This window comes from Blastococcus sp. SYSU D00820 (assembly GCF_054050695.1).
This window is the reverse complement of record NZ_JBJGZW010000009.1, coordinates 1-169,405: the sequence shown is the minus strand read 5'-3', so window position 1 is coordinate 169,405 and position 169,405 is coordinate 1. Positions and strand designations below refer to the sequence as shown.

At 75.7% G+C, this 169,405-nt stretch carries 156 protein-coding genes, 2 tRNA genes and 1 pseudogene; 56 read left to right on the top strand and 103 right to left on the bottom strand.

What is annotated here, in order from left to right; translation table 11 throughout:
* Positions 1-15: 15 nt before the first annotated feature.
* Positions 16-372, bottom strand: a complete 357-nt coding sequence (gene rsrA / locus ACI79R_RS12235) for a mycothiol system anti-sigma-R factor (RefSeq protein ID WP_456573896.1) — start codon at positions 370-372, stop codon at positions 16-18.
* A complete protein-coding gene (locus ACI79R_RS12230; protein ID WP_456573895.1) occupies positions 369-1,076 on the bottom strand; it encodes a sigma-70 family RNA polymerase sigma factor in 708 nt (235 codons plus the stop codon). The genes rsrA and ACI79R_RS12230 overlap by 4 nt, the downstream gene beginning before the upstream one ends.
* 230 nt (positions 1,077-1,306) lie before the next feature.
* Here ACI79R_RS12230 and ybaK point away from each other — a divergent pair, with 230 nt between their 5' ends.
* On the top strand, positions 1,307-1,780 hold the full coding sequence (ybaK, locus tag ACI79R_RS12225) for a Cys-tRNA(Pro) deacylase (protein ID WP_456573894.1): 474 nt from the start codon (positions 1,307-1,309) through the stop codon (positions 1,778-1,780).
* A gap of 30 nt (positions 1,781-1,810) precedes the next feature.
* Here the strand turns inward: ybaK and ACI79R_RS12220 are convergent, their stop codons facing one another.
* Together ACI79R_RS12220 and ACI79R_RS12215 are read right to left on the bottom strand one after the other, a co-directional pair.
* Entirely contained in the window at positions 1,811-3,358 is a 1,548-nt protein-coding gene (locus ACI79R_RS12220) for a fused MFS/spermidine synthase (RefSeq protein WP_456573893.1), read from the bottom strand.
* Position 3,359: 1 nt separating this feature from the next.
* The gene (locus ACI79R_RS12215; RefSeq protein WP_456573892.1) at positions 3,360-4,106 is read right to left on the bottom strand and encodes an SOS response-associated peptidase; all 747 of its coding nucleotides are present in this window, start codon (positions 4,104-4,106) and stop codon (positions 3,360-3,362) included.
* A gap of 137 nt (positions 4,107-4,243) precedes the next feature.
* Between ACI79R_RS12215 and ACI79R_RS12210 the strand changes: the two genes are divergently transcribed.
* The 3 genes from ACI79R_RS12210 (at position 4,244) to rsgA (ending at position 8,036) form a co-directional block, all read left to right on the top strand.
* Complete coding sequence (locus tag ACI79R_RS12210) at positions 4,244-5,707, top strand: NAD-dependent succinate-semialdehyde dehydrogenase (protein WP_456573891.1); 1,464 nt, start codon at positions 4,244-4,246, stop codon at positions 5,705-5,707.
* Between the two features lie 35 nt (positions 5,708-5,742).
* A complete protein-coding gene (aroA, locus tag ACI79R_RS12205; protein WP_456573890.1) occupies positions 5,743-7,023 on the top strand; it encodes a 3-phosphoshikimate 1-carboxyvinyltransferase in 1,281 nt (426 codons plus the stop codon).
* Positions 7,024-7,139: 116 nt separating this feature from the next.
* Positions 7,140-8,036, top strand: a complete 897-nt coding sequence (gene rsgA, locus ACI79R_RS12200; protein WP_456573889.1) for a ribosome small subunit-dependent GTPase A — start codon at positions 7,140-7,142, stop codon at positions 8,034-8,036.
* 6 nt (positions 8,037-8,042) lie between these two features.
* Here the strand turns inward: rsgA and ACI79R_RS12195 are convergent, their stop codons facing one another.
* Together ACI79R_RS12195 and ACI79R_RS12190 are read right to left on the bottom strand one after the other, a co-directional pair.
* Entirely contained in the window at positions 8,043-8,813 is a 771-nt protein-coding gene (locus ACI79R_RS12195) for a hypothetical protein (RefSeq protein WP_456573888.1), read from the bottom strand.
* Between the two features lie 56 nt (positions 8,814-8,869).
* Positions 8,870-9,406, bottom strand: coding sequence for a DUF2087 domain-containing protein (locus ACI79R_RS12190; protein ID WP_456573887.1), 537 nt, complete (start codon positions 9,404-9,406; stop codon positions 8,870-8,872).
* 54 nt (positions 9,407-9,460) lie between these two features.
* Between ACI79R_RS12190 and ACI79R_RS12185 the strand changes: the two genes are divergently transcribed.
* Positions 9,461-9,643 (top strand): DUF2795 domain-containing protein, encoded by a 183-nt coding sequence (locus ACI79R_RS12185; protein WP_456573886.1) that lies wholly within the window; start codon positions 9,461-9,463, stop codon positions 9,641-9,643.
* A 22-nt stretch (positions 9,644-9,665) separates the two neighbouring features.
* Positions 9,666-10,466: a histidinol-phosphatase gene (gene hisN, locus ACI79R_RS12180; protein ID WP_456573885.1), complete on the top strand. Its 801-nt coding sequence runs from the start codon at positions 9,666-9,668 to the stop codon at positions 10,464-10,466.
* A gap of 60 nt (positions 10,467-10,526) precedes the next feature.
* Here hisN and ACI79R_RS12175 read toward each other — a convergent pair whose 3' ends face one another.
* From ACI79R_RS12175 to ACI79R_RS12160, 4 genes are read right to left on the bottom strand one after another with little or no spacing between them, the layout of a single operon-like run.
* Positions 10,527-10,709, bottom strand: a complete 183-nt coding sequence (locus tag ACI79R_RS12175; RefSeq protein WP_456573884.1) for a hypothetical protein — start codon at positions 10,707-10,709, stop codon at positions 10,527-10,529.
* 53 nt (positions 10,710-10,762) lie between these two features.
* Positions 10,763-12,133 (bottom strand): FGGY family carbohydrate kinase, encoded by a 1,371-nt coding sequence (locus ACI79R_RS12170; RefSeq protein WP_456573883.1) that lies wholly within the window; start codon positions 12,131-12,133, stop codon positions 10,763-10,765.
* A gap of 4 nt (positions 12,134-12,137) precedes the next feature.
* Positions 12,138-12,620: an XdhC family protein gene (locus tag ACI79R_RS12165; protein ID WP_456573882.1), complete on the bottom strand. Its 483-nt coding sequence runs from the start codon at positions 12,618-12,620 to the stop codon at positions 12,138-12,140.
* Positions 12,617-13,624 (bottom strand): aldo/keto reductase, encoded by a 1,008-nt coding sequence (locus ACI79R_RS12160; RefSeq protein ID WP_456573881.1) that lies wholly within the window; start codon positions 13,622-13,624, stop codon positions 12,617-12,619. The genes ACI79R_RS12165 and ACI79R_RS12160 overlap by 4 nt, the downstream gene beginning before the upstream one ends.
* A gap of 96 nt (positions 13,625-13,720) precedes the next feature.
* Here ACI79R_RS12160 and ACI79R_RS12155 point away from each other — a divergent pair, with 96 nt between their 5' ends.
* Both ACI79R_RS12155 and ACI79R_RS12150 read left to right on the top strand, forming a co-directional pair.
* A complete protein-coding gene (locus ACI79R_RS12155) occupies positions 13,721-15,139 on the top strand; it encodes a cystathionine beta-synthase (protein WP_456573880.1) in 1,419 nt (472 codons plus the stop codon).
* Positions 15,136-16,281: a cystathionine gamma-synthase gene (locus ACI79R_RS12150; protein WP_456573879.1), complete on the top strand. Its 1,146-nt coding sequence runs from the start codon at positions 15,136-15,138 to the stop codon at positions 16,279-16,281. Before ACI79R_RS12155 ends, ACI79R_RS12150 begins: the two co-directional genes overlap by 4 nt.
* A 6-nt stretch (positions 16,282-16,287) precedes the next feature.
* Here ACI79R_RS12150 and ACI79R_RS12145 read toward each other — a convergent pair whose 3' ends face one another.
* On the bottom strand, positions 16,288-17,613 hold the full coding sequence (locus tag ACI79R_RS12145) for a cytochrome P450 (RefSeq protein WP_456573878.1): 1,326 nt from the start codon (positions 17,611-17,613) through the stop codon (positions 16,288-16,290).
* Positions 17,614-17,710: 97 nt separating this feature from the next.
* On the bottom strand, positions 17,711-18,481 hold the full coding sequence (map, locus tag ACI79R_RS12140) for a type I methionyl aminopeptidase (protein WP_456573877.1): 771 nt from the start codon (positions 18,479-18,481) through the stop codon (positions 17,711-17,713).
* Between the two features lie 44 nt (positions 18,482-18,525).
* On the opposite strand from map, the gene ACI79R_RS12135 reads away from it, so the two are divergent.
* On the top strand, positions 18,526-18,795 hold the full coding sequence (locus tag ACI79R_RS12135; protein ID WP_456573876.1) for a helix-turn-helix domain-containing protein: 270 nt from the start codon (positions 18,526-18,528) through the stop codon (positions 18,793-18,795).
* Positions 18,796-18,808: 13 nt separating this feature from the next.
* Here the strand turns inward: ACI79R_RS12135 and ACI79R_RS12130 are convergent, their stop codons facing one another.
* On the bottom strand, positions 18,809-19,696 hold the full coding sequence (locus ACI79R_RS12130) for a polysaccharide pyruvyl transferase family protein (RefSeq protein ID WP_456573875.1): 888 nt from the start codon (positions 19,694-19,696) through the stop codon (positions 18,809-18,811).
* Between the two features lie 89 nt (positions 19,697-19,785).
* On the opposite strand from ACI79R_RS12130, the gene ACI79R_RS12125 reads away from it, so the two are divergent.
* Together ACI79R_RS12125 and nhaA are read left to right on the top strand one after the other, a co-directional pair.
* The gene (locus ACI79R_RS12125) at positions 19,786-20,295 is read left to right on the top strand and encodes a VOC family protein (protein WP_456573874.1); all 510 of its coding nucleotides are present in this window, start codon (positions 19,786-19,788) and stop codon (positions 20,293-20,295) included.
* Positions 20,296-20,299: 4 nt separating this feature from the next.
* Positions 20,300-21,682: a Na+/H+ antiporter NhaA gene (gene nhaA / locus ACI79R_RS12120; RefSeq protein WP_456573873.1), complete on the top strand. Its 1,383-nt coding sequence runs from the start codon at positions 20,300-20,302 to the stop codon at positions 21,680-21,682.
* Positions 21,683-21,718: 36 nt separating this feature from the next.
* Here nhaA and ACI79R_RS12115 read toward each other — a convergent pair.
* The 3 genes and pseudogenes from ACI79R_RS12115 to ACI79R_RS12105 form a co-directional block, all read right to left on the bottom strand.
* A pseudogene (locus ACI79R_RS12115) lies at positions 21,719-22,192 on the bottom strand (DsbA family protein); the annotation flags it as partial.
* Between the two features lie 32 nt (positions 22,193-22,224).
* Positions 22,225-22,515: a GNAT family N-acetyltransferase gene (locus ACI79R_RS12110; protein ID WP_456573872.1), complete on the bottom strand. Its 291-nt coding sequence runs from the start codon at positions 22,513-22,515 to the stop codon at positions 22,225-22,227.
* Between the two features lie 98 nt (positions 22,516-22,613).
* Positions 22,614-22,687, bottom strand: a tRNA-Met gene (locus ACI79R_RS12105).
* Between the two features lie 96 nt (positions 22,688-22,783).
* Between ACI79R_RS12105 and ACI79R_RS12100 the strand changes: the two genes are divergently transcribed.
* Complete coding sequence (locus ACI79R_RS12100) at positions 22,784-23,185, top strand: hypothetical protein (RefSeq protein WP_456573871.1); 402 nt, start codon at positions 22,784-22,786, stop codon at positions 23,183-23,185.
* Here the strand turns inward: ACI79R_RS12100 and ACI79R_RS12095 are convergent.
* The 6 genes from ACI79R_RS12095 to ACI79R_RS12070 all read right to left on the bottom strand — a co-directional run bounded on the left by ACI79R_RS12095 (position 23,172) and on the right by ACI79R_RS12070 (position 30,127).
* Positions 23,172-23,948 carry an SDR family oxidoreductase gene (locus ACI79R_RS12095; RefSeq protein ID WP_456573870.1) on the bottom strand — a complete coding sequence of 259 codons (777 nt, stop codon included), beginning with the start codon at positions 23,946-23,948 and terminating at the stop codon, positions 23,172-23,174. The two genes, ACI79R_RS12100 and ACI79R_RS12095, sit on opposite strands and share 14 nt — an antisense overlap.
* A gap of 15 nt (positions 23,949-23,963) precedes the next feature.
* The gene (locus tag ACI79R_RS12090) at positions 23,964-24,884 is read right to left on the bottom strand and encodes an RNA polymerase sigma-70 factor (protein WP_456573869.1); all 921 of its coding nucleotides are present in this window, start codon (positions 24,882-24,884) and stop codon (positions 23,964-23,966) included.
* Between the two features lie 55 nt (positions 24,885-24,939).
* Entirely contained in the window at positions 24,940-25,686 is a 747-nt protein-coding gene (locus ACI79R_RS12085) for an aspartate/glutamate racemase family protein (RefSeq protein WP_456573868.1), read from the bottom strand.
* A 69-nt stretch (positions 25,687-25,755) separates the two neighbouring features.
* Positions 25,756-25,829: transfer RNA gene (locus tag ACI79R_RS12080), tRNA-Met, on the bottom strand.
* Positions 25,830-25,909: 80 nt separating this feature from the next.
* Positions 25,910-28,876, bottom strand: coding sequence for a UPF0182 family membrane protein (locus ACI79R_RS12075; RefSeq protein WP_456573867.1), 2,967 nt, complete (start codon positions 28,874-28,876; stop codon positions 25,910-25,912).
* Positions 28,877-29,101: 225 nt separating this feature from the next.
* Positions 29,102-30,127, bottom strand: a complete 1,026-nt coding sequence (locus tag ACI79R_RS12070) for a YlbL family protein (RefSeq protein ID WP_456573866.1) — start codon at positions 30,125-30,127, stop codon at positions 29,102-29,104.
* 132 nt (positions 30,128-30,259) lie between these two features.
* On the opposite strand from ACI79R_RS12070, the gene ACI79R_RS12065 reads away from it, so the two are divergent.
* Positions 30,260-31,606, top strand: a complete 1,347-nt coding sequence (locus ACI79R_RS12065; protein WP_456573865.1) for a zinc-dependent metalloprotease — start codon at positions 30,260-30,262, stop codon at positions 31,604-31,606.
* 93 nt (positions 31,607-31,699) lie between these two features.
* Here the strand turns inward: ACI79R_RS12065 and ACI79R_RS12060 are convergent, their stop codons facing one another.
* Positions 31,700-32,359, bottom strand: a complete 660-nt coding sequence (locus tag ACI79R_RS12060) for a M48 metallopeptidase family protein (RefSeq protein WP_456573864.1) — start codon at positions 32,357-32,359, stop codon at positions 31,700-31,702.
* A gap of 386 nt (positions 32,360-32,745) precedes the next feature.
* Between ACI79R_RS12060 and ACI79R_RS12055 the strand changes: the two genes are divergently transcribed.
* The 3 genes from ACI79R_RS12055 (at position 32,746) to ACI79R_RS12045 (ending at position 35,550) form a co-directional block, all read left to right on the top strand.
* Positions 32,746-32,898 (top strand): DUF5679 domain-containing protein, encoded by a 153-nt coding sequence (locus tag ACI79R_RS12055; protein WP_012950213.1) that lies wholly within the window; start codon positions 32,746-32,748, stop codon positions 32,896-32,898.
* A gap of 124 nt (positions 32,899-33,022) precedes the next feature.
* Positions 33,023-34,147, top strand: a complete 1,125-nt coding sequence (locus tag ACI79R_RS12050; RefSeq protein ID WP_456573863.1) for a ThiF family adenylyltransferase — start codon at positions 33,023-33,025, stop codon at positions 34,145-34,147.
* An 83-nt stretch (positions 34,148-34,230) separates the two neighbouring features.
* Positions 34,231-35,550 (top strand): ABC1 kinase family protein, encoded by a 1,320-nt coding sequence (locus ACI79R_RS12045; protein WP_456573862.1) that lies wholly within the window; start codon positions 34,231-34,233, stop codon positions 35,548-35,550.
* 44 nt (positions 35,551-35,594) lie between these two features.
* On the opposite strand, the gene ACI79R_RS12040 is transcribed toward ACI79R_RS12045, so the two are convergent.
* The 4 genes from ACI79R_RS12040 to ACI79R_RS12025 form a co-directional block, all read right to left on the bottom strand.
* Complete coding sequence (locus ACI79R_RS12040; protein ID WP_456573861.1) at positions 35,595-35,759, bottom strand: hypothetical protein; 165 nt, start codon at positions 35,757-35,759, stop codon at positions 35,595-35,597.
* A gap of 65 nt (positions 35,760-35,824) precedes the next feature.
* Positions 35,825-36,094, bottom strand: a complete 270-nt coding sequence (locus ACI79R_RS12035) for a WhiB family transcriptional regulator (RefSeq protein ID WP_456573860.1) — start codon at positions 36,092-36,094, stop codon at positions 35,825-35,827.
* A gap of 222 nt (positions 36,095-36,316) precedes the next feature.
* Positions 36,317-36,694: a hypothetical protein gene (locus ACI79R_RS12030; RefSeq protein ID WP_456573859.1), complete on the bottom strand. Its 378-nt coding sequence runs from the start codon at positions 36,692-36,694 to the stop codon at positions 36,317-36,319.
* 177 nt (positions 36,695-36,871) lie between these two features.
* On the bottom strand, positions 36,872-38,905 hold the full coding sequence (locus ACI79R_RS12025) for an ATP-dependent helicase (RefSeq protein ID WP_456573858.1): 2,034 nt from the start codon (positions 38,903-38,905) through the stop codon (positions 36,872-36,874).
* A gap of 118 nt (positions 38,906-39,023) precedes the next feature.
* Between ACI79R_RS12025 and ACI79R_RS12020 the strand changes: the two genes are divergently transcribed.
* The 3 genes from ACI79R_RS12020 to ACI79R_RS12010 all read left to right on the top strand — a co-directional run bounded on the left by ACI79R_RS12020 (position 39,024) and on the right by ACI79R_RS12010 (position 40,689).
* Positions 39,024-39,281: a mycoredoxin gene (locus ACI79R_RS12020; protein WP_456573857.1), complete on the top strand. Its 258-nt coding sequence runs from the start codon at positions 39,024-39,026 to the stop codon at positions 39,279-39,281.
* A 137-nt stretch (positions 39,282-39,418) separates the two neighbouring features.
* A complete protein-coding gene (locus ACI79R_RS12015; protein WP_456573856.1) occupies positions 39,419-40,039 on the top strand; it encodes an ANTAR domain-containing protein in 621 nt (206 codons plus the stop codon).
* Between the two features lie 95 nt (positions 40,040-40,134).
* Positions 40,135-40,689: a uridine kinase gene (locus ACI79R_RS12010; RefSeq protein ID WP_456573855.1), complete on the top strand. Its 555-nt coding sequence runs from the start codon at positions 40,135-40,137 to the stop codon at positions 40,687-40,689.
* On the opposite strand, the gene nudC is transcribed toward ACI79R_RS12010, so the two are convergent.
* The 6 genes from nudC to ACI79R_RS11980 all read right to left on the bottom strand — a co-directional run bounded on the left by nudC (position 40,686) and on the right by ACI79R_RS11980 (position 48,360).
* Positions 40,686-41,639, bottom strand: coding sequence for an NAD(+) diphosphatase (gene nudC, locus ACI79R_RS12005; protein WP_456573854.1), 954 nt, complete (start codon positions 41,637-41,639; stop codon positions 40,686-40,688). The two genes, ACI79R_RS12010 and nudC, sit on opposite strands and share 4 nt — an antisense overlap.
* Positions 41,636-43,012 (bottom strand): M16 family metallopeptidase, encoded by a 1,377-nt coding sequence (locus tag ACI79R_RS12000; RefSeq protein ID WP_456573853.1) that lies wholly within the window; start codon positions 43,010-43,012, stop codon positions 41,636-41,638. The genes nudC and ACI79R_RS12000 overlap by 4 nt, the downstream gene beginning before the upstream one ends.
* Positions 43,009-44,319, bottom strand: coding sequence for a M16 family metallopeptidase (locus ACI79R_RS11995; RefSeq protein ID WP_456573852.1), 1,311 nt, complete (start codon positions 44,317-44,319; stop codon positions 43,009-43,011). Before ACI79R_RS11995 ends, ACI79R_RS12000 begins: the two co-directional genes overlap by 4 nt.
* Positions 44,320-44,407: 88 nt before the next feature.
* A complete protein-coding gene (locus ACI79R_RS11990; RefSeq protein ID WP_456573851.1) occupies positions 44,408-45,289 on the bottom strand; it encodes a DUF2510 domain-containing protein in 882 nt (293 codons plus the stop codon).
* A gap of 54 nt (positions 45,290-45,343) precedes the next feature.
* Positions 45,344-46,945, bottom strand: coding sequence for a serine/threonine-protein kinase (locus tag ACI79R_RS11985; RefSeq protein WP_456573850.1), 1,602 nt, complete (start codon positions 46,943-46,945; stop codon positions 45,344-45,346).
* Positions 46,942-48,360, bottom strand: a complete 1,419-nt coding sequence (locus ACI79R_RS11980) for a M20/M25/M40 family metallo-hydrolase (RefSeq protein ID WP_456573849.1) — start codon at positions 48,358-48,360, stop codon at positions 46,942-46,944. The genes ACI79R_RS11985 and ACI79R_RS11980 overlap by 4 nt, the downstream gene beginning before the upstream one ends.
* A 58-nt stretch (positions 48,361-48,418) precedes the next feature.
* Between ACI79R_RS11980 and ACI79R_RS11975 the strand changes: the two genes are divergently transcribed.
* A complete protein-coding gene (locus tag ACI79R_RS11975) occupies positions 48,419-49,267 on the top strand; it encodes an alpha/beta fold hydrolase (RefSeq protein ID WP_456573848.1) in 849 nt (282 codons plus the stop codon).
* 3 nt (positions 49,268-49,270) lie between these two features.
* Here the strand turns inward: ACI79R_RS11975 and ACI79R_RS11970 are convergent, their stop codons facing one another.
* From ACI79R_RS11970 to ACI79R_RS11915, 12 genes are all read right to left on the bottom strand, one after another.
* Entirely contained in the window at positions 49,271-52,621 is a 3,351-nt protein-coding gene (locus ACI79R_RS11970; RefSeq protein WP_456573847.1) for an ATP-dependent helicase, read from the bottom strand.
* Positions 52,618-55,800, bottom strand: a complete 3,183-nt coding sequence (locus ACI79R_RS11965) for an ATP-dependent helicase (protein ID WP_456573846.1) — start codon at positions 55,798-55,800, stop codon at positions 52,618-52,620. The genes ACI79R_RS11970 and ACI79R_RS11965 overlap by 4 nt, the downstream gene beginning before the upstream one ends.
* 47 nt (positions 55,801-55,847) lie before the next feature.
* A complete protein-coding gene (locus ACI79R_RS11960) occupies positions 55,848-56,324 on the bottom strand; it encodes an anthrone oxygenase family protein (RefSeq protein WP_456573845.1) in 477 nt (158 codons plus the stop codon).
* Between the two features lie 103 nt (positions 56,325-56,427).
* Positions 56,428-57,192, bottom strand: a complete 765-nt coding sequence (locus tag ACI79R_RS11955) for a biosynthetic peptidoglycan transglycosylase (RefSeq protein WP_456573844.1) — start codon at positions 57,190-57,192, stop codon at positions 56,428-56,430.
* Positions 57,193-57,283: 91 nt separating this feature from the next.
* A complete protein-coding gene (locus tag ACI79R_RS11950; RefSeq protein ID WP_456573843.1) occupies positions 57,284-57,634 on the bottom strand; it encodes an MGMT family protein in 351 nt (116 codons plus the stop codon).
* Positions 57,634-58,317: a TIGR03086 family metal-binding protein gene (locus ACI79R_RS11945; protein ID WP_456573842.1), complete on the bottom strand. Its 684-nt coding sequence runs from the start codon at positions 58,315-58,317 to the stop codon at positions 57,634-57,636. Before ACI79R_RS11945 ends, ACI79R_RS11950 begins: the two co-directional genes overlap by 1 nt.
* Before the next feature lie 31 nt (positions 58,318-58,348).
* Positions 58,349-59,509, bottom strand: coding sequence for an adenylyltransferase/sulfurtransferase MoeZ (moeZ, locus tag ACI79R_RS11940; RefSeq protein WP_456573841.1), 1,161 nt, complete (start codon positions 59,507-59,509; stop codon positions 58,349-58,351).
* A 108-nt stretch (positions 59,510-59,617) separates the two neighbouring features.
* Positions 59,618-61,252, bottom strand: a complete 1,635-nt coding sequence (locus ACI79R_RS11935) for an ABC transporter permease (protein ID WP_456573840.1) — start codon at positions 61,250-61,252, stop codon at positions 59,618-59,620.
* A complete protein-coding gene (locus ACI79R_RS11930) occupies positions 61,249-62,148 on the bottom strand; it encodes an ATP-binding cassette domain-containing protein (RefSeq protein ID WP_456573839.1) in 900 nt (299 codons plus the stop codon). Before ACI79R_RS11930 ends, ACI79R_RS11935 begins: the two co-directional genes overlap by 4 nt.
* Before the next feature lie 113 nt (positions 62,149-62,261).
* On the bottom strand, positions 62,262-63,779 hold the full coding sequence (locus tag ACI79R_RS11925) for a hypothetical protein (RefSeq protein WP_456573838.1): 1,518 nt from the start codon (positions 63,777-63,779) through the stop codon (positions 62,262-62,264).
* A gap of 53 nt (positions 63,780-63,832) precedes the next feature.
* Entirely contained in the window at positions 63,833-64,717 is an 885-nt protein-coding gene (locus tag ACI79R_RS11920; RefSeq protein WP_456573837.1) for a DUF3152 domain-containing protein, read from the bottom strand.
* A gap of 358 nt (positions 64,718-65,075) precedes the next feature.
* Positions 65,076-66,143 (bottom strand): alpha/beta fold hydrolase, encoded by a 1,068-nt coding sequence (locus ACI79R_RS11915; protein ID WP_456573836.1) that lies wholly within the window; start codon positions 66,141-66,143, stop codon positions 65,076-65,078.
* Positions 66,144-66,214: 71 nt separating this feature from the next.
* Here ACI79R_RS11915 and ACI79R_RS11910 point away from each other — a divergent pair, with 71 nt between their 5' ends.
* Both ACI79R_RS11910 and ACI79R_RS11905 read left to right on the top strand, forming a co-directional pair.
* Entirely contained in the window at positions 66,215-66,865 is a 651-nt protein-coding gene (locus ACI79R_RS11910) for a TetR/AcrR family transcriptional regulator (RefSeq protein ID WP_456573835.1), read from the top strand.
* 102 nt (positions 66,866-66,967) lie between these two features.
* Positions 66,968-67,204, top strand: a complete 237-nt coding sequence (locus ACI79R_RS11905) for a DUF3107 domain-containing protein (RefSeq protein WP_456573834.1) — start codon at positions 66,968-66,970, stop codon at positions 67,202-67,204.
* 94 nt (positions 67,205-67,298) lie between these two features.
* Here ACI79R_RS11905 and ACI79R_RS11900 read toward each other — a convergent pair whose 3' ends face one another.
* On the bottom strand, positions 67,299-67,949 hold the full coding sequence (locus ACI79R_RS11900; RefSeq protein WP_456573833.1) for a ferritin-like fold-containing protein: 651 nt from the start codon (positions 67,947-67,949) through the stop codon (positions 67,299-67,301).
* 231 nt (positions 67,950-68,180) lie between these two features.
* On the opposite strand from ACI79R_RS11900, the gene ACI79R_RS11895 reads away from it, so the two are divergent.
* The 4 genes from ACI79R_RS11895 to ACI79R_RS11880 all read left to right on the top strand — a co-directional run bounded on the left by ACI79R_RS11895 (position 68,181) and on the right by ACI79R_RS11880 (position 72,936).
* Positions 68,181-69,926, top strand: coding sequence for a DEAD/DEAH box helicase (locus ACI79R_RS11895; RefSeq protein ID WP_456573832.1), 1,746 nt, complete (start codon positions 68,181-68,183; stop codon positions 69,924-69,926).
* 11 nt (positions 69,927-69,937) lie between these two features.
* A complete protein-coding gene (locus ACI79R_RS11890; RefSeq protein ID WP_456573831.1) occupies positions 69,938-71,083 on the top strand; it encodes a PQQ-binding-like beta-propeller repeat protein in 1,146 nt (381 codons plus the stop codon).
* A 72-nt stretch (positions 71,084-71,155) separates the two neighbouring features.
* Complete coding sequence (locus tag ACI79R_RS11885) at positions 71,156-72,070, top strand: alpha/beta fold hydrolase (RefSeq protein ID WP_456573830.1); 915 nt, start codon at positions 71,156-71,158, stop codon at positions 72,068-72,070.
* Complete coding sequence (locus ACI79R_RS11880; RefSeq protein WP_456573829.1) at positions 72,067-72,936, top strand: oxygenase MpaB family protein; 870 nt, start codon at positions 72,067-72,069, stop codon at positions 72,934-72,936. The genes ACI79R_RS11885 and ACI79R_RS11880 overlap by 4 nt, the downstream gene beginning before the upstream one ends.
* Positions 72,937-72,948: 12 nt before the next feature.
* Here ACI79R_RS11880 and ACI79R_RS11875 read toward each other — a convergent pair whose 3' ends face one another.
* From ACI79R_RS11875 to ACI79R_RS11860, 4 genes are all read right to left on the bottom strand, one after another.
* Positions 72,949-73,806 carry a PHP domain-containing protein gene (locus ACI79R_RS11875; protein WP_456573828.1) on the bottom strand — a complete coding sequence of 286 codons (858 nt, stop codon included), beginning with the start codon at positions 73,804-73,806 and terminating at the stop codon, positions 72,949-72,951.
* A 52-nt stretch (positions 73,807-73,858) separates the two neighbouring features.
* Positions 73,859-74,476: a PH domain-containing protein gene (locus ACI79R_RS11870; protein ID WP_456573827.1), complete on the bottom strand. Its 618-nt coding sequence runs from the start codon at positions 74,474-74,476 to the stop codon at positions 73,859-73,861.
* 20 nt (positions 74,477-74,496) lie between these two features.
* Entirely contained in the window at positions 74,497-74,655 is a 159-nt protein-coding gene (locus ACI79R_RS11865; protein WP_456573826.1) for a hypothetical protein, read from the bottom strand.
* A gap of 133 nt (positions 74,656-74,788) precedes the next feature.
* A complete protein-coding gene (locus tag ACI79R_RS11860; RefSeq protein ID WP_456573825.1) occupies positions 74,789-75,412 on the bottom strand; it encodes a DUF6758 family protein in 624 nt (207 codons plus the stop codon).
* Between the two features lie 78 nt (positions 75,413-75,490).
* Between ACI79R_RS11860 and ACI79R_RS11855 the strand changes: the two genes are divergently transcribed.
* Positions 75,491-75,907: an NUDIX hydrolase gene (locus ACI79R_RS11855; RefSeq protein WP_456573824.1), complete on the top strand. Its 417-nt coding sequence runs from the start codon at positions 75,491-75,493 to the stop codon at positions 75,905-75,907.
* 34 nt (positions 75,908-75,941) lie between these two features.
* Here the strand turns inward: ACI79R_RS11855 and ACI79R_RS11850 are convergent, their stop codons facing one another.
* Entirely contained in the window at positions 75,942-76,451 is a 510-nt protein-coding gene (locus ACI79R_RS11850; protein WP_456573823.1) for a MaoC family dehydratase, read from the bottom strand.
* 136 nt (positions 76,452-76,587) lie between these two features.
* On the opposite strand from ACI79R_RS11850, the gene ACI79R_RS11845 reads away from it, so the two are divergent.
* Together ACI79R_RS11845 and ACI79R_RS11840 are read left to right on the top strand one after the other, a co-directional pair.
* On the top strand, positions 76,588-77,076 hold the full coding sequence (locus ACI79R_RS11845) for a hypothetical protein (RefSeq protein WP_456573822.1): 489 nt from the start codon (positions 76,588-76,590) through the stop codon (positions 77,074-77,076).
* Positions 77,073-78,026, top strand: a complete 954-nt coding sequence (locus ACI79R_RS11840) for an MFS transporter permease (RefSeq protein WP_456573821.1) — start codon at positions 77,073-77,075, stop codon at positions 78,024-78,026. Before ACI79R_RS11845 ends, ACI79R_RS11840 begins: the two co-directional genes overlap by 4 nt.
* A 15-nt stretch (positions 78,027-78,041) precedes the next feature.
* Here ACI79R_RS11840 and ACI79R_RS11835 read toward each other — a convergent pair whose 3' ends face one another.
* Positions 78,042-78,335, bottom strand: coding sequence for a WXG100 family type VII secretion target (locus ACI79R_RS11835; RefSeq protein WP_456573820.1), 294 nt, complete (start codon positions 78,333-78,335; stop codon positions 78,042-78,044).
* A gap of 153 nt (positions 78,336-78,488) precedes the next feature.
* On the opposite strand from ACI79R_RS11835, the gene ACI79R_RS11830 reads away from it, so the two are divergent.
* Complete coding sequence (locus ACI79R_RS11830; protein WP_456573819.1) at positions 78,489-82,592, top strand: FtsK/SpoIIIE domain-containing protein; 4,104 nt, start codon at positions 78,489-78,491, stop codon at positions 82,590-82,592.
* Between the two features lie 2 nt (positions 82,593-82,594).
* On the opposite strand, the gene ACI79R_RS11825 is transcribed toward ACI79R_RS11830, so the two are convergent.
* From ACI79R_RS11825 to ACI79R_RS11810, 4 genes are all read right to left on the bottom strand, one after another.
* Positions 82,595-83,125, bottom strand: a complete 531-nt coding sequence (locus ACI79R_RS11825) for a DUF6912 family protein (protein ID WP_456573818.1) — start codon at positions 83,123-83,125, stop codon at positions 82,595-82,597.
* 51 nt (positions 83,126-83,176) lie between these two features.
* Positions 83,177-84,562: a WS/DGAT/MGAT family O-acyltransferase gene (locus tag ACI79R_RS11820; protein WP_456573817.1), complete on the bottom strand. Its 1,386-nt coding sequence runs from the start codon at positions 84,560-84,562 to the stop codon at positions 83,177-83,179.
* Positions 84,563-84,645: 83 nt separating this feature from the next.
* Positions 84,646-85,938 (bottom strand): AAA family ATPase, encoded by a 1,293-nt coding sequence (locus ACI79R_RS11815; protein ID WP_456573816.1) that lies wholly within the window; start codon positions 85,936-85,938, stop codon positions 84,646-84,648.
* Positions 85,938-86,747, bottom strand: coding sequence for an SAF domain-containing protein (locus tag ACI79R_RS11810; RefSeq protein ID WP_456573815.1), 810 nt, complete (start codon positions 86,745-86,747; stop codon positions 85,938-85,940). Before ACI79R_RS11810 ends, ACI79R_RS11815 begins: the two co-directional genes overlap by 1 nt.
* A 192-nt stretch (positions 86,748-86,939) precedes the next feature.
* Between ACI79R_RS11810 and ACI79R_RS11805 the strand changes: the two genes are divergently transcribed.
* Positions 86,940-87,182, top strand: coding sequence for a helix-turn-helix domain-containing protein (locus ACI79R_RS11805; protein WP_456573814.1), 243 nt, complete (start codon positions 86,940-86,942; stop codon positions 87,180-87,182).
* Between the two features lie 19 nt (positions 87,183-87,201).
* Here ACI79R_RS11805 and ACI79R_RS11800 read toward each other — a convergent pair whose 3' ends face one another.
* Entirely contained in the window at positions 87,202-87,768 is a 567-nt protein-coding gene (locus ACI79R_RS11800; protein WP_456573813.1) for a hypothetical protein, read from the bottom strand.
* Positions 87,769-87,853: 85 nt separating this feature from the next.
* Between ACI79R_RS11800 and ACI79R_RS11795 the strand changes: the two genes are divergently transcribed.
* Both ACI79R_RS11795 and ACI79R_RS11790 read left to right on the top strand, forming a co-directional pair.
* On the top strand, positions 87,854-88,519 hold the full coding sequence (locus ACI79R_RS11795; protein ID WP_456573812.1) for a LysM peptidoglycan-binding domain-containing protein: 666 nt from the start codon (positions 87,854-87,856) through the stop codon (positions 88,517-88,519).
* A gap of 48 nt (positions 88,520-88,567) precedes the next feature.
* Positions 88,568-89,125 carry an Rv3235 family protein gene (locus ACI79R_RS11790; RefSeq protein ID WP_456573811.1) on the top strand — a complete coding sequence of 186 codons (558 nt, stop codon included), beginning with the start codon at positions 88,568-88,570 and terminating at the stop codon, positions 89,123-89,125.
* Between the two features lie 67 nt (positions 89,126-89,192).
* Here ACI79R_RS11790 and secA read toward each other — a convergent pair whose 3' ends face one another.
* Positions 89,193-92,210 (bottom strand): preprotein translocase subunit SecA, encoded by a 3,018-nt coding sequence (gene secA / locus ACI79R_RS11785; RefSeq protein ID WP_456573810.1) that lies wholly within the window; start codon positions 92,208-92,210, stop codon positions 89,193-89,195.
* Between the two features lie 70 nt (positions 92,211-92,280).
* Between secA and ACI79R_RS11780 the strand changes: the two genes are divergently transcribed.
* Entirely contained in the window at positions 92,281-92,673 is a 393-nt protein-coding gene (locus ACI79R_RS11780; RefSeq protein ID WP_456573809.1) for a TIGR03618 family F420-dependent PPOX class oxidoreductase, read from the top strand.
* Between the two features lie 187 nt (positions 92,674-92,860).
* Here ACI79R_RS11780 and hpf read toward each other — a convergent pair whose 3' ends face one another.
* The 14 genes from hpf to ACI79R_RS11710 all read right to left on the bottom strand — a co-directional run bounded on the left by hpf (position 92,861) and on the right by ACI79R_RS11710 (position 108,562).
* Positions 92,861-93,547, bottom strand: coding sequence for a ribosome hibernation-promoting factor, HPF/YfiA family (gene hpf, locus ACI79R_RS11775; RefSeq protein ID WP_456573808.1), 687 nt, complete (start codon positions 93,545-93,547; stop codon positions 92,861-92,863).
* A gap of 36 nt (positions 93,548-93,583) precedes the next feature.
* Positions 93,584-94,387: a ComF family protein gene (locus ACI79R_RS11770; protein WP_456573807.1), complete on the bottom strand. Its 804-nt coding sequence runs from the start codon at positions 94,385-94,387 to the stop codon at positions 93,584-93,586.
* A gap of 60 nt (positions 94,388-94,447) precedes the next feature.
* Entirely contained in the window at positions 94,448-96,169 is a 1,722-nt protein-coding gene (locus ACI79R_RS11765) for an LpqB family beta-propeller domain-containing protein (RefSeq protein ID WP_456573806.1), read from the bottom strand.
* Complete coding sequence (gene mtrB / locus ACI79R_RS11760; RefSeq protein ID WP_456573805.1) at positions 96,166-97,890, bottom strand: MtrAB system histidine kinase MtrB; 1,725 nt, start codon at positions 97,888-97,890, stop codon at positions 96,166-96,168. Before mtrB ends, ACI79R_RS11765 begins: the two co-directional genes overlap by 4 nt.
* 19 nt (positions 97,891-97,909) lie before the next feature.
* On the bottom strand, positions 97,910-98,626 hold the full coding sequence (gene mtrA / locus ACI79R_RS11755; protein WP_456573804.1) for an MtrAB system response regulator MtrA: 717 nt from the start codon (positions 98,624-98,626) through the stop codon (positions 97,910-97,912).
* 140 nt (positions 98,627-98,766) lie between these two features.
* Entirely contained in the window at positions 98,767-100,251 is a 1,485-nt protein-coding gene (gene ahcY / locus ACI79R_RS11750; protein ID WP_456573803.1) for an adenosylhomocysteinase, read from the bottom strand.
* Between the two features lie 155 nt (positions 100,252-100,406).
* On the bottom strand, positions 100,407-101,246 hold the full coding sequence (locus tag ACI79R_RS11745; protein ID WP_456573802.1) for a GmrSD restriction endonuclease domain-containing protein: 840 nt from the start codon (positions 101,244-101,246) through the stop codon (positions 100,407-100,409).
* Between the two features lie 121 nt (positions 101,247-101,367).
* Positions 101,368-102,582, bottom strand: coding sequence for a mannose-6-phosphate isomerase, class I (manA, locus tag ACI79R_RS11740; RefSeq protein ID WP_456573801.1), 1,215 nt, complete (start codon positions 102,580-102,582; stop codon positions 101,368-101,370).
* Between the two features lie 28 nt (positions 102,583-102,610).
* Positions 102,611-104,353 (bottom strand): glycerol-3-phosphate dehydrogenase/oxidase, encoded by a 1,743-nt coding sequence (locus ACI79R_RS11735; protein ID WP_456573800.1) that lies wholly within the window; start codon positions 104,351-104,353, stop codon positions 102,611-102,613.
* Positions 104,354-104,378: 25 nt separating this feature from the next.
* Complete coding sequence (locus ACI79R_RS11730; RefSeq protein WP_456573799.1) at positions 104,379-105,323, bottom strand: DUF808 domain-containing protein; 945 nt, start codon at positions 105,321-105,323, stop codon at positions 104,379-104,381.
* Between the two features lie 82 nt (positions 105,324-105,405).
* Positions 105,406-106,551 (bottom strand): SIS domain-containing protein, encoded by a 1,146-nt coding sequence (locus ACI79R_RS11725; protein ID WP_456573798.1) that lies wholly within the window; start codon positions 106,549-106,551, stop codon positions 105,406-105,408.
* Entirely contained in the window at positions 106,548-106,760 is a 213-nt protein-coding gene (locus ACI79R_RS11720; protein WP_456573797.1) for a Trm112 family protein, read from the bottom strand. The genes ACI79R_RS11725 and ACI79R_RS11720 overlap by 4 nt, the downstream gene beginning before the upstream one ends.
* On the bottom strand, positions 106,757-108,121 hold the full coding sequence (locus tag ACI79R_RS11715; protein WP_456573796.1) for a phosphomannomutase/phosphoglucomutase: 1,365 nt from the start codon (positions 108,119-108,121) through the stop codon (positions 106,757-106,759). Before ACI79R_RS11715 ends, ACI79R_RS11720 begins: the two co-directional genes overlap by 4 nt.
* Positions 108,122-108,211: 90 nt before the next feature.
* On the bottom strand, positions 108,212-108,562 hold the full coding sequence (locus ACI79R_RS11710) for a DUF3499 domain-containing protein (protein ID WP_456573795.1): 351 nt from the start codon (positions 108,560-108,562) through the stop codon (positions 108,212-108,214).
* 178 nt (positions 108,563-108,740) lie between these two features.
* On the opposite strand from ACI79R_RS11710, the gene ACI79R_RS11705 reads away from it, so the two are divergent.
* Entirely contained in the window at positions 108,741-109,205 is a 465-nt protein-coding gene (locus ACI79R_RS11705) for a metallopeptidase family protein (protein WP_456573794.1), read from the top strand.
* Between the two features lie 6 nt (positions 109,206-109,211).
* Here the strand turns inward: ACI79R_RS11705 and ACI79R_RS11700 are convergent, their stop codons facing one another.
* Positions 109,212-110,111, bottom strand: coding sequence for a phosphotransferase (locus tag ACI79R_RS11700; RefSeq protein ID WP_456573793.1), 900 nt, complete (start codon positions 110,109-110,111; stop codon positions 109,212-109,214).
* Between the two features lie 70 nt (positions 110,112-110,181).
* Here ACI79R_RS11700 and ACI79R_RS11695 point away from each other — a divergent pair, with 70 nt between their 5' ends.
* Positions 110,182-111,213 carry a hypothetical protein gene (locus ACI79R_RS11695; protein WP_456573792.1) on the top strand — a complete coding sequence of 344 codons (1,032 nt, stop codon included), beginning with the start codon at positions 110,182-110,184 and terminating at the stop codon, positions 111,211-111,213.
* Here the strand turns inward: ACI79R_RS11695 and ACI79R_RS11690 are convergent.
* Both ACI79R_RS11690 and ACI79R_RS11685 read right to left on the bottom strand, forming a co-directional pair.
* On the bottom strand, positions 111,188-111,997 hold the full coding sequence (locus ACI79R_RS11690; RefSeq protein ID WP_456573791.1) for a hypothetical protein: 810 nt from the start codon (positions 111,995-111,997) through the stop codon (positions 111,188-111,190). The genes ACI79R_RS11695 and ACI79R_RS11690 overlap by 26 nt on opposite strands.
* 77 nt (positions 111,998-112,074) lie before the next feature.
* A complete protein-coding gene (locus ACI79R_RS11685; protein ID WP_456573898.1) occupies positions 112,075-112,314 on the bottom strand; it encodes a WhiB family transcriptional regulator in 240 nt (79 codons plus the stop codon).
* Between the two features lie 343 nt (positions 112,315-112,657).
* On the opposite strand from ACI79R_RS11685, the gene cofD reads away from it, so the two are divergent.
* The 3 genes from cofD to rfbA are packed head-to-tail and all read left to right on the top strand — an operon-like array spanning position 112,658 to position 115,566.
* On the top strand, positions 112,658-113,608 hold the full coding sequence (gene cofD / locus ACI79R_RS11680; RefSeq protein WP_456573790.1) for a 2-phospho-L-lactate transferase: 951 nt from the start codon (positions 112,658-112,660) through the stop codon (positions 113,606-113,608).
* Positions 113,601-114,665: a coenzyme F420-0:L-glutamate ligase gene (locus tag ACI79R_RS11675; protein ID WP_456573789.1), complete on the top strand. Its 1,065-nt coding sequence runs from the start codon at positions 113,601-113,603 to the stop codon at positions 114,663-114,665. The genes cofD and ACI79R_RS11675 overlap by 8 nt, the downstream gene beginning before the upstream one ends.
* Positions 114,666-114,693: 28 nt before the next feature.
* On the top strand, positions 114,694-115,566 hold the full coding sequence (gene rfbA / locus ACI79R_RS11670) for a glucose-1-phosphate thymidylyltransferase RfbA (protein WP_456573788.1): 873 nt from the start codon (positions 114,694-114,696) through the stop codon (positions 115,564-115,566).
* 112 nt (positions 115,567-115,678) lie between these two features.
* Here the strand turns inward: rfbA and ACI79R_RS11665 are convergent, their stop codons facing one another.
* From ACI79R_RS11665 to ACI79R_RS11650, 4 genes are all read right to left on the bottom strand, one after another.
* Positions 115,679-116,638, bottom strand: a complete 960-nt coding sequence (locus ACI79R_RS11665) for a DNA-3-methyladenine glycosylase family protein (RefSeq protein WP_456573787.1) — start codon at positions 116,636-116,638, stop codon at positions 115,679-115,681.
* A 94-nt stretch (positions 116,639-116,732) separates the two neighbouring features.
* Positions 116,733-117,503 carry an SDR family NAD(P)-dependent oxidoreductase gene (locus tag ACI79R_RS11660; protein WP_456573786.1) on the bottom strand — a complete coding sequence of 257 codons (771 nt, stop codon included), beginning with the start codon at positions 117,501-117,503 and terminating at the stop codon, positions 116,733-116,735.
* 25 nt (positions 117,504-117,528) lie between these two features.
* The gene (locus ACI79R_RS11655; protein WP_456573785.1) at positions 117,529-118,626 is read right to left on the bottom strand and encodes a mannose-1-phosphate guanylyltransferase; all 1,098 of its coding nucleotides are present in this window, start codon (positions 118,624-118,626) and stop codon (positions 117,529-117,531) included.
* A 2-nt stretch (positions 118,627-118,628) separates the two neighbouring features.
* Entirely contained in the window at positions 118,629-119,600 is a 972-nt protein-coding gene (locus ACI79R_RS11650; protein ID WP_456573784.1) for a glycosyltransferase family 2 protein, read from the bottom strand.
* Positions 119,601-119,777: 177 nt separating this feature from the next.
* Between ACI79R_RS11650 and glf the strand changes: the two genes are divergently transcribed.
* Together glf and ACI79R_RS11640 are read left to right on the top strand one after the other, a co-directional pair.
* The gene (glf, locus tag ACI79R_RS11645) at positions 119,778-120,965 is read left to right on the top strand and encodes a UDP-galactopyranose mutase (RefSeq protein WP_456573783.1); all 1,188 of its coding nucleotides are present in this window, start codon (positions 119,778-119,780) and stop codon (positions 120,963-120,965) included.
* An 18-nt stretch (positions 120,966-120,983) separates the two neighbouring features.
* Positions 120,984-122,918: a glycosyltransferase gene (locus ACI79R_RS11640; protein ID WP_456573782.1), complete on the top strand. Its 1,935-nt coding sequence runs from the start codon at positions 120,984-120,986 to the stop codon at positions 122,916-122,918.
* Positions 122,919-122,972: 54 nt separating this feature from the next.
* Here the strand turns inward: ACI79R_RS11640 and glfT1 are convergent, their stop codons facing one another.
* The 8 genes from glfT1 to rfbB all read right to left on the bottom strand — a co-directional run bounded on the left by glfT1 (position 122,973) and on the right by rfbB (position 134,031).
* Complete coding sequence (glfT1, locus tag ACI79R_RS11635; RefSeq protein ID WP_456573781.1) at positions 122,973-123,872, bottom strand: galactofuranosyltransferase GlfT1; 900 nt, start codon at positions 123,870-123,872, stop codon at positions 122,973-122,975.
* Entirely contained in the window at positions 123,869-124,627 is a 759-nt protein-coding gene (wzt, locus tag ACI79R_RS11630) for a galactan export ABC transporter ATP-binding subunit Wzt/RfbE (RefSeq protein ID WP_456573780.1), read from the bottom strand. The genes glfT1 and wzt overlap by 4 nt, the downstream gene beginning before the upstream one ends.
* Positions 124,628-124,629: 2 nt before the next feature.
* Positions 124,630-125,463, bottom strand: coding sequence for a galactan export ABC transporter permease subunit Wzm/RfbD (gene wzm, locus ACI79R_RS11625; protein WP_456573779.1), 834 nt, complete (start codon positions 125,461-125,463; stop codon positions 124,630-124,632).
* A 99-nt stretch (positions 125,464-125,562) separates the two neighbouring features.
* A complete protein-coding gene (locus ACI79R_RS11620; protein ID WP_456573897.1) occupies positions 125,563-128,271 on the bottom strand; it encodes an N-acetylmuramoyl-L-alanine amidase in 2,709 nt (902 codons plus the stop codon).
* A gap of 2 nt (positions 128,272-128,273) precedes the next feature.
* The gene (locus ACI79R_RS11615) at positions 128,274-128,813 is read right to left on the bottom strand and encodes a hypothetical protein (protein WP_456573778.1); all 540 of its coding nucleotides are present in this window, start codon (positions 128,811-128,813) and stop codon (positions 128,274-128,276) included.
* Positions 128,814-129,233: 420 nt separating this feature from the next.
* Entirely contained in the window at positions 129,234-132,023 is a 2,790-nt protein-coding gene (locus ACI79R_RS11610) for an N-acetylmuramoyl-L-alanine amidase (RefSeq protein ID WP_456573777.1), read from the bottom strand.
* Between the two features lie 104 nt (positions 132,024-132,127).
* Positions 132,128-133,036 carry a dTDP-4-dehydrorhamnose reductase gene (gene rfbD, locus ACI79R_RS11605; RefSeq protein WP_456573776.1) on the bottom strand — a complete coding sequence of 303 codons (909 nt, stop codon included), beginning with the start codon at positions 133,034-133,036 and terminating at the stop codon, positions 132,128-132,130.
* Positions 133,033-134,031, bottom strand: a complete 999-nt coding sequence (gene rfbB, locus ACI79R_RS11600) for a dTDP-glucose 4,6-dehydratase (RefSeq protein WP_456573775.1) — start codon at positions 134,029-134,031, stop codon at positions 133,033-133,035. The genes rfbD and rfbB overlap by 4 nt, the downstream gene beginning before the upstream one ends.
* A 297-nt stretch (positions 134,032-134,328) precedes the next feature.
* On the opposite strand from rfbB, the gene ACI79R_RS11595 reads away from it, so the two are divergent.
* Together ACI79R_RS11595 and ACI79R_RS11590 are read left to right on the top strand one after the other, a co-directional pair.
* Entirely contained in the window at positions 134,329-135,897 is a 1,569-nt protein-coding gene (locus ACI79R_RS11595) for an LCP family protein (RefSeq protein WP_456573774.1), read from the top strand.
* Between the two features lie 33 nt (positions 135,898-135,930).
* The gene (locus ACI79R_RS11590) at positions 135,931-137,529 is read left to right on the top strand and encodes an LCP family protein (protein WP_456573773.1); all 1,599 of its coding nucleotides are present in this window, start codon (positions 135,931-135,933) and stop codon (positions 137,527-137,529) included.
* Positions 137,530-137,544: 15 nt separating this feature from the next.
* On the opposite strand, the gene ACI79R_RS11585 is transcribed toward ACI79R_RS11590, so the two are convergent.
* Positions 137,545-138,522 (bottom strand): decaprenyl-phosphate phosphoribosyltransferase, encoded by a 978-nt coding sequence (locus tag ACI79R_RS11585; protein ID WP_456573772.1) that lies wholly within the window; start codon positions 138,520-138,522, stop codon positions 137,545-137,547.
* A complete protein-coding gene (locus ACI79R_RS11580) occupies positions 138,519-139,061 on the bottom strand; it encodes a phosphatase PAP2 family protein (protein WP_456573771.1) in 543 nt (180 codons plus the stop codon). The genes ACI79R_RS11585 and ACI79R_RS11580 overlap by 4 nt, the downstream gene beginning before the upstream one ends.
* A gap of 77 nt (positions 139,062-139,138) precedes the next feature.
* Here ACI79R_RS11580 and ACI79R_RS11575 point away from each other — a divergent pair, with 77 nt between their 5' ends.
* Genes ACI79R_RS11575 through ACI79R_RS11560 form a run of 4 tightly spaced genes read left to right on the top strand, consistent with a single transcriptional unit; the run spans position 139,139 to position 142,302 of the window.
* Positions 139,139-139,945 carry a TIGR03089 family protein gene (locus tag ACI79R_RS11575; protein WP_456573770.1) on the top strand — a complete coding sequence of 269 codons (807 nt, stop codon included), beginning with the start codon at positions 139,139-139,141 and terminating at the stop codon, positions 139,943-139,945.
* A gap of 42 nt (positions 139,946-139,987) precedes the next feature.
* On the top strand, positions 139,988-140,791 hold the full coding sequence (locus ACI79R_RS11570; RefSeq protein WP_456573769.1) for a CoA transferase subunit A: 804 nt from the start codon (positions 139,988-139,990) through the stop codon (positions 140,789-140,791).
* Position 140,792: 1 nt separating this feature from the next.
* Positions 140,793-141,461, top strand: coding sequence for a CoA transferase subunit B (locus tag ACI79R_RS11565; protein WP_456573768.1), 669 nt, complete (start codon positions 140,793-140,795; stop codon positions 141,459-141,461).
* 19 nt (positions 141,462-141,480) lie between these two features.
* A complete protein-coding gene (locus tag ACI79R_RS11560; RefSeq protein WP_456573767.1) occupies positions 141,481-142,302 on the top strand; it encodes a DUF1028 domain-containing protein in 822 nt (273 codons plus the stop codon).
* Positions 142,303-142,311: 9 nt separating this feature from the next.
* On the opposite strand, the gene ACI79R_RS11555 is transcribed toward ACI79R_RS11560, so the two are convergent.
* From ACI79R_RS11555 to ACI79R_RS11545, 3 genes are all read right to left on the bottom strand, one after another.
* On the bottom strand, positions 142,312-142,956 hold the full coding sequence (locus ACI79R_RS11555; protein WP_456573766.1) for an SGNH/GDSL hydrolase family protein: 645 nt from the start codon (positions 142,954-142,956) through the stop codon (positions 142,312-142,314).
* Positions 142,957-143,046: 90 nt separating this feature from the next.
* Positions 143,047-146,007, bottom strand: a complete 2,961-nt coding sequence (locus ACI79R_RS11550) for an arabinosyltransferase domain-containing protein (protein WP_456573765.1) — start codon at positions 146,005-146,007, stop codon at positions 143,047-143,049.
* A 388-nt stretch (positions 146,008-146,395) separates the two neighbouring features.
* Positions 146,396-147,274: a helix-turn-helix transcriptional regulator gene (locus tag ACI79R_RS11545; RefSeq protein WP_456573764.1), complete on the bottom strand. Its 879-nt coding sequence runs from the start codon at positions 147,272-147,274 to the stop codon at positions 146,396-146,398.
* A 123-nt stretch (positions 147,275-147,397) separates the two neighbouring features.
* On the opposite strand from ACI79R_RS11545, the gene ACI79R_RS11540 reads away from it, so the two are divergent.
* Complete coding sequence (locus ACI79R_RS11540) at positions 147,398-147,808, top strand: (R)-mandelonitrile lyase (protein ID WP_456573763.1); 411 nt, start codon at positions 147,398-147,400, stop codon at positions 147,806-147,808.
* 36 nt (positions 147,809-147,844) lie between these two features.
* On the top strand, positions 147,845-148,885 hold the full coding sequence (locus tag ACI79R_RS11535) for an NAD(P)-dependent alcohol dehydrogenase (RefSeq protein ID WP_456573762.1): 1,041 nt from the start codon (positions 147,845-147,847) through the stop codon (positions 148,883-148,885).
* Between the two features lie 122 nt (positions 148,886-149,007).
* On the opposite strand, the gene ACI79R_RS11530 is transcribed toward ACI79R_RS11535, so the two are convergent.
* Entirely contained in the window at positions 149,008-149,748 is a 741-nt protein-coding gene (locus ACI79R_RS11530) for a YcnI family copper-binding membrane protein (protein WP_456573761.1), read from the bottom strand.
* A 138-nt stretch (positions 149,749-149,886) separates the two neighbouring features.
* Entirely contained in the window at positions 149,887-150,207 is a 321-nt protein-coding gene (locus tag ACI79R_RS11525) for a hypothetical protein (protein ID WP_456573760.1), read from the bottom strand.
* Positions 150,208-150,647: 440 nt separating this feature from the next.
* Here ACI79R_RS11525 and ACI79R_RS11520 point away from each other — a divergent pair, with 440 nt between their 5' ends.
* Positions 150,648-150,893, top strand: coding sequence for a hypothetical protein (locus ACI79R_RS11520; protein ID WP_456573759.1), 246 nt, complete (start codon positions 150,648-150,650; stop codon positions 150,891-150,893).
* A gap of 139 nt (positions 150,894-151,032) precedes the next feature.
* On the opposite strand, the gene ACI79R_RS11515 is transcribed toward ACI79R_RS11520, so the two are convergent.
* From ACI79R_RS11515 to ACI79R_RS11505, 3 genes are all read right to left on the bottom strand, one after another.
* Positions 151,033-152,205 carry an acyl-CoA dehydrogenase family protein gene (locus ACI79R_RS11515; protein WP_456573758.1) on the bottom strand — a complete coding sequence of 391 codons (1,173 nt, stop codon included), beginning with the start codon at positions 152,203-152,205 and terminating at the stop codon, positions 151,033-151,035.
* Positions 152,206-152,233: 28 nt separating this feature from the next.
* The gene (gene purE / locus ACI79R_RS11510; RefSeq protein ID WP_456573757.1) at positions 152,234-152,746 is read right to left on the bottom strand and encodes a 5-(carboxyamino)imidazole ribonucleotide mutase; all 513 of its coding nucleotides are present in this window, start codon (positions 152,744-152,746) and stop codon (positions 152,234-152,236) included.
* Positions 152,747-152,820: 74 nt separating this feature from the next.
* The gene (locus ACI79R_RS11505) at positions 152,821-154,023 is read right to left on the bottom strand and encodes a 5-(carboxyamino)imidazole ribonucleotide synthase (protein ID WP_456573756.1); all 1,203 of its coding nucleotides are present in this window, start codon (positions 154,021-154,023) and stop codon (positions 152,821-152,823) included.
* 115 nt (positions 154,024-154,138) lie between these two features.
* Here ACI79R_RS11505 and ACI79R_RS11500 point away from each other — a divergent pair, with 115 nt between their 5' ends.
* Positions 154,139-154,639, top strand: a complete 501-nt coding sequence (locus tag ACI79R_RS11500) for a GtrA family protein (RefSeq protein WP_456573755.1) — start codon at positions 154,139-154,141, stop codon at positions 154,637-154,639.
* Between the two features lie 85 nt (positions 154,640-154,724).
* On the opposite strand, the gene ACI79R_RS11495 is transcribed toward ACI79R_RS11500, so the two are convergent.
* Positions 154,725-157,685 (bottom strand): AAA family ATPase, encoded by a 2,961-nt coding sequence (locus ACI79R_RS11495; RefSeq protein ID WP_456573754.1) that lies wholly within the window; start codon positions 157,683-157,685, stop codon positions 154,725-154,727.
* Positions 157,682-158,833 (bottom strand): exonuclease SbcCD subunit D, encoded by a 1,152-nt coding sequence (locus tag ACI79R_RS11490; protein ID WP_456573753.1) that lies wholly within the window; start codon positions 158,831-158,833, stop codon positions 157,682-157,684. The genes ACI79R_RS11495 and ACI79R_RS11490 overlap by 4 nt, the downstream gene beginning before the upstream one ends.
* Before the next feature lie 138 nt (positions 158,834-158,971).
* Between ACI79R_RS11490 and ACI79R_RS11485 the strand changes: the two genes are divergently transcribed.
* Positions 158,972-161,539 (top strand): protein kinase domain-containing protein, encoded by a 2,568-nt coding sequence (locus ACI79R_RS11485; RefSeq protein WP_456573752.1) that lies wholly within the window; start codon positions 158,972-158,974, stop codon positions 161,537-161,539.
* Between the two features lie 25 nt (positions 161,540-161,564).
* Here ACI79R_RS11485 and ACI79R_RS11480 read toward each other — a convergent pair whose 3' ends face one another.
* The 3 genes from ACI79R_RS11480 to ACI79R_RS11470 form a co-directional block, all read right to left on the bottom strand.
* A complete protein-coding gene (locus tag ACI79R_RS11480) occupies positions 161,565-162,995 on the bottom strand; it encodes an acyltransferase family protein (protein ID WP_456573751.1) in 1,431 nt (476 codons plus the stop codon).
* A 152-nt stretch (positions 162,996-163,147) separates the two neighbouring features.
* Positions 163,148-163,705, bottom strand: coding sequence for a PH domain-containing protein (locus ACI79R_RS11475; protein WP_456573750.1), 558 nt, complete (start codon positions 163,703-163,705; stop codon positions 163,148-163,150).
* 73 nt (positions 163,706-163,778) lie between these two features.
* Positions 163,779-164,627: a biotin--[acetyl-CoA-carboxylase] ligase gene (locus ACI79R_RS11470; protein ID WP_456573749.1), complete on the bottom strand. Its 849-nt coding sequence runs from the start codon at positions 164,625-164,627 to the stop codon at positions 163,779-163,781.
* 94 nt (positions 164,628-164,721) lie between these two features.
* Between ACI79R_RS11470 and ACI79R_RS11465 the strand changes: the two genes are divergently transcribed.
* The 4 genes from ACI79R_RS11465 to ACI79R_RS11450 all read left to right on the top strand — a co-directional run bounded on the left by ACI79R_RS11465 (position 164,722) and on the right by ACI79R_RS11450 (position 169,040).
* Positions 164,722-166,350 (top strand): acyl-CoA carboxylase subunit beta, encoded by a 1,629-nt coding sequence (locus ACI79R_RS11465; protein WP_456573748.1) that lies wholly within the window; start codon positions 164,722-164,724, stop codon positions 166,348-166,350.
* Positions 166,350-166,586 carry an acyl-CoA carboxylase subunit epsilon gene (locus tag ACI79R_RS11460; RefSeq protein WP_456573747.1) on the top strand — a complete coding sequence of 79 codons (237 nt, stop codon included), beginning with the start codon at positions 166,350-166,352 and terminating at the stop codon, positions 166,584-166,586. The genes ACI79R_RS11465 and ACI79R_RS11460 overlap by 1 nt, the downstream gene beginning before the upstream one ends.
* Positions 166,583-167,185, top strand: coding sequence for a Maf family protein (locus ACI79R_RS11455; protein WP_456573746.1), 603 nt, complete (start codon positions 166,583-166,585; stop codon positions 167,183-167,185). The genes ACI79R_RS11460 and ACI79R_RS11455 overlap by 4 nt, the downstream gene beginning before the upstream one ends.
* A gap of 88 nt (positions 167,186-167,273) precedes the next feature.
* Positions 167,274-169,040: an acetyl/propionyl/methylcrotonyl-CoA carboxylase subunit alpha gene (locus tag ACI79R_RS11450; protein WP_456573745.1), complete on the top strand. Its 1,767-nt coding sequence runs from the start codon at positions 167,274-167,276 to the stop codon at positions 169,038-169,040.
* Positions 169,041-169,103: 63 nt separating this feature from the next.
* Here ACI79R_RS11450 and ACI79R_RS11445 read toward each other — a convergent pair.
* A partial coding sequence (locus ACI79R_RS11445; protein ID WP_456573744.1) for an LGFP repeat-containing protein occupies positions 169,104-169,405 on the bottom strand: 302 nt, incomplete at its 5' end.

Below are 169,405 nucleotides of genomic sequence, written 5' to 3'. Positions count from 1 at the left end.
CGGCGCCCCGGCGCGTCAGGCGCCGGGGCGCTCCGCTGTCCGCTCGGTGACGACCTCGGTGGTCACCCGCTCGACGGTGACCTGGGTGCCGTCCTCCTCGAAGGAGACGGTGGTCAGCTGCAGCTTGATCCGGTCGCGCAGGCCCACCGGCGGCGCGTCACCACCGCAGCGGCGCCGGACCAGCGCCTTGAACTCCTGCTCGATGCCGAACTCGCGCAGGCAGGAGGAGCAGTCCTCGAGGTGCTCGGCGATCACCGCGCGGCGGGCGTCGTCGGTCTCGTGGTCGAGGAACTCGAAGACGTGCGTCAGGACGTCGTCGCAGGAGTTGATCTCGATCGGCTCACCGGCCGGACCGTGCTCGTGCGCGCTCACGAGTGGCTCGCCTCCTCCGAGGCGCCGGCCCGCACGAACCCGCGCTCGCGGGCGTAGTCGGCCAGCAGCTTCTGCAGCCCGCGCCGGCCGCGGTGCAGGCGGGACATCACCGTGCCGATGGGCGTGCCCATGATCTCGGCGATCTCCTTGTAGGCGAACCCCTCGACGTCGGCCAGGTAGACCGCCAGCCGGAAGTCCTCCGGCAGCTGCTGCAGCGCGTCCTTGATGTCGGAGTCGGGCAGGTGGTCCAGCGCCTCGATCTCCGCCGACCGCAGGCCGCTGGAGCTGTGCTCCTCCGCGGCGTAAAGCTGCCAGTCCTGCACCTGGTCGGTGGGGTACTGCTGCGGCTGCCGCTGCTTCTTGCGGTAGCTGTTGATGTAGGTGTTGGTCAGGATCCGGTACAGCCAGGCCTTGAGGTTGGTGCCCTCGGCGAACTGGTGGAACGCGGAGTAGGCCTTGACGAAGGTCTCCTGGACCAGGTCCTCGGCGTCGGCGGGGTTGCGGGTCATCCGCAGCGCGGCCGGGTACAGCTGGTCGAGGTAGGGCAGCGCGTCCCGCTCGAACCGGGCGTCGCGCTCGGCGCGGGTCTCGGCGACCTCGGTCCGGCTGCCGCCCTCACGCGCCTCGGGCACCTCGACCGGCGCACCGGGCGCCGGGGTGGCCGTTCCGGTGGTGGTGTGCTCGTCCGTGGACTCCTCGGGCACAGACCGTCCTCTCTGCGGACCCCGGAGACGGGGCACCACATCGATCGATCCTAGCCGCGCGGCGTCGGGTCGGCCCGGGGGCCGACGGTGCGCGGCCCGCGGACGGGCGCTGGAGACGGTGCTGCTCACGGCCCGTGCAACCGGCGACCGGCGGGCTCGATTCCCGCTCCGCGCGGTCCACCGGGAATCCGGGTCCGCCTCCGCCGGAGGTCCGGCTACGCTCCCGCGCCGTGGCGGCGACCCCCGCGGTGAAGGCACTCGAGAAGGCACGGGTGGCGCACACCCTGCACCCCTACGACCCCGAGCACCCCGCGGACCAGGGGCACGGCGAGGCGGCGGTCGCCGCGCTCGGCTCCGATCCCCGCCAGGTGTTCAAGACGCTGGTCACGCGGGTGGACGGCACGCTCACCGTCGCCGTCGTGCCGGTCAGCACCACCCTCGACCTCAAGGCGCTGGCGGCCGCGGCCGGCGGCCGCAAGGCGGCCATGGCCGATCCGGCCGACGCCGAGCGGACGACCGGCTACGTGCTCGGCGGCATCAGCCCGCTGGGACAGCGCAAGACCCTGCCGACCGTGGTGGACGAGTCGGCCATGACCTTTCCCACGGTCATGGTCAGCGCCGGCCGGCGGGGGCTGCAGGTGGAGCTGGCCCCGGCCGACCTCGTGCGGCTCACCCGCGCCCGGACCGCGCCGATCGGCCGCTGAGCGACCGGCGGCCGGGACGACCCGGACCGGTCAGCGGCCGGAGACGGTGAGCAGCTGGTCGACCGGCGCGTGGTCGTCGGTGAGGACGACGGCGTCGCCGATGAACGCGGCCAGCTCGGCGCCCTCGGCGACCCGGTAGTCCGAGCCCTGCTCCGCCAGCGCCGCGGTGATCTCCGCCAGCGGCAGCGGCTGCTGGGAGGCGACCGCCACCACGTTGCCGCCGGCCTCGCCCGCCAGCACCTGGTCGCGGGCCAGAAGCACGACGTGCGCGAACACCTCCTGGAGGGTGGCCAGCTCGGCGCGGACGAAGTCCATCGGCGGGCGGTCGATCAGGTTGGCCGCGTAGACGCCGTCGTCGGCCAGCGCGTCGTCGACCAGCTGCATCGCCTCCACCGTGGTCAGCTGCCACGGCACCGACAGCCCGCCGAAGGCATCGCCGACCACCAGGTCGCGCTGCCCCGCGGGCTCGTCGGCCAGCCCCACCCGGGCGTCGACGACCCGCACGGCGAGCTCGTCGGAGGTCTCCAGCCCCAGCTGCTCGCGGTCGATGTCGACCACGCCCGGGTCCACCTCGAACACCAGGCTCTCCGTGCCGGGACGGACCTCGGCGAGGTAGCGCGGCAGCGTCAGCCCGCCACCGCCCAGGTGCAGCGCGGACAGCGGCCCGCCCTCGGGCGGCAGCGCGTCGCTGACCGCGGCCAGCGCCTGGACGTAGGCCAGCTCGAGGTGGGTCGGGTCCGCCAGGTCGACGTAGGAGTGCCGGAGGGTGTCGAGCATCAGCACCCGGCCGGTCTCCCGGTCGGGGTCGGCGAGCACGCGGGCGCAGTGGTAGCCGGTCTCCGCCTCGCACGGCGTCGGCGCGACGGCGGCCAGCCCGGCCCCGACGACGGCGAGCACCAGGAGCGCGGCCGGCACCCGGCCTCCGCTGCCGGAGGTGCGGCGCCGCAGCAGCAGGCCCACGACCACCCCGGCGACGACGGTGACCACGCCGGTGCCCACGAGGATGCCGCTGGTCGGGAACAGCGCGACCAGCACGAAGCCGGTGACGAAGGTGGCGGCGATCCCGCCGAGGGTGCCGATGCCCGAGAGCTTGCCGACGACGGCGCCGGTCTCGGCGAGGTCGGACAGCTGCAGCTTGACCACCATCGGCGGCACGGCCGACAGCAGCGCCGCGGGCACCACCACCGCGACGAACGCCAGCAGCAGCACGCTGCCGGCGTCGGCCCCGGTGAACAGCGACCCGGCGAAGCGGACCAGCGGGAGGACGGCGATCACCAGCGCCCCGCCGGCGACCAGCAGCGGGGCGATCAGCCGCCGCGGATCGGTGCGGTCGGCGACCACGCCACCGGCGTAGGCGCCCATCGCGATGGCGGCCAGCGCGAAGCCGATGACCGCGGTGTTGGTCTGCAGGGTGATGCCGACGTACGGCGCGATCAGCCGCAGCCCGGCGATCTCCATGACGAGCACCGCGCCGGAGCTGAGGAAGGTGACCAGCGCGGCCACCCAGTTGGGCAGCGCGACGGGCACGGGGGACGGCGCGGGCACCGGGGCGGCCTCGCTCGAGGTCTGCTCCGCCACGTCAGAACAGCGCCGGCTGGTCGGCGGGCTCGCTGACCGACTCGGTGCGCTCGAGCAGCTGCGCGCCGTTGTTGGCCACGTTGTTCACCGCGGGGCTGACCGGCCGCAGCTCCAGCTGCTCCACCAGCTCCGGTGGGGTCGGGGCGGCCAGCGCGGCGACGTCCTCCCGGGCCGGGTCCAGCCACTCGGCCCACCGGTCGCGCGGCAGCACCAGCGGCATCCGGTCGTGGATCTCGGTGAGCGCGCCGGTGGCGGGGGCGGTGACCACGGTGCAGGTGTAGAGCCGGTCCTCCCCCTGCCCCCACACCTCCCAGAGGCCGGCGAAGGCGAGCACCGAGCCGTCCTGCGGGGTGATGTAGTACGGCTGCTTGCCCGGCCGGTCCAGCCGCTTGGCCCACTCGTACCAGCCGTCGGCCGGCACCAGGCACCGCCGGGAGGCCGCGGCCCGGCGGAAGGCGGGCTTGTCGGCCAGGGACTCCACGCGGGCGTTGAGCATCCGGTTGCCGATCGAGACGTCCTTGGCCCAGGAGGGCACCAGACCCCAGCGCACGACGCGCAGCTCCCGGTGCCCGGCACCGGTGGGGCGGCCCTCGGGATCGCGCTCCTTCTTCCACCGGACGACGTGGACGTCCTTGGTCGGCGCGACGTTGTAGTCGGCCGGCAGCGGTGGCTGCCCCTCGGCCGGCACCGCCTCGAACTCGACCACGAGGTCCTCGGGGCGGCGGCTGGCCGCGTACCGACCGCACATGGGGGTCCTCCCGTTCTCCGGACGGCTGTCCCCACGACTCTAGGTGCGGGGACCGACGGGCCCCGCGACGCGTGGCGTCCGCCCGCGGGGGTAGGGCCGGATGTCGGGAAGCCGTACCGAGAGACGAGGATCACCGCGTGACCGCGACGCAGAACCCCCCGCACGAGCACCCGAAGACCGCCAGCGACTCCGGCGAGCGCCGCTACGCGACGGTCAACCCCTTCACCGGGCAGACCGAGAAGGAGTTCGACTTCACGCCGACCGAGGCCATCGACGGCATCGTCGCCACTGCCCACGCCGCCTACCAGGAGTGGCGGCAGCGCTCCGTCGAGGACCGCGCCGCCGTCGTCCGCCGGGCCGCGGAGCTGATGGACGAGCGCCGCGACGAGCTCGCCGCGCTGATCACCACGGAGATGGGCAAGCGCCGGGAGGAGGCCGCCGGCGAGGTCTACCTCTGCTCGATGATCCTCAAGTACTACGCCGACAACGGCCCGGCGTTCCTCGAGCCCAAGCAGATCACCCCGCTCATGGGCAAGGGCGAGGCCGTCGTCGAGACCGCGCCGATCGGCGTCCTGCTGGCCATCGAGCCGTGGAACTACCCCTACTACCAGGTGGTCCGGGTCATCGGCCCCAACCTGGTGCTGGGCAACACCGTCATCCTCAAGCACGCCGAGAGCACCCCGCAGTGCGCCGTCGCCATCGAGCAGGTGCTCCGCGACGCCGGCGCGCCCGAGGGCGTCTTCACCAACACGTTCCTGCGCATCGCCGACATCGAGCAGGTCATCGCCGACCCGCGGATCCAGGGCGTCACCCTGACCGGCAGCGAGCGGGCCGGCAGCGCCGTCGGCGCCCTGGCCGGCAAGCACCTGAAGAAGTCGGTGCTCGAGCTCGGCGGCAGCGACCCGTTCATCGTGCTCGACGCCGAGGACATGGCGGCCACCGTCAAGGCCGCCACCTCCGGCCGCATGCAGAACACCGGCCAGGCGTGCACCGCCTCCAAGCGGCTGATCGTGACCGAGGAGCTCTTCGAGCCCTTCGTCGAGGGCCTCAAGCAGGCCTTCAGCACCTTCACCCCCGGCGATCCGGCCGACCCGTCGACGTCGCTGGCGCCGCTGTCGAGCGAGCGGGCCGCCCAGGACCTGCACGCCCAGATCCAGGACGCCATCGACAAGGGCGCCACCGTCGTCGCCGGCGGCAAGCGCCCCGACCACCCGGGGGCGTTCGTCGAGGCCACCGTCCTCACCGACGTGACCCCGGAGATGCGGGCCTACCGCGAGGAACTGTTCGGTCCCGCCGCCGTCGTCTACAAGGTCAAGGACGCCGAGGAGGCCATCGCGCTGGCCAACGACAGCGACTACGGCCTGGGCGCCACCGTGATGAGCAGCGACCTCGACCGCGCGCGGGCGGTGGCCGACCGGCTCGAGGCCGGCATGGTCTGGATCAACCAGCCGACCGGCTCCTCCCCCGAGCTGCCCTTCGGCGGCGTGAAGCGCTCCGGCTACGGCCGCGAGCTCTCCGAGCTGGCCATGTTCGAGTTCGCCAACCGGCGGCTGGTGCGCACCCTGCCGGCCAAGAAGGCCAGCAAGCCCATCAGCGGCTGAGCAGCGGCGGTGCGGCGCTCGGGCAGGATGTCCCCGTGACAGATGTCTGGTCGGCGCCGCACCGCCCGACGCCGGTCGACGCCGTCGTCGCCCTGCCCGGCTCGAAGTCGATCACCGCGCGGGCGCTGGTGCTGGCCGCGCTGTCCGACGGGCCCAGCCGCCTGGTGCGCCCGCTGCGGGCCCGCGACACCGAGCTCATGGCCGCCGGGCTGCTGGCGCTCGGCGTCGCGATCGAGGACGACGGCGCGGACTGGCTGGTCACCCCCGGCGCCCTGCACGGCCCGGCCGAGGTGGACGCCGGCCTGGCCGGCACCGTGCTGCGCTTCCTCCCGCCGGTCGCCGCGCTGGCCACCGGCGACGTCCGGCTCGACGGCGACCCGCGGCTGCGGGAGCGGCCCAACGCCGGGCTGATCGCGGCGCTGCGCGCCCTGGGCGTCGAGGTGGAGGACGGCGGCCGGGGGCGTGCCCCGTTCACCGTGCACGGCACCGGCGGGGTGCGCGGCGGCGCGGTCGCCGTCGACGCGACCGAGAGCTCCCAGATCGTCTCCGGGCTGCTGCTGGCCGCCGCCCGCTTCGACGAGGGCCTGGACCTCTCGCTGGCCGGCGGGCTGCCCTCGATGCCGCACGTGGAGATGACCGTGACCGCCCTCGGCGAGCACGGCGTCGAGGTCACCCCGACCGAGCGCGGCTGGCGGGTCGCCCCCGGCCCGGTCCGCGCGCTGGACCGTGTGGTCGAGCCCGACCTGTCCAACGCCGCGCCGTTCCTCGCGGCGGCACTGGTGACCGGGGGCCGGGTGACCGTGCCCGACTGGCCGGAGCGCACCACCCAGCCCGGCGCCCAGCTCGACCGCTTCCTCACCGACATGGGCGCGACGGTGGTCCGCACGCCGGAGGGGCTGCAGGTCACCGGCTCGGGCGGGATCCGGCCGCTGGTCGCCGACCTCGGGGCCGTCGGGGAGCTGACCCCGGTGCTGGCCGCGCTGTGCGCGCTGGCCGACGGGCCGTCCCGGCTGACCGGCATCGGGCACCTGCGCGGGCACGAGACCGACCGGCTGCAGGCGCTCGACGAGGTGCTCGGCGCCGTCGGCGCGCGGGTCGAGCAGCTGCCCGACGGGCTGGTCGTCGAACCCGGGCCGCTGCGGCCGGCCGTCGTCGACTCCTACGCCGACCACCGGATGGTCATGGCCGCCGCCGTCCTCGGCCTGGCCGTCGACGGCGTGCGGGTGACCGGGCCGGAGGCGGTGACCAAGACGCTGCCGGACTTCCGGGAGCGCTGGGCGGCGATGCTGGCGACGACCGCGGGGGTGGCGCCCTGAGCCGCCGGCACGACAGCCGGTCGGACGAGGACGACGTCCGGGTCCGGCCCAGCCGGCGCGGTTCCCGGCCGCGCACACGCACCCGGCCGGCGCACGAGGACGCCGTCCCCGGGCTGGTGGTCGCCGTCGACCGCGGCCGGATGCAGGTGCGCATCGAGGGTCCGGACGGCGCTCCGCTCGAGGTGACCGCGATGCGCGCCCGCGAGCTCGGCCGGCACGGCGTCGTCGTCGGCGACCGGGTGCGGCTGGTCGGCGACACCAGCGGCCGCCCGGACACCCTGGCCCGCATCGTCGTCATCGAGGACCGTTCCACGTCGCTGCGGCGCACCGCCGACGACACCGACCCCGCCGAGCGGGTGGTCGTGGCCAACGCCGACCAGCTGGTGGTGGTCACCGCGGTGACCGACCCCGATCCCGCGCTGGGCTTCCTCGACCGCTGCCTGGTGGCCGCCTACGCCGGTGGCCTGGAGCCGCTGCTCTGCCTCACCAAGACCGACCTGGCCAGTCCCCAGCCGCTGCTCGACCGGTACGCCGGCCTCGACGTCGAGGCGGTGCCGATGTCGCGCGAGGCGCCGCTGGACGAGCTGCTGGAGCGGCTGTCCGGCCGGATGAGCGTGCTGGTGGGTCAGTCCGGTGTCGGCAAGTCGACCCTGGTCAACCGGCTGGTGCCCGACGCCTTCCGCGCCACGGGCGACGTGAGCAAGATCGGCAAGGGCCGGCACACGTCGTCCTCGGCGGTGCTGCTGGACCTCCCCGCTGGCGGCACGGTGATCGACACCCCGGGCATCCGCTCCTTCGGGCTGGCGCACGTGACCGCCGACGACGTCCTCGTGCCCTTCGACGAGATCGCCGAGGCGGCCACCGAGTGCCCGCCCGGCTGCGGGCACACCGCCGAGGACCCGGACTGCGCGCTCGACGCGTGGGCGGCCGCGGGCCCGCCGGGCCGGGGGGTGCAGCTGGCCGCGGTGCGGGTGCTGCTGGCCGCGGTGGGGCAGGTCGGCCCGGGCTACTGACCTGCCTCAGCCGGCCGGCACCCCGAACGGGCCGGGCCCCCACGGGGAGACGAACAGGGCGTCGTCCATCGGCTCGTCGACGGCCTCGATCCGCAGGTCGTGCCCGTCGCCGGCGAACGTCCCGCCGATCGCCTCGGTCCACACGCAGACCCCCGTCCCCACGTCCAGCCGGACGAGGTGCTCGCCGGGGTACTCCGCCTCGGGCGCGTCGGCACCCCACTCGGCGCGGTCGACCTCGGCCGAGCGCAGCAGCGGGCAGCAGCCGCAGCGGGGCTCGTAGGCCGGCGTCGTCCGGACCAGGGCCTCCCAGGCCGGCCGGCCCCAGTGCTCGACCTCGCGGAGGGACAGGTACTCCAGCGGTTCCGCGCCCGCGTCCGGGCGGGGGTCGGCGAGCTCGGCCGGGTCGAGCATCGCCACCCACCGGTAGTCCTGGTACAGCGGGTCGTCGAGCGCGACGCCGTCGGGCCGCTCCCCCACCAGCCCGTCGGGCCGCAGCACCGGGGGCGGGCCCTCCGCCGGCCAGGGCAGCGCCGCGGTGCGGGACCCGCCGGGCGAGAGCAGGCCCACCACCTGCGGGCCCTCGCGCCCGGCCTGCAGCACCTGCCCCGCCGCGTCCTCGACCCGCAGGGCGCCCGGCCGGCGCAGCCACGCCCGCACCGGCGGGCTCCAGGCCCGTCCGGACCGGCGGCGCTCGGTGAACCGCAGCGTCGCGAACCGCCACGGCGAGGACCGCGCGAGCGCGGCGAAGGCGTCGGGGGTCGGCGTGGGCGTGGGCACCGGCCGATGATGGGCGGCCGCCGGCCCCGGCGCGAACGCCTTTCGCGCGCGAAGGGCTAGACGTCCACCCAGCCTCCGCTGCGCCAGTACAGCCCGGCCTCGCGCGACAGCAGCCCGCCGTCGACCAGGTACCGGCGCAGCGCCGCGGTGTCGGGGTGCCAGACCGCCAGCAGCGCGTTGACCTCGCGCTCGGGATAGCGGACGCCGACGTCGAACACCCGCACCAGGTGCTCGAGCACGATCCGCCGCTTGGCCGCCTGCGCCGGGATCGACACCAGCCGGCCGTCCCGCACGAACGCCCCGAGGACGGCGGCCTCGGCCGGGTCGTCGGACAGCGGCTCGGGTGCCGGCGCGGCCTCCGCGGCGGCCCGGGCGGCGGCACCGAACCGGTCGGCGAGCAGCTCGAGGACGTGCCCGTCGCGACGCACCAGGCCGCCACGCGCCAGCCGCCGCGCGGCGAGCGCGACCTCCTTGAGCCCGAGCCCCGAGGCCGCGGCGACCTCCTCGATGGTGCCGGCGCCGAGCGCGAGCGCGGCCACGACCTTCAGGCGTACGGGGTCGGCGAGCAGCCCCACGATCGTCGCGGCGTCCACGTCGGACGACGGTATCCGCGCATCGCCGCGCCCGGCCGGGGGTAGCCCCGCGTCATGGTGAGCCCCATCGACATCCAGAAGGCCCTGAGCGGCATGGACTACCCGGCCAGCAAGGAGCAGATCGTCTCGCACGCGGAGTCCAACGGCGGGGGGAAGGACGTCCTCGAGGCGCTGAAGGGCATCGAGGACCGCGAGTACGAGGGGCCCAGCGGGGTCAGTTCCGCGGTCTTCGACTGACCGCCCGCTAGGTTCGGTGCCCATGACACCGGGCCGGGACTACACCGGGGACATGCACCTCGCCCACGTGCTGGCCGACCAGGCGGACTCCATCAGCCTGGACCGGTTCCGGGCGCAGGACCTCCAGGTCGACACCAAGCCGGACCTCACGCCGGTGACCGACGCCGACCGCGCCGTGGAGGAGCAGCTCCGGATCACCCTGGCGCGGGCCCGCACCCGCGACGCCGTCCTCGGCGAGGAGATGGGGACGACGGGGCACGGGCCGCGCCGGTGGGTGCTCGACCCGATCGACGGCACCAAGAACTTCGTCCGCGGGGTGCCCGTGTGGGCCACCCTGATCGCGCTGTTCGACGGTGACGAGCCGGTGGTGGGGCTGGTGTCGGCGCCGGCGCTCAACCGCCGCTGGTGGGCGGCCAAGGGCGTCGGCGCGTGGACCGGCCGCCGGCTGGAGTCGGCCACCCGCTGCCGGGTCTCCCAGGTCGGCGCGCTGGCCGACGCGAGCCTGTCGTACTCGAGCCTGTCGGGCTGGGAGGAGCGGGGCCTGCTCGACGGCTTCCTCGACCTCACCCGCGCGGTCTGGCGCACCCGTGCCTACGGCGACTTCTGGAGCTACGTGCTGCTCGCCGAGGGTGCGGTCGACCTGGCCTGCGAGCCCGAGGTGTCGGTGTGGGACCTCGCCGCCCTCGACGTCATCGTGCGCGAGGCCGGCGGCACCTTCACCGACGTGAGCGGCGCCCCCGGGCCGGCCGGGGGCAGCGCGCTGGCCAGCAACGGCCTCCTGCACGACGCCGCGCTGGGCCACCTGCGACCGCGCCAGGACTGAGCACGGACGACGGCGGCGCCGCTCCCCGCAGCGGAACGGCGCCGCCGTCGGTCGTCCGCGTCAGTGCGTGGGCCGGCCGCCCCGGTTGATGAACCGGCCGCGCAGCTGCTCGACCTTGGCCCGGGTCTTCGGGTCGCGGGCCATCTGCTGGGCCCGCGCGGTCACCTGGCGCAGGGCCTGCTGGCCCTTGGGGGACCGCGCGAACTGCGCGACCTTGTTGATGATCGACGACGCCGCCGCCATGCCGTTCCTCCTCGCACCCGGGCGGAGCCATCGGTGCGGCTCCGCTCTCCCGATCAACGGTCGCAGCCCGGGCGCCGTTCCGCGCGGCGGGGCTCGACCGTCCGCCCGGGCGCCCGGGCCGGCTCGAGCACGACGCCGGTGCCCCGGGCGGCCAGCAGCGCGGCTCCGGTGGCCGAGGCGCTGCGCAGCGGCAGGTACCGCACCGGCGTCCCGAGGGCGTCGGCGAGCGCCTGCTGCACCACCGGCGGCCGGCCGCCGCCCCCGGTGAGGACGACGCCGTCCTCCCCCGCCGCGCCGAGCAGCCCCGCGGCGGCCGCCACCGCGGTCACGACCCCCTCGACCGCCGACCGGGCGAGGTCGGCTCGGGTGGTCGTGGCCGACAGCCCGCTCCAGCCGCCGCGGTCGTCGGGCCCGGCCACCCCGCCGCGCTCGCCGGTGAGGAACGGCCGGAACCGCACACCCCCGGCGCCCGGGGCCGCGGACGCGGCGGCCGCGAACAGCTCCGCCTCGGTCAGGCCGAGCACGCCGGCCACCCACGACCAGGCCAGCCCCGCGTTCTGCAGCGCCGCCATCGCGTACCAGCCGCCCTCGGCGTCGGCGTAGCCGTGCACCGGCGGGTCGTCGGCCGGCGCCGGCGTCCAGCCCGGCCGCAGCACCTGCGCGCCGCTGCCGAGGTTCACCTGGAGCCCTCCGCGCACCCCGGCGGCGAGCAGCGCGAGCGGGGTGTCCGCGCCACCGACCACGACCGGCACCTCCCCGACCGGCAGCGCGGCGACGCCGGACGGCTCGTCGGAGGGCCGCACCCGCGGCAGCAGCCGGGCGGGCACCCCCGCGGCCGCGACCGCCGCGGCCGACCAGTCGTCGGCGGGGAGGTCCCAGAGCAGGGTCGCCGAGGCGTCGCTGCGGTCGGTGACCGCCGGGTCGGCGCCGGGCAGCAGGGTGACGCGCAGGGCGTCCTTGGGCAGCAGGACGGCGGCGGCCCGGTCGACGACGTCCGGCCGGTGCGCGGCCAGCCAGGCGAGCACCGGACCGGTCATCCCGGGCACCAGCGGGTTGGCCAGCGCGGCGCGGTCGGCCGCGGGCAGCGCCCGCCAGCGGCCGACCTCGGCGGTGGCGCGGGTGTCGGGCCAGAGCACCGCCGGGCCGAGCGCGGCGCCGGCCGCGTCGACCAGCACGGTGCCGTGCATCTGCCCGGACAGCCCCAGCCCGGCCACCCGCGTGGCGCGCAGCGCCGGCGCCACCTCGGCCAGCGCGGCGTCGAACGCGGTGCGCCAGACGCCGACGTCCCCCTCGGCGCGGCCGGGTCCCGGCCGGCTGACGGGATAGCCGGCCTCGGCCTCCGCGGCGGTGCGGCCGTCCTCGTCGAGGGCGACCAGCTTCAGCCCGCTGGTGCCGAGGTCGGCGCCGAGCCAGACGTCGGCCACGACCTCAGCGGCCGGTGCCGTGCGCGGTGCCCCCGGCGCGGCCGTTGCGGTCGGCCAGCAGCCCGGCGAGCGTGCTGAGCGCGATCTCGGCCGGCGCCCGGGAGCCGATGTCCAGCCCGATCGGCCGGTGCACCCGTGCCACCTCCTCCGGCGGCACGCCGAGCGCGGCCAGCGCCGCCACGTGCGGGCCCTCGTGCCGCGGGTTGCCCATGACGCCCACCCAGCGCACCGGGCGGGCGAGGGCGTCGCGCAGCACCTCGCCCAGCTCGGGCCGGTGGTGGTCGGTCACCACGACGTCGGCGAGGGCGAGATCCAGCCGGTCGTCGAGCTCGGCGAACCCCGCCACCGCGCCGGCCGGGCGGTCGGCCGCCGGGTCCAGCAGCGCGGTGCGGTAGCCCAGCTCCGGAGCCCAGCGCAGCAGCACCTCGGCCACCGGCGAGGCGAAGACGGCGACCAGCACGCGGTCCGGCGTCGGGTCGGCGGTCACGAGGCCCGCTCGGGGCTGTCGCCGTAGGTGTAGGCGGCGTCGGGGTACCGGCTGCCGACCGGCGGCGGCACGATCTCGGCCAGCCGGGCGAGGTCGTCGGCGGAGAGCTCGACCGCGACCGCGCCGACGTTCTCCTCCAGGTAGCGGCGGCGCTTGGTGCCGGGGATCGGCACGACGTCGTCCCCCTGCGCGAGCACCCAGGCCAGCGCGAGCTGGCCGGCGGTCACGCCCCGCTCCTCCGCCATCGACCGCACGGCGTCGACCAGGCGCAGGTTGGCGGTGAACGCCTCCCCGGTGAACCGCGGGGAGTTGCGCCGGAAGTCGTCCTCGCCGAAGTCCGCGGGGCTGGTGATGGCACCGGTGAGGAAACCGCGGCCCAGCGGGCTGAACGGCACGATGCCGATGCCGTGCTCGCGGGCCACGCCGAGCACCTCACCCTCGAGGTCGCGGGTCCACAGCGACCACTCGCTCTGCAGCGCCGCGATGGGGTGCACCGCGACCGCGCGGCGGATCGAGGCGGCGCTGGCCTCCGACAGGCCCAGGTACCGGACCTTGCCCTGCTGCACCAGCTCGGCCATCGCGCCGACGGTGTCCTCGATCGGCACCGTCCGGTCGACCCGGTGCTGGTAGTAGAGGTCGATGGTGTCCACGCCGAGCCGGCGCAGGCTGGCCTCGGCGCAGGCCCGCACGTTCTCCGGGCGGCCGTCGGTCACCATGCCGTCCGCGGTGCGGCGGAGGGAGAACTTGGTGGCCAGCTGCGCCTCGTCGCGGCGGCCGGCGATCGCCGCCCCGACCAGCTCCTCGTTGTGCCCGTCGCCGTAGACGTCGGCGGTGTCCAGGAAGGTGACGCCGAGCTCCAGCGCCCGGTGGACGGTCGCGATCGACTCGTCGCGGTCGGCGGTGCCGTAGGACTGGCTCATGCCCATGCAGCCCAGGCCGAGGGCGGAGACGGTCAGGCCGCCCCGGCCGAGGGTGCGGGTGCCGATTCCGGGATCCGAGGTCATGGCCGCATCCTTCCCCCCGGGACGCAGCGCGGGCCACCGCCGGTCTGGTGGGATGGAGCCGGGACGCCGGCCGTCGGTGTCCGCCGAGGAGGTCCCGTGCAGTACGCCGAGTCCGTCGTCGACCTGATCGGCGGGACGCCGCTCGTGCGGCTCCGCTCGGTCACCCGGGACCTGGGCCCGGACGCCCCGCTGGTGCTGGCCAAGGTCGAGTACCTCAACCCCGGCGGCTCGGTGAAGGACCGCATCGCCGTCCGCATGGTCGACGCGGCCGAGGCCAGCGGCGCCCTGCAGCCGGGCGGCACGATCGTGGAGCCGACCAGCGGCAACACCGGCATCGGCCTGGCCCTGGTCGCCCAGCAGCGCGGCTACCGCTGCGTCTTCGTCTGCCCCGACAAGGTCGGGCAGGAGAAGATCAACGTGCTCAAGGCCTACGGCGCCGAGGTGGTCGTCTGCCCGACCGCCGTCGACCCGGCCGATCCGCGCTCCTACTACTCGGTGTCCGACCGGCTGACCCGGGAGACGCCGGGCGCGTGGAAGCCCGACCAGTACTCGAACCCGGCCAACCCGCAGTCGCACTACGAGACGACCGGGCCGGAGATCTGGGCGCAGACCGAGGGCCGGGTGACGCACTTCGTCACCGGGGTCGGCACCGGCGGCACGATCAGCGGCATCGGCCGCTACCTGAAGGAGGCCTCCGGCGGGCGGGTGCAGGTCATCGGCGCCGACCCCGAGGGCTCGGTCTACTCCGGCGGCACCGGCCGGCCCTACCTGGTCGAGGGCGTCGGCGAGGACTTCTGGCCCGACGCCTACGACCGCACCATCGCCGACGGCATCGTGGCCGTCTCCGACGGCGACTCCTTCGCGATGACCCGGCGGCTGGCCCGCGAGGAGGGTCTGCTGGTCGGCGGGTCCTGCGGCATGGCCGTCGCCGCGGCGCTGCGGGTGGCCGAGGGGCTGACCGCCGACGACGTCCTGGTGGTGCTGCTGCCCGACGGCGGCCGCGGGTACCTGAACAAGATCTTCAACGACACGTGGATGGCCGACTACGGCTTCCTCGACGTCACCTCCGGCACCACCGTCGGCGACCTGCTGCACACCAAGGGCGGCGAGACGCCGACCCTCGTGCACACGCACCCCAACGAGACGGTGCGCGACGCGATCGACATCCTGCGCGAGTACGGGGTCAGCCAGCTGCCGGTGGTGCGGGCCGAGCCGCCGGTGACCGCCGGTGAGGTGGTCGGCTCCGTCGACGAGAAGACGCTGCTCGACGCCCTGTTCGCCGGCCGCGCCTCGCTGGCCGACCGGGTGGAGAAGCACATGTCGCCGCCGCTGCCGATCATCGGCTCCGGCGAGCCGGTGACCGCCGCCGTCGCCGACCTCGGCGACGCCGACGCGCTGCTCGTGCACGTCGACGGCAAGCCCGCCGGCGTGGTGACCCGGCAGGACGTGCTCGGCCACCTCGCCGGCCACGTGCCCGGCAAGGTCGCCGGCGCCGCGCCTACGGTCGGGGCATGAGCGGCACCCCGGGCTTCAACACCCGCGCCATCCACGCCGGGCAGGAGCCCGACCCGGCGACCGGCGCGGTCATCGTCCCGCTGCACCTGACCACCACCTACAAGCAGGACGGCGTCGGGGGCCTGCGCGGCGGCTACGAGTACAGCCGCAGCGGAAACCCCACGCGCGACGCGCTGCACGAGGCGCTGGCCGCCCTGGAGCAGGGCACCCGCGGGCTGGCCTTCGCCTCGGGCCTGGCCGCCGAGGACACCCTGCTGCGGACCGTCTGCGAGCCCGGCAGCCACGTCGTGCTGGGTGGGGACGCCTACGGCGGCACCTACCGGCTGATCTCGAAGGTCGCCTCGCGGTGGGGCGTCGAGCACTCCCCCGCCGACCTCAACGACGCCGACGCCCTGCGCGCGGCGATCCGGCCGACCACGCGGGTGATCTGGTGCGAGACGCCGACCAACCCGCTGCTCAACATCGCCGACATCGCGCTCACCGCACAGATCGCGCACGAGGCCGGCGCGCTGCTCGTCGTCGACAACACCTTCGCCTCGCCCTACCTGCAGCAGCCCCTGACCCTCGGCGCGGACGTCGTCGTCCACTCGACGACGAAGTACCTGGGCGGCCACTCCGACGTCGTCGGCGGCGCGCTGGTCGTCCGCGACGAGGAGCTCGGCGAGCGGCTGGCCTTCTCCCACAACGCCATGGGCGCGGTCGCCTCGCCGTTCGACTCGTGGCTGGTGCTGCGGGGGCTGAAGACGCTCGGCGTCCGCATGGACCGGCACCAGGCCAACGCCGCCCGGATCGCCGAGTACCTGTCCTCCCGCGACGACGTCTCCGCCGTCCTCTACCCCGGCCTGCCCGGCCATCCGGGGCACGAGATCGCCGCCCGGCAGATGTCCGGCTCCGGCGGCATGCTCTCGTTCCGCCTGGCCGGCGGCGAGGAGGCGGCGCTGCGGGTCTGCGAGCGGGCGCAGCTGTTCACCCTCGCGGAGTCCCTCGGCGGCGTGGAGTCGCTGATCGAGCACCCGGCGCGGATGACGCACGCCAGCGCGGCCGGGTCGCCGCTGGAGGTGCCGGCCGACCTCGTCCGGCTGTCGGTCGGCATCGAGGACGTCGACGACCTGCTGGCCGACCTGGAGCAGGCGCTGGCCTGACGGTGCTCAGCCGGGCAGCCGCGCCGGCAGCCGCTTGAGGCCGTTGACGAACGAGGAGGCCAGCCGGCGTGGCGGGCCGGCCACCTCGAGGTCGGGCAGCTGGTCGAACAGCGCCCGGAAGGTCACCTGGAGCTCGCGGCGGGCCAGGTGCGCGCCGAGGCAGAAGTGCGGTCCCCGGCCGCCGAAGCCCACGTGCGGGTTGGGGTCGCGGCCGACGTCGAAGCGGTGGGGGTCGGCGAACACCGCCGGATCCCGGTTGGCCGCGGCGTAGAACAGCAGGAACTTGTCACCGGCGGCGAAGCGGTGGCCGGAGATCTCGCCGTCGCAGGTGGCGGTGCGCCGCATCCACGTGACGGGGCTGACCCAGCGGACCACCTCCTCCACGCCGGTGCGGTCCAGGGCGGGGTCCGCGGCCCACCGCGCGCGCTGGTCGGGGTGCTCGGCGAGCGCCAGCACGCCCTGGGAGATGGCGTTGCGGGTGGTCTCGTTGCCGGCCACCAGCAGCAGGATGAAGAACGAGGCGATCTCCTGGGAGGACAGCCGCGCCCCGTCGACCTCCGACCGGACCAGCGCGGTGGTGAGGTCGTCGCGGGGCTCCGCGGCGCGCTCGGCGGCGAGCCGTTCCATGAGCGCGGCCATCTCCATGCCGGCGGTGAGGAAGGCGGTGAGCGGGTCGCCGTCCTCGATCAGCTCGGGGTCCCCGCCGGACAGGATCACCGTCGAGTGCGCCAGCACCGCCGCGCGGTCGGCCTCCGGGACGCCCATCATGTCGCAGATGACCCGCAGCGGGATGGGCGCGGCGATGTCGGCGACGACGTCGATCCAGCCGTCGCCCGTCGCCGCCTTCGCCCGCGCCGCCGCCAGGACGTCGTCGACGACGGCGCGCACCGAGTCCAGCGTCCGCTCCAGCATCCGCGGCGTGAACGTCTTCGCCACGATCCGGCGGATCCCCGCGTGCCGCGGGTCGTCCATGCTGATCAGCGAGCCGTAGAACTCGTTGAGGTCGGCGGGCACGTCCTGGATGGACACCGCGCCCCGGCCGGAGCAGAAGAGCCCGGGCTGCGAGCTGATCGCGTCCAGGTCGGCGTACCGGGTGACCGCCACGTACCCCGGGCCGGCCGGCAGACCGGGGAGCTCGGGCTCGGCGAAGAAGGCGAACGGCCGCTCGCTGCGCAGCCGGTCGAACGCCGCGTGCCGGTACTCCGGCGGTGTGATCCACCAGAACCGGTCGGAGAGGTCCACGCCCGCCAGGTCCACGCTCGCCAGGTCCACGCCTGCCGGGTCCACCGCACCGGGGTCAGCACCGGCCGGGGGCACTGCATCGACGGTCACGGGCGGGCTCCCTCGTCGGGCGGCGGGCGGTGACCGCACCGTAGAGAGCCGGTGCTGCGACGGACAACACGCGACGGCGCGTCCCGGGTGGGGCCGGTCAGAGCGGAAGCGTCAGGATCCTGGGCCCGTCCTCGGTGACCGCCACGGTGTGCTCGACGTGCGCGGCGCGGCTGCCGTCGGCGCTGCGCAGCGTCCACCCGTCGGCGTCGACGGTGTAGTCGTCCGAGCCGCCGGCGAGGAACCACGGCTCGATCGCGATCACCAGGCCCGCGCGCAGCGGCACCCCGCGGCCGGCCCGGCCCTCGTTGGGCACGGACGGCGCCTCGTGCATCGTCCGCCCGACGCCGTGGCCGCCCTGGTCGGTGTTGATGCCGCAGCCCCCGGCCCGGCCGACCGCGCCGATCGCGGCGGAGACGTCGCCGACCCGGTTGCCGACGACGGCGGCCGCGATGCCCGCCGCCAGGGCCCGCTCGGCGGTGGCCACCAGCTCGAGGTCCTCCGGGCGCGGCGTGCCGACCGGGAAGGTGATGGCGGCGTCGCCGACCCAGCCGTCGAGCACCGCACCGGCGTCGACGCTGAGCAGGTCGCCGTCCTGCAGCTCCTCGGGCGTCGGGATGCCGTGCAGCGCGACGTCGTTGACCGACAGGCACACCACCCCGGGGAACGGCGGGGTGGTCGGCAGCGGCGCGTAGCCGAGGAACGGCGAGCCGGCGCCGGCGGCGGCCAGGACGTCGCGCGCGACGCCGTCCAGCTGGCTCAGCCGGACGCCGGGGGCCGCGGCCGCCCGCACCGCCGCCAGCATGTCGGCGACCACCGCGCCGGCCGCGCGCATCGCGTCCAGCTCCCCAGGGGTGCGCAGCTCGATCATCTCTCCGCCTTCCGGTATGACTATCCCGGTATTAGTATCACGCCATGGTCCGACCACCGCTGACGGCAGCCGCGCGCGACCGCGGTCGCCGCCTGGGCGCCCTGCTCCGCGCCGCCCGCGGCGACCGGAGCCCCGCCGACGTCGCCGCCGCCTCGGGCGTCAGCCAGGAGGCGCTGCGCAAGATCGAGACCGGGCGGGTGCCCACGCCGGCGTTCTTCACGGTGGCCGCGCTCGCCGGCGCGCTCGACGTGTCGCTCGACCACCTGCTCGCCGAGCTGGCGCCGCCTCAAGGGGAGGCGGCGCTCACCGCCTGAGCCCGGTGCGCGGTCAGGCGCCGTGTTCCCCGGTCCCGGTCAGCCGTGCCGCCAGCCACGCCCGCGCCCGACCGACCCCCGCGATGCCGCGCTCCCGCGCCGCGGCGACCTGCCGGGCCAGCGCGCCGGAGGCGCACAGCTCCAGCGCGGCGTCCAGGGCCGCGGCGGTGAGGGTCTCCGCCGACAGCACGAGGGGCCAGCCCAGCGCCGCGGCCTGCGCGGTCACCTTGGCGCCGCCCTCGATCGGATCGCAGGCGATGACCGGCCGGTCGTGCTTGATGCCGAGCACCAGGGCGTGCAGCCGCATGCTCACCACGACGTCGGCCCGCCGGATCAGCGCCTCCACCTGGACCGGCGCCCGCCGGTACGGCTTCTCGTAGAGGTCCATGTCCAGCTCGAACCAGGGCAGGTTGCGGGTGGCCAGCCACTCCTCGATGACGCCCCGCACGCCCTCGGCGCGGCTGCGGTCGCCGTACTCCCCCTGCGCCGGGGTGAAGGCGACGGCGACGACCGGCGCCGACACCGGAGGGCTCGCGACGGCGAGGTCCGGGCGGGACAGCCCCGGCGCGTCGCGCTCCCAGACCCCGTGGAACAGCTCGCGGCCGGCCTCCTCGACCACCGAGACGTTGACCGCCCAGCGCGTGGCGCCGGCGAAGGTCGCGCACAGCTCTTCGAGCAGCGGCGCGCGCCGGATCGGGCCGCTGACGAACACCAGGTGCGTGTAGTCGGCCGGATCGACGTCGCGCCAGTGCACGCCGCGTTCCAGGTAGGGGGCCTCGGCGACGTCGTGGTCGATGCCGAGGCCGGTCAGCCAGGCGGCCACCGCATCGGCGCCGAGCTCGTCGCCGACCGTGGCGATCACCTCGTCGAAGCTGAACCACCCGGCTACGAGAACACGCACACGGCCCAGCCTGACAGGCGGAGATGACGATCCGGGGACGGGGGGACGACGCCGGGAAGGCGCACGCCGCCGCCGCGGTTGTGCCGGCCATGAGCACCGTCGACAGCTCGCCCGACCGCGCCGCCCGCGAGGCGGAGCGGGAGCGGCTGCGTGCCGCGCACCTGCGCCCGCCGGCCGAGCGGCCGGCCTCCACCGCCCGCGGTCTGCACCACACCGCGCTCATCAGCTCCGACGTGGAACGGACCATCCGCTTCTACCAGGACGTCCTCGGCTTCCCGCTCACCGAGCTGATCGAGAACCGCGACTACCCCGGGTCGTCGCACTTCTTCTTCGACATCGGCAACGGCAACCTGCTGGCCTTCTTCGACTTCCCCGGCCTGGACGTGGGGCCCTACGCCGAGGTGCTCGGGGGCCTGCACCACATGGCCATCAGCGTCGAGCCCGGGCGCTGGCAGGAGCTGGTCGACCGGCTCGCCGCGGCCGGGGTCGAGCACGAGGTGCACAGCGGCGTCTCGGTGTACTTCCGCGACCCCGACGGCGCGCGCATCGAGCTGATCGCCGACCCGCTGGGCGAGATGTACGGCCAGGCCGTCCTGTGACCCGGTGAGCCAGCCACCCCGGCCCGGGCCCCGCACCCGGGTCACCCTGCCGACGCTCTCCCCCTCCTCCCGGCTGTACCTGGGCACCGAGGCCGGTGGGTCCGCGCTGCTGCTCATCGGCACGCTGTGCGCCCTGGCCTGGGCCAACTCCCCCTGGTCGGGCGGCTACGACGGTTTCTGGTCCACGCCGGTGTCCCTGGGCGCCGGCGACCTCGTGCTGTCCATGGACCTGCGGCACTGGGTGAACGACGGCGCCATGACGCTGTTCTTCCTCGTCGTCGGCCTGGAGATCACCCGCGAGGTTGCCACCGGCGAGCTGCGCGACCGGCGCGCGGTCGCCGCGCCGGCGCTCGGCGCCCTCGGCGGGCTCGCCGTGCCGGCACTGGTCTACCTGGCGTTCAACCCGTCGGGGCCGGCGTCGGCGGGCTGGGGCGTGGTGATGTCCACCGACACCGCGTTCGTCCTCGGCGTCCTCGCACTGTTCGGCCCGCGCTGCCCCGACCGGCTGCGGCTGTTCCTGCTGACGCTGGCGATCGTCGACGACATCGGCGCGATCACCGTGATGGCGCTGTTCTACAGCTCCGACCTCGTGCTGCCCGCGCTGGCCGTCTCCGCCGTGCTGGTCGTCGCCCTGGTGGCGCTGCGCTGGGCCGGGGTCTGGCGGCTGACGCCGTACCTGCTCGTCGGTGGCGCGCTGTGGCTGGCGGTGCACGCCTCCGGCGTGCACGCCACGCTGGCCGGCGTCCTGCTCGGCCTGCTGGTGCCCTCCCGGCCACCTGCGCCCGACGTCGTGGCGCGCACCGGCGCCTACGGCCGCGCGCTGCGCGAGCAACCCGACGCCGAGCGGGCCCGGCTGGCCGCGCTCGCGGCGGCCTCGACCGTGCCGGCGAACGCGCGGCTGCAGCACGCGCTGCACCGGTGGACGGCCTACCTCGTGGTGCCGGTGTTCGGCCTGGCCAACGCCGGCGTGCCGCTCGACGGGGAGACGCTGACCGCCGCGGCCTCCTCCCCGGTCACGATCGGCGTCGCCCTGGCGCTGCTGGTCGGCAACGCCATCGGCATCACCCTCGGCGCGACGGCCGCGCTGCGCACCGGGTGGGGCATCCTGCCCGGCGGGGTGCGCTGGTCACACCTGGTGGCCGGCGCGACGCTGGCCGGCATCGGCTTCACCATCTCGCTGTTCATCGCCGACCTGGCGTTCCGGGACGACGCAGCGCTGCGCGAGCAGGCCATGATCGGCATCCTCGGGGGCTCGCTGACCGCCGCCGTCGTCGGCGTGGTCCTGCTGCGGGTCCTCGGTGACCGGTTCCCGCTGTGCACGCCGGAGGCGGAGGGGCCAGCGACGCTGCCGCCGCGGCCCTGGCTCGAGCCCAGCGTCCCCGCCTGACCCGCCGGCGGCCGCGGCCACCGCGACCGCCCGGCGCAGCGCCTCCAGCTCCGGTCGGCCCTCGAAGCGCCGCCCGCCGACGAACAGCGTCGGGGTGCCCTCGACGCCCTCCTCGAGGCCCGCAGCGAAGTCGGCCTCGACCGCGTCGCCGAAGGGCTGGGCCGCGGCGCCGACCACCCGGTCGGCGTCCAGGCCCAGCTCCTCGGCGTAGGAGCGCAGCGCCGCGTCGGTCAGCCGCTCCTGCCGCGCGAACAGCAGCTCGTGCATCTCCCAGAACGCGCCCTGGGCGGCGGCGGCCTCCGCGGCCAGCGCCGCGGTCAGCGCGTAGGGGTGCCGGTCGGCCAGCGGGAAGTTGCGGAACACCAGCCGCACCTGGCCGCCGGATCCCGCCACGAGCTCGCGCAGCACCGGTGCCGCCGCCGCGCAGTACGGGCACTCGTAGTCGCCGTACTCGACGACGGTGACCGGTGCGGCGGGGTCACCCAGGACGTGGCGGTCGAGATCGGGCACGGGCCGATGCTGCCGCAGGGGGTCCGGTGCCGTCACGCGTCGTGCGGGACGACCAGGTCGGCGTACTCCGGATGCCGCTCGATCCAGCCGCGCACGAACGAGCAGCGCGGCTCGACCCGCTCGCCACGGGAGCGGACGTCGTCGAGCGCGCCGCGGACGAGCGTGCTGCCGAGCCCGGAGCCCTCGGCGTCCGGATCGATCTCGGTGTGGGTGAAGACGACGCGGTCGCCGGTCCGCCGGTAGGCGGCCAGGCCGAGCACGCGCTCGCCGTCGCGGATCTCGTAGCGGTCGGCTTCGGGGGCGTCCTGGACGGTGGGCTCCATGCCCGCGCCAACGGTGCCGGCGCCCGGGCTGTTCCGCCCGCGGCGGGCCCGGACGTGACGAGGGCCCGGTCACCGTGGTGACCGGGCCCTCGTGCCAGTAGCGGGGACAGGATTCGAACCTGCGACCTCTGGGTTATGAGCCCAGCGAGCTACCGAGCTGCTCCACCCCGCGTCGGTAGGACCCACTCTACACACCCGCCGGAGGCCCTCGCGGGCCCCCTCGCGCGCCTTCCCCGGCGTGACTGTTCGCGCGCTTAGAGTCACCGGCGTGCAGGGGACGGAGGCGATGAGCAGCTTCGCCGGCGAGCCCCAGCCGGTGGAGGTCCACCACGCCGGCACCTGGTACCCGGGGGTCCTCCTGGGCTGGCGGCACGAGGCCGACGGCACCTGCCGGATGCGGGTGCGCTGCGTCGTCGGCGGCCTGCGGCACAGCTTCTGGTCCGACCTGTCCGCACTGCGGCTGCCCGGCACGCCGGTCGCCGCTCCGGCGCCCCGGGCACCGGGGGCCGACGCCGAGCCGGCGACCGCTCCCCCGGTGCCCGCCGTCCCCGTCCCCGCCGCCGCGCGCGAGGCCGACGAGCCGGCGCCGTACCGCACGCCGCCGGTGCCCCGGCCACGGCCGTGGCCGTGGCCGGACCGGTTGCTCGGTACCGGACTCAGCCCCGCCTGAGCGTCGCCGCGGAGCCGGCGGCGGCGCCGCGCGCGAGATGCTCGGCGAACGTGATCCGGCCGTACGCCGGGCCCGGCACCAGGGCCGCGCCACTGCGGAACGCGCGGAAGAAGCTGCCCGGCAGCACCAGCGGCACGACCGGCCGGCGGGAGCCCCGGCTCGCCGCCCAGGCCCGGCCCAGCTCCGGTCCGGCGAGCTGCTCCGGTCCCCCGATGTCGGGAACCCGGCCGGCCGGCGCCGCTCCGGCGAGCTCGACCAGCCGGTCGGCGACGTCCTCGACGGCGATCGGCTGCACCGGGACCGCCGGGGCGAGCAGCACCGGCGAGAAGCGCTGCGCGGCGAAGGCTCCCGCGAGGAACGAGTGGAACTGCGTGGCCCGGAGGACCGTCGACGGCACCGGCGACTCCGCGACGAGGCGCTCGACGGCCAGCTTGTCGCGGTAGTAGCCGTAGGGGATGTCGTCGATCCCGACGATGGAGACCAGCACCAGGTGCCGGACGCCGGCGTCCGCGGCGGCCGCCAGCAGGGTGCGCGTCGCGGTGACGTCGTTCCCCCTCCGGCGGGGGTCGGTGGCCAGGTGCACGACGGTGTCGGCGCCGGCGACGGCCGCGGCGAGGCCGTCCCCGGTGAGCAGGTCCCCGGTCGTGAGCCCGGGGGCCCGGCGCCGGCTGAGGGCGCGGACGTCGTGGCCGGCCGCGCGCAGGCGGGCGACGGTGGGGGTGCCGAGGGCGCCGGTGGCGCCGGTGACCAGCGTGGTCGTCATGGGAAGCTCCTCTCCTCACCCCTCCAGACCGTGCAGCCCTCCGATTCGTGACAGCTGCCGGCCGACGACGCCCAGCTTCGCCGGGGCGAGCACCATGTCCAGCCCGGTGATGTGCTCGCCGTCCGTGGCGGGCACCAGCACGGCCCGCAGCTCGCCCCCGGCGGTGAAGGCGACCGCCGGCCCGCCGTTGACCTCCACCGGGTGCGGCACCAGGCCGGCGGAGAACCGGGCCACGAGGCCGGCCACGTAGCGCGCCACGGCCGACCGTCCCTGGACCGGGCGCCGCGCCGCCGACACGACCCCGCCCCCGTCGGAACGGGAGACGACGTCGGCGGCCAGCAGCTCCTCCAGGGCGGGCACGTCGCCCTCCCGCGCGGCGAGGAGGAAGCGGGTGAGCATCTCCCGGACCCGCCCCGGGTCGACCTCGCGGGCCGGCGCCGCGGCGACGTGCCGCCGGGCGCGGGCGTGCAGCTGCCGGACGTTGGCCTCCGTGGTGCCGAGCAGCCCGGCCACCTCGCGGGCGCTGTAGGCGAAGGCCTCGCGCAGCACGTACGCCGCCCGCTCGGCCGGGGAGAGCCGCTCCAGCAGCAGGAGCACGGCGAAGGACACGCTCTCCCGCTGGACGGCGTCCTCCAGTGGGCCCAGCTCGTGCTCGCCGCCCACCCCGGTGACGACCGGTTCGGGCAGCCACGGACCCACGTACACCTCGCGGCGGGCGCGGGCCGAGGTCAGCGCGGTCAGGCAGAGGTTGGTGACCACCGTGGCGAGGAACGCGCCGGGGTCGGCCACCCGCTCGGCGTCCACGGCCTGCCAGCGCAGCCAGGCGTCCTGCAGGACGTCCTCGGCGTCGGTGGCCGACCCGAGCATCCGGTAGGCGATGCCGAACAGCCGCGGGCGGAGTTCCTCGAAGACGTCGGTCGCGGCGGTGCTGCTCACCGCGGCATCCTGCCAGGGCCGGCGCCGGGGCCGCCCGCAGCCGGGCGGCCGCAGCTCATGCCGGGCCGACGGCCGCGTCCAGGGCGGCCTCGACGTGCAACCGGGTGGTCGGGAACACCGGCACGGGGCTGTCGGAGGGACCCACGAGCAGCTCGATCTCGGTGCAGCCGAGCACGACGCCCTGCGCGCCGGCGTCGACGAGCCGGGTGATCACCTGCCGGTAGCGCTCGCGGGACTCCTCGCGGACGACGCCGCGGCACAGCTCCTCGTAGATGACCCGGTGCACCTCGGCGCGGTCGGCCGCCCCGGGGACGAGCACGTCCAGCCCGTGGGCGGCCAGCCGGTCGCGGTAGAAGTCCTGCTCCATGGTGAAGGCGGTGGCCAGCAGGCCGACCCGGGTCAGCCCGGCGGCGCGCACCGCGGCCGCGGTGGTGTCGGCCAGGTGCAGCAGCGGGACCGAGACCGCGGCCTCGATGCGGTCGGCGACCCGGTGCATCGTGTTCGTGCAGAGCAGCAGCAGCTCGGCGCCCGCGGCCTCCAGCCGGCCGGCCTCGGCGGCCAGCACCTGGCCGGCGCGGTCCCAGTCGCCGGCGACCTGGAGCGCCTCGATCTCGGCGAAGTCGAGCGAGGCCAGCACGACGCGGGCCGAGTGCAGGCCGCCGAGCCGGTTCCGCACGCCCTCGTTCACCAGCCGGTAGTACTCGGCGGTGGACTCCCAGCTCATCCCGCCGAGCATCCCGATCAGCCGCGGGCGGCGGCCGTGCTGCGGCGCGGGCTCGTGCGTCGGCGTGCTGGGGACCACGGGGCGCCTCCTCGACCGGACGCGACGAGGGGCCGGCGCCCATCGGCGCCGGCCCCTCGTCGTTCGGAGTAGCGGGGGCAGGATTCGAACCTGCGACCTCTGGGTTATGAGCCCAGCGAGCTACCGAGCTGCTCCACCCCGCGTCGGTAGGACCACCATACACCCCGGTGCGGGGTGCCCCGACCGGGGGCGGGGACGCACCGGTCCCCGCCCCCGACGCGGGTCAGTCCGCCGGTGAACCGGCGGCCGCCTGCGCGGCCTGGTAGGCCTCGACGGCCGTCTGCAGGTCCGCCAGCGCCTGGCCCTGCGCGGCGAAGTCACCGCTGCGCTGGGCCGCGGCCAGGGCGTCGAGCGCGGCGTCGAGGTCGGCCACGGCCTGGTCCAGCTCCGGCGTCGACCCCGTGCCCCCGCCCCCGCCGTCGGTCGGTGGTGCCGGGGTCGGCTCCGGGGTGGTGGTCGGCGTGGGGCTGGCCGACGGCACGCCGGTGTCCGGTTCGGTCCCGGGGTCGTCGCCGTCGGTCGCCGCGGAGCCGGCCCCCGCGCCGAACACCTGGTCCAGCGCCTCGGAGAGCGTGTCGGCGTAGCCGACCCGGTCGCCGTAGTTGACCAGCACCTTCTGCAGCAGCGGGAAGGAGTTCTCGCCGGTGCCCTCGACGTACAGCGGCTCGACGTAGAGCAGGCCGTCCTCACCGATCGGCAGCGTCAGCAGGTTGCCGAACACCGCGCGCGAGCTCTCGCTGTTGAACAGCGTGAGGTCCGGTCTCACCTGGTTGTTGGTGATGAACGACTGCTGCACCTGGCGTGGGCCGCGGAACGGCGTGTTGCCCGGCAGCCTCAGGACCTGGATCTCGCCGTAGGTCTCGGGGTTGCTCGACGCCGACATGAACGCCGACAGGTTGTCCCGCCGGAAGGCGTTCAGCGCGCTGGTGAGCTGGAAGGACGCCTCGTCGTCACCCGGCCGCTGGGCCAGGATGTAGTACGGCGGCTGCGCCTCCTCGGTCTCCTGCGTCGGGTCGGCCGAGACCTGCCAGCGGTCGTTCTGGTTGTAGAAGTCGGTCGGGTCGCTGACGTGGTAGCGGGTCAGGATGTCCCGCTGCAGCTTGAACAGGTCCTCCGGGTACCGGACGTGGCTGACCAGCTCGTCGCTCATCGAGTCCCGGGGCTGCACCACGCCGGGGAAGGCCTTCATGTAGGTCTCGAGGACCGGGTCCTGCTCGTCCCAGGCGTAGAGCGTGACCGTGCCGTCGTAGGCGTCGACGGTCGCCTTGACCGAGTTGCGGATGTAGTTGAACTGCTCGTCGGGCAGCGCCGTCGTCCCGGTGCCGGTGAGGGCGTCGGAGGCGGCCTCGCCCAGCTCCATCGACTCGGAGTAGGGGTAGTGGTCCGAGGTGGTGTAGCCGTCGAGGATCCACACGATCCGCCCGTCGATGACGGCCGGGTACGGGTCGCCGTCGACCGCGAGGAACGGCGCGGCCTTCTCCACCCGGTCCCGCGGGTCGCGCACGTACAGCACCCGCGAGGCGTCGTTGACCGCGCCGGAGAGCAGGAAGTTCCGCTCCCGGTAGTAGATGGCGAAGGTCAGCTGCCGGAAGAAGCTGCCGATCGTGACGCCGCCCTCGCCGTCGTAGGTGTTGTTGATCTGCCCCTCGTCGGAGCCGTCCTCGGGTTGGTCGAACTCGCGCGGCGTCGAGCCCTCGGGCGCACCGACGACGGAGTAGACGTCCTGGCCGCCGTCCTGCAGGAGCTCGCCGTAGTAGATGCGGGTCTGCTCGACCGGGATGTCACCGGTGGTGGGCAGGTCGCGGGTGGTGAAGTTCGGCTCGCCACCCTCCTGGCCGGCCACGACCTCGTTGGCCGGCGCGGCGACGAAGCCGTTGCCGTGGGTGTACACGGTGTGCCGGTTGATCCAGGTGTCCTGGTTCTCCGACAGGCTCGCGCTGTCCAGCTCGCGGACGGCGACGACGTAGTCGCGGGTGACGCCGTCGATCGTGTACCGGTCGATGTCGAGCTTCTCGGGGAAGCCGTAGACGTTGCGGATCTGCTGGCGCGCGGTGAACGTGTCGGACAGGACGTTCGGGTCCAGCAGCCGGGCGTTGGGGATGGTCTCGGTGTCGTTGCGCAGCTCGGCCAGCACGGCGTCGGTGTCCACCTCGTCGCCGGTGCTCTGCTGGGCGTAGTCGACGTACTCGACGTCGGAGAGGTCGTAGGCCTCCCGGGTCGACTCGATGGCCCGGGAGATGTAGTCGGCCTCGCGCTGGTCGGCGCTGGGCTTGACCACGAACTGCTGGACGATGGCCGGGTAGGCCACGCCGATCACCAGGCTGGAGACCAGCAGGAGCACCAGCGCCGCGGCCGGCAGCCGGAAGTTGCGGACGGCGATGTTGGCGAAGAAGGCGATCGCGCAGATGACCGCGGCGAAGACCAGGATCGTCTTGGCCGGCAGCAGCGCGTTGACGTCGGTGTAGCTGGCGCCGTTGAACAGCCCGCCGCGGTCGGAGTAGACCAGCCCGTAGCGGTCCAGCCAGTAGGCGACCGCCTTGAGCGCCACGAACAGGCCCAGCAGCACCGACAGCTGCACCATCGCCGCCGAGGTCAGCTTCTGGCCCGGCGTCTGCAGCCGCAGGCCGCCGAACAGGTAGTGCGTGAGCAGCGAGCCGACCAGGGCCAGCAGCACGATCGCGAAGCCGAAGCCCAGCAGCAGCCGGTAGAAGGGGTAGTCGAAGACGAAGAACGAGACGTCCAGGCCGAACTGCGGGTCGGTGGTGCCGAACGGCGTGCTGTTCCTGAACGTCAGCCAGGTCTCCCAGCTGCCCTGCGCGGTGAAGCCGGCGAACAGGCCGAGCACGACGGCGACCAGGGAGAGCACCAGGGTGCGGCGCGGCTCCAGCGACTGCCGGTAGCGCTCCAGGTTCTGCTGCTCCAGCGACATCGGCCGGAACGTGGGCCGGAACCGGTAGGCCAGGTGGATCGCCAGCGCGACCAGGCCACCGGTGGCCACCCCGGCCACGGCGAAGAGCAGGGCGCGGGTCTGCAGCTCGGTCCAGAAGACCTCGGTGTACCCGGTCTCGTCGAACCACAGGTAGTCGACGTAGACGTTGGTCAGCGTCCCGATGGCCGTGAACAGCACCAGCAGGACGGCGATGGCCCCGATGACCACCTTGGCGCGCCGCGACAGGGTGGGTACGGACACGGGGGGCCGCATGGCCACGAGCGGTCTCCTTCAGTTCAGGTGTGGCGCTGGGCCACGCGCGCCTGGCCACGGTCGGCCAGGCGTCGGCAGGGTCCGGCCTCCGGGACCGCCCCGGCGCCGTTCCCGGTCAACCCAGGACAACGCTCGGGGCCGCACCGGGTTCCCGCCGGGGACCTCCCGGCGACAGCTTCCCCCACTTCCGCCAGACGGTGGTGGCGGGGACGGTCAGCAGCCCTCCGGCGTGCGCCCCGCGCGGTGGTCGGCGAGCGCGTCGAGCGCGTCGTCCAGCGTGCCGACCCGGGCGAGGACGAGGTCCGGCTGCGGGGCGGCCAGCGCCTCCTCGCAGTTCTCGGCGGGGACGAGGAACAGCTCGGCGCCGATCTCGTGGGCGCGCACCATCTTCAGCTGGATGCCGCCGATCGGGCCGACGGTGCCGTCGGCGGTGATCGTGCCGGTGCCGGCGATGACGGCGCCCTCGGTGAGGTCGGTGTCGCCCACCAGGTCGATGATCCCGAGGGTCAGCATCAGCCCGGCCGACGGTCCGCCGACGTCGGCGACGTTGATCTCCACGTCGAACGGCGCCGAGGGCAGCTCGCCGACGAGGACGCCGAGCAGCGAGCCGGCGCGGTCGGTCGCCGCCAGGGTGGTGATCGTGGCGGTGCCCGGCTCCCCCGCCCGCGTGTAGGCGACGGTGACGTCGGTGCCGCCGGGGATCGCGGTCAGCACCTCGGCGAGCGCGTCGCTGTCGGGGGTCGGCCGCCCGTCCACCGACTCGATGGCGTCGCCCTCCTCGAGCAGGCCCTCCGACGGGGAGTCCTCCCCGCTCAGCCCGCGGACCACGACCTTCTCCGGGTAGCCCAGCTCGGCCAGCGCCGCGGCCTCGGCCGCCTGCTCCGAGGTGAGGAACGCCTCCCGGTTCTGCTGCCGCGTCTCCTCCGGCGTCTGCTCCGGCGGGTAGACCAGCTCCTCCGGCACGATGCTGACCTCGCTGTCGAACCAGCCCCGCACCGCCTCGACCAGGCTCAGCCCGGCTGCGCTCACGCCGACCGTCGTCAGGTTGAGGTTGCCCTCGACGTCGTTGGGCTCGCGGCCCTCGATCCGGATGACCGGCTCGCCGTCGACCTCGCCGATCGTGTTGATCGTGGGTCCGGGCACCTGCGCGACGTAGGGCACCGGCAGGGCCGCGCCCAGGACGCCGAAGACCACCAGCAGCACCACGCCGGTCATGAGGACGGCGATCCGACGGGTCACGACCGGCCAGCTTAGGAGGACGCGGCGGCGGTTCCGCCGCGCAGGCCCGCGCCGCCCGCCCGGCCGCGCGTCCGCTCACGGCGTACGAGCAGGTCGGGCCGCAGGCGGGGGGTGCGCGTCTACCGTGGAGCCATGAGTGACGTGCCGTTCGGCTTCGGCCTGCCCGACGACCGCGACCCCGAGCGGCGGGACCCGCAGGGCTCCGGCGCAAGAGGCGGTGGCAACGACCCGTTCGGCTTCGGCGCCCTCTTCGGCGGCCTGGGCGGGGGGCCCGGCGGTGGCGCCGGCACGCCCGAGGAGCTGCTGGCCAAGATGCCGCTGTTCGCCGAGCTGCAGAAGCTCATGAACTGGTCCGGCGGGCCGGTGAACTGGGACCTCGCCCGGCAGGGCGCCATCAGCACGCTGGCCGCCGGCAGCCAGCCGACCTCGGACGCCGAGCGGACCGCCGTGGCCGAGGCGCTGCGGCTGGCCGACCTCTGGCTGGACCAGGTCACCGACCTGCCCTCGGGCATCGACCGCACGCTGGCGTGGTCCCGCGTCGAGTGGGTCGAGCAGACCCTGCCGGCGTGGACGGCCCTGATCGACCCGCTCGCCGAGCGCGTCGTCGGCGCCATGACCAGCGCGCTCCCCCAGGAGGCCGCGGCCATGATGGGCCCGCTGGCCGGGATCATGGGCCGGATGGGCGGCGTCATGTTCGGCGGCCAGGTGGGCCAGGCCCTCGGCCGGCTGTCCGGCGAGGTGCTGACCGGCACCGAGGTCGGCATCCCGCTGGCCCCCGCCGGCGCCGGCGTGCTGGTGCTGCAGAACGTCGCCGAGTTCGCCCAGGGGCTGGACCGCCCGGCCGAGGAGGTGCGGCTGTTCCTCGCGCTGCGCGAGGCGGCCTCGCAGCGGCTGTTCGTGCACGTGCCGTGGCTGCGCCAGCAGCTCACCGACGCCGTCCACGCCTACGCCCGGGGGATCACCGTCGACCGGGAGGCCATCGAGCGCGGGCTGCAGGAGGCCATGGGCTCCATGGAGGGCGGCATCGACCCCAGCGACCCCGAGAGCATCCAGCGGCTGCTGGGCAGCGGCGTCCTCGAGCCGGAGGAGACGCCCGAGCAGCAGATGGCCCTCCGCCGGCTGGAGACCCTGCTGGCCCTCGTCGAGGGCTGGGTGGACGCCGTCGTCGCCGCGGCCGCCGGCGAGCGGCTGCCCGGGCACGGCGCGCTGGCCGAGACGATGCGCCGCCGCCGGGCGTCCGGCGGCCCGGCCGAGCAGACCTTCGCCACCCTGGTCGGGCTGCAGCTGCGGCCGCGCCGGCTGCGCGACGCGGCCACCGTCTGGGGTGCGATGGCGCAGCGGTACGGCAGCGCCGAGCGCGACCGGCTGTGGTCGCACCCGGACCTGCTGCCGACCTCCGACGACCTCGACGAGCCGCTGGACTTCGTCGCGCGCCAGGGCCAGGACGACGAGCTCAAGGGGCTGACCGACGGGGAGTGACCCCCGACCGCCGTCCCCGGGACGCCGGTTCGTGCACTCGCCGTGGTCCGCGGGCTCTCCGGACCACGGGGAGTGCACGAACCGTGGCGGGAGCTACCCGACGAGGTCGTCGCCGTCGGCGGCCCCGCCGACGTTGACCATCTCCACGCCCTCGAGGAAGCCCCGCGCCCGCTCGGCGCGGGGATAGCGGGCCACCAGCGCCCAGAAGCGCTGGTCGTGGCTCGGCTCGAGCAGGTGCGCCAGCTCGTGCACGAGCACGTAGTCGACGACGTACTCCGGCATCGAGCGCAGCCGGCTGGACAGCCGGATGCTGCCGTCGGCGGGGGTGCACGAGCCCCAGCGCCGGTTCTGGTTGTCCACCCACCGCACGCTGGTCGGCTGGGGGATGCCGTCGAGGTGGGCGGCCGACAGCGACCGCGCCCGCGCCATCAGCTGGTCGTCCCCGCCCAGGGAACGGCGGCGGCGCTCCTCCCGGACCTGCAGCTTGGCCACCATCTGGGCCACCCAGCGGCGCTCCTCGGCCTTGGTGAACGCCGCGGGGATGAGCACCACCGTGCGCCCGGACTCGCGGTAGGCGGTCACCGTGCGGCGGCGGCGCGCGCTGCGGCGCACCTCCACCTCACCGTCGCCCGCCGGCCCGGAACGGGTCGGCGCGGGCCCGGTCGCGGGCAGCGCGCGGGCGGCCCCGGGACCGGTCGATCGGCGGTCGGTCGCTGCGGGGCCGTGCGGGGTGTCGAAAGTCCTGCCGGGCACGCCTGAACGGTAGCGAGCGCCCCCCGGCTCCACCCGGCGGCGACACCCGCTCGGGTGCAGGTGCGCACGGACGGTGGACACCGGATGCGCCCGACCCGGGGACCTGCGGCCCCCTCGGCTCTCCACAGCCCTTCCTGGCCCGTTCTCGCAGGTGAGGAGCCGGTCGGGACGGCGGAGGAGCGGCTGCGGCCGCCCGCCGTCCCCCGGCCGCGCACAGCGACACGCCACGCCGTCCCCACCGGGTCCACAGCGCTGTCCACAGGCTGTGGGCACGGTGCGGACCGGTCCGGTCGCCGTGCCCCGGAGCGGGCGGGCGCGTCCGGGTAGCGTGCTCCGGCAGCGGCGCCCCGGCAGGGGCGACGGAGAGCCCTGATGGAGGAGGCACCGTGGCGGAGAGCTACAACGGCTACTGCGTGAAGTGCAAGGAGAAGCGGGACTTCGACGGCGAGGTCAAGGTCAGCGAGTCCGGTCGCCGGATGGCGCAGGGCACCTGCCCCGTCTGCGGCACCAAGATGAACCGGATCCTCGGCAAGGCCTGATCCGAGGACCCCTCTCCGGAGGGGCCGACGGCGGCGCTCCCTCGCGGAGACGCCGCCGTCCTCGTCTCCGGGACCTGTGGACGACGCCGGCGGGGACCGCCTCCCGGCTGTCACGCTGCCGCGCGTGTCCGACGCCGCCCACCCCCTGCTCCCCCCGGCCACCCCGCTGCTGCGTGCCGGGGCCGACGCGCTCCAGGTCGGCGGGGTCGACTCCGCCGACGGCCTGGTGGTCAGCCCCGATCCCGCCGGGATGACGGCGCTCCTGAAGAGCCTGGACGGCCGCCGCGCCCAGCGCACCGTCCTCGCCGACGCCGCCGCCCAGGGGCTCTCCCCCGCCGCGGTCGGCGCGCTGCTCGACGGGCTGCGGGCCACCGGGCTGCTGGTGGACGTCGAGCCGGCCGACCTGCTGGCCGGCGACGCCGGGCCCGCGGCCGCGGCCCGCAGCACCGCCGAGCTGCCCGCCACCCGCGCCGCGGGCACCGGCCGGTCCCGCTGGGCGGCGCGGCGCGGCGCCACCGTCGTGGTCGAGGGCGCGACCCGCGTGGGGGTGCCCGTCGCCGCGCTGCTGGCCGCCAGCGGCGTGGGACGGGTGAGCGTGCGCGACACCGGCCTGGTCACCGCCGCCGAGGCGGTGGTCGGCGGCCTGACCGCGGACGACGAGGGCCGCCCCCGGGTGCTGGCCGCCGCGGACGCCGTCCGGCGCGCCAGCCCGCTCACCGACGTCCGCCCCCTGCCGGCCGGCGCCGTCCCCGACCTGGTCGTGCTGGCCCGGCCCTGGGCCGCCAGCGATCCGCCGGCGGGAGAGCTCCAGCGTTCGGGGGTGCCGCACCTCGTGGCCGACGTCCGCGGCGAGACGGGGGTGGTCGGCCCACTGGTCGTGCCCGGCGCCACCAGCTGCCTGCGCTGCGCCGACCTGCACCGGCGCGACGCCGATCCGCGCTGGCCGATGCTGGCCGCCCAGCTGACCGCCGGGCGGCCGCCGGCCAGCGGCGCCACGCTCACCTGCCTGCTCACCGCGCTCACCGCCGCGCAGCAGGCGCTGGCGCTCCTCGACGGCAGCGGCGCCCCGGTCACCCTCGGCAGCACGGTGGAGCTGGCACCCCCCGACCTCGCACCGCGGATCCGCCGGTGGAGCCCGCATCCGGCCTGCGGCTGCCTGCCCCAGGAGCCCCAGGAGGCCACCGACCTCCCTTCGGGGGAGCCACGCCGACCCGCTGTCGTCACACCGGGAGCCGGGCGGGGACAATGACAAGAGGCCGGGGGCCCTTGCGGGGGTGACCGACGGCACACTGCAGCGGGGCGGCCGCCGACCGGCGCCGGCGAGGAGGGCACGTGGGCGACACGGGACGGGAGATCCCGCGGGGGTCGGTCGCACGGACGGCCCGGCTGGCATCACTCCCGCTCGGCGCCGCCGGTCGCGCCACCCTGGGCATCGGCAAGCGCCTGTCCGGCCGGCCGGCCGACGCGGTCGCCGCGGAGCTGCAGCAGCGCACCGCCGAGCAGCTGTTCGCCGTCCTCGGCCAGCTCAAGGGCGGGGCCATGAAGCTCGGCCAGACGCTGTCGGTCTTCGAGGCGGCCGTGCCCGAGGAGGTCGCCGCCCCCTACCGCGAGGCCCTGGTCAAGCTGCAGGAGGAGGCGCCGCCGATGGCGGTGCGCACCGTGCACGCGGTGCTGGCCCAGCAGCTGGGCGGCAAGTGGCGCGAGCGCTTCCGGCACTTCGACGACCAGCCCGCCGCCGCGGCCAGCATCGGGCAGGTGCACCGGGCGACCTGGCGGGACGGCCGGGACGTCGCGGTCAAGATCCAGTATCCGGGCGCGGCCACCGCGCTGATGGCCGACCTCAACCAGCTGGCCCGGTTCGCGCGGCTGTTCGCCGCCCTGTTCCCGGGCATGGACGTCAAGCCGCTGATCGCCGAGCTCAAGGCCCGCGTGATCGAGGAGCTGGACTACGGGCTGGAGGCCGACGCCCAGCGGCAGTTCGCCGCCGCCTACGTCGACGATCCGCACATCGTCGTCCCGCGGGTGGTGGCCAGCGCGCCCAAGGTGATCGTCTCCGAGTGGCTGGAGGGCACGCCGCTCTCGCGGATCATCGCCGACGGCACCCGGGAGCAGCGCGACCGCGCCGGGATCCTGATGGCCGAGCTGCACTTCTCCGCGCCGGCCCGCGCCGGCCTGCTGCACGCCGATCCGCACCCCGGCAACTTCCGGCTGGTGGGCGACCGGCTGGGCGTCATCGACTTCGGAGCCACCGCGCGGCTGCCCGACGGGCACCCGGAGCCGATCGGGCGGCTGCTGCGCTGGGCGCTGGAGGGCCGCGCGGACGACGTCCTGGTCGACCTGCGCACCGAGGGCTTCGTGCGACCGGGCATGGAGGTCGACGCCCAGGGGGTGCTGGACTACCTGCGCCCGCTGCTGGCCCCCATCGAGGACCGGCACTTCCACTTCACCCGCGCGTGGATGCAGGAGCAGGCCGCGCGGGTCGCCGATCCGCGGAACGAAGCCAGCAGGCTCGGCCGCCAGCTGAACCTGCCGCCGGCCTACCTGATGATCCACCGGGTGACGATCGGCTCGATCGGCGTCCTGTGCCAGCTCGACGCCGCCGGCGACTTCCGCGCCGTCCTCGAGGAGTGGCTGCCCGGCTTCACGGGCTGAGACCCCGGTGTCCCGACCAGGGTCGGGACACCGGGGTCGTTCCTTCAGCGGACGGCAGCGCTGGCGCGCGCGGCGCGCAGCGTCGCGTACTCGGCGCGGCGGGCCCAGCGGCGGGCGGCCCGTAGCCGGCGAATGCGCGTCGCCGCGTCGGCCTGCGCCCGCAGCTCGGCGAGGTGGTCGCAGGCCAGGTCGTACTCGTAGCTGTACATCTCGGTCCCTCGAATCGCAGATCTGGGCGTACTCGCTGTTCCGGAGGAGTTCCGCGGTCCGCCGCTCACGCGGCGACCACCTTGCGGGGACGACCCCGCGGGCGCTTGCGGGCGATGACCACGCCCCGCTCGAAGATCTCGCCGCCCCACACGCCCCACGGCTCGCCGCGGGACAGCGCGCCGGCCAGGCAGGCGTCCCGCACCGGGCAGGCGGCACAGAGGGCCTTGGCCTCCTCCAGCTGGGCCGGGGTCTCGGCGAACCACAGGTCCCGCTCCTCCTGCCGGCAGGGCAGCGGGCGCCGCACCGGGGCAGGAGCCACGGGGGTGCGCGGCACCCGCGGGAGATGTCCACCGGTCCGGGACGACCCGGGGCGGCGGGAGGACGTCGGTCGCTCGATCGTCTGCGGCACAGCCGCTCCTCCTCGTACTCGTTCGTGGCACGGCCGGCGGGGGCCCGCCGACCGGTCGGTCGGGGCCGGGTGCCGCGGAGGAGAAAGCGAAGAGGCCGCGGATCCCGGGATTCGGGTTCCGCGGCCTCGAGGAGGACCGGTGAGCGGCTAGCTCAGGGGTCTCCCCGGGGATCGGATCCCGAGGGTGGTGCTGTTGTCGGTGCGCTGGACGTCGCCGTTGCGGAGGACATCGCCGGTGCGCGGGACGTCGACGAACTCGGTCGTCCGCGGGGCGCCGGGCACCACTGCGCCGAACCAGGCGGTGCTGAACGGAGCGGTGCCGAACGGAGCGGTGCCGAACGGCTCGGCGGTGCAGTCGGCGGCGGGCAGACCGGTGCCCTCGTGCGGGGCGAGGAAGGCAGCCGAGGCGCTGCCGGTCAGGTCGAACGGCGTCATCGACCGGACCACGGCGTAGCGCGGACGCGCGACGAGGCTGCCCGGGCCGGAGACCCCGGCGAGGGCGCACATGTCCAGCGTGCTGATCACAGGAACGCCCCTCCTCCCGGGGTCGGAGCCCGGCCGTTCGGCCGTTCTCGGGTCTGGCGCGCTCGGGCTCCCCGAGCGCGAGTTGGACAGTAGGGGGACCCGCGGAAGCGGGTCAACGCAATTAACGACCGCGTCCCCCAGTCGTCGGACGGCGGCCACCCGGACCGCCCTGCCGTGTCAGACGGTGACCGACTCGCCGCTGACCGTGGCCAGAACGCCGGCGCCGTAGAGCTCGAGCTTCCGGGCCCCGATCCCGGGCAGCGCGCCGAGCTCGCGCAGCGTGCCGGGCCGGGACTCCGCGATCGCCTGCAGCGTCGCGTCGGTGAAGACGACGTAGGCCGGCACGGAGGCCTCCTGCGCGGTCGCGCTGCGCCACGCGCGCAGCCGCTCGAACAGCTCGCCGGCCTCGCCCTCGAGCACGACCTTCTGCTTCTTCGCCGGCTTGCGGGCCGGCGGCGCCGTGGGCCCGGACTCCGGGGCCAGGCCGGTGAGGAAGCGGCTGCGCGGGCGGGACCGCCGGCCCCCGGGGTTGCGCGCCAGCGACCACGAGAGGGTCAGCTGCTCGCGGGCCCGGGTGATCGCCACGTAGAGCAGCCGCCGCTCCTCCTCGACCGCCTCGGGCCGGGACAGCGACTGGGCGATCGGCAGGACGCCGTCGACCAGGCCGACGACGAAGACGACGTCCCACTCCAGGCCCTTGGCCGCGTGCATCGAGGCCAGCGTGACGCCCTGGACGGTCGGCGCGTGCTGCGCGTCGGCCCGCTCGGCCAGGTGCGTGACGAAGCCGGGGAGGTCGAGCGAGGGGTTCTCGGCGACCAGGTCGACGGCGAGGTCGACCAGCGCGGCCAGGGACTGCCACCGGTCGCGGGCGGCGCCACCCGGCGGCGGCCGGTGCTCGACCCAGCCGGTGGAGGCCAGCACGTCGCGGACGGTGGGCACCAGCGCCCCGGGCTCGCTGCCCCCGGCCGCGGCGCCGCGCAGCAGCAGCACCGCCTCGCGCACCTCGGGCCGCTCGAAGAACCGCTCGCCCCCCTTGAGGACGTAGGGCACGCCGGCCGCGGCGAGCGCGTTCTCGTAGACCTCGGACTGGGCGTTGATGCGGAACAGCACCGCGATCTCGGCGGCCGGCGTGCCCGCGTCGATGAGCGCCCGGCAGGCCGCGGCCACCGACGCGGCCTCCGCCGGCTCGTCCGGGTGCTCGACGAAGCGGGGCTCGGCGCCCTCGGCACGCTGGCCGAGCAGCCGCAGCCCGGGCAGGCCCTTGCGGCGCGGCGCCTGGCCGATCAGCTTGTTGGCCAGCCCGACCACCTGCGGGGTGGAGCGGTAGTCGCGCTCGAGCTTGACCACCTCGGCGTCGGGATAGCGGTCGGCGAAGCCGAGCAGGTAGTCCGGGTTCGCACCCGTGAACGAGTAGATGGTCTGGTTGGGGTCGCCGACCACGCAGACCTCGGCGCGGCCGCCGAGCCAGGCGTCGAGCAGCCGCTGCTGCAGCGGGTTGACGTCCTGGTACTCGTCGACGACGAAGTGCCGGTACTGGGCGCGCACCTGGCGGGCGACGTCGTCGTGCTCCTCGAGGGCGAAGGCCGTGACCAGCAGGAGATCCTCGAAGTCCAGCGCGCCGTCGCGCTGCTTGGCCGACTCGTAGCCGGCGTAGACCTGCGCCACGGCGGCGGCCTCGAACGGCAGGTCGCGGCCGGCGGCGGCCGCCCGGGCCGGGTAGTCCTCCGGCGTGGCCAGCGTCGTCTTGGCCCACTCGATCTCGCTGGCGAGGTCGCGCAGGCTGGTGCGGTCGGTGGTCAGCCGGGCACGGGCCGCGGCCGTGGCCACCACCCGCAGCTTGTTCTCGACCAGCGGCGGGAGCGGCCCGCCGAGCACCCGCGGGGCGAAGTAGCGCAGCTGCCGCATCGCCGCGGCGTGGAAGGTGCGGGCCTGCACGCCGCCGACGCCCAGCTGGGCCAGCCGGCCGCGCAGCTCCCCCGCCGCACGCGCGGTGAACGTGACGGCCAGGACCTGCTCGGGGACGAACGCCCCGACGTGCACGCCGTAGGCGATGCGGTGGGTGATCGTGCGGGTCTTCCCGGTGCCGGCACCGGCGAGGATGCAGACCGGACCCGTGACCGCCGAGGCGGCGGCGCGCTGCTCGTCGTCCAGACCCGCCAGCACCGCCTCCGCTCCGGCCGACGGCTCCGGGACCCGCTGCGCTGTGCTCACCCGACCGATACTCCCAGCCCCCGCCGACAGCGACGGGGAAGCATCCCCACCGCGGTGGTGTTGCCGCGTGGGGACGCCCTGACGGGCGCCGCCACGACCGGACCCTGGAGGACCTGCGATGAGCGCTGCGGCTGCCGCGGTGACGATGTACACGACGACCTGGTGCGGCTACTGCAACCGGCTCAAGAAGCTGATGCAGCGCGAGGGCATCGAGTTCGCCGAGGTCGACATCGAGGTCACCGAGGGCGCCGCGGACGTCGTCATGAAGGCCAACGGGGGCAACCGCACCGTTCCGACGCTGGTCTTCGCCGACGGCGTGGCCCTGACCAACCCGAGCATCGACCAGGTGAAGGCCCAGCTCGCGCAGCTCGCCTGACACCGGACCGGCGCGCCTCGGCGCGTGCGCTACGCACACCGGCCGCCGGCTTGGCATGATCGGCCTCCGAGGAGGCCGCGACCGGCGGCCGGTGCCCGGGCCCTGCCGGGCTGGACGTCTGCGTGGAGGCCCGTGCCGTGAGCTCCAGCGTCGAGCACGCCGCCGATGCGGCTGCCCGCGCGGACGCCGACCTGACGGCGTCCGTGCCGGCGGTCATGGTGGTCCGCACCGCCCGCGGGTGGTCGGTCATGTCGCCCGGGTCCGCCGAGGAGGTCGGCGACCTCGTCGAGGGCCTGTCGCTGGCCGACCTGTTCGCCGAGGAGAGCGGCACCCCGACCGACCCCGACCGCACGGCCCGCCGTGCCGCCCGCGGTCCCGCCGGCCCGGCCGCCGATCCCGACGCCGACCCCCGCGACATGCGCATCGCCGCGCTGGAGCGCACCGTCGCCCAGCTCGAGCACGCGCTGGCCGCGCGGGTGTCCACCGAGCGCGCGATCGGGGTGCTCGCCGAGCGCCACGGCACCAGCCCGCGCTCGGCGTTCGAGCTGATCCGCGGCCAGGCCCGCGCCGAGGGCCGCCCGGTGCACGAGCTCGCGCGCGAGGTGCTGGAGGGTCTCGACGAGCGGCCCGCCGTCCCGCTGACCGCAGCGCCCGCCGCCGAGGAGACCACTGCCCTGCCGCCCGCGCCCCGCGGGCCGAGCGGCCGGCGCACCCGCACCCGGGCGGCCGCGGTCCCCGCGGCGGACGGCCGGCCCTGACCCGTCCCGAACCGCTCTCCCCCGCCGCGCTGGCCGACCGGCTGGCCGGTCTCCTGGCCGACCTGCCCCCCGAGGCCGGCGCCACCGCGCTGCGGGTGGCCGTCGACGGTCCCGACGTCGCCGCGCCCGTCGACCTCGCCCGGGCGATCGCCGAGCGGCTGCCGCCCCGCGGTCGGCCGGCGGCCGTCGTCCCCGCGCCGGGCTTCTACCGGCCCGCCTCGCTGCGGCTGGAGCACGGGCGCACCGACCCGGACGCGCGCTACACCGACTGGCTGGACGCCGGGGCGCTCTCCCGGGAGGTGCTCGACCCGCTCGGCCCCGGTGGCTCGGGCCACTACCTGCCGGTGCTGTGGGACCTGGAGCGCGACCGGGCCGCCCGGGCCGGGCGCGTGCCGATGCCCGCCGGCGGGGTGCTCCTGGTCGCCGGGGCGCTGCTGCAGGGGCTGGGGCTGGCCTTCGACGCCGTCGTCCACCTGCGGGTGGCGCCGGCCGCCCGGCGCCGGCGCACGCCCTCCGACCAGGCCTGGGAGCTGCCGGCCTTCGACCGCTACGACGACGAGGTGGACCCCACCGCGCTGGCCGACGCCGTGGTGCTGGCCGACTCCGCGGACCACCCGGCGCTGGTGCTGCAGGGCCGGTTCGCCGCCTAGAGGTCGCCGTCCAGCCAGCGGTCGATGATCGTGCGCGCGATGGAGATCGACGGCGGCAGGGCGCGCGGACCCGAGCCGGAGCGCAGCTGGTCCCGCGTGAACCAGGCGGCTTCCTCGATCTCGGTCGGATCGACCCGCAGGTCCTGGTCGCCGTCGACCCGCGCGGTGAAACCGAGCATCAGCGACTGCGGGAACGGCCACGGCTGGCTGGCCACGTAGCGGACGTCGGTGACGCGGACGCCGACCTCCTCGGCCACCTCGCGGGCGACCGCCTGCTCCGCCGACTCCCCCGGCTCGACGAACCCGGCGAGGATCGAGAACCGCCCGGGCGGCCAGACCGCCTGGCGGCCGAGCACGCACCGGTCGCCGCCGTCGTGCACCAGCATGATCACCGCCGGGTCGGTGCGCGGGAACAGCTCGGCGCCGGTGACCGGGTCGCGCTGCACCCAGCCGGACCGCTCGATGGTGGTGGCCGCGCCGGACAGCGGGCTGAACCGGGCCCGCTCGTGCCACTCCAGGATGCCGATCGCCTCGACCAGCAGGCCGGCGTCGAGGTCGGCGAGGTCGGCGCCCAGCTCGCGCAGGCCGCTCCAGGCGTCCACCGGCCGGCCGTTGACGGTCAGGCTGCGCTCCCCGCGGACCGCCGCGTAGGGCACGCCGTCGGCCTCGCCGAGGTAGACCGCGCCCGCCGGCAGGGCCGGCTGCTCGTCCCAGACCAGCCGCGGGCCGGCGTCGCCCTCGGAGACGGGCACGGTGCGCCGCTCGTCGACGGTGAGCACCCGGACCGGCCGGCCGCCGGCCGGGTCGGCCTCGGCGCGGGCCAGGTGGTTGCGGTCGTGCGCCGACCGGGCCAGCAGCGGCACCCGGCCGGTGGTCGGCCGGTCGTCGCGCGGCCAGGTCTCCGGATCCGGGTTGTCCGCGGGCGTGCTGCCGCCGGCCGGGACGGTCACGCGGGCTCGGTCTGCGCCGGCGGGGCGACGACCTCGACCGGGCCGAGGGCGGCCAGCGGCTCGCTCACCCGGCCGGCGTCGCCGACGACCACGGCGGTGAGCACGTCGGGCGCCAGGTACCGGCGGGCCGCGGCCTGGACCTCCTCGACGGTCACCCCGGCCAGGGCGCGCTGGTGCTCGGCCAGCCAGTCCGGGGACAGGCCCGCGCCGACGATCGCCGACAGCGTGCTGGCCAGCCCTGCGTGGGTGGCCGTGGACAGCGCCATGCTGCCCAGCACGTAGCGGCGGGCGCCGTCGAGTTCGGCGTCGGTGACCGGCAGCAGCGCCATCCGGCCGAGCTCGTACACCGTCTCGAGCAGCGCCGGGCCGGTGACCTCGGTGGCGACGTCGGCCTCGACCACGAACGACGACGCCGCGGCCAGGTGGTCGACCGAGCTGCGCGGGCTGTAGGTGTAGCCGCGCCGCTCGCGGATGTTCTCGACCAGGCGCGAGGAGAAGTACCCGCCGAAGACCATGTTGGCCAGCCGGACGGCGGCGAGGTCGGCGTCGGTGCGGCTGGGGGCCGGCCCGCCGAGGCGCAGGTTGGACTGCACCGCGCCGGGGCGGTCGACGACCTGGAGCGCGCCGGGGGTGCGCTCGGCCACGGCCGGGGCGGCGACCGCCGTCCCCTCGCCGGTCCAGCCGGCCAGCGCCGTGCCGGCGGCGTCGACCGCGGCGGCCGGGTCGAGGTCGCCGACCAGCACCAGCGTGCTGCCCGCGGGCAGCACCCGCTCGCGGTGCAGCTTGCGCAGCGCCGTCCCGCGGACCAGGCCGACCTGCTCGGCGGCGGGCAGCTGGAGGGCGTAGGGATGCGCGCCGTAGCGGCGCTCGGCCAGCGCGATGCGGGCGATGACACCCGGCTGCGAGCGGGCGATCGAGATCCGCTCGGCCACGCGGGCGCGCTCGGCCTCGACGAGGTCGGCCGGGTAGGTGGCGGAGGTCAGCAGCTCGGCCAGCACGCCGAGCACCGGGCCGAGCCCCTCGGCCAGCAGCGTGGTGGAGAACAGCAGCCGGTCGGGGTCGGTGGAGACCGACAGCTCCCCGCCGTGCTCCTGGAGCAGCTGGGCGATCTGGGTCTGGTCGTGCGCCTCGGTGCCGAGCAGCACCGCGCCGGAGAGGACGGCGGCGCGCGCGGTGTGCTGGTGCGCCGCGCGCGCGGTGCCGGCGGCGAACGGCACGCGCAGCCGCAGCTCGACCAGCGGGACGCCGGGCCGCGGGACGACGACGACCTTCAGGCCGCTGGGCAGGGTGGTCTCGGTGACCGCGAGGTCGGGCTGCGGGCGCGGCTCGCCCAGCGGCGGCACGAGGTCCAGGTCGAGGACGGGCGCACTCATCGCTGGCCTCCCGTGGCCTTGAGCTCCAGCACCGCGACGGTGCCCGGGTCCAGCCCGCGGGCCGCCGTCTGCACCTGCTCCGGGGTGACCGCGGCCAGCCGGGCGGCGAGCTCACCGGCGAGCTCGGCGCGGCCGTGCACCAGCTCCGCGGCGGCGAAGCCGAGGGTGCGGCCGAGCACGCTGTCGGCCTGGCGCAGCAGCTGCGCCTCGGTGCGGGCCTGCACCCGCGCCAGCTCGGCGGGCTCGACGCCCTGCTGGGCGACCGCGGCGATCTCCTCGTGCACCGCGCCGACGACGGCGTCGACGGGCACGGCGGCCGGGTGGTGCACCTGGGTGGTGAGCAGCGTGGCGTCGCGGACGTCGAACGGGTCGCCGAACAGGCCCACGTAGCTGCTCTGCGCGACGGCGAGCCGGTCCTGGTGGACCAGCCGGCGCTCCAGCCGGGAGGCGTCGCCCTCGCTGAGCAGCTCGGCGAGCAGCACGGTGCCCAGGTAGGTGTCGAGGTCGCCGACCGGGTCGGGCACGCGCCAGCCGAGCGCGACCGCCGGGGCCGGGGCCAGCCGGTCCTCCACGACGCCGGAGCGGACCGTGGTCGGCGAGGGCTCGCCGGTGGCCACCGTCGGGGGCACGTCACGTGCCTCGACCGGGCCGAACCAGCGCTGCACCAGCCGCTCGGTCTCGGCGACGTCGAGGTCGCCGCCGATGCAGAGGACGGCGTTGCCCGGGGCGTAGTAGCGGGAGAAGAAGTCCGCGGCGTCGTCGACCGTGGAGGACTCCAGGTCGACGAAGGAGCCGTAGCCGTCGTGGGTGTTGGCGAAGCTGTCGAAGGCGATCTGCGGCAGCTGCAGCCAGGGGAAGGCGCCGTAGGGCCGGTTGAGCACGTTGACCCGGATCTCCTCCTTCACCACGTCGATCTGGTTGCGGAGGTTCTCGGCGGTGATCGCCGGGGCGGCCATGCGGTCGGCCTCGAGGAACAGCGCCCGCTCGAGCGCCTCGGCCGGCAGGGCCTCGTAGTAGTTGGTGTAGTCCTGGTGCGTCGAGCCGTTGAAGGTGCCGCCGGCGGCCTGGACCAACCGGGCGTGCTCCATCTTCGGCACGTGCGCCGAGCCCTGGAACATCAGGTGCTCGAAGAGGTGGGCGAAACCGGTGCGGCCCTCGGGCTCGTTGCGCATCCCGACGTCGTAGAAGACCGTCACGGCCACGACCGGCACGCTGCGGTCGGGCGCGAGGACGACCCGCAGGCCGTTGTCGAGGCGGAAGCGCTCCACCGGGTGCCGGAGGGTGAGGTCGGCCCCAGCTGCTGTCACGTCCCGACCCTAACCGCGGCGGGAGATCTGCCGCCGGGTGGTCACGGGAACGGCAGCCGGCCGCAGCGCGGTCCGGAGGACCGCGATGTCACAGCACCTCGACGGCGTCGAGGACCCGGTCGATCGTCCCGTACAGCTCCGCGTGCGTGTTCGGGATCGAGATGTACAGCAGCGCGGGCGCCGCGCGGCCGACGTCGATGAGCAGCAGCGCCGCCCGCTCGCCGGTCGCGTCGTAGCCCTCGACGTCCCAGGACAGGTCGAACTCGATGAGGTGCGCGGGCGCGCCGTCCACGGTCAGCGCCTCGTCGCGCAGGATCCGCTGCTCGTTGGGCGCCGGGTAGTAGTTACGGCGGGCGCTGTCGGCGACGGCCTGCACGGTGGTCGCGAGGGTGCCCTCGCCCGCGTAGCCGAAGCTCGGCACCAGCGGGCCCGAGGTGCACTGCGCGATGAAGATGCCGGCGGGCGTCTGGTCCTGGGTGGTGAAGTACTGGCCGGCGACCTCGCTGGTCTCGTTCATCTCGCCGAGGTCGTACTCGTACCAGCCGTCGCCGAGGAACGGATAGGCGATGCCGGCCGCCTCGTCGACGATGCGCACCGTGCCCGGCGGGAAGGTCGGCCCGGCCGGCGTCGACGGGTCGCTGACCGCAGGGCCGGCCTCGACGCCCGTGGCGCCGTCGCTGCCGCGCCCGACCAGCAGCGCGATGACGACCACGACGACCAGGCCGATCACCGACAGGGCCACGATCCAGGCGGTGGTGCGCCCACCGGAGCGCGCGGTGGCCGGCGGGGGCACCGGCGGGACCGGGCGGGGCGGGGCCAGCGTGGGTGCGGAACGGACCGCGACGCCCGGCCCGGCCGGCGTGGTCACGTCCGACCAGCTCACCCCGTTCCACCAGCGCACCATCCCGGGCGCCCCGTCGGGGTCGGGGTACCACCCCGCGGGCGCGCTCTGCTCCCCTGGTCCCGTCACGGGGCTCAGGGTAGGGCGCGGAGGGGGGACGGCGGCGCAGCGCCGTCCTCCGCGTCAGTGGCCGCGGTCGGCGGCGCCGTCCCACCAGCCGGCCAGGCTGCGCAGCCCGTCCTCGCCACCCCCGCGCACCTCCACGACGGCGCGGGTACCCAGGTCGTCCCACGTCCAGGTGAGGACGGCGTCGGTCTCGTCGTCGACGTAGCAGGCGAGCCGGCCGACCACCCGGTCGTCGGGATCGGTGACCGGGAGCCAGCCCTGCGGGGTGTCGCCGCCGCCGCAGTCGTAGACGTCCTCCAGCCGCGGCCAGTCCTCGCGCTCGCGGTCGTCGGCGAACCCGTCACGCGCGGCGGTGCCGGGCAGCGCGGTGTAGGTGCCGTCGGGCAGCTCGGCGTCGGGGTCGCCGTCCGGGCAGGTCAGCTCGCGCAGCGCGTCGCCGGTCGGCTCCTCGACGGCGCAGTCGCCCGGCGTCACGCCCTCGGGCAGCGCGAGGGCGAGGAGCCGGTCGGCGTTCTCCACGGCGTCGGCGGCCGCGGCGTCGCGGCCGCGGTCGACCAGCACCAGGACGACGGCGAGCGCCACCACCGCGGCGGTGAGCACGGCGGTCAGCGCCCAGGGCAGCGCGGCGCCCCGGCGGCGGCCGGCGGGTGCGGGCGCCGCCGTGGCCGCCGCGGGGCGGGAGGGCGCGGCGACCGGCTCGACGCGGGTCGCCGCGCGGGCGCCGTCCGCGGGCGGGACGGGACCGACCGCGGTCCGGTCGTCGGGACCGGCCGGCACCGGCACGCCGCTGCCGGCGAGCGCGGCACGGGCGGCGGCGGCCAGCTCACCGGCGCTGGGCCACCGCTGCGCGGGGTCCTTGGCCAGGCCGCGGGCCACGACGGCGTCGAGGGCGGCGGGCAGGCCGGGCCGCCGGGCCGAGAGCGGTTCGGGCTGCTCGTGCAGGTGGGCGTGCATCAGCGCCACGGGGTCGCCGGGCGGGAACGGCGGGCGGCCGGTGAGCAGCTCGACCAGCACGCAGGCCAGCGAGTAGACGTCGGCGCGGCCGTCCAGGGGGCCGCGGCCGAACCGCTCGGGCGCCATGTAGGTGGTGCTGCCGATGGCCAGCCCGGTGCCGGTGAGCCCCGGCCCGGTGCCCTCGTCGGTCACGCGGGCGATGCCGAAGTCGGCGAGGTAGGCGAAGTCCTCCCCCGCCGCCGAGCTGGCCAGGTCACGGCCGTCGGCGCGGGCCACCAGCAGCACGTTGGACGGCTTGACGTCGCGGTGCACCAGCCCGCCGGCGTGCGCGGCGTCCAGGGCGCGGGCGACCTGGCCGACGACGTCGACGGCGCGGGCGGGGTCCAGCGGGCCGGTGCGGGCCAGCAGCGAGCCGAGGTCCTCCCCCTCGACCAGCCGCATGTCGAGGAACAGCTGCCCGTCGATCTCGCCGTAGCGGTGGATCGGGATGACGTGCGGCTCGTGCAGCCGGGCGGCGATCCGGGCCTCGCGGCGGAACCGCTCGCGGTAGCCCTCGTCGCCGGCCCACGCCTGCGGCAGCACCTTGAGCGCGACGTCCCGCTCGTGCTCGGCGTCGTGGGCGCGCAGCACCTGTCCCATCCCGCCGCGCCCCAGGACGCCGAGGACCCGGTACGGACCGAACTCCTGCCCCTCCGGCCCGGTCACCGCGCGGACGCGGCCTGGGCGGCCAGCTCCCGCCACAGGTGGGCGGCCGCCTCGGCGCCGCGGTGGAGCATCGGCAGCAGCACCCGCTCGTTCGGCGAGTGGATGCGGTCGGTGGGCAGGCCGGCGCCGAGGAACAGCAGCGGTGCGCCGAGGACGTCGACCAGGTCGGCCTCCGGCCCGCTGCCGCCCTCGCGGGTGAACAGCACCGCGCCGGGATCGGTGTCGAAGGCCTGGCCGATGGCGGCGAGGAGGGCGTCCATGGCCGGGGAGTCCAGATCGCTGGCGCACGGGGAGACGCCGCCGGGCGGGGTGTGCACCTCCGCCTCGATGCCGGCCGGCACCCGCTCGGCGACCCAGGCGCGCAGCATCGGGCCGATGTCGGCCGGCCGCTGGTCGGCGACCAGGCGGAAGGTCAGCTTGGCGTGTGCCTCGGCGGGGATGATCGTCTTGTGGCCGGGGCCGGTGTAGCCGCCCCACATGCCGTTGACCTCGGCGGTCGGGCGGGCGCCGATCCGCTCCAGGGTGCTGAAGCCGGCCTCGCCGGCGAGCGCGCGGGAGGCGGCCGGCCCGGCCAGCCAGGCCTGCTCGTCGAACGGCACCCGGCCCATGAGCTCCCGCTCGCGGTCGGTCAGCGGGCGGACGGCGTCGTAGAAGCCGGGGAGGGTGACCCGCCCCTGCTCGTCGTGCAGCGCGGCGAGCAGCTCGGCCATCGCGTGCAGCGGGTTGGGCACCGCGCCGCCGAAGGAGCCCGAGTGCAGGTCGACGGCGGGGCCGCGCAGGGTGATCTCGGCGTCGGCCAGCCCGCGCATGGCGACGACGGCACTGGGCACGTCGGGCGCGGCCATGCCGGTGTCGCTGACCACGACGACGTCGCAGCGCAGCCGGTCGGCGCGCTCGCGCAGCAGGTCGGCGAAGTGCGGCGAGCCGGACTCCTCCTCGCCCTCGACCAGCAGCTTCACCGTGACCGCCGGGGTGTCGCGGCCGGTGGCGGCCAGGTGGGCGCGGATGCCGAGCAGGTGGAAGGCGACGTTGCCCTTGTCGTCGATGGCGCCGCGGGCGTGCAGCTCCGGGCCGTCGGGACCCTCCACCACGGTCGGCTCGAACGGCGGGTGCTCCCACAGCTCCAGCGGGTCGACCGGCTGGACGTCGTGGTGGCCGTAGACGAGCGCGACGGGGGCGCCGGCGTCGGCGCTGGGCCACTCGGCGTAGACCGCCGGCGCGCCGGGGGTCGGCCAGATCTCCACGGTCGGGAACCCGGTGCGGCGCAGCGCCTCGGCCAGCCACTCGGCGCTCTCGGCGACCGCCGGGGCCGACAGCGGATCGGCGGAGATCGACGGGATGCGCAGCCACGCGTCGAGGTCGGCGTGCAGGTCGTCGAGGTGGGCGCGGACGTACTCGCGTTCCGGGCTGGTCACCCCGACGACGGTAGTGGCGCGGGCGCGCCGCCTCCTGGGCCGGGCTAGCGTCGCGGCCATGGCCGGAGGACTGCAGCGGGTGGACGTCGGCGACCTGACCTTCGACGTGCGGGCCGATGGGCCCGAGGACGGCCGGCCGGTGCTGCTCCTGCACGGCTTCCCGCAGACGTCGCTGTCGTGGGCGGCGGTCACCCCGCTGCTCACCCAGGCCGGGCTGCGCACGTACGCCGTGGACCAGCTGGGCTACTCCCCCGGCGCCCGGCCGGCGGAGGTGGATGCCTACGCGCTGACCCACCTCGCCCAGGTGACCGCCGACCTGATGACCGAGCTCGACGCGCCGGTGGCCGACGTCGTCGGGCACGACTGGGGCGCCAACGCGGCCTGGGCGCTGGCGGCCTGGCACGGGGACCGGGTGCGCTCGCTGACCGCCGTCTCGGTGCCGCACCCGGCCGCCTACACCGCGGCGTACCGCAGCGATCCGGAGCAGAGGGAGCGCTCGGCCTACATCCGGCTGTTCTGGCAGGCGGGCAAGGCCGAGGAGGTGCTGCTGGCCGACGACGCCCGGCGGCTGCGGCGGATGTTCGGCAGCGAGGGCGGGTGGGCCGTCCCCGCCGAGGCGGTCGACGAGTACGTCGCGGTGCTGTCCGCGCCCGGCGCGCTCACCGCGGCGCTGAACTGGTACCGGGCGATGAGCTCCGACATCCCGGTGGACGACGTGGCGGTGCCGACGACCTACGTGTGGAGCGACGCCGACGTCGCGATCGGCCGGGTCGCCGCCGAGGGCTGCGCGGCGCACGTGACCGGGGACTACCGGTTCGTCGAGCTGCCGGGTGTCTCGCACTGGATCCCGGAGCAGGCGCCGGAGGCGCTGGCCGCGGCGATCATCGACCGGATCGCCTCGACCTGACCCTCACCCCGTGCCGGAGACCAGCGCGAGCAGCCCGGCCTCGTCGAGCAGGTCGACCGGGCGCACGGTGGTGTTCGCCAGCACGTGGTGGAAGCCGGCGCTGACCTGCTCGACCGGCACGCCGGTGAGCCGCGACCAGCCCAGCCGGTAGGCGGCCAGCTGCACGCCGACGGCGGAGAGCTCGGCCGCGGTGGGCGGCGGGCCGGTCTTCCAGTCGATGACCTCGAAGCCGCCGTCGGGGCGGGCGAAGACCGCGTCGATCCGGCCCCGCAGGGTCAGCGGCCCCAGCGGCGTCTCGAACGGCACCTCCACCTCGATCGGCTGCCGGTCGGCCCACTCGCCGGCGAGGAAGGCCTCCTGCAGGCCGGCCAGCGAGCTGTCGGGCACGGCCAGCTCGTCGCCGGAGCCGGGCAGCTCGTCGAGGTCGAGCAGCCGGGAGGCGCCGAAGCGCTCCTCCAGCCAGGCGTGGAAGGCGGTGCCGCGGCGGGCCTGCGGCGCCGGGGCGGCCGGCATCGGCCGGCGCAGCCGGCGGGCCAGCTCGGCCGGGTCGCGGCGCAGCGTCACCAGCGCGGACACCGACAGGTGCGAGGGCAGCGGGACGTCGACGGTCGGGCTGGCGATCCGGGCCCGCTCGCGCAGCAGCAGGTCGGCGTCGCGGACCCACTGCTCGACCAGCTCGTCGCCGCCGCCGAGGGTGCGCTCGACGTCGAGCGGGTGCGGCGCGGCGTTCTCGACCAGCTCCGCCGCCGCGGTGAGCGCCCGCCGCCGGGCCGGCGCGAGCGGATCGGCCGGCCAGATGCCGACCGGCCACTCCTCCAGCGCCGGGTTGGTGGCCCCTTCGGCCGGCGGCTCGGCCCACGCGACGACCACCCCCGCGCCGGCGGTGCAGGCCCGCCGGGCGGTGTCGAGCAGCACCGAGGGCCCGCACGGCTTCACCCCGTCGCGCCACCAGCTGCCCGAGCACAGCAGCAGGTGCTTGGCGCGGGTGACCGCGACGTAGCCGAGCCGGATCTCCTCGGCCAGGCCGAAGTCCTTCCACTCCTGCACGTAGTCCTCGAGGGCGGCCTTCACGACCGCCTGGTCGCCCGAGCCGGGCACCGGCAGCCGGAGCCGGGGCAGCTCCTCGCGGTCGGTGAGCCGCAGGTCGGCGGGGATGGCGCCGGGGTCGCGGATCCACGAGTCGCTGGTGTCGCTGCGGGCGGGGAACTGGTCGGCGGTCATGCCGGGCACCGCGACGACGTCCCACTCCAGGCCCTTGGCCGAGTGCCCGGTGAGCAGCTGCACCGCCTCGGGGTTGACCGCGACCTCGCCGGGCTCCAGCCCGCGCTCGCGCTCCTCGGCGTCCTTGAGGTAGCCGAGGAACGCCGGCAGCGAGGGCAGCTCGGCCAGCTCGGTGAACTCCGCGGCGACGGCGTGCAGCGCGTCGAGGTGCGCGCGGGCGCCGGCCGGGCTGACGCCGGGCGTGCTGGCCAGCTCGGTCTCCAGGCCCAGCGTGCGGGCGACCTCGTCGACGAGGTCGGGCAGCGGGTCGCCGAGGCGGGTGCGCAGGTGGCCCAGCTCCCGGGCCAGCCGCCGCAGCCGCCGGTAGGCGGCGGTCGAGTAGCCGGACGCATCGCCGAGGTCGTCGAGGGCCTCGACGATGCTGCCGCGCTCCTGCGGCGGCTCCGCGGGAGCCGGCTGCCCGGCCGGTGGCTCCGGCCGGCGGGCGTGCACCAGCGCCCGGGCGCGGGCCTCCAGCGCGGCGAGGTCGCGCGGGCCGATCCGCCAGCGCGCCCCGGTGAGCAGCCGGCCCAGCGCGTCGCCGGCGGTGGGGTCGACCAGCACGGTGAGCGTGGCGACGACGTCGGACACCTCGGGCACCTCGAGCAGGCCGCCGAGGCCGACGACCTCGACCGGCAGGCCGCGGGCGCGCAGCGCGGCGGCGATGCCCGGCAGCTGCTTGCGGGTGCGGGCCAGCACCGCGACCGTCGGCGGCCGGCCGTCCGGCCGCGGCGGCACCACCGGGTCGGTGCCCTGCCAGCACGCGGCCAGCCGGTCGGCCAGGGCCTCGGTCTCGTCGGCGACGGTGTCGTAGAGCCCGACGACCACCGAGCCGCGGCCGGCCGTGGGCGCGGGTGCCAGGTCGGGCAGCGGCACGTCGGGGGCCGGCAGCAGCCCGGCGACGGCGTTGGCCACCTCGAGGACGGCGCCGTCGTTGCGCCAGCTGGTGGCCAGGGTGAGCCGCTGGGCCTCCTTGCCGCGGGTGCCGGCGAAGGTGCGGGCGAACCGCTCGATCGTGCCGGCCGAGGCCCCGCGCCAGCCGTAGATCGACTGGCGCGGGTCGCCGACGGCGAGCACCGGGTGGCCGGTGGCCCGCCCGAACAGCGCCTCGAGCATCCGGAGCTGGCCGACGCTGGTGTCCTGGTACTCGTCGAGCAGCACGACCTTCCAGCGGGTCCGCTCGCGCCGGCCGACCTCGGGTGCGGAGACGGCGATCCGTGCGGCGTGCGCCACCTGGTCGGCGTAGTCGATGGCACCGGCCGCGCGCTTGCGCGCCTCGAAGGCCTCGACCAGCGGCAGCAGCGCCACCCGCGCCCGCTGCCGGGCGAGCATGTCGAGGACGTCCTTGTACGGGCCCTTCTTCTTCGGGGCGTCGGCGTAGCCGACGATCTGCGCCTCCAGGCGGGCGGTCCAGGCCCGCAGCGCCGCGGGGCTGACGTCGTGCTCGCCCATCTCGGCGGCCAGCGCCAGCACGTCCTCGACCGTGGTCAGCAGCGACAGCGGCACGTCGGCCATGTCGCCGGTGTAGCCAGCGACCACCGAGGTGGCCTGCCCCCAGCACATCGCCGGGCCCAGCACGCCGGCGCCGGGCTCGACGCCGATCCGCAGGCCGTGCTCGGCGACCAGCGAGGCGGCGTACCCGTGGTAGGTCGACACGGTGGGCTGGGCGATCTCCAGCCGGTCGCGCAGGTCCTGCTCGGTCTCGGGATGGCGGGCCAGCGCGCCCAGCCGCAGCCGGATCCGCTCGCCGAGCTCGCTGGCGGCCTTGCGCGTGAAGGTCAGCCCGAGGACGGCCTCGGGCTCGACGATCCGGTTGGCGACCAGCCAGGAGACCCGGGCGGCCATGGTCTCGGTCTTGCCCGACCCGGCACCGGCGACGACCACGAGCGGACGGTCGGCCGGGGCGGCGACCACCCGGGCCTGCTCCGGGGACGGCGCGTAGGACAGCCCGCAGCGGGCGGCCACCTCGGCCGGGTCGAGCAGCCGCCGCGGGGCCGGCGCCGGCGCGGGGACGTCGAAGAGCTCGTCGAAGGACAGCTGCGCCTCGTCGGGCGCCGTGCCGTGGCGAGCGCTGGCGCCGTGCCGGGGGCTCATGCCGTCACCTGCCGGCCGCGCTCCTGCAGGGGGCAGCTCTTCCGGGCCGGGCAGCGCTGGCAGTGCGTGCCGGTGCGCACCTCGAAGGTCGCCGCGCCCATGCCCTCCCCCACCGTGGCCACCAGCTCGCCGGCCCAGGTCTGCTCCACCGGGGCGTCGGCCGGCAGCGGCGGCTGGTGCTGCTCCTTGGCCTTCGCCCCGGACCCGACCTGCAGCAGGGCGGCGCCACCCGGGGTGCTGCCGTGGTCGCCGAAGGCACCCGCCGCGATCGCCACCTGGTAGGCGGCCAGCTGGCCGTGGGTGTCGATCTCCCGGGCCGCGCTCTTGCCGGTCTTCAGGTCGACGACGACCAGGCGGCCGTCGGAGTCGCGCTCCAGCCGGTCGACCTGCCCGCGGATGCGGGCCCGGCCGACGGTCACGTCGAAGTCCTCCTCGGCGGCCAGCAGCTCCCGGCCGTTGGCCGCGTGCCAGCGCAGGAACCGGTCGAGCATGTCGTGCGCGGAGTCGCGCTGCCGCTGGTCGGACCACCCCGGCCCCAGGTCGAGCTGGTCGAGCTCGGCGGCCAGCGCGGCGCGGGCCTCGGCCGCGGGCAGCCCGTCGGCGACCTTCTGCGCCACCGCGTGCACGGCCGAGCCGACGGTGCGGGTGGCGTCGGGCGAGGCCTCCGCACCCACCGCGCCCAGCACCCAGCGCAGCGGGCAGCGCTGGAAGGTCTCGATCGCCGACGGGCGCACCCGCACCGGGAGGTCCTCGGCCACCAGCGGGGCGTCGTCGGACAGCGGCGGCAGGCCCCACCAGTCGCCGGGGGCGGCGCCGGGCACCCGCTCCTCGGCCAGCCGGCGCAGCACCGCGGCCGCCGCCGACCGGCGCTCGGCGGGGGTGTGCGGATCGGTCAGCGCCCGGCGCAGCTCGGCCACCAGCGCCGGCAGGGTCAGCGACCGCGGCAGGGGGGTCAGGGGCCGGCCGTCCTCCGGGGGCGGGACGACCAGGTCGAGGAAGCGGGAGGCGGTGGCGCCGGCCTCCGCGCCGTCGAGCGCACCCTCCACCGCGGTGACCACGAGCCGGCGGCGCGCGCGGGTGCAGGCCACGTAGAACAGCCGGCGCTCCTCGGCCAGCGCGAGGGTGCGCCGGTCGACCGCGGTGCCGTCGATGCCGGCGGCCCGCTCCACGAGCACCTCGGTGGCCAGCAGCGAGCCGCGGTCGCGCAGGTCGGGCCACACGCCCTCCTGCACCCCGGCGACGCAGACGACGTCCCACTCCAGGCCCTTGCTGGCGTGCGCGGTCAGCAGTCGCACCGTCTCGGTGGCGGTGGCCCGCGCCGCACCGGTGTCGCCGGGCAGCTCCTGCGCGGCCAGGTGCTCGACGAAGGCCCGGACGTCGGCCGAGGGCAGCCGGTCGACGAACCCGGCCGCGGCGTCGAACAGCGCGACGACCGCGTCGAGGTCGCGGTCGGCCACCGCGCCGGCGGCGCCGCCCGCGGCACTGGCCCGCGCCCAGCGCGTCGCCAGCCCGCTGCGCTGCCACATCGCCCAGAGCACGTCCTCGGCGGAGCCGTCGGCGGCCAGCGCCGCCCGCCCGGCGGCGAGCACCCCGGCGACCCGCCGGGCCGGCAGGGACACCGACTCGGGCAGTGCCTCCAGCAGCGGCTCGTCGGTGAGCGCCGTGGCCAGCGGAGCGCCGCGCTCGGCGGCGTCGACCCCCTGCTGCGCGAGCGCGATGCGCACCGCCCGGCGCAGCCGGCGCAGGTCGAGCACGGTGGCGCCGCCCAGCGGGGAGGCCAGCAGCGCCTCGGCGGCGGGCTCGTCGAGGGCGGGGCCGGCGTCGGCCGCGCGGGGCAGCAGCGCGGTGAGCGCGCTGAGGAACGGCGCGACGGCCGGCTGGGCGGCCAGCGGCAGCTCGTCGGAAGAGACGGCGACCGGCACCCCGGCCGAGGACAGCGCGCGGCGCAGCGGCCCGAGGGCCAGCATGCTGCGGACGACGACGGCCATCTCCGACCACGGCACGCCGTCGAGCAGGTGGGCCCGGCGCAGCACGTCGGCGACGTAGGCGGCCTCGACCGCCGTGGACCCGAACACGTGCACCTCGGCCGACCCCGGGTCGGCGCCGGGCACCGCCTGCAGCCGGCGGTGCTCCCACGGACCGGGCAGCCCCTCGGCCACCCTGCGGCTGATCGCCAGCAGCTCGGGCCCCGACCGCCGGCAGACCCCGAGGGAGACGCGGGCCGCGGGCCGGCCGTCGGCGTGCCGGAACCGGTCGGGGAACTCGACGATGCCGCGCGGCTCGGCGCCGCGGAAGGCGTAGATGGCCTGGTCGGGGTCGCCCACGGCGACGAGGTCACCGCCGCGGCCGGCGAGCAGCTCCAGCAGCTCGACCTGGGCGGGGTCGGTGTCCTGGTACTCGTCGACGAACAGCCAGCGCGCCCGCTCCCGCTCCTGGCGCAGCAGCTCGTCGTCGCCCTCGAGCTCGGCGATCGCGGCCCGCACCAGCTCGGCGGGGTCGTAGCCGGAGGCCTCGCCGCGGGCGGCCGTGGCGAACGCCGTCACCGCCTCGTACTGCTCCTGGAAGGCCGCAGCGTGCACCCACGCGTCGTGCCCCAGCTCGCGACCCCACGTGGCGAGGGTGTCGGCGCCGATGCCGCGCTCGGTGGCCCGCAGCAGCAGCTCCCGCAGCTCGCCGCGGAACCCGTTGGTGGCCAGCGCCGGCAGCAGCGACTCCGGCCAGCGGACCGCGCCCTCCTCGGCGAGGTCGCCGGAGAGCAGCTCGGCGACGACGGCGTCCTGCTCGGCGGCGGTGAGGAGCCGGGGCGGCGCCTCGCCGCGGAGCACGGCCGCCCGGCGCAGCACGCCGTAGGCGTAGGAGTGGAAGGTGCGGGCCAGGGGCTCGCGGATCGTGCGGCCCACGCGGGCGGTGATCCGCTCGCGGAGCTCGGCGGCGGCCTTGCGGCTGAAGGTCAGGACGAGGATGGACTCCGGGTCGACCCCGCGGTCGATGCGGGCCGCGACGGCCTCCACGATCGTCGTCGTCTTGCCGGTGCCCGGGCCGGCGAGCACCAGCAGCGGGCCGCCGGGGTGGTCGACGACCGCCTGCTGGGTCGGGTCCAGCCGCGGCCGGGCCGCCGCCGGCGCCTCCTCCTGCTGCACGAGCCGGTAGACCGGCTCGACGTCCCCCCGCACTGCCACGTCCCCGATGGAAGCACGCGGGGCCGACAGTTCCGGGGCACCGCTGGTCAGCCGGCGAGCGACACCGCCATCGCCGCGGCCGCCACCGTCCCGGCCACGGTGCGGACGGTGTTCCACCGGGTCCACCGGCGGGTGTACCGGGCCCACGACGCGGCCTCGTCGGCGCTGCCCGGCTCGGTCGCCGCCAGCCGGTCGTTCAGCGGCACGTTGGCGACGGCGGTCACCCCCACCAGGCCGGCCAGGTACGCCACGGCACCGGCCAGGACCAGCACGCCGGACCGGTCGAGCGGTCCCCCGGCCAGGACGCCGATCGCGGCGACGACGTGCAGCAGCGCCGTGCCGAAGAGGGCGGTCATCAGCGGTGGCCGTACCGCCGCGACGTTCACCGCCCGCATCGCCGCGGCGCCCGCGGCCGGCGGCAGGCTGCCCAGCGCGCGCATGACGAAGCCGGAGAACGCGAGGAAGACGCCGGCCACCAGGCCGCTGCCCACGGCGGCCGCGACGACGACGGCCGTCCCGGTCACCGGCCGGCTCCCGCGGTGGCGCTCCGGTGGGGGACGGTGGCGGGCACCACGGGCATGACGTCAGCCAACCGGCCGGCGTCGAGCCGGTCCATGCCCTCCGCCGTCAGCCGGCGACCAGCTCCCACGCCTGGTCCCCCACGTCGTCGGCCTCGGCCCGGGAGAGGGCGCCCACGTCGACCAGGCGGTCGAGCACGTGGGCCTGCCGGGCCGCGGCGAGCTCCGGGTGCACGACCGGGTCGTAGGCGCTCGGCGCCTGCAGCAGGCCGGCGAGCAGGCTGGCCTGCGCCCAGGAGAGCTCGCCCGGCGGGACCCCGAAGTAGCCCTCGCTGGCGGCGACCACGCCGGTGTACCCGTGCCCGTAGTAAGCGGTGTCGAGGTACATGCGCAGGACCTCCTCCTTGGTCCAGCCGGCCGACAGCTTGAGCGCCAGCACGACCGCCTGCGCCTTGGCCGCCGGACCGGTGTCGCCGTCGCCGTAGAGGTTCTTGGCCAGTTGCTGCTCGAGCGTCGAGCCGCCCAGGTCGCGGCCCAGGACGACGCCGAGCGGAGCCCGGAGCGCGCCGCGCCAGTCGATGCCGGGGTGGTCGGCGAACCGGCTGTCCTCGGTGGCCAGGACGGCGACGACGAGGCGCTCGGGCAGCTCGCCGGTCAGCGGCGTGCCCCCGGTGGCGGCGAGCAGCGCGTCGACCCGGGCGCGGGCGTCGTCCACGCCCGGCGTGGCGAGCCAGGCCCCCGCGAGGGCGAGCGCGAGCACGACCGGCACCGTGAGGACGGCGAGCGCGAGCCGGCGCAGCACCCGGCGCCGGGCCCGGGTGGGGACGGCCGCGAACGGTGGACGGGGCGACGGGGCGAGGGCGGTCTCGGGCACGGGACCAGTCGATCCCGCGGCACTCCCCGGCCGCGTCGGCCGGCGGGATGATCATCGGGAGCCGCAGGTCAGCCCGGGGGTGGACCCTCCCTCAGTCCGGCCAGCCGACCGCGCGCAGGTCGACCCGACCGTTCCGCACCGGGACGCCCTCGGCCGCCAGCAGGGCCAGCTGCCGGACGCGGACCGGCTCGGCCGCCGTGCCGTCGGCGCGCACCACCCGGTGCCAGGGCACCGCTCCCCCACCCTGGGCCAGCGCCCGCGCCACCCGCCGCGGCCCCACGCCGACCAGCCGGCCGATGGCGCCGTAGGTGCTCACCCGGCCCGGCGGGATCCCCTCGACCGCGTCGTAGACCGCCTCGTCGACGTCGGCCGGATCGGTGTGGCCGCTCCGCAGGGGCCCGGGGCGGGCCTGCGGGGCCCGGGGGGCGGAGGGGTCCTCCATCAGGCCCGGCGGCCGAACCGGGCCAGCACGCGCACCTGCTCCGGCGCGCCGGCCGGCACGTCGACGGCGGGGCCGAAGGCACCCGGCACCCCGCCGGGCGGCAGCAGTTCCGCGGCCCGCGCCGCGGCGGCCAGCAGGGCCGGGTCCAGCCGCTCGTCGCCCCCGGTGGCGCGGGCGAGGTCCCAGGCGTGCACGGTCAGGTCGGCGGTGAGCCGGGTCAGCCAGGCCCGCACGGGCACCGGCCCGCCGTCGAGCGCCACCGTGCCGTCGAGGTCGCCGTGCAGCGCGACCGCGGTCAGCGCGCCGTCCGCGGCGTCCTCCCAGGCCGCGAGCGGGTCGCCGCCCAGGAGGAGGACCCCGCTGCCCCCCACGCCTCGCCCGCTCGGCGCGGGTCCCTGCAGCGAGGCCGGGTCGGCGGGCTCGCCGGCCAGCAGCCGGGGCACCCGCCGGGCCTCGTGCACCAGGTGGGCGACGAGGTCGGCGACGGTCCAGCCCGGCAGCGCCTCGTCGTCCCACTGGCCCGCCTCGACGGCGTCGACCCGGTCGGTGAAGGCGTTCTGGGCGCGCTGGAGCAGCTCCAGCAGCTCGGCGGCGTCGCGGTCGGGCACCTCCCCAGTGAACCGCGCCCAGCCCGCCGACACGACGAAGGCCCCACCTCCCGTGCGGGAGGTGGGGCCTGACATCGCGGCCCCGTCCTCGGGACGGGGCCCTCTCTCAGTAGGTCGGGAGCGCCTTGTCGATGCGGGTCGCCCAGGCCGTCACGCCGCCCTGCACGTGCACGGCGTCCTTGAACCCGGCGTTCTTGATCGCGGCGAGCACCTCGGCCGACCGGACGCCGGTCTTGCAGTGCAGCACGATCGGCTTGTCCTGCGGCAGCTGCGACAGCGCCCGGCCCGAGAGCAGCTCGTCCTTGGGGATGAGCTTGGCGCCGGGGATCGACACGATCTCGTACTCGTTGGGCTCCCGGACGTCGATCAGCTCGAAGTCCTTGCCGGCGTCCATCATGTCCTTGAGCTCGTCGACGGTGATCGTCGCGCCCGCGGCCGCCTCCTGCGCCTCGGTGGAGACGACGCCGCAGAAGGTCTCGTAGTCGATGAGGCCGGTGATCGGCTCGCCCTCGGGGTCCTTGCGCACCTTGATGGTGCGGAAGGTCATCTCCAGGGCGTCGTAGACCATCAGCCGGCCGAGCAGCGTCTCGCCGATGCCGGTGATGAGCTTGACCGCCTCGGTGGCCTGGATGGCGCCGATGGTCGCGCAGAGCACGCCCAGCACGCCGCCCTCGGCGCAGGAGGGCACCATCCCCGGCGGCGGGGGCACCGGGTACAGGTCGCGGTAGTTCGGGCCGTGCTCGTTCCAGAAGACCGAGACCTGGCCGTCGAACCGGTAGATCGAGCCCCAGACGTAGGGCTTGCCCAGCAGCACGCACGCGTCGTTGACCAGGTAGCGCGTGGCGAAGTTGTCGGTGCCGTCGACGATGAGGTCGTACTGGCTGAAGATGTCCAGCACGTTGTCGCTGTCCAGGCGGGTCTCGTGCAGCCGGACGTCGACGTAGGGGTTGATCTCCTTGATGGAGTCCCGCGCGCTCTCGGCCTTCGAGCGGCCGACGTCGGACGCGCCGTGGATGATCTGCCGCTGCAGGTTGGACTCGTCGACCACGTCGAACTCGACGATGCCGAGCGTGCCCACACCGGCGGCGGCCAGGTACATGAGCACCGGGGAACCGAGCCCACCGGCGCCGACGGCGAGCACCTTGGCGTTCTTCAGCCGCTTCTGCCCGTCCATCCCGACGTCGGGGATGATCAGGTGGCGGCTGTAGCGGCGGACCTCGTCGATGGACAGGTCGGCGGCGGGCTCCACCAGGGGTGGCAGGGACACGCTTGCTCCTCAGGTCGCGGACAGCGGCCCCGGGGGGCCGGCGTTCGTGCGCATAACAGCGTGACACCCCGCTCTCTTCCCGACCGATCCGGGGACGCGCGCCGGCCCTCAGCCCCGCAGGTCCCGCCGGCGGTAACCGGCCAGCCCGGCCAGCCCGAGGGCCACCGCGACGGCGAGCATGCCGGCCGTCCCGGCCCAGTCCGGCGCCTCGGCCGGCACCTTCGCGAGGTGCGCGAACGGCGACAGCGCGCGGACGGCGTCCGGCCAGCCGAACGTGTCCGCGAGGACCAGCAGCAGGTACCCGCCCGCGGCGGGCAGCACGCCGATCGGCAGCACCGCCGCCGGCGCCCACCCCAGGGCGAACACCGCCGCGCCCAGGCACACCAGGGCGACGGGGACGACGTTCGCCGCGCCGGCCAGCGCCTGCCCCGGGGTCAGCCCGGCGTCCACCCACGCCGCGCCCGCCCACGTGGCCAGCCCGGCGACCACCGCGAGCACGCCGCAGCCCAGCGCCACCGCCAGCGCCTCGGTGCGAAGCCACCGCGACCGCCCGACGGGCAGCGAGTACAGCAGCACCTGGCGCCCGGCCACCTCCTCCGCGGCGCCGGCCGCGATCCGCCCGGCCGCGAACGCCCCGATCGGGACGGCGAGCACGGAGAACAGCGAGGACGCGTAGCCCTGGACCGACCCGAGCTCGGCGAACCCGGCCTGCACCGCGAGCCGCGCGAACTGGGCGTTGTCGCGGAGGAAGTCCAGCATCGCCGTCGCCAGCAGCCCGATGAGCAGGAAGTAGGCCCCGATGCCGAGCGCCCAGGTGAGCACCGGGCGGCGGATCCGGTGCACCGCCAGGCCGGGAAGGCTCCCCACCAGCCGGCTCGGCGCGCGGACGGCGTCCCGCGCGTGGAGCACGCCGGCGCCGACGTCCCGCCGGTCGGCGAGCACGACGGCGGCCAGGGCGGGGGCCGCGGCGAGCACGGCGAGCACCGCCAGCGGCGCCGCCCGGTCGGCGGCGTAGGGCGCCACGGTGCTCAGCAGTCCGAACGGGCTCGCCCAGCGCAGCCACGCGAGGGAGTCGACGCCGTCGCCGACCATGCGCAGCAGCAGGCCCGCCAGGACGACCCCGACGGCCAGCCCGGACGCCGCCCGCCGCTCGGCGACGAGCTGGGCGGCCAGGCCGCCCACGGCTGCGCCGGTCAGGCCGGCCCCCGCGACGACGGCACCGAAGAGGAGCGACCCGGCGGTCGCCGTCCCGGCCAGCAGCGCGCCGGCGGACACGGCGAGCCCCGGCAGCACCGCCGCACCCAGGACGCCGGCGAGCTGACGCCGGGCGAGCGCACCGGCGCGCACCCGGCCGGCCAGCAGGAGGTCCGTCCGGCCGGCCTCCTCCTCACCGCGGGTGACCCGGGTGGCGGTGAGCGCCGCCCACACGCCGACGAGGACCGCCAGCACCGTGCCGGTGCGCCAGACCGTGAAGCCGCCGGCGTCGTCGAGCGCCCGCGCCGGGCCGAACAGCGTGCGGATGGCCGGGTTGTCGGCGAGCGCGGTCAGGGAGCCGGCCGTCACCGTGCCCTGGAAGGTGTCGCGGTACTCGGCGGCGACGAACGCGACGAGCACCCCGCAGACCGCGGTCACGACGAGGGTTCCCCGGCGGACCAGCCGCAGGAGGAGGCGCAGCGGCCCGCGCACCGGAGCAGGTGGGCCGGCGACCGGTGCCTGCGGCGGGGCCGCCGTCCGGCTGGTCACCGCCGCACCTCGCCGTAGTAGTCGAGGAAGATCTCCTCGAGGGTCGGCTCGCGGACCTCGAGCCGCGCGACGTCGGCCGCACCGAGCGCCCGCAGCACGGGGCCCGGGGGCCCCGTCAGGGCCAGCGCGAGCCGGACGTCGGAGACCCACCGCACCTCGGTCACCCCGGGCAGGTCGGCGAGCCCGCGGAGCTCCGGAGCCGGCCGGTCCAGCTCGACGACCACCTCCGAGCGGCGCAGCCGGCGCAGCGCCTCCAGGCCGGCCACCTCCACCAGCCGCCCCTGGCGCAGGATGGCGACGCGGGTGCACACGGCGTCCACCTCGGCGAGCTGGTGGGAGCTGAGGAACACCGTCTGCCCCCGCTCGGCGGCCTCGGTGATGCAGCGCCGGAACTCGCGCTCCATCAGCGGGTCCAGGCCGCTGGTGGGCTCGTCGAGGACGAGCAGCGGCGCGCGCGTGGCGAACGCCGCCACGAGCGCCACCTTCTGCCGGTTGCCGGTCGAGTACGCGCGGGCCCGCTTGCGCGGATCGAGACCGAACCGCTCGACGAGCTCCGCGCGGTAGGGCAGGTCCGTGCCGGGCCCCACGCCGGCGAGCAGGTCCAGGCACTCCTGGCCGGTGAGCGCCGGCCAGAGTGCGACGTCGGCCGGGACGTAGGCGAGCGACCGGTGCGCCGTCTCCACGTCCTCCGCGGGGTGGCCGAGGATCTCGGCCGTGCCCGAGCTGGGCCGGATCAGCCCCAGCAGCATGCGGATCGTCGTGGACTTGCCGGCACCGTTGGGGCCGAGGAAGCCGAAGACCTCACCGGCCGGCACGTCGAGGGACAGGCCGTCGACGGCGAGGGTGGACCCGAAGCGCTTGGTCAGCTCGCAGGCGCGGACGGCGGTGGCGGTCATGGTGGAGCCCTCCCCGGGGAGTCGCGGACACGACTGCCGACCAGGCTTCCCGGCGCACCGCGGAGCAGCCTAGACCCGGGGCCCCGCCCGCAGGGCCTCCGTCGCCGCGACGTTCAGGACGGCGGCGCGCCCCGCCGTCCCGCGAGCGACCGCAGCCCCGCCCTGACCCCGGGCGGCAGCCGCCGGGCCGCACCGCGGGCGAGAGCCTCCAGCCGCTCCCGCGGCGCCGGCGGCGTGCCGCCGAGGACCAGCAGGTCACCGTGGGTGCCGTAGCCGAGCGCCTCCTCGTGCCACGCCGTCCCGTCGAAGGTGACCATCCACCAGGCCTCCGGGCGGTCCGGCCCGGGCCGCACCAGCAGCGGGTGCGGGATGTTCGTCCCGTAGGGCGCGACCAGGCTGCGCACCCGCCGCATCGCGGTGTCGTACACCGGGTACTCGGCGGCGTCGCGGTCGCTGGCCAGCAGGTACCAGTCGTCGCCGAACCGCTGCAGCAGCGTGCCCTCGGTCTGCTCGAGCGCGGCGTCGGCGCCCACCAGCCGCAGGCCGCGGGTGGGGTCGGCGTCCCGGGTCTCGGCCAGCGCGGGGTGGAAGACGTAGCGCGGCGGCCCGAACGACGGGCACTCGGTGAAGGCCAGCAGCCACCGGTCGCCGACCCGGGCCAGCGACGGGTCCCAGGCGCTGACCTCCGTCGGCAGCTCCAGCCGCTCGGTGCGCAGCACGTGCACCCCGGCGAGCAGCTCGCGCTCGTCGCCGACCGCGACGCGGACGTGGGTGCCGCGCTCGGGGTCGTGGTCGCCCCACGACGACACCATCACGGTGTACCGGGCCCGCTCCTCGTCCCAGACCACGCAGCCGGCGTGGTCACCGAGCACCAGCCCGTCGCGCTCGGAGAACAGCGCGCCGACCTGCTCCAGCCGCCCGGGATCGGCGAGGTCGAGGGTCCAGACGCCCCAGTGCGCCTGCTGGAAGAACCCCAGGCCGGCGTTGGTCAGCGTGAGGTAGGCCTTGCCGTCCCGGACCACCGGACGGCCGTCGGGATGGCGCACGAGCTGGGGATCGCGCAGCCCGACCGCACCGGAGTACCCGGCCCGCACCCGACCGGTCTCCGCCGGGCCGGTGACGCCGGCGGCGTAGGACAGCCCGGCGAGGACGGCGGGGTCGCGCAGGTCGAGGACGGCGGCGACGCGCTCCCGCTCCCAGGCGACCGGCCGCCACTCCTCGGTGCCGGCGGGCGCGACGAGCGCGACGACCCGGTTCTCGTTGACCACGCAGGCCAGCCGGAACGGGGCACCGGTGCCGGTGCCGGCGTCACCCTCGGCGACGACCACGGGCCCGCCCGCACCGGCGGCCACCTCGAGCCGCACCCGCCCGTCGCGGTGGCGGGCGAGCACGGCTCCGGCCGGCCCGGCCAGGCCGCAGTCGACGCCGCCGCCGTCGTCGGCACGGACGACGTCCACGACGACGGCGGCGAAGGGCGCCCGCGGGCCGGGAGCGAGCGGCAGCGGGCCGGCGCCCTCCGGCAGCGGCCCCTCGCGGTCGACCTCGACGAGCGGCGACAGGAGGGCGACCGGCCGGTGCCGGGTCAGCTCGGCGAAGCGGAGGTCGAACGGATGCGGGGGGCGGCCGATCACCGGGCGAGGCTAGCCGTGCCCGCGCGCGGTCGCGGGCCGGGAGAGGCGCCGCGTCAGGGGAAGGGCCAGGCGTTCTTGACGCAGCCGTCGAGGCCGAGCGTCTGCTGCTGCATGACCGGCGCCAGCTGGCCGGCGCCGGGGCAGGGCTGGTGGCCGTTGCCCAGCGCGTGGCCGACCTCGTGGTTGACCACGTACTGCCGGTAGGTCGCGATGTCGCCCTGGTAGTCGGGGACGGCGGTCTCCCAGCGGGCCAGGTTGATGACCGCGCGGTCGCCGTACCGGCAGGAGGTGTAGCCGCCGGTGCCCACGCCCGGGCAGTAGGTCTCCATGTTGCCGGGGCTGATCAGGGTGACCTTGAAGTCGAAGGCGCCGGCGGCCTCCTCCTCGACGCCGACCCGCTGGAAGGACATCCGGCCGCCGCTGCCCCACGAGCGGGGATCGCCCAGCGTCGCCTCGACCGCGGCGGCGAACGCCGTGCCGTCCACGCCGATGCCGTCCTCGACCTCCACGACGAACCGGCGCAGCGGCCCGCTGCCGTAGACCTGCGACGTGCCGGGCACCACGGTCACGCTGCCGCCGCCCCGCTCGACGTACGTGGGCGCGGTCTCGACGGCGACCGGCGGGGGCGCGGACTCCACCTCGGCGCTGCTGCCGGGAGCCGGCGCCGTCACGTCGGCCGGCGCGCCCTCGCCCTCGGCGACCTCCGGCGCCGCCGAGCTCGCCGCCGCCGTGGCGCCGGCGGTGCTGGTCGCGCCGCCGTCCACCCCGGTGCGGGCGAGGTCGACGAGCGTGAGCAGCGTGGCGATCGTCAGCAGCGGGATCGCGTAGGCCCGCCATCCGTAGCGGAGGACGAACCGGCGGATCCGCCCGGCCGGCCGCGCCGGCGGGGTGCGCCCCGGGGCGGCGGGGTCGCGGAGCTCGGCGGCGGGACGGGCCACCAGCGGAGCCGCCGGAGCCGGACGCCGGGGGGCGCGCACCTCGGCGCGCGGCGGTCGGACCGCCGCCCGGGGCGCGGTGGACGGCTCGCGCACGGGGGGACGCGCGCCCGCGACGGGCCGGCGGACGTCGCGCGGGAGCGGCGGGCGCGCTGCGGCGGGCGGTACGCGAGGGCGGTCCCCGGACCTGCCGCCGGCCGGCGGTCCTGCCACGGGCCGACCTCCCGCCGGTCTGGTGTCGGGCCGGCCCCCCGCCGGCCGCGGGCCGGTCGGCCCGCCGTCTCCGGTCAGGTTCTCACGGACGGCGACCCCGGTGGAGCAGCCGGTGGCAGGCGGGGCGTGTCCGGCCGGGCACGCAGCGTCAATCCCGGGACGCGGCCTCCTCGACCATCCCCAGCACCGCGCGGGCGGTCAGCTCGGGCACCTCGAGCATCGCCACGTGCCCGACGCCCTCGAGCACCAGCAGCCGGGAGTCGGGCACCACCGCCGTGAGCCGGGGGGCGAGCGCCGGGTCGACCAGCCGGTCGCGGTCCCCCCAGAGCACGAGCGTCGGCGGCCGCAGCGAGCGGGCCATCCGCCAGGCGTTGGCCGGCCCGATCCGCAGGTAGGAGGTCATCAGCCCGCGCATGCTGCGGGCCAGCGCCCGGCCGGCCCAGGCCTGCTCCGACCGCTCGCGCATCTCCTCCAGCGCCTGCTGCATGCGCTCGCGCGGCACCCGTGACGGGTCCCCGAAGCACATCTGCACCATGCCGCGGACCTGCTGCTCGGGGGTCACGCCGGCCAGCCGGCGCTCGGCGATGGAGGGCACGCCGGGCAGCAGGAGCAGCAGCAGCGCGGGGCTGAACGCCCGGGGCACCCGGTAGACCGGCATCGCCGGGGACACCAGGGTCAGCGTCGCGACCAGGTCCGGACGGCGGGCCGCGACCATCACGCTGACCAGCCCGCCGAGGGAGTTGCCGAGCAGGTGGACCGGCCGCCCGGCCGCCTCGCCGGGCTCGGCGACGATCCGCTCCAGGACGTCGACGACCGCCTGCACGTGGCCGCGGATGGAGTAGGAGCCGCGGGCCGGCGGGTTGCTGCGGCCGAAGCCCGGCAGGTCCAGCGCCCAGCCGTCGAAGCGGACGGCGAGCAGCGCGGCCAGGTCGGTCCAGTTGGTGGAGGCGCCGCCGAGGCCGTGGACGTAGAGGGCGCGCTCGCGGGGGGCGCCGTCCCCGTCGCCGTCGACCGGGCCGCGCCACGGCGTCCGCCGGACGAAGACGCTGCCGCCGCGCACCGGGACCTGCTCGCCGGGCCACGGCGGCGACGCGGTGTCCAGGCCGGGCAGCGGGGTGTCGGACGGGACGGCGGCGCGCGGTGCGGGGACGCCCGGTCGCGGACCGGACGGCGCGGCTCCCCCGGCCGGCGCGGAGGGGACGGCGGAGCGGGACACCCGCGCGACGGTAGTACCGCCTCCCGTCGGGGCGCGCGCTCTGGTGACCCGCCGGTAACATCTGGCCCGCCATGCCACTGCCCCGTTCCGGCCAAGCGCCGGCCCGCCGCACGTCCCGCCTCCCGCGCGGGGCCCGACGGCTGCAGTTGCTGCAGGCCGCGCAGGAGGTCTTCGTCGCCCAGGGCTTCCACGCCGCGGCGATGGACGAGATCGCCGACCGGGCCGGGGTCAGCAAGCCGGTGCTCTACCAGCACTTCCCCGGCAAGCGGGAGCTGTACCTGGCCCTGCTGGAGCTGCAGGTCACCGAGCTGACCGACCGGGTGCGCGCGGCCATGGCCGGTACCGACGACAACCGCACCCGCGTGGACGGCGCCGTCGGTGCCTACTTCGACTTCATCGACGCCGAGGGCGAGGCCTTCCGGCTGGTGTTCGAGTCCGACCTGCGCAACGACGACGACGTCCGCGGGCTGGTCGACCGCGGCACCCGCGCGTGCGTGGAGGCGATCGCCGAGGTCATCGCCGCCGAGACCGGCGCCGACGCCGAGCGCGCGCTGCTGCTGGCCTCCGGCTTGACGGGGCTGGCCGAGACCAGCGCCCGGTGGTGGCTGGCCAGCAAGGGCAACGTCGCCCGCGACGAGGCGGTCACGTTCATGTCCGCGCTGGCCTGGCGCGGCATGTCGGGCTTCCCCCGGATCGAGAGCGGCGACGGCCCGCCCGCCTGACCAGCGGTCGCGTTCGCTGTCGGCGCATCCGCACGACCGCCCCGGCGGTCCCCCGCTGGACTAGCGTGGACGACAGCCGCGCAACTCGAGGAGGCATCCGCCGTGGAAGTCAAGATCGGTGTCCAACACTCCCCCCGGGAGCTGGTCATCGACAGCCCCAAGACGCCCGACGAGATCGCGGCCGACGTGGCCGCGGCCATGTCCGGCGCGACCAAGGACGGCCTGCTGACCCTGGTCGACGAGCGGGGCCGGCGGGTCCTGGTGCCGGTCGACCGGATCGCCTACGTGGAGATCGCCCAGGCCGACCAGCGCCGGGTGGGTTTCATCGCCGGCGTCTGATCCGCGACTCCCCGACGGGGCGCTCCTGCATCGCAGGGGCGCCCCGTCGGCGTCTCGGCATCCGGCCGCGGTGTCGGCCGGTGGGCCGACGATGTCAGGGGTTGAGCCCGAGCGCCTTCATCCGCTGCGTGTGCGCGCCGGTGATCCGCTCGACCAGCCGGCCGATCCCGGTCAGGTCGCCGGTGCCGGTCATGATCAGCTCCGCGAGCTCCTCGCGCTGGGCGATGACCGCCTGCGACTGGGTGATCGCCTCACCCACCAGCCGCCGTCCCCAGAGGGCGAGCCGGCCGGCGACGGTGCGGTGCTCGGCGATCGCCGCGCGCACCTCGCGGACGGCGAACTCCGCGTGCCCGGTGTCGGCGAGCACCTCGAGGATCAGCCCGCGGTCGGGCTCGGGGAGGAAGGTCGCGACCTCGCGGTAGAAGTCGCTGGCCAGCCCGTCGCCGACGTAGGCCTTGACCAGGCCCTCCAGCCAGGTGCGCGGGCGGGTGCTCTCGTGGAAGGCGTCGAGCGCGGGCACGAACGGCGCCATGGCCTCCGCGGGGTCGGCGCCGAGTTCGACGATGCGCGCGGTCAGCCGGCCGTGGTGGCCGATCTCGGCGGCCGCCATGCGGGCCAGCGCGGCGCGACCGGTGAGCGTGGGGGCCAGCCGGGCGTCCTCGGCGAGCCGGTCGAAGGCGGTCAGCTCGGCGTACGCGAGGACCCCCAGGAGGTCGACGACGGCTCGGGGGTCGACCGCGGTCACGGGCTCTCCTCGCTGCTCGGGGCGTCCCCGCCCCCTCCCCCGGACGGGTCATCCGGGCCGTCTCCCGGCGGCGGCGCAGGGAGGCTAACCGGTCGACGCGCTACCATGGGAATCGGTGAGCCGCCAGGCTCGCTTGTCCTTGTGCGCTGACACCGCTGGACGACGCCCTCCGCGGCCCGGGATCCGGGCTCGGGGGCAGTCTCCCGGGCGGGTCCCCCTGGACGCCCGGTCTTGCTGGCCGCGTCGGCGCTGGAACGACATCCCGCGACACCCGACCGCGGAGCGGCCCGGAGCGACGTCCGTCGCCCCCGCTCCCCCAGCAGACCAGAGGCGAGTGAACTGACCTCCACCGAGAACACCCCCACCACCCCCGAGCTGGAGCACGCCGAGACCGGCGCGCCCGCGCCCGAGGAGATCGAGTCGCAGGTCGAGGAGCTGGGCGGCGCCCCGGTCGCCTCCGACAGCCCGCTGTTCAGCGACTTCGACGTGCACCCCGACATCGTGGCCGCGCTGGCCGAGGCCGGGATCACCCGCACCTTCGCCATCCAGGAGCTCACGCTCCCGCTGGCGCTGGCCGGCAACGACCTGATCGGCCAGGCCCGCACGGGCACCGGCAAGACCCTCGGCTTCGGCGTGCCGCTGCTGCAGCGGGTCACCCCGCCGGCGGAGGGCTCCGACGGCGTCCCGCAGGCGCTGGTCGTCGTCCCCACCCGTGAGCTGTGCGTGCAGGTCTCGCGCGACCTGGCCACCGCGGGCGCCAAGCGCGGCATCCGCGTGCAGGCCATCTACGGCGGCCGCGCGTTCGAGCCGCAGGTGGAGGCGCTGCAGAAGGGCGTCGAGGTCGTCGTCGGCACGCCCGGGCGGCTGCTCGACCTGGCCCAGCGGGGCGACCTGATCCTGGGCAAGGTGCGCGTGCTCGTCCTGGACGAGGCCGACGAGATGCTCGACCTGGGCTTCCTGCCCGACATCGAGCGGATCCTGGGCATGGTCCCCGACCAGCGCCAGACGATGCTGTTCTCCGCGACGATGCCCGGCCCGATCGTCACCCTGTCGCGGTCGTTCATGACCCAGCCGACCCACATCCGGGCGCACGGCAACGACGAGGGCTCGACGGTCCCGCAGACCACGCAGTTCATCTACCGGGCCCACAACCTGGACAAGCCCGAGCTGCTCTCCCGGGTGCTGCAGGCCCGCGACCGCGGGCTGGTCATGGTGTTCTGCCGCACCAAGCGCACCGCGCAGAAGGTCGCCGACGAGCTCGTCGAGCGCGGCTTCGCCGCCGCCGCGGTGCACGGCGACCTCGGCCAGGGCGCCCGCGAGCAGGCGCTGCGCGCGTTCCGCAGCGGCAAGGTCGACGTCCTGGTCGCCACCGACGTCGCCGCCCGCGGCATCGACGTCACCGGCGTCAGCCACGTCGTGAACTACCAGTGCCCCGAGGACGAGAAGACCTACGTGCACCGGATCGGCCGCACCGGCCGCGCCGGCGCCCAGGGCGTGGCGGTGACGCTGGTCGACTGGGACGACATCCCGCGCTGGCAGCTGATCAACAAGGCGCTCGACCTCGACTTCGCCGACCCGCCGGAGACCTACTCCACCTCCCCGTGGGTCTACACCGACCTCGACGTGCCCGAGGGCGCCAAAGGCCGGCTGCCGCGCTCGCAGCGCACCCGCGAGGGGCTGGACGCCGAGGAGCTCGAGGACCTCGGCGAGACCGGCAAGCGCAACCGTCCCGCCGGTGGCGGCCGCGGCCCCGGCCGCACCGAGGAGCCGGCCGAGGCGCCCGCGCGCTCGGGCAAGAGCCGGCCGCGCCGCCGCACCCGCAGCGGGGCCGGGGAGTCCTCCGGCGAGGGCGCTCCGGTCGAGTCGGCCGCCGCGCCGGCGGCCGAGGGCGGGGCCGAGGGCGAGGGCGGGGCGGCCAAGCCGCGCCGTCGCCGGCGGCGCCGCGGCTCCGGCCGCGGGTCCGAGTCCGCCGCGTAACCAGCGGCACGGTGCGACCGCGCCGCCCGCCGCTGCGGGTGTGGGTCTGGACGGCGGCCACCGTGGCGCTCGCCGTCCTCGCCGCCCTGCTGTGGCGCGGCTCGGACGCCGCCGCCACCGAGAGCACGACCGCGGCACCGGCCGACGTCCCCGACGGGACGCCGGCCGGTGCCGTCTCCGAACGGTGGACGGTGGACGCGGCCGAGGTGCCGCGGAGGTTCGTGCAGGCCGGCCGCGTGGTGCTGGCCGTCGAGCACGGGGTGCGGGCACTCGACGCGGTCTCCGGCGAGGAGGCCTGGCACTACACCCGGTCCAACGCGCGGCTGTGCGACCTCACCGCCGTCGACGACCGGGTGGTCGCCGTCTTCGCCACCGAGGACCGCTGCGACGAGGCCGTCGCGCTCGACGCCGGCACCGGAGTCCGGCAGTGGACCCGCAACACCTCCCTCCGGCCGGACATCACGCTCACCAGCACCTCCGGCACGGTGCTCGCCACGGCGCCCACCGGCGTGACCACGTTCGACCCGATCGGCGACACGCTGCGCTGGCGGGCCGCGGCCGGGGAGGGCTGCCGGATCGAGGACTCCGCCGTCGGCTCGGCCGGGGTGGTGCTGCTGGAGAGCTGCGCCGACGCGCCCGCCCCGCGGCTGCGGCTGCTGCAGCGGCTGTCCGGCGAGGAGTCGTGGACCCGCGACGTCGCCGGCGGCGCGGTGACCCTGGCCGGCGTCGACGACCTGGTCACCGTCGTCGCCGGGGATCAGGTGCAGGTGTTCGACGGCGCGACCGGCGCCCCTGTGCAGACGCTCGACCTGCCGCCCGGCGAGGACGACGGCGTCGCCGCGCTGACCGCCGCCACGGGCGACACCACCTTCGTCTGGGCCAGCGGCACGCTCTGGGCGCTGGCCCACGACGGCGGCGCGGTGCGCTGGTCGGTGCCGGCGCTCGGTGTCCCGGCGGTGACCACCTCGGTCGACCTGCTGGCCGGCAAGGCGCAGGTCTGGGTGCCCGAGGAGGGCGCGTTCGTGCAGCGCGATCCGCTCACCGGGGCCGAGCTGGCCCGAGCGGCCACCGGCCCCCTCCCGGACGGGATCCGGACGGCGGTGCTCGGCCCGCTGGTGCTCACCGCGCTGCCCGACCGGGTGTCCGCCGCCCGCTGACCCGGAGCGGCGCGGACCGCCGCCGCGAGGTTGACTGGAGGACATGCACACCTCTGCTCCGCGGGGCGCCGCATGGTGATGCCCGGTGGCCCCGGTGACCGCGCCTCCGCGGTCGCCATCGCTCCCGACGACCTCCGCCAGCTCGCCGACCACGACGCCCGGCACCGCAGCTTCGCCGGCGGCGCCGGCCCGCTGACCGCCCTGGACACCGGGGGCGACGGCGAGAACGGCACCGTCCTCATGGTGGCCGGCTACACCGGCAGCAAGGAGGACTTCGCCCCGCTGCTGGCTCCGCTGTGCGGCGCCGGCTACCGCGTCGTGGCCATCGACCAGCGCGGCCAGTACGAGTCCCCCGGCCCCGACGACCCCGCCGCCTACACCGTGCCCGAGCTGGGCGCGGACCTCGTGGCCGTGGCCCGGGTGCTGTGCGAGGAGACCGGCACGCCGCACCTGCTCGGGCACAGCTTCGGCGGTCTGGTGGCCCGTGCCGCCGTCCTCGCCGACCCGGGCGCGTTCCGCTCGCTGACGCTGCTGGGCTCGGGCCCGGCGAAGCTGGTCGGCCCGCGCGTGGAGCTGCTGGACCACCTCGGCCCCCTGCTCGAGGCCGGCGGCGTGCCGCTCGTGCACGAGACGCTCGAGCAGCTGGCGATGACCGATCCCCGCGCGCAGCGCGTGCCGGCCGAGACGCGCGCCTTCCTCTCCCGCCGGTTCCTGGCCAACAGCGCCGCCGGGCTGCGCGGCATGGCCGACGCGATGACCACCGAGCCCGACCGGGTCGCCGAGCTGGCCGCCACCGGCGTGCCGGTCCTGGTCGCGCACGGCGTGGCCGACGACGCCTGGACGCCGGAGTCGCAGGCGGACATGGCGCGCCGGCTCGGCGCCCGCCACGAGGTGATCGAGGCGTCCATCCACTCCCCCGCCATCGAGAACCCGGAGCGCACCCTCGAGGTGCTCCTGTCCTTCTGGTCGGCGGTGGGCGCGGCATGACCGGCCGGCCCTCGGCGCGGGACTGGACGCCCGAGGAGGACCTCCTCGGCTTCTTCGGGCCCGACAGCGTGAGCTGGCGGGTGCACGCCGATCCGGTCTTCTCCGTGGGCGGGCTGCGGGCGCTGCTGCTGCAGGCGCTGCACCCGGTCGCGATGGACGGCGTCGCCACGTTCTCCGAGGGCTTCCGCACCGATCCGTGGCCGCGGCTGGCGCGCACCGCCGCCTACGTCGACACCCTGACCTTCGGCACCCGGCGCGAGGCGATGCGGGCGGTCCGGCGGGTGCGCGGCATCCACCGCGGCAAGGCCTCCGAGGACCCGGCCACCGGCCGCGCCTACCGCGTCGACGACCCCGACCTGCTGCTGTGGGTGCACTGCTGCGAGGTCGACTCGCTGCTCGACGTCGCCCGGCGGGCCGGCGTCGTCGACGCCCGGGACGCCGACCGCTACGTCGCCGAGCAGGTCACCGCCGCCGTCCTGGTGGGCGCCGCGGAGGACGACGTCCCGCGGGACGCCGCCGGGCTGGCCGCCTACCTGGCGCGGATGCGGCCCGAGCTGGCGGTCACGCCGGCCGCCCGCGACGCCTGGAAGCTGGTCGTCACCCCGCCGATGCCGGCCTGGGTGCGGTTCCTGACGCCGGCCCGCCCGGCCTGGGGCACCCTCGCCTCGCTCGCCGCGGCGACGCTCCCCCGCTGGGCGCGGCAGATGTACTCGCTGCCGGGCTTCGGCGTCACCGACCCCGCGGCCACCGCGGCGCTGCGCGCGTTCCGGTCGGGCATGCTCGCGCTGCCGGCCCGCGCCCGGCAGTCACCGATCGTGCGGGCGGGGTTCGAGCGGGTGGCGCAGGCGGTGCCGGTCAGCGCCTGAGCGCGGCCCCGGTCAGTCGCCGATCGGTGCGCAGCCGGTGCCGGCGTCGACCAGCGCCTCGAACTGGGCGGGGTCGGTGGTGCAGGCCGCGATCGGCGTCGTCTTGTTGGTGCCGTGGTAGTCGCTGGACCCGGTGACCAGCAGGCCGAGGTCGGCCGCCAGCCCGCGCAGGTGCTCGCGCTCGGTCTCGTCGTGGTCGGGGTGGTCGACCTCCAGGCCCAGCAGCCCGGCCTCGGCCATGGCCGCGATCGCGTCGTCGCCCACCACGCGGCCGCGCTTGGTGGCCAGCCCGTGCGCGAACACCGGCACCCCGCCCGCCGCGCGGACCAGGGCGATCGCCTCGCGGACCTCGGTGTCGGCCTTGGCCAGGTAGTACGGGCTGGAGTGGTGCAGCAGGCCGGCGAAGGCCTCGTCCACGGTGGCGACGACGCCGGCCTGCACCAGCGCCCGTGCCACGTGCGGCCGGCCGACGACGCCGCCCTGCGAGGCCTCGACGATGCGCGCCCACTCGACCGGGTAGCCGGCCGCGGCCAGCGCGGCGACGATGCGCTCGCCGCGCCCCAGGCGTTCGTCGCGGAGCCGGGCCCGCTCGTCGGCCAGGCCGGGGTGGTCGGGGTCGAACAGGTAGGCCAGCAGGTGGACGCTGATCGGCTTGTCGCCGGCGGGGAACCACCGGCAGGACAGCTCCATGCCCGGCACCAGCGTGAGCCCCGCGGGCCGCGCCGCCGCGGCGGCCGCCCAGCCGGCGGTGGTGTCGTGGTCGGTCAGCGCCACGACGTCGAGCCCGGCGGCGCGCGCCCCCGCCAGCAGCTGGGCGGGGGTCTCGGTGCCGTCGGACACCGACGAGTGGGTGTGGAGGTCGATCCGCATCAGCAGCCAGCCTGCCGCACGCCGGGCCGGCCCACCCGGCGGCGGCTCGCGCTCACGCCGGGGAGGGTGGCCGCGGGATGGGCTGGGTGTCGCCCCTGCGGTCTGCGACCGGCTCGATGCCGCCCTCGTCCTCGGGGTTCTCCTCGACGCCGTCCCCGCCGAACAGCAGCTGGCTGACCTGCCGGTACAGCAGGTCCGCGTGCGGCAGGAAGGTGATCTCCGACAGCGCCTGCTGCTGCCCGGCCGACTCGAAGCGGAACGTGCCGTAGCCCAGCAGCTGGCCCAGCAGCGTCTCCTTCCAGGTCAGGTCGGTGATCCGCCGCAGCGGCAGCAGCGCGACGGTGCGCACGACGATCCCGCTGGTCAGCAGCACGCGGCGGTTGGTGACGATGAAGTGCCGCATCCACCACTCCCCGGCCCGCAGGGCGAGGAAGCCCAGTGCCCCGGCGAGCACGAGCAGCCCGGCGGTGCTGCTGACCCGGTTCTCCGGCGCCAGCTGCAGCAGCCACACGCCGACCGCGAGCACCGGCAGCGCCTTGAGGGCGGGGGCGATGAGCACCGCCCAGTGCCGCCGGGTGGCGATGACCGGCGGGTGCTCCTGCGGGAGGAGGTACTTCGCGGCGTCCTTGCGCCAGCGCTCGGGGCGCTGGCCGGCGGACGGGCGGGTCACGTGGGCCTGGAGGTGGGCGCCTAGACCAGGGACCCGACGAAGGAGGCCAGCGAGGAGGCGGCGTCGCCGAGCGCCTCGCCGGCGCTGCGGACCAGCTCGGCCGACGACTCCGGCGCCTGGATGACGTAGAACACCACGAAGGCGACGACCAGCCAGGTGATGACCTTCTTCAGGTTCACCGCCACCTCCACGGGTGCGTTCCCAGGGCCGGGCGGGGGTCCGCTCCGGTCGGCCCGGCCGGACCGAGTCCCATGGGTAACACGGATCCCACGGCCCCCAGCCGGGGACACGCCGCAGGTGACCGAGTCGTTGCTATCGGCCGGGGAGCAGGTGCTCGCCCGGCGGCCCGAGCGGCAGGTCGGGATAGAGCCGGTCGCGCAGGTCGAGCAGTTCGAGCTGCTCGGCGAGCAGCCACGCCGCCGACATCGGCCACATGACCAGCCAGAGCCAGACGCCGTAGGCCTCCCCGACGAAGGCCGCGCGGTCGTCGGTGGTGGGCACCGCCCACAGCGGCGTGTGCTGGCCGGCGGCCTCCAGCTCGGTGGAGGCGGGGCCGGAGATGACGTCGCCGGGGTCGAGACCGGGCAGGCCCGCGTAGCCGCAGCCGACCCCGGTGCCCGGCTCCTCGGCGACGAGCACCAGCTCGGCCGAGCCGCCCAGGGGTGCGGGACCGCCGCAGTCGACGACGATCGCCCGCGCGCCGGGCTCCCCGCCCCAGGCGATGCCCGTGACCGCCCAGCCCGGCGGCACGGGATCGGGCACCCAGGCCGGCACCCGGGCGTCGGCGCAGACGGCGGCGATCGCGTCGTGGGCGATGACGACGGTGTGGTGCAGCGGCGTGACCGCTCCGTGCACGTGGCACCACGCCTGGCCTGCGCTCCCCGGGCGGACGGTGAGGTGCTCGCCGCAGCGGGGGCAGACCGGGGAGGCAGACATCGGGTTCACCGTCCTGTGACCGGAGATGTTCGTCAAGCGCAGCGGCGGGAGCGGCCGGGCCCTGGTTAGCCTCCGGGCGTGCCCGATGCCGCCGTGCCCGTCGTCGCCTGCGTCGGTGCCGTGGTGCACGACGCGGCCGGCCGGCTGCTGATGATCCGCCGCGGCACCGAGCCCGGCCGCGGGCTGTGGTCGGTGCCCGGCGGCCGGGTGGAGCCCGGCGAGACCCTCGCCGCGGCCGTGGAGCGCGAGGTGCTCGAGGAGACCGGCCTGCGCGTGCGGGCCGGCGAGCCGGTGGGCCGGGTGCGGATCCCGGGGCGCGGCGTGGAGTACGACGTCGTCGACCTGGCGTGCACCCTGGCCGACGACCGGCCGAAGCCGGTGGCCGGGGACGACGCCGACGACGTCGCGTTCGTCGACGCCGCCACGCTCGCCGGGCTCTCCTGCACACCGGGCCTGCTGGCGACCCTCGGCGGGTGGGGCGTGCTGCCGGGCTGACCCCGGCGGCATCCCCTCCCGCCGACCGGCGGCGTCAGGAACGGCGCGCGGGCTCCGGGCGGCCGGGCTGCTCGCCGCCGCGGGCCTCCCCGTAGGAGCGCTTGGGCACCATGACCTTGCGGCGGAAGATGCAGACGACGGTGCCGTCCTGCTTGTAGCCGATGGTCTCGACGGAGACGATCCCGCGGTCGTCCTTGGACCTGGACTCGGTCTTGTCGAGGACCGTCGTCTCGCCGTAGATGGTGTCGCCGTGGAAGGTCGGCGCGACGTGCCGCAGCGACTCGATCTCCAGGTTGGCGATGGCCTTGCCCGACACGTCGGGGACGCTCATGCCGAGCAGCAGCGAGTAGATGTAGTTGCCGACGACGACGTTCTTGCCGAAGTCGGTGGTCTCCGCCGCGTAGTGCGCGTCCATGTGCAGCGGGTGGTGGTTCATCGTGATGAGGCAGAACAGGTGGTCGTCGTACTCGGTGACGGTCTTCCCGGGCCAGTGCTTGTAGACGGCCCCGACCTCGAACTCCTCGTAGTAGCGACCGAACTGCATCTGCGTCCTCCCGGCGACGGTGCTGGTGGGGGCACCGGGACGCACGGGACAGCGGTCCACCGGCGGAGCGCGGTGTGCCGGGCGCCCGCGCACGTCGGTGACCCATCTGGATGGGCGCCGATCCTACGATGCGCTGGTGTCACAGCTCTCTGCGGAGGAGAGCCTCGGCGGCACGGAGGTCGTCCGCCTCTCGCGCGCCTCGCGCTGGGCGCGCCTGCTCGTCACCGCCGTCGTGTTCCTCCTGATCATGGCCGGGACCGTCTGGGGCGACGACTCCGAGTTCCCCTTCGGCCCGTTCCGCATGTACTCCACCCGCAACGACCCGAACACGCCGGTCATCTCCACGCGCGTCGTGGGGCTGACCGCGGCGGGCGAGGAGGTCCGGCTCTCCGGTGGTGAGGTGGGCCTGCGCCGCGCGGAGTTCGAGGGCCAGTTGCCGCGCATGCGCGAGCACCCCGAGCTGCTCGGCCTGATCGCCGACGCCTACGCCGAGCGGCACCCGGACGCCGAGCCGCTGGTCGAGGTGCAGGTGGTCCACCGCCGCTTCGAGCTGGCGGACGGGCAGCGCACCGGCGACTACACCGACACGGTCGTCGTCGACTTCGACCTGGAGGGCACCCCGTGAGCCGCGCGACCTCCTCCGAGCCGGACGCCGCGGGCGCGCCGACCTCCCCCACCTCCCGCCGCGGGCTCGGCGCGGTCGCCGGCTGGTGGTTCCGGCCGGTGCCGCTGACCCGGATCGCGGTCATGCGCACCCTCGCCTACCTGTTCATCTGGGTCGACGTGTGGCTGACCACGGCCTGGGTGAAGGCGCACGCCGACGTCCCGACCGAGTGGTACGCGCCGCTGACCATCGGCAAGGTGCTGAACCTGCCGACGCCGACGTCCACCGTGGTGCACGTCGTGCAGTGGGCGCTGCTGGTCACCGCCGCCCTGGCGGCGACCGGGCGGGCGCCCCGCGTCCTCGGCACCGCGGTGTTCCTCCTCTACTTCGAGTGGATGATCATCGCGATGAGCTACGGGAAGGTGGACCACGACCGGATCGCCTTCCTGGTGCTCCTGGCCGTGCTGCCGACCGTGGGCGCCGCCCGCTGGCGCGACCGCCGCCGCTCGGAGGCCGCCGGCTTCGCCATGGCCGCGGTGCTGGTCGCGGTGATGCTCACCTACTTCCTGGCCGCCTGGGCGAAGGTCCGGTTCGGCGGCTGGGACTGGCCGACCGGCGCGACGCTGGCCCGCGCGGTCATCCGCCGGGGCACCCCGCTGTCGGAGTGGATGCTCGAGTTCCCGTGGCTGCTCGTGACCATGCAGTGGGTCATGATCATCCTGGAGGCGCTGGCACCGCTGATGCTGCTGGTCTGGCGCGACCGGGCCCGGGTGGCGCTGGTGGTCTTCCTGATCGGCTTCCACCTGATGGTCTACGCGGGCGTGACCATCGTCTTCCTCCCCCACTGCGTGGCGATCCTGTCGATCCTGCCGTGGGAACGGGTGCCCGAGCTCCGCGACCGGCTGCGAGGGCCCCGCGCGCGACGCCGGGCCGGACCGGCCCCGGCGGAGGGCGCACCGGCCCGCGCCTGACCGGAGGACGGCAGCTCACAGCAGCGCCCCGATGCGGGCGGCCATGTCCGCCTCGTGCTGGGCGTAGGAGTCCGCGACCTGGGACAGCAGCCCGCCCATGCCGGTCAGGGCGTCGGAGACGCCCTGCGCCGCGGTGCGCCACTGCTCGTAGAGCTCCATGAAGCGGAGCGCGGCCTGGCTGTCGGTCCAGCCCTCCAGCACCGAGGTGTTCACGCTGCTGGAGAGCGCCGCCTGCCGGGCGGCGGTCTCGCCGGCCTCGGCGCGGCAGCGGCCGGCCAGTGCCTGCAGGGTGGCGATGTCGACCTTCACGGGTCCTCCTGTCGGCCCGGGTCCCTCCCGGGGTGCGGCGGACGGTAGAGCGGTCGTGCGTCGCCGCGCCGTCGTCCGTCCACAACCGGGGGCGCCGTCCACAGGTGCGCCCGGCGGTGCCTGCCGACGGCCGGGCGCCCCGACGATCGGCGCGTGACCGCCTCCTCCTCTCGCTCCACCCCGCCGCGCTGCTGGACGCTCGTGGCGGCGGAGGGCACCGTCGAGGTGGAGGTCGGCGCGGCCGACGACGTCCGGCTCGGGCAGGTGGTCGCCGCCCTGACCAGCCAGTTGGGCCTGCCCGCCGGGGAGGTGTGGTCGGGCTCCGACCGGCTGGCCGACGACCTGCCGCTCGGTGCGCCGCCGCTGCGGCACGGCGCCGTCCTCGGCTGGGGCCGTCCCGGCCCGCGCTCCGGCGGCGGGCCCGGCAGCGCGTTGTCCCTGCACGTGACCGGTGGGCCCGACGCCGGCCGCATCCTGCCGCTCGACCGGGGCCGGCACGTCGTCGGCCGCGGGAGCGGAGCCGACCTCGCGCTCGACGATCCGGGCGTCTCCCGGCGGCACGCCGCCGTGGAGGTCGGCGGGAGCGCGGTCACGGTGGCCGACCTGGGTGCGCGCAACGGGACGACCCTGGACGGCCGGCCGCTGGAAGGCGCCGGCCGGCCGTGGCCCGAGGGCGCGACCGTGCGCCTCGGTGCCTCGGCGCTCACCCTGCGCGGCCCCTCCGCGCTCCGCCTGACGACGGCGCCGGCACCGGGTGGGCGCCGCGAACTCCGCCCCGGCGACCGGCTCGCGGTGCCCCGTCGCGAGGTGGAGATCCCGATGCCGTCCGCACCGGCGGCACCTCCCCGCCGCCCGCTGGGCTGGATCGCCGTGTGCCTGCCCGCGGTCGGTGCGTGCCTCGTGGCCTGGCTGCTGCGCACGCCCGCCTTCCTCCTCCTCGCGCTCACCGGGCCGCTGGTGGCGGTCGGCACCTGGCTGTCGGACCGGTGGACCGGCCGACGGCGGAGCCGGCGGGACGACGCCGCGCACGCGGCCGCCGTCGCGGAGGCCGAGGCACGCGTCGAGCGGGCCGTCCTGGCCGACGTGCGCGCGGCCGCGGCGGAACGCCCCGACCTGGGGGTCCTGCTCTCCGCCGCCCACCGGCGCACCGAGCCCCTGTGGCAGCGCCGGGCGGGCGACCCCGACGCGCTGACCGTCCGCCTCGGCACGGCACCCGGCGCCACCCGCGTGACCCGCGTCGGGCCCGACGGCCGCCGCGCGCCCGTGCCGGCTGCCGGCCTCCCCCTGACCGTCGACCTCGCGCCCGCCGGGCTGGGAGTGGCCGGCCCGCGGCAGCCGGTGCTCGGCGTGGTGGCCGGCGTCCTGGCCCAGGCGGTCACCCTCCTCCCACCCGCCGACCTGCAGCTGGTCGTCGTCACGACCTCCGACCGGCTGCCCGACTGGCGATGGCTGCGCTGGTTGCCCCACCTCGCGGCCGTGCTCCCGTCGAGCGGTCCCGCCGGCGACGCCCCCCTCGTCGCCCGGCTCACCGACCGCACCGCGCGGTCGGCCGGGGCGCTGCCGGGTCAGCGCGTGGTCGTGGTCCTCGACCGGCCCGCCGAGCCGGCCCTGCTGGCCGCGCTCCGGGACGCGGGCCGGTCGGGGGTGGTCCCGCTGGTGACGGCGGCCGCCGTCCCGGACCTGCCGCCGGCCCTGGGCGCCACCCTGCAGCTGACCGGCCCGACGGCCACCACCGGCACGCTCCGGTCCGCGTCCGACGGGGAACGGGCGGACGTCGTGCTCGACCGGGTCACCCCCGACGTCGCCGCCGCCCTCGCGCGGGACCTCGCACCGCTCACCTCGGGCGGCCGGTCCGGCGCGCTGCCCCGTGAGGTCCGCCTCACCGACCTCCTCGCGGCCGACCTCGCGCCCCCGGCGGCGGGCCCGGGCGCCGGCTGGTCCCGCGAGCGCACCCGCCTGACCGCCGTCCTCGGGCAGTCGGTGACCGGCACCGTCACGGTCGACCTCTGCCGCGACGGGCCGCACGCCCTCGTCGCCGGCACGACCGGCTCGGGGAAGTCCGAGCTGCTGCAGGCGCTCGTCGCCGGGCTGGCGCTGCACCACCCGCCGGACCGCTGCTCGTTCCTGCTCGTCGACTACAAGGGCGGAGCCGCCTTCGCCGAGGCCGCGAGCCTGCCGCACACCGTCGGCCTGCTCACCGACCTCGACGCCCGGACGACGGCCCGCGCGCTGCGGTCCCTCACCGCCGAGCTCGCCCGGCGGGAGACGCTGCTGGCCGCCGAGGGCGTCGCCGACATCGCCGCGCTGGACGAGGGAACCGACCTGGCCCGGCTGGTGATCGTCGTCGACGAGTTCGCGGGACTGGCCGAGGAGCTGCCCGGATTCGTGTCGGGCCTGGTCGCCATCGCCCAGCGGGGCCGCTCCCTCGGCATCCACCTCGTGCTCGCCACGCAGCGCCCCGGCGGGGTCGTGTCGCCGGAGATCCGCGCCAACTGCAGCCTGCGCCTGTGCCTGCGCACCACCGGCGAGGCGGAGTCGCGGGACGTGCTGGGCACCCCGCACGCCGCCGGCCTGCCGCCGGACCTGCCCGGGCGCGCGTTCCTGCGCACCGGTTCGGCCGCGCCGGTGCTCCTCCAGGTGGCCCGCGTGGGCGGCTCCGCGGCAGGCCCCGATCCCGGCCCGAGCGTGCGGCGGGCGACCTGGCCGCCACGTCCGGCCATGGCCACGCCGGCGGCGACGGGCGGCCCGTCGGACCTCGCGCGCCTGTGCACGGACCTGGCCGACGCCGCCATCCGGTCGGGCGTCCGGGCTCCGCACCGTCCGTGGTGTCCGGAGCTGCCCGATCGGCTGTCCGCCGACACGCTGGCGGCGGTGGCGGGTCCACCGGCGCCGGCCGGATCGACCCGGCTGCGCCTGGGCCTGGTCGACCGCCCCGACCGGCAGAGCCAGGAAGCGCTCGAGGTCGACCTCGCCACCGGTGGCGGCTGGCTGGCCGTTGGCGGCCCGGGCAGTGGACGGTCGGGGCTGCTGCGCACGGTCCTCGGCGAGGCCGCCCGCACGCTGGCGCCGGACCGGTTGCACGTCCACGTGCTGGACGGCGGTGGTGGCGCACTGGCCGCGGAGGCGGCGCGGCTGCCGCACACCGGCACCGCGCTGTGCAGCGACGAGGTGCTGCGCGCCGGCCGGCTGGTCGCCCGGCTGACCGGGGAGGTGGCCGAGCGGCGCCGCCGCGGCCGCAGCACGCCACCCGTGCTGCTCCTCGTCGACGGCGCGGAGGCCGTCCTCGCCGCGCTCGACGACGCCGATCCCGGCGGTTCCACCGCGCTGCTGCGACTGGTGCGCGACGGCACCACCGCCGGGCTGACCTGCGTGCTCACCGCGGACCGCGCCGTGCCGGGGGGCCGGCTCGCGGCGGCCGCGGGAATGCGGCTGGTCCTGCCGCTGCCCGACCGCGCGGACTACGGCATCGCCGGCATCCCCCCGCGGGCCGTGCCCGGGCACCGCCCGCCCGGCCGGGCGCTGGTCGGCGACGACGACCGCGAGTGCCAGCTGGTGCTGCCGCGCCCGCCGGCCGCGGCGCACGCGACCGGGGCGCCCAGCGGCGCGCTGCGCATCGTGGAGCTGCCCGCCGATCCGGTGCTCTCGCTGCCCGCCGTTCCCGGGGGCGGCCTCCTGCTCCCCGTCGGGCCGGGCGGCGACGAGGGCGGCCTGCTGTCGGTCGACCTGCGGCGCACGGGCGGCCTGCTGGTCGTCGGCCCACCGGGCAGCGGCCGGTCGGCCGCGCTGACCGCCTTCGCCACGCACCTGCGCGCCGCAGGAGCCGCCGTCGCCGCGGTCACGCGCGGTCCGCGCTCCGGGCCCCGATCCCCCGCCGTCGCGCTCGCCGCCTCGGACACCACCGCGTGGCAGGCGTGGCTGTCCGGTCTCGGGGACCAGCCGGCGGTGGTCGTCCTCGACGACGCCGGGGCGCTCGCCGAGAGCCCGGTCGTCACGGCGATGGCCGGTGCGGAGCTGCCGGACGGGCTGGTGGTCGTGGCCGCGGGCACTGCCGGCGAACTGGCCGGCGCGTACCGCGGTCCGGTCGCCGCGCTGCGCCGGCGCCGGACGGGTCTGCTGCTGCGTCCTGGCCCCGGCGACGGCGACGTGATCGGCGTCCGGCTGCCCCGCGCCGCGCTGCCGGCCCGGCCGGGCTCGGGCTGGCTGGTGACCGCCGGCGAGCCCGTCCGCGTGCAGGTCTCGGTCCGGCGCACCCGGTGAGGTCAGAGCAGGTCGAGCAGCGGCCCGATCTCCTGGGTCGCGTACCAGGCCAGCTCGTGCCCCTCGGCCTGGTCGACCACGAACTGGGCGTCCTCGCTGCCGAGGTCGGCCTCCAGCACCACGGTGACCGCCGCCCGCACGTCGTCCTCGGCGTCGGCGCCGTCGACGTGCGCGCTGGCGACGTCGGCGAGCCGGACATCGCCGGGAACCCGCACCGCCCCGGCGTCGATGTGCGGCTCGTCCAGCACGGTCACCCCGGCGTCCGGGACGTCGGCAGCGAGCACCGCCCGGCGGCGGGCGGCCAGCGGATCGTGGTCGAGCAGGCGGAGGCTGGCCCGGGCCGCGGCGAGGAGCGCCGCGTACTCGAGCTCCTCGACGTCGGCCTCGGCGTCGCTGACCGCGTAGTGCTCGCGGAGGGGCGGGGTGACGGCGAAGGCGGTGAGCGGACCGGTCAGCCGGCCCTCGTCCACGAGGGTCCGCAGCACGTTCGTCGTCGCCGGCAGGTACACGCGCACCCGGGTCGCTCCCTCCATCGGTGGAGCGACGACGGTATCCCGCGGCCGTTGCCGCGCCTCGGCGTCGGGTCAGCGGGCGGTCTGCACCAGCTCGCCGATCTCCTCCTCGATGAGGTCGGCGAGCAGGCCCACGTCGCCGACGGTGTCCCGGTCGCCGTTGAGGCTGATGAAGACCCGGCCGTCGTAACTGGTCATCCCGATCGCCAGGCCCTGCCCGCGCACCAGCGGCACCACCGGGAAGACCTCGTCCATCCGCGCGCCCGCCGCGTAGAGCGGCACCTGCGGTCCGGGCACGTTGGTGACCACCAGGTTGAACATCCGCTGGGAGAGGCCTCGGGCGGCGCGGGCACCCAGCGCGTGCAGCGTCGGCGGGGCGAAACCGGTGAGCGCGATGAGCGTCTCGGCCGCGACCGACCTCCCCGAGTGCGCCACCCCGCGCATCGCGTAGCTGAGCCGGGCCAGCCGCACCCGCGGATTGGGCTCGCCCACGGGCAGGTCGACGAGGTAGCTCGACACCCGGCTGCCCGGCTCCTCGTCCTCGTCGTCCTGCACCGACACCGGCACCAGCGCGCGCAACGACGTGGAGCCGAGCACCGCCTCCCCCCGGGACAGCAGCCAGTCGCGCAGGGCGCCGGTGACCAGCGTGAGCAGGACGTCGTTGATCGTGCCGCCGTGCGCCTTGCGCACCGCCTTCAGGTCGTCGAGCTCCACCCGGGCGACGGCGACCCGGCGCTGCCGGCCGCTGGTCGCGTTGAGCGGGCTGTGCGGCGCCGGGAAGACCGCCGAGCGGACCGCCCGGGCGGCCGCCCCCGCGGCGCCGGTGAGCCGGGCGGCGGTCGAGCGGACGTCGGTCACCGCCGAGCGGAGCGTGGTCACCGCCGCGGACGGGCGCTGCACGTACTCCTGCAGCGCCGTGCGCACCAGTTCCGCGCCGGTGGGCAGGCGGCGGGGTGCCCACGGCTCGGGCGGCTCCGGCAGGACGACGTCCGGCGACGGGTCGAGCAGCACCTGGCCGATGTCCACCGCGCCGAGCCCGTCGACCAGCGCCGGGTGGGTCTTGGTGATGACCGCGACCCGGCCGTCGGCCATGCCCTCGACCAGGTACACCTCCCAGAGCGGGCGACTGCGGTCCAGCGGGCGGGAGGTGACCCGCGAGACCAGCTCCAGGAGCTGCTCCTCGGTGCCCGGCCGCGGCACGGCCGACCGCCGCACGTGGTAGGCCACGTCGACGTGCGGGTCGTCGGCCCACACGGGGTCGGCCAGGTGCCCCGGCACCTCGAGCACCCGCTGCCGGTACCGCGGCACCAGCGGCAGCCGGGCCTCGACGAGCGCGGCGAGCGCCTCCAGCCCACCCTCCGGCCGCTCCAGCACGAGGACGCCCGACACGTGCATCGGGCTGTCCGGCTCCTCGAGGTAGAGGAACGACGCGTCCATGGGGGTCAGCCGCTCGAGCATCGGTCTCCTCCGGATCGGGTCCCTCACGCTACGTCGGGACGGCGACCGGCCCCATCCGCCGGCGAGCGGCTCCTCGCCGGCGCTCATCCGGCGCGACGGCGGCCGCGCACCCCGCGCCGCCGGACGGGCTCCGGCACCCCGCTGAGGGCAGCGGCCAGTGCCCGCAGGCCGGTGCGCAGCGGCGATCCGGGAGCGACCTCGGCGAGCGTCCGGCCGGCGGCCAGCGCCGCGTCGGTGGCGGCCCGGTCGGCGGGCAGGAACGCCCGCACCTCCTGCCCGGCGAACCGCTCCAGGGCCCCGGCGATCTCCCGCTGCGGATCCCCTGGCACCGGGCCGCGCCGCACCTGGTTGACCACGAGCACCGGCGCCACGTCGGGCAGCACCTCCCGCAGCTCGCCCAGCGCCCGGATGCTGCGCTGCAGGGCGACCGGATCGGCGCCGCTGACGCACACCACCTCGTCGGCGGCCTCCAGGACGGTGAGCGTCGCGCCGTTGCGCCGCGGGGCAGCCGTGTCGAAGGACAGCTCCTCGTCCTCCTCCAGGTTGAAGCCGCAGTCGACGACGACCAGGTCGGCCGACCGCCGCGCCTCCTCCAGCACGGCGGCGACCGCGCGCGGGCGCAGCTCCGGCCAGCGGTCGGCCCGCGCCAGGCCGGTCAGCACGGCGAGGTCGGGCCGCACCGCCCAGGCCAGCCGGGCGAGCGCAGCGGCGTCGAGGGAGCCGGCCGCGGCCAGCCGTGCCGCAGCGGCCAGCCCGGGCGACTCGTCCAGCAGGCCGAGGACCTGCGCCACGACGCCGCCGTACACGTCGGCGTCCACCAGCAGCGTCGGCACACCGAGCCGGGCGGCCTCGTCGGCCAGGCCTACCGCCACGGTGGTGCGCCCGGGTGCACCGGTCGGCCCCCACACGGCGACGACCCGGCCGGCCCCGGAACCGGCGGAGCGCGCGGCAGCTGGGGCGGTGGCTCCGGGCAGCGCCGCCCGCGGATCCGCGACGTCGTGGCCGGCCGCCGGGCCGCCCGCCACCGCGGCGCGCAGGGCGGCGGCGATCTGCGCCGGCTCGGCGTCGGCGGCCAGCACGTGGGTCACCCCGATGGCCTGCAGCCGCTCGGCGGCGCGCGGATCACCGGCGTCGACCAGCCCGACGACCGCGACGCCGGCCGCGGCCAGCCGGGCCACCGCGTCACCGTCCAGCCGGCGGAGGTCGGCCGAGAGCAGGGCCGCCTGGCCCGTGCCGGTCGACGCGGCGGCCAGCAGCTCGGGGACGTCGACGCACCGGCGGACCACGGTCACCCCGTGGTCGTCCCGGTCCAGGGCGCCGACGAGGGCCGACTCCCAGGGGGCGCCGGTCACGGCGGTGAAGACCTGCAGCGCCATCAGCCCGTGGGCTCCGCGGTCGCCGGGGCGGAGCCGGGCGGCGCGCTGCTCGACGGAACGCTGCCCGACGGAACGCTGCCCGACGGAACGCTGCCCGCCGACGGCGCCGCGCCCTCCACGGAGTCGTGCACGACCACGACCAGCGGCCGGCCGCCGATCGCCGCCAGCACGTCCGGCGCCTCGTCCGCCGCCACGGACACCACGACCTGCACCGTCGTCGTCGCGCTGGAGAGCACTCCGTCGGCCCGGCCGGACACCGCCTGCACGGGCGCGGCACCCACCACCAGCGCCACGGTGCCGTCGGCGGTGCCCGTCGCGCCGGCCGCCGGATCGGCCACCGCGTAGACGTCGACCACCTGCCCGCGCGCCAGCCCCGGCGGGGCGTAGCCGGCCTGCACCGGCAGGGCCACCTGCACCAGCTCGGCCGGCTCCTCGAGCGCCGACCGCGGCAGCAGCTCCCCGGCGCGCACCGCGCGGCCGAGGGTGCGGCCCTCGGGCTGCGTGCTGGTGGCGAGGTAGGCCCCGGCGGCGTCGTCCAGGCGGACGTCGACAGCGACGAGGTCACCGGGCTCGAGCACCGTTCCGGCGGCCAGGTCCACGGCGGCCGACCACACCGGCACCGTGGCATCCGCCGCGGTCACCACCCGCGCGCCGAGCAGCACCGAGCCCAGGACGAGCAGCACGCCCAGCACCAGCCGCAGGTCCAGCCACCGGGGCGGGCGCACCCGGCGGGGCACCGGTCCCCGGGTCGGCGGCGTCCCTGCGGTCGTCGCCGCGCCGCTGCCGGGAGCGGTCCGCAGGTCGACCACGCCGCGCCTCCCCGTCCACCCCGGTCAGCTCGCCGGGTTCCACGCTCCGCCGCCGGACGGCGACGCTCGGACGCAGATGATGCGGCACCGGCACGGATACGTGCACTGGTTGTCCACACGTTCGGGTGGGCACGTCACCCGGGTCCCGCGCGGGTCCTGCCAGACTGGCCGGGACCGGACGGAGACCAGCCCATGCCCTCACCGCGCTTCCTCACGCTCAACGACGTGGCGGAGATCCTCAACGTCTCGTGGCGGCAGGTGTACGCGCTCGTCCGGCGCCGGGAGCTGATCGCCATCCAGATCGGCGGCCGGGGTCAGTGGCGGGTCGAGGTCGACGAGCTCGAGCGCTTCATCCAGCAGAAGTACGCCGAGGCCCGCGAGACCCCCGTGCCCGACCTCGCCGAGGCCGACGACGCGGAGGTCGCCGGCAGCTGACCCCCGGTCGGCTCCGCGGTCAGACCGGGTCCACGTCCAGCCGGCGCACCGCGATCACCGCGGCCAGCGCCACCGCCCGCACACCGCGCACCGCAGCCGGGCGTCGCGGCTCCCCCGCCGGGTGCTCGGCCAGTTCGAGGAAGTCGGCGCCGACCCGGTCCACGGTGCCGGTCAGCGCCGTCCCGTCCTCGAGCACGACCTGCACGCCGCTGCGGTCGCGGGCCAGTCCGCGCACCGCCCACCGCAGGTCCAGCCGCTGCCGCACCACGCCGTCGGCCGGCACGGCGGTCGCCCGGAGCAGCCCGCCGGCGGTGAGCACCCCGGCCGTGGCGACGAGCAGCTCGCGACCGGTCTCCTCCGCCAGCAGGAGCCAGTCCACCCCCACCTCGGTGAGCACGCCCCGCACCTCGCCCGCGCCGCGGCAGCGCAGGGCGACCTGCGCACCCACGGCACCGCCGAGGCGCTCGACCAGCCGGACGGCGCCGGCCGCCTCCCGCTCGCGGGACGGCGCCTCGGCGCGCTCGGCCGACTCCTCCGCGGCCTCGAACTCGGCCTGGAGGTCCGCGAACAGCCGCTGCCAGCGCATGCGCCGGAGCCTAATCCACAGCCACGCTTGCGTTTGGTGACGTTTGCTTGCTGTAGTGGGCGTCCGTCCCCGAGAGGAGTCGTCCGTGTCGCTGCGCCGGCTGCTGTGCACCACCGGCGGGATGGCCGCTGCCGCGGTCGCCCTCGCCGCGGGCACCCCTGACCTGCGCTGGCTGGCCACCGGCGCCGGGCTGCAGGAGGCCGTCGACGCGGCCGGGGCCGAGACGGCGCTGCTCACGCTGGTCGCCGTGCTGGCCTGGCTGGCGTGGGGCTGGGGTGTGCTCGGCCTGGGGCTGACCGCACTCTCCGCGGCCCCCGGCGCGGTCGGCGCGCTGGGCCGGCTGCTCGGCCGCCTCCTGCTGCCCGCCACCGCCCGGCAGGCGGCCGCCCTCGCCCTGGGGCTCGGCCTGGGCGCCCCGGTGCTGGCCGGGTGCACCGCGCCGCCGGCGACCGAGGTCAGCGTCGCCGCCGCCGACCTGCCGGCACCGGCTCCCGCCGCGGTGCCCGACTGGCCCGCATCCATGGCGGGCGCGCCCGACTGGCCCGCCGCCGCGGCCGGGGAGCACGTCGTCGTCCGCGGCGACTGCCTCTGGGACCTCGCCGCCACCTGGCTGCGCGACCGGACCGGCGCCGAGCCCGGGCCGGCCGAGATCGCCGCGGCGGTCGACACCTGGTGGCGGGCCAACGCCGACGTCATCGGCCCCGATCCCGACCTGCTGCACCCCGGACAGGTGCTGCGCGCCCCGCCCTGACCGGCCACCGCCCCGACACCCCGACCGACCCGTCCCCCGGAGCCCGGAATGACCGCGACCCCGTCGCCCGCGCCGCCCACCGTCCCCGCTCCCGCCCCCGGCGGGCTCCGGCTGGTCGTCGTGCCGACCCCGCAGCCCCCGCTGGTCGAGGGGCCGGCCCTGCCCCTCGTCGACCGGACGCGGGTGCCGCCGCGGCCGGCCTACCGGCCGGGGCCCCGCCCCACCCCACCGGCCCGGCGGCGTGCCGTCGCCGACGACAGCGGCCCGTCCTGGTCCACCCGGTCGGACCTCCCGGATCCCCGGGTGGCCGGCCGCCAGGTGCTGACGCTCACCCTGGAGGCGCTGGCCGGCCGGCGCCCGCTGACGCAGGTGCGGTCCCTGACCGCACCCGGCGTCTACGCCGCCCTGAGCGGCGGCCGCCGCCCGCAGTGGTGCGCAGCCGGTACCGCTCCGCTGCTGCTCGGCCCGGTGCACGTGTGCGAGCCGGTGGACGGCGTCGCCGAGGTCAGCGCCGTGGCCCGGCGCGGCGGCCGGGCGCACGCCGTCGCCGCCCGCCTCGAGGGGCTCGACGGCCGGTGGCGGTGCACCGCCCTGCAGATCGGCTGACCGCCCCCGGAACGGACTGCGCCCCCGCCGGCGAAGGCCGGCGGGGGCGCGGTCGGGACCGACCTGGCTACCGGGCCGCCCCGTGGCAGAACTTGTACTTCTTGCCCGAGCCGCAGGGGCACGGGGAGTTGCGCGCCGGCTCCTTGGACCCGGTGACCGTCGCGGTCTTCGCCGCCTTGGCCGCGCCACCCTCCTTGGGCGAGGCGTCGAGGCTGGGCGCCGAGTAGCTGAGCTCCTCGGTCGACCGCCGAGGGGTGTCCAGGCCCTTGACCGACAGCTCCGGTCCGGTGCCCGACGGCGAGGCGGCCGGCTCGGCGACCGGAGCAGGCGCGGCCGCCGCGCGGGCGGGCGCGGCCTTCTTGCCCGGCCCGGTGGTCGACCGGCGGGCGGCCGGGGCCGGAGCCCCCTTGCTCAGGGACGCCGGCTTCGCGGGTGCGGCCGGTGCGGCGGGTGCCGCACCGCCGCCGTTGGCGGCAGCCGCGGCGGCCTGCTGGCGGGCCAGCACCCGCGCCGTCCCCTCCTGCGCGGCGGCCAGCGCCTTGGCCTCGGCCTCGGCCTGCTTGGCGCGGGCCTCCTCCTCCTGCTGCTCCTTGGTCTTGACCTCCAGGTTGAACAGGAAGCCGACCGACTCCTCCTTGATGCCGTCGAGCATCGCGTTGAACATGTCGTAGCCCTCGCGCTGGTACTCCACGACGGGGTCGCGGTTGGCCATCGCGCGCAGGTGGATGCCCGCCCGGAGGTAGTCCATCTCGTAGAGGTGCTCGCGCCACTTGCGGTCGAGCACCGAGAGCAGCACCCGCCGCTCGAGCTCGCGCATCACCTCGGCGCCGAGGGTCTGCTCGCGGGTCTCGTACGCCGCGTGCACGTCCTCGATCAGCTCGCGCTTGAGCACGTCGGCGGTGAGCGCCGACTGGTCGCCGTCGGCGACCCGGTCGAGCAGGTCGTCGCGGTCCAGGCCGACGGGGTACAGCGCCTTGAGCCCGGTCCACAGCTGGTCGAGGTCCCAGTCCTCGGCGTAGCCGGTCTCGGTCGCGCCGTCGACGTAGGCACCGACGACGTCGTCCAGCATCGACTGCACCTGGTCGGCGAGGTCCAGCCCGTCGAGGATCTTGCGGCGCTCGTCGTAGATGACGGTGCGCTGGCGGTTGAGCACCTCGTCGTACTTCAGGACGTCCTTGCGGACCTCGAAGTTCTGCTGCTCGACCTGCGTCTGCGCCGAGCGGATCGCCCGGCTGACCATCTTCGACTCGATCGGCTGGTCGTCGGGGACGCGCAGCGTGTTCATCATCGACTCGAGCATCGGGCCGTTGAACCGGCGCATCAGGTCGTCGCCCAGGGAGAGGTAGAACCGCGACTCCCCGGGGTCGCCCTGCCGGCCCGAGCGGCCGCGCAGCTGGTTGTCGATCCGGCGGCTCTCGTGCCGCTCGGTGCCCAGCACGTAGAGCCCGCCGGCCTCGGCGACCTCCTCGTGCTCGGCCTTGACCTGCTCCTTGGCCTCGGCGAGGGCGTCGTCCCAGGCCGCCTCGTACTCCTCCGGCGTCTCCGTGGGGGTCAGCCCGCGGGCGCGCAGCGCCTCGTCGGCGATGAACTCCGGGTTGCCGCCGAGCTGGATGTCGGTGCCACGACCGGCCATGTTGGTGGCCACCGTGACCGCGCCGACCCGGCCGGCCGCGGCGACGATGTGCGCCTCACGGGCGTGGTTCTTCGCGTTGAGCACCTCGTGCGGGATGCCGCGGCGCAGCAGGTACTTGGAGAGCACCTCGGACTTCTCGACGCTGGCCGTGCCCACCAGCACCGGCTGGCCCGCCTCGTGCCGCTCGGCGATGTCCTCGATGACGGCCTCGAACTTCGCCTTCTCCGTCTTGTAGATGACGTCGGGACGGTCCAGCCGCACCATCGGCTTGTTCGTCGGGATCGGGACGACGCCCAGCTTGTAGGTCTGCGAGAGCTCGGCCGCCTCGGTCTGGGCGGTACCGGTCATCCCGGAGAGCTTGTCGTAGAGCCGGAAGTAGTTCTGCAGCGTGATCGTGGCGAGGGTCTGGTTCTCGTCCTTGATCTGCACCTTCTCCTTGGCCTCGATGGCCTGGTGCATGCCCTCGTTGTAGCGCCGGCCGCTGAGCACGCGGCCGGTGAACTCGTCGACGATCAGCACCTCGCCGTTGGTGACGATGTACTGCTGGTCGCGGTGGTAGAGCTCCTTGGCCTTCAGCGCGTTGTTCAGGTAGCTGATCAGCGGGGAGTTGACCGCCTCGTAGAGGTTGTCGATGCCGAGCTGGTCCTCGACGAACTCGACGCCCTCCTCGGTGACGGCGACCGTGCGCTTGGCCTCCTCCACCTCGTAGTGCACGTCGCGCTTCATCAGCGGGACGATCCGCGCGAACTCGGTGTACCACTTGCCGGCGGACTCGGCGGGGCCGCTGATGATCAGCGGGGTGCGGGCCTCGTCGATGAGGATCGAGTCGACCTCGTCGACGATCGCGTAGTTGTGCCCGCGCTGGACCAGGTCGGCCTTGCTCCAGGCCATGTTGTCGCGCAGGTAGTCGAAGCCGAACTCGTTGTTCGTGCCGTAGGTGATGTCGCAGGCGTACTGCTCGCGGCGGTGCGCCGGGCGCTCGCCGGAGAGGATGACGCCGACCGACAGCCCGAGGAACCGGTGCACCCGGCCCATCCACTCGGCGTCGCGCTTGGCCAGGTAGTCGTTGACCGTGACCACGTGCACGCCGTCGCCGGAGAGGGCGTTGAGGTAGGCCGGCAGCGTGCCGACGAGGGTCTTGCCCTCACCGGTGCGCATCTCGGCGATGTTGCCCAGGTGCAGCGCGGCGCCGCCCATGATCTGCACCCGGTAGTGCCGCTGCCCCAGGGTGCGCGTGGCGGCCTCCCGGACGACGGCGAACGCCTCCGGGAGCAGCTCGTCGAGGGTCTCCCCGTCGGCGTAGCGCTCCTTGAACTCGTCGGTCTTGGCCCGCAGTTCGGCGTCGGTGAGGTCGGAGACGTCGTCGGCCAGCGACTCGACCGCATCGGCGATCTTGTTCAGTCGCCGGAGGATCTTGCCCTCACCGGCTCGGAGGATTCTGGAGAACACCACGTACCCCAGCGTAGGCGGCTCTGCTGGCCGGGTCGCCGGTCCACGCAGCCGGCCGCCGTAACCTCGCGCCGTGGCGCTCGACCTGGACACCCCTGGCCCCGGCTTCCTCACCTTCCTCACCGAGCGCCACCTCGCGACGCTGACCACGCTGCGCGCCGACGGCAGCCCGCACGTCGTCCCGGTGGGCTTCACCTACGACGCGGCGACGCGCACCGCGCGCGTGATCACCTCGGGGACCTCGGCGAAGGCCCGGCACGTGCGCGCCGGGCAGGCCCGCGTCGCGGTGTGCCAGGTGGAGGGCCGGCACTGGCTGACCCTCGAGGGGACGGCGGTGGTCCGCGACGACGCGGCCGCGGTGGCCGACGCCGAGCAGCGCTACGCGCGGCGCTACCGCCAGCCGCGGGAGAACCCGGCGCGCGTGGTCATCGAGATCTCGGTCGACCGGGCCCTGGGCAACGTCTGACGGAGGACCCCGTCCTCCCCACCCGTCGCACGCTCAGGGCGCTTCGTGCGGAGGGCGTCGTCCGGTCGGGCCGGGCCCGCCGGGACGGCGGCCGGGCGGACGCGGTGCTCTTCGGCCGGGTGGCCGGGGACTGAGCGCCCGGGCGCGGCCGGTGGGGACGATCGGCCCCCACCGGCCGCGGAGGGCGTCAGCGCGGGACGGCGGCGGCCTCGGCGGGGACGGCGGCGTGCCGGCCCTCGCCTTCGGCGGGCTCCTCGACCAGCCGGATGAGGCCGTAGTCGTAGGCGTGCCGGCGGTAGACGACCGTCGGCCGGCCGGTGTCGGCGCACTGGAACAGGAAGAAGTCGTGGCCGACCAGTTCCATCTCGTGGAGGGCCTGGTCGACGGTCATGGGAGTCGCCGGGTGGTGCTTCTCCCGCACGATGCGGCCGGGGAGGTGCTCGTCGAGATCGGTGACGAGCGGCCCGTCGGCCGGGTCGTGCTCCAGGGGGGCGGTGTCGAGGACACCGAGCGCGATCGGCTCCGCGGTGTTGCCGGCGAGCCGGACGCTGGGCGGCGTCCGCCGCCCGTGGTGCACACGGCGGCGGTCGGCCGCGCGGCGCAGGCGGTTGTCGAGCTTGCCGCTTGCGAGGTCCAGTGCGGCGTAGAAGTCCGGTGCACAGGCCTCGGCCCGGACGACGGGGCCCTTGCCCCGCAGGGTGATCTCCACGCGCTGGCAGTTCGCCGACTGGCGTGGGTTCTTCTCGTGGAACAACTCGACGTCGATCCGGCTGAGCTTCCCGTCGAAGCGTTCGAGCGCGCCGACCTTGTCCTCGACGTGTAGGCGGAAATGATCGGGCACTTCGACGTTGCGGCCACGGACCACGATCTCCATGAGACCTCCCGTTCGTCGGGTGTGATCGGTTGAACGCTAGTCCCCTCCCCCCGGTCCCGACAGTTGACCGAGGAGCCCCCCCGGAGCCACCGCGGAACGGTCCCGGGAAGAACGCAGGTCGGCTCGCGCAGTCGGCCGGCGGGGCGTCGCGGCCAGCACCGCGGCCAGCACCGGCGTGTCGCCGTCCCGGCGTGTCGCGCTCAGGACGGCGGCCGCCTCGGTGAGCGTCGCCCCGCTGGTGACCACGTCGTCGACCACCACCAGCAGCGCGCCGGGAGGCACCCGCGGCCGCCGGTCGGCCAGGGCGAAGGTGCCCGCCAGGTTGGCCCGCCGCTGCGCGGTCGACAGCCCGGCGGAGTCCTGCACCCGCCCGCGCCGGCGCAGCAGCCGGGCGGCCGTGGCGGGCACGCCGGCCGCGCGCAGCTCGGCCACGGCGGCGCGGGCGAGCTCGGCGACGTGGTCCCGGCCCCGGGCGCGCAGCGCGGCCCGGGTGCTCGGCAGCGGCACGAGCACGACCGGCGCCCGGTGCCGCGGCGGCGGCACCGCGGCGCGGACCGCGGTGACCGCCAGCGCCAGCGCGGCACCGAGCGGCCCGGCGAGCTCGGCGCGGCCGTGCTCCTTGAACGCGTTGACCACCGGCCGGACCGGGCCGGCGTACACCGCGGCGGCCGCGGTCGGCGGGAAGCCGGGCGGGAACCGGCGTGGGGAGGCCACGTGCGGTGCCGCGAGGAGCCGCGCGCACGCCCGGCAGAGCCGGGCACCGGGCAGCCCGCAGCCGGCGCAGGTCCGCGGGAGCACGAGGTCGGCGAGCGCGAGCACCAGCTCCCGGACGGCGACCACCGGCCCACCCTGCCCCGCCGGCGCCCCGCCCGGGGCTCCGCTGGTCAGCCTGTGGACGGCTCAGGCCGGGTAGAGCGGCTCCGTGCCGGGCAGCGGCTGCTGCCCGCGGATCAGCGTCACCCAGGTGCCCCCGACCTGCTGCCAGATGGTCCGGTCGGAGCTCACCAGCGGCGGCTGGCCGGGGGCCGCGGCGATCGCGGTGGGCTGCCCGGGCAGGCCCGACGTCGGCACCGGCGTCAGCCCCCACCCGTCGACGCCGACCTCGTAGGGCACGATCCGGTCCTCCGAGGCGTCGCCGGCGAGCACGAGCAGCCGGTCGGCCGACTCCCAGGCCACGTCGGCCACCTGCGACAGCGTCGGGGCGACGTCCCGCAGGTCGCGCAGCGCGACCGGCCCCTCCTCGGAGCGCACGACGGTGCCGACGTACAGCCCGGCCTCGCCCTGCGCCTCGACGACGACCGCGGCGCGCACGCCGTCGGGCGACAGCTGCAGCACCGTCGCGCGGCCCAGCCCCTCCAGCGTCGGGGCGGTCACCGCCTGCGGCGTGCCCCCGCCCGAGGGCACCCGGACGACGGCCGCGCCGTCCCGGACCACCCAGAACTCCGCCCGGGTGGCGGCCACCGTCGGCACGCTCAGCGAGCCGGCGCCGGTGATGACCGGTGCGAGGTCGCCGCCGTAGGGCCCGGCCAGCAGGGCGGCCTGCCCGTCGACCGTGGCGGTGCCGACCATCGAGGTCAGCTCGCCGGTGCGGACGTCGGCGGACACGGCGGCGGAGGTCAGCCCGTAGCCGCCGGTGCCCGCCGGGCCCGGGGCCGGCTGACCGTCGACGGTGCGCAGCGCGCCGTTGTCGAGGTAGTGGCCGACCGCGCCGACCGGGGCCGCCTCGGGGTCGAAGGAGGACCAGTCGTCGACCGTCTGCTGGGCCGGCACCCCCTCGAGCGCCAGCGGCTCGCCGTCGACCAGCACCTCGACGGTCGGGACGGCGAGCTGGTCGAGCGTCCAGACCAGCTGGGCGCTGAGCTCGGAGAGCTGGTTGGGCGGCAGCCCACCGACACCGGTGAGGTCGACGCTGATCGTCGAGGCCGACGCGGTCACCGCGCGGCGCAGCGCGAGGCCGGCCAGCGCGTTGCGCACGCCCGCGGACAGCGAGGCCGAGGGTCCGGCCAGCAGCCGCTCGACCAGCGCGGTCGGCTGGGATTCCCCCGTGATCACGTAGCGCGGATCGGGCACCACCCGCTGCCCGCTGGGGTCGACGAAGTAGACCGCGCGCTGCTCGTACAGCCGCTCGAAGTCCGGCTCGAACATGAGCAGGCCGTCGGGCGGGTTGGTGATCCGCCACTCGCCGTCGACCTGCTGGAGGGTGAACTCGGTCGTGTAGACGGCCTGGCCGCCCACCGTGAACACCCCGCGCGGGTCGACGGTGCCGATCAGGTCGGCGGTGACGGCGACGGTGCCGGCGTCGATGGTGACGGTCGCGTAGTCCGCGCCGAGCACGGTGATGCCGGTCTCGTCCGACCAGCTCTCAGCCGCCTCGGGGGTGAGGTGCTGGCGCGCGACGGGGTGCCGGCGCACCGCGCTGGCCGCGGCGTCGAGGAAGCCGCGCACGATCTCCTCCGGCGTCGCGCCGATCTCCGGCTCCAGCGGCTCGATGCCGACGTCGGCGTCCGGGCGGCTGGGGGCCTGGGTGATCTGCACGGTCGCCGAGCTGCTGGGCACGGTGGAGCACCCGGCCACCAGCGCGATCAGCGCGAGCAGCACGACGGGCAGCGTCCGGCGGGTCATCGCGGGCTCCCCGGCCGCCGGACGATCGCCGGCCGCAGCGGCAGCGGCGAGCTGGTCAGCTCCGCACCGGCGGTCAGCGGCAGGGTGAGCCGGAACTGCGCGCCGACACCGGGCTGGCCCCACACCTGCAGCCAGCCGCCGTGCAGGCGGGCGTCCTCGAGGCTGATCGACAGCCCCAGCCCGCTGCCGCCGACGGTCCGCACCCGCGAGGGGTCGGCCCGCCAGAACCGGTCGAACACGTGCTGGGCCTCCGCGGGGCTCAGCCCCACGCCGGAGTCGCGGACGGTGACCGCCGCGGCGACCCGGTTGGCCGCCCAGGTGACCTCGACCGGCCGGCCGGCCCCGTGCTCGATGGCATTGCCGACGAGGTTGCGCAGGATCCGCTCCACCCGCCGGCCGTCCACCTCGGCGATGACCTTCTCGCTGGGCCCGCGGACGACGAACTCGCAGCCGTGCATGGTCGCCAGCGACTCCATGGCGGCGACCACCCGCTGCACCAGGGCACCGAGGTCGGTGGGCTCCCACTCCAGGACGGCGGCGCCGGCGTCGTAGCGGCTGATCTCCAGCAGGTCCGACAGCAGCCGCTCGAACCGGTCCAGCTCGGTGTGCAGCAGCTCGGCGGAGCGGGCGACGTGCGCGGGGAAGTCGCCGCGCGACTCGTGCAGGACGTCGGCGGCCATCTGCACCGTGGTCAGCGGCGTCCGCAGCTCGTGGCTGACGTCGGAGGTGAACCGCTGCTGCAGCTGGGAGAGGGTCTCGAGCTGGGTGATCTGCCGCTGCAGGCTGTCGGCCATCGCGTTGAAGCTGGTGGCCAGCCGGGCGAGGTCGTCCTCGCCGCGCACCGCCATCCGCTCCTCGAGCTGGCCCTCGGCCAGCCGCTGCGCGGTGCCCGCGGCGCGCCGCACGGGGTCGACGACCAGCCGGGTGACCAGCACCCCGATGCCGACGACGAAGAGGGTCAGCGCGATCCCGCTGATCACCACGGTGCTGCGGATCAGCGCGAGGCTCTCCTCCTCCTGGTCGAGGGGAAAGGCGTAGTACAGCTCGATCTGCTCGTCGGCCGACGGGTCCCCGGGCACCGGCGCGCCGATGAGCAGGGTGGGCCGCGGCTCGCCGGAGCGGTCGGGCACCAGGGCGTACTGGCTGAACGGTGCGCCGGAGTCGACGCCGGCACGCAGCGCCGCCGGCAGCGCCGGGTAGACGTAGCGCCGGCTGGTGGCGGTCCGCTCGGTGTCGCCGCTGCGGTAGACCATGACGACGTCGAAGTCGCCGGCCGAGCCGGAGCGCGTCTTGAGCTGCTGCACGGTCCGGTTGAGCGTCGAGCGCACCCCGGCCGCGTCGCCGGTGGCGATGCCCGCGACCTCGTTCTGCGCGTAGAGCACCCCCGCCAGCGCCTGGTCGACGGCGGCCTGCCGCTTGACCGACAGCAACTGGTCGCGGATCTGGCTGAACAGCACCATGCTGACGATCACCACGACGGTGCCGGCGACGACCATCGTGATGGCGCCGATCCGCACGTGCAGCGACGAGCGCCAGGCGTGCACGGCGAGGGAGACCAGGCCGCGCAGCCGCCGGCGGGTGCGCACACCCCGCCGGCGCAGGCCCCGGCGCAGCCGCCGCAGCTCCGCGCGGGCGCGGGCGCTGCGGGGGCCGTCCGGCGCCGGGCCCGGAGCCGCCGGAGGCGCGGACGGCGCCGCCGGTGGGGCGGGACGGACGGTCACCGCCGCGGGCTCCTCCGCGTCACGGGGGCCCGGCCTTGTAGCCGACGCCGCGCACCGTCAGCACGATCTCCGGGCGCTCGGGGTCGCGCTCGATCTTGGCCCTCAGCCGCTGCACGTGGACGTTGACCAGTCGGGTGTCCGCGGCGTGCCGGTAGCCCCACACCTGCTCGAGCAGCAGTTCGCGGGTGAACACCTGGCGCGGCTTGCGGGCCAGGGCCACGAGCAGGTCGAACTCCAGCGGCGTGAGGGCGATCGGCACGCCGTCCCGGCTGACCTGGTGGGCCGGGACGTCGATCTGCACGTCGCCGATCGACAGGTTCTCCGCCTGCCCGGTCTCGCCGCGGCGCAGCTGCGCGCGCACGCGGGCGACCAGCTCGACGGGCTTGAACGGCTTGGTGACGTAGTCGTCGGCGCCGGCCTCCAGCCCCTGGACGACGTCGATGGTGTCGCCCTTGGCGGTCAGCATCACGATCGGCACGGTCGACTGGGTGCGGATGTCCTGGCAGATCTGCAGGCCGTTGCGGCCGGGCAGCATCAGGTCCAGGAGCACGATGTCGGGCCGGGTCTGCTGGAAGACCCCCACCGCGCGGTTGCCGTCGGAGACGAACGCCGGTTCGTAGCCCTCACGGCGCAGCACGATGCCGAGCATCTCGGCGAGGGCGGCGTCGTCGTCGACGACGAGGACACGGCCGCGACTGGGCCCGTTCTGCGGTGCGGTGGGTGGCACGGCGCCCATTCTGCGCTGTCGGCGCCCAGAAGTCGGGGCACCCGCCCGGGAAGCCCCGGACGAGTGCCCCTGCTGACCGCCATTCGCGCGCGAATGGCGGTCAGCTACGGGAACGGCGCCCCCGCTGCGGGCGGCAGGAGGGTCCTCTCTCAGTAGCGGTAGTGGTCGCTCTTGTACGGACCCTCGACCGGGACGCCGATGTAGTCGGCCTGCACCTTGTTCAGCTCGGTGAGCTTCACGCCGAGCGCGTCGAGGTGCAGCCGGGCCACGTGCTCGTCGAGCTTCTTCGGCAGCACGGTGACGGTGGGGGTCTTGCCCTCGTAGGCGGCCTGGTTGGTCCACAGCTCGATCTGGGCGAGCACCTGGTTCGAGAACGAGGCGCTCATGACGAAGCTGGGGTGCCCGGTGGCGTTGCCGAGGTTCAGCAGCCGGCCCTCGGAGAGGACGATGATCGTGTGGCCGTCCTCGAACCGCCACTCGTCGACCTGCGGCTTGATGGTGGTCCGCTCGATGCCCGGGGTGCGGGCCAGGCCGGCCATGTCGATCTCGTTGTCGAAGTGCCCGATGTTGCCGATGATCGCCTGGTGCTTGGTCCGGGCCAGCTGCTCGGCGGTGATGATGTCCTTGTTGCCGGTGGCCGTGATGATGATGTCGGCCTTGCCGATGACCTCGTCGAGGGTGGTCACCTCGTAGCCGTGCATCGCCGCCTGCAGCGCGCAGATCGGGTCGATCTCGGTGACGATCACGCGGGCGCCCTGGCCGCGCAGCGACTCCGCGCAACCCTTGCCGACGTCGCCGTAGCCGCAGACGACGGCGACCTTGCCGCCGATCATCACGTCCGTGGCGCGGTTGATGCCGTCGATGAGCGAGTGCCGGCAGCCGTAGAGGTTGTCGAACTTGCTCTTGGTGACCGAGTCGTTGACGTTGATCGCCGGGAACAGCAGCCGGCCGTCGCGGGCGAGCTCGTAGAGCCGCATGACGCCGGTCGTCGTCTCCTCGGTGACGCCGCGGATGCCCTGGCCGATGCGGGTCCAGTACTGCCCGTCCTCGGCCAGCGTGCCGCGCAGCACGTCGAGGATGACGCCGTACTCCTCGGAGTCGCTCTCGGTGGTGTCCGGCACGGCACCCTCGGCCTCGAACCGGGTGCCGAGGTGCACCAGCAGGGTGGCGTCGCCGCCGTCGTCGAGCAGCATGTTCGGGCCGACGATGGCGCCGTCCTCGTCGCGGAACTCGAACAGCCGCTGGGTGCACCACCAGTACTCGGGCAGCGACTCGCCCTTCCAGGCGAACACCGGCACGCCGGTCGGCTGCTCGGGGGTGCCGTCGCCGACGACGATGGCGGCGGCGGCGTGGTCCTGGGTGGAGAAGATGTTGCAGCTGACCCAGCGGACGTCGGCGCCCAGCGCGGTCAGCGTCTCGATGAGGACGGCGGTCTGCACGGTCATGTGCAGGGAGCCGGCGATGCGGGCGCCGGCCAGCGGCTGCTCGTCGCCGTACTCGGCGCGCAGCGCCATCAGGCCGGGCATCTCGTGCTCGGCGAGGCGGATCTCCTTGCGGCCGAAGCCGGCGAGGGAGAGGTCGGCGACCTTGAAGTCGCCGTCGGTCAGTACGCGCGTGCCAGTGCTGGCGGTCATGTCGCTCCAGGGAACGGCCCGGCCCACCGCGGGACCAGGGTCTGGTCGGTCGCTTGATGGAAGAGCGAGCATGCCGAGGCTTCGGCGGGGCTCGTGCCGGGAGCCATGCTACGTCACCCGGGCCACCGGGCCGCCCCTGTCACGGGCCCGGCCGGTCAGGACTCGCAGCCCACGCCGTCCCCGTCGCCGTCGAACCGGTCGCTCCAGCCGGGATCGCCGCGCCGGATCGGCGCCGCGCCGGCGGCGCGGACCTCGCCGCAGTCGGCGTAGGTGAGCGGCGCGGCCTCGGCCGTCGGCGCCGCCGCCGGCTCGGCGACGGCCACGCCCCCGGGCAGCGGCTCGTCGGGGCAGCCGGCCAGGATGCCGGCGATCGCGTCGTGCTCGGCGGCGGTCATCCAGAGGCCGTAGGTCAGCTTGACCGCGACCTGGCGGGCCACGTAGGCGCAGCGGTAGCCGGTGTCGGGCGGCAGCCAGGTGGCCGCGTCGCCGTCCCCCTTCTGCGTGTTCAGGGAGCCGTCGACGGCGAGCAGGTTCAGCGGGTCGTTGGCGAAGCGGATGCGGGTCTCCTCGTCCCAGCCCTGCGCGCCCTTCTGCCACGAGTCCGACAGCGCGACGACGTGGTCGATCTGCACGTCGTCGCTGGTGTCCTGGCCGCGCTGGAAGGCGATGGTGCGCCCGGAGTAGGGATCGGCCAGCGTGCCGGAGAGGACGACGCAGTCGTGCGTGCCCGGCTCGAACACCTCGCCGGTGAGGTCGCGGGCGAGCACGTCGTTGCGGGTGTCGCAGCCGTTGCGGTCGGTGTCCACCCAGCCGGAGCCGTAGCGGTCCCGCTCGTAGCCGGTCCGGGGCGCGCGGCCCTTGACCTCGATGGCGCCCAGCGCCTCCAGGGCGCTGCCGGCCGCGGCGGTGTCCATGCCCGCGCCGGTCGACGGCTCGTCGTCGCCCGGGAGGGTGCAGGCGGCCGGGCCCACGGCGATCGCGACGAGGAGTGCCACGACTCCCCGGCGCGGTGCACGGGTGCGCACGGCGCAGACCTCCCCCACCGAGCCGGCTGGACCGCCCGACGCTACGTCCGGCGACCGGCCCGCCGCGGGCGCGACACGCCCCCCGCGGCGCTCAGCGCAGGTTCGTCGTCGCGCGGTAGAGCACCGCCGGGCCCCGGGCCGACACCGGCCCGCCGGCCGGCACGAACGCCGCCTGTCCCCGCTCCAGCACCAGCTCGCCCTCGGGCGCCTCGAGCACCGCGGTGCCCTCGGTGCAGAGCAGCACCTGCGGCCCGGCCGTGGTGAGGCTGCCGGCCGAACCGCCCAGCTGGCAGCGGGTGAGGTCGAAGTCCTCGACCGGCACGGGGTAGCGCAGGCCACCGGGGCCCAGCACCGGGTGGATGACCGGGACCTTGCCGTCGGAGAAGTCGAGCACCTCGATCAGCGCCGCGAGGTCGACGTGCTTGTTGGTCAGCCCGCCGCGCAGCACGTTGTCCGAGCTGGCCATGACCTCGACGCCGGCGCCGCACAGGTAGGCGTGCAGGTTGCCGGCGGGCAGGAACACCGCCTCCCCCGGCGCCAGCTTGAGGTGGTTGCACATCAGCGAGATGACCACGCCGGGGTCGCCGGGGTGGGACTCGGCCAGCGTCGCGGCCCACCGGTAGGTGTTGATGAACTCCGGGTCGTGCGCGGCGACGAACTGGGCGGCCCGCTGCGCCACGACCTCCACCAGGTGGGTGCGCCGCTTGCCCGACAGCGCCAGCAGCTGCGGGATCGCCGCGCGCAGGCCGCCGCGGGCGAGCGCGGCGATGGTCGGCTTGAGCTCCGGCAGCTGCAGCTTGGCCAGGCAGTGCAGCGACTCCTCGACCGGGCGGAACCCGCACAGGGCCTCGAACGTGGTCAGCGCGAGCAGCAGCTCCGGCTTGTGCCACGGGTCCTTGAACGTGCGCGTCGGGTCGTCGCGCGGAACCCCGGCGGCCTCCTCCGCGGCGTAGCCGGCCTCGGCCTGCTCGTTGGTCGGGTGCGCCTGCAGCGACAGCGGGGTCTCGGCGGCGAGCACCTTCATCAGGAACGGCAGGCGGGGGCCGAAGCGCTCGACCACCGGCGGTCCGAGCAGCCGCTCCGGGTCCGCGGCGATCGCGCGGTCCAGCGGCCGGCCGTCGGCCAGCAGGCTGGGCTCGTCGGGGTGGGCGCCGACCCACAGCTCGGCGTGCGGCAGCTCAGCGGGCGACGGCTGGCCGAGCAGCTCGGGGATGAGGGTGCGGCTGCCCCAGGGGTAGAACCGGACGGAACTGGTCAGCTGCCACATCGGCGTCGAGGCTACTGGCGGGTTGCGCGATACAGCCATGCCGCCCGCCACACCTCGCCCGCGGGGGTCAGGCCGTCGCGCCGGCCCGCACGTCCGGCGCCCCCAGGCGCGCGGCGTCCGCCGTCCGGTCGTCCGGCATCCGCTGCGACTCCCGCTCGGCCTCGACCCGGGCGGCGTAGTGGGCGATCTCCCGGTCGGTGCGCTCGGCGTCCCAGCCGAGCACGCCGGCCATGAGCGCGGCGACCGCCGGCGCGCTCTCCGTGCCGCGCGACGGGGTGGTGATCGACACCCGGGTGCGCCGGGTCAGCACGTCGTCCAGGTGCAGGGCCCCCTCGGCGGTCACCGCGTGCACCACCTCGGCCGCCAGGTGGGCCGGCGCCCCGGGCAGCGGCCGGGCCAGCGCCGGCTCCCGCCGCGCGATGGCCAGGACGTCGCCGACCCGGTCCCCGTGCCGGTGCAGCAGCCGGTCGACGACGTCGACGCCCAGGCCCGAGGACTCCGCGAGCAGCGGCGCGCTGTCCCGGACGGCGGTCCAGCGGTGCGCGCCGACCAGCGGCAGGTGCGCGGTCCGGGACGCCGGCACGCCGGGCAGACCCCGCACCGCGGCGTCGACGGCGTCGGCGGCCATCACCCGGTAGGTCGTGTACTTGCCACCGGCCACGAGCACCAGCCCGGGCACCGGCGTCACGACGGCGTGCTCGCGCGACAGCCGGCTGGTCTGGTCGGCCTCGCCGGCCAGCAGCGGCCGCAGGCCGGCGTACACGCCGAGCACCTGGTCGGCGGTCAGGGGCCGGGTGAGCACCCGGTTCACCTGGTCGAGCAGGTAGCCGATGTCGGCGCTGCTGGCCGCGGGGTGGTCGCGGTCCAGCCGCCACGGGGTGTCGGTGGTGCCCACGATCCACTGCTCGCCCCACGGGATGACGAACAGCACGCTCGTGGGCGTCCGGAGGATCAGCCCCGCGCGGTCCTCCCCGCGCCCGCCGTCGATGGCCGAGCGCGGCACCACCAGGTGCACGCCCTTGGAGGCGCGCACCCGCAGGCTCGGCGCGGAGGCACCGAGCATCTCCCCCACGTCGTCGCTCCAGACACCCGTCGCGGCGACCACGCTGCGCGCCCGCACCTCGAACGACGAGCCGTCGGTCAGGTCGGCGACCCGCACGCCGGTGACCGGGGCCTGCGGCCCGGTGCCGTCCCGCAGCAGGCCCGTGACCCGGGCGCTGGAGAGCACCCGCGCGCCGTAGCCGGCGGCGGTGCGGACGACGGCCAGCGTGTGCCGGGCGTCGTCGACCTGGGCGTCCCAGTAGCGGATCGCACCGACCACGGCGTCGCGGCGCAGCCCGGGGAACTCCGCCAGCGTCGCCCGGCGGGACAGGTGCCGGTGCGTGGGGATGCCCCGGTCGGCGTCGAGCGCGGCGCCCAGCACGTCGTAGAGCGCGACCCCGGCGCCGTAGTAGGCCCGCTGCCAGGCCGGCGCGGTGAGCGGGAGGAGGAACGGCAGGGGCCGCACCAGGTGGGGCGCGATCGTGCCGACCAGCCGGGCGCGCTCGTGCAGCGCCTCCCGGACCAGGGGGAACGCCAGCTGCTCCAGGTAACGGAGGCCCCCGTGCACCAGCTTGCTCGACCGGCTGGAGGTGCCCGCCGCCCAGTCGCGGGCCTCCAGCAGGCCCACGCGCAGGCCGCGGCTGGCCGCGTCGAGGGCGGCCCCGGCGCCGGTGACGCCACCCCCGATGACGAGCACGTCGACGGTCTCGCGGGCCAGCCGGGCACGGTCGGCCCGTCGTCGTTCCGGGGAGAGCTGGGTGCGGCTCATGCCCCCACTCTGCCCGCAGCCCCGGTCAGTGTGCCGCGCCGGCGCCCTTCTTGCGGTGGAACGTGAGGCTCATGAACAGCACGACCAGGGCCCCGACGAGCAGCCCGAACACCGCGCTGCCGAGGGTGTTCACCAGCCAGCCGACCACCCCGCCGAGCGCGCCGGTGGCCTCGGCCGCGGCCTCCTCCAGGTGGTGGACGACGCCGTAGAGCGCGTGCACGCCCAGCTCGTCGAGGCCGACCAGCAGGATGTGGCCACCGACCCACAGCATCGCGATGGTGCCGACCAGGGTCAGCGCCGTCAGCAGCCGCGGCATCCCCTTGACCAGGCCGCGGCCGAGCCCGGAGACGGCCTTGCCGGAACGGCCGGCCAGGTTCAGGCCGACGTCGTCCATCTTCACGATGAGCGCGACCACGCCGTACACCAGCGCGGTGATGGCGATGGCGACGACGATCAGGGTGGCCGCGCGGGCCACGAAGGCCTCGGCGGCGACCTCGTTGAGCGAGATGACCATGATCTCGGCGGACAGGATGAAGTCGGTGCGCACGGCGCCGGAGACCAGCGTGTCCTCGTCCGGCACCGCGGCCTCGCCCGCGCCGTGGCCATCGGAGTGCCCGCGGATCTTGTGCCACACCTTCTCGGCGCCCTCGTAGCAGAGGTACGCGCCGCCGACCATGAGCAGTGGCGTGAGCAGCACCGGCAGGAACTGGCTCAGCAGCAGGATCGCCGGGAGGATGAACAGCAGTTTGTTGCGCAGCGACCCCTTGGCGATGCGCCAGATGATCGGCAGCTCGCGCTCGGCGGCCAGGCCGTGCACGTACTGCGGGGTCACCGCCGTGTCGTCGACGACGACGCCCGCGGCCTTGGCGCTGGCCCGGGCGGCGGCCGCCCCGATGTCGTCCACCGACGCCGCGGCGGCACGCGCCAGGACGGCGACGTCGTCGAACAGGGCTACGAGTCCACCGGCCACGGCTGCTCCTCCGGGTCGATCGGCATGGGTCTGCCGCTCCGTCTGATGGTGGTGCGTCCCGGTCGATCGCGCGACCGGGTGGTCACGCCGGCAGGGCGCGCTCGTGGTCCAGGGCGAGGGCCAGGTACACCGCGCTGAAGTCGGCGACGGCCAGCTGCCGGGCCAGCCGGGCCACGCGCCCGTACCGTTCCGGCTCCCCGTGCTCGGCGAGCCCGCTGACGGGCACGTTGGCGGCGGCGGCCGTGCGCAGCAGCTCGGACATCGCCTCGCCGGCCGACCGCGGCTCGCGCTCCCCGTGGCCGTCGTGGTCGCCGGCGTCGGTGTCGCGGATAGTCAGCAGCCGCAGCCGCCGGCCGCTCTCCTCCGCACGGTCGCGGAAGAAGTCGTCGGCGCCGTCCTGGGGCGCCAGCGGCCCGCGCAGCACCGCCCGGGCGGCCACCCGCTGGTCCGGCAGCCGGAACGTGGTCACCGGCAGGCCGGCCAGCGTCTGCAGCTGGTCGGCCGCGCGGATCGCCGCGGTGTCGGCCAGCGGGCCCTCCGCCGCGATCACCGGCAGGGCGTCGAGCAGCTCGAGGGCGAGGGTCTTCGCCGGGTTGACGAACGACTCCTGCGCCGGCCCGCACTCGCGCGCGACGTCGTCCAGGGCGTCGGCGATCGCGTCGAGGTCCGCCGTCTCGGCGGAGACCAGGCCCAGGCCGCTGGCCAGCCGCAGCAGCGGCGTGAGCAGCGACCACAGCGTGGTGTGCCGCACCCGCGAGCGCGGCAGCGGCACGTAGGGCGCGCGGGCGGTGGAGCAGGCCGCGCGCAGCGGCGCGTCGTCGGCCCCGATGCCCAGCAGGGTCACCCCGCGGCGGGCCGCCTCGTAGGCCGGCGCGACGGCGTAGCGCCCGGCCCCGGTGCGGGTGGCGACGACGGTGATGTCGGTCGGCCCGGTCCACACCGGCAGGTCCGGCCCGGGGACGACGTCCACGGTCACCGGGCTGGAGGGGCCGAGCAACGCGCGCAGCACCGACGCGGCCACGGCGCCCTCGCGGCGGGCCACGATCACCAGGCCGCGCGGCCGGCCGCCCTCGGTGACCCGGCTCAGGTCGGCCTCGTCGGTCAGGCGGGCGGTCTCGCGCACCTGGGCGCCGGCACCGGCGACCGCGGGCAGCAGCCCGCGGGGGTCGCGGGCGCGCAGCACGTCGAGGTCGTCGAGGACCTCCTCGGCCAGCTCCGGTGAGGTCATGCGCCCGCGGTCCCCCGCTGACGCGCCTCGTCCAGCAGCAGCACCGGGATGCCGTCGCGGACGGGGAAGGCCCTCTCGCAGGTCGGGCAGACCAGCTCCGAGGTCTCCTCGTCCACGGTGAGCGGGCTGTGGTGGGTGTCGGGGCAGGCGAGGATCGCCAGCAGTGTGGGGTCCAGCCCCAGGGGACCGCCCTCGTGGGAGTTGCTCATGCGCGCACCATCTCCAGTACTCGGTCCCTCAGCTCGGCCATCCGCGCCGCGTCGGGTGCCTCGACGTTGAGCCGCAGCAGCGGTTCGGTGTTGCTGGCCCGCAGGTTGAACCACGAGCCGTCGGGGAGGGTGACGGTCAGCCCGTCCAGCTCGTCGATCATGACGCCCTCGGCGTCGGCGTAGGCCGCGCGCACCTCGGCGGAGCGGGCCGCGGCGTCGTCCACCGTGGAGTTGATCTCCCCGGAGGCGGCGTAGCGGCTGTAGGCGGCGGTCAGCTCCGACAGCGGCCGGCTCTGCTCGCCCAGGGCGGCCAGCACGTGCATGGCGGCCAGCATGCCGGTGTCGGCACGCCAGAAGTCGCGGAAGTAGTAGTGCGCGGAGTGCTCGCCGCCGAAGACGGCGTCGGTGCGGGCCATCTCGGCCTTGATGAACGAGTGCCCCACCCGCGTGCGCACCGGGGTGCCGCCGTGCTCGCGGACGATCTCGGGGACCGCCCGCGAGGTGATCAGGTTGTGGATCACCGTGTCGCCGCGGCCCTTGGCCAGCTCGCGGACGGCGACCAGCGCGGTGATCGCCGAGGGGCTCACCGGCTCGCCGCGCTCGTCGACGACGAACACCCGGTCGGCGTCGCCGTCGAAGGCCAGGCCGATGTCGGCGCCGTGCTCGCGGACCGCGGCCTGCAGGTCGACCAGGTTGGCCGGGTCGAGCGGGTTGGCCTCGTGGTTGGGGAAGGAGCCGTCGAGCTCGAAGTACAGCGGCACGACCTCCAGCGGCAGGCCGTCGAGGACGACGGGGACGGTGTGCCCGCCCATGCCGTTGCCCGCGTCGACGACCACCCGCAGCGGGCGGATGCCGGACAGGTCGACCAGCGAGCGCAGGTGGGCGGCGTAGTCCGGGAGCAGGTCGCGCTGGGCGATCCCGGCGGTGCGGGCCGGCACGCGGTCGTAGCGGTCGGCCTCGGCCCACTCGCGGATCGTGACCAGCCCCGACTCCTGGCCCACGGGCGCGGCGCCCGCGCGGCACAGCTTGATGCCGTTGTACTGCGCCGGGTTGTGGCTGGCGGTGAACATCGCACCGGGGACGCCGAGGGAGCCGGCGGCGAAGTAGAGCAGGTCGGTGGAGCCCAGGCCCGCCTCGACGACGTCCACGCCCCGGGACAGCACACCCTCGGCGAAGGCCCGCGAGAGCGGCACCGAGGACTCGCGCATGTCGTGCGCGGTGACGATCGCGGTCGCGCCGCTCTCCTGGGCCACGAACTCGGCGAAGGCGGCGCCGATCCGGCGGGCGACACCCTCGTCCCACTCGTCGGGCACGACGCCACGGACGTCGTACGCCTTGATCAGCGCGGACAGGTCGCTCACGACGAGCACACTATAAGGACCCTCCTGCCCCCCACTGCTCGCGCGCTCGCAGCGGGGCCCTGCAGGCGGGCCGACGAGATGCGGTGTCGCCTAGGGGATGTCGGGCAGGACCCGCAGGTGGCCCCGGCGGGTGCCGCGGCCGTCGTCGGCCGGGTCGCGCGGGGGCTCGGGCCGGGCGGCCTCGCGGACGGCGTCGGCCAGGGCCAGCAGGTCGTCGCCGGTCGGGCCGGCGTCCTCGACGTCGATCTCGTGCCGGACGACCTCCCAGCCCCGCGGCACGGTCAGCCGCTCGGCGTGGAACTCGCAGAGGTCGTAGCTGTGCGGCTCCGAGAAGGTCGCCAGCGGACCCACGACAGCGGTCGACTCCGCGTAGACGTAGGTCAGGGTCGCCGCTGCCGGTTGCGCGCAGCCGCTGCGCGAGCAGCGACGTGACTGCCTCACCACCGGTTCCTCACGAACGGCACAGTAGACGCGCGGCGGCGTCGATGGGAGCAGGCACGCGGAGGAATGTCGGCCCGCCGGGCCGGTCCGTCACATCCTGCACGACTCCCCCGCCGGCCACGGCACGGGGCACGCGCACCGCCACGGGGCGTGTCGCGGCGCCGTACCCTGCGCTTCGATGAGCCGATCCGCCCGACGCCCCGCCCGCTCCCGCCGCGACCGGCACGGCCGCGGGCTGCGCGGGCGCCTGGTGCCCGCGGAGCTGCCGCTGGCCCGCAGCCGCGCCGAGCAGTTCGACGACCTCGTGCTCGACGCCGTCGAGGACCTCGAGCGCCGCTGGGAGCGGGAGCTGGCCGGGGTGGAGTTCGCCGTCGAGGACGTCCCGTGGGTCGACCACACCAGCCCCGACGAGGTGGTGCTGGACGCCGACGTGCTCGACGACGGCACGGTCCCGCTGGCCCGGGTACTGCCCGCGCACCGGGAGGACGGCCGCGACGTGCCGGCCCGGATCGTGGTCTACCGGCGTCCGCTGGAGATCCGCGCGCACGACCGCGACGACCTCGCCGACCTCGTCCGCGACGTCGTCGTCGACCAGGTGGCGGTGCTGCTGGGCCGCGACCCGGAGGAGATCGACCCGGCCTAGCCGTACCTAGCCGCGCGTCGGCACCGGCGAGCCGAGCTCGGCCGCCCGGCTGCGGGCCTCGGCCAGCCGCGCCCGGCAGGCCGCGACGTCCAGCCCGTCACCGCGGTCGGGGCGGGTGACCCGGGCGACCATCTGCTCCAGGGCGACGGCGTGCCAGAGCAGGCCGACGTCGGGCTGCTCCCAGCCGGCGGTGCGCTCGAGCACGACGTCGGCGATCTGGCCGCGGTCCTCCTCGTCCGGCGTGCTGGCCCAGAGGGTCAGCAGGTCGCGGTGCCGCGGGCCGGCCCGCACGCCGGTCCACTCGAGCACGACCAGCCGGCCGTCGGCGTCCAGGACGGCGTTCGCGGCGCGCAGGTCGCCGTGGGTGACCTCCGAGAGCGGCAGCTGCGCCGCCGCGGCCCGGACCGCGCGCAGCTCCCCCAGCCGGATGCCCGCGCGCAGCAGCCGGCCGGCGTTCTCCACCGACGAGCGCGCGCGGCGCAGCGCCGGCCCGCCGGCCGGCTGCCACGGGGCGCCCGGCGGGGCCGGCAGCGGGGCGATGCGGACGGCGGCGTCGACGGCCGCGTCGGTCCAGTCCGGGCCGCCGGTCGGCCCGGGGTGCACCCGGCGGGAGAGCAGCCACCGGCCGTCGTCGGCGGCGGCCAGCACCTCCGGGACGCCGATCTGGCGCTCCTCGGCCCATCGGCGCCCGCGCAGCTCGGCGCGCAGCCGGCGGCGGCCGCTCTCGGTGACCGCCAGGTCCACCACCCGGTCGGCGAGCACGCCGGCGACGGTGCCCAGCCGGGCCGACTGGTCGACCACGGTGAGCAGCGGCGCGTCGACGCCGAGCTCGGTGAGCAGCGCGGCGACCCGGCCGCGCACGGCACCGTCGACCCGGCTCGACCCGCTGACGTCCATCCCGGGCATCGTCGCAGCCTGGGGACGGCTCCGCACGGAGACGACCGGCCGCCGGAGGGCCCCTGGGATGCTGACCGCGATGGACGTCTCCCCCGGTGCCGCCGCGCCCTGGATCGTGCTGGGGGTCGTCCTGCTGGTCCTGGCCGTCCTCGCCGGCATGCGGGTGGGCGCCCGGCGGGCGCGCGGCGCGGGCCGGGCAGCCGCGGAGCCGCCGGCGGAGGCGGGGGTGAGCGGCTCCGCCCCGGCGTTCGCCGAGGACGACCTGCCGGGGTTCCTCGCGTTCCCGCCGGGCACCCCGGGCGCGGAGGCCGAGGCCGGGCCGGCGCCCTCACCGCGGCCGTCCGCACCACCCGCCGACGAGGAACCGGCAGCGGCGGGCACCGGCCGGGTCGTGGCCGCGATGGTGGCCGCGGCGCTGGTGCTCATCGCGCTGCTGGCCCTGGTCGCCATCGTGCTGCGCCCGTCCGCCGACGAGTCCGCCACGCCGTCCGCGACCTCCTCGCGGACGCCGGGCGCCACGGCCCAGGCCGGCGGGTCCGCCGCCGCCCCGCCGGAGCCGCTGCCCGGCGTCCCGGTCGACCCGCTCCCCGGCGAGACCGGCGCCGGCGCCCTGGCGATGCGCTCGGTGCCCGTGGGCGAGGACGGCACCACCGCGCGGCTGGCGTTCGGGGGGCTGGTGCTGGAACGGCGCGCGGTCGGCGTCACCGTCACCTATCCCGGCCTGAGCGTCACGGTCGCCGGCGACGGCACCGCGCTGGCCCACCTGCGGCTGCCCACCTGGAACTGCCTGGGCACCGCCGCACCGGCCGATCCGGTCGCCGCCGGCTGCGTGCCCGGCCCGACCGAGTGGGCCGACCTGCCCAGCCCCCAGCTGACCGCCGAGCGGGCGGACGGCGGGCTGCGGCTGACCGGCCGGTTCCCCACCTACACCGACCCGGCCGGCACCGAGCCGGTCTACACCGGCCGCGTGTACGCCCTCACGCTCACCGTGACGCCGGCCGGCCGGGCTCGCGACGGCTGGGCGCCGGCCGCCGGCACGGTCTTCCTCGGCACCGAGCGGGCCGAGGCGCTGGCGGACCCGGCGCTCAGCGCGGTGCGCGGGGCCGGCTGAGCCAGCCGGTCGCCACGGTCAGGTCGACCACCGGGGCGCCCATCTCCCGCGTCAGCCCGCCGATCGCGCTGCTGCCCCACCACGGCTGCCGGTCGGCGCCGTCGACCAGGGTGAGCAGCAGTGCCCCCGTCCGCGCGCCGTCCGGGACGACGGCGACCTCGAGCTGGCCGATCGCCGCGTGCAGCCGCGCGGCGGCGCGCAGGAACGGCCGGGCCCGGCGATCGGGCTCGCGGTCCAGGAGCTCGGGCAGCCGGCGCTCCAGCTCGCGGGGATCGCGGGTGCGGTGCACCGGGCGGTCCAGGGTGTCGAGGGCGTCGACCAGCCGGCTGCTGCGCGCGTTGCCGAACGCTGCGTCGGGACGGCGGCGGCCCAGCGCGCGCAGGGTCGGGTCGCCCATGGGCAGGCCGCCGAGCCGCAGCGTCCACGGCCGGCGCAGGCCGGCGAACAGGCCGAGCAGCCCGTCGGCCAGCAGTCCGGCGGCCTCGTCGTCCCGGGCCAGCAGGCGGGCCGGCGGCCGGCCGGGCGGGGCGGGAACGGCCGACCCGAGCAGCGTCGCGGTCACGTGCGGCCCGGTGCGGACGTCGAGCACGGCCAGCCCGGCCGGCGGCCCGCCGAGGCGCTCCTCCACCACGACGGCGACCGGGCGGGCGGCGGTGCCGTTGAGGACGGCGGTCAGCCAGGGCGCGCGGGCGGGGACCGGTGCCCGCAGCCGCGCCGCGAGGGGTGCGGCCGCCCGGAGCTCGCGGACCACCCGGGCCCGGCCGGTGGCCACCCGTGTCCGCACGTCCTCCATACGACCACAGCCGCCGACGGGATCCGTCGACGGCTGTGGTGGAGGGGGGTGGCGCGAGGGTCAAGCGGTCACATCGCCCGGCGGCGCAGGCGGCGCCGCTCGCGCTCGGAGAGCCCGCCCCAGATGCCGAAGCGCTCGTCGTTGGCCAGCGCGTACTCCAGGCACTCGGCCTTGACCTCGCAGCCGGTGCAGATCTTCTTCGCCTCGCGGGTGGAGCCGCCCTTCTCGGGGAAGAACGCCTCCGGGTCGGTCTCGGCGCACAGGGCGCGCTCCTGCCACGACTGGGCGTCGTCGTCGCCGAACGCCATGCCGAGCAGGCTGCCGAACTCCGGGGTGGACGCGACGGTCCCCCGGTCCGGCGTCCGCTCGGACGCGCTCACGTAATCGCTCAACCACGACACCTCTGCCATGACGATGCGTCCCCTCTCGCTCTCGTCCCGGTGCGCGTTCCCCGGGAGGTCCCCGGACCGCGCTGCACTCGATGACACCGCGGGAATTACACGCGTGTCGTTGGGTGACCGTCAACTTCGCATGGTGTAACCGATTGACCACAGGAGCCCCACGCGTCACAGATCGTTCGTCAGTTCTCGTTCCGGCTCGCGACACGCCGGGCGAACAGTCGACAAGTGCCCATCGGGCAGACTGACTTTCGTGCAGATCGTCGTGCTCGCCGGTGGCATCGGTGGCGCCCGGTTCCTCACCGGACTCCGTGCGGTCACGCCGCCGCAATCGATCACCGCCGTGGTGAACACCGGCGACGACGTCACGATGCACGGGCTGCGGATCTGTCCCGACCTCGACTCGGTCATGTACACCCTCGGCGGAGCGGTCGACGCCGAGCGCGGCTGGGGCCTGGCCGGCGAGTCGTGGGTGGTCAAGGACGAGCTCACCGCCTACGGCGCGGAGCCGACCTGGTTCGGCCTCGGCGACCGCGACATCGCCACGCACCTGATCCGCACCCGGATGCTCGACGCCGGCTACCCCCTCTCCCAGGTCACCGCCGCCCTCGCGGAGCGCTGGCAGCCGGGGGTGGAGCTGCTGCCGATGACCGACCAGCGGGTCGAGACCCACGTCGTGGTCGCCGATCCGGAGTCCGGCCGGCAGCAGGCCATCCACTTCCAGGAGTGGTGGGTCCGCCACCGGGCCGGCCTGCCCGCCTCGGCGTTCGTGCAGGTGGGTGTGGATGCCGCGCGCCCGGCCCCCGGCGTGGCCGAGGCGTTCGCCGCCGCCGACGCGGTGCTGATCGCCCCGTCCAACCCCGTCGTCTCGGTCGGCACCGTGCTGGGCGTGCCCGGCATGCGCGAGGCGCTGCTGGCCACGCCGGGGCGGATCGTCGGCGTCTCGCCGATCGTCGGCGGCGACGTCGTCCGCGGCATGGCCGACCGCTGCCTGCCGGTCGTGGGCGTGGAGGTGAGCGCGGAGGGCGTCGGCCGGCACTACGGGGCGCGGTCCGCCGGCGGCCTGCTCGACGCCTGGCTGGTCGCGCCCGGCGACCCGGCGGACGTGCCGGGGGTCGACGTCCGCCAGGTGCCGCTCCTGATGAGCGACCCCGACGCCACCGCGGCCCTCGCCCGCGCCGCCCTGGAGGCCGCCGGTGCCTAGCCCGCAGGAGCCCCCGGCGGGCATCTCCGTCCTGCCGGTCGCAGGGCTGCCCGAGTTCTCCCCCGGCGACGACCTGGCCGGTGCGATCGCCGGCGCCGCGCCCTGGCTGGCCGACGGCGACGTCGTCGTCGTCACCTCCAAGGTCGTCTCCAAGGTGGAGGGCAACCTGGTCCGGGTCGCGCCCGGGGAGGACCGCGAGGCCGCCCGCCAGCGCGCCATCGACGGCGAGGCGGTGCGGGTGGTCGCCCGCCGCGGCCCGCTGCGCATCGTCGAGACCCGGCACGGCTGGGTGGTCGCCGCCGCAGGCATCGACGCCTCCAACGCCCCGGGCGACGTCCTGGTGCTGCTGCCCGCCGACGCCGACGCCTCGGCCCGCGCGCTGCGGGCCCGGCTGCGCGACCTCCTCGGGATCGACGTCGCGGTCGTGGTCAGCGACACCTTCGGCCGGGCCTGGCGGGAGGGGCTGACCGACGTCGCCGTCGGCTCGGCCGGCATCCCCGCCCTCGTCGACCACCGCGGGGACGTCGACGCGCACGGCAACCGGCTGGAGACCACCCAGATCGCCGTCGTCGACGAGCTGGCCGCCGCGGCGGACCTGGTGAAGGGCAAGCTCGCCGCCGTCCCGGTGGCGGTGGTCCGCGGGCTGCCCTTCCCCCGCACCGCGGAGGACCCGGGCACCCGGCCGCTGGTGCGGCTGGGTGCCGGCGACCTGTTCCAGTACGGCACGCGCGACCTGGTCGGCTCGCGGCGGCCCGGCACCGACCTGGTGCCCCGCGCCGGCGAGCGGGAGGCCGTCGCCGAGGCGTTCCGGGTGGCGACCGCGGCGCTGCCGGAGTTCCCGGTCGTGCTCCGCTACGGCGGGGAGGACGACGGCGTCGTCGACGTGCACCTGCCCGAGCGGGCCACCGTCACCGCCGCGGTCAACGCCGGCGCGCTGATCGGCGCGGTCGTGGTGCAGCTGCACGCCGAGGGGTGGACCACCCGCTGGGAGCCGGTGGGCACCCCGGGCGGCACCTCACTCGTCGGGAGGTTGTGGCTCGGCTCCGAGCACGTCTGAGCCGCGGACGTCGGTAACGTCGCAGCTCATGCGAGGGATCATCCTGGCCGGGGGCACGGGCAGCCGCCTGTTCCCGATCACGCAGGCGGTCAGCAAGCAGCTGATGCCGGTCTACGACAAGCCGATGGTCTACTACCCGCTGTCGACGCTGATGATGGCCGGCGTCCGCGAGGTGCTGGTCATCACCACCCCGGGCGACCAGGCCGCGTTCCGCGCGCTGCTGGGCGACGGCAGCCGGCTGGGCATGCGGATCGACTACGCCGTCCAGGAGCGGCCCGAGGGGCTGGCCCAGGCCTTCCTCATCGGCGCGGACTTCATCGGCGGCGACTCGGTCGCCCTCGTGCTCGGCGACAACATCTTCTACGGCGCGGGCCTGGGCACCGCCCTGGGCCGGCTGCCCGACCCCGACGGCGGGCACGTGTTCGCCTACCACGTGGCCAACCCGCAGGACTACGGCGTCGTGGAGTTCGACGGCGACCGCCGGGTGCTGTCGATCGAGGAGAAGCCCGCCCGGCCCAAGTCCTCCTACGCCGTCCCGGGGCTGTACTTCTACGAGGCCGGTGTGGTCGACGTCGCCCGCGGCATCACCCCCAGCGCGCGCGGCGAGCTGGAGATCACCGCGGTCAACGAGCACTACCTGCACCAGGGCCGGCTCACCGTCACCGTGCTCGACCGCGGCACCGCCTGGCTGGACACCGGCACCTTCGCCTCGCTGCGCCAGGCCACGGAGTTCGTCTCCGTCGTCGAGGAACGCCAGGGCCTGAAGATCGGCTGCATCGAGGAGGTCGCCTGGCGGCAGGGGTGGCTGTCCGACGACGGGCTGCGCGCCGCCGCCGAGCCGCTGGCCAAGAGCGGCTACGGCGCCTACCTGCTCGGCCTGCTGGAGGACGGCGCCTTCTGAGCGGGCGTCCCCACATGATCAGGGAACCTGATCGTGTGGGGTCCTCCCCGGCGTCCCACGGCCCGGGAGGACCACGGACGACCAGGGACCCTGATCGTCTGGGCGGCGGACCCTAGATGCGGCGGTGGTCGGTCGGCGCGTTCCGCGGCCCGAACCGCGGCGCCCGCGCCACTCCCCCGGCCAGCAGCAGCCGCACCACCCGCTGCCGCTGCCCGCGCCAGGGCTCCAGCAGCGCCATCATCCCGTCGTCGTCGGTGCGGGCGGCGCCGGAGAGCGCGAACCCCACCTGGTTCTTCAGGTGGTAGTCGCCGTAGCTGACCGTGTCGGGGCAGCCGAAGACGCGTTGCACCACCTCGGCCGCCGTCCAGACGCCGATGCCGGGCACGGTGCGCAGCCGGCGCGACAGGCTCGCGGAGTCCGGCGCCTCCGCCGGCTCCATCCGCTCGGCCACCGAGGTGACCGCGCGCAGGGCACGGCGCCGGGCGCCGTCCAGGCCGCAGCGGTGCCACTCCCAGTCGGTGACGTCGAGCAGCCGGCGCGGTGACGGCGGCACCCGCATGCCCTCGGGCGCGGGGCCGGGCGCGGGCTCCCCGGCCAGCCGCAGCAGCGCCCGCCAGACGCGGTGCGCCTCGGTGGTGGTCACCTTCTGCTCGAGGACGGCGGGCACCAGCGAGTCCCAGGTGCGCCCGGTGCGCCCCAGCCGCAGCCAGGGGCTGGTGCGGTGCAGCCGGGCGACCAGCGGGTGGCCGCCGGGGTCGAGGTCGCCGGGGCGGTCGTCGGCCCCGAGCCAGCCGGGCACCCGGGAGCCCGCCCACGCCGCACCGGGGCCCCAGGCGCTGATCGCCACCTCGCCGTCGCGGGCGGTGATCCGCACGGTCGCCGGCCCCTCCGGCGTCGTCGTGACCCGCCAGACGCCGTCCTCGGCGAACCGCAGCGTGGGGTCACCGGTGCCGCGCAGGTGCACCGACAGCGTCCGCCGCAGGTCCAGCGGCCAGTCGGGCCGGAAGGACGCCGCGTAGGCGGGCGGCGGGCCGGCGGCGGGGACCGGTCGGGGAAGAGTGGTCGTGCTCACCGGTGGTGCTCCTGTGCGAGAGGTGCGGGCGGGGGGGGGGGGGGGGGGGGGGGGGGGGGGGGGCCGCGCCGGGGGGGGGGCCCCCCCCGGGGCGTCAGCGGGGGGCCATCCGCAGGGCGCCGTCCATGCGGATGACCTCGCCGTTGAGGTAGCCGTGCTCGACGATGTCGAGAGCCAGCTCGGCGAAGTCGTCGGGCCGGCCCAGCCGCTGCGGGAACGGGATGCCGGACGACAGCGCCGTGCGGGCCTCCTCGGGGAGGCTGCCCAGCAGCGGCGTGTCGACCAGCCCGGGGGCGATCGTGCAGACCCGGACGCCGACGCTGGCGAGGTCCCGCGCCGCCGGCAGGGTCAGGCCCACGATGCCACCCTTCGAGGCGGAGTAGGCGACCTGCCCGATCTGGCCGTCGTAGGCGGCGATCGAGGCGGTGTTGACGACCACGCCGCGCTCGCCGTCCTCGCCCGGCTCGGTGGCGGCCATGGCGGCCGCGGCCAGCCGCAGGACGTTGAACGTGCCGACCAGGTTCACCATGACCGTGCGGACGAAGGGGTCCAGGTCGTGCGGCTGGTTGCCCTTGCCGACGGTGCGCTGGGCCCAGCCGATGCCGGCGCAGTTCACCGCGATCCGCAGCGGCCGGTCCTTGCCGGTGGCCTCCTCGACGGCCGCCTGCACCGAGGCCTCGTCGGTGACGTCGGTGCGGACGAAGGTGGTGTGCCCGCCGAGCTCGGCGGCCAGCGCGGAACCCAGCTCCTCGTTCAGGTCGAGGATCGTCACGGCCGCACCCCGCGCGGCCAGCGCGCGGGTGGTGGCCGCGCCGAGGCCCGAGGCCCCTCCGGAGACGACAGCGGCGACGTCGTAGTTCTTCATGGCCGGAAGCTATCCCGCACGGCGGTCACGAGAAGCGCGGGCCGTGCGCGGCCTCGACCGCGGCGAGCAGCTGCTTGACCCGCTCGGCCTCGGCGACCGGGCAGACCATCGTCACGTCCGCGGTGTGCACCACGACGCTGTCCCGGACGCCGACCAGCGCCACCAGGTGCGCGGGGTCGTCGCTGAACACGATGTTGCCCGCGCCGTCGAGGCTGACCGCCAGCCCGCGGACGGCGTCCTCCCCCACCCGCTCCAGCGTCGAGGCCAGCGCCGGCCACGACCCGACGTCGAGCCAGTCGACGTCGAGGTCGGCCACCAGCACCCGGCCCGGCTCCCGCGCGGCCGGCTCGAGGACGGCGTAGTCGACGCTGATCCTCGGCAGCGTCGGGAACACCTCGGCGAGGACGGCGTCGCGCCGGGGGCCGGCCGGGGCGGCGACCACCCGCGCCAGCCCCTCGGCCGAGGCCGGCAGGTGCTCGGCCAGCGCGTCGAGCACGGTGCGCGCCCGCCACACGAACATGCCGGAGTTCCAGAGGAAGTCCCCGGAGTCGAGGTAGGCCTGCGCGGTCGCGAGGTCGGGCTTCTCCCGGAAGGCGGCGGCCTCGGCGACGCCGGGCACCTCCGTCGGCGCGCCGCGCTGCACGTAGCCGAAGCCCGTCGCGGGGGCGGTGGGCCGGATGCCGAGGGTGACCAGCGCCCGCGGCCGGGCGGCCAGCGCGTCGTAGGCGGTGCGCAGGGTGGCGGCGAACCGGTCGACCGGGCGGATGACGTGGTCGGCGCTGACCACCGCGAGCTCGGCGTCGGGGTCGACGTCGGCGACCAGCGCGGCGGTGAGCCCGACGGCGTTGGCGGTGTCGCGGGCCACCGGCTCGAGCACCAGCCGGTCGGGGTGCAGCGCCGGCAGCGCCGCCTGCACCTGCGCGCCGTAGCGGGCGGCGGTGCACACCCAGATCCGCTCGGCCGGGAGCACCGTCTCCAGCCGGGCGAACGCCTCGGCCAGCAGGCTGTGCGAGCCGCCGTCCCCGTCGGCGACCACGTCGAGCAGCTGCTTGGGCCGGCCGGCCCGCGACAGCGGCCACAGCCGCGTGCCGGAGCCCCCGGCCATCACCACCGCGTGCCGCACGGTCAGCCCCGGCCGCGGCGGCCGGCGCCGCCGGAGCGCACCAGCTTCGCCGCGCCCGGCACGCGGGCCCGCCCGACGTCGTCGGCGCGGCGCTGGAACGGCGCACCGGCGGCCACCCGGCCGCTGACGTAGGAGACCAGCATCCGGGCCCCGAGCCCGGCGCGGAACGCCCCCCGCAGCGGCGCCTGCACCCGGCGCGGGTACTGGGCGGCGAGGTAGCGCATCGCGCTGGTGTGGTGCACCCGGGCCATCCGGTGCGGCTCCCGGCGGGTGGCGTGCCCGCCCTCGTGCACGACCACCGCCGTGGGCGCGTAGACGTGCAGCCAGCCGGCCCGGCCGAGGCGGGCGGCGAGGTCGACGTCCTCGAAGTACATGAAGTAGCCGGGGTCGAAGCCGCCGACGGACCAGAACGCCGCGAGGTCCACCAGCAGGCAGGAGCCCGACAGCCAGCCGGCCGGCCGCTCCCGCGGCGCCTCCCGCTCGCGGCGGTAGCGCGCCGTCCAGGGGTTGCTCGGCCAGATCCAGCCGAACACGGCGTGCCCGGCCCCGGTGGACAGCTGCGGCAGGTCGCGGGCCGAGGGGTAGAGCTCGCCCTCGGGCGTGCGGATCGCGGGGCCGACCGTGGCCGCCCGCGGCCACCGCTGCGCGACCTCGATCAGCTCGTCGACCGAGCCGGGCTCGAAGCGGACGTCGGGATTGGCCACCAGCGCGTACCCCTCGGTCCGCCCGGCGAGCCCCGCGTTGACCGCCGCCCCGTAGCCGACGTTGCCGCCGGTGCGCAGCAGCCGCACGTGCGGATGCGCCGCCGCGGCGCGCTCGGGGGCGCCGTCGGTCGAGCCGTTGTCGGCCAGCACGATCTCCACCGGCCGGGTGGTGGCGAGGGCCAGCGACTCGACGAAGCCCTCGAGCGCCTCGCCGGGTGAGTAGGTCACCGCCACCACGCGCAGGGGGACGGTGCGTTCGTCGGGCGCCACACCGGCACTGTAGAGGCGCCGCGGCGCGGGCCCCGGACCGCCGGGGAGGCGGCCGGCCGGGCCGGCTGGGACCTCCTGGGACGCGTGTGACGCGAGGGGGACCGATTCGTCACGGAATGCCCGACGCTCCCGCGATGACCCGGTTCGCCAGGTCACGCGACGGTATCGTCGCCAGGCGTGACTTCCGCCAGCCCTGACCTCGTCATCGTCGGCTCCGGCTTCTTCGGCTTGACGGTCGCCGAACGAGTGGCCAGCCAGCTGGACAAGCGGGTGCTTGTCCTCGACCGCCGCGACCACATCGGGGGCAACGCCTACTCCGAGCCCGAGCCCCAGACCGGGATCGAGATCCACCGCTACGGCGCGCACCTGTTCCACACGTCGAACGAGCGGGTCTGGCAGTACGTCAACCAGTTCACCGAGTTCACGAACTACCAGCACAAGGTGTACTCGATCTACCAGGGGCAGACGTACTCGCTGCCGATGAACCTGGCGACGATCTGCCAGTACTTCGGCAAGAGCTACTCCCCCGACGAGGCCCGCGCGCTCGTCGCCGAGCAGGCCGCCGAGTTCGACACCGCCGAGGCCAAGAACCTCGAGGAGAAGGCGATCTCGCTGATCGGCCGCCCGCTGTACGAGGCCTTCATCCGCGGCTACACCAAGAAGCAGTGGCAGACCGACCCCACCGAGCTGCCCGCCGCGGTCATCGCGCGGCTGCCGGTGCGCTACACCTTCGACAACCGGTACTTCAACGACACCTACGAGGGCCTGCCGGTCGACGGGTACACCGCCTGGCTGCAGCGGATGGCCGACCACCCGAACATCGAGGTGCGGCTGTCCACCGACTACTTCGAGGTCCGGGACGAGCTGCCCACCGACGTCCCCACCGTCTTCACCGGCCCCATCGACAAGTACTTCGACTACGAGGCCGGCGAGCTGGGCTGGCGCACGCTGGACTTCGAGACCGAGGTGCTGCCGATCGGCGACTTCCAGGGCACCTCGGTCATGAACTACGCCGACGAGGACGTCCCCTTCACCCGGATCCACGAGTTCCGGCACTTCCACCCGGAGCGGTCCTACCCGACCGACAAGACCGTGGTGGTCCGGGAGTACTCGCGCTTCGCCGAGACCGGCGACGAGCCGTACTACCCGATCAACACCCCCGAGGACCGCGCGAAGCTGGAGCGCTACCGGGAGCTGGCCAAGAAGGAGGCCGCGGACAAGCGTGTGCTCTTCGGCGGCCGGCTGGGCACCTACAAGTACCTGGACATGCACATGGCCATCGGGTCGGCGCTGAGCATGTTCGACAACCGCATCCGACCCTTCTTCGACCAGGGCGGCGCGCTCGACGGCCGTCTCGACGACTGAGACAGCGAGGACACCCCGGTGACCACCACCACCCCGATCGACCAGAACCCCACCTCCCCGGAGCGGGTCAGCGAGCCCGTCGCCTCCGACCTCACCGCGAGCCGGGCGACCACCCTGCTGCAGCGGGTCCTCATGCCGCGTCAGGGTGACCCGCTGAAGCTGCGCACCCTGTACCTGGACGAGACCTCCGGGCGGGTGCACTGCCCCGACCGGGCCACCGCCGTCGTCCCCCAGGGCCGCGAGCTGTCGTTCGCGACCTACTTCAACGCCTTCCCCGCCAGCTACTGGCGCCGCTGGACCCCGCTGGAGAACGTGATCCTGCGGGTCGAGGTGACCGGCCGCTGCCGGCTGGACGTCTACCGGTCCAAGGCCAGCGGCGAGATCATGCACGTCACCGGGGCCCCGACCGACGGCACGGGCGGCCCCGTGGAGTTCGAGCTGGAGCTCGCGCCCTTCACCGACGGCGGCTGGTACTGGTTCGACGTGACCGCCGACGAGGAGGTCGAGGTCCGCGCGGCGGGCTGGTACGCCGACCGCGAGCCACTGCGCGAGGGCCGGCTGTCGATCGGCATCTGCACCTACAACCGGCCGACCGACTGCGTCGCCGCGCTGGAGGCGCTGGCCGGCGACGAGCACGTGATCAGCCGGGTCAGCAACGTCATCGTCGCCGACCAGGGCAACAAGAAGGTCAAGGACGCCCCCCGCTTCGGCGACGTCGCCGCGCAGCTGGGCGACCGGCTGAGCCTGGTGGAGCAGGGCAACCTCGGGGGCAGCGGCGGCTTCGCCCGCACGATGTACGAGATGCTCGAGCACACCGACGCGACCCACCACGTCTTCCTCGACGACGACATCCTCATCGAGCCCGACAGCGTCGCCCGCGCCCTGAGCTTCTCCCAGTTCACCACGCAGCTCACCCTGGTCGGCGGCCAGATGCTGGCGCTGCAGAACCGCTCGGTGCTGCACAGCATGGGCGAGGTCGTCGAGCAGGAGAAGTTCTTCTGGCGGAACGCCCCGAACACCTCCTACGGGCACGACTTCAGCGAGGAGAACCTCCGGGAGTCCGCCGAGCTGCACCGCCGGATCGACGTGGACTACAACGGCTGGTGGATGTGCATGATCCCCCGGTCGGTGGCCGAGGAGATCGGCCTCCCGCTGCCGGTCTTCATCAAGTGGGACGACGCCGAGTACGGCCTGCGCGCGAACAAGGCGGGCTACCCGACCGTGACGCTGCCCGGCGTCGCGATCTGGCACCTGTCGTGGTCGGACAAGGACGACACGGCCGACTGGCAGGCCTACTTCCACTGGCGCAACCGGCTGATCGTGGCCGCGCTGCACTCGCCCTACCGGCACGGGGGCTCGCTGCTGCGCGACCTGTTCAAGTGGGACCTGAAGTACCTGATCATGCTGCAGTACTCCGCCACCGCGCTGCACCAGCGGGCCTACGAGGACTTCCTCGCCGGCCCGGAGCGGCTGTTCGAGCTGCTGCCGCAGGCCCTCCCCGAGGTCCGTGCCCAGCAGAGCGAGTTCGACGACGGCCGGGTGCTCAAGTCCACCCAGGACCTGCCCCTGCCCACGATGAGCCCGGTCAAGGCCGAGCGGATGATGAAGCCGCCCACGAACCCGGTGACCATCGGGCGCACGCTGGCCGGCGCGCTGGCGCACAACCTCTTCCCCACCCGGGGCCACGAGAACGTGCCGCAGCTCAACGTGGCGGCGCAGGACGCCCGGTGGTTCCTGCTGGCCCGGCTCGACAGCGCCACCGTGGGCACCGCCGACGGCCGCGGCGTCACCTACCGGCGCCGCGACCCGCGCCTGTTCTGGGGGCTGCTGGGCCGCTCGCTGCGGCTGCAGTGGGAGCTCTACCGCCGGTTCCCGGCCATGCGGAAGGCCTACAAGCAGGCCCAGCCCGAGCTCGTCGGCCGCGAGTCGTGGCGCAAGGTGTTCGGCGCCTGAGCGAGGACGCGACACAGAGGGCCCTCGTCCACCGGACGGGGGCCCTCTGGGCGTTCAGGGGCGCTGCAGCCGTTCCTGCCGGCCGGCCCGGGTGAGCCGGCGCCACTCGCGCCACCCGCCCGGGTCACGGCGGGACACCAGGAAGAACCACCCGAACCGCACCGTCTCCAGCGGGCGCAGCCAGCGCATGCCCGGCTGGGCCATCAGGTAGCCGCGGTTGCGGTAGGTGAAGAACCGCTTGACGTCGTTGGCCGGATACTGCGCCGACAGCCGCCCGCCCAGGATCGGCAGGAACTCCGTCGTCCCCTCCGGGTGGAGGTAGGCCGCCGCGGTGCAGGTGCCGAACGGCAGGCCGGCGCGCAGCAGCCGGCGGTGGATCTCGGTCTCGTCGCCGCGGAAGAACAGCCGGTAGTCCGGCACACCCACGACGTCCAGCGCCTCGGCGCGGAAGAGCGCGCCGTTGAACAGCGAGGCGTAGCGCGGCAGCAGGTCGATGCCGGTGAAGTCGCTCCGCCGGCGCCGCCAGCGCAGCCCCCGGCGCAGCGGGAAGGCCAGCCGGTCGGGGTCGGCCATGTCGGTGACCAGCGGCGAGACCTCGGCCAGGCCGTGCTCGCGGGCGCTGGCCAGCAGCGTGGCGAGCACGGTCGCGTCGGCCGGGCGACCGTCGTCGTCGGCGCACCAGACCCAGTCGGCGCCCAGCGCGAGCGCGTGCAGCATGCCGAGGGCGAAGCCGCCGGCGCCGCCCAGGTTGCGTTCGCTGGGCAGGTAGGTCGCCGGCAGTCCGCTGTCGCGGACGACGTCCTCCACCGGCTGGTCGGGGCCGTTGTCGACGACCACCACGTGGTCCACCGGGCGGCTCTGCGCCGCCAGCGCCGCGAGGCTGTGCCCCAGCAGCTCCCGGCGGTGCCGGGTGACGACGACGGCCACCACCTTCTCGGCGGCGACCTCGGTCATGCCGGCAGCCCCTTGTAGGCCCGCAGGACCTCCCCCAGCTCGCCCTGCTGCTTGATCCGGCCGTGCTCCATCCAGATCGCGGTGTCGCACAGCTCCCGCAGGAACTCGTCGGAGTGGGAGGCGAAGACCAGCAGGCCCGAGCGCTCGACGAGCTCGACCAGCCGCTGCTTGCTCTTCTCCAGGAAGGCGGCGTCGACCGCGCCGATGCCCTCGTCGAGCAGCAGGATCTCGGGGTCGATGCTGGTGACCACGCCGAGGGCCAGGCGCACCCGCATGCCGGTGGAGTAGGTCCGCAGCGGCATGCGCAGGAAGTCACCGAGCTCGGTGAACTCGGCGATGTCGTCGACCCGCTCCTCCATCTGCTTGCGGGTCATCCCGAGGAACAGGCCGCGGATCATGATGTTCTCGAGGCCGGAGATCTCGGGGTCCATGCCCACGCCGAGGTCGAACACCGGCGCGACGCGGCCGCGCACCTCCGCGATGCCGCGGGTGGGCTCGTAGATGCCCGACAGCAGCCGCAGGAGCGTGGACTTCCCGGCGCCGTTGTGCCCGACCAGGCCGACCCGCGCGCCGTGCTCGAGGTTGACGGTGATGTCCCGCAGCGCCTCGATGACCGGCACCTTGGCGGCGCTGTCGATGTTGCCGCCGACCAGGCCCATGACGGTCTTCTTCAACGACCGGCTCTTGGCGTCGAAGATCGGGAAGTCGACGCAGGCGTCCTTGGTGACGATGCTGACGGAGCTGCTCTGGGACACGGTCACACCCAATAGGAGACGCGGGAGCGGTAGCGGCGCATCACGAACATCGTGAACACCCAGCCGACCACGGTGATGGCGAGGACGACCAGCCAGTACCGCAGCTCCTGGTCCTGGCCCAGCAGCGGACGGCGGATGATCTCCACGAAGTGCAGGAACGGGTTGAACTCGGCCAGCCGCGCCCGCTCGGCGATCGAGGGGTTGGGGCTGTTCACCAGCTCGTCGTAGATCCAGACGATCGGCGTGAGGAAGAACGCCAGCTGCACGATGCTCTGGGTGATCGGCAGGATGTCGCGGAAGCGGGCGGTGATGATGCCGACGGCCAGCGCGACCCAGGCCCCGTTGAGGGCCAGCAGCGCGAAGGCCGGGACGACGGCGATCGCGGTCCACTTCAGCGGCTGGGGGAAGACCAGCAGCATGACCAGGTAGACGATCAGGTTGTGGGCGAAGAACAGCGTCTGCCGCCACACCAGCCGGTAGACGTGCGTCGACAGCGGGGCCGGCAGGTGCTTGATCAGGCCCTCGTTGGCGATGAACACCTCGGAGCCCTCGTTGATGCAGCCGCTGATGAAGCCCCACACGATGAAGCCGACGAGCACGTGCGGCAGCAGCCGGGACAGCTCGATGTCGAACAGCCCCGAGTAGAGGATCCCGAGCGCGATGGCGGTGACCGCCATGCTGATGGTGATCCAGACCGGCCCGAGCACCGACCGCCGGTAGCGCTGCCGGATGTCCTGCCAGCCGAGGTGCCCCCACAGGTACCGCTGCTCCCAGCCGCGCCGGAGGTCGGCGACGGCCGCCGCGAGGGTGCGCCCGGTGGGTTGTGCTACTGCCACGTGGAACCACGCTACCTGCGGTGGCGACACACCGGCCGCAGGCTCGCAGGGGCGGGCGGGACCCGTTCGTCACGGGTGTCCCGCCCGCCCCCGGCGCTCCTACTGGGGCAGCGATCCGCCCTGGAAGTCGACCCGCGGCTGACCGGCCGAGAGGTAGGTGTCGGTGACCGGGTAGCCCAGCGGCCCGGCCGGACCGCCGGCGGCCAGGTACTGCTGGTTGATGCTGCCCGCGACGACGCGCGCGCCGGTCGCGGCCGACCAGTACACCGAGCCGCCCTGGAAGTCGGTCACGTAGCCCTGCCCACCCGGCGCCGGACCGTCGCTGGTGGTGGGGAACCCGAGGGCCCCCGCCTGTCCCCCGGCGTTCTTCCAGGCCGCCAGGATGGCGCCGCGGACGATCTGCGCACCGGTCGAGGCCGACCAGTAGATCTCCCCGCCCTGGAACGTCGTCAGGTACCCCCGCCCGTCCGGCGTGGCCTGGTCGTTGCCGGTCGGATAGCCCAGCACCGCCGGCCCGCCGGCGGCCTTGTAGGTGGCGAGGATGGCGCCGCGCACCACCTTGGTGCCGGTGTGCGGGCCCCAGTAGATGGTCCCGTACTGGAAGTCGGTGACGTACCCGCCACCGGGCGCCGCCGCGTCGCTCGACGTCGGGAAGCCGAGGTAGCCCGCCTGCGCACCGGCGGCCTTCCAGGCCGCCAGGATCCCGCCGCGGACGATCTGCGCACCGGTCGAGGCCGACCAGTAGATCTCCCCGCCCTGGAACGTCGTCAGGTACCCCCGCCCGTCCGGCGTGGCCTGGTCGTTGCCGGTCGGATAGCCCAGCACCGCCGGCCCGCCGGCGGCCTTGTACGTGGCGAGGATGGCTCCGCGCACCACCTTGGTGCCGGTGTGCGGGCTCCAGTAGATGGTCCCGTACTGGAAGTCGGTGACGTACCCGCCACCGGGCGCGGCCGCGTCGCTCGACGTGGGGTAACCGAGGTAGCCCGCCTGCGCACCGGCGGCCTTCCAGGCCGCCAGGATCCCGCCGCGGACGATCTGCGCACCGGTCGAGGCCGACCAGTAGATCTCCCCGCCCTGGAACGTCGTCACGTACCCGGTGCCGTCCCGGGTCGCCTGGTCGTCACCCGTCGGGTAGCCCAGCACCGCCGGCCCGCCCGCGGCCTTGTACGTGGCGAGGATGGCTCCGCGCACCACCTTGGTGCCGGTCTGGGGGCCCCAGTAGAGCGTCCCGTGCTGGAAGTCGGTGACGTACCCGCCACCCGGCGCGGCCGCGTCGCTGGACGTCGGGAAGCCGAGGTAGCCCGCCGTTCCGCCCGAGGCCCGCCAGGTCGCGAGGATGGCGCCGCGGACGACCTGCGTCCCGGTCGAGGCCGACCAGTAGATGTCGCCGGCCTGGAAGGTGGTCAGGTAGCCCCGGCCGTCGACGGTCGGCGAGTCGTCCCCGGTCGGGAAGCCCAGGCCCGCCGGGCCACCGGAGGTCAGGTACTTCTCGAGGATGGCGCCGCGGACGACGCGCGCCCCCGTCCCGGCCGACCAGTAGACGGCGCCGCCCTGGAACGCGGTGGTGTAGCCACCGGCGGTGGCGCTGTCGTCCCCGGTCGGGTACCCGAGGACGCCGGCCTGCCCGCCGTACTGGCGCCACTTGTCGAGGATCGCCCCCCGCACGACGCGCGCCCCGGTGCCGGCCGACCAGTAGATGCTGCCGCCCTGGAAGTCGGTGTAGAAGCCGGTGCCGAAGGGCGCGGCGTTGTCGTCGCCGATCGGATAGCCCAAGGTGGCCGGCCCGCCGTAGGCGAGGTACTTCTCCAGGATGCCGCCGCGGACCACGTGCGCGCCGCTGCCCTGCGACCAGTAGATGATCCCGGCCGCGTAGGAGCGCTGGCACCCGCCGTAGGGCAGGTTGCAGGCGACGTCGCTCGTGGCCGGGCCGAGGTCGATGCCGGCCAGCTTGAGCATCTCGTACTTGTCGATGACGGCGGCGCCGCCGGAGCTCTGGGTGCTGCCGAACCAGTCGGTGAAGTAGTTGTAGAAGTTCCGGTTGCCGTACGAGGAGCAGGCGTCGCCGGTGCCGTAGCCGGCGTTGAGCGCGGCCTGGTTGGGCACGTAGGGCGTGTAGTTGTACAGCCCGGCGGTGGCCTGGTTGAGGATGTAGACCCGCGCGGTCCCGCAGCGCCAGTTGTTGAGGTTGTTCCCGCCGGAGGTCGCCGGGTAGTAGCTGATCGTGTTGGTCAGCCCGGGCCGGTAGCCGTACTTCGAGGGGTTGGCGCGGTAGTTCTGGAACTGGCGCGCGGCGCTGTAGAGCTGGTTGGCGAACCCGTAGTACTGGGTGTCGCAGGCCGCGGTGTCCGGGCAGCCGAAGCCCATCGCGATCCGCAGCTTCGCGTCGCTGGGGCCGGTCGAGGTGATCAGCCCCTGCTCCTTCTGCAGGATCACCAGGAGCGCCTGGGGGTTGATGCCGCAGGCCTGGGCGACCTTGTAGACGATCGTGGCGGCGGTCTCGTCGGGCGCGCCGGCGTAGCCGCTGCACCGCGCGTCGGCCGCGCGCGACCCGGTCGTCTGCCGGTAGTTCTTCAGGCAGTTCGAGCCGCTGCAGTTGCCGCCCTTGCTGACCAGGAACGCCTGGATCTGCTGCACGTCCATCGCGTTGGCGTTGTAGAAGACGCCGTCGCTGACGATGTTGCCCGGATTGAACAGCGCCAGGTTGGCCGACTCGTGCAGGTCGGCCTGCGGAGGCGGCGCCGAGCTGGCCGTGACGACCAGCGCGACGGCGATGGAGAAGAGCCCGGCCAGGGCCAGGCGCCAGCGCATCCTCACGGGACCACCACCGTGAACGGCTGGCTCTCCCCGGCCGAGCGCGGCGAGGCGTAGGACAGCGTCGCCTGCCACGGACCGGAGGTGAGCTCGGCACCGGAGACCCGCACCTCGCCGCAGCTGGTGGTGCTCGCGTCCGGCGTGGCCTCCGACCCACCGCTGAGCACGACCCCGTCGCGGGTCAGCGTGAGGGTGCAGGTGCCGTCGCTCTCGAGCAGGTCGGGCACGAACCCGCCGGCGACCACGGCGGACGCCGGGGCGTCCCAGCCGGAGTAGGACATCAGCACGCTGACCGGCGCCGGGGAGGCCGGCAGCGGGGCCGTCGTCGGGACGGCGGTCGGCGGCAGCGGCTCGTCGGTCGGGGCCGCGGCGCCGCCCGACGCCTCCGGCTCCCCCGCCGTCGCCGGGGCGGTGGTGCTCGCGCCACCGGTGGGCTGCGCCGCCGAGGTGTCGGAGGCGGGCTGCTGGTCCTGGCCCGAGCGGTACCAGAGGTAGACGACCACCGCCCCGACCAGGACGACGGTCACCAGTGCCAGCACGGGCAGCCTCCGGCGGGAGCGGCCGCGGTCGGCGGCCCGCCGGGACGTGGAGGAACGAGACAAGGCAGCACTCCCAGGTCGACCGACGGGTGGAGCCGGTCATCGGCGTCTGGACCGGGGCGGGTCCGCGTCGACACCGCGCGTGCCGTGCCGGACCACTCCGTGCACGGGAGGCTACTTGCTGTGACCGTCCGGGTGCGGGAGCGACGCAACGCGTGTGGCGGGGGGGGGGGGGGGGGGGGGGGGGGGCGGCCGGCCCCCCGGCCGCCCCCCTCCCACCCCCCCCCCCGCCCCCCCCCCCCACCCCCCCCCCCCCCCCCCCCCCCCCCCCCCCCCCCCCCCCCCCCCCCCCCCCCCCCCCCCCCCCCCCCCCCCCCCCCGGCCGGCTCCGGCGTGTCGCCGTGCCCTCCCGGGCCGGGGTCAGCCCGTGACCACGCCCGTCGCGTTGTTCAGCACCAGCGAGCCGCCCTGGAAGTCGACCCGCATGCCGCCGGGGATCAGGTAGGTGTGGGTGACGGGGAAGCCGAGCGACGACGCGTTGGCACCGCGGGCGGCGTAGGCCGTGGCCAGCCGGCCCATCACCGCGCGCGTGTCGGTGGCCGGCGACCAGTACAGGTCCCCGCCCTGGAACCGCACGACGTACCCGCGCCCGTCGGGGGTCGGCGCGTCGCTGGTCGTCGGGAAGCCGATGGCGCTGCCGGTGCCGCCGAGCGCGCGCCAGGTGGCGAGGATGCCGCCGCGCACGACCTGCGAGCCGGTCGCCGCCGACCAGTAGATGCTGCCGCCCTGGAAGTCGACGAAGTACCCCCGGCCGTCGGGGGTCCGGGCGTCGCTGGTCGTCGGGAAGCCGAGCGGCCCACCGGTGCCGCCGGCGGCCCGCCACGTGGCGAGGATCCCGCCGCGCACCACCTGCGTCCCCGTGGCCGGCGACCAGTAGATGCTGCCGCCCTGGAAGTCGACGACGTACCCCCGGCCGTCGGCGGTCCGCGCGTCGCTGCTGGTCGGGAAGCCCAGCGGGCCGGTCGCTCCGCCACCGGTCAGCCAGGTGGCGAGGATCCCGCCGCGCACCACCTGCGTCCCGGTCGACGGCGACCAGTAGACGTCGCCGCCCTGGAACCGCACGAACGCCCCGCGCCCGTCGGCCGTCCACGCGTCCGACGTCGTCGGGAAGCCGAGCGGGCCGGTCGCTCCCCCGCCGTCGAGCCAGGTGCTGAGGATCGATCCGCGCACCACCTGCGTCCCGGTCGACGGCGACCAGTAGACGTCGCCGCCCTGGAACCGCACGAACGCCCCGCGCCCGTCGGCCGTCCACGCGTCCGACGTCGTCGGGAAGCCGAGCGGCCCCGAGGTGCCGCCGGCGCTGCGCCAGGTGGCGAGGATGCCGCCGCGCACCACCTGCGTGCCGGTGGCCGGCGACCAGTAGATGCTGCCGCCCTGGAAGTCGACGAAGTACCCGCGACCGTCCGGGGTCGCGGCGTCGCTGGTGGCGGGGAACCCGAGCGGGCCGGCCGTCCCTCCGCCGTCCAGCCAGGTGGCGAGGATGCCGCCGCGCACGATCTGCGATCCGGTCGCCGCCGACCAGTAGATGCTGCCGCCCTCGAAGTCGACGACGTACCCCCGGCCGTCGGCGGTCCGCGCGTCACTGCTGATCGGGAAGCCGAGCGGCCCGCCGCTGCCGCCGGCGGTGCGCCACGTGGCGAGGATGCCGCCGCGCACCACCTGCGTCCCGGCGGCCGGCGACCAGTAGATGCTGCCGCCCTGGAAGTCGACGAAGTACCCGCGACCGTCGGGGGTGCGGGCGTCGTCGGAGATCGGCGCCCCGAGGACGGCCGGGCCCCCCGTCGACACGTAGGTCTCCAGGATGGCCCCGCGGACGACCCGCACGCCCCCGGCCGCCGAGGAGTACAGCCGGCCGTACCGGTAGTCCTGCCAGGTGACCCCGCCGGCCGACTGCTGCCCGCCCACGGGGACGCCGAGCGAGTCGCGCAGCGCGGCGTCGGCCTCGTACCGGGCGCCGATCGTGGTGCGCGAGGACGCCAGCCGGTCGGACACCCGGTCGCGGATCTCGCCCATCCGGGCGTACCCGGCGTCGCCCGGGCACGTGGTGGAGCCCACGTCGCGGTGGCCGAAGATCGTCGGCAGCGTCACCCGCACGCCGGCGGCGTACCGCGAGGTGCCCCCGCCCCCGGAGGTGAGCACCGTGGTGCCGCGCGGGTCCACGTTGTGCAGCGAGAACTTCCACGCGATGGCGGCGGCGACGGAGTCGATCGTCGCCTGGCTGGGCGCGACGCCGGCGTGGTTGCCCAGCATCGAGATGCCGAACGTGCCGGAGTTGAACCCGCCGGCGTGCGCGGCGACCACCGGCCGGCTCAGCCCGCCGGCCCGGCCCTCCCACATCCGCCCGAAGCGGTCGACGATCACGTTGTAGCCGATGTCGCCCCAGCCGCGGCTCTGGGCGTGGTAGGCGTAGATGGACCGGAGGATCCCGGGGACCTCGTCGGCGGTGTAGGTGTTCGCCGTGTCGGTGTGGTGCAGGGTCGCGGCCTTGAGGGTGGTCGCGTACTGCGGCGTCCAGCCCATCATCCGCTCGTCGGCGCCCCACTGGGCCCGCGAGTAGATCGGCGGCATCGCGGTCGCGGCGTGGGCGGTGTCCCCCAGCTCGGGGGTGTCCAGCGCGCCGTCGGCCGCCGCCGTGCCCGGGTCGACCAGCTCCAGCGTCACGTCGGCCGGCTGGGCGCCCGACCGGGTCACCAGCTCGGCCTCGACCCCGGTGCTCGGGCCGGTCCACAGCGGCGCGGTGCCGCCGCGCGGGGTGGCGCCGGTGCGGGTGCCGGTGTTCAGGTCGGACTCGACACCCACCTCGGCCCACTCGCCCCAGGCGCCGGACTCGTCGCGCACCCGGATCTGCACGACCGTGTCGGTCACCGCCGGGTCCGCCGTCCAGGTGACGCCGACCAGGGAGAACGGCGCGACGTCGAGCCGGCTCACCGTGAGCGCCGGGGCCTCCGGCGCGACGCCGGCCACCGGCTCCGTGGTGCCCTGCTGCACCTCCGCCGCCGGGGCGGGCTCGGCGACCGAGCCCATCTCGACGGCCTCGGTGGAGGTCTCCACCGGCGCCGGCTCGGGTCCCGGGTCGGCGTAGACCGGGAGGACGAGGAGCGTCCCGGTCATGCCCAGGAAGGCCACGGATCCGGCGAGGAGACGGCGCACGACGGGATGTCCTCCGGGGGAGCGGGGTCGACCGGCGACCGTCGGGTCACCACTGCCCCTGGGACATCGTCAGGCGGGGGCCCCGTGTTGAGCCGGGCGCCGCCTCAGTCCACCGGCGGCCGGGCCATGACCTGCTGCAGGGCCTGCTGCAGGGCCGCCCGCCAGGGGCGCGGTGCCGGCAGCCCGGCGGCCAGCCAGGCGGTGCCGTCGAGCACCGAGTAGGCCGGGCGGGGCGCCGGCCGCGGGAAGGCCGCGGTGGTGGTGGGGCCGACCAGCGCGGGATCGGCGCCAGTGAGGGCGTAGACCTCGCGGGCCAGGCCGTACCAGCTCACCTCGCCGGCGTTGGTGAGGTGCAGGACCGGCGGCGCCGGGTCCGCCCGCTCCCCCACCGCGACCAGGCCGGCGGCCAGTTCCGCCGACCACGTCGGCGAGCCGACCTGGTCGTCGACGACCGACACCGGCGCGCCGGCGGCGGCCCGGCCGGCCATCGTCTTGACGAAGTTGCGGCCGTGGCGGCCGTACACCCAGGCGGTGCGGACGACGGTCGCCTCGCCCCCGGCCGCGGCCACGGCGCGCTCGCCGGCGGCCTTGGTGCGGCCGTAGGCCGACCGGGGGGCCAGCGGGGCGTCCACCGGGTAGGGCGTGGTGGCGCTGCCGTCGAAGACGTAGTCCGTGGAGACGTGCACCAGCCGTCCGCGGCCGGCCATCTCCTCGGCGATCCAGCCGGGGGCGGCGCCGTTGACGACCAGGGCGGTGGCCTCGTCGGTCTCGGCGTCGTCGACGGCGGTGTAGGCCGCGGCGTTCACGCACACCGGGCGGGCGCCGGCGGCCTCCGCGCCGGCCAGCCAGTCGCGGACGACCGCGCGCACCCGCGCCTCGTCGGTGAGGTCGAGGGCGTCGCGGGCCAGGGCGGTCACCGCGGCGGCGGGCAGGATGTCGGTGAGCTCGCGGCCGAGCTGCCCGCGGGCGCCGGTGACCAGCCAGGCGACCGGTCGCTGCGGATCGGCGGTCATCCGTGCGCGGGGGTGGTGGCGGCCTTGAGCGGTTCCCACCAGGCGCGGTTGTCCCGGTACCACTGCACGGTCAGGGCCAGGCCGTCCTCGAAGGTCATCCGCGGGGCGTAGCCCAGCTGCGCGGTCTTGGAGTAGTCGACGGAGTAGCGCAGGTCGTGCCCGCCGCCGCGGGGGTCGACGATGTGCTCGACGTAGCTCCAGTCGCGGCCGGTGGCGGCCAGCAGCTGCTCGGTCAGCTCGCGGTTGGACAGCTCGCGGCCGCCGCCGATGTTGTAGTACTCGCCCGGCGCGCCCTTCTCCACCACCAGCTGGATGCCGCGGCAGTGGTCGTCGACGAACAGCCAGTCGCGCACGTTGGCGCCCTCGCCGTAGAGCGGCACCTTCTGCCCGTCGAGCAGGTTGGTGACGAACAGCGGGATGACCTTCTCCGGGTAGTGGTAGGGCCCGTAGTTGTTGCTGCACCGGGTGATGGAGATGTCCAGCCCGTAGGTCCGGGCGTAGGCGCGGGCGATGAGGTCGCCGCCGGCCTTGGCCGCCGAGTACGGCGAGTTGGGCTCCAGGATGTGCTCCTCGGTCCAGGAGCCCTCCTCGATCGAGCCGTACACCTCGTCGGTGGACACGTGCACGACCCGGCGCACCCCGTGCCGCAGGCAGGCGGCGAACACCTGCTGGGCGCCGAGCACGTTGGTCAGCACGAAGTCCGCGGCCCCGCCGCTGATCGACCGGTCCACGTGCGACTCCGCGGCGAAGTTCACCACCACGTCGTGCCCGGGCAGCGCGGCGTCCAGGTCGGCCGGCGAGCAGATGTCGCCCTGCACGAACCGGTACCGCGGGCTGTCGGCCACCGGCGCGAGGTTGGCCAGGTTGCCGGCGTAGGTGAGCTTGTCGAAGACCGTCACCTCGGCGTCCTCGTACCCGGGGTACCCCCCCGAGAGCATCGTGCGGACGTAATGGGAGCCGATGAAACCGGCGCCACCGGTGACGAGCACGCGCATGACCAGCAGTCTCCCCGAGGACCCCGGGCGGGACATCATCCGGAAGGGGTGAGCCGGTCACCGTCCGGCGGCACGTCCGTCACCGGTGTCCCCCACATCCCGCCGTGCACCGTCCGTCCCAGCCGCCCCGTGTCGGCCGGCTCGCGCTCCGGCCGGCGCCCCCGGCCGACCTACTGTTCCCGGCAGCCCACGGGGGCCGCCCCCCGTCGCGACCGCGGCGGGTGACGGAGGGGTCCCCACTCGGTGCCGGGGTCCGCCCGCGCCAGCAGGCGGCACAGCACAGGGAGGACGTCCACGGTGAGCGCGAAGAAGCCCGGGCCCCCGGGGTCCGGCGAGAACCGGCCGCTGCCGGCCCGCCTGGACCCGCGGCTGGGCCGCTCCGGCAGCAGCCGTGCCGGCAGCGCCCCCCGCGACACCGACGCCCCGCCGGCAGCGCCGGCCCGCACCCGCTCGCGGCGCACCGGGCCGGGCGCCGTGCTCGCCCGCACCGTGGCCGGCATCGTGTCCGTGGTGCTGCTGGCCACCTCCGGCTGGGGGTGGCACCTCGGTCAGGTCGCCGAGGCCACGGTGAACCGCACCGACGCCATCCCGACCTCGGGCAACGAGGAGACCGGCGGCGCCGGTGCCGCGATGAACCTGCTGCTGGTGGGCAACGACAGCCGCGCGCAGCTGACCGAGCAGCAGCTGGCCGAGCTCAACGCCGGGTCGGAGTCGGGCATCAACACCGACACGATGATCCTGGTGCACATCCCGGCCGACGGGTCGCGCGCCTCCTTCGTCTCCTTCCCCCGCGACAGCTACGTGGAGATCCCCGGCCACGGGTGGGACAAGCTCAACGCCGCCTACGCCTACGGCTACACCGAGGTCGCCGACGAGGCGTCCGAGGCCGAGAAGCAGGCCGGCGGCGCCCAGCTGCTGGTGCAGACGATCTCGAGCGTCACCGGGCTGCAGATCGACCACTACGCCGAGGTGGACCTGCTCGGCTTCTTCAACCTCAGCACCGTCGTCGGCGGCGTGGAGGTCAACCTCTGCGAGGCCGTGGACGACTCCGAGTACTCCGGCGCGGTCTTCCCGGCCGGCCCGCAGGTCATCTCCGGCGCCGACGCGCTGGAGTTCGTGCGGCAGCGGCACGGCCTGCCCCGTGGCGACTTCGACCGGATCGTCCGCCAGCAGGTGTTCATCGCCGGCGTGCTGCGCAAGATGCTCTCCGAGGACGTGCTGCTCGACCTCGGCAAGCAGCGCGAGCTGGTCGAGGCCGCCTCCCAGTCGCTCACCATCGACCAGGACCTCGTCCTGCTGGACCTCGCGCAGCAGATGCAGTCGGTCACCGCCGGCGCCATCGAGTTCCAGACCATCCCCTACGTCGGCACCGACCGCGACGACCAGGGCCGGTCGATCATCCGCCTCGAGGACGAGGACACGCTGCACCAGTTCTTCGCGCAGCTGTCGGCCGAGCCCACGGCGCCGGCAGCGGCGCCGGCCGCCCCGCCGGCCACCGTCGACCCGACCCAGGTCCCGGTCGAGGTGCTCAACGGCTCGGGCACCCGTGGGCTGGCCGCCAGCGCGGCCGACTCCCTCTCGGCCGCGGGCTTCCGGGTCACCGGCACGGGCAACGCCGACAGCGCGAACCACACGCAGACCGTCGTCGAGCACGCGACCGGCGACGAGGACCTCGCGGCCACCGTCGCCGCCCAGATCCCCGGCGCGACGATCGCGCTCTCCACCGACGCCACCGCCGGCGCGGTGACCCTGGTGCTCGGCTCGGACTTCAACGGCGTCGGCGTGGCCACCACCGCGCAGCCGGCGCCCGACGAGGTGGTCGGCGAGGACCTGCGCACCGCGGACGACACGACCTGCATCAACTGACCGCAGCGGCACCCTCTGCGGGAGGATGCGTCGGTGAGCACGGACGAGCCCGGGTCCCCGGGGCCCAGGAGGGACCGACCGCTGCCGCCGCGCCTGGACCCGCGGCTGGGCCGACCGGGCGGGGCCCGCGCGAGCGGCGCCCGCGCGGAGGGCCCCCGCCGGCCGGTGGGCAGCCACGCCTCCGGCCGGGCCGGGACCGGCCGCACGCGGCGGGCCGCCGTGGTCGGCCGCGTCGTCGCCGGGGTCCTCTCCGTCGTGCTGCTGGCGACGTCGGGCTGGGGCTGGTACCTCGGTCAGGTCGCCGAGGCCAACGTCAACCGCACCGACGCCATCCCGACCTCGGGCAACGAGGAGACCGGCGGCGCGCCGGAGGCGATGAACCTGCTGCTGGTGGGCAACGACAGCCGGGCCGACCTCACCCCCGAGCAGCTCGCCGAGCTCAGCGCCGGCGAGGACTCCGGGATCAACACCGACACGATGATCCTGGTGCACATCCCGGCCGACGGATCGCGGGCGGCCTTCGTCTCCTTCCCCCGCGACTCCTACGTCGAGATCCCCGGTCACGGGCAGGGCAAGCTCAACTCCGCCTACGCCTACGGCTACACCGACGTCCCCGACGACGCCTCCGAGGCCGAGAAGCAGGCCGGCGGCGCCCAGCTGCTGGTGCAGACCATCAGCGGCCTGTCCGGGCTGCAGATCGACCACTACGCCGAGGTCGACCTGCTCGGCTTCTTCAACCTGACCAGCGTCGTCGGCGGCGTGGAGGTCAACCTCTGCTACGCCGTCGACGACTCCGAGTACTCCGGCGCGGTCTTCCCGGCCGGCCCGCAGACCATCAGCGGCGCCGACGCCCTCAAGTTCGTCCGCCAGCGGCACGGCGTCCGCCCCGACGGCACCCGGGCCCTCCCCCGCGGTGACCTCGACCGGATCGTCCGCCAGCAGGTGTTCATCGCCGGCGTGCTCCGCAAGCTGCTCTCCGAGGACGTCCTGCTCGACCTCGGCAAGCAGCGCGAGCTGGTCGAGGCCGCCTCCCGGTCGCTCACCATCGACCAGGACCTCGTGCTGCTGGACCTCGCGCAGCAGATGCAGTCGGTCACCGCCGGCGCCATCGAGTTCCAGACCGTGCCGATCGAGAACCCCGACGCGCGGGACGACTCCGGCTCCTCGATCGTCCAGCTCGCGGACGAGGAGACGCTGCACGAGTTCTTCGCGCAGCTGTCGGCCGAGCCCGAGGCGCCGCAGGAGCCGACGGCCCCGCCGGCCACCGTGGACCCCTCCGAGGTCGCCGTCGAGGTGCTCAACGGCTCGGGCACCCCCGGCCTGGCCGCCGAGGCCTCGGCCGACCTCGCGGCGGCCGGCTTCCGGACCGCCGGAACCGGCAACGCCGAGAGCAGCGACCTGGACCGGACCGTCGTCCGCCACGCGCCGGGCGACGAGGCCCTGGCCGCCACCGTGGCCGCGCAGGTGCCCGGCGCCGCGCTCGAGGAGTCCGCCGACGCCACGCCCGGCACGGTGACCCTCGTCCTCGGCTCGGACTTCGCCGGCGTCGGTCAGGCGACCGCCGCACCGCCGGCCGCCGAGGGTGCCGGCGAGGACGCGCGCACCGCCGAGGACACGTCCTGCATCAACTGATGCGGGGCCCGGCGGTCAGCGGGTGAAGACGCCGATCCCCACCGTCAGGGCCCACAGCGCGCCCAGCACGAGCAGCACCCGATCGCCCAGGACGATCTCCTCGGGGGCGCCGGCGGCGCCCTTGTCGACGTCGACGGCGTAGCGCAGGATCCCGAGGACGAACGGCGCGATCGAGAACGTCGCCCACGGGACGTCCTGGGTCTCGCTCATCTCGAAGGCCCACAGGCTGTAGGCGGTGCACGCGACCCCGGCCGACAGGCTCCAGACGAAGCGCAGGTAGCTCGCGGAGTACTCCTTGAGCGTGCGGCGGGTGGCCGCCGCGTCGCCCATGACGACGAGCTCGGAGTAGCGCTTGCCGGCCACCATGAACAGCGAGCCGAAGGCGGCCACGAGCAGGAACCACTGCGACAGCTCGATGCCCGCGGCCACCCCGCCGGCGACGCCACGTAGCAGGAACCCGGAGGCGACCACGGCCAGGTCGATGACCGGCTGGTTCTTGAGGAAGAACGAGTAGCAGATCGAGATGACCACGTAGGCGCCGACGACCCCGGCCAGCTGCCAGCGGGTCAGCAGTACCGCCCCGCCCAGGGCGACGACGAGCAGCACCACCGCCATGACGATCGCCAGGGGGATCGGCACGACGCCCGCGGGGATGGCCCGGAAGCGCTTGCGCGGGTGCCGCCGGTCCTCCTCGATGTCCCGGAGGTCGTTGATGACGTAGATGCCGGACGAGGCCAGGCAGAACACCACGAACGCGATCGCGGTCGGGCCCAGGACGCCGCGGTCGAAGATCTGGCCGGCGGCCAGCGGCGCGGCCAGCACCAGCCCGTTCTTGACCCACTGGCGGGGCCGCAGCGCGCGCACGATGCCCCACGGCAGGCCGCCGCGGAAGCCGGGCAGCCGGGGCGCCAGCTCGACGGTCTCGCGGCGGCGCGGGGGGACCGGCGCCGGCGTCCCGCCGGGCGATGCCTCCGTCTCCGACGATCTGCTCACGGCCGGGCCCCCTCGCTGCGTCGGTCCACCAGCGCCCGGGTGACCCGGGCCGACACGCTCCCGATCAGCGCCCCCACCGCGACGTCGCTCGGGTAGTGCACGCCGAGCAGCACGCGGGACACCAGCATGCTGCCCAGCAGGCCGCCCATCAGCGGGCGGCCCAGCATCGGCGCGTACCCCACGGCGGCCGCCGCGGTCGAGCAGCTGTGCGCGCTCGGGAAGGACAGCCGCCCGGCCGTCCGCACCAGCGCCGGCACGTCCTCGAACGCCGGCCGCTGCCGGCGGATCACGCGCTTGACCACCACGCCGGCCGCGTGCGCGGCGAAGACGCCGGCCGCGCCGGTGAGCCAGTCACCGCGCCGGCGCCGGTCGGCCAGGGCGCCCCCGGCGCCCAGCGCCAGCCAGCCGAGACCGTGCTCGCCGAAGGTGGAGAGGGCACGGGCCACGGGGACGGCGGGCGTGTGCCCCAGCCGTCGGCGGGTGGTGCGCAGCAGCCGGGCGTCGAGACTCGTCAGACGGGCCAGCGGGATGGGAGTCATCGGGTCTCGACTCTAGCGGCGCCGCCGGTTCCTGCCCGACCGGCGACGGGACCCCGGGAGGTGCCAGGCTGGGCACCGTGGCCGGCCCCCGACGTCCCTCGCCCCCCGACCTGCTCGACCAGGCGCTGCGCCGCTCCCCCGCCGCGCCCCTGGTGACCTGGTACGACGACACGACCGGCGCGCGGATCGAGCTCTCGGCGACCACGCTGGCCAACTGGGTGGCCAAGACCGCCAACCTGCTCCAGGACGAGTTCGACGTGGGCCCGGGCAGCCGGGTGGCGGTGGTGCTGCCGGTGCACTGGCAGACCGCCGCGGTGCTGCTCGCCGTGTGGAGCTGCGGCGCCACGGTCGTCGACACCGCCGCCGAGGACGACGGCCGGCTGGCCGACGCCGACGTCGTCCTCGCCGCGCAGGACCGGCTGGCCGCCCTGGAGGAGCAGCCGGACCTCCCGGAGCTGGTCGGGCTCTCGCTGCACCCGCTGGGCGCGGGCATGACCGGCTACGCCGGGCCGGCCCGCGACTACGCGCTCGAGGTGCGGGTGCACGGCGACGTCTTCACGCCCTACGAGCAGCCCGACCCCGACCGGCCCGGCCTGGCGCTGGGCACCCTCGAGCTGTCGCTCGCCGCGCTGGTGGAGACGGCGACCGAGCTGGCCGGCCGACTGGGCATCGCGACCGGCGACCGGGTGCTGGTCGACGAGCGCGCGGCGACCGAGGCCGGCCCCGTGGCCTGGCTGCTCGCGCCGCTGGCGGTCGGGGCCTCGCTGGTGCTCGTGCACGCCGCCGATCCGGACCGCCTGCTCCGGCGTGCGGCCGACGAACGGGTGACGGCTACGCTCGGCTGCACGATCGAGGGCATCCGCGAGCTGGGCCGACCCTCCTGACACGAGCCGCCCAGCCGCCCGGAACGGACGGTGGGTCACTGCATGGACAAGGTCGTCGGTAGCGCGAGCGAGGCGGTCGCCGACGTCGGTGACGGCGCGGTGCTGGCCGTCGGGGGGTTCGGCCTCTGCGGGGTGCCGATCCGGCTGATCGACGCGCTGCTGGAGCGGGGCTCGAAGGAGCTCACCACGATCTCCAACAACTGCGGCGTGGACGACCAGGCGCTGGGCGTCCTGCTGTACGCCGGGCGGATCCGCAAGACGATCAGCTCGTTCGTCGGCGGGAACAAGGAGCTGGCCCGGCTGTACCTGTCCGGCCAGCTGGAGGTCGAGCTGACCCCGCAGGGCACGCTGGCCGAGCGGCTGCGCGCCGGCGGCGTCGGCATCCCGGCGTTCTACACCCCGACCGGCGTGGGCACGATGGTCGCCGACGGCGGCATCCCGGTGCTCTACGACGCCGAGGGGAACGTGGTGAAGACCTCCCGGCCCAAGGAGGTGCGGGAGTTCGACGGCCAGCAGTTCGTGCTGGAGACCGCGCTCACGGCCGACTTCGGCCTGGTCCGCGCCGCCCGCGGCGACCGGCACGGCAACCTGGTGTTCCACGAGTCGGCGGCGAACTTCAACCCGCTGGCCGGCATGGCCGGGCGGATCACCATCGCCGAGGTCGAGGAGCTCGTCGAGCCCGGCGAGATCCAGCCCGAGACGGTGCACCTGCCCGGCGTCTTCGTCGACCGCGTGGTGCACGTCGGGGTCGAGGGCAAGGGCATCGAGAAGCGCACCACCCGCCCGCGCCCCTCCACGGGTGCCCCGGCTGCCGCGGGTGACGAGACGATCCCGGGAGGGAACTGACATGGCCCTGGACCGCGACTCGCTCGCCGCCCGCGTCGCCCAGGAGCTGGAGGACGGCTCCTACGTCAACCTGGGCATCGGCATGCCGACCCTGGTGCCCAACCACGTGCCCGAGGGCGTGCACGTCGTGCTGCACTCGGAGAACGGCATCCTCGGCGTGGGCCCCTACCCCTACGAGGGCGAGGAGGACCCCGACCTCATCAACGCCGGCAAGGAGACGGTGACGATCCTGCCCGGCGCCAGCTTCTTCGACTCGTCGATGAGCTTCGGGATGATCCGCGGCAAGCACCTGGACGTCGCCGTCCTCGGCGCCATGCAGGTCAACCCCCGCGGCGACCTGGCCAACTGGCTCATCCCCGGCAAGATGGTCAACGGCATGGGCGGCGCGATGGACCTCGTCCACGGCGCCCGCAAGGTGATCATCATGATGGAGCACGTCGCCCGCGACGGGTCCCCGAAGCTGGTCGAGGAGTGCACGCTGCCGCTGACCGGCAAGGCCTGCGTCGACCGGATCATCACCGACCTCGCCGTCATCGACGTCACCCCCGGCGGCTTCGTGCTCCGCGAGGTCGCTCCCGGCGTGACCGCCGACGAGGTCGTCGCCGCGACCGGTGCCCCGCTCACCGTGCCCGACGACGTCCCGACCATGGCGCTGCCCGCGACCGCCTGACCGCTGCCGCCGCCCCCCGGTGACGTTCTCGGTGCTCGCCCGCGACCCCGGGACCGGCGACCTGGGGATCGCGGTCTCCTCCTGCATCCTGGCCGTCGGCCGGGCGGTGCCTGCCGCCCGGCCCGGCGTCGGGGTGGTCGCCGTCCAGGCCCGCAGCCGGCGGGGCCTGGGCGGCGCGCTGCTGGCGGGGCTCGCCGAGGGCACGCCCCCGGCGAACCTGGTGCGGCGGGCGGCGCACGCCGCCGAGGACGCCGTCCGGCAGCTCGCGGTGCTGTCGGCCACCGGTGAGGTCGCCGCCGACACCGGCCCCGGGTCGTTCCCCGCCTGCGGCCACCGGGTCGGCGACGGCTGGAGCGTCCAGGGCAACATGCTCGCCTCCGACGACGTGCTGCCCGCGATGGAGCGCGCGCTGCTCGCCGCCCGCGGCGACCTCCCCGACCGGCTGCTCGCCGCGCTGGCCGCCGGCCAGGACGCCGGCGGGGACCTGCGCGGCCGGCAGTCCGCGGCACTGCTGGTGGTGGGTGCCGACGCGCCCACGGACGACGACGACGGCGTCCGCGTCGACCTGCGGGTCGACGACTCCGGCGACCCCGTCGCCCAGCTGCGCATGCTGCGCAACCTGCAGCGCGCCTACGACGAGCGGGACTACGAGACCCTCGCCGTCTTCGCGCCCGAGGGCGCCCGCGACCTGTACGCCGCCCTGGCCGCCTCCCGGCGCGGGGACCGGGCGGCCGCCCGCGCCGCGCTCACCGCGATGCGCGCCCGGCCGGGCTGGCAGGCCTGGCTGAGCGCCATGGCCGGTGACGAGCGGCTGGCCGCGGTCACCCGGCTGCTGGACTGACCGGCGGGGTCAGAAGCCGGCGTCCCGCAGCGCCCGGGCCAGCTCCTCGGCCATCCGCGTGTAGCCGCGGTCGTTGGGGTGCACGCCGTCGACGAAGAGCCCGTCGGGCGGCGTGAGCCAGCGCCCGGCGATGGGGTCGACGTAGGGCAGGCCCGCGTCCTCGGCGGCGTCGGCCAGGACGTCGCGGATCTGCCGCACGGCCGCGGCGTCCACCCCCGGCGGGGACAGCGGGCCCAGCACCAGCACCTGTGCGTCCGGCAGCGCCTTCTCGAGGTCGGCGTACAGCCGGCGGGCGGCCGTCTGCACCGCGGCCGGCGTGGCCGAGACGTCGTTGGTGCTCCCCTGGACCACGACGACGTCGGGGTCCTCGGCGATCACCGAAGCCAGCCGCTGCCCGTAGGGCTCCTGTCCCTCGACGGCGGAGGGGTTGACGTACCCGGTGCCCGACTGGCCCTCCGCGACGGCGGTCCAGTCCAGCCGGTCGGCCGTGCGGGAGACGTAGCCGCCGTCCTCGCCGCCGAAGCCCACCGTGAAGGAGTCCCCGAGGAACACCGCGACGGTGCGCTCGTCCGCCCGGTCCACCAGGCCGGTGAGGCCGCAGCCGGGCGCGCCCAGCAGGACGACCGCGAGCACGACCGGGAGGAGCCTCCGCACCGGCCCAGTGTCCACGATCGGGCCCTCCGGAGACGGCTGCGCCCGGGTGCCGTCCGGCACCCGGGCGCGTCCGTCCGGATCAGCAGCGGCTCAGTAGCCCTGCCAGCCCCACCGGTCCACGCGCTGCACGTCCAGGTCGTACGCGTCGTCGGCGTAGGGGTTCTGCACCTGGAAGATCTGGAACGCCCGGACCTCCGGGTGGTCGACCATCCGCGCCGCCAGGAGGGTCATCGCCCCCGAGCGGACGGTCGGGTGGAACAGGCCGCCGCGGCCACGCGAGTAGATGTTGTCGCCGAGGCTGCTGATCCCGCCCTCACCCCACGCGTAGATGTAGTCGCTGGGCTCGCTCATCCCGTGGACGACCTCCGGCTGGGCCGCGCAGGGGAACAGGAAGGAGAACTGCCAGGAGACTCCGACCGTGGCGTCGGCCGGCACCTGCTGGCTCAGGAGGGACTCCTCCACCAGCAGCGGCGCGGTGGTGGCCAGCCAGCCACCCGGGCCGCCGGTGTCGTCACTGGCCACGAGGCGCACCACGTCGGCGTCCTCGGGGGCGTCGAGGAGGAGCTGCCGCCAGATCGTGGAGTCGACGTCGTCGTCCAGCCGCTGGTCACCGACCTGCTCGACGTCGCTCCCGCTCTGGGTGCCGTACTCGGCGCGCAGCTCGTTGCCGCGGGTCAGCCGCCCGGAGACCTCGACCAGCAGGACGTCGTCGCCGGCGTCCTCGGGGAGCGCGTACCAGCCGGTGGTGAGGGTGCCGGTGTTGCTCTCCCCGCCGAGCTCGGGGTAGCTGCCCCACACCGGGGGCGCGCCCTGGGCGGCCTGCGGCGGCGGGGACGTCGGGTGGTAGCCGCTGTCCTCGAGGAAGCCGTCGGCCTCGGTGCCGCCGGTCGCGGTCGCCAGCGGCCGCGCGGTGCCCGGGTCCGGCGCCGCGATCGCGCCCTCGGCGCCGCAGTCCCGGGCCAGCGGATCACGGAGGGCGTCGGCCCACGGGCTGTAGTCGTCCAGCGTGGTGACCGTGGCGTAGGCGAAGCCGCCGACCATGTACACGAAGCCGGCGAGCAGGAAGGCGACGACCGCCAGCGGCCCGGCCGTGCCGGCGACCCGCGCCGCCCCGGTGCGCCCGCTGCCCGACCGGCGCATCCGCCACGCGACCAGCGCCCCGAGGCCCAGCACGACCACCGCCCACACGGCGGGGCTGTCCAGCGAGATCCCGGAGATGTACGGCGACTCGAAGGAGTGCGGGATGGCGATCATCCACGAGTACGCCCAGGTGTTGTTCCCGTGCATGGACAGCGCGAAGGCCACCACCAGCGACAGCGCGACCAGGACGACGACCGGCCAGACGGTCCGGCGTCCCCGCTGCGCGGCCACGGCCACCCGCACGACGTGCAGCAGCATGCAGCTGATGAACACCGCGCCCAGGCCGGAGATGGCGCCGAAGTGGTGCGTCCACTTGCTGGGGGTCAGCCAGAGCAGCAGCAGCGCCAGGCCGTAGGAGTACCCGGTCAGGGCCACCAGCGGCGGCCACTGGCGGGTGCGGCGGCCGGCGGCGGCCAGCTGCAGGACCAGGAACCAGACCAGGGCCACGATCCCGACGAGGATGATCGCCCGCTTGGCGTAGGCGCCCATGGGGCCGCCACCGAGCAGGAACTGGTACCGCAGCTGCTCCTCGTACCAGGTGTTGTTCGGCCAGCGCTGGAACACCTTGTCCGAGGCGAGGAAGTCGTTGAGCGAGCCGTCGAGGAAGCCGGGGATCGCGGAGATGGCCGCGGGGGCCACGACACCCAGGCCCCGGGCGACGGTCCGCACCGCACCGGTGGTGCGGACGTACGGCCACATGGCGGCGATGCTCGCCAGCCACGGCGCCAGGGCGACGACGCCGGTCGGGTGGCAGGTGATGGCCAGGCCCGCGACGAGCAGGGACAGCGAGAACCAGCCGAGGCTGCCCCGCCGCCGGGCCACGATCACCGCGCCCAGGGAGAGCACGGCCAGCAGGCCGACCATGCCCTCGGGACGGACGCCCATGGCGTAGGGCAGCCACGCCATGGCGAAGACGAGGCCGATGACCGCGTGCCGGGCGAGCCGGCGGACGGTGGTGGCCGCCGCAGGCAGGCCCACGGACTCGACGACGGCGCGCACGACGGCGTAGGTCAGCAGGCCCGAGACCAGGGCCGGGATGCGCAGCACCACGGGCGAGGAACCGAGCAGGTCCCAGTAGCCGAGCAGCTGGTAGAACCAGGTGAAGGGCGTGTAGCCCTGGTTCCAGAGCTGGTAGTAGTTCCCGACGTACCCGTTGTCCAGGGCGTTGCGGGCCATGGCGGCGTAGTAGCCGTCGTCGTCGGTCATCGGGGCGATGAACGTCCAGGCCACCAGCAGCAGGCCCACGGCGACGTCGACCACGGAGATCTGCCGGACCCAGCTCCCCCGCCGACGGGCGGGCGCGGTGGCGCGCCGCTGGCGGTCCCACCGGAACACCAGCACGAGGCAGGCCAGCGAGGAGACCACGAGCACCAGGGCGATCAGCCACTTCAGCGTGGTCGGGCTGGTCGACCACTGGTCGTCGATCTCGACGGTGACGCCCAGGTCGTCGGCGGTGGCGCCGGGCAGCGAGGTCACGGAGGTGGCCAGCACGTCGACGTCGGGGAGGTTCTCGACCGGCTCGTCGACCAGCGGGCGCCCGTCCAGCGACAGCCGGGTGGAGTCCGCGGTCAGGCTCAGCGTGTAGGCGCAGTCCCCCGCGGGGAGGTCACCGCGGTACAGCTCGACGTTGTCGCTGACGATCCGCAGCTCGCCGGCCTCGGCGCGCACCAGCAGGCCCTCGGTCTCCGACGGCCGGCCCGGGAGGATCGTCGCGAGCAGCACGCCGTCGGCGTCCTGGGCCGCGGTGGCGGCCGCGCAGCTGAAGGTCGCGGTGATCGACCGCGGCAGCGCCGTCGACAGCTGCAGGTCGGTCGACTCCGCGGCGGAGGGGTCCTGCGGCCAGGAGACCGTGGGGCTGTTCATCGAGACCGGGGCCAGCGGCATGAGCGCTGCCGAGAGCACCGCCACCACGGCCGTGATGAGGATCCACAGCTCGATCCGGGGCCAGCTCCGTCGGCCGGCGGCCGAGCTGTGCTGCGGGTCCCGACGGGGGGCCGTCCGTTCTGCGAGAGCGCTGGGTGTTGCCACGGATCCCAGTGAACACGCTCGGCCCGCACCGTTGGGGACGCCGTGCGCGACGGACGGAACGGGCCGTTTCAGCCGTCACAGCGGCCCCGCGGACGGCGTGTCGAGGGGGCCACACCCTGCCGAAGCGAAGGGGACCGATCCGTCACAGAGTGCCCAGGAGCGCTCCTCGCGCCCGCTGCGCCGGTCGTCGTCCGCCGTGTCCACCGGTGGTCTACCACCCGGGGACACCGCTCCCCCGCCGACGCGCTCGGCGGTCAGTCCCGGTCGGCGGTCAGTCCCGGTCAGCGGGGACCGGTGGCTCGTGGGTCGCCGCCCAGCTGGCGAGCAGCTTGAGGCCGTCCTCCGACGGCGACCCCGGCGCGGCGGTGTAGACGGTCAGGCGGAGGTCCGGGCGGCCCTCGGCGGGCAGCTCGAGGGTGCAGTAGTCGAGGTCGACCGTGCCGACCACCGGGTGGTGGAACTGCTTGGCGCCGTTGTGGTGGATCCGGACGTCGTGCGCGGCCCACCGGGTCCGGAACTCCTCGCTGACCGTCGAGAGCTCCCCCACGAGCTCGCGCAGCTGCGCGTCGTACGGCCGGCGGCCGGCCTCCGCGCGGAGGAGGGCGACGGTGATGCTGGCCGCGCCCTCCCAGTCCCGGTAGAAGTCGTGCGCCCGGGGGTCGAGGAACTGGAAGCGGGCGAAGTTCGCCGGTCGCCGCGGGTCGGCGAACAGCGGCGCGTGCAGCGCCCAGCCCAGGGTGTTGGTGGCGAGGATGTCCAGGCGGCCGTCGGCGACGAACGCGGCCGAGCCGGTCATCGAGTCCAGCATCCACTGCACCTGCGGCCGGATCGGCGCCCTGCTGCGGCGCTGCGGCGCGCGCGCAGGCCTGGCTGCCGCGCGAGCCAGGTCGAACAGGTAGGTCCGCTCGGCCTCGTCCAGCTGGAGCGCCCGGGCGACGGCCTCCAGGACGTCCTCGGAGACGCCGGCGATGTGGCCCTTCTCCAGCCGCGTGTACCAGTCGGTGCTCACCCCGGCGAGGACGGCGACCTCCTCCCGGCGCAGTCCGGGCACCCGCCGCCGCCCACCGCCGGGCAGCAACCCCGCCTGCTCCGGGCTGATCCGTGCCCGCCGGCTGGCGAGGAAGTCGCGGATGTCGGAGCGGTTGTCCACGGCATCGACGCTACGTCGCCACGCCGGCGCAGGGAGGTCGAGCTTCTCCCCCCTATGAACCCGACCTCCCACGCCCGCGTCCGGGGGCGTTCCGTGGAGTGCAGCCCACCGAGGAGGACCACCGTGCAGATCACCCGCAGCTCCATCGACACCGTGAGGGGCCCGGCCGACTGGTTCACCGGCGACGTCTACATCGACGCCGTCGCCGCCGCGCCGGCGCCCTCCCGGGTCACCGCGAACCTCGTGCACTTCATGCCGGGCGCGCGCACCCACTGGCACCGCCACCCGCTGGGCCAGACCGTCTTCGTCACCGAGGGCGTCGGCCTGTGCCAGCGCCGCGGCGGCCCGGTCGAGGTCATCCGCCCCGGCGACCGCGTCCTGTTCGAGGCCGGCGAGGAGCACTGGCACGGCGCCGCCCCGAACCGGCTGATGGTCCACCTGGCCATCAACGAGGCCGACGACGCGCACGCCGCCGTCCACTGGCTGACCCCCGTCACCGACGACGAGTACGCCGCCGCCCCCGCGGTCGACTGACCGCCACCACCCCACCCAGGAAGAGGCACATCCCCCATGCGCATCCCCGCCTACGCCGCCCCCGCCGCCGGGCAGCCGCTGGCCCCCACCACCGTCGAGCGCCGCGACGTCGGCCCGCGCGACGTCCTGATCGCGATCGAGTACGCCGGCATCTGCCACTCCGACATCCACACCGTCAACGGCGACTGGGGTCCGATGCCCTTCCCCGTCGTGCCGGGTCACGAGATCGTCGGCGTCGTCGCCGAGGTCGGCTCCGACGTCACCACCCACCGGGTCGGCGACCGCGTCGGCGTCGGCTGCATGGTGAACTCCTGCCGGGAGTGCGCCAACTGCCGCAACGGCGACGAGCAGTACTGCCTGGCCGGCATGGTCCCCACCTACGCCGGCACCGACCGCGACGGCACCACCACCCAGGGCGGCTACTCCACCCACGTGGTGGTCGACGCCGACTTCGCCCTCCGCGTCCCGGCGGGCCTCGACCCGGCGGCGGCCGCGCCGCTGCTGTGCGCCGGCATCACGACGTGGTCGCCGCTGCGCCGGTGGGGTGCCGGCCCCGGGAAGAAGGTGGCGGTCGTCGGCCTCGGCGGGCTGGGTCACATGGCCGTGAAGCTCGCCGCCGCGATGGGCGCCGAGGTCACCGTCCTGTCGCAGTCGCTGAAGAAGCAGGAGGACGGTCTGCGGCTCGGCGCCGACGCCTACTTCGCGACGGGCGACCCGGACACCTTCTCCCGGCTGGCCGGCCGGTTCGACCTGGTCGTCAACACCGTCAGCGCGGCCATCGACGTCGACGCCTACCTGTCGCTGCTGGCGGTGGACGGCGCGCTGGTCAACGTCGGCGCTCCCGCGGAGCCGCTCAGCCTGAACGTCATGTCGCTGATCGGCGGCCGCCGCAGCTACGCCGGCTCGATGATCGGCGGGCTGGCGGCCACCCAGGAGATGCTCGACTTCTGCGCCGAGCACGGCATCGGCGCCGAGGTCGAGGTCATCCCCGCCGACCGGGTCAACGAGGCCTACGAGCGGGTGCTGGCCTCCGACGTCCGCTACCGGTTCGTGATCGACGCCGCCACCCTGCGGTGACCTCCGACCAACTGGTCTCCGCGGCCGGGCCGGCGGTGCTGGCCGTCGGCACGTTCCTCCGGTCCTGAGCCGCGGCCACCGGCGGCACTTCCTGCGGAGCGTGCCGCCGGTGGCCCGGCAGGTCAGGTGGTGCGGCGCCGCGCGGCCATCGCCAGGACGACGCCGGCGATCCCGGCGACGAGGCCGAGCGCCCCGACGACCAGGGCGGTCACGGCCAGCCCCGAGCTGCCGGAGTCCCCGTCGGCCGCGGCGTCGGTCGAGGACGACGCCTCGGACACCGTCGGGCTGTCCGACTCCTCCGCCCCGCCCCCGTGGGCGCCGGCGTCCCCGCTGAGCGTCAGGACCGGGGCCGGGTACTGCGGCTCCTCCTGCCCCTCCACGGTCGGCTCGATCCAGGCCTGCTCCATGCCGTCGTCGTAGGTCTGCACCGCCGGGAAGCTGATCGAGTCGACCTCGGGGATCGGACCGGCGCTGATGGCGAAGGTCTGGTACTGCCCGGGCGCGATGCCCTGGCCCGGCTCCGCGGTCCAGGTGATCTCGGTGACGCCCTCGGTCACCTCGGTGCCGTGCACCTCCACCGGAGGATCGATCGGCCCGGTGGTGGTCGTCGCCGTCCACCCGGGGATCGGCTTGACGCTCACCGAGGCCAGCGGGGTGTCGGCGGGGACCTGCACCCGCAGCGAGACGGTGGAGGCGGTGTCGCTCTCGTTGGGTACCCGGAACACCAGCTCGCCGTAACCGCCGGGAGCGGCGTCCGCGGAGGACACGCGCACGTGCGCGGAGGCGATGCCCATCCCCCCGGCCAGGACGGTCACGGTCGCGAGTCCGGCGGCAGCCAGCGCGCGGAGGGGACGGACGAGCACGGGCAACTCCTTCGTCGACCGCGGGCCGGCCCGCTGCCGGCCCGTGCGGTTGACGAGGTAGTCGCTCGACCCGCCCCGGTGGTTCCCGCCCGCAGGCGATCGTCGCGCCGATCACAGCCCCTGGTGCGCGGCCGCGGATCAGCCGCGGGTGCCGGACCTCCGCGCCCTGCCGGAGCGGCGGGCCCGGCGGGCCAGGCCCACCGCGAGCGGGGGCAGGACGACGGTCGCGGCGGCGACGGCGAAGGCTGCGATCTGCACGCGTCCCGAGCTCCCCGCCCCGAGCAGCGCTCCACCCACCGTCGCCAGGCCGGTGGCGGCGGCCAGCAGACCGAAGCCGAGGATCGCTCGCCTCGAGCGCTCCTCGTCCGGCCCCGGAGCGCTCGCCCCACGGGCCGTGACGGCCCCGACCGTCGCGACGGCGACCGCGGCGACCAGCAGGACCGGTGCCAGCCAGCTCACGTGGGCCTCCGATCTCCGCTGCCCGCCCCGTACTCCTGCATCGCCTACCCCGTGCCCTGCTCGGGACCCGGCGCCGGCGGAGTCGTCACCGAACCGTCATGGAGTCCACGTCTCCCGCCCGGGTGACCCGGGCGGCACCACACGCCCCCCGGGCGGCACGGTCACCGCGGGCAGGCGCCGCCGGCCGCAGCCGGTGCAGAAGACGCTCCGCCGATCGGGGTGGGCGGCTCGGGGGCAGCACATGGCATCTCTCCTCGCGTCGACGTGGCCTGGGCACCGTGCCGGACCAGGCGCCGGCCGCGAGCGGGACGGGAGGGGGTGGGACGAGTCGTCAACGGATCGTCATGAAGGCTCGGCCCTTCGTGGCGGTTCCGTGACGGCGCGGCGGACACGCCGATCGGGCGGTTTCCGCGGTGCCGGCATCGGCGTACGTCCGGCGGATGCACGCGATCTGGGTCCAGGCCCCGCACAACCTGCACTGCCCTCGATGCGATCGCCGGCTGGTCCAGCAGGCCGACGTCCACGGCCATGGCCGCGAGGAGTTCGTCGACGTGGATGACGCGAGCACGCTGACCTGCCCGGGCGGGCATCGGCTGCCGACGCCGCAGGAGCTCTACGACCACCGGGAGCGCCGCGGGTACGCGCCCGTCGCTCCGGTGTCACAGGTTCCGCCGCCGCACGGCTGACCGCCGTCCGCCGCCGCGCCGGAGACCCGCTCGCGACGCCGCCGCCCGCGGACGAGGTGACGCCGCAGGGAGCGGACATGCTCCGCAGCACGTCGCCGGCGAACCACCCGACGGGTCCGTGGACGGACCGGTCGACGTCCTAGCGCAGGAGACTCCGCGCGATCACCATGCGCTGGATCTGGTTGGTGCCCTCGTAGATCTGGGTGATCTTCGCGTCGCGCATCATGCGCTCGACCGGGAAGTCGCGGGTGTATCCCGCGCCGCCGAAGAGCTGGACGGCGTCGGTGGTCACCTTCATGGCGACGTCGGAGGCGAAGGCCTTGGCCGCGGCGCACAGCCGGCCGAGGTCGGGGTCCACCTTGCCGCCGGAATGGCCGGACTCACCACGGGCGGCGGCGACGTACACCAGGTGCCGAGCCGCCTCGATCTGCATGGCCATGTCGGCGAGCATGAACTGCACGCCCTGGAAGTCGCTGACCGCCTTGCCGAACTGCCGGCGCTCGCGGGTGTAGGTGACCGCGGCGTCCAGCGCGCCCTGCGCGATGCCGACGGCCTGCGCGCCGATGGTCGGGCGGGTGAAGTCCAGCGTCCGCAGCGCGGTCTTGAAGCCGGTGCCGGGCTCGCCGATGATCCGGTCGGCCGGGATGGTGCAGTCGGTGAAGTAGAGCTCGCAGGTCGGCGAGCCCTTGATCCCCATCTTCCGTTCCTTGGGGCCGACGGCGAAGCCCGGGTCGTCGCGGCGGACGACGAACGCGGAGATGCCGTTGGCCCGCTTCTCCGGGTCGGTGACGGCCATGACCGTGTACCACTCGCTGACGCCGGAGTTGGTGATCCAGGCCTTGGTGCCATTCAGCACCCAGCTGTCGCCCTCGAGCCGGGCGCGGGTCCGCATCGCCGCGGCGTCGGAGCCGGCCTCCCGCTCGGACAGCCCGTAGCTGATCATCGCCTCGCCGGACGCGATCGAGGGCAGCACCTGCTTCTTGAGCTCCTCGCCGGCGGACAGGATGATCGGCATCGAGCCGAGCTTGTTGACCGCCGGGATCAGCGACGCGCTGGCGTCGACCCGCGCGACCTCCTCGATCACGATGCAGGTGGCGATCGCGTCGGCGCCCTCGCCGCCGTAGGCCTCGGGGATGTGGGTGGCGTGGAAGCCGGCCCTGGTCAGCGCCTGCTGGGCCTCGACCGGGTACCGGGACTCCTCGTCGACCTCGGCGGCGAACGGCGCGATCTCCCGCTCGGCGATGTCGCGGACCGCCGCCCGGATCGCGTCGTGCTCCTCGGTCAGCTGGTACAGCCCTGCGTCGTTACCCACGGGTACAGATCGTAGGACGTCCTCGGAGTCAACCGCCCGCGAGGCGCTCCTGCAGCGCGGCGTCGCGGGCGAGCACGGACTCGGCGAGGTCGGCCTGGAACCGCTCGACCGCCGCGCGCAGCGCGTCGTCGGCGGCGGCCAGGATGCGGACGGCGAGCAGCCCGGCGTTGCGGCCGCCGCCGATGGAGACCGTCGCGACCGGCACGCCGGCGGGCATCTGCACGATCGAGAGCAGGCTGTCCAGGCCGTCGAGCCGGTCCAGCGGGCGCGGCACGCCGATGACCGGCAGCGGCGTCGCGGCGGCGACCATGCCGGGCAGGTGGGCCGCTCCCCCGGCGCCGGCGATGACCACGCGCAGCCCCCGGCCGGCGGCGGACTCGGCGTAGTCGAGCATCCGGCGCGGCGTGCGGTGCGCCGAGACGACGTGCACCTCGTGGGGGACGCCGAACTCGGCCAGCGCCTGCGCGGCCGGCTCCATCATCGGCCAGTCCGAGTCGCTGCCCATGACGATGCCGACGACCGGCCCGCTGCTCTCGGCCATGCTCAGTGCTCCTCGGGAAGGGCTCAGTGCTCGGGAAGGCTCAGTGCTCGGGAAGGCTCACTGCTCGGGAAGGCTCAGTGCTCGGGAAAGGCGAAGGCCGGGTCCACGACGCCGTCGGCCAGGTACCGGGCCGCCGCGGTCGCCCGCGCGCGGACCTCGGCCAGGTCCTCGCCCAGCGCGGTGACGTGCCCGAGCTTGCGGCCGGGGCGCTGCCCCTTGCCGTACCAGTGCAGCTTCACGTCCGGCCAGTGCGCCATGAGGTGGTGGACCCGCTCGTCGAGGCGGGGGCCGGTCCAGTCCTCCGCGGCCGCCGCGCCGCCCAGCACGTTGGCCATGACCACGACCGGCGCGGTCATGGCGGTGGCGCCCAGCGGGTAGTCGAGGACGGCGCGCAGGTGCTGCTCGAACTGGCTGGTCCGCGAGCCCTCGATCGTCCAGTGGCCGGAGTTGTGCGGGCGCATGGCGAGTTCGTTGACCAGCACGCCGTCGGCGGTCTCGAACAGCTCGACGGCGAGCAGGCCCACGACGCCGAGCCGGTCGGCGATCCGGATGGCCAGCTCCTGGGCCGCGGCCGAGGCCTCCTCCGACAGCCCGGGCGCGGGGGCGAGCACCTCGTGGCAGACGCCGTCGCGCTGCACCGTCTCCACCACCGGCCAGGCGGCGACCTGCCCGAACGGCGAGCGGGCGACAAGCGCGGCCAGCTCGCGCACCATCGGCACCCGCTCCTCGGCCAGCAGCGTGCCGTGCCGTTCGAGCAGCGGAGCGGCCTCCGCCGCGTCGGAGACGACGAAGACGCCGTGGCCGTCGTAGCCACCGCGCGGGGTCTTGAGGACGACGGGCCAGCCGTGCGCGCCGGCGAAGTCGGCCAGCCCGGTGGGGGTGCTCACCTCCGCCCACGCCGGCTGCGGCTCGCCGGCCCCGGCCAGCGCCCGGCGCAGCACGAGCTTGTCCTGCGCGTGCACCAGGGCGGCCGACCCCGGAGCCACGCGGACGCCGTCGGCCTCGAGGGCGGCGAGGTGCTCGGTGGGCACGTGCTCGTGGTCGAAGGTGACCACGGTGGCGCCGTCGGCGACCCGGCGCAGCGCGTCGAGGTCGCGGTGGTCGCCCAGCTCCACGTCGGCGGCGACCAGCGCGGCGGACTCCCCCGCGCCGGAGGAGAGGACACGCAGCGACTGGCCGAGGGCGATCGCGGCCTGGTGCGTCATCCGGGCGAGCTGCCCGCCGCCGACCATGGCGACCACCGGCAGCCCCGTCGCGGGGTCGAGTGCGGCAGACACGGGGATCCATGATCCTCCGCGCTCCCCGGCGGGGCCCACCCGGGGCCGTTCGCGACCGACGACACATGCGCAGAGTCACCGGGAATGACCAGTCCGCCACGTAGACTCCGCCGCGATGAACGCGCACGCGGACGGGGCGCCGCAGACCCCCTTGTGGCGGACCCTCGTCAAGGAGGGCGGCGCCTTCGTCGTCGTCGGCGGCTTCTGCTTCCTGCTGGACGTCGGCCTCTTCCAGCTGCTCTACGCCGAGCTCGGCGTGGGGGCGGTGACCTCGAAGCTGGTCAGCACGGTCATCTCCGTGTGGGTGTCCTACTACGCGCACCGCTACTGGTCGTTCTCCCACCGCGAGCGCACCGGCCCCAAGCGGGAGCTGACGGTCTTCTTCGTCGTCAACGTGTTCACCCTGCTGCTGTCGCTGGGCATCGTGGCGCTGGTGCGCTATCCGCTGGGCCAGGACAGCCCGCTGGTGCTGCAGGCCGCCAACCTGTCGGCGATCGCGCTGGGCACGCTGATCCGCTTCCTGAGCTACCGGCGCTGGGTCTTCGTCGCCAGCGACCACCCGGCCGCCCGCATCGCCGAGCGCCCCGAGCCGCAGGACCTCCGCGCCGCCGCCTGACCGCGGCGCCCGCACCACCACCGACTCCGGCCGGTCCGCACCCGCGGGCCGGCCGGAGTCGTTCCGGGCCCGGGCCCGGCCGGAGTCAGCCCGCCAGCCGGGAGCCCTCCCGCCCGGCGAGCACCTCGACCGTGGTGGGGATCCGGGTGCGCAGCTCCTCGAGGTGGCTGATCACCCCGACGGTGCGGCCACCGCGGCGCAGCTCGTCGAGCACGGCCATCACCGAGTCCAGCGCGCGGGCGTCGAGGGTGCCGAAGCCCTCGTCGACGAAGAGGGTGTCCATCTGCACGCCGCCGCTCTCGGCGGTGACGACGTCGGCCAGGCCCAGCGCCAGGGCCAGGGAGGCCATGAAGCTCTCGCCGCCGGACAGCGTCTTGGTCGGCCGGAGCGTGCCGGTGTACTCGTCGAAGACGTCCAGCCCGAGCCCGCCGCGGGCGCCGTGGCGGCCCTGCGCGTCGCTGTGCCGGAAGGTGTAGCGGCTGCCCGACATCTCCAGCAGCCGCCGGCTGGCCACCTCGGCCACCTGCTCCAGCCGGGCGGCCAGCACGAAGGACTGCAGCCGCATCCGCTTGGTGTTGGCGCCGCGTCCGCCGACGAGGTCGGCCAGGCCCGAGACCTGCTCGGCGGTGGCCCGCAGCTGGGCGAGGGTCTCCTCCGCGGCGACCAGCTCGCCGGCCACGCCGGCCAGCGAGCCGGCGCAGCGGGTGGCGCGGTCGCGGGCGGCGACGGCCTCCTCGCGGCGCGCGGTGAGCTCCTGGCACCGCCGCTGCAGCGCGTCGAGGTCCGGCCGCTCCCCCAGGTCGGCGAGCTCGGGCTCGGCCAGCACTCCCAGGACGGTCGCCCGGGCGTGCTCGGCCTCGGTGATCCGCCGGTCGAGCGCGGCCAGCTCGCCGGCCTCCAGCAGTGCGTCGGAGGCGTCGAGGACGTCGGCGAAACCGGCCCCGGCGGCACGCTCCTCGGCGGCGGCACGGGCGGTGTCGGCGGCGACCCGGGCGCGCAGCTCCTCGGTCTCGGCGGCCAGCACCGCCTCGCAGCGCTCGGCCGCCGCGGTCAGCCGGCGGGCGCGGGCGTCGAGGTCGCGGTCGGCGCCCCGGACGGCGTCCAGCCGGCCGGCGAGCTCGGCGAGGTCGGCGACCCGCGCCGCGTGCTCCGCGGCGCACCGCTGCAGCTCCTCGCGGTCCTCCGCCAGCGCGCGGGCGGCCTGCTCCCGCTGCTCGGTCAGCGCCGCGAGCCGGGCCCGGGCGTCGTCCAGGGCGGCCGCGGCGGCCGCGACCCCGGCCAGCTCGGCGTCGGCGGCCTCGGCCGCAGCGGCCAGCTCGGCCGCCGGCAGCTCCCCAGCGCGAGCGCGCAGCGCGGCGAGCTCGCGGGCGTGCTCCTCGACGGCCGCCCGTGCCGCCGCCGCCCGCGACTCGGCGGCGTCGACCTGCTCGCGGGCGGCGTCCTCGTCATCGGCGGTCACCGACGCCGCGGCCGGCGCGGCCGGGCGCGGATGGTCGGTGGCCCCGCAGACCGGGCAGTCCTCGCCGTCGGCCAGGCCGGCGGCGAGCTCGGCGGCCATGCCGTCGAGCCGCCGAGTGCGCACGTCGACCAGGTGCTCGCGAGCGGCCAGCCACGCCTCGCGGGCCTGGTCGGCGGCCGTGCGGGCGGCCGCCAGCACCGGCTCCAGGCGCTCGGCCGAGCGCGCCGCGGTCAGCGCGGCCCGTGCGGTGGCCGCCGCGACCTCCAGCCCGGGCAGCCGGGCGGCGGCCGCCGCGGCGACCTCCACGGCCTCCTGCCGGGCGGCCAGCCGGGCCGGCTCCGCGGCCAGCTGCTCCTCGGCCTCGGCGCAGCGGCTGGTGAGGTCGGCGATCCGGGCCTCGAGCGCGGGCACCCGCCGGCGCAGCTCGGCGGCCCGGGCCGCCTCCGGCAGCAGCGCCCGAGCCTCGGCGGCGGCGTCGCGCAGCTCCCGTGCCACGTCGGTGGCGGCGTCGCGGCCCTCGGCCACCTCCGCCCACGCCGCGCGGGCACCGGTGAGCGCGCCGGCGGCGGTCTCGGCCGCGAGCGCGGCGCGCCCGGCGGCCTCCAGCACGTCGCGCAGCGCCTCGGCCCGGCGGCCGGCGTCGCGCCGGGCGCGCACCGGCACCAGCGCCGGCTCCTCCGCGGTCAGCCGGGCCAGCTCCCGCTCGGCGCGGGCCCGCCGGTCGTGCCGGTCGGCCAGCGCGCGGGCCCCGGCCAGCTCGGCCGAGGCCGCGGTCGCCGCGACCGCGGCCTCCTCCGCCGCGGCCGTGGCGGAGGCGAGGTCGGCGGCGGCCCGGGTGCGGACGGCGCCGACCCACCGGTGCACCGGCCCCCGCGGATCGGCGCCGACCAGCTCCGGCGCCAGCTCCTCGGGCACGTCGACGTCGGCGATCTGCGCGACCCGGGCCAGCAGCGCGCCCATCCGCGCCCGCTCCGTGCGCAGCGCCTCGTCGGCGGCCCGCCGCTCGCCGGCCAGCCACTCCTCGGCGCGGGCGAACCGGCCGACGTCGAACAGCGTGCGCAGCAGCTCGGCGCGGGCCTCGGGCTCGGCACGCAGGAACCGGGCGAAGTCGCCCTGGGGCAGCAGCACGACCTGGCAGAACTGGTGGACGTCGAGACCCAGGCGGGTGCGCAGGTGGTCGGAGCCCTCGTCGATCCGGGTGCTGACCGGCTCCCAGCCGCCGTCGGTCAGCCGGGAGACCACGAGCTTGGCCTGCTCGGTGGTCATGCCCTCACCGCGCTTCTTCGGCCGCTGCTGCTCCGGCCGGCGGGTGACCCGCAGCCGTTCCCCGGCGAGGGTCAGCTCGCAGGTGACCTCGGTGCGCACGTCGGCGGCGGCGTGGTCGCTGCGCAGCCGCTTCTCCTCGCCGCGGGCGCCGGGAACGGTGCCGTAGAGGGCGAAGACCACCGCGTCGAGCAGGGTCGTCTTGCCGGCCCCGGTGGGACCCCACAGCAGGAACAGCCCGTCGCGGGCCACCGCGTCGAGGTCGACGGTCTCGGTGCCGGGGAACGGGCCGAACGCGGTCAGGGTGAGCGAGTGGAGCCTCACCGGGCCACCTCCTCGCGGGCCGCGGCGCCCAGCGCCCGGCCGAGCAGCTCGCGCTCGGCGGCGGTGACGCCGACGCCGTCGCGGACGTGCGTGACGAACTCGCCGGCGACGTCGATGTCGCTGCGCCCGCGCAGCCGCTCCCGGTAGCTGCGGCCGTCGGCCACCGCGCCGCTGCCGCTCCACTCCAGGTGCACGCAGTGCGGGAAGCGGCCCTGCAGCCGGCGCATCGGGTCGGCCGGCCGCACCGGGTCGGTCAGCCGGGCCGAGACGAACGCCTCCTCGGCCGCGGTGTGGGCGGCGTCCTCCAGCAGCTCGGTCAGGGTGCCGGTCAGCACGACCAGCGGCCGCGGGGTGGGCAGCGGCACGGGACGGACCTCGGCCAGGCCGGAGGCGTCGAGGTCGACCAGCCACGCCTGCTTCTGCTGGCCGGCCTCGCCGAAGGAGTAGGCCAGCGGCGAGCCGCTGTACCGGAGCCGCGGCGACAGCGTCTGCGGCCGGTGCAGGTGGCCGAGGGCGACGTAGTCGACGCCGTCGAACACCGACGCCGGCACGAGGTCGACCCCGCCGACGCAGATGTCGCGCTCGCTCTCGCTGGCCACCCCGCCGCCGACGAAGGCGTGCGCGAGCACGACCGAGCGCGCGCCCGGCCGCCGGGCCAGGTCGGCGCGGACCCGGCGCATCGCCTCGCCGAGCACCGCCTCGTGGCTGCGGGCCTCCTCGAGGCCGAGCTCGTGCCGCGCCACCTCCGGCTCCAGGTACGGCAGCCCGTAGACCGCCACCTCGCCGTGCGCGTCGGCCAGCAGCACCGGCTCGTCGAGCGCGGCGGTCACCGCGCGCACGTGCACCCCCGAGGAGGCCATGAGCCCGGCGCCGAAGGAGAGCCGGCGCGCGGAGTCGTGGTTGCCCGGGGTGAGGACGACGACCGCCCCGGCGCTGCGCAGCCGCATGAGCACGCGGTCGAGCACCGCCGTCGCGTCGGCCGAGGGGATGGCCCGGTCGTAGACGTCACCGGACACCACCACCACGTCGACCGACTCCTCGGCGACGACCTCCGCCAGCCGGCCGAGCACCGCCTCCTGCTCGGCGAGCAGCTCGGTGCCGTGGAGCGACCGGCCGATGTGCCAGTCCGAGGTGTGCAGGAGCCGCATGGCCGCAGAAGGTAGGCGGGGGTACCGACGAAACCGGCCAGGCTCGCCGTGACGGACCCGTCACAGCGCGCTGCCCGGTGACAGCCCGGCCCGCCGTCCCTAGCATCCGTCCCACCGTCGCTCCGGGAGGCTGCTGCCGTGCCACTCGCTCCGGGCGACGTCTTCGCCGGGTACACCGTCGAGCGATTGCTCGGCGAGGGCGGGATGGGCGCCGTCTACCTGGCCCGGCACCCGCGGCTGCCCCGCTCCGACGCGCTCAAGGTGCTGCGTCCCGAGCTCTCCGCCGAGCCCGACCACACCCGGCGGTTCCTGCGCGAGGCCGACCTGGTGGCCGGGCTGGCGCACCGCAACATCGTCCCGGTGCTCGACCGCGGCGAGGACCGCGGGCGGCTGTGGCTGGCCATGCCCTACATCGAGGGCATCGACGCCGAGGAGGCGCTGGCCGCCGCGGGCGGGCTGATGCCGGCCGAGCGGGTGGTGCACATCGTCACCGAGGTCGCCGCGGCCCTGGACAGCGCGCACCGCCGCAACATGGTGCACCGCGACGTGAAGCCGGCCAACGTGCTGCTGGCGCGCGAGGACGCCGACGAGCCGGAGCAGGTCTTCCTCACCGACTTCGGCATCGCCAAGTCGCTGGACGGCGGCACCCGCATCACCCGCACCGGCGCGGTCCTCGCCACCTTCGAGTACGCCTCCCCCGAGCAGATCGAGTCCCGCCCGCTCGACGGCCGCTCCGACGTCTACTCGCTGGGCTGCGTGCTGTACCGGCTGCTGACCGGGTCGGTGCCCTTCGGCGGCGCGTCGGTGGCCGCCGCCCTGCACGGCCACCTCTCCCTGCCGCCGCCGCGGCCGACGGCCGTCGTCCCGTGGCTGCCGCCGCGCCTGGACGACGTCGTCGCCCGCGCCATGGCCAAGGACCCCGCGGAGCGGTACCCGACCGCCCGCGCCCTGGCCGCCGACGCCGCCGCCGCGCTGACCGACCTGCCGCCCGCCCCGCCGCTGCCGTACCGGATCACCGTCGCCCGGCGGGCCCGGGGCGGCCCGGCCGTCACCGGACCGGTGCACACCGACCGGCTGCCCGCGGACGACGCGCAGTGCATCGCCGCGCTGGTCCGCCGCACCCGCTTCTTCGACCTGCCGGGCTCCCTGCTGGACCCGCCTCCGTCGGTCGCCCGCGCGGGCCGCACCGGCGCCGCCCAGCACGTCACCGTGGAGGTCGCCGGCGGCGGCCGCAGCGCCCGGGTGGTGGCCGACCTCGCCTCCGCCTTCTGCCCGCCGGACCTGCCCGGGCTGCTGGCCACCGTCGAGGCGGCCGCCGGCGCGCCGGGCGCGGGCGGCGAGCCGACGACCGTCGTCCGGCCCGCCGCCGGGCCGCCGACCGGTCCCCGGACCGGACCGCGCCCACCGTCCACCGGGCCGCATCCACCACCGTCCACCGGGCCGCGCCCGGCGCCGGTGCCGGGCCCGCCGGCCGGCGCCACCCCACCGGCACCGGCCGCCCTCCCGGCGCACCCGCCTCCGCTGCCGAGGCTGCCCGCCACCCCGCCGCCGTGGCAGCACCCAATCCCGCCGCGGGGCGCGGTCCGGGACGCCGGGGTCCGGGACGCCGGGGTCCGGGACGCGGGCCCGCCCCCGGCCGCGCGCACCGGCCCGCCCCCGCCACCCGGCCCCGCCCGGCCGCAGCGCCGCCGCCGCTGGCCGGCACTGCTCGCCGTCGTCCTGCTGCTCGCTGCCGGCGCGCTGATCTGGCTGCTCACCCGCGGGGACGACCCGGGCCGCGCCCCGTCGGGCGACGCCGGCGGAACCGACGCGGAGCAGGCGCTGGCCGCGCTCCCCCGCGGGCCCGCGCTGCCGGCCGGCACCCTGGTCGTCCCGCACCAGGTCGACCCCTCGAGCTCCTACCTGGAGACCGCCGTCGACCTGTGGCTGGTCGACGCCGACACCGGCGCGGTGGGCACCCGGCTGACCGACTCCGGGCGCGCACTGCACCCGGTGATCTCCCCGGACCGGCGGTCGGTCGTCTACTGGTACGGCGACGGGCAGACCGCCGAGCTCCGGGTGGTGGGCACCGACGGCAGCGGCGACCGGCCGCTGTTCGACCCGGCCCCCGCGGACTGCCCGCAGCCGCAGCGGCCGGCGTGGAACGTCTCGGACCCGACCCAGCTCGCCCTCGCCTGCTCCGGCCCCGACGGCGCCTCGCTGCGGGTGGTCGGCCTCGACGGCGCGACGGTGCGGGACCTGGACCCCGGCGTCCCGTTCCTCGCCGACGTCGCGTTCTCCCCCGACGGCACCGAGGTGGCGTACTGGGGCAACGACGACCCCGGCGTGGACGGCGGCGCGCTGTACGCCGTGGCCGCCGACGGCGGATCGGCACCGCGCCGGCTCACCGACTCCGCCAGCGACGCCGACCCCGTCTGGTCACCCGACGGCACGCAGTTGGCGTTCCGCCGGGTCGTCGCCCCGGGCGAGGCGGTGGTCGTCGTGATGGCCGCCGACGGTTCCGGCGAGCGCGAGGTGACCTCCGGCGGCTACGACCAGGACCCGGCGTGGTCCCCCGGCGGCGACGCGCTGGCCGTCAAGCGCAGCCTGCCCACCGACGACGGCGTCTCGCACGTCTGGGTCATGGGCCCGGACGGCGCGCACCCCCGCCAGCTGCCCGATCCGGAGGACGTGACGATCCACGCCCCGGCATGGGGTCCGCGCTGAGCGGGGGTGCGCTGCGGCCGTGCGGTCAGGCCCGGTGGCCCGGCCCCCGGCTCAGCACCTGGGCCTCCGGGACCGCCGAGCGGATCGGCGCCTCGTGCGGGAGCGGCGGCAGCGACGCCCGCCGCGACACCGGCAGACCCGGAGCGCTGGGGACGGCGGTCCGCGGCGGGGCCATCGTGTCGGTCATGCCGAGCACCTCGGCCGGACCGACCGTGACGAAGTGCCCCTCGCTGGCCGCGACGACGCCGCGCTTGCTGCCCTGCGGGCCGATGCGGCGCATCCACTTGCGCGCCGGCTCCTCGACGAACCGCCAGAGCAGCCAGGCCGCGAGCACCGACACCACGATCAGGACCGGCTGCATGAACGACCACAGCGCCGTTCCGTGCGCGATCTGCGGGACCCGCTTGGCGAGGTCGTCGAACACCTCGAACACGATCGAGTGCACCAGGTAGAGGGCGAAGGAGATCTTCCCGCCGAGGACCATGGTCTCGCGGCCGAGGAACCCGGCCACGCCCCGCGGCGGCGCCACCGCCAGCGCTCCGACCAGCACGGGGAAGAAGAGCGCCGAGACGCCGACGTAGATCCCCGGCTCGCCGGCGGAACGGACCGAGCCCCAGTAGCAGACGACCAGGATCTCGACCACGGCGAACGCCGCGACGAACGCGCCCCAGCGCTCCGCCACCGGCGAGGAGCCCATCCGCCGGACGGTCAGGCACACCAGCCCACCGGCGACGAACGCACCGGCGATCCGCAGGATCCAGGGGATGTCGAAGTCACCGTTGCCGGCGAAGGACATCGCGCCGAGGGGGGCCATCACGCCCACCGCGAGCACGGCCAGGACCGCGGCCGGCAGCCGGCGCAGCCGCCACAGGACGAGGACGACCAGCGGGAAGGCGACGTAGGCGAGGAACTCCACGCTCAGCGACCAACCCGGCTGCACGTAGGTGGCGCCGAAGATGGACTCGCGGTGCCAGACCTGCACCATGAACAGCTGCTCGACCAGGCCCCACAGCGTGACGATCCGCTGCCGGTCCGGCGGGGCGTTCAGCCCGTGGTCGGTGAGCAGCAGCCACCCGGAGAACAGGACCGTCAGCAGGATCCACAGCGGCCAGACCCGGCTCAGCCGCGCCCACAGGAACACGCCGATCCGGCGCGCGTCCACGCGCGACCCCATCGTGTCCAGGTAGGTCAGCGCCATCACGAAGCCGCTGAGCACGAAGAAGAGGTCCACGCCCAGCCAGCCGGCCTGGATCACCGGCATGAACGGGTCGATGTGGGTGCCGAAGGTGCCCCGCAGCCCGCTCTGCAGGTGGAACACCAGCACCCACATGGCCGCGACGATGCGCAGGCCGGTCAGCGCGCGGATCTCACCTCGGGAGATGGGGTGGGCCGACGGCGTCGCCGCCGGCCCGGAGCCATCAGCGCGGTGCGCGCTGGCGGTGTGCTTGTTCGTCACAGGAGAACCCAACGTCGTGTCCCGTGAGGGAACGGTCCGGATTGGCGTCCCAGCCACAGTAAGGGCGTCCCACCAGCGACTTCAGTCGAGGACACGACGAATCCGTCACGCTCCGTCGGCAGGTGTTGACAGCGCGACACCGACCGCGCAGGTCAGAACGCCGGAGCGTCGTATCCCTGGTCGTCCCCGCGGATGTACCCGGCGTTCTCCCGGCCGCGCCGGTCGGCGTCCTCTTCGACCATGTGGTTGAGCAGCTGCTGCACGCCGTCGCTGTCCGGGATCTGCTTGAGCACGGTCGCACCGCTGTCGCCGGCGGACTCGATGGTGAGGGTCCCGGAGTTGATCAGCCGCTCCCAGACGCTCTGGCTGTAGGAGACGTCGGTGATGCGGGACAGCCCGATGTCGCGCCCCTTGCGCGCCAGGATGCCCTCCCGGAACAGCAGCCGGTGCGTGGTGATGACGTAGTGGGTGGTCCGCCAGCGCAGCAGAGGCACGAGCACGAAGACCAGCAGCAGGACGGCGGCCAGCGCCACGATCAGCAGCCGGACCAGCCCCTGCTGCCGCCCGTCGGGCACGACCGCGGCGCCGAAGGAGGCACCGCCCACGACGAGCAGGAACAGGACGACGGGCCAGAAGATCGTCAGCCAGTGCGGGTGGAGGTGCCGCACGACCTGTTCGTCGTGGGCGAGGAGCTTGTCGGGGTACGGCACGGCGACAGGATGGCCGACGCCGCTCGCGCCCGGCAGCCCCCGGTGTGCGGTGGCGCCGTGTCCGCGCCACCCGTCACACGCGTCCCCCGCGACCCGGGCGGACGTGGCGGACGTCGCCGCTGGCCAGCTCCACCGTGCCCTCGGGCGTCCGCACGACCAGCCGGCCGTCCCAGTCCACCGCCTCGGCCACGCCGCTCAGGGAGGAGCCGTCCGGCAGCGTCACGGTCACCTCCGTCCCGACCGTGGAGCACCAGGCGAGGTAGTCGTGCGCCAGCCCACTCTGCACCGGGTCGCCGAGCGCGGCGACCCACGGCCGGTACCGGCGCTCCAGCGCCCGCAGGTACTCCAGCAGCACCGGTGCGCGGTCGACGGTGCGGCCGACCTCGAGGGCCAGCGACGAGCCGGTCGGAGGCAGCTCGTCGGGCCGCGTGGAGACGTTGAGCCCGACCCCGACGACGACCGCGGTGCCGGAGACCTCGGCGAGGATCCCGGCGAGCTTGGTGCCGTCGGCGGCCAGCAGGTCGTTGGGCCACTTCAGCGAGGTGCGGACGCCGGGCACCTGCCCGACCGCCTCGGCCAGGGCGACCCCGACCAGCAGCGGCAGCCAGCCGCGCCGGGCGGCGGGGACGTCGGGGCGCAGCAGGACCGAGACGGTGAGGCCGGCGCGGGGCGGGGAGCTCCAGGCCCGGTCGAGCCGGCCGCGACCGGCGTCCTGGTACTCGGCGACCAGCACCGTCCCCTCCGGGGCGTCGGCGGCCGCCGCGGCGACGAGGTCGGCGTTGGTCGAGCCCACCTGGTCGACGACCCGCAGGTCGCGCCACAGCGAGCCCTCCCGCGTCAGGGCCTCGCCGAGGGCGGCGGCGTCCAGCGCCGGGCGCTCCAGGTCTGACCAGCGGGAGCGGGCTGATGGCGTCTCCGGCACTCACCTACGCTACGGAACCCGTGGGCGCGCTGGCGAGCCCACGCCCCGACGCAGCGCCGCGATCGCGGCCGGAGAGCGCCAGCGAGGAGGATGCGTGAGCGCGGCCGAACTCGAGAGCGCCGGGGAGCACGTCCCCGACGACATCGACATCCACACCACCGCCGGCAAGCTGGCGGACTTCGAGCGGCGGGTCGAGGAGGCCGTCCACGCCGGCTCGGAGCGGGCGGTGGAGAAGCAGCACGCCGCCGGCAAGATGACCGCCCGCGAGCGCATCGAGGCGCTGCTGGACCCGGGCTCGTTCACCGAGCTCGACGAGTTCGCCCGCCACCGCTCCACCAACTTCGGGATGGACGCCCGCCGGCCCTTCGGCGACGGCGTCGTCACCGGCTACGGAACCGTCGACGGGCGGCCGGTGTGCGTCTTCTCCCAGGACGTCACCGTCTTCGGCGGCAGCCTCGGCGAGGTCTACGGCGAGAAGATCGTCAAGGTGCTCGACCTGGCCATCAAGAACGGCTGCCCGGTCATCGGCATCAACGAGGGCGGCGGCGCGCGGATCCAGGAGGGCGTGGTCTCCCTCGGCCTCTACGGCGAGATCTTCCTGCGCAACGTGCACGCCTCCGGCGTCATCCCGCAGATCTCGCTGGTGATGGGCGCGGCGGCCGGCGGCCACGTCTACTCCCCCGCGCTCACCGACTTCATCGTCATGGTCGACAAGACCAGCCAGATGTTCATCACCGGCCCCGACGTGGTGAAGACGGTGACCGGCGAGGACGTCACCCTCGAGGAGCTCGGCGGCGCGCGCACCCACAACACCAAGTCCGGGGTGGCGCACTACCTGGCCGAGGACGAGACCGACGCGCTGGAGTACGTCAAGGCGCTGCTGTCCTACCTGCCGAGCAACAACCTCGACCCGCTGCCGGCGGTCGAGGTGGCCCCGGTCGACGTCACGCTGCCCGACGCGGTGACCGACTCCGACCGCGAGCTCGACACCTTCATCCCCGACTCGGCGAACACGCCCTACGACATGCACGCCGTCATCGAGCACGTGCTCGACGACGGCGAGTTCCTCGAGGTGCAGCCGCTGTTCGCGCCGAACATCCTCATCGGCTTCGGCCGGGTCGAGGGCCGGCCGGTCGGCGTCGTGGCCAACCAGCCCACCCAGTTCGCCGGCACGCTCGACATCGACGCCAGCGAGAAGGCCGCGCGGTTCGTCCGCACCTGCGACGCCTTCAACATCCCCGTGCTGACCTTCGTCGACGTCCCCGGCTTCCTGCCCGGCACCTCGCAGGAGTGGGAGGGGATCATCCGCCGCGGCGCCAAGCTCATCTACGCCTACGCCGAGGCCACCGTCCCCAAGGTCACGGTCATCACCCGCAAGGCCTACGGCGGGGCCTACGACGTCATGGGCTCCAAGCACCTGGGCGCCGACGTCAACCTGGCCTGGCCGACCGCGCAGATCGCCGTCGTCGGGGCGCAGGGGGCCGTCGGCATCCTGTACCGCAAGGAGCTGGCCGCGGCCGAGGACCCCGACGCCCGCCGCGCGGAGCTGATCGCGGAGTACGAGGACACCCTCGCCAACCCCTACATCGCCGCCGACCGCGGCTTCGTCGACCAGGTGATCCTGCCGTCGCACACGCGGGTGCAGGTGACCCGGGCGCTGCGGCTGCTGGCCAACAAGCGCCAGACGCTGCCGCCGAAGAAGCACGGGAACATCCCGCTCTGATGACCGGGCCGACAGGAGAGACGGAACCGCAGCGCCCGCTGCTGCGGATCGTGCGGGGGGAGCCGACGGACGAGGAGCTCGCCGCCCTCACCGTCGTGGTGGCCGCGCTCGCCCAGCAGGGCCGCCCCCGGCGCCGGCCGGTCCCCGTGGGCGCGTGGGCGAGCCACGCCGACGGCCACCGGCGTCCCGTGCAGGCCGGCCCGGGCGGCTGGCGGGCGTCGGGACGGTTCGCGTGACCCGGCGGCTGGTGCTGGCGTCGGCGTCGCCGGCCCGGCTGGCGCTGCTGCGCCAGGCCGGGATGGCACCGGAGGTCGTGGTCAGCCACGTCGACGAGGACACCGTCCAGGCCGCCCGGGTGGCCGAGCGGGTGGCGCTGCTGGCGGCGGCCAAGGCCACCGCGGTGGCCGCCCGCGAGACCGACGCGCTGGTCATCGGCGCCGACTCGCTGCTGGAGTTCCGCGGCCAGGCCATGGGCAAGCCCGCCGACGCGCACGAGGCCCGCGACCGCTGGCAGCGCATGGCCGGCCGGTCCGGCGTGCTGCACACCGGCCAGGCGCTGTTCGAGGTCACCGGCGGTGAGGTCACCGGGCGGGACGTCGCCGTCGTCTCCACCACGGTGCACTTCGCCGACCCCACGCCGGCCGAGCTGGAGGCCTACCTGGCCACCGGCGAGCCGCTCGCGGTGGCCGGCGCCTTCACCCTCGACGGCCTCGGCGCCTCCTTCGTCCGCCGGGTCGACGGCGACCCCGCCGCGGTGGTGGGGTTGTCGCTGGCGACGCTGCGCGTGCAGCTGGCCCGTCGCGGTGTCGCGGTCACCGACCTGTGGCAGCGCTGACCACCCGTCCCGACCACCCGGACCTGCTGGTCGCCCCCGGGGCGCCCGTGGTTACAGTCCGCACGAGCGCTAGAGAGGGAGATCACCGGTGCAGAAGGTCCTGATCGCCAATCGCGGTGAGATCGCCGTGCGCGTCGCCCGCGCCTGCAAGGACGCGGGGCTGACCAGCGTGGCCGTGTACGCCGAGCCCGACCGGGACGCCCTGCACGTCCGCGCCGCGGACGAGGCGCACGCCCTCGGCGGGACGACGCCGGGTGACTCCTACCTGGTCATCGACAAGATCCTCGACGCCGCGCGGAAGTCCGGCGCCGACGCCGTCCACCCCGGCTACGGCTTCCTGTCGGAGAACGCCGAGTTCGCCCAGGCGGTCATCGACGCCGGGCTGACCTGGATCGGCCCCTCCCCGCAGGCGATCATCGACCTCGGCGACAAGGTCGCCGCCCGGCACATCGCCACCCGCGCCGGGGCGCCGCTGGTGCCCGGCACCAAGGACCCGGTCGGCGGTGCCGACGAGGTCGTGGCCTTCGCCGAGGAGCACGGGCTGCCGGTCGCGATCAAGGCCGCGTTCGGCGGCGGCGGGCGCGGGCTGAAGGTGGCCCGCACCAAGGAGGAGATCCCCGAGCTGTTCGACTCCGCCGTCCGCGAGGCCGTCTCGGCCTTCGGCCGCGGCGAGTGCTTCGTCGAGCGCTTCCTGGACAAGCCCCGGCACGTCGAGGCGCAGGTGCTCGCCGACACCCACGGCAACGTGATCGTCGTCGGCACCCGCGACTGCTCGCTGCAGCGGCGCAACCAGAAGCTGGTCGAGGAGGCCCCCGCGCCGTTCCTCACCGACGAGCAGCGGGCGCGCATCCACGAGTCGGCCAAGGCCATCTGCAAGGAGGCCGGCTACCACGGTGCCGGCACCGTCGAGTACCTGGTGGGCACCGACGGCTCGATCTCCTTCCTCGAGGTCAACACCCGGCTGCAGGTCGAGCACCCGGTCAGCGAGGAGACCAGCGGCATCGACCTGGTGCGCCAGCAGTTCCGGATCGCCGAGGGCCTCCCCCTGGAGATCACCGAGGACCCGGCGCCGCGCGGCCACAGCATCGAGTTCCGGATCAACGCCGAGGACGCCGGGCGCAACTTCATGCCCGCGCCCGGCCCGGTCACCCGGCTGGAGATCCCGCAGGGCCCCGGCGTGCGCTGGGACTCCGGCGTCGAGACCGGTGGCGAGGTGGCCGGCGCGTTCGACTCGATGCTGGCCAAGCTGATCGTCACCGGCGCCACCCGCGAGGAGGCGCTGCAGCGCGCGCGGCGGGCGCTCGACGAGCTGGTGGTCGAGGGCATGCCGACGGTCATCCCGTTCCACCGCGCCGTCGTCCGCGACGAGGCCTTCACCACCGAGCCGTTCACCGTGCACACCCGGTGGATCGAGACCGAGTGGGACAACCAGGTGCCGCCCTACGCCGCCGCGCCGGCCGAGCAGGACGAGGCCGAGCCGCGCCAGGTCGTCGTGGTCGAGGTCGGCGGCCGCCGGCTCGAGGTCTCCCTGCCCGCCGGCCTGGCCACCGGTGGCGGCGGCGGCGCCGCCCCGGGTGCGGCCGCCAAGCCCCGCAAGCGCGGCGGCGGCCACGGCGGGTCCGGCGCGTCGGGGGACTCCCTCACCTCGCCGATGCAGGGCACGATCGTCAAGGTCGCCGTCGACGAGGGCGCGACCGTCGCCGCGGGCGACCTCGTCGTCGTCCTGGAGGCGATGAAGATGGAGCAGCCGATCACCGCGCACAAGGCGGGCACCGTGACCGGGCTGTCGGCCGAGGTCGGCGCGACCGTCACCAGCGGTGCGGTCATCTGCACGATCGCCGACGCCGCGGAGTAGCCCCGCCGGACGACGAGGGCCCGCCACCGGTTCGCCGGTGGCGGGCCCTCGTCGCGTCCGGGCTCAGGCCGGGAGCTGCTGCACGGTGCCGTCCGGCCGCTCGAGGAGGGTGCCGCGCTGGAACCGGGTCTCGGTCCCGGTCCCGTCGGTGCGGGCCACCGGGCCGGCGACCGGGTAGCCGAGCACCCCGGCCTGCGCGCCGAGCTCCCGCCAGCGGGTCAGCGTCGCGCCGCGGACGACGTGCGCGCCGGTGGCCGGCGACCAGTAGATGACCCCGCCCTGCAGCCGCACCAGCGCACCGGTGCCGTCGGCGGTCCCGCCGTCGTCGGCGATCGGATAGCCCAGCACCGCCGGACCACCGTGCG

What these genes read in the sequence shown, in the direction of transcription:
- ACI79R_RS12215 (WP_456573892.1), bottom strand. Translation starts at nt 4,106, where the DNA reads ATGTGCGGTCGGTACGCGGCCAGCCGCCGCCCCGAGGACCTCGTGGTC.
- ACI79R_RS12185 (WP_456573886.1), top strand. Translation starts at nt 9,461, where the DNA reads ATGGTGAGCCCCATCGACATCCAGAAGGCCCTGAGCGGCATGGACTAC.
- hisN (WP_456573885.1), top strand. Translation starts at nt 9,666, where the DNA reads ATGACACCGGGCCGGGACTACACCGGGGACATGCACCTCGCCCACGTG.
- ACI79R_RS12175 (WP_456573884.1), bottom strand. Translation starts at nt 10,709, where the DNA reads ATGGCGGCGGCGTCGTCGATCATCAACAAGGTCGCGCAGTTCGCGCGG.
- ACI79R_RS12160 (WP_456573881.1), bottom strand. Translation starts at nt 13,624, where the DNA reads ATGACCTCGGATCCCGGAATCGGCACCCGCACCCTCGGCCGGGGCGGC.
- ACI79R_RS12150 (WP_456573879.1), top strand. Translation starts at nt 15,136, where the DNA reads ATGAGCGGCACCCCGGGCTTCAACACCCGCGCCATCCACGCCGGGCAG.
- map (WP_456573877.1), bottom strand. Translation starts at nt 18,481, where the DNA reads ATGATCGAGCTGCGCACCCCTGGGGAGCTGGACGCGATGCGCGCGGCC.
- ACI79R_RS12135 (WP_456573876.1), top strand. Translation starts at nt 18,526, where the DNA reads ATGGTCCGACCACCGCTGACGGCAGCCGCGCGCGACCGCGGTCGCCGC.
- ACI79R_RS12125 (WP_456573874.1), top strand. Translation starts at nt 19,786, where the DNA reads ATGAGCACCGTCGACAGCTCGCCCGACCGCGCCGCCCGCGAGGCGGAG.
- ACI79R_RS12110 (WP_456573872.1), bottom strand. Translation starts at nt 22,515, where the DNA reads ATGGAGCCCACCGTCCAGGACGCCCCCGAAGCCGACCGCTACGAGATC.
- ACI79R_RS12095 (WP_456573870.1), bottom strand. Translation starts at nt 23,948, where the DNA reads ATGACGACCACGCTGGTCACCGGCGCCACCGGCGCCCTCGGCACCCCC.
- ACI79R_RS12065 (WP_456573865.1), top strand. Translation starts at nt 30,260, where the DNA reads ATGAGTGACGTGCCGTTCGGCTTCGGCCTGCCCGACGACCGCGACCCC.
- ACI79R_RS12040 (WP_456573861.1), bottom strand. Translation starts at nt 35,759, where the DNA reads ATGTACAGCTACGAGTACGACCTGGCCTGCGACCACCTCGCCGAGCTG.
- ACI79R_RS12020 (WP_456573857.1), top strand. Translation starts at nt 39,024, where the DNA reads ATGAGCGCTGCGGCTGCCGCGGTGACGATGTACACGACGACCTGGTGC.
- ACI79R_RS12000 (WP_456573853.1), bottom strand. Translation starts at nt 43,012, where the DNA reads ATGAGTGCGCCCGTCCTCGACCTGGACCTCGTGCCGCCGCTGGGCGAG.
- ACI79R_RS11975 (WP_456573848.1), top strand. Translation starts at nt 48,419, where the DNA reads ATGGCCGGAGGACTGCAGCGGGTGGACGTCGGCGACCTGACCTTCGAC.
- ACI79R_RS11970 (WP_456573847.1), bottom strand. Translation starts at nt 52,621, where the DNA reads ATGAGCCCCCGGCACGGCGCCAGCGCTCGCCACGGCACGGCGCCCGAC.
- ACI79R_RS11950 (WP_456573843.1), bottom strand. Translation starts at nt 57,634, where the DNA reads ATGGAGGACCCCTCCGCCCCCCGGGCCCCGCAGGCCCGCCCCGGGCCC.
- ACI79R_RS11945 (WP_456573842.1), bottom strand. Translation starts at nt 58,317, where the DNA reads ATGTCAGGCCCCACCTCCCGCACGGGAGGTGGGGCCTTCGTCGTGTCG.
- ACI79R_RS11930 (WP_456573839.1), bottom strand. Translation starts at nt 62,148, where the DNA reads ATGACCGCCACCGCCGTCCGCGCCTGCGAGCTGACCAAGCGCTTCGGG.
- ACI79R_RS11910 (WP_456573835.1), top strand. Translation starts at nt 66,215, where the DNA reads ATGCCACTGCCCCGTTCCGGCCAAGCGCCGGCCCGCCGCACGTCCCGC.
- ACI79R_RS11885 (WP_456573830.1), top strand. Translation starts at nt 71,156, where the DNA reads ATGGTGATGCCCGGTGGCCCCGGTGACCGCGCCTCCGCGGTCGCCATC.
- ACI79R_RS11880 (WP_456573829.1), top strand. Translation starts at nt 72,067, where the DNA reads ATGACCGGCCGGCCCTCGGCGCGGGACTGGACGCCCGAGGAGGACCTC.
- ACI79R_RS11875 (WP_456573828.1), bottom strand. Translation starts at nt 73,806, where the DNA reads ATGCGGATCGACCTCCACACCCACTCGTCGGTGTCCGACGGCACCGAG.
- ACI79R_RS11860 (WP_456573825.1), bottom strand. Translation starts at nt 75,412, where the DNA reads ATGTCTGCCTCCCCGGTCTGCCCCCGCTGCGGCGAGCACCTCACCGTC.
- ACI79R_RS11850 (WP_456573823.1), bottom strand. Translation starts at nt 76,451, where the DNA reads ATGCAGTTCGGTCGCTACTACGAGGAGTTCGAGGTCGGGGCCGTCTAC.
- ACI79R_RS11825 (WP_456573818.1), bottom strand. Translation starts at nt 83,125, where the DNA reads ATGGAGGGAGCGACCCGGGTGCGCGTGTACCTGCCGGCGACGACGAAC.
- ACI79R_RS11820 (WP_456573817.1), bottom strand. Translation starts at nt 84,562, where the DNA reads ATGCTCGAGCGGCTGACCCCCATGGACGCGTCGTTCCTCTACCTCGAG.
- ACI79R_RS11815 (WP_456573816.1), bottom strand. Translation starts at nt 85,938, where the DNA reads ATGGCGCTGCAGGTCTTCACCGCCGTGACCGGCGCCCCCTGGGAGTCG.
- ACI79R_RS11805 (WP_456573814.1), top strand. Translation starts at nt 86,940, where the DNA reads ATGCCCTCACCGCGCTTCCTCACGCTCAACGACGTGGCGGAGATCCTC.
- ACI79R_RS11800 (WP_456573813.1), bottom strand. Translation starts at nt 87,768, where the DNA reads ATGCGCTGGCAGCGGCTGTTCGCGGACCTCCAGGCCGAGTTCGAGGCC.
- ACI79R_RS11790 (WP_456573811.1), top strand. Translation starts at nt 88,568, where the DNA reads ATGACCGCGACCCCGTCGCCCGCGCCGCCCACCGTCCCCGCTCCCGCC.
- hpf (WP_456573808.1), bottom strand. Translation starts at nt 93,547, where the DNA reads ATGGAGATCGTGGTCCGTGGCCGCAACGTCGAAGTGCCCGATCATTTC.
- ACI79R_RS11765 (WP_456573806.1), bottom strand. Translation starts at nt 96,169, where the DNA reads ATGACCCGCCGGACGCTGCCCGTCGTGCTGCTCGCGCTGATCGCGCTG.
- mtrA (WP_456573804.1), bottom strand. Translation starts at nt 98,626, where the DNA reads ATGGGCGCCGTGCCACCCACCGCACCGCAGAACGGGCCCAGTCGCGGC.
- ahcY (WP_456573803.1), bottom strand. Translation starts at nt 100,251, where the DNA reads ATGACCGCCAGCACTGGCACGCGCGTACTGACCGACGGCGACTTCAAG.
- manA (WP_456573801.1), bottom strand. Translation starts at nt 102,582, where the DNA reads ATGGCTGTATCGCGCAACCCGCCAGTAGCCTCGACGCCGATGTGGCAG.
- ACI79R_RS11735 (WP_456573800.1), bottom strand. Translation starts at nt 104,353, where the DNA reads ATGAGCCGCACCCAGCTCTCCCCGGAACGACGACGGGCCGACCGTGCC.
- ACI79R_RS11725 (WP_456573798.1), bottom strand. Translation starts at nt 106,551, where the DNA reads ATGACCTCACCGGAGCTGGCCGAGGAGGTCCTCGACGACCTCGACGTG.
- ACI79R_RS11720 (WP_456573797.1), bottom strand. Translation starts at nt 106,760, where the DNA reads ATGAGCAACTCCCACGAGGGCGGTCCCCTGGGGCTGGACCCCACACTG.
- ACI79R_RS11705 (WP_456573794.1), top strand. Translation starts at nt 108,741, where the DNA reads ATGAGCCGATCCGCCCGACGCCCCGCCCGCTCCCGCCGCGACCGGCAC.
- ACI79R_RS11700 (WP_456573793.1), bottom strand. Translation starts at nt 110,111, where the DNA reads ATGCCCGGGATGGACGTCAGCGGGTCGAGCCGGGTCGACGGTGCCGTG.
- ACI79R_RS11695 (WP_456573792.1), top strand. Translation starts at nt 110,182, where the DNA reads ATGGACGTCTCCCCCGGTGCCGCCGCGCCCTGGATCGTGCTGGGGGTC.
- ACI79R_RS11685 (WP_456573898.1), bottom strand. Translation starts at nt 112,314, where the DNA reads ATGGCGTTCGGCGACGACGACGCCCAGTCGTGGCAGGAGCGCGCCCTG.
- rfbA (WP_456573788.1), top strand. Translation starts at nt 114,694, where the DNA reads ATGCGAGGGATCATCCTGGCCGGGGGCACGGGCAGCCGCCTGTTCCCG.
- ACI79R_RS11660 (WP_456573786.1), bottom strand. Translation starts at nt 117,503, where the DNA reads ATGAAGAACTACGACGTCGCCGCTGTCGTCTCCGGAGGGGCCTCGGGC.
- glfT1 (WP_456573781.1), bottom strand. Translation starts at nt 123,872, where the DNA reads ATGACCGAGGTCGCCGCCGAGAAGGTGGTGGCCGTCGTCGTCACCCGG.
- ACI79R_RS11620 (WP_456573897.1), bottom strand. Translation starts at nt 128,271, where the DNA reads ATGCGCTGGCGCCTGGCCCTGGCCGGGCTCTTCTCCATCGCCGTCGCG.
- rfbD (WP_456573776.1), bottom strand. Translation starts at nt 133,036, where the DNA reads ATGACCGCCGATCCGCAGCGACCGGTCGCCTGGCTGGTCACCGGCGCC.
- rfbB (WP_456573775.1), bottom strand. Translation starts at nt 134,031, where the DNA reads ATGCGCGTGCTCGTCACCGGTGGCGCCGGTTTCATCGGCTCCCATTAC.
- ACI79R_RS11580 (WP_456573771.1), bottom strand. Translation starts at nt 139,061, where the DNA reads ATGACTCCCATCCCGCTGGCCCGTCTGACGAGTCTCGACGCCCGGCTG.
- ACI79R_RS11570 (WP_456573769.1), top strand. Translation starts at nt 139,988, where the DNA reads ATGGACAAGGTCGTCGGTAGCGCGAGCGAGGCGGTCGCCGACGTCGGT.
- ACI79R_RS11565 (WP_456573768.1), top strand. Translation starts at nt 140,793, where the DNA reads ATGGCCCTGGACCGCGACTCGCTCGCCGCCCGCGTCGCCCAGGAGCTG.
- ACI79R_RS11535 (WP_456573762.1), top strand. Translation starts at nt 147,845, where the DNA reads ATGCGCATCCCCGCCTACGCCGCCCCCGCCGCCGGGCAGCCGCTGGCC.
- ACI79R_RS11520 (WP_456573759.1), top strand. Translation starts at nt 150,648, where the DNA reads ATGCACGCGATCTGGGTCCAGGCCCCGCACAACCTGCACTGCCCTCGA.
- purE (WP_456573757.1), bottom strand. Translation starts at nt 152,746, where the DNA reads ATGGCCGAGAGCAGCGGGCCGGTCGTCGGCATCGTCATGGGCAGCGAC.
- ACI79R_RS11500 (WP_456573755.1), top strand. Translation starts at nt 154,139, where the DNA reads ATGAACGCGCACGCGGACGGGGCGCCGCAGACCCCCTTGTGGCGGACC.
- ACI79R_RS11490 (WP_456573753.1), bottom strand. Translation starts at nt 158,833, where the DNA reads ATGCGGCTCCTGCACACCTCGGACTGGCACATCGGCCGGTCGCTCCAC.
- ACI79R_RS11460 (WP_456573747.1), top strand. Translation starts at nt 166,350, where the DNA reads ATGACCGGGCCGACAGGAGAGACGGAACCGCAGCGCCCGCTGCTGCGG.